The sequence below is a fragment of the Pseudomonas gingeri genome, assembly GCF_013385425.1.
GTDB lineage: Bacteria > Pseudomonadota > Gammaproteobacteria > Pseudomonadales > Pseudomonadaceae > Aquipseudomonas > Aquipseudomonas gingeri_D.
Map to the genome: position 1 here is coordinate 1 of NZ_JACAQA010000027.1, position 181,328 is coordinate 181,328.

The 181,328-nt window shown below is 60.6% G+C and carries 187 protein-coding genes, 3 tRNA genes and 6 pseudogenes; 106 read left to right on the top strand and 90 right to left on the bottom strand.

What is annotated here, in order from left to right; all coding sequences use genetic code 11:
• The 3 genes and pseudogenes from HX830_RS25270 to HX830_RS25280 all read left to right on the top strand — a co-directional run.
• Positions 1-212: pseudogene (locus HX830_RS25270) on the top strand (ribonucleotide-diphosphate reductase subunit beta); the annotation flags it as partial.
• Positions 213-528: 316 nt separating this feature from the next.
• Positions 529-828, top strand: a complete 300-nt coding sequence (locus HX830_RS25275) for a type II toxin-antitoxin system TacA family antitoxin (protein WP_247263498.1) — start codon at positions 529-531, stop codon at positions 826-828.
• Positions 786-1,307, top strand: coding sequence for a GNAT family N-acetyltransferase (locus tag HX830_RS25280; RefSeq protein WP_247263497.1), 522 nt, complete (start codon positions 786-788; stop codon positions 1,305-1,307). The genes HX830_RS25275 and HX830_RS25280 overlap by 43 nt, the downstream gene beginning before the upstream one ends.
• Positions 1,308-1,466: 159 nt before the next feature.
• On the opposite strand, the gene HX830_RS25285 is transcribed toward HX830_RS25280, so the two are convergent.
• The gene (locus HX830_RS25285) at positions 1,467-1,631 is read right to left on the bottom strand and encodes a metallothionein (protein WP_100943706.1); all 165 of its coding nucleotides are present in this window, start codon (positions 1,629-1,631) and stop codon (positions 1,467-1,469) included.
• Between the two features lie 471 nt (positions 1,632-2,102).
• Here HX830_RS25285 and HX830_RS25290 point away from each other — a divergent pair, with 471 nt between their 5' ends.
• Positions 2,103-3,503, top strand: a complete 1,401-nt coding sequence (locus HX830_RS25290; RefSeq protein WP_103499288.1) for an alkaline phosphatase family protein — start codon at positions 2,103-2,105, stop codon at positions 3,501-3,503.
• 44 nt (positions 3,504-3,547) lie between these two features.
• On the opposite strand, the gene HX830_RS25295 is transcribed toward HX830_RS25290, so the two are convergent.
• Complete coding sequence (locus HX830_RS25295) at positions 3,548-4,432, bottom strand: SDR family NAD(P)-dependent oxidoreductase (protein ID WP_218171391.1); 885 nt, start codon at positions 4,430-4,432, stop codon at positions 3,548-3,550.
• Positions 4,433-4,434: 2 nt separating this feature from the next.
• The gene (locus tag HX830_RS25300; RefSeq protein ID WP_103499285.1) at positions 4,435-5,133 is read right to left on the bottom strand and encodes a pirin family protein; all 699 of its coding nucleotides are present in this window, start codon (positions 5,131-5,133) and stop codon (positions 4,435-4,437) included.
• A gap of 128 nt (positions 5,134-5,261) precedes the next feature.
• On the opposite strand from HX830_RS25300, the gene HX830_RS25305 reads away from it, so the two are divergent.
• Complete coding sequence (locus HX830_RS25305; protein WP_177103311.1) at positions 5,262-6,158, top strand: LysR family transcriptional regulator; 897 nt, start codon at positions 5,262-5,264, stop codon at positions 6,156-6,158.
• A 3-nt stretch (positions 6,159-6,161) separates the two neighbouring features.
• Here HX830_RS25305 and HX830_RS25310 read toward each other — a convergent pair whose 3' ends face one another.
• The 5 genes from HX830_RS25310 to HX830_RS25330 all read right to left on the bottom strand — a co-directional run bounded on the left by HX830_RS25310 (position 6,162) and on the right by HX830_RS25330 (position 9,922).
• A complete protein-coding gene (locus HX830_RS25310; protein WP_177103314.1) occupies positions 6,162-6,947 on the bottom strand; it encodes a sulfite exporter TauE/SafE family protein in 786 nt (261 codons plus the stop codon).
• 159 nt (positions 6,948-7,106) lie between these two features.
• Positions 7,107-7,502: a GFA family protein gene (locus HX830_RS25315; RefSeq protein WP_103499282.1), complete on the bottom strand. Its 396-nt coding sequence runs from the start codon at positions 7,500-7,502 to the stop codon at positions 7,107-7,109.
• Positions 7,503-7,573: 71 nt separating this feature from the next.
• Complete coding sequence (locus HX830_RS25320) at positions 7,574-8,344, bottom strand: class I SAM-dependent methyltransferase (protein ID WP_177103317.1); 771 nt, start codon at positions 8,342-8,344, stop codon at positions 7,574-7,576.
• A gap of 45 nt (positions 8,345-8,389) precedes the next feature.
• On the bottom strand, positions 8,390-8,950 hold the full coding sequence (locus HX830_RS25325; protein WP_177103319.1) for a DUF4174 domain-containing protein: 561 nt from the start codon (positions 8,948-8,950) through the stop codon (positions 8,390-8,392).
• Positions 8,951-9,019: 69 nt separating this feature from the next.
• Entirely contained in the window at positions 9,020-9,922 is a 903-nt protein-coding gene (locus HX830_RS25330; protein ID WP_103499280.1) for a LysR family transcriptional regulator, read from the bottom strand.
• Between the two features lie 141 nt (positions 9,923-10,063).
• Between HX830_RS25330 and HX830_RS25335 the strand changes: the two genes are divergently transcribed.
• From HX830_RS25335 to HX830_RS25350, 4 genes are all read left to right on the top strand, one after another.
• Entirely contained in the window at positions 10,064-10,762 is a 699-nt protein-coding gene (locus HX830_RS25335; RefSeq protein WP_121139145.1) for a CoA transferase subunit A, read from the top strand.
• A 37-nt stretch (positions 10,763-10,799) separates the two neighbouring features.
• Positions 10,800-11,459 (top strand): CoA transferase subunit B, encoded by a 660-nt coding sequence (locus tag HX830_RS25340; protein WP_100943506.1) that lies wholly within the window; start codon positions 10,800-10,802, stop codon positions 11,457-11,459.
• Between the two features lie 14 nt (positions 11,460-11,473).
• The gene (locus HX830_RS25345) at positions 11,474-12,652 is read left to right on the top strand and encodes an acetyl-CoA C-acetyltransferase (protein WP_152737553.1); all 1,179 of its coding nucleotides are present in this window, start codon (positions 11,474-11,476) and stop codon (positions 12,650-12,652) included.
• Positions 12,653-12,912: 260 nt separating this feature from the next.
• Positions 12,913-13,671: a DJ-1/PfpI family protein gene (locus HX830_RS25350; protein WP_177103321.1), complete on the top strand. Its 759-nt coding sequence runs from the start codon at positions 12,913-12,915 to the stop codon at positions 13,669-13,671.
• Positions 13,672-13,777: 106 nt separating this feature from the next.
• On the opposite strand, the gene HX830_RS25355 is transcribed toward HX830_RS25350, so the two are convergent.
• Both HX830_RS25355 and HX830_RS25360 read right to left on the bottom strand, forming a co-directional pair.
• Positions 13,778-14,812 carry an ABC transporter substrate-binding protein gene (locus HX830_RS25355; RefSeq protein WP_177103323.1) on the bottom strand — a complete coding sequence of 345 codons (1,035 nt, stop codon included), beginning with the start codon at positions 14,810-14,812 and terminating at the stop codon, positions 13,778-13,780.
• Between the two features lie 135 nt (positions 14,813-14,947).
• Positions 14,948-15,721: a class II aldolase/adducin family protein gene (locus HX830_RS25360; protein WP_177103325.1), complete on the bottom strand. Its 774-nt coding sequence runs from the start codon at positions 15,719-15,721 to the stop codon at positions 14,948-14,950.
• Between the two features lie 174 nt (positions 15,722-15,895).
• Between HX830_RS25360 and HX830_RS25365 the strand changes: the two genes are divergently transcribed.
• Positions 15,896-17,311, top strand: a complete 1,416-nt coding sequence (locus HX830_RS25365) for an aminotransferase-like domain-containing protein (protein ID WP_177103327.1) — start codon at positions 15,896-15,898, stop codon at positions 17,309-17,311.
• Between the two features lie 71 nt (positions 17,312-17,382).
• Here HX830_RS25365 and HX830_RS25370 read toward each other — a convergent pair whose 3' ends face one another.
• From HX830_RS25370 to HX830_RS25380, 3 genes are read right to left on the bottom strand one after another with little or no spacing between them, the layout of a single operon-like run.
• Positions 17,383-17,799 carry a VOC family protein gene (locus HX830_RS25370; RefSeq protein ID WP_177103329.1) on the bottom strand — a complete coding sequence of 139 codons (417 nt, stop codon included), beginning with the start codon at positions 17,797-17,799 and terminating at the stop codon, positions 17,383-17,385.
• Positions 17,800-17,840: 41 nt separating this feature from the next.
• Complete coding sequence (locus HX830_RS25375) at positions 17,841-18,239, bottom strand: carboxymuconolactone decarboxylase family protein (RefSeq protein ID WP_177103332.1); 399 nt, start codon at positions 18,237-18,239, stop codon at positions 17,841-17,843.
• Positions 18,240-18,297: 58 nt separating this feature from the next.
• Positions 18,298-19,320, bottom strand: a complete 1,023-nt coding sequence (locus HX830_RS25380) for an AraC family transcriptional regulator (protein ID WP_177103334.1) — start codon at positions 19,318-19,320, stop codon at positions 18,298-18,300.
• A gap of 159 nt (positions 19,321-19,479) precedes the next feature.
• Here HX830_RS25380 and HX830_RS25385 point away from each other — a divergent pair, with 159 nt between their 5' ends.
• From HX830_RS25385 to HX830_RS25395, 3 genes are read left to right on the top strand one after another with little or no spacing between them, the layout of a single operon-like run.
• Positions 19,480-20,661, top strand: coding sequence for an acetyl-CoA C-acyltransferase family protein (locus HX830_RS25385; RefSeq protein WP_177103336.1), 1,182 nt, complete (start codon positions 19,480-19,482; stop codon positions 20,659-20,661).
• Between the two features lie 12 nt (positions 20,662-20,673).
• Entirely contained in the window at positions 20,674-21,528 is an 855-nt protein-coding gene (locus tag HX830_RS25390; RefSeq protein ID WP_152737548.1) for a 3-hydroxybutyryl-CoA dehydrogenase, read from the top strand.
• A gap of 5 nt (positions 21,529-21,533) precedes the next feature.
• A complete protein-coding gene (locus HX830_RS25395) occupies positions 21,534-22,160 on the top strand; it encodes a TetR/AcrR family transcriptional regulator (RefSeq protein WP_177103339.1) in 627 nt (208 codons plus the stop codon).
• A 10-nt stretch (positions 22,161-22,170) separates the two neighbouring features.
• Here the strand turns inward: HX830_RS25395 and HX830_RS25400 are convergent, their stop codons facing one another.
• Positions 22,171-22,521 (bottom strand): hypothetical protein, encoded by a 351-nt coding sequence (locus HX830_RS25400; protein WP_177103341.1) that lies wholly within the window; start codon positions 22,519-22,521, stop codon positions 22,171-22,173.
• A 194-nt stretch (positions 22,522-22,715) separates the two neighbouring features.
• On the opposite strand from HX830_RS25400, the gene HX830_RS25405 reads away from it, so the two are divergent.
• Complete coding sequence (locus HX830_RS25405; RefSeq protein ID WP_177103343.1) at positions 22,716-24,056, top strand: serine hydrolase domain-containing protein; 1,341 nt, start codon at positions 22,716-22,718, stop codon at positions 24,054-24,056.
• Between the two features lie 187 nt (positions 24,057-24,243).
• Here HX830_RS25405 and HX830_RS25410 read toward each other — a convergent pair whose 3' ends face one another.
• The 5 genes from HX830_RS25410 to HX830_RS25430 all read right to left on the bottom strand — a co-directional run bounded on the left by HX830_RS25410 (position 24,244) and on the right by HX830_RS25430 (position 31,112).
• Complete coding sequence (locus HX830_RS25410; RefSeq protein WP_177103345.1) at positions 24,244-25,854, bottom strand: GMC family oxidoreductase; 1,611 nt, start codon at positions 25,852-25,854, stop codon at positions 24,244-24,246.
• Positions 25,855-25,910: 56 nt separating this feature from the next.
• Entirely contained in the window at positions 25,911-27,128 is a 1,218-nt protein-coding gene (locus HX830_RS25415; protein ID WP_177103346.1) for a mandelate racemase/muconate lactonizing enzyme family protein, read from the bottom strand.
• Between the two features lies 1 nt (position 27,129).
• Positions 27,130-28,428 carry an MFS transporter gene (locus tag HX830_RS25420; RefSeq protein ID WP_177103348.1) on the bottom strand — a complete coding sequence of 433 codons (1,299 nt, stop codon included), beginning with the start codon at positions 28,426-28,428 and terminating at the stop codon, positions 27,130-27,132.
• An 89-nt stretch (positions 28,429-28,517) separates the two neighbouring features.
• On the bottom strand, positions 28,518-29,942 hold the full coding sequence (aldA, locus tag HX830_RS25425) for an aldehyde dehydrogenase (protein WP_177103350.1): 1,425 nt from the start codon (positions 29,940-29,942) through the stop codon (positions 28,518-28,520).
• A 222-nt stretch (positions 29,943-30,164) separates the two neighbouring features.
• Positions 30,165-31,112, bottom strand: coding sequence for a LysR substrate-binding domain-containing protein (locus HX830_RS25430; RefSeq protein ID WP_177103353.1), 948 nt, complete (start codon positions 31,110-31,112; stop codon positions 30,165-30,167).
• 496 nt (positions 31,113-31,608) lie between these two features.
• On the opposite strand from HX830_RS25430, the gene HX830_RS25435 reads away from it, so the two are divergent.
• Entirely contained in the window at positions 31,609-32,844 is a 1,236-nt protein-coding gene (locus HX830_RS25435; RefSeq protein ID WP_177103355.1) for an MFS transporter, read from the top strand.
• Here HX830_RS25435 and HX830_RS25440 read toward each other — a convergent pair.
• Complete coding sequence (locus tag HX830_RS25440) at positions 32,785-33,696, bottom strand: LysR substrate-binding domain-containing protein (protein WP_177103357.1); 912 nt, start codon at positions 33,694-33,696, stop codon at positions 32,785-32,787. The genes HX830_RS25435 and HX830_RS25440 overlap by 60 nt on opposite strands.
• Positions 33,697-33,835: 139 nt before the next feature.
• Here HX830_RS25440 and HX830_RS25445 point away from each other — a divergent pair, with 139 nt between their 5' ends.
• From HX830_RS25445 to HX830_RS25480, 8 genes are all read left to right on the top strand, one after another.
• A complete protein-coding gene (locus HX830_RS25445) occupies positions 33,836-34,717 on the top strand; it encodes a HalD/BesD family halogenase (protein ID WP_152737542.1) in 882 nt (293 codons plus the stop codon).
• Between the two features lie 171 nt (positions 34,718-34,888).
• Positions 34,889-36,115, top strand: a complete 1,227-nt coding sequence (locus HX830_RS25450; protein ID WP_177103359.1) for a M24 family metallopeptidase — start codon at positions 34,889-34,891, stop codon at positions 36,113-36,115.
• A gap of 357 nt (positions 36,116-36,472) precedes the next feature.
• Positions 36,473-38,107 carry an ABC transporter substrate-binding protein gene (locus tag HX830_RS25455; protein ID WP_177103361.1) on the top strand — a complete coding sequence of 545 codons (1,635 nt, stop codon included), beginning with the start codon at positions 36,473-36,475 and terminating at the stop codon, positions 38,105-38,107.
• A gap of 74 nt (positions 38,108-38,181) precedes the next feature.
• Positions 38,182-39,135: an ABC transporter permease gene (locus HX830_RS25460; protein ID WP_152737539.1), complete on the top strand. Its 954-nt coding sequence runs from the start codon at positions 38,182-38,184 to the stop codon at positions 39,133-39,135.
• Positions 39,132-39,968, top strand: a complete 837-nt coding sequence (locus tag HX830_RS25465) for an ABC transporter permease (protein ID WP_103499366.1) — start codon at positions 39,132-39,134, stop codon at positions 39,966-39,968. The genes HX830_RS25460 and HX830_RS25465 overlap by 4 nt, the downstream gene beginning before the upstream one ends.
• 2 nt (positions 39,969-39,970) lie before the next feature.
• Positions 39,971-41,611, top strand: coding sequence for a dipeptide ABC transporter ATP-binding protein (locus tag HX830_RS25470; protein ID WP_177103362.1), 1,641 nt, complete (start codon positions 39,971-39,973; stop codon positions 41,609-41,611).
• 139 nt (positions 41,612-41,750) lie between these two features.
• Complete coding sequence (locus tag HX830_RS25475) at positions 41,751-42,932, top strand: hypothetical protein (protein ID WP_152737536.1); 1,182 nt, start codon at positions 41,751-41,753, stop codon at positions 42,930-42,932.
• 288 nt (positions 42,933-43,220) lie between these two features.
• Positions 43,221-44,096, top strand: coding sequence for a LysR substrate-binding domain-containing protein (locus HX830_RS25480; RefSeq protein ID WP_177103364.1), 876 nt, complete (start codon positions 43,221-43,223; stop codon positions 44,094-44,096).
• A gap of 213 nt (positions 44,097-44,309) precedes the next feature.
• On the opposite strand, the gene HX830_RS25485 is transcribed toward HX830_RS25480, so the two are convergent.
• The 4 genes from HX830_RS25485 to HX830_RS25500 all read right to left on the bottom strand — a co-directional run bounded on the left by HX830_RS25485 (position 44,310) and on the right by HX830_RS25500 (position 48,089).
• Complete coding sequence (locus HX830_RS25485; protein WP_177103366.1) at positions 44,310-45,743, bottom strand: NAD-dependent succinate-semialdehyde dehydrogenase; 1,434 nt, start codon at positions 45,741-45,743, stop codon at positions 44,310-44,312.
• On the bottom strand, positions 45,740-46,774 hold the full coding sequence (locus tag HX830_RS25490; protein WP_177103368.1) for an aldo/keto reductase: 1,035 nt from the start codon (positions 46,772-46,774) through the stop codon (positions 45,740-45,742). The genes HX830_RS25485 and HX830_RS25490 overlap by 4 nt, the downstream gene beginning before the upstream one ends.
• Positions 46,775-46,784: 10 nt before the next feature.
• The gene (fae, locus tag HX830_RS25495) at positions 46,785-47,297 is read right to left on the bottom strand and encodes a formaldehyde-activating enzyme (RefSeq protein WP_100943543.1); all 513 of its coding nucleotides are present in this window, start codon (positions 47,295-47,297) and stop codon (positions 46,785-46,787) included.
• Positions 47,298-47,633: 336 nt separating this feature from the next.
• Positions 47,634-48,089, bottom strand: coding sequence for a hypothetical protein (locus HX830_RS25500; protein ID WP_152737533.1), 456 nt, complete (start codon positions 48,087-48,089; stop codon positions 47,634-47,636).
• A 458-nt stretch (positions 48,090-48,547) separates the two neighbouring features.
• Here HX830_RS25500 and HX830_RS25505 point away from each other — a divergent pair, with 458 nt between their 5' ends.
• Positions 48,548-48,895, top strand: coding sequence for a hypothetical protein (locus HX830_RS25505; protein ID WP_040069550.1), 348 nt, complete (start codon positions 48,548-48,550; stop codon positions 48,893-48,895).
• 127 nt (positions 48,896-49,022) lie between these two features.
• Here the strand turns inward: HX830_RS25505 and HX830_RS25510 are convergent, their stop codons facing one another.
• Genes HX830_RS25510 through HX830_RS25520 form a run of 3 tightly spaced genes read right to left on the bottom strand, consistent with a single transcriptional unit; the run spans position 49,023 to position 52,182 of the window.
• Positions 49,023-50,297, bottom strand: coding sequence for an OprD family porin (locus HX830_RS25510; RefSeq protein WP_177103370.1), 1,275 nt, complete (start codon positions 50,295-50,297; stop codon positions 49,023-49,025).
• Positions 50,294-50,764, bottom strand: coding sequence for a DMT family transporter (locus HX830_RS25515; RefSeq protein WP_152737532.1), 471 nt, complete (start codon positions 50,762-50,764; stop codon positions 50,294-50,296). Before HX830_RS25515 ends, HX830_RS25510 begins: the two co-directional genes overlap by 4 nt.
• A 14-nt stretch (positions 50,765-50,778) precedes the next feature.
• Complete coding sequence (locus HX830_RS25520; protein ID WP_177103380.1) at positions 50,779-52,182, bottom strand: amidohydrolase family protein; 1,404 nt, start codon at positions 52,180-52,182, stop codon at positions 50,779-50,781.
• Between the two features lie 113 nt (positions 52,183-52,295).
• On the opposite strand from HX830_RS25520, the gene HX830_RS25525 reads away from it, so the two are divergent.
• Positions 52,296-53,189: a LysR family transcriptional regulator gene (locus tag HX830_RS25525; protein WP_177103382.1), complete on the top strand. Its 894-nt coding sequence runs from the start codon at positions 52,296-52,298 to the stop codon at positions 53,187-53,189.
• Between the two features lie 16 nt (positions 53,190-53,205).
• On the opposite strand, the gene HX830_RS25530 is transcribed toward HX830_RS25525, so the two are convergent.
• Both HX830_RS25530 and HX830_RS25535 read right to left on the bottom strand, forming a co-directional pair.
• Positions 53,206-54,393: an MFS transporter gene (locus HX830_RS25530; protein ID WP_177103384.1), complete on the bottom strand. Its 1,188-nt coding sequence runs from the start codon at positions 54,391-54,393 to the stop codon at positions 53,206-53,208.
• Complete coding sequence (locus tag HX830_RS25535; RefSeq protein ID WP_177103386.1) at positions 54,390-55,421, bottom strand: zinc-dependent alcohol dehydrogenase family protein; 1,032 nt, start codon at positions 55,419-55,421, stop codon at positions 54,390-54,392. The genes HX830_RS25530 and HX830_RS25535 overlap by 4 nt, the downstream gene beginning before the upstream one ends.
• Positions 55,422-55,604: 183 nt before the next feature.
• Here HX830_RS25535 and HX830_RS25540 point away from each other — a divergent pair, with 183 nt between their 5' ends.
• The 5 genes from HX830_RS25540 to HX830_RS25560 all read left to right on the top strand — a co-directional run bounded on the left by HX830_RS25540 (position 55,605) and on the right by HX830_RS25560 (position 60,484).
• A complete protein-coding gene (locus tag HX830_RS25540; RefSeq protein WP_177103388.1) occupies positions 55,605-56,498 on the top strand; it encodes a LysR family transcriptional regulator in 894 nt (297 codons plus the stop codon).
• Between the two features lie 140 nt (positions 56,499-56,638).
• The gene (locus HX830_RS25545; protein WP_103499373.1) at positions 56,639-56,920 is read left to right on the top strand and encodes a DUF2790 domain-containing protein; all 282 of its coding nucleotides are present in this window, start codon (positions 56,639-56,641) and stop codon (positions 56,918-56,920) included.
• A gap of 285 nt (positions 56,921-57,205) precedes the next feature.
• A complete protein-coding gene (locus HX830_RS25550; protein ID WP_177103390.1) occupies positions 57,206-57,739 on the top strand; it encodes a winged helix-turn-helix transcriptional regulator in 534 nt (177 codons plus the stop codon).
• A 7-nt stretch (positions 57,740-57,746) separates the two neighbouring features.
• The gene (locus HX830_RS25555; RefSeq protein WP_177103392.1) at positions 57,747-58,895 is read left to right on the top strand and encodes an HlyD family secretion protein; all 1,149 of its coding nucleotides are present in this window, start codon (positions 57,747-57,749) and stop codon (positions 58,893-58,895) included.
• A complete protein-coding gene (locus HX830_RS25560) occupies positions 58,892-60,484 on the top strand; it encodes a DHA2 family efflux MFS transporter permease subunit (RefSeq protein ID WP_103499376.1) in 1,593 nt (530 codons plus the stop codon). The genes HX830_RS25555 and HX830_RS25560 overlap by 4 nt, the downstream gene beginning before the upstream one ends.
• 14 nt (positions 60,485-60,498) lie before the next feature.
• On the opposite strand, the gene HX830_RS25565 is transcribed toward HX830_RS25560, so the two are convergent.
• Positions 60,499-60,804, bottom strand: a complete 306-nt coding sequence (locus tag HX830_RS25565) for a putative quinol monooxygenase (RefSeq protein ID WP_177103394.1) — start codon at positions 60,802-60,804, stop codon at positions 60,499-60,501.
• A 102-nt stretch (positions 60,805-60,906) separates the two neighbouring features.
• The gene (locus tag HX830_RS25570) at positions 60,907-61,689 is read right to left on the bottom strand and encodes an alpha/beta fold hydrolase (protein WP_103499378.1); all 783 of its coding nucleotides are present in this window, start codon (positions 61,687-61,689) and stop codon (positions 60,907-60,909) included.
• A 113-nt stretch (positions 61,690-61,802) separates the two neighbouring features.
• Here HX830_RS25570 and HX830_RS25575 point away from each other — a divergent pair, with 113 nt between their 5' ends.
• Positions 61,803-62,711: a LysR family transcriptional regulator gene (locus HX830_RS25575; protein ID WP_177103397.1), complete on the top strand. Its 909-nt coding sequence runs from the start codon at positions 61,803-61,805 to the stop codon at positions 62,709-62,711.
• 38 nt (positions 62,712-62,749) lie between these two features.
• On the opposite strand, the gene HX830_RS25580 is transcribed toward HX830_RS25575, so the two are convergent.
• The 4 genes from HX830_RS25580 to HX830_RS25595 form a co-directional block, all read right to left on the bottom strand.
• Complete coding sequence (locus HX830_RS25580; protein WP_177103538.1) at positions 62,750-64,588, bottom strand: amidohydrolase; 1,839 nt, start codon at positions 64,586-64,588, stop codon at positions 62,750-62,752.
• Between the two features lie 50 nt (positions 64,589-64,638).
• On the bottom strand, positions 64,639-65,214 hold the full coding sequence (locus HX830_RS25585) for an antibiotic biosynthesis monooxygenase (protein ID WP_103498327.1): 576 nt from the start codon (positions 65,212-65,214) through the stop codon (positions 64,639-64,641).
• Positions 65,211-65,645, bottom strand: coding sequence for a DoxX family protein (locus tag HX830_RS25590; RefSeq protein ID WP_103498326.1), 435 nt, complete (start codon positions 65,643-65,645; stop codon positions 65,211-65,213). The genes HX830_RS25585 and HX830_RS25590 overlap by 4 nt, the downstream gene beginning before the upstream one ends.
• 69 nt (positions 65,646-65,714) lie before the next feature.
• On the bottom strand, positions 65,715-66,359 hold the full coding sequence (locus HX830_RS25595) for a hydrolase (protein WP_152737523.1): 645 nt from the start codon (positions 66,357-66,359) through the stop codon (positions 65,715-65,717).
• Positions 66,360-66,667: 308 nt separating this feature from the next.
• Here HX830_RS25595 and HX830_RS25600 point away from each other — a divergent pair, with 308 nt between their 5' ends.
• Positions 66,668-68,614, top strand: coding sequence for a DNA topoisomerase III (locus tag HX830_RS25600; protein ID WP_177103399.1), 1,947 nt, complete (start codon positions 66,668-66,670; stop codon positions 68,612-68,614).
• A 74-nt stretch (positions 68,615-68,688) separates the two neighbouring features.
• Here HX830_RS25600 and HX830_RS25605 read toward each other — a convergent pair whose 3' ends face one another.
• On the bottom strand, positions 68,689-69,243 hold the full coding sequence (locus HX830_RS25605) for a hypothetical protein (RefSeq protein ID WP_103498297.1): 555 nt from the start codon (positions 69,241-69,243) through the stop codon (positions 68,689-68,691).
• A gap of 109 nt (positions 69,244-69,352) precedes the next feature.
• A complete protein-coding gene (locus tag HX830_RS25610) occupies positions 69,353-69,805 on the bottom strand; it encodes an SRPBCC family protein (RefSeq protein WP_177103401.1) in 453 nt (150 codons plus the stop codon).
• 368 nt (positions 69,806-70,173) lie between these two features.
• Here HX830_RS25610 and HX830_RS25615 point away from each other — a divergent pair, with 368 nt between their 5' ends.
• Complete coding sequence (locus HX830_RS25615) at positions 70,174-71,046, top strand: SPFH domain-containing protein (protein WP_103498299.1); 873 nt, start codon at positions 70,174-70,176, stop codon at positions 71,044-71,046.
• 22 nt (positions 71,047-71,068) lie between these two features.
• On the opposite strand, the gene HX830_RS25620 is transcribed toward HX830_RS25615, so the two are convergent.
• From HX830_RS25620 to HX830_RS25630, 3 genes are all read right to left on the bottom strand, one after another.
• Positions 71,069-71,620, bottom strand: a complete 552-nt coding sequence (locus tag HX830_RS25620) for an NADPH-dependent FMN reductase (protein WP_177103403.1) — start codon at positions 71,618-71,620, stop codon at positions 71,069-71,071.
• A 170-nt stretch (positions 71,621-71,790) separates the two neighbouring features.
• Positions 71,791-71,867: transfer RNA gene (locus HX830_RS25625), tRNA-Val, on the bottom strand.
• A gap of 161 nt (positions 71,868-72,028) precedes the next feature.
• Positions 72,029-72,105: transfer RNA gene (locus HX830_RS25630), tRNA-Val, on the bottom strand.
• 186 nt (positions 72,106-72,291) lie between these two features.
• On the opposite strand from HX830_RS25630, the gene HX830_RS25635 reads away from it, so the two are divergent.
• Entirely contained in the window at positions 72,292-73,575 is a 1,284-nt protein-coding gene (locus HX830_RS25635) for an NAD(P)/FAD-dependent oxidoreductase (protein ID WP_177103405.1), read from the top strand.
• A 28-nt stretch (positions 73,576-73,603) separates the two neighbouring features.
• On the opposite strand, the gene HX830_RS25640 is transcribed toward HX830_RS25635, so the two are convergent.
• Complete coding sequence (locus HX830_RS25640; protein ID WP_177103407.1) at positions 73,604-74,293, bottom strand: peptidase C39 family protein; 690 nt, start codon at positions 74,291-74,293, stop codon at positions 73,604-73,606.
• A gap of 225 nt (positions 74,294-74,518) precedes the next feature.
• Here HX830_RS25640 and HX830_RS25645 point away from each other — a divergent pair, with 225 nt between their 5' ends.
• On the top strand, positions 74,519-74,686 hold the full coding sequence (locus HX830_RS25645) for a hypothetical protein (protein ID WP_177103409.1): 168 nt from the start codon (positions 74,519-74,521) through the stop codon (positions 74,684-74,686).
• A gap of 61 nt (positions 74,687-74,747) precedes the next feature.
• Here the strand turns inward: HX830_RS25645 and HX830_RS25650 are convergent, their stop codons facing one another.
• Positions 74,748-75,497 (bottom strand): TerC family protein, encoded by a 750-nt coding sequence (locus tag HX830_RS25650; RefSeq protein WP_103498358.1) that lies wholly within the window; start codon positions 75,495-75,497, stop codon positions 74,748-74,750.
• Between the two features lie 137 nt (positions 75,498-75,634).
• On the opposite strand from HX830_RS25650, the gene nhaR reads away from it, so the two are divergent.
• On the top strand, positions 75,635-76,540 hold the full coding sequence (gene nhaR, locus HX830_RS25655; protein WP_177103411.1) for a transcriptional activator NhaR: 906 nt from the start codon (positions 75,635-75,637) through the stop codon (positions 76,538-76,540).
• A gap of 116 nt (positions 76,541-76,656) precedes the next feature.
• Here the strand turns inward: nhaR and HX830_RS25660 are convergent, their stop codons facing one another.
• Positions 76,657-77,166 carry a DUF1993 domain-containing protein gene (locus HX830_RS25660; RefSeq protein ID WP_177103413.1) on the bottom strand — a complete coding sequence of 170 codons (510 nt, stop codon included), beginning with the start codon at positions 77,164-77,166 and terminating at the stop codon, positions 76,657-76,659.
• 130 nt (positions 77,167-77,296) lie between these two features.
• On the opposite strand from HX830_RS25660, the gene HX830_RS25665 reads away from it, so the two are divergent.
• The gene (locus HX830_RS25665; RefSeq protein ID WP_152737516.1) at positions 77,297-77,944 is read left to right on the top strand and encodes a YceH family protein; all 648 of its coding nucleotides are present in this window, start codon (positions 77,297-77,299) and stop codon (positions 77,942-77,944) included.
• A gap of 19 nt (positions 77,945-77,963) precedes the next feature.
• On the opposite strand, the gene HX830_RS25670 is transcribed toward HX830_RS25665, so the two are convergent.
• Positions 77,964-78,782 carry a shikimate 5-dehydrogenase gene (locus tag HX830_RS25670; RefSeq protein ID WP_103498354.1) on the bottom strand — a complete coding sequence of 273 codons (819 nt, stop codon included), beginning with the start codon at positions 78,780-78,782 and terminating at the stop codon, positions 77,964-77,966.
• 257 nt (positions 78,783-79,039) lie between these two features.
• Between HX830_RS25670 and HX830_RS25675 the strand changes: the two genes are divergently transcribed.
• The 3 genes from HX830_RS25675 (at position 79,040) to HX830_RS25685 (ending at position 80,099) form a co-directional block, all read left to right on the top strand.
• A complete protein-coding gene (locus HX830_RS25675) occupies positions 79,040-79,378 on the top strand; it encodes a hypothetical protein (RefSeq protein ID WP_103498353.1) in 339 nt (112 codons plus the stop codon).
• Positions 79,379-79,611: 233 nt separating this feature from the next.
• Positions 79,612-79,806 carry a hypothetical protein gene (locus HX830_RS25680; protein ID WP_100942792.1) on the top strand — a complete coding sequence of 65 codons (195 nt, stop codon included), beginning with the start codon at positions 79,612-79,614 and terminating at the stop codon, positions 79,804-79,806.
• A 110-nt stretch (positions 79,807-79,916) separates the two neighbouring features.
• The gene (locus tag HX830_RS25685; RefSeq protein WP_152737515.1) at positions 79,917-80,099 is read left to right on the top strand and encodes a hypothetical protein; all 183 of its coding nucleotides are present in this window, start codon (positions 79,917-79,919) and stop codon (positions 80,097-80,099) included.
• An 86-nt stretch (positions 80,100-80,185) separates the two neighbouring features.
• On the opposite strand, the gene HX830_RS25690 is transcribed toward HX830_RS25685, so the two are convergent.
• Positions 80,186-80,746 (bottom strand): hypothetical protein, encoded by a 561-nt coding sequence (locus HX830_RS25690; protein WP_152737514.1) that lies wholly within the window; start codon positions 80,744-80,746, stop codon positions 80,186-80,188.
• Between the two features lie 609 nt (positions 80,747-81,355).
• On the opposite strand from HX830_RS25690, the gene pbpG reads away from it, so the two are divergent.
• From pbpG to HX830_RS25705, 3 genes are all read left to right on the top strand, one after another.
• Complete coding sequence (gene pbpG, locus HX830_RS25695) at positions 81,356-82,282, top strand: D-alanyl-D-alanine endopeptidase (protein WP_177103416.1); 927 nt, start codon at positions 81,356-81,358, stop codon at positions 82,280-82,282.
• A 243-nt stretch (positions 82,283-82,525) separates the two neighbouring features.
• Complete coding sequence (locus HX830_RS25700) at positions 82,526-85,057, top strand: hypothetical protein (RefSeq protein ID WP_371317544.1); 2,532 nt, start codon at positions 82,526-82,528, stop codon at positions 85,055-85,057.
• A complete protein-coding gene (locus HX830_RS25705; protein ID WP_177103418.1) occupies positions 85,050-85,886 on the top strand; it encodes an AraC family transcriptional regulator in 837 nt (278 codons plus the stop codon). The genes HX830_RS25700 and HX830_RS25705 overlap by 8 nt, the downstream gene beginning before the upstream one ends.
• A gap of 6 nt (positions 85,887-85,892) precedes the next feature.
• Here the strand turns inward: HX830_RS25705 and HX830_RS25710 are convergent, their stop codons facing one another.
• Positions 85,893-86,480 carry a LysE family translocator gene (locus HX830_RS25710; RefSeq protein ID WP_103498348.1) on the bottom strand — a complete coding sequence of 196 codons (588 nt, stop codon included), beginning with the start codon at positions 86,478-86,480 and terminating at the stop codon, positions 85,893-85,895.
• Here HX830_RS25710 and HX830_RS25715 point away from each other — a divergent pair.
• The 3 genes from HX830_RS25715 (at position 86,473) to HX830_RS25725 (ending at position 87,646) form a co-directional block, all read left to right on the top strand.
• Positions 86,473-86,619, top strand: a complete 147-nt coding sequence (locus HX830_RS25715) for a hypothetical protein (RefSeq protein ID WP_177103420.1) — start codon at positions 86,473-86,475, stop codon at positions 86,617-86,619. The two genes, HX830_RS25710 and HX830_RS25715, sit on opposite strands and share 8 nt — an antisense overlap.
• Positions 86,620-86,670: 51 nt before the next feature.
• The gene (locus tag HX830_RS25720) at positions 86,671-86,880 is read left to right on the top strand and encodes a hypothetical protein (RefSeq protein ID WP_103498347.1); all 210 of its coding nucleotides are present in this window, start codon (positions 86,671-86,673) and stop codon (positions 86,878-86,880) included.
• A gap of 238 nt (positions 86,881-87,118) precedes the next feature.
• Positions 87,119-87,646, top strand: coding sequence for a DUF1640 domain-containing protein (locus HX830_RS25725; protein WP_177103422.1), 528 nt, complete (start codon positions 87,119-87,121; stop codon positions 87,644-87,646).
• Position 87,647: 1 nt separating this feature from the next.
• Here HX830_RS25725 and HX830_RS25730 read toward each other — a convergent pair whose 3' ends face one another.
• Positions 87,648-88,544, bottom strand: a complete 897-nt coding sequence (locus tag HX830_RS25730) for a LysR family transcriptional regulator (RefSeq protein ID WP_177103424.1) — start codon at positions 88,542-88,544, stop codon at positions 87,648-87,650.
• Positions 88,545-88,684: 140 nt separating this feature from the next.
• Between HX830_RS25730 and HX830_RS25735 the strand changes: the two genes are divergently transcribed.
• Entirely contained in the window at positions 88,685-90,109 is a 1,425-nt protein-coding gene (locus tag HX830_RS25735) for an MFS transporter (protein WP_177103426.1), read from the top strand.
• A gap of 19 nt (positions 90,110-90,128) precedes the next feature.
• Here the strand turns inward: HX830_RS25735 and yfcF are convergent, their stop codons facing one another.
• Together yfcF and HX830_RS25745 are read right to left on the bottom strand one after the other, a co-directional pair.
• Entirely contained in the window at positions 90,129-90,761 is a 633-nt protein-coding gene (yfcF, locus tag HX830_RS25740) for a glutathione transferase (protein ID WP_177103428.1), read from the bottom strand.
• Positions 90,762-90,868: 107 nt separating this feature from the next.
• Complete coding sequence (locus tag HX830_RS25745) at positions 90,869-92,077, bottom strand: MFS transporter (RefSeq protein WP_177103430.1); 1,209 nt, start codon at positions 92,075-92,077, stop codon at positions 90,869-90,871.
• A 108-nt stretch (positions 92,078-92,185) separates the two neighbouring features.
• Between HX830_RS25745 and HX830_RS25750 the strand changes: the two genes are divergently transcribed.
• Complete coding sequence (locus tag HX830_RS25750; protein ID WP_177103432.1) at positions 92,186-93,094, top strand: LysR family transcriptional regulator; 909 nt, start codon at positions 92,186-92,188, stop codon at positions 93,092-93,094.
• Here the strand turns inward: HX830_RS25750 and HX830_RS25755 are convergent, their stop codons facing one another.
• Together HX830_RS25755 and HX830_RS25760 are read right to left on the bottom strand one after the other, a co-directional pair.
• A complete protein-coding gene (locus tag HX830_RS25755) occupies positions 93,095-93,526 on the bottom strand; it encodes a helix-turn-helix domain-containing protein (RefSeq protein WP_177103434.1) in 432 nt (143 codons plus the stop codon).
• Entirely contained in the window at positions 93,519-93,845 is a 327-nt protein-coding gene (locus HX830_RS25760) for a DUF4258 domain-containing protein (protein ID WP_177103436.1), read from the bottom strand. Before HX830_RS25760 ends, HX830_RS25755 begins: the two co-directional genes overlap by 8 nt.
• A gap of 588 nt (positions 93,846-94,433) precedes the next feature.
• Here HX830_RS25760 and HX830_RS25765 point away from each other — a divergent pair.
• From HX830_RS25765 to HX830_RS25805, 9 genes are all read left to right on the top strand, one after another.
• Complete coding sequence (locus tag HX830_RS25765; RefSeq protein ID WP_177103438.1) at positions 94,434-94,715, top strand: DUF3761 domain-containing protein; 282 nt, start codon at positions 94,434-94,436, stop codon at positions 94,713-94,715.
• A 51-nt stretch (positions 94,716-94,766) separates the two neighbouring features.
• Complete coding sequence (locus HX830_RS25770) at positions 94,767-95,240, top strand: hypothetical protein (protein WP_103498339.1); 474 nt, start codon at positions 94,767-94,769, stop codon at positions 95,238-95,240.
• A 115-nt stretch (positions 95,241-95,355) separates the two neighbouring features.
• On the top strand, positions 95,356-95,925 hold the full coding sequence (locus HX830_RS25775) for a nucleotidyltransferase family protein (RefSeq protein WP_177103440.1): 570 nt from the start codon (positions 95,356-95,358) through the stop codon (positions 95,923-95,925).
• A gap of 261 nt (positions 95,926-96,186) precedes the next feature.
• Positions 96,187-96,816 (top strand): CDP-alcohol phosphatidyltransferase family protein, encoded by a 630-nt coding sequence (locus tag HX830_RS25780; RefSeq protein WP_177103442.1) that lies wholly within the window; start codon positions 96,187-96,189, stop codon positions 96,814-96,816.
• 78 nt (positions 96,817-96,894) lie between these two features.
• Positions 96,895-98,655, top strand: a complete 1,761-nt coding sequence (locus HX830_RS25785) for a bifunctional alpha/beta hydrolase/class I SAM-dependent methyltransferase (protein ID WP_177103444.1) — start codon at positions 96,895-96,897, stop codon at positions 98,653-98,655.
• Positions 98,652-100,010, top strand: coding sequence for a phosphatase PAP2/dual specificity phosphatase family protein (locus tag HX830_RS25790; RefSeq protein WP_177103446.1), 1,359 nt, complete (start codon positions 98,652-98,654; stop codon positions 100,008-100,010). Before HX830_RS25785 ends, HX830_RS25790 begins: the two co-directional genes overlap by 4 nt.
• Positions 100,000-100,455 carry a hypothetical protein gene (locus tag HX830_RS25795; protein ID WP_177103447.1) on the top strand — a complete coding sequence of 152 codons (456 nt, stop codon included), beginning with the start codon at positions 100,000-100,002 and terminating at the stop codon, positions 100,453-100,455. Before HX830_RS25790 ends, HX830_RS25795 begins: the two co-directional genes overlap by 11 nt.
• 9 nt (positions 100,456-100,464) lie before the next feature.
• Positions 100,465-101,085, top strand: a complete 621-nt coding sequence (locus tag HX830_RS25800) for a lysophospholipid acyltransferase family protein (RefSeq protein WP_177103449.1) — start codon at positions 100,465-100,467, stop codon at positions 101,083-101,085.
• A gap of 1 nt (position 101,086) precedes the next feature.
• Positions 101,087-102,019, top strand: coding sequence for a phosphatidate cytidylyltransferase (locus HX830_RS25805; RefSeq protein WP_100942822.1), 933 nt, complete (start codon positions 101,087-101,089; stop codon positions 102,017-102,019).
• Positions 102,020-102,236: 217 nt separating this feature from the next.
• Here the strand turns inward: HX830_RS25805 and HX830_RS25810 are convergent, their stop codons facing one another.
• A complete protein-coding gene (locus HX830_RS25810) occupies positions 102,237-102,494 on the bottom strand; it encodes a hypothetical protein (RefSeq protein ID WP_177103305.1) in 258 nt (85 codons plus the stop codon).
• A 21-nt stretch (positions 102,495-102,515) separates the two neighbouring features.
• Between HX830_RS25810 and HX830_RS25815 the strand changes: the two are divergent.
• The 7 genes and pseudogenes from HX830_RS25815 to HX830_RS25845 all read left to right on the top strand — a co-directional run.
• A pseudogene (locus tag HX830_RS25815) lies at positions 102,516-102,699 on the top strand (phosphatidate cytidylyltransferase); the annotation flags it as partial.
• Between the two features lie 463 nt (positions 102,700-103,162).
• Complete coding sequence (locus HX830_RS25820; protein ID WP_177103451.1) at positions 103,163-104,086, top strand: hypothetical protein; 924 nt, start codon at positions 103,163-103,165, stop codon at positions 104,084-104,086.
• A 45-nt stretch (positions 104,087-104,131) separates the two neighbouring features.
• Positions 104,132-104,782, top strand: coding sequence for a LysE family translocator (locus HX830_RS25825; protein ID WP_177103453.1), 651 nt, complete (start codon positions 104,132-104,134; stop codon positions 104,780-104,782).
• Positions 104,783-105,191: 409 nt separating this feature from the next.
• A complete protein-coding gene (locus tag HX830_RS25830) occupies positions 105,192-106,523 on the top strand; it encodes a cation:dicarboxylate symporter family transporter (RefSeq protein ID WP_177103455.1) in 1,332 nt (443 codons plus the stop codon).
• Positions 106,524-106,569: 46 nt separating this feature from the next.
• A complete protein-coding gene (locus HX830_RS25835) occupies positions 106,570-107,196 on the top strand; it encodes a helix-turn-helix transcriptional regulator (protein ID WP_103499519.1) in 627 nt (208 codons plus the stop codon).
• Positions 107,197-107,284: 88 nt separating this feature from the next.
• Positions 107,285-107,683 (top strand): RidA family protein, encoded by a 399-nt coding sequence (locus HX830_RS25840; protein WP_177103457.1) that lies wholly within the window; start codon positions 107,285-107,287, stop codon positions 107,681-107,683.
• 54 nt (positions 107,684-107,737) lie between these two features.
• Positions 107,738-108,709 (top strand): threo-3-hydroxy-L-aspartate ammonia-lyase, encoded by a 972-nt coding sequence (locus HX830_RS25845; RefSeq protein ID WP_103499521.1) that lies wholly within the window; start codon positions 107,738-107,740, stop codon positions 108,707-108,709.
• A gap of 134 nt (positions 108,710-108,843) precedes the next feature.
• On the opposite strand, the gene HX830_RS25850 is transcribed toward HX830_RS25845, so the two are convergent.
• The 3 genes from HX830_RS25850 to metE form a co-directional block, all read right to left on the bottom strand.
• Positions 108,844-109,575, bottom strand: coding sequence for a CbtA family protein (locus tag HX830_RS25850; RefSeq protein WP_103499522.1), 732 nt, complete (start codon positions 109,573-109,575; stop codon positions 108,844-108,846).
• 15 nt (positions 109,576-109,590) lie between these two features.
• The gene (locus HX830_RS25855; protein WP_103499523.1) at positions 109,591-109,803 is read right to left on the bottom strand and encodes a CbtB domain-containing protein; all 213 of its coding nucleotides are present in this window, start codon (positions 109,801-109,803) and stop codon (positions 109,591-109,593) included.
• A gap of 264 nt (positions 109,804-110,067) precedes the next feature.
• Positions 110,068-112,356, bottom strand: coding sequence for a 5-methyltetrahydropteroyltriglutamate--homocysteine S-methyltransferase (metE, locus tag HX830_RS25860; RefSeq protein ID WP_177103459.1), 2,289 nt, complete (start codon positions 112,354-112,356; stop codon positions 110,068-110,070).
• 204 nt (positions 112,357-112,560) lie between these two features.
• Between metE and yghX the strand changes: the two genes are divergently transcribed.
• Positions 112,561-113,448 carry a YghX family hydrolase gene (yghX, locus tag HX830_RS25865; RefSeq protein ID WP_177103461.1) on the top strand — a complete coding sequence of 296 codons (888 nt, stop codon included), beginning with the start codon at positions 112,561-112,563 and terminating at the stop codon, positions 113,446-113,448.
• A gap of 279 nt (positions 113,449-113,727) precedes the next feature.
• Here the strand turns inward: yghX and HX830_RS25870 are convergent, their stop codons facing one another.
• Positions 113,728-115,059, bottom strand: a complete 1,332-nt coding sequence (locus tag HX830_RS25870; RefSeq protein ID WP_177103463.1) for an aminotransferase-like domain-containing protein — start codon at positions 115,057-115,059, stop codon at positions 113,728-113,730.
• 92 nt (positions 115,060-115,151) lie between these two features.
• Here HX830_RS25870 and HX830_RS25875 point away from each other — a divergent pair, with 92 nt between their 5' ends.
• Positions 115,152-116,048: a DMT family transporter gene (locus HX830_RS25875; protein WP_177103465.1), complete on the top strand. Its 897-nt coding sequence runs from the start codon at positions 115,152-115,154 to the stop codon at positions 116,046-116,048.
• A gap of 132 nt (positions 116,049-116,180) precedes the next feature.
• Here HX830_RS25875 and fabF read toward each other — a convergent pair whose 3' ends face one another.
• Positions 116,181-117,449, bottom strand: a complete 1,269-nt coding sequence (fabF, locus tag HX830_RS25880) for a beta-ketoacyl-ACP synthase II (RefSeq protein ID WP_177103467.1) — start codon at positions 117,447-117,449, stop codon at positions 116,181-116,183.
• Positions 117,450-117,563: 114 nt separating this feature from the next.
• Here fabF and HX830_RS25885 point away from each other — a divergent pair, with 114 nt between their 5' ends.
• Complete coding sequence (locus HX830_RS25885) at positions 117,564-118,037, top strand: winged helix-turn-helix transcriptional regulator (RefSeq protein WP_103499529.1); 474 nt, start codon at positions 117,564-117,566, stop codon at positions 118,035-118,037.
• 21 nt (positions 118,038-118,058) lie between these two features.
• Here the strand turns inward: HX830_RS25885 and HX830_RS25890 are convergent.
• Positions 118,059-118,133: transfer RNA gene (locus tag HX830_RS25890), tRNA-Gln, on the bottom strand.
• Positions 118,134-118,282: 149 nt separating this feature from the next.
• On the bottom strand, positions 118,283-119,038 hold the full coding sequence (locus tag HX830_RS25895; protein ID WP_177103469.1) for a helix-turn-helix domain-containing protein: 756 nt from the start codon (positions 119,036-119,038) through the stop codon (positions 118,283-118,285).
• A 113-nt stretch (positions 119,039-119,151) separates the two neighbouring features.
• On the opposite strand from HX830_RS25895, the gene HX830_RS25900 reads away from it, so the two are divergent.
• The 3 genes from HX830_RS25900 to HX830_RS25910 all read left to right on the top strand — a co-directional run bounded on the left by HX830_RS25900 (position 119,152) and on the right by HX830_RS25910 (position 122,622).
• Positions 119,152-119,790: a YebB family permuted papain-like enzyme gene (locus tag HX830_RS25900; protein WP_177103471.1), complete on the top strand. Its 639-nt coding sequence runs from the start codon at positions 119,152-119,154 to the stop codon at positions 119,788-119,790.
• Between the two features lie 176 nt (positions 119,791-119,966).
• Positions 119,967-120,587: a LysE family translocator gene (locus tag HX830_RS25905; protein ID WP_177103473.1), complete on the top strand. Its 621-nt coding sequence runs from the start codon at positions 119,967-119,969 to the stop codon at positions 120,585-120,587.
• Between the two features lie 136 nt (positions 120,588-120,723).
• The gene (locus tag HX830_RS25910) at positions 120,724-122,622 is read left to right on the top strand and encodes a HAMP domain-containing methyl-accepting chemotaxis protein (RefSeq protein ID WP_177103546.1); all 1,899 of its coding nucleotides are present in this window, start codon (positions 120,724-120,726) and stop codon (positions 122,620-122,622) included.
• A gap of 26 nt (positions 122,623-122,648) precedes the next feature.
• On the opposite strand, the gene HX830_RS25915 is transcribed toward HX830_RS25910, so the two are convergent.
• From HX830_RS25915 to HX830_RS25925, 3 genes are all read right to left on the bottom strand, one after another.
• Entirely contained in the window at positions 122,649-123,602 is a 954-nt protein-coding gene (locus HX830_RS25915; protein WP_177103483.1) for a sensor domain-containing diguanylate cyclase, read from the bottom strand.
• A 3-nt stretch (positions 123,603-123,605) separates the two neighbouring features.
• Entirely contained in the window at positions 123,606-124,604 is a 999-nt protein-coding gene (locus tag HX830_RS25920; protein ID WP_103494958.1) for a response regulator, read from the bottom strand.
• A gap of 192 nt (positions 124,605-124,796) precedes the next feature.
• Entirely contained in the window at positions 124,797-125,771 is a 975-nt protein-coding gene (locus tag HX830_RS25925; RefSeq protein WP_218171394.1) for a GlxA family transcriptional regulator, read from the bottom strand.
• A 113-nt stretch (positions 125,772-125,884) separates the two neighbouring features.
• Between HX830_RS25925 and inhA the strand changes: the two genes are divergently transcribed.
• On the top strand, positions 125,885-126,574 hold the full coding sequence (gene inhA / locus HX830_RS25930) for an isonitrile hydratase (protein ID WP_152737485.1): 690 nt from the start codon (positions 125,885-125,887) through the stop codon (positions 126,572-126,574).
• Here inhA and HX830_RS25935 read toward each other — a convergent pair.
• From HX830_RS25935 to HX830_RS25945, 3 genes are read right to left on the bottom strand one after another with little or no spacing between them, the layout of a single operon-like run.
• Positions 126,571-126,897 carry an AtuA-related protein gene (locus tag HX830_RS25935; RefSeq protein WP_177103485.1) on the bottom strand — a complete coding sequence of 109 codons (327 nt, stop codon included), beginning with the start codon at positions 126,895-126,897 and terminating at the stop codon, positions 126,571-126,573. The two genes, inhA and HX830_RS25935, sit on opposite strands and share 4 nt — an antisense overlap.
• Positions 126,894-128,246: an acyclic terpene utilization AtuA family protein gene (locus HX830_RS25940; protein WP_177103487.1), complete on the bottom strand. Its 1,353-nt coding sequence runs from the start codon at positions 128,244-128,246 to the stop codon at positions 126,894-126,896. The genes HX830_RS25935 and HX830_RS25940 overlap by 4 nt, the downstream gene beginning before the upstream one ends.
• Before the next feature lie 16 nt (positions 128,247-128,262).
• Positions 128,263-129,555 (bottom strand): CitMHS family transporter, encoded by a 1,293-nt coding sequence (locus HX830_RS25945; protein ID WP_177103489.1) that lies wholly within the window; start codon positions 129,553-129,555, stop codon positions 128,263-128,265.
• Between the two features lie 114 nt (positions 129,556-129,669).
• Between HX830_RS25945 and HX830_RS25950 the strand changes: the two genes are divergently transcribed.
• Positions 129,670-130,578 (top strand): LysR family transcriptional regulator, encoded by a 909-nt coding sequence (locus HX830_RS25950; RefSeq protein WP_177103491.1) that lies wholly within the window; start codon positions 129,670-129,672, stop codon positions 130,576-130,578.
• Between the two features lie 17 nt (positions 130,579-130,595).
• Here HX830_RS25950 and HX830_RS25955 read toward each other — a convergent pair whose 3' ends face one another.
• Positions 130,596-131,525 (bottom strand): LysR family transcriptional regulator, encoded by a 930-nt coding sequence (locus HX830_RS25955; RefSeq protein WP_177103493.1) that lies wholly within the window; start codon positions 131,523-131,525, stop codon positions 130,596-130,598.
• 380 nt (positions 131,526-131,905) lie between these two features.
• On the opposite strand from HX830_RS25955, the pseudogene HX830_RS25960 reads away from it, so the two are divergent.
• The 5 genes and pseudogenes from HX830_RS25960 to HX830_RS25980 all read left to right on the top strand — a co-directional run.
• A pseudogene (locus HX830_RS25960) lies at positions 131,906-132,769 on the top strand (AMP-binding protein); the annotation flags it as partial.
• Positions 132,770-133,548: 779 nt separating this feature from the next.
• Entirely contained in the window at positions 133,549-134,313 is a 765-nt protein-coding gene (locus HX830_RS25965; RefSeq protein WP_103494969.1) for a sulfite exporter TauE/SafE family protein, read from the top strand.
• Positions 134,314-134,337: 24 nt separating this feature from the next.
• Entirely contained in the window at positions 134,338-134,817 is a 480-nt protein-coding gene (locus HX830_RS25970; RefSeq protein WP_152737476.1) for a YbaK/prolyl-tRNA synthetase associated domain-containing protein, read from the top strand.
• A gap of 126 nt (positions 134,818-134,943) precedes the next feature.
• Positions 134,944-135,516 carry a GNAT family N-acetyltransferase gene (locus HX830_RS25975; RefSeq protein WP_177103550.1) on the top strand — a complete coding sequence of 191 codons (573 nt, stop codon included), beginning with the start codon at positions 134,944-134,946 and terminating at the stop codon, positions 135,514-135,516.
• A 334-nt stretch (positions 135,517-135,850) separates the two neighbouring features.
• A complete protein-coding gene (locus HX830_RS25980) occupies positions 135,851-137,047 on the top strand; it encodes a DUF2252 family protein (RefSeq protein WP_177103495.1) in 1,197 nt (398 codons plus the stop codon).
• A 27-nt stretch (positions 137,048-137,074) separates the two neighbouring features.
• Here the strand turns inward: HX830_RS25980 and HX830_RS25985 are convergent, their stop codons facing one another.
• Positions 137,075-137,947 (bottom strand): undecaprenyl-diphosphate phosphatase, encoded by an 873-nt coding sequence (locus HX830_RS25985; protein WP_177103497.1) that lies wholly within the window; start codon positions 137,945-137,947, stop codon positions 137,075-137,077.
• A gap of 723 nt (positions 137,948-138,670) precedes the next feature.
• Here HX830_RS25985 and HX830_RS25990 point away from each other — a divergent pair.
• The 5 genes from HX830_RS25990 to HX830_RS26010 all read left to right on the top strand — a co-directional run bounded on the left by HX830_RS25990 (position 138,671) and on the right by HX830_RS26010 (position 140,860).
• The gene (locus HX830_RS25990; RefSeq protein WP_103494972.1) at positions 138,671-138,994 is read left to right on the top strand and encodes a YXWGXW repeat-containing protein; all 324 of its coding nucleotides are present in this window, start codon (positions 138,671-138,673) and stop codon (positions 138,992-138,994) included.
• Positions 138,995-139,071: 77 nt separating this feature from the next.
• Positions 139,072-139,650, top strand: coding sequence for an RNA polymerase sigma factor (locus HX830_RS25995; protein WP_152737473.1), 579 nt, complete (start codon positions 139,072-139,074; stop codon positions 139,648-139,650).
• Positions 139,650-140,084: a hypothetical protein gene (locus HX830_RS26000; RefSeq protein WP_103495013.1), complete on the top strand. Its 435-nt coding sequence runs from the start codon at positions 139,650-139,652 to the stop codon at positions 140,082-140,084. Before HX830_RS25995 ends, HX830_RS26000 begins: the two co-directional genes overlap by 1 nt.
• On the top strand, positions 140,081-140,560 hold the full coding sequence (locus tag HX830_RS26005) for a periplasmic heavy metal sensor (RefSeq protein WP_103494974.1): 480 nt from the start codon (positions 140,081-140,083) through the stop codon (positions 140,558-140,560). Before HX830_RS26000 ends, HX830_RS26005 begins: the two co-directional genes overlap by 4 nt.
• 87 nt (positions 140,561-140,647) lie before the next feature.
• Entirely contained in the window at positions 140,648-140,860 is a 213-nt protein-coding gene (locus tag HX830_RS26010; protein ID WP_103494975.1) for a YXWGXW repeat-containing protein, read from the top strand.
• Positions 140,861-140,931: 71 nt separating this feature from the next.
• Here HX830_RS26010 and HX830_RS26015 read toward each other — a convergent pair.
• Positions 140,932-141,963 (bottom strand): annotated as a pseudogene (locus tag HX830_RS26015) (chitinase); the annotation flags it as partial.
• Between the two features lie 49 nt (positions 141,964-142,012).
• On the bottom strand, positions 142,013-142,648 hold the full coding sequence (locus HX830_RS26020; protein WP_177103499.1) for a lytic polysaccharide monooxygenase auxiliary activity family 9 protein: 636 nt from the start codon (positions 142,646-142,648) through the stop codon (positions 142,013-142,015).
• A 337-nt stretch (positions 142,649-142,985) separates the two neighbouring features.
• Here HX830_RS26020 and HX830_RS26025 point away from each other — a divergent pair, with 337 nt between their 5' ends.
• The 3 genes from HX830_RS26025 (at position 142,986) to HX830_RS26035 (ending at position 145,265) form a co-directional block, all read left to right on the top strand.
• On the top strand, positions 142,986-143,777 hold the full coding sequence (locus HX830_RS26025) for an AraC family transcriptional regulator (RefSeq protein ID WP_177103501.1): 792 nt from the start codon (positions 142,986-142,988) through the stop codon (positions 143,775-143,777).
• A gap of 73 nt (positions 143,778-143,850) precedes the next feature.
• Positions 143,851-144,465 (top strand): LysE family transporter, encoded by a 615-nt coding sequence (locus HX830_RS26030; protein ID WP_177103503.1) that lies wholly within the window; start codon positions 143,851-143,853, stop codon positions 144,463-144,465.
• 389 nt (positions 144,466-144,854) lie between these two features.
• On the top strand, positions 144,855-145,265 hold the full coding sequence (locus HX830_RS26035) for a hypothetical protein (protein WP_177103506.1): 411 nt from the start codon (positions 144,855-144,857) through the stop codon (positions 145,263-145,265).
• Between the two features lie 71 nt (positions 145,266-145,336).
• Here the strand turns inward: HX830_RS26035 and HX830_RS32625 are convergent, their stop codons facing one another.
• From HX830_RS32625 to HX830_RS26045, 3 genes and pseudogenes are all read right to left on the bottom strand, one after another.
• Positions 145,337-145,771, bottom strand: a complete 435-nt coding sequence (locus HX830_RS32625) for a methyl-accepting chemotaxis protein (RefSeq protein ID WP_371317547.1) — start codon at positions 145,769-145,771, stop codon at positions 145,337-145,339.
• A 102-nt stretch (positions 145,772-145,873) separates the two neighbouring features.
• A pseudogene (locus tag HX830_RS32630) lies at positions 145,874-146,650 on the bottom strand (PAS domain-containing protein); the annotation flags it as partial.
• 215 nt (positions 146,651-146,865) lie between these two features.
• Positions 146,866-147,771 (bottom strand): AraC family transcriptional regulator, encoded by a 906-nt coding sequence (locus HX830_RS26045; protein WP_218171403.1) that lies wholly within the window; start codon positions 147,769-147,771, stop codon positions 146,866-146,868.
• Positions 147,772-148,022: 251 nt separating this feature from the next.
• Here HX830_RS26045 and HX830_RS26050 point away from each other — a divergent pair, with 251 nt between their 5' ends.
• Positions 148,023-148,865, top strand: a complete 843-nt coding sequence (locus tag HX830_RS26050; RefSeq protein ID WP_177103508.1) for an oxidoreductase — start codon at positions 148,023-148,025, stop codon at positions 148,863-148,865.
• Here the strand turns inward: HX830_RS26050 and HX830_RS26055 are convergent.
• Positions 148,862-149,044 (bottom strand): DUF1289 domain-containing protein, encoded by a 183-nt coding sequence (locus tag HX830_RS26055; RefSeq protein WP_103494981.1) that lies wholly within the window; start codon positions 149,042-149,044, stop codon positions 148,862-148,864. The two genes, HX830_RS26050 and HX830_RS26055, sit on opposite strands and share 4 nt — an antisense overlap.
• Positions 149,045-149,047: 3 nt before the next feature.
• On the bottom strand, positions 149,048-149,419 hold the full coding sequence (locus tag HX830_RS26060; RefSeq protein ID WP_152737468.1) for a hypothetical protein: 372 nt from the start codon (positions 149,417-149,419) through the stop codon (positions 149,048-149,050).
• Between the two features lie 210 nt (positions 149,420-149,629).
• Here HX830_RS26060 and HX830_RS26065 point away from each other — a divergent pair, with 210 nt between their 5' ends.
• Positions 149,630-149,854 (top strand): hypothetical protein, encoded by a 225-nt coding sequence (locus HX830_RS26065; RefSeq protein ID WP_152737467.1) that lies wholly within the window; start codon positions 149,630-149,632, stop codon positions 149,852-149,854.
• A gap of 134 nt (positions 149,855-149,988) precedes the next feature.
• Here the strand turns inward: HX830_RS26065 and HX830_RS26070 are convergent, their stop codons facing one another.
• Positions 149,989-150,516, bottom strand: a complete 528-nt coding sequence (locus HX830_RS26070) for a winged helix DNA-binding protein (protein WP_152737466.1) — start codon at positions 150,514-150,516, stop codon at positions 149,989-149,991.
• Here HX830_RS26070 and HX830_RS26075 point away from each other — a divergent pair.
• Together HX830_RS26075 and HX830_RS26080 are read left to right on the top strand one after the other, a co-directional pair.
• Positions 150,493-151,422 carry a response regulator gene (locus HX830_RS26075; protein WP_152737465.1) on the top strand — a complete coding sequence of 310 codons (930 nt, stop codon included), beginning with the start codon at positions 150,493-150,495 and terminating at the stop codon, positions 151,420-151,422. The genes HX830_RS26070 and HX830_RS26075 overlap by 24 nt on opposite strands.
• Positions 151,423-151,678: 256 nt before the next feature.
• Positions 151,679-152,272 (top strand): plasmid pRiA4b ORF-3 family protein, encoded by a 594-nt coding sequence (locus HX830_RS26080; protein WP_152737464.1) that lies wholly within the window; start codon positions 151,679-151,681, stop codon positions 152,270-152,272.
• Between the two features lie 158 nt (positions 152,273-152,430).
• On the opposite strand, the gene HX830_RS26085 is transcribed toward HX830_RS26080, so the two are convergent.
• Entirely contained in the window at positions 152,431-153,375 is a 945-nt protein-coding gene (locus HX830_RS26085; protein ID WP_152737463.1) for a LysR substrate-binding domain-containing protein, read from the bottom strand.
• 169 nt (positions 153,376-153,544) lie between these two features.
• On the opposite strand from HX830_RS26085, the gene HX830_RS26090 reads away from it, so the two are divergent.
• The 6 genes from HX830_RS26090 (at position 153,545) to HX830_RS26115 (ending at position 159,431) form a co-directional block, all read left to right on the top strand.
• Positions 153,545-155,086: an HAL/PAL/TAL family ammonia-lyase gene (locus HX830_RS26090; RefSeq protein ID WP_177103510.1), complete on the top strand. Its 1,542-nt coding sequence runs from the start codon at positions 153,545-153,547 to the stop codon at positions 155,084-155,086.
• Between the two features lie 721 nt (positions 155,087-155,807).
• Positions 155,808-156,572, top strand: coding sequence for a transporter substrate-binding domain-containing protein (locus HX830_RS26095; RefSeq protein WP_371317548.1), 765 nt, complete (start codon positions 155,808-155,810; stop codon positions 156,570-156,572).
• Between the two features lie 67 nt (positions 156,573-156,639).
• Positions 156,640-157,356: an ABC transporter permease gene (locus tag HX830_RS26100; RefSeq protein ID WP_152737461.1), complete on the top strand. Its 717-nt coding sequence runs from the start codon at positions 156,640-156,642 to the stop codon at positions 157,354-157,356.
• A 26-nt stretch (positions 157,357-157,382) separates the two neighbouring features.
• Entirely contained in the window at positions 157,383-158,120 is a 738-nt protein-coding gene (locus HX830_RS26105; protein ID WP_103494990.1) for an ABC transporter permease, read from the top strand.
• 18 nt (positions 158,121-158,138) lie between these two features.
• On the top strand, positions 158,139-158,930 hold the full coding sequence (locus HX830_RS26110) for an ABC transporter ATP-binding protein (protein ID WP_152737459.1): 792 nt from the start codon (positions 158,139-158,141) through the stop codon (positions 158,928-158,930).
• Between the two features lie 228 nt (positions 158,931-159,158).
• On the top strand, positions 159,159-159,431 hold the full coding sequence (locus HX830_RS26115) for a DUF2790 domain-containing protein (protein ID WP_103494992.1): 273 nt from the start codon (positions 159,159-159,161) through the stop codon (positions 159,429-159,431).
• Positions 159,432-159,498: 67 nt separating this feature from the next.
• Here HX830_RS26115 and HX830_RS26120 read toward each other — a convergent pair whose 3' ends face one another.
• The 5 genes from HX830_RS26120 to HX830_RS26140 form a co-directional block, all read right to left on the bottom strand.
• The gene (locus tag HX830_RS26120; protein WP_177103514.1) at positions 159,499-160,428 is read right to left on the bottom strand and encodes a LysR family transcriptional regulator; all 930 of its coding nucleotides are present in this window, start codon (positions 160,426-160,428) and stop codon (positions 159,499-159,501) included.
• 100 nt (positions 160,429-160,528) lie between these two features.
• The gene (locus HX830_RS26125; protein ID WP_177103516.1) at positions 160,529-161,470 is read right to left on the bottom strand and encodes an aldo/keto reductase; all 942 of its coding nucleotides are present in this window, start codon (positions 161,468-161,470) and stop codon (positions 160,529-160,531) included.
• Between the two features lie 132 nt (positions 161,471-161,602).
• Positions 161,603-163,051 carry an efflux transporter outer membrane subunit gene (locus HX830_RS26130; protein ID WP_177103518.1) on the bottom strand — a complete coding sequence of 483 codons (1,449 nt, stop codon included), beginning with the start codon at positions 163,049-163,051 and terminating at the stop codon, positions 161,603-161,605.
• Between the two features lie 19 nt (positions 163,052-163,070).
• On the bottom strand, positions 163,071-164,543 hold the full coding sequence (locus HX830_RS26135; RefSeq protein WP_152737454.1) for a DHA2 family efflux MFS transporter permease subunit: 1,473 nt from the start codon (positions 164,541-164,543) through the stop codon (positions 163,071-163,073).
• Positions 164,540-165,676, bottom strand: a complete 1,137-nt coding sequence (locus HX830_RS26140) for an HlyD family secretion protein (protein ID WP_152737453.1) — start codon at positions 165,674-165,676, stop codon at positions 164,540-164,542. Before HX830_RS26140 ends, HX830_RS26135 begins: the two co-directional genes overlap by 4 nt.
• 219 nt (positions 165,677-165,895) lie before the next feature.
• Here HX830_RS26140 and HX830_RS26145 point away from each other — a divergent pair, with 219 nt between their 5' ends.
• The 3 genes from HX830_RS26145 to HX830_RS26155 all read left to right on the top strand — a co-directional run bounded on the left by HX830_RS26145 (position 165,896) and on the right by HX830_RS26155 (position 168,380).
• On the top strand, positions 165,896-166,519 hold the full coding sequence (locus HX830_RS26145; protein ID WP_152737452.1) for a TetR/AcrR family transcriptional regulator: 624 nt from the start codon (positions 165,896-165,898) through the stop codon (positions 166,517-166,519).
• A 45-nt stretch (positions 166,520-166,564) separates the two neighbouring features.
• Positions 166,565-167,104 (top strand): G/U mismatch-specific DNA glycosylase, encoded by a 540-nt coding sequence (mug, locus tag HX830_RS26150; RefSeq protein WP_177103520.1) that lies wholly within the window; start codon positions 166,565-166,567, stop codon positions 167,102-167,104.
• 85 nt (positions 167,105-167,189) lie between these two features.
• Entirely contained in the window at positions 167,190-168,380 is a 1,191-nt protein-coding gene (locus HX830_RS26155) for a cyanate transporter (RefSeq protein ID WP_177103522.1), read from the top strand.
• A gap of 64 nt (positions 168,381-168,444) precedes the next feature.
• On the opposite strand, the gene HX830_RS26160 is transcribed toward HX830_RS26155, so the two are convergent.
• On the bottom strand, positions 168,445-168,666 hold the full coding sequence (locus HX830_RS26160; RefSeq protein ID WP_177103307.1) for a hypothetical protein: 222 nt from the start codon (positions 168,664-168,666) through the stop codon (positions 168,445-168,447).
• A gap of 236 nt (positions 168,667-168,902) precedes the next feature.
• Here HX830_RS26160 and HX830_RS26165 point away from each other — a divergent pair, with 236 nt between their 5' ends.
• The gene (locus tag HX830_RS26165; protein WP_177103524.1) at positions 168,903-169,823 is read left to right on the top strand and encodes a LysR family transcriptional regulator; all 921 of its coding nucleotides are present in this window, start codon (positions 168,903-168,905) and stop codon (positions 169,821-169,823) included.
• Positions 169,824-170,013: 190 nt separating this feature from the next.
• On the opposite strand, the gene HX830_RS26170 is transcribed toward HX830_RS26165, so the two are convergent.
• Positions 170,014-170,631 carry a LysE family transporter gene (locus HX830_RS26170; protein WP_152737448.1) on the bottom strand — a complete coding sequence of 206 codons (618 nt, stop codon included), beginning with the start codon at positions 170,629-170,631 and terminating at the stop codon, positions 170,014-170,016.
• 178 nt (positions 170,632-170,809) lie between these two features.
• Between HX830_RS26170 and HX830_RS26175 the strand changes: the two genes are divergently transcribed.
• On the top strand, positions 170,810-171,622 hold the full coding sequence (locus HX830_RS26175) for a polysaccharide lyase family 7 protein (RefSeq protein WP_256350653.1): 813 nt from the start codon (positions 170,810-170,812) through the stop codon (positions 171,620-171,622).
• A gap of 39 nt (positions 171,623-171,661) precedes the next feature.
• Here HX830_RS26175 and HX830_RS26180 read toward each other — a convergent pair whose 3' ends face one another.
• Positions 171,662-172,603, bottom strand: coding sequence for a 2-hydroxyacid dehydrogenase (locus HX830_RS26180; RefSeq protein WP_177103526.1), 942 nt, complete (start codon positions 172,601-172,603; stop codon positions 171,662-171,664).
• Between the two features lie 320 nt (positions 172,604-172,923).
• Between HX830_RS26180 and HX830_RS32635 the strand changes: the two are divergent.
• The 3 genes and pseudogenes from HX830_RS32635 to HX830_RS26190 all read left to right on the top strand — a co-directional run.
• Positions 172,924-174,078 (top strand): annotated as a pseudogene (locus HX830_RS32635) (FIST signal transduction protein); the annotation flags it as partial.
• Between the two features lie 372 nt (positions 174,079-174,450).
• Entirely contained in the window at positions 174,451-174,948 is a 498-nt protein-coding gene (locus HX830_RS32640) for a methyl-accepting chemotaxis protein (RefSeq protein ID WP_370868259.1), read from the top strand.
• A gap of 119 nt (positions 174,949-175,067) precedes the next feature.
• The gene (locus tag HX830_RS26190; RefSeq protein WP_177103530.1) at positions 175,068-176,645 is read left to right on the top strand and encodes a sensor domain-containing diguanylate cyclase; all 1,578 of its coding nucleotides are present in this window, start codon (positions 175,068-175,070) and stop codon (positions 176,643-176,645) included.
• Positions 176,646-176,713: 68 nt separating this feature from the next.
• On the opposite strand, the gene HX830_RS26195 is transcribed toward HX830_RS26190, so the two are convergent.
• The 4 genes from HX830_RS26195 to HX830_RS32650 all read right to left on the bottom strand — a co-directional run bounded on the left by HX830_RS26195 (position 176,714) and on the right by HX830_RS32650 (position 178,868).
• Positions 176,714-177,232 (bottom strand): GNAT family N-acetyltransferase, encoded by a 519-nt coding sequence (locus HX830_RS26195; RefSeq protein WP_103495754.1) that lies wholly within the window; start codon positions 177,230-177,232, stop codon positions 176,714-176,716.
• 303 nt (positions 177,233-177,535) lie between these two features.
• Positions 177,536-177,901, bottom strand: a complete 366-nt coding sequence (locus tag HX830_RS26200) for a hypothetical protein (protein ID WP_177103532.1) — start codon at positions 177,899-177,901, stop codon at positions 177,536-177,538.
• Positions 177,901-178,500, bottom strand: coding sequence for a hypothetical protein (locus HX830_RS32645; RefSeq protein WP_371317545.1), 600 nt, complete (start codon positions 178,498-178,500; stop codon positions 177,901-177,903). Before HX830_RS32645 ends, HX830_RS26200 begins: the two co-directional genes overlap by 1 nt.
• The gene (locus HX830_RS32650) at positions 178,497-178,868 is read right to left on the bottom strand and encodes a hypothetical protein (RefSeq protein ID WP_371317546.1); all 372 of its coding nucleotides are present in this window, start codon (positions 178,866-178,868) and stop codon (positions 178,497-178,499) included. Before HX830_RS32650 ends, HX830_RS32645 begins: the two co-directional genes overlap by 4 nt.
• A gap of 193 nt (positions 178,869-179,061) precedes the next feature.
• Here HX830_RS32650 and HX830_RS26210 point away from each other — a divergent pair, with 193 nt between their 5' ends.
• The gene (locus HX830_RS26210; RefSeq protein ID WP_177103534.1) at positions 179,062-179,310 is read left to right on the top strand and encodes a plasmid stabilization protein; all 249 of its coding nucleotides are present in this window, start codon (positions 179,062-179,064) and stop codon (positions 179,308-179,310) included.
• 106 nt (positions 179,311-179,416) lie between these two features.
• Here the strand turns inward: HX830_RS26210 and HX830_RS26215 are convergent, their stop codons facing one another.
• Positions 179,417-179,677: a hypothetical protein gene (locus HX830_RS26215; protein WP_100942911.1), complete on the bottom strand. Its 261-nt coding sequence runs from the start codon at positions 179,675-179,677 to the stop codon at positions 179,417-179,419.
• A 590-nt stretch (positions 179,678-180,267) separates the two neighbouring features.
• Between HX830_RS26215 and HX830_RS26220 the strand changes: the two genes are divergently transcribed.
• Entirely contained in the window at positions 180,268-180,588 is a 321-nt protein-coding gene (locus HX830_RS26220; RefSeq protein WP_177103536.1) for a transcriptional regulator, read from the top strand.
• Positions 180,575-180,886, top strand: a complete 312-nt coding sequence (locus HX830_RS26225; RefSeq protein ID WP_121138781.1) for a helix-turn-helix domain-containing protein — start codon at positions 180,575-180,577, stop codon at positions 180,884-180,886. The genes HX830_RS26220 and HX830_RS26225 overlap by 14 nt, the downstream gene beginning before the upstream one ends.
• Before the next feature lie 257 nt (positions 180,887-181,143).
• Here the strand turns inward: HX830_RS26225 and HX830_RS31920 are convergent.
• Positions 181,144-181,328, bottom strand: a 185-nt coding sequence (locus tag HX830_RS31920) for a hypothetical protein (RefSeq protein WP_218171397.1), incomplete at its 5' end; no start/stop codon positions are given.

Here is a 181,328-nt window from a genome sequence, read left to right on the forward strand (position 1 = left end):
GCGTGTTGGGCATGAACGCGGCGATGATGGAGGACTACCTCAAGTTCATCGCCAACCGTCGCCTGAGCCAGATCGGCTTGAAGGAAGAGTACCCGGGGACCACCAACCCGTTCCCATGGATGAGCGAGATCATGGACTTGAAGAAAGAGAAGAACTTCTTCGAGACCCGCGTGATCGAGTATCAGACTGGTGGGGCGTTGAGCTGGGATTGATGCGGCTGTTCACCTTGGGTGAATAGACTGAAACACCGGAAAGCCCTGAACCTGTTCAGGGCTTTTTTGTTTGTGTCTGATCACTGCGCAAAGCCTTTGTTTCAGCAGGTTTCGATGTGTGGACGCCCTCAAGCTCCGAGTGCAATCTAAGCACGCATCAACGCTTGGCTGGCATCAACGATCGAACACAATTCACCGCAGAGACCGTATATCAATGAGATACACAGCACTTACATCTGATACACAGGAATGCTACGATTGTGCCGCAGGTCTGCTCCACCTGCCGACGACAGAGAGCGCCCCCATAGAGGGTTTCATGATGCTGAAGACCAGCCAGCCAGAACCGACGAAAGAAAAGCCCGTACCTATCAATATGCGGGCAGACATCAAGAAACGAAATTTGATTGATATCGCTGCTGCCTTGTCAGGCCGTGACCGTACCAGCTTCATTCTGGAAGCAGCCTGCCAGAAAGCTGAAGAGGTCATCTTGGACAAGCGGTTGTTCGTACTCGATGAGGACGCGTTTGACTCATTCGAGAAAGCTTTGGAAGACAACCCGGTGCGAGGGAACCAGTGCCTGCAAAAACTCCTGGCAAGGCCAAAACGCTGGAGCTGAGCGCTCCCGCAAAGCTAAACGAGCAGCACGATCTGAACGATTTCGATTGTGGTGAAAGCTCGATCAATGAGTACCTCGTCAAAAAAGCACATAAAGCCCAGGCCGCTAAACACGCGGTGGTCTATGTGATTTGTCTCAAAGGTACCCAGAAGGTCATCGGCTACTACACCCTATCCAACGGGTCGGCCATGCGCGCGTCCGTGGTACCGAAGAGTCGGCAACGTAATTCGCCGGGACAGCATCCCGTTACCATCATCGGTCGGATCGGCATCAGTCTCGTCGCTCAGGGCAACGGTTATGCTATCGATCTGCTACAGGATGCAATCGAACGCTGTATCAGCGCCTCCGAAACGGTGGGCTCAACAGCCGTTCTGGTCCATCCCCTGAATGACCGGCTCGCAGACTTTTATGCCCGGCACGCAGGCTTCATCCCCTGCCCCGGTGTGTCACCGATCACAATGATGCTGCCATTGCAGTAAATACCGATCCCCTGCTCCTTGGCTATCCGCGCAGCTTCAGGGTGTGCCTGGCTATACCACCAAAAAAGCCGTGTCAGCGACGCAGTGAACAGGAGAATCTGGTCGCCGTACGTAGCAAAGAACTTGAGGCGTATTGCGCAACCAAGAAAGATGTAACTTTTACTTAGGTTTGTCTGCACAGTGGCATTTTGAAGCCGTGCAAGGTTCACCATTCGGGTGATGGTCGGCGCACGCCTGGCAGCAGTAGTGCTTACCATGACGCACGACCGCATGCTCACCAACCTTGCAGGTACAGTGCGGGCAGGCGCAGGTTTGTTCATTCATGATCGGACTCCGGTTGTCGGGTGGTCGCCAGGCATTGCGGTGCAACGCGTATGAACAGTTGAGTTATACGATCCATCATCGGCCTCCACTTACGTCTTGGCAATGCTCTTTTTTCATTGTGTCGGAGTCGAATAACAAGCCTAACCCATCAGCAGGGAGGTGCATTTTCGGCGTAGGATCATTTGCCAATAGGGGCTCAGGCAGCAACCAGACGATCCACGACCGGCTGCTCACGGTGCTCGGCTTGCCACAAGTCATAGTTCATAACGGTCAAAGGACCAAGATTGACCTTTTCAAAGCGTCGCACTCTAGATCATGGGGACGGGCCCTACTGCTTGCAGGAGTGCTATTGTTGGTCAATATCATAGGTGGCGCCCTGGCGGTGGCGTATGGAGCGGCCGCATACCGGGCCGTAGGAGGCGTGAGATAGCACTTCGCAAGACATACAATTGATCACTGACGGTGAAAGCCATGAATCAAATTGAACATGTCGTCGTTGTCATGCTGGAAAACCGCTCACTGGATACGATGCTTGGCTGGCTCTATCCAAATGACAGCCCACCGTCGCAGGTCTTGCCGGCGACCAGCGCCCCTCGATTTGACGGCCTGCAACCTGGCATGTCCAACCCCTGCTCGAACTCCACCCCTGCGCGTCATGTGGCAGTGACCCTGCAGGCCAGCGGTTTTCAGGTTCCAGACCCCGATCCGCAAGAAACCTTTGCCAACGTCACCTACCAGCTGTTCAGAGACGGTCCAGTCAGCCCCGACAATACGCCGCCCATGGGCTTTGTCGACAATTACACCACCACGAAAACCGCCAATCCCGATCAGATCATGCAATGCTACAGCCCGGCGCAGCTGCCGGTATTGGCCAAATTGGCCCGCGCCTATGCGGTTTCCGATGCCTGGTTCGCCTCCGTGCCCAGCCAGACCTGGCCTAACCGCGCCTTTGCTCACGCCGGGACGTCCAATGGCAATGTGGACAATGGCACGCCTCCCGATCCATTCGCCTGGGATGTCCCCACCATCTTCAACGTCCTGGGATCGATCGGATGCAGTTGGGGCGTCTACAGCAATACCATCCTCACCCCCTCGCTGACCCGGACGATGTTCCCGAAATTATGGGACCCCATGTTGAGTCCCCACTTCAGAGGTTTTTCCGCGTTTCTGGATGCATGCCAGACCAACTCGCTGCCACGCTATTCGTTTATCGAGCCCAGCTTTCTGGTCGACCCTAACGACCAGCATCCCCCTCATGATGTTCAAGCGGGCGAAGCCTTTCTGTATTCAATCTGGAACGCCGTCAGTACATCGAAGGGCTGGAACCAGACCTTGCTTGTCATCACCTACGACGAGCACGGTGGTTGTTTCGACCATGTCACCCCGCCATTCAATGCAACTCCACCTGACCAGGCCCGTCCGCTTGATGGTAACGGCTTCGACTTCACGCGTTTTGGCGTACGCGTGCCAACAGTGGTGGTCTCACCCTACATCCAGGCCGGTACGGTGTTCAGATCGGACACCCCGAATGCACCGTACGATCACACCAGTATTCTGGCCACCTTGCGCGACTGGATCGGCATCCCGGCGCAGGACATGCTCACCAGCAAGCGGATTGCGAATGCGCCGACGCTCAATCAGTTGCTCACCCTGAATACACCTCGTGTTGATTTACCCCCTATATCAGCGCCGGCTGCGACTACCTTCGCGCAGCCATCGCCGACTGCGGCGCTCAACGATCTTCAAAAAAGCCTGGTCACAGGTTCCGCAAAACGCTTCGGACTCGACCCGGCAGCGACACTGCAGGCGGTAGGTACCCGGCAACATGCCGTTGATTTCTTCACCAGACGGATCACTCACGCACACTCTTAGAACAACTAATGGCTGCAAACATCAAGCGGTTACGTTCGCAAATTTCACATGACAAGTGCAGGCGCCGGGCTGTCCATCCCCACCAACACTGCACTGTCATTCCACAGTTGCTGCGCCACATCATCACGACGAGCCAATTCGGACGGCTGCGGCCAAGTCAGCTCACCTCTCACCAGGGACGCATACAACCGCCCTCTCGGCGGGACAATCCGCCCCAACGCCAGATCGGCCAGGAACTCCCCGGCTTGTATGCGCATGACATCGGCAAAATAGGGACTCAATGCCATGGCCGGCGCAGGCAACGCCCCAACAGGCAAATTACGCCCCAGCCCTGTGCCGGGGATATAACCCGGGTTGTAAGCGATAACCCGCAAACGGCGTGCCTTGACCTCGGCTGAAGCCGCGAAGGCACGGGCCGTCAGCAGATTGCACAACTTCGAGGTGGCGTAGGCGCGAAACCCGGGCTCGAACGCCACACCACCCTGCGCGCCTTTCCCAAGGTCCAACTGCGCCAGCTGTTGCGCATCGACAAAGGGAAACGGCGCAACCGGACTGAACATCGGGTCATGGGTGTTACTGGTGGTGATCACCACAATGGCCTCTCGCGCCAACGCCGGCGCCAGCAGACGCAACAACAGATAGTGGCCCAGATGATTGACCGCAAAGGTGGTCTCGTAGCCGTCCACCGTGCGCGCCGCCTTGGGAAAGCTGAGTCCGGCATTGAGCACCAGGGCGTTGATCTTCGTCTTGCCCAGCGTCTCAAGCACCTGCCTGGCGAATTGCCTGACACGGCTCAAGCTCGCCAGCTCCAGCGGCAAACGGGTTTCTCGCCCGCCAAGGATCAACTGGGTGCCGGGGGTGGCGCTCAGTTGCTTTGCTGTCGCCTCCCCCAGACCGAAAGTCCCGCCGGTCATGATGATCGTCTTCATGCTCAAAACACCTCGACCAATACGACTTCGGTATCCTCGATAGCCTCGACAACAAGCATCGACTCCTCGCTCATGGCAATCCCGTCCCCCGCTTCGACCCTTTCGCCATTGACCTTCACCGCGCCGAGCACCGGCACCAGATAACCCTGGCGAGTAGTCGAACAACATTGGCTCAGGCTCTGGCCGGCCTTAAGAGTCGCCCCCAGCACACGAGCGTTGGCGCGGATCGGCAGAGCGCTTTCATCGTCAGGCATTCCACTGGCCAACACGACCCATTGGCCGGCCCGATCAGACTTGGGAAAAGGCCGCATACCCCAGTTGGGCAGTCCACCGTTTTCCCGCGGCCGCAACCAGATCTGGAACAGTCTTAACGGAACGTCACCCTCATTGCGCTCTTGATGTCGAATGCCGGTCCCGGCACTCATCACCTGCACGTCACCGGCCTCGGTACGGCCTTGTCCGCCGACACTGTCTTGATGGCTCACCGCACCTTCCAGCACGTAGGAAACGATCTCCATGCTTTCGTGGCCATGCATCGGGAAACCGGTGCCTGGCGCAATCTCGTCGTCATTCCAGACCACCAGAGCCCCCAGCGGACGGTGCGCGGGATTGCCATCAGCCGTTACGTTGAAATGATGGCGGGCCTTGAGCCAGCCATAGTCGCCGCCGCCGAGGTCGGACTTGAATCGATGCTCTAACATTTCAGCTCCTGAAAAAGCGGCTGATTGCCGCGTTAAAGAGCATAAATTTGAAACCAACCAAGAAGAACTGCTGTAAAAGCAACGCTACCTTGTAGAAAATAGAACGATAAACCAGCACGAGACCGGCAATGGACCCTCTGACGGATTTGAACAATATGTACCTGTTCGCCAAGGTGGTGGATCACGGCGGGTTTACAGCAGCGGCGAAGGCGATGGGACTGCAAACCTCGAAGCTCAGCCGCCGTATCAGTGCACTCGAAACGGAATTGGGCGTACGCCTGCTCAATCGCAATTCGCGACGGGTCTCCCTGACCGACGCCGGCCGCCTGTTTCACCAGCACTGCGTGGCCCTGGTGGAGGAAGCCCGGGCGGCAAAGACAGCCATCGATCAAACCCGCGCTTCGCCACGGGGCGTGGTCCGAATCAGTTGCCCATTGGGGGTCTTGCAGATGGGAGCCAGGGCCATTCTGGCGCAATACCTGGTGGACAATCCGGCGGTGCGGATCATGCTCGATGCAACCAACCGGCGTGTCGATGTCATCGAGGAGGGCCTGGATATCGCCCTGCGCGTACGCCTGCTGCCATTGGATGACTCCGAGTTGACGCTGCTGCCGCTGCTGACCTCCCAGCGCATTCTGGTCGCGAGTCCGGCCTTGTTGGCACAGCATGCACCGCTCACTCAACTGGACCACCTGGCGCGTATGCCAACCCTGGCCATGGCCAACACCAACGATAAATATCAATGGCATTTCCAGGCGCCACACCCCGTCGTGTTGACCCACCAGCCAAGGTTGGCCACCGATGACCTGGAGACACTGCTGCAAGCAACCTTGAGGGGAATCGGTATAGCGCAACTGCCGACAAGCCTGGTTAAGAACGATCTGATGCAGGGCCGTCTGGTGCAGATACTGCCCGACTGCCCATCGCCCAGCGGCAGCCTGCACGCGATCTACCCTTCCCGGCGGGGCATGGTGCCCGCCGTGCGCAGTCTGCTGGACGCCTTGCTGTCCGGATTCAACCGATAGCGATCAGAACACCAGCTTGTAGCCGATGGAAAACAGCATGACCGCCAGGAACGGCCGCAAGAGGTTATCCGGAACCCGTCCCGCCAGATGGCTGCCGATGTAGATCCCCGGCAGCGAGCCCATCAGCAGGAAGCCCAGCAGTTCCCAGTTCATATTGCCCATGCTCGCGTGCCCCAGGCCTGCAACCAGGGTCAGCGGCACCGCGTGGGCGATTTCCGTGCCCACCAGACGCCGGGTCGGCAGGAACGGATAGAGGATAAACAAGGCCACCGTACCCAGGGCGCCGGCACCAATGGAGGTCAAGGCGACCATGGTGCCGAGGATCAGGCCGGTCAATACCGTCAGCCCGTTCAACTTCGAGTCACTGATCTTCGAGTGATCGACACCACGCCGATGGGCAAACGCCAGCAACTTGTTCTTGAACAGCACCGCCAGTGCCGTCAGCAACAGCACGAAACCCAGCGACTGCTTGATGATGCTGTTCAAGGCTTCGGGCGCGGTGTGCAGGCTGCTCAGAAACCACAAGGTCAACAACACCGCCGGTACGCTGCCCAGGGTCAGCCAGCCGGTAATTTTCCAGTCGATATTGTCATTTTTCCGGTGAACCAGAACGCCACCGGACTTGGTGATCGCGGCGTAGAGCAGGTCCGTGCCCACGGCGGTGGCCGGGTTGATGCCGAACCACAGCAGGATCGGCGTCATCAACGAGCCGCCACCGACGCCGGTCATCCCGACAATAAAACCGACCACCAAGCCTGCAACGACAAAACCGAAATTACCGACATCCATTAGCAAGCCCTGGAGAATCTAGCGAGACGACATAAAAATCTGGCGGGCAGCATAGCGGCTAACGTTATGACTCTTTATATAAATATAATCTAACGTTATAACCATCGTGCCATGCGGACGGTGTGGATCACACATGCAGATTAGCGCGCAGGCCTTCAGTCAGCGTCCCGGCTGCCACTCCGAATGCTCGACCACGCCTTCATAACGCAGCCATGGCACATCATGGGATACCCAGATGTGATGCTCGGCCAGCAGGCCCGGATCCTCATCCAGGGTCGCGACACGCACAATCACTACGGGCAGATGCGGCCTTTCGGCCATCAGATGCGAACCGCACCGCGAGCAGAAATAGCGTAGCTTGCCCGGCGAGGATTCATAGGCGGTCAGGGTTTCCTGACCCTTGAGCCAGCGAAAATGCTCACGTTTGACCCCGGCAGTGCTCACAAACGCCGCCGCGTGGGTCTTGCGACAGGTGTGGCAATGACAATGCCCGATCGGCATATCGATAGCGTCGATTTCATATTCGACGGCCCCGCAAGCACAGCTGCCCTTCATACCCGCTCCTTGACCATGAACCACGACAAGGCACGATCCTAACCAGCGGGCGTCAAGCTGACCAGCCGGTATCAGTCCAGGCGAATGCAGCGATACGCCTCGGTCCGATAAGGAAAGGCGATGGTCTCTTGGCCGCGCAAGGCCGGATGGGTTTGAATCAGGGTCTGAAGCTGCTCGGTGACCTGTGCCTTTTCCGCCGCGGGCAATGCCGCAATAAAACTGACCGACAGAAAGCGGTCGATGATGACTTCCTCGGGCGTCCCCACATGACTGTACCCAAAACAGCTCAGTTCCGGCGCCGAGAAGTAGCGGCCGTTGAACGGTTTACGCCAGGCCCCCGTGTGAAAACGCGGAGTATCGCCCTCGTAAGGCGTAATGATCCGGGTAATGGCCGCCACCCAGTCAACCGACTCGTCACGCACATTCCACACCAGTCCGAGTCGCCCGCCCGGCTTGAGTACCCGGTGAATCTCGGCAAGCGCCGCTTCATGGGCAAACCAGTGAAACGCCTGGGCACACAGCAGCGCGTCGCCAACCCCGGACTCCAGCGGTATCGCATCGGCAGTCCCCGACAGCGCCCGGACCGCCGGCAGGCGCGCGACCAACTCGGCACGCATCGCCTCGACCGGCTCGATGGCCGTTATCGTGGCTCCGGTCGCCTCAAGCAAGCGAGTGAACTTGCCGGTGCCGGCACCGAGGTCGATCACCTGCCCGCCCGGCGCAATACCCAGGGTATCGCGCAGCCACGACAACATCTCGGCCGGATAGTCAGGGCGCCCGTGGGCATAGGTTTTGGCTTCAGCGCTGAAACCGAGTTGTGCTGCTTTGTGAACGCCCGACATGGCCATCGCCTCTTATGGACTAATCCTGATCAATGCTGCCCGACATCAGTCTTCCAGATCCTTGGGCGGTGTTGCCGCCTTACCGGCCTTCTCGGCCTTGGTACCTTTCGCCCCCTTGGCCGGCTTGGCTTCCGGCGGCGCCGCTGGCGCAGGCGCGACAGTGGCTTTCTCCGAGGCCGGCAACGCATCGACCGCACTGAGCACATCCTTGAATGCAATCGGCCCATCGTGTTCGAGGACCTTCTGCTCGCCGTCCTTGCCCACCAGGATCACCGTGGACTTGTCCTCCGGCGTGACCCCCAGCTTGAGCCCGCGAATCAGCGCCATGGTGGCCGGCTGCTCCATCCATTTGCCCGCACGCTTGCCGACGGTCTGGGCCACTTCGTAGAGCACCAGTTGACGATCGTCGATGTCCTTCTTGTTGGCCGGATCCTCGATCGCCTTCTTCAGACCGACCAATGTGGGATCCACCGTACTCGGCGCAATCACGATCAACGGACGGTTTTTCCCCAGATCCTGGGCCAGCGGAGACGGCTCATCGGCCGCCCAGACGGGACTTGTAGCAACGATGGACAGTACAGCGAGGGTCAAAGACCGGATGAACATACACACCTCCTTCGGATATTCATGGGGTAATGATTGCGCATCGCCGGAAAAGGTCCACACGCAAAGCAGTTATTTTTCGAAATTCAAGTAACTTAATTTTTCCTCCTGTAACACATCAAACAATGCCTGGGCCGCCGCCGACAGCTCATGACCAGGTTTGGTCAGTACGCCAATGGCCCGCTCGACCACCGGATCGCACAAGGTGATGCAACGCGCGCCCAGCTCGCGCATCTGTCCGACACACAACGCCGGCACCGCACTCACCCCCAACCCGCTGGCGACCATGCGCCCCACCGTGGCCAGTTGATGGCTCTCGAACTCCACCGGCAAGCTCATGTCCCGCGCCCGCAGATGTTCTTCCAGCATCACCCGCACCGTGGAGGGGCGCTGCAAGGTAATGAAGGGCTGCGTCAACAAGGTGGGCCAATCGATCTCAGCCTGGTCGACCCAGGGCGAATCCGCCGGCACCACCGCGACGAAACGGTCGATATACAGCGGCGTGAACGCCAGCGACGAGCCCTGCTGCGGTTCGAAGGCCACCCCCAGTTCCACCTGGCCATCACGGACCATTTCAAGGACCTGCTCGTTGATCACGTCGTTGACCGTGACATTGACCTGGGGATAGCGTGCTCGGAAGGTCTTGAGGATCGGTGGTAGCAGGTTACCGGCGAATGACGGCATGGCGGCCAGGGTCACGCGACCGCGCTGCAAGGTGAAACGCTGGCGCAGTTCGTCCTCGGCATTGTCCCAGTCGGCGATCAGGCGCCGGGCCAGGGGCACCAAGACCTCGCCTTCCGGGGTCAGGGCGACATTGCGGGTATTGCGGCTGAACAGTCGCCCGCCCAGGCCTTCTTCAAGGGCCTTGATGGTCAGGCTCAGGGCCGATTGCGACAAATAGAGACGCTCGCCCGCCACGGCGAAACTCAGGCTCTGGGCAACGGCCAGAAAGGCCCTAAGCTGTTTAACGGTCATGAACGAGGTCTCTACTGGAGAAAAGGGCATTCTTGATCTTTATCAATCAATCGACCCTAAAAATCAACTTAACAAATATATCTTCCGGAGCAACACTCACCTCCAACGGCGAGTCCGACAAACAACAAGAGGATGGTGCATATGGCAGGTTTCGATAAACGCGTGTCTTCCTATGAAGAAGCCCTGGCCGGGCTCGAGGATGGCATGACGGTCCTGAGTGGCGGCTTCGGCCTGTGTGGCATTCCCGAGAACCTGATCGCGGAGATCAAGCGCAAGGGCACCCGCGACCTGACCGTGGTTTCCAACAACTGCGGCGTCGACGGCTTCGGCCTCGGCGTGCTGCTGGAAGACCGGCAGATCCGCAAGGTGGTCGCCTCCTATGTCGGCGAAAACGCCCTCTTCGAAAAACAGCTGCTCAGCGGTGAAATCGAAGTGGTGCTGACCCCCCAAGGCACCCTGGCCGAAAAAATGCGCGCCGGCGGTGCCGGTATCCCGGCTTTCTTCACCGCCACCGGGGTCGGCACCCCGGTCGCCGACGGTAAGGAAACCCGTGAGTTCAACGGCCGTCCGTACCTGATGGAAGAGTCCATCACCGGTGATTTCGCCATTGTCAAAGGCTGGAAAGCCGACCATTTCGGCAATGTCATCTATCGCCACACCGCCCAGAACTTCAACCCGCTGGCCGCGACCGCCGGCAAGATCACCGTGGTCGAAGTCGAGGAAATCGTCGAACCCGGCGAGCTGGACCCGGCGCAGATCCATACCCCAGGTATCTACGTCGACCGGGTCATCTGCGGCACGTTCGAAAAGCGCATCGAACAACGCACCGTGCGCAAGTGAACCCCGGCCCTTCCCTCGACTAACGGAGAACAAGAACATGGCACTTTCCCGCGAACAAATGGCCCAGCGCGTTGCCCGCGAAATGCAGGACGGCTACTACGTGAACCTGGGCATCGGCATTCCGACCCTGGTCGCCAACTACATCCCCGCCGGCATGGAAGTCATGCTGCAATCGGAAAACGGCCTGCTCGGCATGGGCGCCTTTCCGACCGATGACGAAGTCGATGCCGACATGATCAACGCCGGCAAACAAACCGTCACCGCCCGTATCGGCGCTTCGATCTTTTCCTCCGCCGAGTCCTTCGCGATGATTCGCGGCGGCCATATCGACCTGACGGTGCTCGGCGCCTTTGAAGTCGACGTCGAGGGCAACATCGCCTCCTGGATGATCCCCGGCAAGCTGGTCAAGGGCATGGGCGGTGCCATGGACCTGGTGGCCGGCGCGGACAACATCATCGTCACCATGACCCACGCGTCCAAGGACGGTGAGTCGAAACTGCTGTCGCGCTGCAGCCTGCCGCTGACCGGCGCGCGCTGCATCAAGCGCGTCTTGACCGACCTGGCCTACCTGGAAATCGAAAACGGCGCGTTCATTCTCAAGGAGCGCGCGCCTGGCGTCAGCGTCGAAGAGATTGTCAGCAAGACCGCGGGTAAACTGATCGTTCCCGACCACGTGCCTGAAATGCAGTTTTCCTGATGAGGAATGAAGCGATGCAAGATGTAGTGATTGTGGCCGCCACCCGCACCGCAGTGGGCAGTTTCCAGGGTTCGCTGGCGAATATCTCCGCCGTGGACCTGGGCGCCGCGGTGATCCGCCAGTTGCTGGCACAGACCGGCCTGGACGGTGCGCTGGTCGATGAAGTGATCATGGGCCAGGTGCTCACCGCCGGTGCCGGGCAGAACCCCGCGCGCCAGGCCGCGATCAAGGCCGGCCTGCCCCACGCGGTGCCGGCCATGACCCTGAACAAGGTCTGCGGCTCGGGCCTCAAGGCCCTGCACCTGGCGACCCAGGCGATTCGCTGCGGCGATGCCGAGGTGATCATCGCCGGTGGCCAGGAGAACATGAGCCTGTCCAACTACGTGATGCCCGGTGCCCGCACCGGCCTGCGCATGGGACACGCGCAGATCGTCGACACCATGATAAGTGACGGACTGTGGGATGCGTTCAACGATTACCATATGGGCATCACCGCCGAGAACCTGGTGGCCAAGTACGATATCAGTCGTGAAGCCCAGGATGAGTTTGCCGCCGCGTCCCAGCAGAAAGCCGTTGCCGCCATTGAAGCCGGGCGTTTCGTCGACGAAATCACCCCGATCCTGATTCCCCAGCGCAAGGGCGATCCGGTGGCCTTCGCTACCGATGAACAACCTCGCGCAGGTACCACCGCCGAGTCGCTGGGCAAGCTCAAGCCGGCGTTCAAGAAGGACGGCACGGTCACCGCCGGCAACGCCTCGTCGCTGAACGACGGGGCCGCCGCCGTGATCCTGATGAGCGCCGCCAAGGCCAAGGCCCTCGGCCTGCCGGTGCTGGCGAAGATCGCCGCCTATGCCAACGCGGGCGTCGACCCGGCGATCATGGGCATCGGCCCGGTCAGCGCGACCCGTCGTTGCCTGGACAAGGCCGGCTGGTCCCTCGACCAGTTGGACCTGATCGAGGCCAACGAAGCCTTTGCCGCCCAGGCGTTGTCGGTGGGCAAGGAACTGGGTTGGGACACGGCCAAGGTCAACGTCAATGGCGGTGCGATTGCCTTGGGTCACCCGATCGGCGCATCGGGCTGCCGGGTACTGGTAACGCTGTTGCATGAAATGCTCAAGCGCGATGCGAAAAAAGGTCTGGCGACCTTGTGCATCGGCGGTGGGCAAGGCGTGGCGCTGGCGATCGAGCGCTAGCTGCCGACGGGCCTCGACAGGGCGAACAACACCCGCCCTGCGACAGGCCCCGATTCTGTAGGAGCCGGCTTGCCAGCGATGAGGCCAGCAAGTCTTGCATAGACTGTCCGGCCGCCATCGCCAGCAAGCCGGCTCCTACAGGTCGGCGTACGCTGTTGTTGTGCTATCGCCTACAGGTTTCATAGCGTTATCCGGCACGGCCCGATAACGATCCTGCTGCTATCCTCGATCTCTACCCCGTAGAAATCGAGCCCACCTGCATGATCCTTATCCTGCTCCCCCACTCCGACTACGACCCCACCGAAAGCAGTGTGCCCTGGCAAGCCATGCGCCGGGCCGGAATCGAGGTGCGTTTCGCCACCCCGCTGGGCGCCCCGGCCTACGCCGACCCACGCCTGGTGGAGCATGGCTTCGGCCTGCTGAACCCCATGCTGATGACCCGCGACAGCGATCTGCAAAGCTACAACACGATGATCACCGACGAGTACTTCCGCCAACCGCTGGCCTACGCCGATGTCGACCCCACGCAGTTCGAAGGGCTGTTCGTGCCAGGCGGACATGCCGAGGGCATGCGCAGCCTGCTGGAGTCGGACGAAGCCAAGCGCATCGTCCTGCATTTCTTCAAAACCGGTAAACCCGTCGCCTCGGTGTGCCACGGCCCATTGTTGCTGGCCCGCACCCTCGACCCCGACAGCGGGCGCTCGGTGCTCCACGGGCGCAAGGTCACCGCGTTGTTGTCCACCACCATGGAACTGGCTGCCTGGCTGATCACTGCGCCGTGGCTCGGCCGCTACTACCGGACCTATCCACAAACCGTCGAGTCCGAGATCAAGGCGGCGCTGGCCACGCCAAAAGACTTTTCCCAGGGCCCGCCAGCGCTGCTGCGCGATTCCGCCGCCAGGCCGGGCCGTGGCTTCGTGGTCCGCGACGGCAACCTGCTGACCGCGCGCTGGCCTGGGGATTGCCATCGCCTGTCCGCCGAGTGGGTCAAAATGCTAAGACCCGCACAGGCCGCCTAGGAGCCAGGCTTACCGGGATGCCAGACCGAAGCGAAGAGGCCCTCAAGATCGCCAAAAGCTTCGCTGGCAAGCCATGCCCCTACAGGTCGGTGGTGTCTATCCGGTCTCAGTGGGTCTTCGCCACCCAGGCATTGAAGCGCTGTTCCAGCTCTTCGCCATGATCAACCCAGAAACCGTTGTCCATCGGCATCGCCTGGGCCAGGTTATCCGGCGCGGTGTTCAACCGGGCCGCCAATGCCGGCGCCAACAACGGCTGGATCTTCAGGTTGGTCGAACCATAGCCGAGCTTCTCCGTATGCATTTTCTGGTTCTCCGGCCGCAGGGAAAAGCCGATGAACTGTTCCGCCAGCGCCTTGTTCGGGCTGCCCTTGGGAATCGCCCAGGCATCGATGGCATAGATGCTGCCGTTCCACACCACCTTCACATTCGCCCCGGACTCCTGGGCCGAAAACACCCGACCATTGAACGCCGTACTCATCACCACATCGCCGCTGGCCAGGAACTGCATCGGCTGGGCACCCGCCTCCCACCACTGGATGCTGCCCTTGATCTGGTCCAGCTTGCGGAATGCCCGGTCCACACCCGCTGGAGTGGACAGGACCTTGTAGACATCCGCCAGCGGCACACCGTCCGCCATCAGGGCGATTTCCAGGGTGTACTTGGCGCCCTTGCGCAGGCTGCGTTTGCCCGGGTACTTCTTCACGTCCCAGAAATCTCCCCAGCCGGTCGGCGCGACACTCAACTTGTCAGCGTTGTAGGCCATGGCCATCGACCAGACCAGCAACCCCGCACCACACTCGGACAAGGTCCCCGGAACAAAGTCCGCCGGCTTGCCGATGGCACTCATGTCCAGGTGCTCGAACAGCCCCTCCTCACAACCGCGAATCAGCTCCGGCCCCTCGACCTGCACCACATCCCAGTTGACGCTATGGGTATCGACCATGGCCTTGATCCGACCCATTTCGCCGTTGTATTCCCCTGCCACCACCTTGCTGCCGGTGGCCTTCTCGAAGGGTTGGTAGAACGCTTGCGTCTGCACATCCTTGCTCACGCCGCCAAAGGAAATCACGGTGATCTCGCCGGCCATGGCCGTCGATGCCATCAGGGTCAGGGCCAGTGCGCCGATTGCTGTGTTCTTCATGTCTACCTCTAGGATTATTGGTTTTGGCAGAGTGGGTTTTCGTAGCGTTGAAGCATGCCTTGCATGGGTGTGCGATGGGGACCTACCCCTTTGGCCTGGCTTCTGGGGCCAGTTGCACGGTGGAACGCCCCGGCTTCAGCGGCGGTGGTCGCGCAGGTCCCCGGCAATCAGACGCAAGGCCGATTGCCAGGCCAGCTTCGGGTAATCCTCGTCCAGCTCGTTGTCGGACTGTTGCGCGGTCAGCTCGCAGACCGCCGGTGAGGGGAAGCGCAGTTGCCGTCCACCCGCCATGGCCTGGACCTGGGCCTGGCAGGCCCGCTCGAGGAAATAGATCTGGTTGAAGGCCTCCGCCACCGAACGTCCCACCGCCAGCAGCCCGTGGTTCCGGAGGATCATCGCGTTGTGATAACCCAGGTCACTGACCAGCCGCGCACGCTCGTCGGGGTTCAGGGCAATACCTTCATAGTCGTGATAACCCAGGCGTCGATAGAACTTCAGCGCATGCTGGCTGATGGGCAACAGCCCTTCTTCCTGGGCGGCGACGGCGATACCCGCCGAAGTGTGGGTGTGCACCACACAGGCGACATCGGTGCGGGCAGCGTGGATCGCCGAGTGGATGATAAAACCGGCCCGGTTGACGTGGTGCTCCCCTGGCCGCGCATCCACCACCGCGCCGTCATGATCGATCTTGACCAGGTCCGAAGCGCACATCTCATGGAACAGCACGCCATAACGGTTGATCAGGAAGTGCCCCTCTTCGCCGGGGACCCGCGCCGAGATATGGGTGTCAATCAGATCGGTCATACGAAAGTACGCGATCAGTCGGTAGAGCGCGGCCAGCTCGCAACGGGCCTCCCACTCCTGGTTGGAAATGCGCGTGCGATCAATCGGCAAGTGGGTGTCGTGCATGGGGCATCCTGGTTCGTGGTATGTTTTGGCCAACAACAGTGATCGGCGATGAACCGATCTTGCAGCACCGGTCTACCGGCGACCATGAACAGAACAGGCGACGTGCACGCATCACTGTGATGGTCTTTTTACCAGTACACCTGCCGCTCACCCCCTGCCTGGATGAACGCTCCCATGATGTTCCTCGACCCCGGATCGCAGGCCCCGCTGGTCAGCCAGATCGTCACCGGCATCAGCCAGGCGATCAAGGACCAGCGCCTGCGCCCCGGCAGCAAGCTGCCGTCGATCCGCAAGTTCTCGCAGACCCACAAGGTCAGTCACTTCACCGCCGTCGAGGCCTATGACCGGCTGGTCGCCCTGGGCTACCTGACGCCGGTGCGCAATGCCGGTTTCTATGTCCGCGACCTGGGCGGCGCGGTCAGCAGCGAGCCCCAACCACCGCAGGCCGACGACGACAACGAGTTCGATTTCGACGCCTACCTGCTGTTGCAGAAGGTCTTCCAGGGCATGGACATGGACCTGCGTCCGGGCATCGGCCTGCTGCCCGAATCCTGGTCCGACCGCGATGGCGTGCAACGCAGCCTGCGCGCCTTGGCCCGTAGTGAACCGGACAGTTTCTGCGGCTACGGCAACGCCAAGGGCAATCCGAAACTGCGCGCCCGTCTCGCGGAAAAACTCGCCGACACGCGGATCGCCGCCCACCCGGAACAGATCCTGCTCACCAGCGGCGGCAGTCACGCCCTGGACCTGATGGTGCGCTACCTGGTGCAACGCGGCGACACGGTGCTGGTGGACGAACCGGGTTATCACAACCTGTTTCTCAACCTGCGCTTGCAGGGCGCGCGGCTGATCGGTGTGCCACGGACCCGCGACGGCATCGACCTGTTGGCCCTGGAGGCGCTGCTGCAACTGCACAAGCCCAAGGTGTTCTTCACCAATACCCGCCTGCAATGCCCGACCGGCACCAGCCTGTCCCTGGCAGTAGCCCATCGCTTGTTGCAACTGGCGGAAAAACACGACTTCCTGATCGTCGAAAACGATATCTACGCCGACCTCGACCCCAGCGGCCAGCAGGCCCTCGCGGGCATGGACCAGCTGTCGCGGGTGGTCTATATCGGCAGTTTTTCCAAGACCGTCGCGCCGGCACTGCGGGTCGGTTTTATCGCCGCCCATGCCGAGCTGATTGAAGAGCTGGTGCCGCTCAAGCTGGTCAGCGGCCTGACCTCCTCACAGCTCGCTGAAGAACTGGTGCTGGACGTATTGTTGCAGGGCCGGCATCGCAAGCACGTCAAGCAATTGCAGGAGCAGTTGGCCCAGGCCCACGAGTCGGTGGCCCGGCGGTTGGAAGGCGTCGGCATGGAGCTGTTTACCGAACCCCGCGCCGGCCTGTTTCTCTGGGCGCGACATCCGGCGCTGGAGGACTCCACGACACTGGCGATGCAGGCCCGTGAAGAGCGCATCCTGCTCGCACCGGGCCAACTGTTCATGCCCGATGCGCGAGTGGTCCCCTGGTTACGCTTCAACGTGGCGCACTCGGAGGATGAGCGGATCTATCGGTTTCTCGAGCGCGGCACAACGACAAAGGTCTAGCCCCTTGCGCTGGCGGGTTGGCTGCGATCCCTGTAGGAGATCGTGTAGCGCTGTCCGATCGCGAAACACGATTATCGGGCGTTGAGTTGCGCCAGCTGAGCCGTGTGCACGAAACACAGCTTGTTGCCCTCCGGATCACGGCAATAGGCACCGTAATAATCGGCGGCATAGTCAGGCCGCAAACCGGGCGCGCCTTCGTCGCGGGCCCCCAGCTCCAGCGCCTTGGTCCAGGCTGCGCGAACCTGGGCCTGGGACCCGGCGGCAAAACTCACCTGCACACCATTGCCCCAGGTCGCGGGCAGACCGTTGAACGGTTTCTGCACAAAGAACTGCGGCCAATCCCACCCCGGCATCTGCCAGCCGGCACCGGGCGGACCGCTGTCCTGGTCGTCGGCCATGCGCACCAGGCCAAGCTCGGCCAGTACCGCCCCATAGAAAGCGATCATCAACGGCAGATCACGGGCACCGAGCTGGATATGACTGAACATGACAAACCGTCCTTGGGTCTCTGCGGCAGCGAAGTGTCGCCTCAATCCAGCTTGAACGCCTCATCCAGCGGAATGCGATAACCGTTGGCCAGGCGATTGGTTTCGTTGGCCATGCCTACCACCGCCTGCAACTCGCCGAACATCTCGTCGGTCATCCCGGCCTTGCGCGCGGCGGCGGTGTGGGAAGCGATGCAATACGGACAGTTATTGGTAACGCTGACCGCGACGTAGATCAGCTCCTTGGTCAGCGGGTCCAGCGCGCCGGGGGCCATGATCTCCTTGAGGCTTTCCCAGGTCCGGCGCAGGGTCGGCGGGTGCGCGGCCAGGCACTTCCAGAAGTTATTGACCTGGTCGACCTTGCGGGTATGCATGATGTCGTCGTAGACGGCGCGAACTTCCGGATTGGCGTCTTCGTATTCGGTCAGATGCTGGGACGGCATGAACGGTTCCTCGGTGAGTGGACAGCGATGGATGAAACGAAGGTTATAGCTGAATCCGTCAGGACTGTGCCGATCCTTGCGATCCGCGTAAACGAAAACTCCCGGGGCTCTCCCCCGTCCACTGCTTGAACGCGCGGTGGAAGGCACTGGGCTCGCGAAAACCCACTTCCTGGGCGATATCGGCAATGCTCATGGTGCTGCTGCGCAGCCGCTCGAAAGCGATCGCCCGACGCACTTCGTCCTTGATTTCCTGATAGGAAAAGCCCTCGCGCTGCAACGCCCGGCGCAGGCTGGCCAGGTGGATATCGAACTCCAGCGCCAGTTGCTCCAGGGTCGGCCAATGGTCATAACCACAGGCCCGCAAGCGCTGGTGGACCCGGGCGCTGAAACCCTCGCGATTGCGGAAACGGATAAACACCGACTGCGGCGCATCGCGCAAAAAAGTGTAGAGCGACTTGCGATCCTGCAGCACCGGCAAGCGCAGGTATTCGCGCTCGAATTCGATCTCGGTCACCGCCGCGTCAAACTCCACGTAGGCGCCCCACAGCAGATGTTCATCGCCATGGGGCGGACGGGCATGGGCGAAGCGGGCACGGCTGATGGGAATGCGCCGTCCGGCCAGCCAGCACATCAGGCCGACGATCAGGATCAGGAAAGTTTCGGTAATCACCGCTTGCAGGTAAGGGTCCTGGGTCTCGGTGCGCATCACCACGACCACCCGCTTGCCACGGACCTGCACCTGGGCATCGATATCCCGCAGGAACAGGGCGAAATACTCCAGCGACAGACCCAGGGCCTTGCCCACGGTCGGCGCCTGGATCAGCCCCCGGCAGATCAGGGCAAAGCTGCCGATGGGCATGCCGTGGGAATCGAAGCCGAAGAACTCGTCGCCCAGTTCGCGGATCACCGTCAGCCAGAGTTGTGCCAGCAGCTTCGGTGCAACCCGCTCCCCCAGTTCGTCCAGGGAACGCTCGGCAAAGCCCGCGGCCTGCAGCAGCTCGGCAATGCGCTGCGGGCGGTCGAGAAAACGCACCAGCAGGGCTTTAATGAAGTAGGACGACACCGAATGTTTTTCTTTCATGAATCCCAAGCTGCGTATGGCAAAAAGTCACAGGTTTACTGAGCAGTTTCGGCATAGGCCGAGTGGACCGACGGTCCTAGACTGGCCGCACTGGATGAACTGCCTCCACTCCAACCAGGATCATGCAAGCTGATCCCCACAATAATCAGGACTGCCCCCATGTCAAAGCCCGAAGTGTATATCGTCAGCGCCGCCCGTACCGCCATCGGTACTTTCGGCGGCTCGCTGAAAGACGTTCCCTTGAGCGAACTGGCCACCACCGCCGTCAAGGCCGCCCTGCAACGTAGTGACGTCGATCCGGCGCGGGTCGGCCATGTGGTGATGGGCAACGTGATCCCCACCGACACCCTGGACGCCTACCTGTCCCGGGTCGCCGCGATCAACGCCGGCATTCCCAAGGAAACCCCGGCCTACAACGTCAACCGCCTCTGCGGCTCGGGCTTGCAGGCGATTGTCTCGGCGGCACAGACCCTGTTGCTTGGCGACGCCGATATCGCCATCGGTGCCGGCGCCGAATCCATGAGCCGCGGCCCTTACCTGCTGCCCTCGGCCCGTTGGGGCGCGCGCATGGGCAATGTCCAGGCCATCGACTACATGCTGGGCATTCTCCATGACCCGTTCCACGGCATCCATATGGGCATCACCGCCGAAAACATTGCCGAACGCAATGGCATTACCCGGCAGATGCAGGACGACCTGGCCCTGGAAGAACAGCTGCGCGCCAGCCGTGCCATCGAAGAGGGTCGTTTCGCCTCGCAGATCGTCCCGGTGGAAGTGCGCAGCCGCAAGGGCACTCAATTGTTCAGTGTCGACGAGCACCCGCGAGCGACTTCGCTGGAACAGTTGGCACAGATGAAAACCGCCTTCAAGAAAGACGGCACCGTCACCGCCGGCAACGCCTCGGGCCTGAATGACGGCGCCGCCGCCCTGTTGCTGGCCACCGGCGCCGCGCTGCAGAGCGACGGCCTGAAACCCCTGGCCCGCCTGGTGGCCTACGCCCATGCCGGGCTCGAACCGGAACTGATGGGCCTGGGCCCGATCCCCGCCACGCGCCTGGCCCTCAAGCGCGCCGGCCTGACGGTGGCCGACCTGGATGTGATCGAAGCCAACGTCGCCTTCGCCGCCCAGGCCTGCGCCGTCAGCCAGGAGCTGGACTTCGACCCGGCCAAGGTCAACCCCAACGGTTCCGGGATCGCCCTGGGCCATCCGGTGGGCGCCACCGGCGCGATCATCGCCACCAAACTGATTCATGAACTGCATCGCACCGGCGGCCGCTACGGCCTGGCCACCATGTGCATCGGCGGCGGCCAAGGTATCGCCGTTATCTTCGAACGGGTTTAAGGACAACAGAACATGAGTATTCAACGTATCGCCGTGATCGGCGCCGGCATCATGGGCAACGGGATTGCCCAGGTCTGCGCGGTGGCGGGTCTTGAAGTGTCGCTGATCGACGTCTCGCAGCAGGCCCTGGATAAAGGCCTGGCGACCCTGACCGGCAACCTCGACCGGCAAGTGCGCAAGGCCGTGATCACCCCCGAGGACAAGCAAGCCGCCCTCGGCCGCATCAGCCTGAGCAGCGACTACGCGGTGCTGGCCCGGGCCGAACTGGTGATCGAGGCGGCCACGGAAAACCTCGAGCTGAAAAAACGCATTCTGCGGCAGGTGGCCGAAGTGGCCAGCGCCGAATGCATTATCGCCACCAACACCTCGTCGCTGTCGATCACCGAACTGGCGGCGGCCATCGACCAGCCCGGGCGTTTTATCGGCCTGCACTTCTTCAATCCGGTGCCGATGATGGGCCTGCTGGAAGTCATCCGTGGCCTGCAGACCAGCGATGCCACCCATGCCCAGGCCATGGCCCTGGCCAGCCAGATCGGCAAGACCGCGGTCACCGCCCGCAACCGCCCGGGCTTTGTGGTCAATCGCATCCTCTGTCCGATGATCAACGAAGCCATTTTCGTGCTCCAGGAAGACCTGGCCAGCGCCGAAGATATCGACGCCGGCATGCAGTTGGGCTGCAACCAACCGATCGGCCCGCTGGCCCTGGCGGACCTGATCGGCCTGGACACCCTGCTGGCGATCATGGAAAGCCTGCACTCGGGCTTCGACGAACCCAAGTACCGTCCGGCGCAGTTGCTCAAGGAAATGGTGGCCGCCGGTTATCTGGGCCGTAAAAGCGGTCGCGGCTTCTATAGCTACGAGCGCTGATCGTCATGCCCCGTGCAGCCCTCGCCGCCGTGCCGGAAGCCGAGCTTCAGGCACGGGCCTCGCGCCATCTGCAAACCCGCGAAAAAGCCGTGGCGCTGTTTGCCCGGCGCGGGTTCGCCCAAGTGGGCTTGCGTGAACTGGCCGGGCACCTGGGCATCCAGGCGGGCTCGATCTACAACCATATCGAGAGCAAGCAGGCCTTGCTCTTCGAACTGATCGAGAGTCTGCACCTGGAGCTGTTGGGGATTGTCACGCAACCGGTGCGCAGCGCGCGCTCGGCGGAAAAGCGTCTGAACGAGCTGATTGCCGCGCACCTGGACCTGCATCGCGCCAAGGGTGATTTCTTCCGGGTCGCCGAGCATGAGTTCCATTGCCTGGAAGCCGCGCACCAGGCAGCGATCCTGGTCTTGCGCAGGCGTTATGAAAGTCATCTGATCAAGTTGCTGGGGCCGTTGGGCTTGTCGACCGACGCCACCCTGGCCCTGACCACCGTGCGGACCTTTCTCTGCCTGCTGAACAACCTGCCGGCCTGGACCGAGGAAGCCGGACTGGATGCGGCGACCTATCGGGCGTTGATGCACAATATCGCGCTGGGGGCGGTCAAGGGTGCGCTGAGCAAACCGCCCTTGTAGGAGCCAGGGGTTACAGGCAGGTTGCTAGCGCGGCCAGCCTTCTCACACCAATCGGCTTGCTGACGGTCGCGTAGTAGTCGACCCGCGTGTCCGCGCCTTCGCGGCGCACGTCGGCAAAAAACTCCGAGCCCCGGGTATAAACGGTCGAGCCGCTCTTGTAGCCGGGTTGCAGATAAGCTGCCGCATCGACACCGAACACCGCCTCTTCCTGCCAGGCAAACTGAATGCACTGGGCCACGACATCCTCGGCCTTGCTCGACGTGAAGCTCTTGGTCGGCCCGGTGGTACGGGTCTGGTTCATCGCAGGCCCCATGCAGCCCGCCAACGCCACTGCCGCCAACGCCCCGATTAACATCCGCATGACCATTCCCTGCCGAAAAAAAGAAGCGACTTTAGCATTGTGGCGACTCAATACGAATCACTACCGCGCAAAAGGCCTCACGCTGTCAAAAGCCACTCTCCCCGCCCCCGGTCCGCTCGCCTGCGACGTCGCAGCGGGTTGCACAAACGTGCCCGGTTGTCCAAGCTCTGCCCACTGATTCAAGGATGGCTCATATGTTCAAGACGTATTTCAACAGGGCACGACCGGGCCTGTGCCTGCTGTTCAGCGCACTGGCTTGCTCCACGGCCCTCGCCGAAACAGCGCCTGCCCCCTTCCCGGATGCCACCGCCAGCGACCCGACGAAACTCGGCTGGATGATCGGCGCCCCGCCGCCGGCCGATCGCATCCTGCGCTTCGAGGACGGCAGCTATTTCCGTTTCCCGGCCCTGCGCTGGAGCGTCTCGCACTTTCGCCAGTTGATGCCCACCACCAATGTGTCCCGGGGCCTTGAAGGCCCGGTTGCGTTGCCATCGGCCTTGCGCAATGACATTGATCGCCTGAGCTTCACCACCCTCGACACGAAAACGCCGATGACCTGGGAACAATCCCTGGCGGCGACCTACACCGACGGCATCGTGGTATTGCACCGTGGCAAGGTGGTGTACGAGCGCTACTTCGGCTCGCTTACTCCCCAGGGCCAGCACGCCGCGATGTCGGTGACCAAGTCGGTGATCGGTACCCTGGGCGCGACGCTGGTGGCCGAAGGGCTGATCGATGTGAACAAGGAGGTCAAGGACTATGTGCCGGAGCTGGCGAAGTCGGCCTTCGGCAGTGCCAGCGTGCGCCAGGTACTGGACATGACCACGGCGCTGGACTACAGCGAAGACTACGGCGACCCGAATGCCGGTGTCTGGGCCCACGCCCAGGCCGGCAACCCCTTGCCCAAGCCCGCCGACTACCAGGGCCCGCGCACCTACTACGAATTTCTCCAGACCGTGCAACCGCAAGGTGAGAACGGCAATGCCTTCTCCTACAAGACCGTCAACACCGACGTGCTCGGCTGGGTGATCGCCCGGGCCACCGGGCATAACGTGGCGCAGGTGCTGTCGGAACGGATCTGGAGCCGCATGGGCGCCGAGCAGGATGCTTATTTCACCGTTGACTCGATTGGCACGCCGTTCGCCGGCGGTGGTCTGAATACAGGTCTGCGAGACCTGGCACGCTTCGGCGAAATGCTCCGTAACGACGGCCGCGCCAACGGCCAGCAGATCGTACCGGCTAAGGTGGTCGAGGATATTCGACGTGGGGCTGACAAGGCCGCATTCGCCAAAGCCGGATACTCGCTGCTCAAGGGCTGGAGCTATCGCGACATGTGGTGGGTGACCCATAACAACCACGGGGCCTATATGGCCCGGGGCGTCCATGGCCAGCGGATCTATATCGATCCCAAGGCCGAGATGGTGATCGTGCGTTATGCCTCCCACCCGGTGGCAAGCAATTCGGCGAACGACCCGGTGACCTTGCCGGCGTTCGAGGCATTGGGGAATTTCCTGCTGGAGCATCCGCAGAAGTAACCCGTTCCGGAGCCTGAATCCTTGAGCCTTGCGTCGCCTGAATCGACGCCTTCGCGGGCAAGCCCTGCTCCTACAGTGATCTGTCGTACACAATATGGGTGAGCGACACATCACTGTAGGAGCAGGGCTTGCCCGCGAAGAGGCCCCAGAGCCTTACACCCTCCCCAAGAACGCCTCACTCGCCCGTTCAGGCATCCTCGAGAATCAGGTCCGCGCCCTTCTCCGCCACCATCAGCACCGCCGCGTGGGTATTGCCCGACGTCACGTTGGGGAAAATCGACGCATCGACAATCCGCAATCCCTTCATCCCATGCACCTTCAGGCGCTTGTCGACCACCGACACCTGCGGATCCGAACCCATCGCACACGAACCGCACAGGTGATAGATCGACCCGCTGTTCTCGCGGAAATACTCCAGCATCGCCGCGTCGTCATTCACCGCCTTGCCCGGCAACACTTCATCGACGGTAATCGCCCGCAACGCCGGCGCCAGCATGATCTTGCGAATCAGCCGGCTGCCCTGCAACACCTCGTCGATATCCTTCTCGGTGCTCAGGTAGTTCGGGTCGATCAGCGCCGCATCCGCCGGGTTCTTCGAGGCGATCCGCACGCTGCCGCGACTGGTCGGCCGGCACGGGTTGAAGCACAACAGGAAGCCCGAATACGGCTCCGGCTTGAGGCTGGCCTTGTTGTTCTTCGGTATCTGGTACGACAAGGGATTGAAGTACATCTGCAGGTTCGGGTGCGCCTGCTCTTCATTGCCGCGGAAGAACCCGCCGGCCTGGTTGACGCTCATGGCCAGCGCACCCTTGCGGGTCAGCAGGTATTGCAGGCCCAGCTTGAGCTGGCCGAACAACGAGCTCAGCTCATCGTTCAAGGTCGGGATATTGGCCTTGTAGTAGTAGCTCACGCACAGGTGATCCTGCAGGTTCTGCCCCACCGCCGGCAGATGCTTGACCACCGGCACCCGGTGTTCGCTCAACAGTGTCTGGTCACCGACCCCGGACAGTTGCAGGATCTTCGGCGTATCCACCGCACCGGCACACAGGATCACTTCCTTGTTGGCCTTGAACGAGCGCGCCACGCCGTGCTGGCTGATGGAAATGCCGATGGCCCGCAGGTCGTTGTCGAACAACACCCGATCCACCAAGGCATGGTGTTCGACGGTGAGGTTCGGTCGGCTCAGTGCCGGGTGCAGGTGGGCGAAGCTACTGGAGCTGCGCTGGCCATTGCGGGTGTTGACGTCATAGACCCCCGCCCCTTCGAACTTCGGTCCATTGAAGTCGTCGCTGCGCTGATAACCCAACTGCTGGCAGCCTTCGAGAAATACATCGCAGATCGGGTGCGTATGCCCCTGCATCGGCGTGATGCTGATCGGCCCGCTGCCGCCGTGATATTCGGTATCGCCCAGCGGGTGATTTTCCAGCTTGCGGAAGTACGGCAACACGTCCTTGAACGCCCAGCCGTCATTGCCGTTGGCCGCCCAGTCATCGAAGTCATGGGCCTGGCCACGCACGTAGACCATGGCGTTGATCGAACCCGAACCGCCCTGGACCTTGCCCCGGGGCGCGTAGATTTCCCGGTTGTGCAGTTGCTTCTGCGGCTGGCTGTAGTACATCCAGTTGAAGGTCGGGTTGTAATACATCTTGGCGAAACCGACCGGGATCTTGAACCAGAACGAAGCGTCCTTGCCGCCCGCTTCCAGCAACAGGACCGAGTATTTCCCCGAAGCCGACAAGCGGTTGGCGAGGATGCAACCGGCGGCGCCCGCGCCGGCGATGATGTAGTCGTATGTCATGCAGGTTACCGCTGATTCGTTGAAAACGCCGCCCTGTCCCAGGGCGGCAGGATGGCTCAGCCCCTGGCCGGCGAGGTGTCTTTCACATCGGCGGGCGTCGGCGCCATTTGCAGGTGCAGCCGCTGGCCGGTGTAGGGCGTGTGCTTGCGCACCACGTCCATGTTCAACTCGACGCCAAGGCCCGGCTCGATCGACGGGATGATGTAGCCGTCTTCCCATTGCAGCGGCTTGGTCAGCACTTCGGCGTGGAAACCGCCCCAGGTCATGATGCTTTCCTGGATCAGGAAGTTTGGCGTGCAGGTCGCCAACTGGAAGCTGGCCGCGGCGCCGATCGGACCGTTGTAGAGGTGCGGGGCGATCTGCGCGTAATAGGCCTCGGCCATGCTGGCGATCTTCTTGGCTTCCAGCAGGCCGCCGCAGCGCGCCACGTTCATCTGCAGGATCGACGCGCCGCCGGCCTGCAGCAGCTTGAAGAACTCATACTTGGTGGTCAGCCGCTCGCCGGTGGCAATCGGGATGGTGGTCTTGGCCGCCACTTGCGCCATGGCGTCTTCCTGGCCGGGCGGTACCGGCTCTTCAAACCAAAGTGGGTCGTACTTCTCCAGGCGCTTGGCCAGGCGAATCGCCGACGACGGCACCATCTGCCCGTGGGTGCCGAACAGCAGGTCGCACTTGTCGCCCACCGCTTCACGGATCTTGCGGCAGAAGGTTTCGCAGCGCTCCAGCACTTCCAGGGAAATCTGGTGGCCGGAATAGGCGGTGTAAGGCCCGGCAGGGTCGAACTTCACGGCGGTGAAGCCCAGCTTCATATTCTCTATCGCGCATTCGGCGGCCAGGTCCGGGTCGTCGTAGTCGTACTCGCCACGGCTGTTGACCGGGTACAGGTAGGTGTAGGAGCGCAAGCGCTCGTTGACCTTGCCGCCCAGCAGCTCATAGACCGGCTTGTTCGCCGCCTTGCCGATGATGTCCCAGCAGGCCATCTCCAGGCCGCTGACCACGCCCATCATGGTCAGGTCCGGACGCTGGGTGAAACCGCTGGAGTAGGCCTGGCGGAAGAAGCGCTCGATATGGTGCGGGTCCTGGTCCTGCAGGTAACGCTCGAACACGTCCTCGATTATCGGCACCATGGCCTTGGGACCGAAGGTGGCGGCGTAGATCTCGCCGACGCCTTCAATACCGCAGTCGGTCTTGAGCTTGACGAACAGCCAGTACATGCCACCGATGTGCGGCGGCGGTACGGCGACGATATGGGTTTCCAGGGAGACGATTTTCATATCAGGCACCTGCCTTTTTATTGACCAGCGCACGCAGCGCCAGGGCCGCCAGGGTTCCAAGCCCGCCAATAAAGGCGATGTAGCCGAAATAGAGCTTGTAACCGAGGGCGCCAGGGAAGTTTTCCGTGAGATAGCCGTTGATCAACGGGATAAAGGTGTCCGGCAGGTAGCCGACCACCGAGACAATGCCGATGGCCAGGCCGGTGATCCGCAGCGGGATCTTGCAGGTGTCGAGGATCGCCCAGTACAGCCCGCGAATGGCGTAGGTCATCAGGCCGATAAAGATCACCGTGGCCACCAGTACGCCGATGCTGCCCAGCGCCGGGAAGACGATCAGCCCGAGGATGCCGAGGGTCGCCAGCAGCAGTGCAAGGATCAACACCGAGATATTCGAGAACTTGTCCCCCAGGTAGCCGCCGCCGAGACCGCCGATGGGGCGCATCCACAATTTGATGGTGGTGATGGTGCCGGCCATGACCGCGGTCATGCCGCTACCTTGCAGGTAGTCGGAGAAGCTGTAGGTGGCCCAGAAGATGTGATAACCGCAGAACACGATGGCGGTCACCAGCCACAACTCGGGAATCTTCACCAGGAAGGCCAGGTCGCTGAGCAGAGTGTGCGAGGCCTTTTCTTCCTGGGTTTCAACGGCCGCCACGGACTTGGGGTCCTTGAGCGAGACCAGCACGCAACCGATGGCGATACAGGTAAAGGAGTAGAGGTAGACCACATGTTTGAAGCCTTCGGCCGCCGACTCGCTGCGGGTCTCGGTGGCGTAGGCGAACAGCCCCAGGGCCACGGTGGCAAGCATCGCTTCCACCAGGCCGCGACCGCCGTCGAGGATGCCGAAGAAGCGCCCCTGCTCGGAGGCCTCGGCGATCATCTTGACCCGCTTGAGCACCGAGGCCCAGAAGGTCAGGCCGGTGGTCAAACCCCAGCAACCGAAGATGATCATCAGGCCGGTCATCGACGGTGCGGTGGAATACCAGATCCCCAGCAGGCCGGTGGCGACCAGCGAGAAGAAGATCAGGAAGCGCGGTGCCAGGCGATCCGCCAACCAGCCGCTGGGCAGGTAGCTGAGCAGGAAAATGGTGCCGAGCATCGAGTACAGGTAACCCAGCTCACTGTGATTGATATGGAACACTTCGAGCATGGTGGTCTGGTAGACCTGGCGCAGGTAGAGGATCGGGTAGATCGCCCCGGCGGCCAGCACCAGCAACATCAATTGGAAATAACGGCTGCCCTTGTCGCTTCTGGCGGACGTGGCGGCGGCGTGAACCTGAACAGCAGCAGGCTTGGACATGTACTGGGACCTCGGGCGATCCGGCAGTGCACGGTCGCCCTTCTCTATCGATTGTTGTTATTGGAATAGCGTGTCGCGTAAAGCCTGTCTCAGTACTTCATGACCACCAGTCGGGTCTGGGTGAATTCGAGCATGCCGTGCTTGCCGTCATCGCCGCCCAGGCCGGAACGTTTCCAGCCGGCGTGGAACCCTTGGTAAGGATCGGCCGGGGTGCGGTTGACGTAGAGCTCGCCGGACTCGATGGCATTGGCCACTTTCATCGCCGTGCGGTAGTTCTCGGTATAGAGCACCGACGACAGGCCGAACTGGTGATCGTTGGCCATGGCCAGCGCCTCGTCGATATCACGGTACTTGAGCACCGGCAGGACCGGGCCGAAGATTTCTTCCTGGACGATCTCCATGTCCTGGCGGCAACCGCTGAGCAGGGTCGGCGGGTAGAAATGCCCCGGGCCCTGGGGGATCACACCACCGGTTTCCAGCACCGCGCCGTCGGCCACGGCCCGCTCGACCATGGCGTGGATATTGTGCCGTGAGCTGGCATTGACCAGCGGGCCCATCAGGCTGGCATCCGCGGCGCGGTCACCAAACTGCACCGCGCTGATTTTCTCTTTCAGCAGCGCGAGGAAATGGTCGTGCACGCTTTCGTGGACATAGACCCGCTCCACCGCCGTGCACAACTGGCCGCAATGGGTGGTCTTGGAGGCGACGATGGCGCTGGCGGCCTGTTCCAGGTCGGCATCGGCCTCGATGATCGCCGGGGTCTTGCCGCCCAGTTCCAGGGATGGCTTGGCGATATTGGCCTTGCAGTAGTCGAGCACGATGCGCCCGGCGTTGACGCTGCCGGTCAGGGTGATCAGGCCGACGGCCTTGTGGGTGCAGACACTGGCGGCGGTGTCATGGTCCATGGTGAGGATATTCACCACCCCGGCAGGCAGGCTGGATTGCTGCACGGCCCGGGCGATTTCAAAGGCCGAGATCGGCGTGTTGTTGCTCGGGCGCACTACCACGGTATTGCCGGCGATCAACGCCGGGGCGATCTTGCGCAGCAGGGTGTAGACCGGGTAGTTGAACGGAATCAGGCAAGCGACGACGCCGATGGGCTCGCGCTGCAGGAACAGGTTTTCGTCCGGGGTATCGCTGGGAATGATCTCGCCTTCGATACGCCGCGCCCATTCGGCGTGGTAGCGGGTGATCTGCGCGGCATAACGGGCTTCGTTGCTGGCGTCGGCGACGCTCTTGCCGGACTCCGCCGCCAGGGCCTGGCCAATGTCTTCGGCGCAGGCTTCAAGGGCGCCGGCAAAGCTGCGCAGATGCTCGGCGCGTTCGATGCTGGTGAGCTTGCCCCAGAGCTTCTGGGCGGCGGCGGCGGCCTCGACGGCTTCGACCGCCTCGACGGAGGTGGCAGCCGGTACGTGGTCGATCAAGGCTTCGGTGGCAGGGTTGTAGACCGCGATCCGGGCAGTACCGGCGGGCTCGACGAACTGACCGTTAACAAAATTGCGCTGGGTGGACATGTACTGGTTCTCGTACTTTTCTTATCTGAGAAGCCAGCAGTCTTGTCATCCGAGGCGGGATGAACAAACGATTAATTCAGGCGGTAAACATTCAAAAAATGCAGGTTACCGCCAGACTGTAGGAGCCGGCTTGCTGGCGATGAACGATAACGCGGTGAAACTGATACACCGCGGTGTCTGCATCGCCAGCAAGCCGGCTCCTACAAGGTCCGTATACACCCTTCAGATAACGGGCATGATCACCGGGGTAGAAGGCTCGAGATGCCGCCGTGCCAGCTCCAGTTCTTCCTGCAACCACTGGCTGAAAATCTGCAACTGGGGGATCTGCGTCTGTTCCTGGCGGGTCACCAGCCAGTAGGACTGGTGACCGTCGACATGCACGTTGAGCACCTGGGTCAACTGTCCGCAGGCCAGTTCGCCGGCCACCATATGCCAGTCGGCGATGGTGATGCCCAAGCCGTCGATGGCCGCGCGAATCGCCAGGTCCAGCAGGTCGAACTCATAACCGCTCAAGGTATCGACGCCACTGATCCGCGCCGCGTCCAGCCAGTGTTTCCAGGTCAGGTAGCGCTGATCTTCCTTGGCCAGTACATGCAGCAGGGTCAGGCGGTTCAGGTCGATCTCTTCCTGCCCGCTCAACTCGCGGGCATAGAGGCTTGGCGAACAGACGGCGATATGCCGCTCGTGCATCAGCAACGAGCTGTCCAGGCCATCCCATTCGCCATCGCCGAAACGGATCGCGCAGTCCAGGGTACTGGTCTCGGCCAGGCTGTCCTGCAGGCGTGTAGTGATGCTCAGTTCCAGCCCCGGATGCTGCTGGCGCAGGCGCCCCAGGCGCGGCAACAGCCAGCGGCTGGTAAAAGTCGGCGGCGCATTGATGCGCAGGCGGTTGGCGTGGTTCTTCTCCTGGATGCCACGCACGGTCATCTCGATCTTGTCGAAGGATTGATGCAGCGCGCGCAGTAACACCCGCCCGGCACTGGTCAATTCGAGGTGGTGATGACGGCGCTCCAGCAGGCTTTCGCCCAGTTGCTCCTCAAGCTGACGGACCTGGCGGCTGACGGCGCTCTGGGTCACGTTCAGCAGCTCGGCGGCGCGGGTAAAGCTGCCGGTGCTGCCAGCCACTTCGAAGGCTTTGAGCGCATTGAGCGCGGGCATTTTGCGTTTCAAGAAAAGACACTCACCAAGGGGCGGACGGCCACAAGCATCGCATGGTGCCGGGGGTGGGTAACATTCCTTTTTGTCTATCGTCCTACAAAAAATCAGAATCCTGTCCGCCGCCTCAAAATGTGAGGCCGACTCAGATCTTGAGAACACAACGGAACCTGTAGGAGCAGGGCTTGCCCGCGAAGAGGCCCTCAAGATAGCTAAAAGCTTCGCGGGCAAGCCCTGCTCCTACAGGATGTGTGTCGTGTTCCAGATCAGCGATAAAGGAGGTTGCGATCAAAGGTCGCTTTTGCAAGAAAACCGTCGCCCCGAGATAAATAGCACGAGTATTTCGCACAGCCCTCATGAGTATTCAGCACTGGTTCTTTTCAACTTATAAACGCTACCCTGCCCTATAACTTTAAACGGAAAATTTCCACGCACTTACATTGGGCGCCACCCCCACTCTCGCCCCATTGTGTTGCACCTCCCCCAACAACTTATCTTCTCGGGCCGCACAATGGCAATCAACAAAAACACCCCAACCAGAACTATCGGCCTGCTCGCTTTTATATTCACCTGCTGCAATGCCAGCACCCACGGCTTCAGTATTTTTCTTTATTCCGCCCTGTTACCCGAAATCCGCCAGCACTTCTCCCTGAGTTATAGCCAGGCCGCCTCCATTGCCGCGTTGCTGCAACTCTTCTATATGGGCGCTTCGATTGCCAGCGGGATCGCCGCCGCCTGGATCAGCCCCCTGAACATGGTGCGCCTGACCATGCTGCTCAGCCCGGTGCTGCTGGCGCTGGCGGTCGCCACGCCCTGGGTCCTGCCCTTTGCCTTGTGCCTGGCGCTGGTCTCGGCCTGCGCGGTGTCCAACTGGAACGCAATTGCCGCCCTGGCCGGCGAAGTGATTCCCGCGTCCCACCGCAGCCGGGTGCTGGGACTGGCGTCTTCCGGGGCGGCCTTTGCCATCTGCCTGAACGGCATCCTGATCGCCCTGCTCCAGGGTATTTCCCTCAGCGCTTTCTGGCTGATCTGCGCCGGGCTCACATTGATCGTCACCCTACTGACCCTCTGGGCCCTGGCGCCCCTCGGCCGCCAGCCGGACACTCGCCCGACGACGGCCGCCTCCCTGGGCCAGGTACTCCGGCGCTGGCTGCGCCTGTGCCTGGAACAGCCCATCGCCGTGCATATCCTGCTGCTCAGCGGCTTTATCGGCAGTATCAGCGGCCCGTTCCTCAACTTCCTCTCGGCCTTCGTCACCGAACGCCTGGGCGCCGGCCTGCAGGTCACCGGCTCGCTCTGGACCTTGATCGGCGCCTGTGGCGCGCTGGGTGGAATGTCACTGGGGTCACTGGCTGACCGCTGGGGGGCGCTGCGGGTGATGGCCATCAGCATCGGCGCCTTCGGCCTGGCCATGCTCGGCCTGCTGCTGCACCCCGGATTGCTGCTGACCTGGCTGGCCGCCGGGTTGTTCGCGCTGTTCTACTTTCCGGTCTGGGGCCTGATGGCCGCCTACCTCAGCGCTCGCCTGACACCCGTGCAAAGCCTGCAAGTGGTGAGCCTGAGCATGGTCGGCTACGGCCTGGGCAGCGCCAGCGCGAACTGGGTCAACGGTCTGTTGCTGCAAGCCAGTGGCTCGTTCGCCATCATCCATGCCTGGATCGCCGGCTGGGTCCTTGCCAGTCTGCTTTTACTGCAAGTCATGGCCCGCCACCAGCGCCGTCGGCCGCTGCTCCAGGAGCCGGTCTGAACGCAGTAGCTGGCGCCCGAGCATCTCCACCATCGCCTCGAGCCCCGGTTCCTGGCAGGCCGACGAACGCCAGAGCATCAGCCGGGCCGGCTCGATAGCCGGGAAACCGTCTCGTTCATCGAGAATCCGCCAGCCCTCCGGCACCAGCCGGCGGGCAGTCACCCCCACCGTGTCGCCGCCCTCGATGGCCACGCCGATCCCCCGCGGGCTCTGGCTGGTGTAAACCACGTGCCACGCCCGACCAGCCTCGGCCAGGGCGTCGATGGCATTGGCGCGAAAGGCACAGCCCTCGGCATAGACCGCCAGCGGCACCGATTGGTCATCCGCCCAGGCACGCTCGTCAGCGGTCACCCAGACCAACGGCTCGTCGCAGAGAAACTCGCCCTGCTGCAGGTTGGCATGCTGCACGCCGAGCACCAGGTCCAGCTCGCCACGCTGCAGGCGCCCGACCAGGGCCACCGAGGCTTCGCAGCACACGTCCGGACGGACCTTGGGAAAGTGTTCGCGAAAATCCCGCAAGACCCCGGCCAGGCAGTATTGCGCGTAGTCCTCGGGCATCCCGACGTGGATGCAGGCGAGGTCATTGGGCAGGTGCGCCGCATTGATCGCCTCGTTATGCAGCTTGAGGATGCGCCGCGCATAGATCAGAAAGGTCTCGCCGCTGGGGGTCAGGCTGATGCTGCGGCTGGTGCGATGGATCAGCGGCGTGCCAACCACCTCCTCCAGCCGTTGCAGACTCTGGCTGACGGTCGACTGGGTTTTATGCAGGCGCTCGGCGGCCGCCGAAAACCCCTGGCATTCAATAATCGCCACAAACACCTTGAGCAATGTTCCGTCCAGATGACCTGACATAACTATCGCTCCTGCCGATGGATTCGATCGTAACTCATCATTTCTATTATTCCTGTTTTTAAGCAACTATCGATTCAACGCCGAGACAACTTCGAACCTTGCACTGGCGACTAATGATCGTTAACTTCAGGAGCCCGAAATGAGCCTTCAACTTGCCGATGCCGAAGTGGGTGATATCAGCGATATCGTCAACACCGAACGTTATCCCATTCATGATTCGGGCCATGTTCAATTACAGGCACTGATCGATCATGCCCGGGCCGAATTGGCCGTCGACGGTTGCTGCCTGCTGAAGAACTTCCTGCGCCCCGAAGTGCTGGAACAGGCTCGTCTCGAAGGTCAGGCACTCTCGGACAAGACGTTTTATTCGGTGCGCAAGGTCAATGCCTACTTCACCGAAGACGATCCCTCGCTGCCGGCCGAAGACCCGCGCCGCACCTTCATGGAGCGCACCAGCGGCTTTGTGACCCGCGACATGATCGCCCCGGACGCGATCATTCACCGGCTCTACGTCTCGCCGATGATGAAACGTTTCATCAGTGCCTGCCTGGGGGAACCTGAGATTTTCGAATATGCCGACCCCTTTGCCGGCCTGGTAATCAACGTGATGCCAGAGGGCACCCAACAGCCTTGGCACTTCGACACCAACGAATTCATCGTCAGCATGATGACCCAGAAGCCCGAGGCCGGCGGCCTGTTCGAATACGCGCCGATGATCCGCTCGCGCACGGCGGAAAACCTTGGGGCGGTGGGCCAGGTGGTGCGGGGCGAGGATCGCAGCCGGGTGAAATACCTGGAGCTCAATCCCGGCGACCTGCAGATCTTCAAGGGGCGTTTTTCGGTGCATCGGGTGACCCGTGTCGAAGGCGCGGTCGAGCGCAATACCGCGATCTTCGCCTACTCGGAAAAGCCCGGAATCATTGGCCGCGCCGAGCGCACCAAGCAGCTCTACGGGCGCCTCTCCGAAGCCCATCTGCAAGCCGAGCGCAGCCGGGTGCGCAGCGACCAACTGCTCGACTGACCTCTCCTGTAGGAGCGAGCTTGCTCGCGATGGTGGTGAACGATAACGCGGTGCGCCTGATAGCCAGCGGCGCCCTTGCGGCCATCGCGAGCAAGCTCGCTCCTACAACGGGAGCGCGGACTTTATAAGAACGTATTTCCATCACCGACCGGTATTAGCGAGGAACACCCCATGAGTCTTTCCGGCCCCAACCGCATCCCCACCGACTGCGAACCCACCCACGCCGAGATCCAGCAGATCCAGCTGGACCGCCTGCAACGGGTGCGCAACGAACTGAAAAAGCGCGACTACGCCGCCTGCGTGCTGTTCGACCCGACCCATATGCGCTACGCCACCGGCTCGCGCAACATGCAGGTGTACTCGGCCCGTAACCCGGCGCGTTACGCCTTTATTCCCGCCGAAGGCCCGGTGGTGGTTTTCGAATTCGGCGGCTGCCTGCACCTGGCCGAATCCCTGAACACCGTCGACGAAGTGCGCCCGGCCAAGGCGATCTCCTATTACTTCTGCGACAGTTTCCTGAGCAATGTCACCGCCGACTGGGCCGCTGAAATCGACGACCTGGTGCGCAAATGCGGTGGCGGAAAACGCATCGCCATCGAGAGCGCCACCTCGGCGGCGGCCTTCGAATTGCAGAAGCTCGGCTACCAGGTCTTCGATGCCCAGGAACCACTGGAACGCGCGCGCTGCATCAAGGTGCCGAACGAGCTGAAGATGATCCGCGCCAGCCTGCGCGCCACCGAGGCCGGCGTGAAGCTGATGGAAAGCAAGCTCAAGCCCGGCATCAGCGAAAACGAACTCTGGTCGCACCTGCACCAGCACGTGATCGCCACCGACGGCGACTATGTGGAAACCCGCCTGCTGTCCTCCGGACCGCGCACCAACCCCTGGTTCCAGGAGTGCAGCACCCGGCCCATCGAAGCCGGCGACCTGGTGGCGCTGGACACCGATGTGGTCGGTCGTTTCGGCTACTACGCGGACTTCTCGCGGACCTTTCTCTGCGGCGAACAGGCCGCCACCCGCAAGCAGCAGGAGCTGTACAAGCTGGCCTATGAACAGGTGCAGACCAATATGGAAATGCTCAAGGCCGGGCGCAGCTTCAAGGAGTATGCGGAGCTGGCCTGGAAGATCCCCGACCACTACAAGGCCAACCGTTATTTCGCCCTGGCCCACGGGGTTGGCATGACCGGTGAATACCCCTACGTGGTGCACCGCGAGGACATCGATGCACTGGGCTATGACGGGGTGTTCGAGGCGGGCATGACCATCTGCGTGGAAAGCTACATCGGCCACGACGAAGGCGGCGAAGGGGTCAAGCTCGAAGAGCAGATCTACATCCACGAAAATGGTATCGAGCTGCTCTCGGACTATCCGTTCGACCCGCGTCTGCTGCCCGTTTAAGTCTTGCCGCCCTACCCCGCGCCGGCACTCAGCCCGCGAGGTAGGGCCATCAGGAGCGTGTCTGGCGCGGGAGGGCAATCAGTAATGTGCGTTTTAGGAATTTTCCTACGCTGAATTTATCGTTTGTTCATCCGGAGCCAGATGACAAAACTGCGAGCATCTCAAATAAAAACAACACGAGAGCCGCACCATGTCCTATCCCACGTCCCGCCTCCTGAATGCTCCGCGCTTTGATCTGCCGTTGACGTTTTTCCTGACCGATCACGGGTCCGCCCTGGATCGCCAGCGCTAGCTGCCAACCCTCTGTTCGCAGTGGCACCCAAAAGACGCATTTACGCCCCAGTATCGGAGAGGCTCATGAAAGACCTGACTACCCTGGACGGCTCCGCGCCGCATCCAGCCGTGGATGACCTGTGCACCCAAGCCAAGCGCGGCCAGATCAGCCGCCGGCAATTCCTCCACACCGCCACCCTGCTCGGTATCACCGCCGCCAGCGCCGGGAGTTTCCTCGGCCCGGCGCTGTTCAGCGATTCGGTCCAGGCGGCTGAGACCGGCACCCCACGCAATGGCGGCAGCCTGCGCTTTGCCTGTGCCATCCAGGAAATCCAGGACCCGATGCTCATCACCTGGATCGAAGCCTCGAACCTGATGCGCAACAGCCTGGAATACCTGACCTGGGTCGATGCCCAGAACATCACCCACCCGTACCTCGCCGAAAGCTGGAAGCCCTCGGATGACCTCAAGGAGTGGGTCTTCAACCTGCGCCAGGACGTCAAGTGGAGCAACGGCGACGCCTTCACCGCCGACGACGTCGAGCACAACTTCCAACGCTGGACCGGCGCCGAGTCCAAGTCGGTCAACCGCACTGCCTTCCAGGACATCGCCTCCTTCGAAAAACTCGGGCCTTACCAGTTCAAGCTGGTGCTCAAGCGGCCGATCCTGGCGATTCCGGAAATGCTCAACGCCTTCACCTGCGCCATCGTCCATCGCAGCTTCAAAGCCGGTGATGACTGGTCGAAAAACCCGCTCGGCACCGGTCCTTTCAAGCTCACCTCGTTCGCCGTGAACAAGGAAGCGACCTTCGCCAAGCGCGCCGATTACTGGGGCAAGCCGGCCTACCTGGACGAGCTACGGTATGTCGACATGGGCACCGACGTGTCCACCCAACTGGCCGCCCTGCAAGCCGGGCAGGTCGACGTGCTGTACCGCGTCACCGTGGCCGAACTGGACCTGGCCAAGCGCCTGCCCAACGCCAAGCTGCTGACCTGCAAATCGGCGCAGACCGTGGTGATGCGCATGGCCGTGGACCAGAAGCCGTTCGACGACCTGCGCATCCGCAAGGCCGTGGCGCTCTGCGCCGACAACGCGCAAATGCTCAAGATCGCCTATCGCGGCATGGGCACCCTGGGCGAGGACCACCATGTGGCGCCGTCGCACCCGGAATACTTCCCGCTGCCCAAGCGCGCTCGTGACGTGACCCAGGCCAAGGCATTGCTGGCCGAAGCCGGACATCCCAAGGGCATCGATATCGACCTGATCGTCGGCAACACCCAGGGTCGCTACGAGCAGGACACCGCACAGATCCTCCAGCAGAACTGCCTGGAAGCCGGCATCCGCATCAACCTCAAGGTGATTCCCGCCACCCAGTACTGGCCGATCTGGGACAAAGCCGCCTTCAGCCTCACTTACTGGGCCCATCGCCCGTTGGGGGTGATGTCCCTGGAACTGGCCTACCGCGGCGGCGGTGCCTGGAACGAAAGCCACTACAAGGACCCGGCCTTCGACGCCGCCCTGGACAAGGCCATGGGCATCGTCGATCCGAAACAGCGCTCCCTGGCGATGCAAAGCGTGGAGCAGATCCTCCAGGACGCCTGCGTCATCATCCAGCCGTTCTGGGCCGACAAGTTCACCGCCACGTCGCAGAAGGTCCAAGGCTTCCAGGTCCACCCATCGGACTTCTACCCGATGAACGAAACCTGGCTCAGCGCCTGATCCGACCTTTGAAACAATGAGCTCGCCCACCCCGGTGCGGCGAGCCGGCAACTGTATAGCCGGAGCATGCAAACATGGCTGATTTTCTGTGGCGCAAGCTACTGGCCCTGGCAGCGACGTTATTGTCGGTGTCACTGATCGTTTTTTTCGCCCTGGAGCTGAATATCGAGGACGTCGCGATCAACGTCCTGGGTCCCTACTCCGCCGCCGACCAACGCGCCGCCTGGCTCACCGAGCACGGCTACGACCAACCCTTCCTGTGGCGTTACCTGATCTGGCTGAAGGACTTCGTCAGCGGCCACTGGGGCACCTCAGTGCACTTTCGCGAACCGGTGATGGACCTGTTGCTGCCCAACCTCGGGCAGACCCTGATGCTGGCGGGCCTGGCGCTGTTGATCATGGTCCCCGTGGCCCTGACCCTCGGCGTACTGGCCGGGATTCGCCAGGGTTCGCTGCTGGACCGCCTGGTGTCGTTCCTGTCCATCGTCACCACCTCTATCCCGGATTTCGCCAGCGCGGTGTTCGTCTCGGCAATCTTCGTCTTCTGGCTCAACTGGCTGCCGGGCGTCAGCAGCATGAGCGACGGTTTCAGTGCCCTGCAACTGGCGATGCCGCTGATGGTGCTGTGCCTGTTCGGCGTCGGCTACCTGGCGCGGATCACCCGGGCTTCGATGGTCGAAGTGATGCAGGCGCCGTATATCCGTACCGCCCGCCTCAAGGGTGCCTCGACCTCACGCATCGTGCTGCGCCATGCGCTGCGCAATGTGCTGATCGCACCGATCACGGTGATCATGCTGTACATCCCGTGGCTGCTGTCCAACGTCATCGTGGTCGAGGTGTTCTTCGCCTACAAGGGCTTCGGCTCGTTGCTCTACACCGCCTCGCTGAACCATGACGTCTACCTGATCGAGGCCTGCGCCATGATCAGTGCGCTGGTGGTGGGCGCGACCAAGATCTTCTCCGACCTGGCCTATACCTGGCTCAATCCGCGCATCACCTTGCGCAGCCTTGGCGGGAGCGCCCGATGAATCTTCTGCATGCATTCAAGAACCCGCTGGCGGCCCTGGGCCTGTGTCTGGTGGGCGGTTGGGTGATCCTCGGGGTCTTCGCCCCCTGGCTCGCCCCCCATGACCCGCTGGAAAGCTTCACCCCGCTGCTGACGCCGTTCAGCGACGACGGCAGCGGCCAGACCTTCCTGCTGGGCACCGATGTGCTGGGCCGCGATATTCTCTCGCGACTGATCTGGGGCACCCGCACGGTGCTGCTCTGGTCGACCCTGGCGACCCTCACCGCGTTTGCCTTCGGCATTGCCATGGGCCTGTGCGCCGGCTACTTCAATGGCTGGGTCGACTCGGTATTGTCCTATATCGCCGACACCGTGCTGTCGTTCCCGGTGCTGGTGCTGTACATCGTGATCATCATCGCCCTCGGCGCCTCGGCGTTGAACATCCTGATCGCGGTGACCTTCACCAGCGCCCCGGCGATCTTCCGGATCATGCGCGCCCTGACCATGGACCTGCGTTCGCGGGACTATGTGCTCAGCGCCATCACCCAGGGCGAAGGCGCCCTGCGGATCATGACCGTGGAAATCCTGCCCAACTGCGGTGGCCCGCTGATCGTCGATTTCTGCCTGCGCATCGGCTACACCGCGATCATGATCGGTGCCCTCGGCTTCCTCGGCCTCGGCCTGCCACCGCCGACCCCGGACTGGGGCGGCATGATCAACGAAGGCCGCAGCATGGCCATCGCGTTTCCCCACCTGGTGATCTTCCCGTGCATTGCCATTTCCACCCTGATGCTTGGCCTCAGCCTGCTGGCGGACGGCCTGGACGAACACGCCCAGAAAGGCACAAGGAGTTGAGTATGAGCAGCCAACAAGTATTGCGCGTCGAGGGGTTGTCCATCGAACTGCCGCCGGGCGCGGACCGCAGCCATGCGGTACAGAAGATCGACCTGGATGTGCGCAAGGGCGAAATCCTCTGTGTGATCGGCGAGTCCGGCTCGGGCAAATCGGTGCTCTCCGGGGCCATTATGGGCGACTACGCCAAGGGCCTGCGTCACAGCGAAGGGCGTATCGATTTCCTCGGCGAGGACATCTGCAGCATGCCCGAAGCGCAGTTGCGCGGCCTGCGTGGCAACCGCATCGCGATGATCTTCCAGGAGCCCATGGCGGCCCTCAACCCGGCGATCCGCATCGGTCGACAAGTGGAGGAAATCTTCGAGATCCACGCCCCGCAGATGGATGCGGCCGAGCGGCGCGAACGCATGCTCGCGCTGCTGGAGTCGACCCAGTTGCCGGAGCCGCCACGGATCGCCAACAGCTTTCCCCATCAGCTTTCCGGCGGCCAATGCCAGCGGGTGGTGATCGCCATGGCCCTGGCGATGAACCCGGACCTGCTGATCGCCGACGAACCGACCACCGCTCTGGATGTCACCACCCAGGCCCAGGTCCTCAAGCTGATCCGCGAACTGCGTGGGCGCGGCCAGCACGGCATCCTGTTCATCACCCATGACTTCGGCGTGGTGGCGGAAATCGCCGACCGCATCGCGGTGATGGAAGGCGGTCGGCTGGTGGAAATCGGCGAACGCGACCAAGTCTTGCAGGCGCCACGCCACACCTACACACGCAAGCTGATCGCCGCGGTCCCGGCGTTGAATCCGGAACTGCACGCGCCCTGCGCCGACGGTGAGATCGCCCTGCGGATCGAACACCTGAACAAGACCTACCACGTCGAAGGGCGTCAAGTCTGTGCGCTCAAGGATGTCTCGCTGCAACTGCCGAGGGGCAAGACCCTGGCGATTGTCGGCGAGTCCGGCTCGGGCAAGAGCACCCTGGTCAAGGCGGCGATCCGCCTGGTGGACAGCGACAGCGGGCATGTCTGGCTCGGCGACAGCGACTTCCTCGCCCTCAAGGGCGAGGCACTGACCCGGGGCCGGCGGCAGATCCAGATGATTTTCCAGGACCCCTACGGCTCGCTCAATCCGCGCCATCGGGTCGGCGACATCATCGCCCGCGCCGCGCAACTGCGGGGCCTGTCGGCCAAGGATGCCTGGATCGAAGCCGGTGATCTGCTGGAACAGGTCGGCCTCAAGCGCGACGCCCTGAAACGCAAGCCCCGGCAGTTCTCCGGCGGCCAGCGCCAGCGCATCGGCATTGCCCGCGCCCTGGCCATGCGCCCGCAGGTCCTGATTGCCGATGAAAGCGTCTCGGCCCTGGATGTCTCGGTGCAGAAACAGGTGCTGGAATTGCTGGCCGAGCTCCAGCAACGGCTGAACCTGAGCATCCTCTTCATCACCCACGACCTGCGCGTGGCGGCGCAGATCAGCGATCACATCGCGGTGATGCGCCAGGGCGAAGTGGTCGAGTACGGCACCGCCGAGCAGGTGCTGCTGCACCCTCGACATGGCTATACCCAGACCCTGCTGGCCGCCGCGCCCGGGGCTTCGGTGCGACCGCCAACCCAGGCGGGACCGGCACCGGGCCTGAGTGCCGCCGGCGGCTGATCCTCCCGGCCCGCTACCACCTGGACGTTGCTCGCAGCCTCCGTCGTAGCGGGCCCTACCCCTTTCATCCAGACCACGCTTTTGCCGTGGCCGGGATGGCTGTTGCCAACAATAAACCTAGAGAAGAGACGGAGCGACCATGAACTTGAACACCACCCGGGCCTTGCGCTCATTAACCCCGCTGGCGCTGTTGGGCGCCCTTTCCACGCCCGCAATGGCGATCCAGGTCACCGACAACCTGGATATCGGCGGCGCTGTCCGCTATCGCTGGGACTACGCCCCGGATCGCGATATCCAGAAGTTCGACTTCGACACCGCGTTCCTCACCGCCAAGTACAACTCCGACACCTGGATCGCCGCCGCCAAGTACCGCTTCTACGGGCGCTCCTATCCGTACCAGTACACCGATCGCATCGGCGCGGTGCAGTTCGCCGAGACCGCCTGGGTCGGCTACAAATTCAACCCGGACCAGCAGGTGCAGGTCGGCCTGAACCAGATTCCGTTCGGCCTGCAACCCTACTTCGGCAGTACCTTCTATGAAACCCTGGGCAACGTGGTCGGCCTGGAAGACGTGGAAGAAGTCGGCGCCAAATACATCCAGCAGAGCGGCGACTGGAACCTGCAAGCCGGTTTCTACCTGCGCCCGGCCCTGCAAGGGCGTGGCACCAGCAACGGCGACACCTACTCCACCGTGGTCTCCCGGGCCGACAGCTATGTGACCGACGGCAGCAACAACCAGGAACACAACACCGCCGTGGTGCGCCTGGCCAAGGCCATGCAACTGGGTAACTGGAAATCCGAGGTGGGCATCTCGGGCCTGACCTCGACCCTGGAAAACCGCGACACCCGCGAAGACGGCCGGCGCAATGCCGTGGCCATCCACTACCTGGGCAAGGACGGTCCGTGGGGCCTGCAATTGCAGGCGGCGCGCCAGCAGATGTCGCCACGCAATCCCGGCAGCAACGAGGTGGTGACCTTCGGCGGCTATGACGGCACCTTCAACGTCGCCAGCCGCGGCAACCTCTATGTCGCCGACCTGAGCTACGACGTCGACGGCAAGTACCTGCTTGACCAGATCAGCGGGATCAAGCTGTACGCCAACTACAGTGCTTTCGACAAATCGGCGGATGACTTCAAGACCTCCCAGCGCCTGATCCTCGGCACCTCGTTCTCGGTGAGCAAATTCTGGGTCGCCACCGAATGGCTGATCGGCAAGAACGATCCTTACATCGGCGGCAGCAGCTATACCCAGAGTCTTGCGGCCGGCGGGACCGATCTCTGGAAAAACCAGTTGTACGTGAACATCGGCTACTACTTCTGATTGACCTGCCTGCAGGAGCCGGTTTGCTGACTCCTGCATACCAGCTCCTCATTTCATTGCGCATTTTTGTGGGAGAGCACCTGGGCTCTCCCACCTTTTTTATACCCGCCGCTTTTTTTACTCACTCCCGCCAAGCAACGCTTGCATCGGCCCGCCGGTGATAGTCAGATACGTCCTACAGAAAAAACACTTAAAAGAACAACAATAAACCGACTCCACACGGGTCTGCCCCGCGCTTCAACGCGGTATTCGGCAGGTGTGCGCCAGCCGGTCCGGAGTATCCATTTCATGCGTCAACTGCCCTCGCTGAACATGCTCCGCGTGTTCGAGGAAGTCGCCCGGCATCGCAGCTTCAGCCAGGCCGCCGCGTATCTGAACGTGACCCAGGGCGCGGTCAGCCGACAGATCAAGCAGCTTGAAGATTACCTTGGCGTCGCGCTGTTCGTGCGCACGCCGCGGGGCTTGTCACTGACCGAATCAGGAACGGCATTGTCACCGCAGTTGGGCGATGCCTTCGACCATATCGAACGTGCCCTGCAAGCCGTGCGGGTGCCTAACCTGCGTCAGCGCCTGCGCATCCTCGCGCCACCGACCTGGGCCACCCGCTGGTTGTCGGCGCATCTGCGAGCGTTCTGCCAGCGCTACCCGGATATCAGCCTCAGCGTGACCAACCAGGCCAGTCATGACAGCCTGGCCGAGGTCGACTGCCAGATCCGTTTCGGCCTCGAGGCGGACCCGCATTGCAGCAGCCAATTGCTGGTGATGGAGCGGCATATCGCCGTGGCGAGCCCGGAGCTGTTCGAACAGGGCGAGGCGCCGGATCTGCGCCACTCGCCCCTGCTGCATATCCTGCACGACGGCAAGCGCCTCAAGGTCTGGGAGAACTGGCTGGCGGCCATGGGCCGTGAAGACGTGGATGCCCGGCAAGGGCTGGAATTCAGCACCCTGGACCAGGTGATCAACACCGCATTGGCCGGTGGTGGGCTGGCGGTGATCGACCGGCAGATGATCGTCAAGGAACTGGCCAACGGCAGCCTGTTGCCCATCACCCCGGTGGAGGTGGTCGGGCCGTATGGCTATTGGCTGGATGTGGAGAACGACAAGCAGGGGTTGTCGAAAGTGCGGCTGTTTACCGAGTGGTTGAGCCTGGTGAGCAATCCCTGACTCAAGGCCCGATGCAATCCCCGGCCGTTTTCCGAGGCAACACAAAAAAGAAGAACTGAAACCCGCTACCGCGCCCTTCCCACGCCCCCCTGTAGGAGCGAGCTTGCTCGCGATGGTCGTGAACGATAACTCGGGGCGCCTGATACCCAGCGGCGCCCTTGCGTCCATCGCGAGCAAGCTCGCTCCTACAGGGTGTGAGGGGGCGACGGTGCCTTAGAGGCCGCCCATCAACAGGTATTTGATTTCCAGGTAGTCGTCCAGACCGTAATGCGAACCTTCACGTCCCAGGCCCGATTCCTTGATGCCGCCAAAGGGCGCCACTTCGGTGGAGATGATCCCTTCGTTGATCCCCACCATCCCGGCTTCCAGGCCTTCGGCCATGCGCCAGACGCGGCCGATATCGCGGCTGTAGAAATACGCCGAGAGACCGAATGGCGTGTCATTGGCCCGACGCAACACCTCGGCCTCGTCCTTGAAGCGAAAGCACGCCGCCACCGGACCGAAGGTCTCTTCCTGGGCGATCAGCATGCCGTCGCCGACTTCGGTAAGGATGGTCGGTTCGAAAAAAGTCCCGCCGAGGGAATGGCGACGACCGCCGCACATCAGCTTGGCACCCTTCTCCAATGCATCGCCGACATGTTGCTCGACCTTGCTCAAAGCCGCGCTGTTGATCAACGGCCCCTGCTCGGTTTCGCCGTCCAGCGCATTGCCGACCCGCAGCGCCTTGACCGCCTCCGCCAGCTTGGTGGTAAAGGCCTCGTACACGCCATCCTGGATGAAGAAGCGGTTCACGCAGACACAGGTCTGCCCGGTGTTGCGGAACTTCGAAGCCATCGCGCCCTTCACCGCCGCGTCCAGGTCGGCGTCATCGAACACGATAAACGGAGCGTTACCACCCAGCTCCAGCGAGACCTTTTTCAAGGTGTCGGCAGCCTGGCGCATCAGCAGCTTGCCGGTGCGGGTCGAACCGGTGAAGGACAGCTTGCGCACCACCGATGAGGCTTGCAGCGCGCCGCCGATGGCCACCGCATCGCCGGACACAATATTGAACACACCGGCCGGAATCCCCGCCTGCTCCGCTAGTACCGCCAGGGCAAAAGCCGACAATGGTGTTTCTTCCGAAGGCTTGAGGATCATTGTGCAACCGGCGGCCAGGGCCGGGCCGACCTTGCGGGTGACCATCGCCAGCGGGAAGTTCCACGGAGTGATCGCCGCGACCACACCGATGGCTTCCTTGGTGACGATGATCCGCGCATCGGCCTTGTGGCTCGGGATTACATCGCCATAGGCACGCTTGGCCTCTTCACCGAACCACTCGAGGAAACTGGCGGCATAGACCACCTCGCCCATGGCTTCGGCCAACGGTTTGCCCTGCTCGCGGCTGAGCAAGGTGGCGAGCTCACGCTGGTTGCTCAGCATCAGTTCGCTCCAACGTTTGAGGCGCACGCTGCGATCCTTGGCGGTCAGCTTGCGCCAGGCCGGCAAGGCGCGCTCGGCGGCGGCAATGGCCAGGACGGTTTCTTCAGCGCCGGCGCGTTGGACATCAACGATCAACTCACCATTGGCCGGGTTCAGCACCGGGTAAGTCGGCCCGCCGCTGGACCATTGGCCGTCGATGTAGTTACCGGTACGAATCAACTCGCTCATGCCACGGCCTCGGTCAAGGTGAAAGCTGCCTCGGCCGGACGGGCCGAGCGCAGGATACGTTTGCCGGCGGTGTAATCGTTGATCACATCACACGGGGTGTAGTTGCGTTCCAGCTCGTACAGCTCGTCGGCGTCGAGGCGGGTCTCCAGGGCCGCCAGGGCACTGTCGAACTGTTCGGTGGTGTCGGCGCCCACCAGCATGCAATCCACGCCCGGGTGATTGACCACCCAGGCCTGGGCGATCTGCGCATTGGAGACACCGCGACGGCGGGCGACACGCTGCACCGAATGGGCGATTTCGAAAGACGCTTCATCGCTGTACATCTGTTGGGTGAAGAAGTCGGTCTGGTTGCGGGTCGACTGCACGTCGCCGGTCAACAGGCCACGGGCCAGCGGGCTGAACACCGAGACCCCGAGGCCCTGGTCACGGCAGAACGGCAGCATCTCGCGCTCTTCTTCGCGGTAGGCGCAGTTCAGTTGCAGCTGCATATTGATCGGCTTGACCCAGCCATTACGCTCACAAGCCATGAGGATCTTCGCCAACTGCCCGGTGAGCATGGTCGAGACGCCGATATAACGAGCCTTGCCGGAACGCACGATGTCGTTCATGGCGCTCATGGTTTCCTCGACCGGCGTGTTCACGTCGAAGTAATGCAGCATGAAGACATCGACGTAGTCCATATCCAGGCGTTTCAGGGACGCGTCGATGCTGTCCATGATGTGCTTGCGCGAATGGCCGCTGGCGTTGATCCCGCTACGGGTGCCGTAGCCGACCTTGGTGGTCACCACAATGTCTTCGCGACGGGTCAGGCGCTTGAGAATGCGCCCCACCACTTCCTCGCCGACGCCGGCGGAATAGAAGTCCGCCAGGTCGATGAAGTTCACCCCGTTGTCCAGCGCGTGCTTGACGATCGGTTCGCTTTTCTTCTCATCGAAGATCCACGGCTTCCAATCCGGCGTACCCATGTTCATGGTACCGAGGCACAGCTTGGAAACCTGCAGGCCGGAATTGCCCAGACGAATGTATTGCATGGCGCGGACCTCAGGCTTTCGGGGTGTAGAAAGGGTTGGCGATGTGGTTGACCACATCGGCGAGCTGGGCACGTACCGGCAGGCCGGTCAGGGCGGCGCGGATTGCGGTGCGGCAGGCGTTGTAGTTGTTCAGGTAGACCGCATCGAGGTCATCGCAGGAAGGGTTGACCCAGTTGGCGGTGACGATGGCCCACTCGTCCTCGGCCTCGGCCGGCAGGGTGCCGTCGAGCAAGGCTTCGAGCACGGCCTTGGCGATCCCGGCCTGGGACGCGCCCCAGGTGGCATTGCCGTGGAAGTCGCTGCCGATGGCGGCCTTGTTGACATAGAGGGTCATCGGCTTGACCGGGATATTCGGCTGGGCGATCACCATAAATGGGCAATGGCCCTGGCTCGGCGACGCCAGGCTGTTGGCAAAGGCCTGGCCGGCCGGACCGTTGCGCGGGCCGATGAGGATATTGATATGGGCGGCGTTCACGCCGGGGCCTTCGAAACCTTCGCCGATGTACAGGTCTTGTTCTTTCATGGGTTTTTATCTCGCGGACGCAGGGAATTGAGGGTGATCAGAAACGCGCACGCACCCTGGGGCACGAACGGTCAAAGTCGGGAAACGCAGAGCGCAGCAGAAAGCTGGCGGGGACACGGCAGTGGGGCTGGGTCATGGTGCAAACGCTCTTTGTTTTTATGAGTGAGCTGGTGTTTGCGCTTTTTTATCACTGGGGCTGGAGGGGGCTGTAACCATTAAAAGTCATGGGGGCATGAGGTTTAGTCATGGCCCCGATCATGGACGAACACACGCCATGGCCGGGGTCATCCCCAGCCACGGGCATAGGCCGACAAGAAGGCACTGCCAGATCCACTGTCAGCGATAAGCAGAAAACTTGATCTGTATGGCTCCCGACGCGTCAAGGCCTCGCAGGCTCACCTGGCGGCTGTACATGCGCGTCGTAACAATCGCGAAATCGATCTGAAGATCATGATTGGACGCCCATTGCACTTTGGGCGATATCTCATGATCAGAAAACGTATCGCATTCGGAGGAGTAAACTTCGTAGTCAGGTTTTTTAACAACCTCGGCGACATCCAGCAAATTATCGAAAACAAAGAGACTGTCCCAACAAAATGGCGCCAGAGCCCCCCCTCCCGTATGCCAGACATGGGCAACGCTGTACCGCCCGTTAGGAGAAGGATAAATCTGGATGGACGTATCATCGCCAGAGTCGCCGCCAAAGGGTATCAAGGCCATGAAACCGTACTTCAAGACCGCAATGAATCCGATAGCCATCAATATGAATTTCAACCAGCCAATAACCCGCACCCTGCTCTCCTTGTCATGGATAAATCAAATTCTGCCGGGTTTGGTCATGCCGCGACCAAGCTGCGCCCATTCGGGCCAACCCCCTCCCTGAGCACTCACGCCCCCACAATTCACTGATATCCGCCGACACCGACAGACAAACTCCAGGCAAAAAAAAGCCCAAGCGGCTGATGGACGCTTGGGGCTTAAAAATGCATAAACCGTGGTAGGTGAACGCAGGGCAATATTAACCCACTGCGACAATCTGTAACAAGATGTTTTTCAGCTTCCTATTGACATAACCCCTTCAATAACCACATGTTTTTAATGGTTTGAGATGAACCATAATGGAGCACAAACAGTGGTTTTTTATTCCTGAAAGAAGCGGTTGGATGCTTTGATATCACCAACAACAGTATTTGCTTCGCCAACCGGAGGCGGTGACAATTGCCGTTCCATTTTCTTTCGAGGTTTGCAACATGCGTAAAGCACTTACCGTCCTGGCCCTCAGCGCCCTGTTTGCCCAAGGCGCCATGGCGGCGGGCGGCACACAGGCCGCGGTCGGCGGTGGTCTGGGCGGCGCCCTGGGCAACGTATTGGGCCAGAAGATGGGCGGCAGCACCGGCGCAGCAGTCGGCGCGGGCCTGGGCGGCGCGGCCGGTGGTGCCGTAGCAGCCAAGAAAGGCAAGAAAACCAAGGCAGCCATTGGCGGCGGCCTCGGTGCAGCCGGTGGTTCGCTGCTGGGCAACCAGTTGGGCGGCAAGACCGGAGCGGCCATCGGTGCCGGCCTGGGTGGTGCAGCCGGTGGCGCCCTGGGCGGCAAGTAACACACGGTCATTGTAGGAGCCGGCTTGCCGGCGATAGCGGTTTACCAAACGACAAAAATGTCGGCTGCCAGATCGCATCGCCAGCAAGCTGCTCCTACAAGGTTCGCGGCGTTTTCAGGAGCGCCGCCTACCACAAGGCCTTGGTATAAGTGAGCAATATCCGGGTCTCGTCCGCGTCCCGGCTGAACGACGAGCGGTACGTCGCATTGCGCAAACGCAACGCCAGGTTCTTGAACGCCCCACTCTGGATCATGTAACGCACCTCCGTGTTACGCTCCCACTCCTGCCCCCTGCCTGAAACACCCGGCACTTGTGCATGGTCGCCAGAAATATAGCGGCTCATGAAGGTCAACCCGGGAATGCCCATCGACTCGAAGTCGTAATCGTAACGCGCTTGCCAGGATCGCTCCTTCGCCTCGGCAAAATCGCCGATCTGGGCAAAGTTCACCAGGTACGCGTCACTGCCCTCTATATAAGGAAAGGCGCTGGCCCCTGACATGCGCTGGTAACCCAGGCTGACCTTGTGCCCACCCTGTCCGTAGCCGAACAGACCATTGAGCGCCTGGTTGTCGATTTTTCCTCCCCGGGCAGCGCCTTGGTCCTCACTCGCAAAAAATCGCAGATCGGCGTTCAACGTACCGGAGGCCAGGGGTCGGCTGGCAATCAGCCCGAGAAAATGCTGCCGGTAGACATCGCTCAACCCGGCGTAGTGATAGCTGAACTTGAGATCATCACCCTGCTTGCGATCAAAGCCTGCAAGGTCCAACTGGCCGCCCGGGGCGTTACGAGTAAATCGGTTGTTCTTGTTGTTCAGGGCAATGTCTTCATAACTCGTATCATTGCGCGCCTTCACTTTGTCCAACTGGCCCGCGGTCATCACCAGATCAGGAAACTCCCGGGAAGTCAGCATCAAGCCCTCGAACGACTGCGGCAGAATCATGCCATCGTTAGGTCGTAGCGTAGGCAACGAAGGGATCAGCGCCCCGGCCTTCAACTCGGTCGCGGAAATTTTCAGCTTGGCCGTCAGCCCCAGCTTGCCGTACTGCGCCGCAGCACGTCCATCAGAGCGGACCGGCAGAAGGCCACTCCCCGCCCGCTCGGGACTGGAGTCCAGGCGGATGCCCAGCATACCCAGCGCGTCCACACCGAAACCCACCACTCCCGGGGTGTAGCCCGACTCCAGTTTCAGCATCAGGCCTTGCGCCCATTCATCCCGCCTGGATTGCAGGCTGGAGGGTCCATCACGGAAGTCGCGATTGAAATACACATTGCGCGTTTCGAAAAAGGCATGGGAGTCGCCGAAGAAATCCGCTCGGGCCCAGGCACTGAACCCCGTCAGGGCCACAGCTCCAGCCAGGACCGGCAGGCCCTTGGCGCTTGCGACATGGATGAAGACGCTCACGACAGCAGCTCCTTCAAACGGTCGCCGAAGAGCGTCAGGGCAACCCCAAGCAAAACCACGCTGGCACCGACGATTTTCAAGGTCGCGGCGGGCCGCACCACACTGCCGAGCCAGCCGAAATGGTCAATCGCCACCGAGGACAGCAACTGGCCGGCGATCACCAGGACCAGCAGGTTAGCCAAACCGATGCGCGGCGCCAGCCAGACCGTGCAGAAAATCGCCCCGGCACCGAGCACCCCGCCCACCAATCGCCAGCCCGGCTGGCTCGGAATCACATTGAGGGAATCGCCCAGGCCACCGCGAAAGAAGGCAAGGACACCCAGCACCAACATGCCGGTGAAGAAGGAATAGAACGCGGCCGCCAGGGTATTGCCTGTCATGGCCCCAGCCAGTTGGCTGTTGACCGCCGCTTGCAGCGCTATCGCGATGCCCGCCAGAAAGGCCAGCGCAAAGGAAATCAGGAACATGACGGCCACCTCTATCAGTGGGAATGCAGGGGCGAAAAATCTTCCGCAAAAGGATCCGGGGTGTAACCGGCGGCCGCGAACAGGTAGTCACGGGACTCTTCGGTCGCCAGTTCCAGTTGCGGGCGATCCACCCCCAGCACCACACCACCCTGCTTGCGAATCCGCCCGGCGATGATCACGGTGTCGATATCGCCCCGCTCCGCCGCGTGAACCACCGTGCCCAGCGCGTTGTTGGACGGATAGAGGCTGAGGTTGTCGGTGCGAATCATCACGATGTCCGCCTGCTTGCCCGGCGTAAGGCTGCCGATGCGCGAGTCGAGCCCCGCGCACGCCGCACCATCGAGGGTCGCGGCCTTGAGCAGTTGTCGGGTGCTGACCAGGTCCGGCGTGGCGGGTTTACCGTGAAAACGTGCACTGTGAGCCGCCGCGCGCTGCAGATAGAAAGCCACCCGCATTTCACCGAATATGTCGCCGCCATAGGAGCTTTCGTTATCGACGCTCAAGCCCGGGTTCATCCCGTGGTCGACGGCCTTTTGCCAGGCAAACACACCGTCTTCGAGCCCATAGTGGGCGTCGGAACGCGGGCAGACGTTGACCTTCACTCCGGCCTTGCGCAGGATCGACCAGCCGTGGTCCGGCAGGCAGGTGCAGTGGTTGAAGATATTGTCCGGACCCAGCAGCCCCTCTTCGTGCAGCGTTTCAAGTTCACTGGCCATACCGGCACCGAAGAACTCGGTAACGATATTCAGGCCCAGCTCGCGGGCCACCGCCCATTGCTCGCGGTCGATCTGCGACATCATTGCCAGGGTCACCAGCGAGTCGTCACCGTTTGCATACTTGCCCTTCAAGCGACGCAGGTCACCGGGCCATTGGGCCGAGTCCCATTCACCGGACAACGGCGCACCCGGCGCGTGCACTGCACGGATGCCGGCGTCCTGCAGGGCCTCGATGGCCGCATCGGAATGCGCGCCACTACGGGCATTGTGAGAGTTGTCGATGATGGTGGTGATGCCGGCATTGATGCAGCCCAGGGCAGTCAGCATGTTGCCCACGTACATGTCCTGGGGTCGGTAGTACTTGGCGAAGGAAAAGTGCGTGGCGTTGCAATAGTCTTCCAGGGACGGAGAGTCCGGGTTGATGCGCCGCAATTGACCTTCCCAGGCATGGCGATGGGTATCGACCATCCCGGGGATGACGATCATGCCCTTGGCGTCAATGATCTCGGCCCCCTCGGCGCCGAGGCTGACACCGACTTCGACGATCTCGGTGCCACGGATCAAAACGTCAGCCTCGACCAAGTTACCCAGTTGATCATCCAGGGTGACGACCATTCCGCCCTTGAGTAGCAGCAGGCGATGTTGATCGGGCAAAGGCGCGAGGGCTGAGTTCAGCAGGTCGAAATGAGCAGGGAATGACATGACAGTTCCTTCGGTGGCACGGGCGGGATCGCCGATTGAGCGCATTGTCCGACCCGCACCTTTTATTTAGAATACGGAACAATCTTCAAACATTATGAAGGAACAAATACATAATGCGTGATCAGGAATTCGCCAACCTCAAGGCTTTTTTCGCGGTGGCCCAGGCGCGCAATTTTTCCCGGGCGGCCCAGTCGCTCGGCGTCTCGGCATCCGCCCTGAGCCAGACCATCAAGGGCCTGGAAGAACGCCTGGGGGTGCGTTTGCTGAACCGGACAACCCGCAGCGTGTCGACCACGGAAGCCGGTGCCCGCCTGTTCGAACGGCTGCGCAGCGTTTTCGCCGACCTGGAGTCGGCGCTGGAGGCACTCAACGAATACCGCGACACCCCCATCGGCACACTGCGCATCAGTGCTCCGCAGGTGGCGATGCTGCACTTTATCCAGCCGATCCTGCCGTCCTTCCAGGCCGCCTACCCGGACATCCAGCTCGAACTGACCACCGACGACAGCACCACCGACATCGTCGCCCAAGGCCATGATGCGGCCATCCGCCTGGGGGAATTCATCGAGCAGGACATGGTCGCCCTCAGGCTCAGCGAGCCGCTGACCCAGATTGCCGTGGCCTCGCCCAAATACTTGCAGCAGCGCGGCCGCCCGCAGACACCAGTGGAACTGCTGCAACACAGTTGTGTGAACTGGCGCCGCGCCGGTGAGTCCGGGCTGTACAAGTGGCGCTTTTTCAACGACGGCACGCCGTTCGAGCTCAGCGTCAAGGGCTCCCTGGTGGTGAGCGATTGTGCCGTCGCGCTGCAATCGGCGGTCGATGGCCTGGGCATCACCGTGTGGATTCGCGAGTGGCTCAAGGCCGAACTGGACAGCGGCGCGCTGGTGCCGCTGCTGGAGGAATGGTCGACGCCCTTCCCCAGCTTCTACCTCTACTACCCGAGCAACCGGCAGATGTCTTCGGCGTTGCAAGTGTTTATCGCTGCGTTGCGCCAGCAGCACTGAACCCGAGCGGAACGGATCAGGCGGTTTGCGGAACCAGCGCCTCGGCACGCGTCCGATAGAGCAGCGATTTCACCACGATCACCAGCAACGACAACGCCGCGAACAACAAACCGCAGGCGATCGTCCCCGGCAGGCCATAGGCATTGATGAACAGACCTCCGACCCAGGCGCCGATGGCAATCCCCGCGTTGGCCGCCGACACATACAGACTGGTGGCGAACGAATGGGCTTCAGGGGCGGCACTGGTCAACCACATCTGGGTGATGACCATGCCACTGGTATGAATCGCACCCCAGACGAACACGATCGGCAGCATCGACCAAAGCGAAGCGCTGCCGAAGCAGTAGAGCATCCCGTAGGCCAGGCTCAGCAGAATCGGAAACAGCAGCACAGTCCTGACCAGATGACGGGCCAGCGCCCTGCCCGCCAGCATATTCCCCAGCACCCCGCCGACCCCGAAGACCACCAGCAGCAGGCTGATGGTCTCTCCCCCAAGGCCGGTCTGGCTTTTCAGGTACTCGGCGGCATAGCTGTAGACCGCGAACTTGGTGGTGAACACCAGCAGCGTACCGATGATCGCCAACCACACTGACGGTTTGCGCAGGATCGACAGCTGACTGGCGAAACTTTCCGGCGCGGCGACCTGGCGCGGCAACCGCAGCCACAAGCCCAGTCCCGCCAGGAAGGTGGCCACGGCGCAGAACAGGATCGAAGTCTCATAGGAAAAGCGTCCGGCCACCCAGGCGGTAATCGGGATGCCGAACACCAGGCCGAGGGTCGTGCCGATAAAGGCCACTGTGGTCGCATGGGCGGCGCGCTCCCTGGGATAGAGCGAAATAGCCGCCGCGAACGCCGCCGAAAAGAACACCGGATGCAGCATCGCCGGCACGATGCGCAGGGCCATCAGCGTCGAGTAGTTCGGCGCATAGGCTGACAAAACGCTGCACAGGGAAAAGCACAACAGGGCCCCCACCAGCACTTTCTTGCGCTCGAAGCGGGAAAACACCAGCACCAGGAACGGGCCGCAAGCCGCCACGATAAAGGCGAACAAGCTCATCAGCAGGCCGGCCTGGGCCACCGTCACGCCGAAGCGTTCGACGATCAGCGGCAGGATGCCGACCACGCCCAGCTCCAGGGTGTAGAGGCCGAACAGCCCGAGCATGATAAAGGGCATGACGCTCATGGGTTTGATCGAACGAGTCATTTCGATGCCAGCGCGAAGTCGATAACAACCTTGCCGAACGCGCCACGGTTCAGGTGCGCGAACGCCTCGGGGACTTGCGCGAAGGCGTAGGTGGCATCGATCACCGGCTTGATCCCGTGGTGATCGATCATCCGCACCAGATCTTCCAGTGCGCGGCGCGGCCCTACCGCCACAGCGACAATCGACGCGCGGCTGCCCAGCAACGGCATGATCGGAGTACGCAACTCTTCGGACTCCAGCAAACCGATAATGGAAACCCGGCCACCGGGCACTACCGCTTGCAGGGAGCGTCCCAAGTTATCGCCACCAGCCATTTCCAGCACATGGTCGGCGCCGCGACCCTCGGTCAGCTCCAGCACCGCCGTTTGCCATTCAGGTGTGGTGGTGCGATTGATGCCATGGCTGGCACCGAGCTTGATCGCCTCGGCGATCTTCGCGTCACTGCTGCTGGTGACAATCACTTTGGCGCCGCTGGCGGCCGCCAACTGTACGGCGAACAACGAAACGCCGCCGGTGCCCTGGACCACCACGGTCTGCCCGGCATGCAAGTGCCCCAATTCGATCAGCGCCATCCAGGCGGTCAAGGCGGCGATGGGCAGCGTACTGGCCTCCACCGGGGTCAGATTTTTCGGCGCGCGGACACACCACTCGGCCGGCGTCGTGACGTACTGCGCGAGCATCCCTTGAATCGGCCCGCCCTGGGTCGGCATTTCGGCCCAGGTCTTGGGATTACCATCGATCCAGTTGGTAATGTAGGTGGAGATGACGCGCTCGCCTACACTGAAACGAGTGACGCCCTCTCCCACCGCGACAACGGTCCCGGCCATATCGGAGGCCGGGGTGAACGGAAAGGCCAGGGCCGCCGTCATGCCATTCTCGACCACTTGGGTATCACGGTAGTTGAGCGACACGGCTTCGATTTTGACCAGGATTTCCCCGGTTTTCGGCAGCGGACGCGGTGTGTTGGCCAGATTCAGATTATCCAGGCCGAACGAGGAAATTTCCCAGCGGTTCATGATTTCGGACATGACGGTGATCTCGGTTGATGAGCGATGTGGCGATCATAGAGGGCCTCCAGCTCCCGATTAAGTAGGTGCCATATCCGCTATCTACGGATGTTTTATTCCGCAATCGAGTTAGGATAACCCGTCACCCGATCGGTTCGGCGCAGCAAAAAAGCAGGATTTAAGGTTCATGGTCGAGAATGAAAAATGGATAGCTTGAGCAGTTTGAATGTCTTCGTATCCGTGGCGCAGACCCGCAGCTTTGTCGCCGCCGGCCGCTTGCTGGGGGTGTCCGCTTCGGCCATCGGCAAAAGCATCGTGCGCCTGGAGGAACGCTTCGGTGTGCGCCTGTTCAACCGCAGCACACGCAGCGTCACCTTGACCGAAGAAGGCTCGCGTTTCCTCGAACGCAGTCTGCGCATCCTGGCCGAAATCGAAGCCGCCGAGGCCGAGTTCTCGCAGACCACAACGGCTCCCAGTGGGCGCCTGAAGATCAGCATGCCGCTGGTCGACGAACCCTTTCTACCGGTGCTGGCCCAGTTCAAGAAAGCCTATCCGGCCATCGACCTGGACCTGACCTTCGACGATCGCCGGGTCGATGTCATCGAAGAAGGCTACGACGCGGTGATTCGCAGTGGCGAAGTCCCTGACTCCAGCCTGACCTCCCGCCATATCGGCACGTATCAAATGATCCTGGTGGGCTCACCGGACTATTTCGAAAAACACGGTGTGCCGCAGTCGCCCATCGACCTGATGCGGCACAGCTGCATTCAGTTTCGGTTCCCCAACACCGGTAAACTGCAGGTCTGGCCATTGAACCGCGAAACCCAGGACATCGACCTGCAACTGCCGACCTCAATGGTCTGCAACAATCTGGAGGCGCGCATCGTGTTCGCCGTACAGGGGATCGGTATCGCCTACCTGCCGGACTTCGCCATCCGCGAATGGCTGGAGCGCGGGAAGCTGGTCAAGGTCCTTGAGGACTGTTGCGAATCCGGCGTCTACCGGCTGATGTGGCCTTCCGGCAAATACCCGTCGTTGAAGTTGCGGGTGTTCATCGACTTCCTGAAGGCTCATCTGTTTCCCGAACAACGCCCGTAGTTTCCGGCGCCTGCCCAGTATCGATCACGCTGATATCCGCTATTGGCAAGGATCCGTTCTATTGCAGGCGATGCCGTTCGTAAAATGGCGCCACTGCCTCACTACCGTCAGGTGAGGGGGATGTCTTTCCGGAGACCGCCATGAAATACCTTCTGTTTGTCCTGCTGTCGCTGTTCAGCCTGGTTGCCACCGCCCAAGGTGATGTGACCGCCGCTCCCCAAGGCCAGGGTGCAACCGCCAGCACCAACGCCGAGCCCTATGACTATTCCGAAGACCTCGACATGGCCAAGGCCGTGCGCGCCGACAGTGCCGCCGCCTCCGATTGTGGTCCGGTGCAGGGGCACGTGATCTACGTTGATGGCCAGGGCGTGCGCCACGAAATGAATTTTATCCGCCTGGGCAACGCCTGCCAGCACGGCTGATCACCATCCCCTTTTGGGAACCGGCTTGCTGGCGATGACGGCCGGATAGTCGACGCAGGGCTTGCGGGCCTCATCGCCGGCAAGCCGGCTCCCACACGGTTCGGTACTGCTCTCAAGATCCCATGCCCCCGTGTGCCCCCCATCCAGCCCGAACCTTCCCTCTGCCCACCTCCCCCCTCGCCTGAAAATACTTGCAAGCAGTGACTTGCAAATTGAAAGTCGCCAGCCTATATTACGATCATAATATTACACGCATAATCATTACCGCACTCCGAGGCCCCAACCATGAAAAGGACAAGCCTGGCCCACCTGCACTGCCCCGTGGCCCGCAGCCTTGAGCAGGTCGGCCAGTGGTGGAATATCCTGATCCTGCGGGACGCCTTCTACGGTCTCAGCCGTTTCGATCAGTTCCAGGAAAGCCTCGGGATTGCCCCCAGTATCCTGACCCGCCGTCTCAATGACCTGGTCGAAAACGGCTTGCTCGAACGCCGGGCCTACAACGATGCCCCACCGCGCTTCGACTACCTGCTGACCGCTCGCGGTCGGGATTTCAGACCGGTGCTGCTGACCCTGATGGATTGGGGCAACCAGCACCTCTCACCCGAAGGCCCGACCACTCAACTCGTCGACAGTGCCAGCGGCGAACTCGTCGAACTGGCCCTGATCGACCGTCGCTCCGGGCAGACCATCAGTCGGCGCCACAAGGTCGTCGCCGGCCCGGCTGCCGACGAGCCCATGCGTCGACGCTTTGAAAAACGCCGCCAACTGGCGGCGCTGCAAAACCCTGATATCGCTCCCCCCCTCTCTGCCAACCGGTAACTCCGTCATGACCAACCTGTCCTCGGCCTCTGCCCCTGAACTGGCCGTTCAGAAAAAACCGGTGCTGTTCAAGCGCCTCCTGCTGCTGACGGTGGTCACTGGCGCAGTGGTCTTCGCCGCTTTCTACGGCCTGCACTGGTGGACGGCCGGACGCTTTATCGAAAGCACCGACGACGCCTATATCGGCGCCGACGTGACGGTGATCGGGCCCAAGGTGCCGGGCTATATCGCCGAGCTCAAAGTCACCGACAACCAGTTCGTCCACGCCGGTGACCTGCTGGTGAAGATCGATGATCGCGATTACGTCGCCGCCCTGCAAAAGGCCGAAGGCGCGGTCGCAGCCCAACAGGCGCTGCTGGCCAATCTCGACGCCACCGAGCAGTTGCAGCACGCAGTGATCAGCCAGGCCCGGGCCGGCATCGATGCGGCCAATGCGGAAACCGTGCGTTCGCGCAACGACCACGCCCGCTACGAAAGCCTGGTGGGCCGCTCGGCGGTGTCGGTGGAAAGTGCCCAACGGGTCGATGCCACCTTCAAGACCGCCCAGGCCAATGGCGCCAAGGCGCAAGCCACGCTGCTGGCCAATCAACGCCAGGTGGACGTGATCGAGACCCAGAAATTGCAGGCCAAGGCCGCGTTGATGCAAGCGGTCGCCGAACGCGACATGGCCCGCCTGAACCTCTCCTACACCGAATTGCGAGCGCCGGTGGACGGCGTGATCGGCAACCGTCGGGCCCGGGTCGGCGCCTTTGCCGCGGCCGGTTCGCAGTTACTTTCCGTGGTCCCACAGCAGGGCCTCTGGGTCGATGCCAACTTCAAGGAAGACCAGTTGACCCATATGCTTCCCGGCCAGGCCGTGACCATCCGCGCCGACGTGCTGCCCGGCAAGGTCTTTCACGGCCACCTGGACAGCCTGGCCCCGGCCACCGGCGCCCAGTTCAGCGTGCTGCCACCGGAAAACGCCACCGGCAACTTCACCAAGATCGTCCAGCGGGTGCCGGTCCGGGTCATGCTTGACCAGGCCGATGGCGTGCTCGGGCAGCTGCGCCCGGGCCTCTCGGTCACCGCCGAAGTCGATACCCTGCACAACGCCAATGGCGTCGCCAGCCGCCCGGCTGACCAACGTGCCACCAGCCAACTGGTCAGCACGCCATGAGCACCCGCGCCCCGGCCAAGCCTTTCGACGCGGCGTCGATGAGCACCTCGGTCAAGGTGTTCGCCTTTGCCACCCTGTGCGTGGGCATGTTTATCGCCCTGCTGGACATCCAGATCGTCTCCGCCTCGTTGCGCGATATCGGCGGTGGACTGTCGGCCGGTACCGATGAAACCGCCTGGGTGCAGACCAGCTACCTGATCGCCGAAATCATCGTGATCCCGCTGTCGGGCTGGCTGTCGCGGGTGTTTTCCACGCGCTGGCTGTTCTGTGCCTCGGCGGTGGGGTTCACCCTGGCCAGCCTGCTTTGCGGAGCGGCCTGGAACATCCAGAGCATGATCGTGTTTCGCGCCTTGCAAGGGTTCCTGGGCGGCTCGATGATCCCCCTGGTGTTTACCTCGGCGTTCATGTTCTTCAGCGGCAAGCAGCGCGTTATCGCCGCCTCGACCATCGGTGCCATCGCCTCCCTGGCGCCGACCCTCGGCCCGGTGATCGGCGGCTGGATCACCGATATTTCCTCCTGGCACTGGCTGTTCTACATCAACCTGGTGCCCGGTGTGTTCGTCGCCGTGGTGGTGCCGATGCTGGTGCGGATCGACGAGCCGGACCTGCGCCTGATCAAGGGTGCCGACTACCTGAGCATGCTGCTGATGGCGGTGTTTCTCGGCTGCCTGGAATACACCCTGGAGGAAGGCCCGCGCTGGAACTGGTTCAGCGACAGCACTATCCTGGCCACCGCATGGATTTCCGGCCTCGCCGGGCTGGCCTTTGTCAGCCGCAGCCTGATGGTGGCCAATCCGGTGGTCGACCTGCGCGCGCTCAAGGAGCGCAATTTCGCCCTGGGTTGCTTCTTTTCCTTCGTCACCGGTATCGGGCTGTTCGCGACCATTTACCTGACGCCACTGTTTCTCGGCCGAGTGCGTGGCTATAGCGCCCTGGACATCGGCCTGGCGGTGTTCTCCACCGGTCTGTTCCAACTGGCGGCAATTCCGCTGTACGCGTTTTTTGCCAACCGGGTCGACCTGCGCTGGCTGATGATGGTGGGGTTGGGGTTGTTTGCCGTGTCGATGTGGGACTTCTCGCCGCTGACCCATGACTGGGGCGGCAAGGAGCTGATGTTGCCCCAGGCACTGCGGGGCATGGCCCAGCAATTCGCCGTGCCGCCCACCGTGACCCTGACCCTCGGCGCCCTGGCACCGGCACGTCTGAAACAGGCTTCGGGCCTGTTCAACCTGATGCGCAACCTCGGCGGCGCCATTGGTATCGCGGCTTGCGCGACGATTCTCAATGATCGGACCAACCTGCATTTCAACCGGTTGGCCGAGCACCTGAACAGCACCAACGAAGCGTTGAACCAGTGGATGGCCACGGTCGGCAGCAACTTCGCGGCCCTCGGCCAGAGCGGCAGCGAAGGCACCACCGCCAGCCTGCAGCAACTCTGGCAACTGGCCTATCGTGAGGCGCAGACCCAGAGTTATGCCGATACCTTCCTGGTGATCATGGTCTGTTTCATCATCGCCACGGCCCTGGTGCCGTTGATGCACAAGGTGAAGCCACCGCCTGCGGCGGCAGCGTCGCCCGATGCTCATTGAGGATACACCGGCCGTTACGGGCTCTCGCTCAAGGAAGACCACAGATTGATCTGAGGAGGAGCAGACAGCAGTTGCCCCAGGTGCGCCATATCGCCGCGAGCCTCGCGCCAGGCGATATAAGCGTGGAACGCGGCTTCGTTCTCCCATTGTTCGACGAAGCAGATCGCCTGGCTGTCCTGATGCTGACGCAGTACCCGCACGGACAAGGCGCCAGCCGCCGAAGATGTGCCACGGGTCAGCTCAGGCAGGCCCTCGATGAACGCCTCCATGAACTCAGGTTTTATGTTCATCAGCAATGTGACGGTGACGGCGCTAGTCATTAGCATTTTCCTGAAGAAGGTGGGCCGATAGTGCCAAACCGGGACCGGCTATCGATATGACATAAAAGCCGCAAACCCGGCCACTTTCGCGGAGCATCCGCATCACCGGCCAAGTCCTTCGACAAAGCGCTGGATAGCCCCGGCAACCTCATCCGCCGACTCCAGCGGCGACAGATGCCCGGTACCCGCCAGTTCACACAGAGTGGCCTGGGGAATTCGCGAGAGGACTTCTGCTCGCAATACCTCGACCGGATCGACCCGGTCCAGCTCACCGGCAATCACCAGGCTCGGCACCTCGATACCCGTCACGTCAGCAGTGATGTCCTCTTTGCTGGTCGCACAAGGCCAGGCGGCCTTGGCTTGCGGTGCGCCACGCAGACTGTCCTCGATCACCTGCTCGAGATGCTTCGGGCTCAAGGGTTTGGCGGTCAGCATATGTTCGAGGGCCATCGCCACCGACTCACGTGACTCATAAGCCGTCTCCATCGCGGCTTGCACCTCTGCCGGGAGCCGCAGCGGTCCCGGCGGCGAAGGCGCCACCAGCACCAGCCCGACCAGACCGACCGGGCGCCGCGAGGCGAACAGCTGCGCGATCTTGCCCCCCATCGAATGGCCGATCAGCACGTAGCGGCTCAGGTTCAACGCAGCAATCACCGCCAGGGTATCTTCGACAAAATCAGCCAAGGCATAGCCGCTGGCCGGTGCCTGGGAGTCGCCCCAGCCGCGATGGTCATGGGCAACGCTACGGTAATCACTCGGCAGCGCCGCGCGCACATCGTCCCAGGTGCGTGACGAACCGCCCCAGTAGTGCAGGAACACCAGGGCTGGCGAGCTGGCGCCACGGTCGCTGACTTCAAGTTGAACACCGTTGGAAACTACTTTCATGTCGATCTCCAGAGACTGAATGTCTGGAGGCGATCGTAGATCAGCGCAAATAAAGCGATAATCCCGTATTTTCTATCATCAGCTAATCACCAGGCTATCGACTGGAGTACGTTATGGACCGTTTCATGAGCCTCAAGGTGTTCAGCGCCGCCGTCGAAGCCGGCAGCCTGGTGGCCGCAGGCCGGCGTTTCGGGCTTTCCGCTTCAATGGCTGGCAAGTACCTGAGCGCCCTGGAGGCCGAGTTGAATGTGCGGCTGATCCAGCGCAGTACCCGCAGCCTGAGCCTGACCGAGGCCGGTCGGGCCTACCATGCTCGTTGCCAGCGTATTCTCGAAGCCCTTGAAGAAGCCGACCGCGAAGCCAGCGATACCCAGCATGCCCTGCGCGGGAAATTGCGCATTTGCGCGCCGGTGACCTTCGGCTCCCTGCACATGGCACAACCGCTGGCGCGTTTCATGGCCGAGCACCCGCAGCTCGATACCGAGATCGTGCTCGATGATCGTTATGTGGACTTGCATACCGCCGGTATCGACATCGCCATCCGCATCGGACGCCTGCCGGATTCGGAATTGATTGCCCGAGCGCTGGCCCCCTGCCGCATGGTGCTCTGCGCGGCCCCTGCATTTCTGCAAAGGGAAGGTGTACCGTCGCGCCCCGAGGACCTGAGTGACAGTCCACGCCTGGCCTTCAGCGAAGCCGTCTCCAGCGGCGCCTGGACCTTGAGCGACGCACAACAGCAACCCCATCTGATCGAAGGGCCGGTGCGCATGTATGCCAATAACATGCACATGCTGCTGGCGGCGGCCCTGGCCGGACTCGGGATCGCCTACGGCCCGACCTTTGTGTTCGGGCAAGCACTGGCCGCCGGCGATCTGGTGAGGATACTGCCCGATTTCAGCGTTCCCGATCTGACCATACAGGCCGTCTACCCGACGGCCCGATACGTGCCGTCCAAGGTCCGTCGATTTATCGACTATATGGCCGCTGAATTCGAAGGTTTACCGGCCTGGGATCGTTTCTGAAGCCGGGCGAGGCGCAAGCGCCCCGCCCGGTCTTCGACTCAGAAGGCAAAACACGAACAACCAAAGGCCCCCCAGAACCCCTGGAAGTCACTGACCGGCACACTCGACATCCGCGCCCGCTCATGACCGTGGGCATGCACCCCGCAAGGACCGCTGCACTGGTGCACCTGGGCCTGCAAGGGCGAGTTCGGCCGCCAGTGTCCCGGCACCTTGACCACCGGCGACCAGTCGGGGGTCACCGGCAGCGTCGGCGGCGCGAGTTTGTCGAAATCACCCGCCGCGTGCACCACCTTGCCGTCGACCACCGTCAACACCGATTCGATCCACTTGATGGCTTCGGCGTCGACGCTGAAATAGTCCGCCGACAAGGCCACCAGGTCCGCCAGTTGCCCGACCTTGATCTGGCCTTTCTTGCCCTGCTCCGAGGAAAACCAGGCACTGCCATGGGTGTACAGCTCCAGCGCGGTTTCCCGTGGCAGCCCCTCGGGATAGAGCTCGAGCCCGCCGACGGTACGTCCACTGACCATCCAGTACAGCGAAGTCCAGGGGTTGTAGCTCGACACCCGCGTGGCATCGGTACCCGCGCCCACCGGCACGCCTTCGGCCAGCATGCGCTTGATCGGCGGCGTGGCCTCGGCGGCCTTGGCGCCGTAACGCTCGACGAAGTATTCACCCTGGAAGGCCATGCGGTCCTGAATGGCGATGCCGCCGCCCAACGCCCGTACCCGTTCGATGTTTTTTGGCGTGATGGTTTCGCAGTGATCGAAAAACCACGGCAGGCCATTGAACGGAATATCCCGATTGACCTTCTCGAAGACATCCAGCATCCGCGAAATGGATTCGTCATAGGTGGCGTGCAGGCGGAACGGCCAGCGCTGTTCCACCAGATGACGGACCACCGGCTCCAGCTCCTGCTCCATGGTCTGCGGCAGGTCAGGGCGCGGCTCGAGGAAGTCTTCGAAATCCGCCGCCGAGAACACCAGCATCTCCCCTGCGCCGTTGTGCCGAAGGAAGTCGTCGCCCTGGCCGTAGGTCACCTTGCTGGTCCAGTTCTTGAAATCCGCCAGCTCTTCCTTGGGCTTCTGGGTAAACAGGTTGTAGGCAATCCGTACGGTCAGTTGTTGTTTGGCCGCCAGTTCGTTGATGACTTCATAGTCGTCCGGATAGTTCTGGAAACCGCCGCCGGCATCGATGGTGCTGGTGACACCCAGGCGGTTGAGTTCACGCATGAACTGGCGGGTCGAGTTGACCTGATACTCCAGCGGCAGTTTCGGCCCCTTGGCCAGGGTCGAATAGAGAATCATCGCGTTGGGCCGGGCAATCAGCATGCCGGTCGGCTCGCCCTTGGCATCGCGGACAATCTCGCCACCCGGCGGGTTCGGCGTGTCGCGGTTGTAGCCGACCACCCGCAGTGCCGCCCGGTTGAGCAAGGCGCGGTCATACAGGTGCAGGACAAACACCGGAGTGTCCGGCGCCGCCTTGTTCAGTTCTTCCAGGGTCGGCATGCGCTTTTCGGCGAACTGGAATTCGTTCCAGCCGCCCACCACCCGCACCCATTGCGGCGCGGGGGTACGCTCGGCCTGTTCCTTGAGCAGACGCAACGCATCCACCAACGAGGGCACGCCTTCCCAACGCAGTTCCAGGTTGTAGTTCAGGCCGCCACGGATCAGGTGCAGATGCGAGTCATTGAGGCCGGGGATGACGGTGCGGCCCTTGAGGTCGATTACCTGGGTGGTGCTACCGCGCAAGGCCATGGCCTCGCCGTCGTTGCCCACGGCGATAAAGCGACCGTCCTTGATGGCTACCGCCGTGGCCTTGGGTTGGGCACGGTCGACGGTGTGCAAGCGGCCGTTGTGCAGAATCAGGTCAGCGATCACATTGCTCATATCAGTTCTCCTTGCTTGACGGAATGTAACGGTCAGCGAAATCAGTGGTTGGCCGGTTGCAGCCAGCGGCTGAACAGACGGGTCACACGGGGCATGAACACATAGACCACCAGCAACACGATGCTCAAGGTGATCAGCACATTGGCTTGTACGTAGCCGCCCAACCAGGGCAGCAGCGTGAACAGCGGACGCCACAACATCGGTACGACAAAACTCAGCGGCAGGATCACCAGGAAGGTCACGCAGGCCTGCTTCCAACGCGGCACCGGACTGGGCGAACCGACTTCGGCCGGCGTGAACCAGAATTCGCGGTCGGCGTTGATTTCGGTCTGGTCGCCATCGGCCAGCATGGGCTGGGCCTCTTCTACCAACTCACGACGGTCATTGGAGTCCAACCAGTGTTGCAGTTGTTCGGTAGAGGCAAAACGCAGCACGCTGGTAAACAACGTTTGCCCGTGGCTATGCCCACGCACCACATCGACACCGAGGTGCCCCGGATAACTGCGCGCCATGGTGACGATGCGCCGCAGCCAGGTTTCATAGGCCTGGTCCTGGCCTTTCTTGATCCGATGACGGACCAGCAGGGTCACCACGCCATCCAGCAATTCGATATTCATGGGTGAAGACTCCCCGGGCGGGTGAACGCGCTGAAACGCCGCTCCAGAGCGATGCTCCCGGAACCACCGATCAGCAAGGCGACGAAGACGATCAGCAGCAACCAGGCGAATTGCCCTTCGGCCAGGCTCCACTCCGGGTGTACCCACACCAGTGAAACCAGCAGCAGGAACAGCACCGGCAGCGTAGCCAGGCGGGTCAACAGGCCAAGGATAATCAGCAACGGGCACAGCACTTCGGCGAAAATCGCCAGGCTCAGGGTCAGGTGCGCCCCCAGGCCGAAAGGGTCTTCGATCAATGTCAGTTGATGTTGGAAGTCCAGCAGCTTGGGCAAGCCATGGACCCGTAACAACAAGGCCGAACCGGCCAGGCGTAACCAGAGCAGCGCCCAGTCAGCCGAAGTGCGAGAGGACAACAAGGGGCGAGTGACCATGTCAGGTATCCCTGTGAAGGCTTGAGGCGATGAGGTGTCGGGCGCGACCCACGCGCCCGACTCACGTCACTACTTGGCTTGGCGTTGCGGCGCGTTGTGCACCATGGTGTAGGCGTAGTCCACGCCCATGCCGTAGGCGCCGCTGTGCTCGCGCACCAGATCCATCACCGCGTCGTAGGTTTCCTTGTGCGCCCAGTCACGCTGGAACTCCAGCAGTACCTGCTGCCAGGTCACCGGGACGGCACCGGCCTGAATCATCCGTTGCACGGACATGTCGTGGGCTTCCTGGGTGGTGCCCCCGGACGCGTCGGTGACGATGTACACCTCGTAACCTTCAGCCAGGGCTTCCAGGGCCGGGAAGTTCAGGCACACCTCGGTCCACAGTGCAGCCATGATCAGCTTCTTGCGACCGGTGGCCTTCACCGCCTCGACGAATTTCTTGTCTTCCCAGGAGTTCATCGAGGTGCGCTCGATGGGCTGCTGGTCCGGGTGCACCGCCAGTAGTTCCGGCCAGATGTAGCCGCTGAAGCTCTTGGTTTCCACCGAGGTGAAGATCGTCGGCACATTGAAGATCTTCGCCGCCTTGGCCAGGCCCACGGTGTTGTTCTTCAGGGTCTGGCGATCGATCGATTGCACGCCGAAGGACATCTGCGGCTGGTGGTCGATCAGGATCAGGGTGGAGTTGGTTGGGTTCAGCAGTTCACGAATAGACATGGCGCGTTCCTTTTGATGTCGAGTAGTGGTGCGTTCGGTTTGTCAGGCGGGCCTGGCGCCCTCCGTTGGGAGGTCCGTGCTGCCTGGCTTGGATGTCACTTTAGGCGCCTGAGAAAATCGAGACAATTACCCTAAACCGGGAATCATTGATTCTATAAAAGGGACAATTGAGTCTTGCCTACTATCTGCGCGCATGAACTATAGTTGATGAAATAAAGCTGTATGTTTATACAGATAATGATTGCCTGATCGCCCGACACTGAGCATGCTGTCCGACTTCAAGACCCCGCGCTGAAATGAGAGTGGTTATGCGCTTGTTCCTCTGTGAGAAGCCCTCCCAGGCCAAAGACATTGCTGCGGTGCTCGGTGCCACGCGGCGTGGCGACGGCTGCTGGGTGGGGCCGAATGCCACCGTCACCTGGTGCATCGGCCACCTGCTGGAAACCGCCCCGCCGGATGCCTACGACGCCCGCTACAAGCGCTGGGTGCTGGCCGACCTGCCGATCGTTCCGGAAAAATGGAAGATGCAGGTCAAGCCCAAGACCGCCAGCCAGTACAAGGCGGTCAAGCGCCTGCTGGGCGAGGCCGGGGAGTTGGTGATCGCCACCGACGCCGACCGCGAAGGGGAAATGATCGCCCGTGAACTGGTGGAGCATTGTCGCTATCGCGGGCCGATCCAGCGGCTCTGGCTGTCGGCGCTGGACGATGCCTCGATCCGCAAGGCGCTGGCGGCGCTCAAGCCCGGCGTCGAGACCTTTTCGCTCTATCACTCGGCCCTGGGACGCTCGCGGGCCGACTGGCTGATCGGCATGAACATGAGCCGCCTGTTCACCCTGCTCGGCCGCCAGTCCGGTTATCAGGGCGTGTTGCCGGTCGGACGGGTACAGACACCGACCCTGCGCCTGGTGGTGGACCGTGACCGTAGCATCGCCGACTTCGTGCCGGTGGCTTACTGGGCGATCGACGTGCACCTGCTGCACGACGGCCAGCCCTTTATCGCCCAGTGGCGCGCGCCGTCGGATGCCTGTGACGATCAGGACCGCTGCCTCAACCAGGCCCTCGCCCAACAGGCCGCGAGCGACATGGGCGCGGCGTCCAGCGCCCGGGTGGTGAAGCTCAAGACCGAGCGGATTCGCGAGGCTGCACCCCTGCCCTTTGATCTGGGCACCTTGCAGGAAGTCTGCTCGAAAAGGCTCGGGCTGGGCGCCCAGGAGACACTGGATATTGCCCAGTCACTGTACGAAACCCACAAGGTCATCACCTACCCGCGCAGTGATTGCGGCTTTCTGCCCCTGAGCCAGCACGGCGACGCCGGTCGGGTATTGGCGGCACTGGAACGGGCTGATCCAAGCCTGGACAAACTGGCGCCGTATCTCGATCCGACACGCCGTTCGCGAGCCTGGAACGACGCCAAGGTCACCGCCCACCACGGTATTATCCCGACGGGCACCGGCGCCAGCCTCGAACGTTTGCAGGGCAAGCCGCGCGCCGTCTACAGCCTGATTCGCGCCCGTTACCTGGCGCAATTCCTGCCCAATCACGAATACGACCGGACCCAGGCCGATTTCGATTGTGCGGCGCAGGCATTGCGGGCCGTAGGCAAACAGATCGTCGAGCCGGGCTGGAAACGTGCCCTGCCTGAAGCGCTGGCGCCGGCCAAGGGCCGCGAAGCCCCCGAGCCGCAGGCCTTGCCGGCGTTGCGCGAAGGCACCGAATGCACGGTGAGCCGGGTCGACCTCAAGGATCTCTGGACCCAACCCCCCAAACCTTTCACCGAAGGCGACCTGATCAAGGCGATGAAAAACGTCGCCAAGTATGTGGAGGACCCACGCCTCAAACAGAAACTCAAGGACACCACCGGCATCGGCACCGAAGCCACACGCGCCGGCATCATCCAGGGTTTGCTCGATCGAAGTTATCTGGTCAAGCATGGCAAAAGCCTGTCAGCGACCCCGGCGGCCTTCAGCCTGATCGATGCGGTACCGCGGGCGATTGCCGACCCGGGCACCACGGCGATCTGGGAACAGGCATTGGACATGGTGCAAAGCGGCGAGATGAGCCTGGAAGAGTTTGTCGCCAAGCAGGCAGCCTGGATGAGCAAGCAGGTAGGACGTTGTGTCGAGTTGAAGCTGCAGATCACCATGCCGGCCGGAATGACGGGACAAGGCGCGGCGCCCTGGAAGAAGAAGCGCAAGGCAGCGGGAGCCAAGACAGGCAGGACCCGGCGTACGCCGAAGTCGGCGGCCAACTCCTGACTGATCGAACGTTCCCACGCCGGAGCGTGGGAACGATCACATCAGGGCTTATGCGAGCGCCATGGCTGCTGTCGTCACTTCACCTTTCTGCTCAGGTCATCGACGTTGCGTTTCAGACTGTCCAGATCACGCTGCTGATCACTGATATCGCGCTTGAGGCCGGACAACTCACTGGAACTCGAACTGGAGCTTGAGCCTGAACTGCGCTTGAGGTCGTCCACCTGGCTGGTCAACTTTTCGATAGCGCGATCCTGATCGCTGACACTGCGTTTGAGGCCGGAAAGATCGCTGCTGTTCGAACTGGAATTGGAGCCGGAACCACTGTTGCGCTTGAGTTCCTCGATGACACGTGCCTGATCGTTGATGATCTTCTTCAGGTTCTCCAATTCATCGGCATTGCGCTTCTGCAGGTTTTCCATCTTCTGCAAGTCATCCACCGTGAAATCGGTATTGCGCAGCGAGTGCCCGGAACCCGAACCACCATGGGTCGCGGCGAGATGATCAAAACCCGAAGCACTGAGATTATCGACCTCCACCGCGGCCTGGGCCGGAAGCGCCAAGCCACCCAGCAGCAGGACCAGCAAGCCAGTGGCGGGAATCGTGAACGAGGGTTTGAAACGAGCGAGCATCACTGAGCGTCCTTGTGAAGTGCCGAGATGGCACATAGCTATGACTCACTTTTCCAAAACTGGTTCCGCTCCCGATGTTCTGGCTTCAGGCTGCCCGGAACCACGGCAATCATGGGATGTCCAGCAACTGCCGCATGTTCCGATGGCGTGCATCAAAGATGCGATTCATGTACGCATCGACAAACAGCCACTCCAGCGCCGCACCACCGATAGCCCGATAGGTAACCCGGTCGGTATAGAGCGTCCCGCCCTCGGCGGCCTCGACCCGGTGCTCATGGCGAAACGCACTGAGCGGCCCCCTGACCATCTCATCGATAAAGTGCTGATTGTCTCTAACCTCACGAATACGCACGGTCCAGTTGGCCGGGATAAAACCGAACATCCAGTGCCGGAAACGGAACTCGCGCCCCAGCTCGATCCGCAGGTCGGCGATGTCGACCTTGCCCAGCGGCGTGACACGCTCCGGAAAAATCTTCGGGAAGTTGGCCCCCTCCAGGCAAAAATCGAACACTTCGGCGCAACTGCGCCCTTTGATCAACGTGGTCTTTTCCAATACAGGCATATGGCGCGCGCTCTTCAAATGGGTTTGGCAACCGGCCAGGAAACGCCGACGCCAGATTGATCATTCGACACTAGATCAATATGGCCTTCCAGCATCATTGAAAAGATAACGACCGACAGGGCACGATATTCAGTAGACCTGAACCGTCAGGGATCTCTGACGCCCAGGCCTGAGAGTCGCTTCTCAGAATGGAACTGGCCAGGTCGCTATCATATTGGGTCGCCGGTGTCGGCGGCTCGAAAGGCGCCCGGAACCGTTGCGGCGACAAGGCAAACTCAACACTATTGACCATGTTGGCGGGGCGCGCTTCCTGAACACCCAGGCAGCGTATCCAGGGAGTGCTTTCCCGCACATCAAAGGAACGAAATATGACCCGTAATATGATCGGCAGCGCGGTTGGCGGTGCGGCTGCATTGATCCTGCTCATTGTGTTTTTCGGCAGTTGGTACACCGTGGATGAAACCGAGCGCGGCGTACTTCTGAGAAACGGCGCGCTCGTCGGTGTGGTGGACCCCGGGTTGTCGTTCAAGACACCCTTCATTGAAACGGTCAAGCTGATCAGTACCCAGAGCCAGGTTTCGGCCTATGAAAATCTCCAGGCCTACAGCAAGGACCAGCAATCGGCGCAACTCAAGGTCTCGGTGTCGTGGCACGTCGCCCCTTCCGATGTCGCCAAGGTGTACACCCAGTTCAAGGATATCGAGGGCATTCGCGACCGACTGATCAGCCGCCAGGTACCGACCCAGGTCGAGAACGTCTTCGGCCAGTTCAACGCCGTGGCCGCCGTGCAGAACCGTGTCCAACTGGTCAATGATATTTCCGCCGCGATCAAGACGGCGATCACCGGGCCGGTGATGATCGACAGCGTGCAGGTCGAGAACATCGACTTCAGCGATGCCTATGAGAAAGCCATCGAGGCACGCATGGCCGCCGAGGTGCAGGTCAAGACCCGCGAACAGCAACTGGCCACCGAACAGGTCCAGGCACAGATCCGCGTGACCCAGGCACAAGCCGAGGCCGACGCACAGCTGGCGCAGGCCAAGGCCGATGCCCAGGCCACCGAACTGCGCGGCCGAGCCGAGGCGGAAGCGATCAAGGCCCGCGCCCAGGCATTGGCGAGCAACCAGAACCTGGTGGAGTTGACCAAGGCGGAGCGCTGGAATGGTGTACTGCCGACAACGGTATTGCCGAGCGGCTCCCTGCCCTTTATCGATGTCCGGCAGGAGCGCAAATCCGACTGATTGCGGGCCCGTCGAGCGGCGGCTACGAGATCGGGTTTTCCTTATCGATCCAGCCCTTGAATGCATCGAGGGCTGAAACGATTTGCTGGCCAATCAGCGGATCCGCCGCAATGCTCGCCTCATCCATTTCTTTGGCCAGCAGGTTCACAGTGATCGATGCCGGTTCGACGATATTGGCTGACATCGTTTCCAGCACCAGCCTGAGCGCCGCCTGGGCATGACTCGCCCGCGGCGATGCATTGAACAGCGCCACCGGCTTGCCGGGAAATTCGTGGCTGGCGACGAGCCAATCCAGCGCGTTCTTGAACGAGCCTGGAATGCCACGCGCATATTCGGGGCAAGAGATCAGAATGCCATCTGCCCGACCGATCAGCTCCCGCAGCGCCAAAACGATTGCCGGAGGATTGTCGGCCAGGTCCGGGTCGAAATGCGGCAACTGCCCCACCCCCAGATAATGCTGGATCGACACCCCCTGCGGACTGAGCCTCTCGGCGGCGCGAAGTAACGAGGAGTTTGAAGAGGCCGCCCGAAGGCTCCCGGAGACTGCCAGTAGCCGAACCCTTGATACCTCCACCTACACCCCCAAAAAACCAGCGTTTAAGGCCCAATGTTTAGGGAAAGACAGAAAGCGGTCAACCCAATAACGGATTCGATACGTCGGGCACCATTGCCAAACGCAAGACGCAAAAAAGGGCCAACCTTTCGATTGACCCTTTCAGACCGCCCAGCAGAGCGGATTTTGTTTGGTAGGCGCGATTGGACTCGAACCAACGACCCCCACCATGTCAAGGTGGTGCTCTAACCAACTGAGCTACGTGCCTGCTGTGAGGCGGCATTCTACGGATTTCCGAAAGGCTGTCAACCCCTTTTCTTTCCGCTAAGCCTATGAATATGCGTATTTTTTAGTGAACACCCGGAAAACGAAAAAAGGGCCAACCTCTCGGTTGACCCTTTCTGACCGCCCAGCAGAGCGGATTTTGTTTGGTAGGCGCGATTGGACTCGAACCAACGACCCCCACCATGTCAAGGTGGTGCTCTAACCAACTGAGCTACGTGCCTGCTGTGGGGCGACATTTTGCGGATTTTCTCAAAGCTGTCAACCCCTTTATTTCGCTAACCCCTTGAATATGCGTATTTTTTACTGACTCCCAGCGAAATCGGCTTTTTTCCCGGGTGGCTGGCGGGGGTATTTCATCTGAGGTAGGATCAGGCCACTCGTAAAAAATATAAAACAGAGGTTGCAGGATGGCGAACACCCCCTACCCCCAGTCCTATTACGCCGCTTCGGCGAATCCGGTTCCTCAACGCCCTGCCTTGCAGGATGACGTCGAGACCGATGTGTGCGTGATCGGCGCCGGTTATACCGGGCTGTCCAGCGCACTCTTTCTGCTGGAGAACGGTTTCCGGGTCACGGTGCTGGAGGCCGCCAAAGTCGGTTTCGGCGCGTCGGGCCGTAACGGCGGGCAGATCGTCAACAGCTACAGCCGCGATATCGACGTCATCGAACGCACCGTTGGCCCCAAACAGGCGCAATTGCTCGGGCAGATGGCCTTCGAAGGCGGCCGGATCATTCGCGAGCGGGTGGCCAGGTACAACATCCAGTGTGACCTGAAGGACGGGGGTGTGTTCGCCGCCATTACCAAAAAGCAGATGGGCCATCTCGAATCCCAGAAGAAGCTCTGGGAACGCTATGGCCATACCCAGCTCGAACTGCTGGACGAGCGACGCATTCGTGAAGTGGTCGGTTGCGACCAATACCTGGGCGGCATGCTCGACATGAGCGGCGGTCATATCCATCCGCTGAACCTGGCATTGGGCGAAGCGGCAGCGGTCGAGTCGCTGGGCGGGACCATCTACGAGCAGTCGCCGGCAGTGCGCATCGAACGCGGTGCCAATCCAGTAGTGCATACGCCACAGGGCAAGGTCAGGGCCAAGTTCATCATCGTCGCCGGCAACGCCTACCTGGGCAATCTGGTGCCGGAACTGTCCGCCAAATCGATGCCCTGCGGCACCCAGGTGATCACCACCGAGCCGCTGAGCGATGCGCTGGCAAAGTCGCTGCTGCCCCAGGACTACTGCGTCGAGGACTGCAACTACCTGCTGGACTATTACCGTCTTTCCGGTGACAAGCGCCTGATCTTCGGCGGCGGCGTGGTCTATGGCGCACGGGACCCAGCCAATATCGAGGCGATCATCCGGCCGAAGATGCTCAAGGCCTTCCCGCAACTCAAGGATGTGAAGATCGACTACGCCTGGACCGGCAACTTCCTGCTGACGCTGTCGCGCCTGCCGCAGGTCGGTCGCCTGGGGGACAATATCTATTACTCCCAGGGCTGCAGCGGTCATGGCGTGACCTACACCCACCTGGCGGGCAAGGTGCTGGCCGAAGCCCTGCGCGGCCAGGCCGAGCGCTTCGACGCTTTTGCCGACCTGCCGCACTACCCCTTCCCCGGCGGCCAGTTGCTGCGCACGCCGTTTACCGCCCTGGGAGCCTGGTATTACACGTTGCGGGACAAGCTGGGGGTCTGACCCCCGCAGCCTGATGCAAATATTGTCGTCAGTGCCCGGCCAAGGCCTTGGTGGCCTGGGCCGCCGCCTGTTCCTGACCGGCCTGGGCCAGGTCGTTGGCGGCTTTCAACCAGCGCTGCCGATCAACCTGGGCCGGCAATTGCGTCGGCGCCTGGATCAGCACCGCCCAACTGCCGGCGCCCTTCCAGGCCGATGCAAAGGCACTGAACTTCATCGGCAGCCGGGGGCTCATGCCCGCGCGCAACAGCACGGTCTGTTTGGTCCGGTTGTAACCGACCAGCACCCCATAACGCGGGGTCGACCACACCCGCCCCTCGTTGAACCGGACCAGCACCGGATACCCGGCGGCGACCTGGGCCAGCAACGCCGACAACTCAGGGTCCAGCGGATAGACCACCATGCCGTACTCACGGGCCAGGACCTGCATGTTGCGCTCAAGGCCGTCCTCGGCTCCCGGCAATTTCAGCGGTTTCTCCAGCAACCCCGGCGTCACGCTGACACTCTGCTGCGACAGCATGGTGGCCAGGGCCATGGTGCCGCCTTGATAGGCCTCGCCACGGAAGAACGGCACGGCATTGAGCTCAACCCGCTCCGGCAGACTCCGGACCTCTGGCGAAACACCACCGCCGGCACAACCGCCCAACCCCAGCAACAATGCCCCCACCAGCCACAAGCGCCGCCCCGGTACCGTTCGAAAATTTGTTGATCCCTTGAACATCTTCACTCTCTTGGTCAATCGCCAGGCCGTTCAACACCTGACAGGCCCCCTGATCATAGGTCGCACGCCGATGTGGGTATAGCCTTTCGTTGCGATTTGCCTGACGCGATAGAGCGAAATGACTGACCCAACACGACCTTTGGTCAATGGACTGAAACACAGCAACGTCTAGACTGATCCTGGAAAGACGAAGTGAGTGAGCCCGAACGGGCGAAGGAGGCACTGATGAGCCTTGTAGCGATAATTGCACTGTTGGTGCTCGGCTGGGTCACCGTCGCAGCGGCCATGTTGTGGGGAGTCCTGAGAGTCTCCCGCCGTCACCACCACCCTGCCCTGCCGGCACAGCCCAAAACCGCCGAACAGTCCCAGGCCCGTACTGTCACTGTGCACTGACGGGCTTTTAACGAGAAAGGCCGCCTGAATCCAGGCGGCCTTTTTATTGACGCAACAGCTATCAGCCTTCTGCTACCTGACGCTTGTGTCGGGCACGCCGGGCCAGCATGTTCAAACCTTCGATCACCGCGGAGAAGGTCATGGCCGCGTAGACATAGCCCTTGGGCACATGGGCGCCGAAGCCTTCGGCGATCAGCGTCATGCCGATCATGATCAGGAAGCCCAGGGCCAGCATCACCACCGTCGGGTTGTCGTTGATAAACTTCGCCAACGGCTCGGACGCCAGCAACATCACCAGCACCGCCACTACCACCGCGATCACCATGATCGGCAGATGCTCGGTCATGCCCACGGCGGTGATGATGCTGTCGATGGAAAAGACCATGTCGAGCATCAGGATCTGACCGATCGCCGCCGCGAAACCCAGGGATATACCGGCGCTGCTGTCTTCGGTCTCCTTGGCCTCGGGGTCCATGCTGTGGTGAATCTCGGTGGTGGCCTTCCACACCAGGAACAGGCCACCGGCAATCAGGATCATGTCCTTCCAGGAGAACGCCTGGCCGAACACCTCGATCACCGGCGCGGTGAGCTTGACGATGTAGGCGATGGTGCCCAGCAAGGCCAGGCGCAGGATCAGGGCCATGCCGATACCGATACGCCGGGCCTTGGTGCGAAACTGCGCCGGCAGCTTGTTGGTCAGGATCGAGATGAAGATCAGGTTGTCGATGCCCAGCACGATTTCCATGACGATCAGCGTCGCCAGGGCAATCCAGGCGGTGGGGCTGACGGCGAGTTGCAACAGGTATTCCATGGTTCAGTCCTGATTCGGGGGTAAGGCGGCCACGTCCTGGCCCACCAATAGCGCAGCATTCTAAGGAAGTGAACACTTCAGTAAAATTCGTATTTTTAAGCGCTATACTTCGGTTTTAACGAACTGAATAGAGCCTGATGCTCAATTATCGCCAGCTGCACTATTTCTGGGTCGTGGCCAGGACCGGTAGTATCGTCAGGGCCTGCGAGCAGTTGAACCTGACGCCACAAACCATCAGCGGCCAGATCAGCCTGCTGGAACAGACCTTTGGCGTGGAGTTGTTCCGCAAGGCCGGACGACAGTTGGAACTGACTGAAGCCGGGCGCCGGACCCTGCCCTATGCCGAGCAGATGTTCCAATTGGGCAACGAACTGGAAGCCATGTTGCGCACCCAGCCGAACGAGCAGCAGCGACTGCTGCGGGTCGGGGTCGCGGATGTGGTGCCCAAATCCATCGTCTATCGCCTGATCGCGCCGACCATGGAGCTGGATGAGCCGATCCGTATCACCTGCCGCGAAGACAAACTCGAACGCCTGCTCGCCGACCTGGCGATCCAGCGCCTGGACCTGGTGATTTCCGACAGCCCCATGCCTGGTCATCTGGACATCAAGGGCTATAGCCAGAAGCTGGGGGAATGCGGGATCAGCTTTTTTGCCACGCCGGCACTGGCAGCGCGCCATGCCGAGGATTTTCCACGTTGCCTGCATGGCGCACCGCTGCTGATTCCCGGACAGGAAAGCGTGGTGCGCAGCCGGCTCTTGCGCTGGTTCGCCGAACAACACCTGCACCCGAGGATCGTCGGCGAGTTCGACGACAGTGCGCTGATGCAGGCATTCGGCCAATCCGGCAGCGGGATTTTCATTGCCCCGAGCGTGATCGCCGAGGAGGTATGCCGGCAGTACGGCGTCGAGCTGATCGGCCAGACCGATGCGGTAAGCGAGTCGTTCTATGCGATCTCGGTGGAGCGCAAGGTCAAGCACCCTGGCATTGTTGCCATTACCGAGGGCGCTCGACGCGAGCTGTTTACCACGCAGGAAGACTAAGCGCTGACCGTCCGGGATTTCGCGCCCATCAGAAAGTTTGCGGCAAGCGGGCAAGCCCGCTCATCACAAGATCTCACCGGTCAATCAGATTTGAACCGGTATCGAGCCGTACGAAATCAGAACGCGCCCATGTAGTCACGTTTGCCGATTTCCACGCCGTTGTGGCGCAGGATCGCGTAGGCAGTGGTCACGTGGAAGAAGAACTGTGGCAGGCCGTAAGTCAACAGGTAGGCCTGGCCAGTGAAGCGCTTCTCTTTCGGTGTGCCCGGGCGGGTCACGATCTCGATGCCTTCCTGACCATCGATCTGGTCCGGGGTGATGGTGTCCAGGTGAGCCAGCACCTTGCTGATCAATGCCTGCAGTTCGGCAAAGGTGGTTTCGCTGTCCGGGTAGGACGGCACGTCGATCTCGGCCAGACGCGAAGAAACGCCCTTGGCGAAATCGACCGCGATCTGCACCTGACGGTTCAGCGCGAACATATCAGGGGCCAGACGGGCTTGTACGAAAACGCTCGGATCGATGTTCTTTGCCACCGCATGGGCTTCGGCCTTGTTCAGAACGTCGCTCAAGGCATTGAGCATTTGCTTGAAGACCGGAATGGAAGCTGCGTACAGGGAAATGGTCATGAGGATCTCGCAGTGAAAATGGCAGGAGTGAAGCTGGGCGATTATAGCCAGGGTGAAGCGTATAGCGGCTTGTCTTTTTACGGCTGAAGGCCCTACGCTTACGACCTTTCAACGCACAGGGAAAAGCACTATGGGCAGCGAGCAAGAGACTTCCGTCGATCAGCCACAATTGAACAGCACGGAAATTCGCATCCTGGGCTCCTTGATTGAAAAACAGGCCACCAGCCCGGAAACCTACCCCCTGACCCTCAATGCCCTGGTGCTGGCCTGCAACCAGAAAACCAGCCGCGAACCGGTGACGAACCTCAACCAGGGCCAGGTCGGCCAGAGCCTGCGCGCCCTTGAAGGCCGTGGCTTTACGCGCCTGGTGATGGGCAGCCGTGCCGACCGCTGGGAGCATCGGGTCGAAAAGGCGCTGGAACTGGTGCCGGCCCAGGTGGTGTTGATCGGCCTGCTGTTCCTGCGTGGCCCGCAGACGGTCAACGAACTCCTGACCCGCAGCGGCCGGATGCATGATTTCGAAGACAGCGAGCAGGTCGTGCATCAATTGGAGCGCCTGATCGCCCGTGGCCTGGCCCTGCTGATTCCAAAACAGGCCGGGCAGCGGGAAGACCGCTACACCCACGCCCTGGGCGACCCGGCGGATATCGAAGCCATCCTCGCGGCCCGCCAGCAAGGACCCGAGCGCAGCGCGGCCGGCGCGGTGTCCGTGGAGCGTATCGAAGAGCTGGAAGCCCGGATCGCGGCGCTTGAAGAACGTCTGGCGCGATTGGAATAACCACCGCCAGACGCTTCATTCAACTGCGCGCAAAGGCCACCGCCTTCTGGAACTGCTCTTCGCTGGGCCGCACACCGGTGTACAGCACGAACTGTTCCAGCGCCTGGATGGCAATCACTTCAAGCCCGGTGATCACCCGCTTGCCCAGGGCCCTGCCGCGTAGAATCAACGGGGTTTCCGAGGGCACCGCGACCACATCGAACAGAGTGTCGGCCGCCTCCACCGCCGCGGCCTCGAAGGCCAGCTGATCCGCTTCCGGGCCACCGCTCATGCCAATCGGCGTGACATTGACCAACATCTGCGGGCGTAACGCCCCCAACTCCGCCTGCCATTCATAACCGCAACTCTGCGCCAGCGCCCTGCCCGCTGCTTCATTGCGGGCCATAATTACGCCATTACGGTAACCGCCATCCCGCAGGGCCGACGCCACGGCCTTGGCCATGCCGCCGCTGCCGCGTAGCGCGAAGCTGATGTCCTTGGGCACCGCATGGGTCTCAAGCAACTGCGCAATGGCGATGTAATCGGTGTTATAGGCCTTCAGATGGCCAGCAGTGTTGACGATGGTATTGATGGACTGAATCGCCGCGGCGGACGCGTCCAGTTCATCCACCAAGGCGATGCACGCTTCCTTGAACGGCATCGACACCCCACAGCCCCGAATACCCAGGGCCCGAATCCCACCGACCGCGCCGGTCAGGTCCTGGCTGCTGAACGCCTTGTAGTAGAAGTTCAGGTCTAGTTGCTCATAAAGATGATTGTGGAAACGCAAACCGAAATTCCCGGGGCGCCCCGACAACGACATGCACAACTGGGTGTCTTTGTTGGGGTTCATCTGCATGTTTCATCTCCTGAAGGGGTGTTTTCGGATAAATGGGATAGGCATTTACCCAGCTTTCGTCGATCATAGCGACCAGCTGAAGGCTCTGGCACCTGGCCTCGGATAGCTGTCAAAGAAGCCGCGCCAAGAACCTTACACAAAATTTACTCAACGGCTGTGCAATTTTTCAGAAAGTCGTTGTCATAGAAGTATCCCCACGACAGTCCTTGAGTCTATTGCAGACAACAAGCGCTGGGGTTGGAACCCGAGGAATAATCATGATTCGTACAATCCCCAAGATAGCCTTGCTCGTTGGTGCACTCGCTGTCGCAGGCCAGGCCTCTGCCCATGGTGGCAACTGGGTCGGCCCTGCCTTGTTGGGTGGCGTGATCGGCGGAGCCATCGTCGGTTCGGTGATGTCAGAGAGCCGCCCGGCTTATGTTCAGCAGCCCGTGTATGTGCAACCGGCCCCGGTCTATGTACAGCAGCCGCCTCCGGTCTATGTCCAACAACCGGTCTATGTCCAGCCGGCCCCGGTCTACGTCCAGGGTGGCTACTATGGCCGTCCGGTGTACTACGGTCATCCGCATTACTACGGCGGTGGCCCACGCTGGTAATCGACAGGCAGAACAGCCAGGCCCTGCTCGCAAGAGCGGGGCTTTTTTTTGCGATATCCAAGCGTCGATGTCTGAATTGCGCCAGCAAAGGTCGCAGGCAAGACAACCGCCCAGCGGCAATAAAAGGCATGATATGACCTGTCGTCGCCCAGGACGGGCCTTAATACGACTGTCATATTTATGCCATGCCCGATCAGCAAGATCAGGCTGAATGATAAGAACAAGGACGAACCATGCCTACGCAGAACCCACATCGTACCGCTGGCCTCTGCACATCCAGCAAGGTCTACAGCGCCCTCACCGAGCTCAAGCAGCTCGAAGGCCACCGCACGGCCAAATTCCTCTCCTTGCTGGCCGAGAATCTGGTCCGCAAAGGGCTGCTGAATGAGCAGGAAGTGCTGAAGATGCTCGACCAGGTCGTCGACTGACGCACTCTATTGCCGCCTGTCGATCTCGTCGATGTCCACTATCGAGCGCGATGATTTTCCTCCGATCGGGCCGGGCCTTAAGGTAGCTCCATAGATTGATGGAGGTCCTCATGGCCAAGGTACAAATCATGTCCGTAATCGGCAGTGCCGTTCCCGCCTCGCTCAGAGAGCTGGGCCTGCTCGCCTGCTGGTACCTGGTTCGAGACGGTGTACCGATCAGCGGACCGTTCACCTCGCTGCGGGCAGCCAAGACTTCGTCGCAAAGCATGAACCTCTCTGCACTGAACGCCTGATCGGCCCAAGATTCCCGAAAACGTGCGTTGCTCCGCACACCCCTTTGCCCGCATTCGTTGCGGGCTTTTTTATGGGCGCGCGCTGATCAGCCGCGCTCGGCCAGGGCGGCATTGACCTGGGCCCGATGGGCGAGCTTCTGCAGGCGCTTCTCCAGTTCGATCATCACCACGCGGTCGCTGCGACCACTTTCCAACTCGTCGATCAGTGCCTGGGTCACCTGGCGCAGTTCATGGCTGATGACGATCCGGTCGTCGTTCAGGTCATCCTTGTGCGACTCGAACAGGCGATGCAGGAAATCCTCGAGAGTGCGCTGGCAGCGATGCCGGTCCGACGCCCGCAGGTGAGCGAGATTAGCGCTGATACGCCCCAGCAGGTCCAGCAGTTCGATGCCGAAATAGTGCAACCGCCGCGCATAACCCACCTCGCGCTCACGGCGTTGCTTGCGCTGCTCCTGGAACTCCTGCTTGCGCTGGATCGCCGGCACACTGATAGCCACCATCAGGCCGACCACAAGACCCACGGCCTGGATCCAGCCATACCAATCCGCCGATTTCGGAAAGAAGGCAAAGCCCAGCAACAGTACCGCCACCATCCCCGCCCAGACCACCATGGGCAGGTAATCCCTGCTGATCAAACCCTTCGGCATTGCCGGACTCCTGAGTCATTGGATCGCGTCGATTACGTCGCAAGCGCCGATGCTAATCGGTCCGCGAGGCCCGTACCACCACGTATCAGGCTGGGTACACAATTAAATAGCCATCACTTATCCGGCGTCCTGGCAAACATAGCAAAGAAGCGCGACAACGACCGCCGACGCGTCCGCAAGTCGTTTCCATTCGTGTTCCAACCGGCAGGAAACTCAGCGCGTCACGACCCCGACCAGCCCGTTCGAAAAGGCACCGAAAAGCCTGAAAATAAGAGGGCGCAATCCATACAACTGCCGCCATACGTACGCTACTATGTGTCTTATGGCCAGCATGCATCCAGCCTTCATCGCCGGCCAGTTAGGACACAGCGTTCAGGTCCTCCTGCCGACCTATGCATGCTGGCTTAGCTCACCACGGATTGGACCGAGATCAGGAAGCTCGAAGAGAGAATGGGTACAACATTGGTACAAGAGTAAATTTTGTGTCAGTTAAGCCCAATATCTACAGAGGTGTGGCAACTTTCTGAACTATATTCATAAAATGTAACGTTTTTTTGAGAACGACCCGTTACCTACGGTTTACCCATTATTTTTTGCGAGTCCATCCGCGTGAACATTCGTCATTCCATCTTCGGCCTGGTTTTTGTCCTGGCAGGCGCCGCCATCACCCCTAACGTAGAAGCCCGCGAGACCGTCTCCGCCCCCCGTGATACCCATCATCTGCAAGTCGCTTCCGGCAGCGCCCTGGTCGTCGATCTGCAAACCAACAAGACCCTTTACTCCAGCAACCCGGACGTGATCGTGCCGATCGCCTCGGTGACCAAGCTGATGACCGCCATGGTGGTGCTGGACGCCAAGCTGCCGATGGACCAGTACATCTCGGTGAACATCGCCGATACCCCGGAAATGAAAGGCGTGTTCTCCCGGGTCAAGCTCAACAGCGAGCTGCCGCGCAAGGAAATGATGCTGATCGCCCTGATGTCTTCGGAAAACCGTGCGGCGGCCAGTCTCGCCCACCACTACCCGGGCGGCTACGCGGCCTTTATCGCGGCGATGAATGCCAAGGCCAGGTCCCTGGGCATGATCAATACCCACTATGTGGAACCCACCGGCCTGTCGGTCCATAACGTCTCCACCGCCCGTGACCTCAGCAAGTTGCTGATGGCCGCGCGTCACTATCCGATGTTGAGCGAACTGAGCACCACCAGGGAAAAGACCGTGGCGTTCCGCAAGCCCAACTACACCCTGGGCTTTCACAACACCGACCATCTGGTCAATAAAGACAACTGGGACATCAAGATCACCAAGACCGGCTTCACCAACCAGGCCGGTCACTGCCTGGTACTGGTCACCAACATGGGCGGTCGCCCGGTGGCGTTGGTGATTCTCGATGCGTTCGGCAAGTACACTCATTTCGCCGATGCCAGCCGGATCCGCAACTGGATCGAAACCGGCAAGAGCGGTGGCGTACCGGATGTGGCCCTGCGCTACAAGTCCGAGAAGAACCTCAAGAGCCGCGACCAAGCGTCAAAGTAAGCCCTGATACCGTGGCCCGATTCTTCGGGCCACGTGCTGTCGTGCTCGAGTGCCTGTTCCTGCGCGCCTATCACCTGGCTGAACTGGGCCCGTCAGTCTGCCTCGCTGGCAGTGATGTGACTTCGACGGCCCTGCTCGATCAGCCACAAGCGGAGTCCAATCCGTCGCCATAAGCCCAAAGGTGCCGCCGCGCACCCAAACCGGCATAATCGCGCTCCGCCTCCGTCGAACAGGACGTCACCCGTGAGCGCCGCACGCCCCCCAACCCGCGAGAACAAAAACATCGGCCGCCTGTTGCTCGAACTGCTGTGGCTGCTCCTGGTACTGCTGGTGCCGATGGTCTTCGTCACGATCCTCCCGCCCTTGCTCGCCCTGGCCGTGGTCATCGTCTGCGCCGGGGCGATGTGGGTCTGTGTGAACGTCGGTTGGCCCAAAGGCGGACGAGCCTTTGCCCGGCTGATGATCTCGGCGGTTTTTGGCCTGGGCTTCAGCCTCGGCCGGGCACTGCCCGATTACTGGGACATCGCGGCTGCCTGCCTGGCGATTTTCCCCGGGCTGGCTTGCGTGAGCATTTGGGAGAAGCACCTGGGCCTGGTAAAGCCCACCACGCAGACCCCACCCGCTGGCAGCGGTGCCAGTGCCTGGGGTGGCCAGGAGCCAACACTGACGCCCGAAGGCGAGCCGATCCGGGTGTTCAACCACGGCGAAATCGCCATGGGCGGCCCGGTGATGTGCGACTACCTGTTTCCCGACGGCACCCTGCTCGAAGGACTGGGCGCCTCGGCGCGCTTTTCCAGTGACGCCCGCTACTTCGCCGCCCCCATTCCGTCGCGCAGCAGTTGGGGCCTGGTAATCCTCGACCGCACCTTGCACCGCCTCTATCGCTGCCAGGCGGATCAGTTCTGGGAACTGGACACTTTCAATGAGCAAGGCCTCGGTGGGCGTTACAGTCCGTTGGTGGACAACGGTTCCCACCAGCACTCCCTTGAAGAGTTATTGCAAGACGCCCAAGCCATCGACCTGCTCCCAGTCAGCGATCTCTGGCTGGAACCGGGCAACTGGCAACAAGCCCTGGCCCGGCAACAGATCGAATATCGCTCCCCCGATGGTCGGCATCGGCTAAATGGCCAACTGACCCTGCCCGATAGCCTGAGGGAACTGGACCAACCGACCCACCCGATCAACCATCCCGATTACCGGCTCAGCGTCGATAACGCCCCTTCATTCTTGTTGATCTCGGCCCAGACGCCGATTGTCTGGAGCGCTGACAACCGCAGCCTGATCTGTCGGGCCCGCACACTGGACTCGTCAGAGCCGCACCAAGCGCTATGGCTCTGGCAGCAGGATCGGGGCTGGCGCCCCCTGCGCAGCCCCTGGAGCCGCGACAACCGCAGCCCTAGCGGATACTGGAGCCAACCGGTGGCGCTGGACGAGCAGCAGGTCTGGCTGGAGAGCGAGCTGCCGCTGTCGCAACCCGACAACGGACATTACGGCTACCAGTTGCACAGTATCCACAGTGACTCGCAGATTCTGGTCGGCCACGACCCTCTGGGCCGCGAGCAGACTGCCGAATGGAACAGGCCCCGTATCCGCCTGGTCCTGCCGCTGGACAGCGACGGGAGCACGGCCAGCGTAACCATCGAGTCAGAGCCGCTGGCGAATGGCACCCACGCCCACTTCACCTTGCTCCAGGACGATCAGGACGACTCAGCCGGCTACCAGTGCCGGATCGGTGACTGGACCCTGCCCGGCCTTTGGCGCCTGGATCATCGAGTGAGCGACTGCTCCCATTATCTGGCGCTGGTACCGTTTGCCCTGTATCCGGCGGTGCCCGACCGCGTGATGGTGGCCGATCCCCGGCAACATCGGCTGATCGAGAGTCCACCGATGCGGGTCGCCGGGCTGGTGGATTTCAAGGCGGCGACGCTGAGCGTCGCAGTGATTGTCGGGCGCCTGCCGCGGGACGTCGCCAGTACGCCGCTGCAACGTTTTACCGAAGCCGTCCCTGATGCGTCCCAAGCCGCCGAGTTCTGCCGATACCGCGAAGACTCGCGCCTCTACTACGAGCTGTGCAGACTGCAATTGAGTGGCGACAACCTGCAAGATTTGCCCGCCTGGCGTTGGGTCAAGCAGCCACAGATCGCCAGCGCCGAAGGCGAGTTTATCCAACCCTCCCCGACCGGCCTGGACGCCGCCTGGCTGTTCGGCACCAGTACCGAATACGGCGACGATCTGGGGCGCGGGCATATTGCTCGCCTGGGCGGACACCTGCTGACCGCTTCCGGCTGTGCCCTGTCGGACCTGGCCCCCTCCATGGCCTGGTCGCCGAAGGGACGCTACCTTGCGCTGACCCGACTCTATCTCGACCATCGCAACTTCGCTGACAGCTACAATCGCAGCGCCTGGAAACTCCTGCTGCTGGATGTCGAGGCACACACCTTGCGCACCGCACCCGGCTGGCTGGGCAACCGACCACAGCTCATCGACTTTGCTGCCGACGCCCTGCACTTGCGCCAGTTCGAAGCGGACTGGGATCAGCGGGATGGCTCCGACCCGGGTACTCGTGTGAAGATCGCCTTGAAAGAGATACTGGAGTGGCCGTGCGAACCCTTGCAACTGCAAGCAGGCCTCTGGCTGACAGCCGCCGAGGCGGCTCATGCCCAGGCTTGGCAAACCCTGGAAAGACCGGAACCGCTTCGACTTCTGCAGGAACAGGCTACGCTACAGACCAGTCGCCGCCCCGAATCATCTCGCACCGGACCCGCTCATGAGTAAATCGTCCTCAACCGTCCCTGATGACAAGGCCCCCTACTTCTGGCGGGACGAACGCCTGCCCTTCATCGAGGCCCGCTCGATCCAGGACGGCCGCAAGGTCTGCTATTCCCGGCATTCCCACGAACACTTCTCGATCGGTGCGATCACCCACGGCCAGAGCACCTACATCAACGAGCAGAACCAATGGCGGGTCGCGGCCGGCACCGTGGTGCTGATGAATCCGGGTGAGGTGCATGCCTGCAACCCCATCGAAGACCAGCCCTGGGCCTATCGCATGTTCTATGTCGAAATAGCCTGGCTGACATCACTGCAACATGAACTGGGGTTCAGCCCGGATCTGGACTTCCGGGCATTTTCCACGCCCCATACCCGCGATCCGGCACTCTATGAAGGCTTGAACAGCCTGTACGAAACCCTGGTGGACGACGAGCTCGCGCTCCTGGAAAAACAGTGCGCCCTGGTCGAGTTCTTCACCCTGCTGCAGCACCGTTTGAACCCGGCGCCACGGCCGGCTCGGGAGATCAACCAGAAACTGGAACGGGCTGCGGCCTACATTCATAAACACTGCACCGAAGCCCTGAAGCTGGAAGACATCTGCCAGGCCGCGCAGTTGTCGGCGTCGTACCTGACCCGCGCCTTCAAACAGCATTACGGCATGACGCCCCACGCCTTCCTGGTCAACCGGCGCATCCAGTACGCACGCAATCGGCTGCGCCGTGGCGGCCTGATCGCCGACGTCGCGCTGGAGGCCGGCTTCGCCGACCAGGCGCACTTCCAACGGGCATTCAAACAACACCTGGCCGCGACACCGGGGCAGTATCGCGGTTGATTCGCCTCAAGGCAGCAACAGGTAGATCGCGCTGAGGGCCAGCAACAAGGCCATCAGCCGATTGAACAGGCGCATGCCCTTGGGATTGTCCAGATAGTGCCGCAGAAAGGTTCCGGCAAATCCCCAACAGGCAATCGAGCCGTAGCAGATCACGAAGTACACCGCCGCGAATTGCCACACCAACCGCGCTTCGCCATTGGCCGCAAACGCCCCCATCCCCGCCACGCAGGCCAGCCAGGCCTTGGGATTGAGCCACTGCATCACCGCGCCGACCGTCATCGTCGGCTGTTTGCCGGACTGGCTGGTATTGAGACCGCCATCGTCGAGCGCCAGCTTCAAGGCCATGTACAACAGGAACGCCACACCGGCCAGCTGGATCACCCGGGTCAAACTCGGCACGAACAACAGCAGCTCATTCAACCCGAGGCCGATCAGGACCAGCAACAGGGTGAAGCCCAGGGTCGCGCCCGTCACGTGCCGCAAGCTGGCACGCCAGCCGAACTGTGCACCGGCGCTCAGGGCCACGATATTGACCGGGCCGGGGGTGATGGAAGAGGCCAGCGCAAAGGCCGCCATGGAAACAAGAATGCTCATCGTCTACCTTCTGCATGAGTGGATGTCGGGGCTGAAGGTACCCATGCGCACGGGCGGCGGTATTGAAGAAAACTCCCCTGTACAGCCTTTTGCCCCACAGACGAAATGTTTCATCCAGCAAAGCGTTCAAGCGGCGTAAGATGAACAAGGTGTTAATCGTGCATCGTATCCAGCCAGGGGAAACCGAACCATGAAGCCGAACCTCGTCAAAGTCGCGCTGGTAATGAGCGCCCTGCTGTTGAGCGCCTGCTCCGGCACGAGCACGATGACCAGCAACAGTGCCTGCTATACCGAAAGCTGTAACCAGCACTACGACAGCAAACCGGTCACCCAGAGTTTTGGCGCCTCGAACCTGGGCAGCAGCTTCCGTGAGTACGGCACCAGCATGCTGCGCGACTAAGTTCAATCGCTGATCAACGGCTGGCTGCATCCCCCGGCAGCCACGTTGATTTGCACGCAAAAAGCCAGGCCTGGTCCTGCTATCTCATAGGAAATGTCCGACTTTCCACTCCCTAGCTTTACGTCGATTATCTGAATCTGGACCGCTGCCCCCGACAGCGCCTGCCCAGCCCTCGCTTTTGACGGGAGCCTGCCGTCAGGCGGTGCCTTCTGGTCACTTGTCCCTTGCAGGAGATACGATGAAGCTATCGATGAACTTATACGACGCACTGACGAGCATCAGCGTCCCTCCGAACAAGGCCAAGGCGGTTGTAAATGCCTGGGAGTCGGATATGGAAAAATTCGCGACAAAGTCTGATCTGCTCCGCACCGAGACCCAGTTGCAAACGTCGATTACGGAATTGGGCTCAGAAGTTCGCTCACTGGGCACCGAACTGCGCGCACTGATCAATGAACAGGGTGCAGAACTGCGAGCCTCCATAAAGGAGCAAGGCGCGGAACTGCGAGAGTCCATGACGAAGCAAGGCACAGAACTGCGAGAAGCCATGACGAAGCAGGGCGCGGAGCTGCGAGAGGCCATGACGAAGCAAGGCGCAGAACTGCGAGAGGCCATTACAGAACAAGGTGCAAAATTCCAGGTATCCGTTGCTGAAATGGACTCACAGAACAAGATCCTGCGCTGGCAGCTCAGCATCCTGCTCGTCTGCATCACCATTCCCCTGCTCAAGCTGGCTTACGATATGCTGATCAAGTTCACCTTGAACTGAGTCACTTCAGCTGCGCGCAGACTTGCCGAAGGCACCCGCGCAGCCAGCGGTGCGCGGGATCGGCATCCAGCCGCGGATGCCAGAGCATGGCAACCGTGAACGTCGGCAGCGAGAACGGAAGTTCAAAGCTGTGCATACGGGTACGCAGGTTGCCGGTGTGGCGCTCGGGCACGGTGGCGATCAAATCGGTGGATCGGGCCAGCGACAGCGCAGTCGAAAATCCGGCAACAAACGTAGCCACCTCCCGTGAAAACCCAAGCCGCTCCAGCGCCTCATCGACAGCGCCCTTGTCGAGCACTCGCCGCGCAACACCGATATGCTGGCCGGCCGCATACCGTGCAGGAGTCATTTCACCCTGACCCAGCGGATGCTCCCGGCGTACCACGCCAATAAAGCGATCGCGAAACAGCGCCTGGGTCAGCAACTCAGGACCTTGGCTGCTGCCCACCACACCGGTTTCCAGATCGACACTGCCATCGCGCAGTGGCGCGCTGTCCTTGTCCGGTTTCTGCAGGAAGCGTAGGCGCACCCCGGGCGCCTCTTCAGCGATCCGGGCCAGCAGCGCAGGACCGAAACTCTCCACAAAACCGTCACGGGTGCGCAGTGTGAACGTGCGGACCAGTTGCTTGAGGTCCAACTGCCCGACAGGTCGCAGCACGGCTTCGGCGTCCTGCACCAACTGCGCGACCCGCTCGCGCAACTCCAGTGCCCGGGGCGTGGGCACCAGGCCACGCCCTGCCCTGACCAACAACGGATCACCGGTGGTTTCCCGCAAACGCGCCAGTGCCCGGCTCATTGCCGAGGGGCTGAGATGCAGGCGCCGGGCAGCGCGCGCCACGTTGCCTTCGGCCAGCAGCACATCCAGGGTGACCAGTAGATTGAGATCGGGTGTGGACATGGACCGCCCCTTGGCATGGCCTGTTCGGATAGCGCGTCAAACGCACGAGTACAGTGCAAACGGTGCACCTTCCGCCATGTTAGGCGCCGGCGTAGATTTCTGACAGCTCCGCGTTGGGAGTGGCCGAAAAGAGAAGCCGGATGAAACCGATCACTGCAGGACCCGAAAAGCTCGCGACGAACACCGAGCCACACACACCGTCGGCACGCTGGGCACTGGCCGGCTTGTCGCTGTCGATGCTGCTGTCATCCCTTGGCACCAGCATCGCCAACGTCGGCCTGCCCACCTTGGCCCAGGCGTTCAACGCGTCCTTCCAGAACGTGCAATGGATCGTCCTCGCGTATCTGCTGACGATCACCACCCTGATCGTCAGCGTAGGCCGGCTGGGTGACCTCACCGGTCGGCGGCGCCTGCTCCTGACCGGCATCGTCCTGTTCACCCTGGCCTCGACGCTCTGTGGTTTCGCCCCCACGCTGGGTCTGCTGATCGGCGCGCGGGCGCTACAAGGCGTCGGCGCGGCGATCATGATGGCCCTGACCCTGGCGTTTGTCGGCGAAACGGTGACCAAGGCCCGCACCGGCAGTGCCATGGGCTTGCTGGGCACCATGTCCGCCATCGGCACGGCCCTGGGCCCCTCACTGGGCGGGTTCCTGATCGCCGGGCCGGGCTGGCGCGCGCTCTTCCTCATCAGTGTGCCGCTGGGTGTGCTGGCGTTTATCCTGAGCCACCGCCACCTGCCCGCAGATCGTCAAAGGACTCAGCACGAGCGAAGCGGTTTCGACCCACTGGGTACACTGCTACTGGCGCTGACACTGGCGGCCTATGCGCTGGCCATGACCCTGGGACGCGGCCACTTCGGCCTGCTCAATATCAGCCTGCTAGCGATGGCAGCCCTCGGCCTTGGCCTGTTCGTGTTGACCGAGGCCAAGGTCGCTTCGCCGCTGATTCGCCTGGTGATGTTCCGTGACCTCAGGCTGAGCGGGAGCCTGCTGATGAGCGGGCTCGTCTCGGCGGTGATGATGGCGACGCTGGTGGTCGGTCCGTTCTATCTGGCGCGAGGGCTGGGATTGGACGCGGCTGGGGTCGGGTTGGCGCTCTCAGCCGGGCCTTGTGTCTCGGCGCTGACCGGGGTGCCGGCGGGCCGACTGGCAGACCGCTTTGGCGCACAGCGCATAACGGTTGTCGGTCTGATGGCCATGACCGTCGGCTGCCTTGCGCTGTCGCTAGTGCCGCAGACCCTCGGGCTGGGCGGCTACATCAGCCCGCTGGTCGTTGTCACTATCGGCTATGCCCTGTTCCAGGCGTCCAACAACAGCGCCGTCATGGGCGAGGTCGGCACGCAGCAACGGGGCGTCGTTTCCGGCCTGCTCAATCTGTCGCGTAATCTCGGGCTGATCACTGGAGCATCAGCGTTGGGTGCGGTGTTTGTGCTCGCTTCAAAGGCAGCCGACATCACCAGCGCGTCCCCCGAAGCCGTCGCCAGCGGCATGCGGACGACCTTTGCCACGGCACTGGCACTGGTTGTCGTCGCACTGGCCGTGGCGCTGGTCGTCAAGAAAAGATAACGCTGCGCAATACTGCCAGCTACAACGCAGGACGCTGGAACCCGACCCACTCCTGCACGGCAGGCCGCTGCCATTGGCGTTGCGCATATTCCACCAGGACAGGTGGCACGTCGTCACCGTTGAGGACCAGCCGGTTGAGCATCAGCGCCAGGTCGGTATCGGCAATCGACCATTGACCGAACAGGTGCTCACGGCCATCCGCCAGCAGTGCCTGGGCGGCCGCGAACAGCTTGCGCGTCGCCGCCTCGGCCGCTGGCGACAAGGGCCCCGACTTGATGCCATAAAACACCACCACGGTGGAGCGCTCCTGCCGGATCGGTATCAGGTCACTGCGCAGCCAGGCCTGGACCTGCCGGGCCTGCGCGCGCTGTTGACGGTCCTGCGGATAAACCGGCACCTGCGGGAATGTCTCTTCCAGATACTCGGCAATCGCCGACGACTCGGACAAGGCAAAGTCGCCATGCACCAGGGTCGGCACCCGCTGGGTCAGCGACAGGCTGGCGTAGCCTTCAGCCTGGTTTTCCAGGGTGTCGAGGTCCAGGGGGATCAGTTCGAAGTCGATGCCCTTTTCCCGCAGCACGACGAAATCCGACATGGCATAAGGGCTGGTGAATTGAGCATCGACATACAGTTGCAGGCGGGGATCACGCACGACACATCTCCATATCCATAGGTGGGAGAGGACACGCTACGGGATTGGCCGTCATAAATGAAATGCATGATTTTCATGCGCGCATTCCCTGCGGGAATACCGTGGTTTCAGCGGTCCAGCGCCCTCTGTACACACCAGGACAATGGCAGCGTCAGCAGCACCATCGCCGCCAGGGCCATCACCGCGATCGGGATTCCGGTCAGGTCACCCAGTCCCCCGAACAACACCGGCGCCAACGCCCCACCGCCGATGGTTCCGGTATAGAACAGCGCAAATGCCTGCTCGCGCTTGCCCGCTTCCGACAACTCCGGCACTACACCATAGAGCACCGACGATGTCCCGTTCAGAACCAGCCCCAGCAACGGCAGCATCACCATCATGCCGGACAGCGGCAGATATACCGCCAGCACGATCAACACCGAAGTAGCCGATTCCGTCAGCCACACGGTCTTCATCATGCCGATACGCGCGCCCAGGTAACCGCAGAACAACTTGCCGAACGCGCCGCCCACGAACAACAGCATCAACGCCAGGCCGATACCCGCCGTCCCAGCCCCCTTGCTGCTCAGCAGGAAAGGCAGGAAGGTGAGAAAGCCCATGCGCACCGCGCTGTCCAGCGTGCCCGTCAGCAGCAGCGCACGCAGCCCGTTGGCGGAGCCTTTGCCTATCGGTGTCGCGGAGGCTTTCCGAGGCCCGGGCGACGTTGCCGCCTGTGTCGGAACCAGCCACCACAGCAGCGCGGCGGCAGCCAGGCCAAGTACGCCCATCAGCGTGACACTGGCGCGCCAACTGACGACCGTCAACAACAAGCCTACCAGTCCCGGGAGCAACGTCTTGCCGATATCGCCGGAAAAATTGTATTGCGACAGCGCCTCCTTGACCCCGCCACCCGCCTCATGGGTATCGGTGATCAGCGAGGATGCCAGCGGGTGCTGGGTGCTGGCGCCCAACCCACCCAGCAGCAGCGCCAACAGCAGCATCGTCAACCCTCCGGCCTGGCCGACGAGCAGGTACGCCAAGCCGGCCAGTGCGGTGCCACCCACCAACAAACGCTCTCTCCCCCAGCGTCTGGCGGCCCGGCTCGCCAACAACTGGAAACCGGCCATCATCCCGGAATAGGCTCCACGCAGCAGCCCCACCTGCGCGTAACTCATGCCGAACTGTGCCTGCCAGATTGGCAGCAACACATAGATAACATCGGTCAGGCCGTCATGCACGGCATGGGCGCTACAGGCCGCCAGCAGGGACCGACGACGTAAAGAGGTCTCGACGGGTGGCGACCCGCTCAATGTGAGTGGGCTTTTCAAATCGGTCATTGTATTAACTCACAGAGCCTCTCGTTTTATGACGAAAAGACTTTATAGAATACGCAGACTGGCAAAGACCAATACCAAATTCGAACCGATCAATACCCAAGGACCAGGATGCTCGATCTACGCAGGTTGCGTTACTTCTTGACCGTTGCCGAGGAACTGCATTTCGGCCGTGCAGCACTGCGCCTGCACCTTGCCCAACCGCCCCTGACCCGGCAGATTTCGGCCCTGGAAGTCGAACTGGGGTTTCGCCTTTTCGACCGCACCAGCCGCAGCGTATCGCTCACGCCTCAAGGCCGCGCCTTCCTGCCTTACGCCCGCTCCGTGCTGGAGCAAGTCGACCTGGCCAAAGTCATCGCCGACAAATTGGCGGCTGGCACTGCCGGTCAGCTTGTCCTGGGTTATGCCAGCTCGATTGCCCTGTCGGATATTTTCAGCCAGGCCATTCGGGCCTTCGCCCAGCGTTTTCCAGAGGTTCAACTGACATTGGTGGAAAGCGCTTCAGGTGCCCTGGTGGCGCAGATCGTCGACGGGCGCATCGATATCGGCATGAGCCGTCTGCCACCGTCCGACGGGCAAACCGAGGTCCAGTCACTGTCCCTGGGCGAGGAGCAACTGGTGGCCGCCCTCTCCAGTGACGACCCGCTGGCCGATCAATCCCAGGTGACCCTGGCGCAACTCAGTGCGCGCCCGTTGATACGCTATCCGACCGATTACGGCTCGGGGCTCAACACGATTATCGAGCACCTCTACCAACGCCATGGCCTGCCCTTGCAGCCCGGGCCGGCCGGACGGCAGATCACCTCGATCATCGCCCTCGTGGCTGCCGGCCAGGGCGTTGCACTGGTGCCTCACTGCACCCGGACCCTGGCAAAAAAAGGCGTGACCTACCGCCCCGTGACCGATCCCGACGCCTGTGCGCCTCTGCTGGTACTCACTCGCGCGCAAGGACGCAGCCTGCTGGTCGAGGCGTTCATGGGGGTGATCGACGAGCTTCGACAGGCTCAGGAGTCCGGCTGATCAGGCCGCATGAGCCTCAACCCACTTATCCTGACAATGCTGGAAAGTGGCCCCCTCATCGGCGGGGGTGCCGGGCTCGACCCTCACCGGACCGTAATTGACGTGTATGTATGCCGAAAACCATGCGCGCATCGCGATATCGGAAGCGCCTGGCACGGGGTAGCTGCCTTTTTTCTCCCAATTGGCGATGGTCTGCACGTCGACACGAAAAAGCGCCGCGGCTTCCTCCTGGACCAGATCCTGCTCCTTCCTGAGAAATCGAAACTGATGCCCTGTCATGGGCTTTTTCTGCCGAAGGATATCAAGTGCAATTGCACGATGCAGGCCTTCGACATCCTCGATTTTCACACCTTGGCCATAGGACGACTCGACAATCGTGTAGCCGTTTTTCAGATAGATACCTTCCAGGCCGCTACCTGTGTATTCAAACATCACTCACCTCCCATACGGTGACGGCGATGACCTCGCCGGGATCAAGAACCGGCTTCACCGCTGCGACCACACACACGATGTCTCGCGGGGGCAGCTCGCACATCTTGAATTCGAAGCTTTTGTGTTCAGCACTGTACGTGGGGCCTTTAATGATGACCCCACGTTGCAAGCACCTCAGCGCCTCCACCATCGTGACCCCGCGCTCCTTCAGCCGCTGCAGGAAATGATGAGTCAGGATGACGCGGTAAGAGTCCTGCGCAAGCCTGTGAACAAGACTTTCGAGCGCTCTCGGTGACCACAACGGTAGATTATCGCTCATACGAACCTATAATATTTATAGGCTGCGCAATGGTAGAGTGCAACCTTTGTTTGTCAACGTGTGTGTGAAAATACCGCCAGGACACTGACTGACCTTTGCCGCGGAGCTCGGCGTCAGCCGAGGTGGCAGGTCTGCGATGTGATTGAAATCATAGACACGGGAAGAACTTTCGCGAGCGCTTAAGTGTTTCTGTTGGTCTCTGGAAAATTGACCTTTTTTCCGCCACGCTCATTCTGAAAATTTGAGTGAATGAACTCGCCAGAGACACACAGATGAAAGATCTTTTTAATTTGAAGGATGTTTCCTAAAAGATCTCAGCCCGGAGAGTGTCAGATTTTTTGTGTGCAGGCTGGTAATGGCCTGCCGTTAGTCAGGCCTTTTTTTCACCAGGTCGGCCTTCACCGCCATCCTCATACACGAAGATCTATCTGCAACCTGCCTGAAGAGCACCGCTTACACAGCCCCCGGCGCCAAGCGCCCAACATTGCCTCCGGACTGATTCCAAATCGCTACCATCCTAATGAAAAGAAATGTACGGTAATCGCCACCGTACGAATCTCCTCCAGCACACCAAGGATCGGTCAGCCCATGAAACTCGCCTACCTGGCGCTTGCCGCCTGTTTGATTTTCCAACCCGCTTTCGCCAGGTCCGATACGGATCGTCAAGCCTTCACCCCAAACGAGTCGCAATTGATCGAGCACGGCTCGTATATCAATAAAGACGGAAACACCGTACACAGTCCCGCTCACACCAAATCAGACCGAGCTCCCGAGGGTGCCACGGCCAAGTGCCGCGACAAGACTTACAGTTTCAGCCAGCATCGGCGTGGAACCTGCTCACGGCACGGCGGTGTGATGGCTTGGTTGTAGAGAGCGTCCAAAAGACGAAGCGCTTATTCGCAACCCTTCAGGAGCCCGACAATGACGAAACCCTTTGGCATCACCCTCGCCTTCACATTGCTCCTCGCGCTATCGAATACAGCCGCGGCTGAAACAGCTCATGAATCAGCCCGCAGTTTCGTTGCCCAATCCCATGCCGGCGACGATCTCGCCGCCATCGCACTATCGGCCGCCAAGCACACACAAACCTACGGGACGCTCGTTGCGAAGCTGGGGGCTGTCGGGGCAGACACAGCCGTGTCGAGCGAAATCACTGCGCTACTCCCGCAGTACCAGCCGAAATGGGACCAGAACCTTGCCGCCGCCTATGAGAAGTCTTTCTCCTCAGAAGAGCTATCGTCGCTGGCGTCTAAAGGTCGAGACTCAAAATACGCCGGTAAAGTGATAGAGCGACAATCGGCAATCGGGAAAGACATGCAGTCCAGCTCAGGCCCGATTCTGATTTCCCTGATAACCGAAGCACTTGAGGCATGCCTTTCCAAAAACGGCTTGTAAACAAGGGCTGCGAACCACCAGCGGCACATTGACAAGGTCGATGTCCATCACAAAATTTCATAACCTTTGAGCTATCCTCGGCGCCCAGGACTCGATCTACGCCAAAGGAATGAAGATGACATTGACTGCCGAACGTTTGCTCAGCCTGGCCATGGCCAACCCGGTAAACGCTGAAATCGCCTCACGCCTGCCATCCCTCGGTTTGAGTCAATGCATGCTCACGGCGGGCTGTCTGTTCCAGGCCGTCTGGAATCAGCATTCGGACCTGCCAGCCGAGTGGGGCGTCAAGGATTACGACGCTTTCTACTTCGACAATGACCTCTCCTGGGAAGCCGAAAACGAGGTTATCCAGGCCACTCAACAGCTCTTCCAGGACCTTGGCGTCAACATCGATATCAAGAACCAGGCGCGCGTCCATCTTTGGTATGCCCAACGGTTCGGCAGAACCTATGCTCGGCTGGAGTCGGCCAAAGAAGGCATTGATCGTTACCTTATTGCCGGCACTTGCATCGGACTGGATGTTGCCACGGGTGAAGTCTATGCACCCTACGGCCTGACCGATATCGAACAAGGCCTGCTTCGGATCAATCCGGCACATCCCGAACCCGATTTGTTCGAGCAGAAGGCGAAAAGTTATCAGGCTCGCTGGCCTTGGCTGAAGGTCGTGGGAACCAACCGTTCCTAAAAACCGTATCACTTTGCAAAGATGCTCAAAGTAACTGGGCCGTCAGGCGGTCAAAATAAAGAGCGGCAGCGCTTGCGCGAGCGCATTGTGTAAAAGCCGTTCTATTTCTTAAATGCTTGGTTGCACATTTTTATCTGGAGCCTAATGTCAGAGCCGATCATTTCTGACAATAATCCACCTGTTTTGCCAATAAGCGGTCTCTCCTGCTCCCAGGATTCCCCTAGCCCCGCTCACTGCCTTCGGACAAGGACCGTCGCCACCATGCCTTCGATCTACCAACTCAAGCCCCGCTTCCAGAACCTGCTGCGTCCAGTGGTCCAACGCCTCTTCGACAATGGCACCAGCGCCAACCAGGTCACCTTGAGCGCCGCTGTAATTTCCCTGCTGGTAGGCGCCGTAGTCGCCACCTTCGCCGGGCACGCCTGGGTGTTCGTGATCATCCCCATTTGGATGATCCTGCGCATGGCCCTGAACGCCATCGACGGCATGCTCGCCCGGGAGTTCGGCCAGCAATCGAAGCTCGGCGCCTACCTGAACGAACTCTGCGACATCATCGCCGACAGCGCACTGATCCTGCCGTTTGCCTTGTTGCCCGAAGTCAGCCTGTTGGCGGTGCTGCTGGTGACCCTGCTGGCCCTGTTCAGCGAATACGCCGGTGTCTTGGGGTCGATGGTCGGCGCCTCACGGCGCTACGACGGTCCCATGGGCAAGAGCGATCGCGCATTTGTTCTGGGCGTGATCGCCACCGGCGTGGCCTTCGGCCTGCTCAATACCCAATGGATAAATGGATTATTCGTGCTGATGGCGGCACTCCTGCTGGTTACGCTGGTCAATCGGGTACGGCAAGGCTTGAAAGAAGCCGCAACAACAGCAGAACCGCCTCCCCAATAACACCCGAATCGCCAAACCGCTCCCCCAAGATAGTTGCCTCAAGCTCCCCACTCCAAGATCCGGCAAAAGGACATTGCAATGCGCGACGAGCAAACCCAGACCTTCAGTACCCATGATGGCGTCGAACTGTTTTATCGCCACTGGCCGGCCACAACGCCTGCCGCCGGCGAGCCGCGCAAGGCCATCCTGCTGTTCCACCGGGGGCATGAGCATTCCGGGCGCATTGCCCACCTGGTGGATGAACTCGACCTGCCGGACTTCGACTTCTTCGCCTGGGACGCCCGTGGCCACGGTCAGTCGCCGGGCGCGCGGGGTGACAGCCCGAGCTTCGCCACCAGCGTGCGGGATGTGCAGACCTTCTGCGATCACCTCGGCGCCACCTTCGCTATCGCCGAAGAAAATATCGCGGCCATCGCCCAGAGCGTCGGCGCGGTGATCGTCGCCACCTGGGTTCACGACTACGCGCCAAAGATCCGCGCCCTGGTGCTCGCCTCCCCGGCCTTCAAGGTCAAGCTCTACGTGCCTTTCGCCCGTCCAGGCCTGGCCCTGATGCGACGCTTTCGCGGCAACTTTTTCGTCAACAGCTACGTCAAGGCCAAGTTTCTCAGCCACGACCCGGAACGCATTGCCGCCTATGACAGCGATCCGCTGATCACCAAGGCCATTTCGGTGAATGTGCTGCTCGGGCTGTACGAAGCCGCCGACCGCGTGGTCGCCGATGCCAATGCGATCCAGGTACCAACCCAGTTGCTGATTTCCGGCGCGGACTTCGTGGTCCATCGCAAACCCCAGGAACAATTCTTCCAGCGCCTGGGCAGCCTGAAAAAAGAACGGCACGTACTCCCCGGTTTCTTCCACGACACCCTCGGCGAACGCGACCGGCACCTGGCCGTCAGCCGCGCCAAGCGCTTTATCCAACAGAATTTCCTCTCGCCGGTTAACCGCCCGGCCCTGCTCGACGCTGATCGCATCGGCGAGACCTGCGCCGAATCCGAGTCACTGGCAGCGCCCTTGCCACGCAACTCGCCACGGGATCTCTACTGGCGCCTGACCCGCGCCAGCATGGGCCTGGGCAGCAAGCTGTCGGCCGGGGTCAAGCTCGGCTTCGACACCGGTTTCGACTCCGGCAGCACCCTGGACTACGTCTACCGCAACACCCCCACCGGGCATACCGCGCTGGGCCGGATGATCGACCAGAACTACCTGAACTCCATCGGCTGGCGCGGCATCCGCCAACGCAAACTGCATGTCGAGGAGCTGCTACGCCTGGCCATGGCCCAGCTGCGCGAGCAAGGCCGCGAAGTCCGGATCGTGGATATCGCCGCCGGCCACGGGCGCTATATCCTCGAAGCCCTGCACGGGGTGACGCCACTGCCGGAATCGATCCTGCTGCGCGACTACAGCGATATCAACGTGCGTGACGGCAGCGCGCTGATCGTCGAAAAAGGCCTGGGCGATATCGCCCGGTTCGTCAAGGGCGACGCCTTTGACCGCGCCGACCTCGCCGCGCTGGACCCCAAGCCGAGCCTGGCGGTGGTGTCGGGCCTGTACGAACTGTTCGCCGACAACACCCTGGTCGGCAACTCCCTCGCCGGCTTGGCCGAGGCCTGTGAACCGGGCGCTTATCTGGTCTACACCGGGCAACCCTGGCACCCGCAGCTGGAACTGATCGCCCGCGCCCTGACCAGTCACCGCCAAGGCCAGGCCTGGGTCATGCGCCGTCGTAGCCAGGCGGAAATGGACCAGTTGGTGGAAGCCGCCGGGTTTCGCAAGATCACTCAACGGGTCGATGAATGGGGGATCTTCAGCGTGTCCCTGGCGCAACGCGTGCAAGGATGAACTGTACGCTCCGCGAAGCCGGCCTGCTGAAGCGCGCCGTGCTCTGGCTGGTCCTGCTGGCGCCATTGTTCTTCGCCAGCTATGGCTTTGCCACCTGGTACACCGCCCGGCGCAGGGATGTCGGCAGCTACGTGTTCGGTTGGGAAAGCCATATGCCGTTCTGGGCCTGGACCATCGTGCCCTATTGGTCCATCGACCTGCTTTACGGCTTGTCGCTGCTGCTGCCCAGAAGCAAGCGCGAGCTCGATCGGCACGCCCTGCGCCTGCTGACGGCCCAGGCGATCGCCGTCTCCTGCTTCCTGCGTTGGCCACTGACCTTCACCTTCCCCCGACCACCGCTGGACGGCGTATTCGGCTGGCTGTTCGCGGTACTGGCGGGCTTCGACAAACCCTTCAACCAGGCGCCTTCGCTGCATATCGCGTTGCTGGTGATTCTGTGGGTCATGTACCGCCGGCATTTCACCGGTGTCGGACGCTGGCTGGTGCACGGCTGGTTCGCGCTGATCGGTGTATCGGTGCTGACCACCTATCAACACCACTTTATCGACCTGCCCACCGGCGCCCTGGCCGGCTGGTTGTGCGTCTGGCTGTGGCCGGATGATCGCGCCAACCCATTGGCCGCCGCGCGCCTGTCAGGCGATGGCAAACGCCTCGCCCTGGCTGTTCGCTACGGGCTGGGGGCGACGCTGTTGGCCATCGCCGGCTTCGGCTTCGCCGGTGTCGCGTTATGGTTGCTCTGGCCGGCGCAGGCCCTGGCGCTGGTAGCGCTCAATTACGCGGTGTTCGGCGCCCAGGGCTTCCAGAAACGCGCCGACGGCAGCTTGAGCCCGGCCGCACGCTGGCTGTTTGCGCCTTACCGGGCAGGCGCCTGGGTCAATTCGCGACTCTGGACAAAATCCCATCCACAACCCGATCAGGTTGTAGATGACGTTTGGCTTGGGCGACTGCCAAGCCGACGCGAACTTCAGGCCGGCCCATTCGCGGCCATCGTCGACCTGTGTGCCGAACTGCCCTTGGCCCCCCAGGGGCGGGCCTATAGCAGCATCCCCGTACTGGACTTGATTGCACCGTCACCGGAGCAATGTCGCGAAGCCGCCCTGAGCATTGATGAACTGCGCCAGAACGGGCCGCTGCTGGTCTGCTGCGCCCTGGGTTATTCACGCAGCGCCACGGCGCTCGCCGCCTGGTTGCTGCACAGCGGCCGAGCGACGACGATCGATGCAGCCCTGGAGCTGATACGTGCCGCACGTCCCGACGTGGTCCTGCATCCGCGGCATCGCCAGGTGCTGGAAGCCATGCTTCAGCTCGTGCCTGGCGAAGCCGTCGCCCAATCGAGGATCGCCGATGCCCGCTAGCCTGCAACTGCATGTGGTCGCCAGCCTGCTACGGCGCGGCCGCCTGCTCGACCAACTCTCCATGGGGCTGACCGTACTGGGTGTTCTGCTGGGTCTGGCACCCTTGCTCTTCAACACCATCAGCCTGTGGTGCCTGGTGGTCAGTGCCTGGCTGGTACTGTCGGGCCTGTTGCAAAAATACTGGGCCTTCCGTGTCGCTTTCGACGCCGATCTGTTCCAACTGATGGCGCAAGATCCCAGCAACCTGAGCGACCGTACCGAAGCCCTGGACCAGGCGTTGCAGGATCTCGGCCTGCAGCCGCCGCAATCCGCAAACCGTCCCTGGACCGAGCGCAGCCGTGGCGCGCTGGACCTGCTCAAGCGCCAGGCGTTGCTGGTGCTGGTACAAATTTCCCTGCCACTGATCGTCATTCTGGCCAGCCCCTGGCTGCCCTTCGCCGGATAAGGAATCGTCATGTTCGAACCCGTGGTTGCCACCCTCATCACCTCCGGCGCCCGCCTGATCACTGGTGCCCGCAGCCTGTGGATCGGCTGCGGGCCCAATCCGGAACAGCGCATCTACTTCGCCAACCACAGCAGCCACGGTGACTTCGTGCTGCTCTGGGCCTCGCTGCCACCGGCACTGCGCAAACTCACCCGGCCGGTCGCCGGCGCCGACTACTGGAATAAAAGCGCCCTGCGCCGCTACATCATCAAGCGGGTCTTCAACGGTGTGCTGATCGACCGCGAACGCAAGGAGCCCGGGGACAACCCGCTGCAGCCGATGCTCGACGCGCTGGAGCAAGGCCACTCGCTGATCATCTTCCCCGAAGGCACCCGCAACCAGGAGGACGGTCTGCTGCCGTTCAAGAGCGGGATCTTCCACCTGACCCGGAGCTACCCACAGGCGCAGTTGATTCCGGTATGGATCGCCAACCTCAACCGGGTCATGCCCAAGGGCCGGGTATTACCCCTGCCCCTGCTGTGCACCACCAGTTTCGGCTCGCCGCTGCGACTCGAAGACGACGAAAGCAAAGAACATTTCCTGCAACGCAGCCGCGATGCGCTGCTGGCCCTGGCACCGGAGCAACACTGAAATGGATAGGCAGACCCTGATGTTGTTCGCCGGGATCGGCATGATCCTGGTGCTGGCTTCGCTGATCGGCTTTGTCCTCAAGTGGCGTACCCGAGGCACGCCGAATGCGGTCATCGATAACCTCAACGCCCGGATCAACGCCTGGTGGGTGATGGTGCTGGTGATCGGTATCGCCTTCTGGCTGGGGACCGGCGCGGTGATCCTGCTGTTCTATGCGGTGTCCTTCTACGCCCTGCGCGAATTCCTGACCCTGACACCGACCCGGCGCAGCGACTACCCGGCGCTGGTGGCGGCGTTCTACCTGGCCCTGCCGCTGCAATACTTGCTGATCTACAGCGACTGGTACGGACTGTTCTCGATCTTCATTCCGGTCTATGTGTTCCTGCTGCTGCCGATCCTCGCTTCGCTGGGCGGTGACAGCACGCACTTTCTGGAACGGGCCTCGAAGGTCCAGTGGGGGCTGATGATCGCGGTGTTCTGCGTGTCGTTCGTGCCGGCGCTGCTGACCCTGGAGATTGCCGGTTATGAAGGCCGCAACCTGCTGCTGATCGCCTACCTGGTGATCGTGGTGCAGTTGTCCGACGTGCTCCAGTACGTCTGCGGCAAGCTGTTCGGCAAACGCAAGATCGCGCCCAACCTGTCGCCGTCGAAAACCGTCGAAGGCTTTGTCGGCGGCATCACACTGGCTTCGTTGATCGGTGGCGCGCTGTTCTGGATTACCCCTTTCAATCCCTGGCAGGCGGCGCTGATCGCGTTGTTGATCAACCTGCTGGGCTTTGCCGGCGGCATCGTCATGTCGGCGATCAAGCGCGACCGTGGGGTCAAGGACTGGGGTCATATGATCGAAGGTCATGGCGGCATGCTCGACCGGCTGGACTCGGTGTGCTTTGCCGCGCCGATCTTCTTTCATCTGGTGCGCTATTGGTGGACGTGAGAGGTGTTACGGTGGGCTCGCCAACGTTTTAGCGTTGGCGGGCTGCACTCAGCTCCCCGCACCGGGTAGTCACCTCAACTACACGGTTCATCCTGCATTACAAGCGAGTCACGGACTTGCCCACCGCCGAGCGGGCCAGACACATCATCCGGTCTTCGGCGACAATGCTTCAAGCATGAACCACCGAGATGAAGATCAGGATGTCGTTCATGACGGCTCACTCTTTTATCTCATGTCTCATCGTCGCCACAACCAGATCCTCTGCAAGATCCAGGTTTACACCGTCGGGATTTTTCAAACCCTCACGACTGTACCATTCTTGATTGGCCTCCGGATGTGGACCGACAAGACTGACTGTACCTTTCCCAAAGTTATATATGGCGGCCGCGGCATCTTTATTCGGATATCGGGCAATAACGAGTGCACTCCCGCCTTCTGAATCGGTCGGAAGAACGGGGCCATCCTGGTAATACATCTCACGTTTCTGCCCCCGCCAGCGGCACTGATCGCGCTGCTGGTGTTTGCCGATGGCATTGTCATGTCGGCGATCAAGGGCGACCGTTGGGTTAAGGACTGGGGGCCATATGATCGAAGGCCATGGTGGCATGCTCGACCGGCTGGACTCGGTGTGCTTCGTCGCACCGACCTTTTTTCATCTGGTGCGCTACTGGTGGACGTGAGGGGGGGGGTTATGACTGGCCCACCAACAAATGCCATGCCAAACAGACTATAGATCATGTTCCGATCTGCGCCTATGTGCTCACACTCCATAGGAATGCAAATCCACGATCGAAGCCTGGATGTTGTGTACGCAGATTGCGTTTGCGAGTCGCTGGCAAACTTTATCACCAAGAAAACGTTTACAAAATATTTTTAGCATATTAAGCTTTTTCGAAGTGAGAAGAGGGTCTTCTCATCAAGGGAGCTGCATCTCAGTGAAGGGAATGACATGTCATATGCTAATTACCGCCGTTCAGAACGCCTAGAATTCTGACACCCCCCCTACTTGTTTTTATACCCCACATCCATAGCGAGCAATTTGCAGCGCGCGATGTCTCGAGCATGGAAAAGTGACTCAGTTTCAATAACATACGAAAAGTCTCACACCACAAAACGCATCAGTCAATAAAAAATGGAGCGGTAATGATCAATGAACAGTTTCAAGTAAGCGAAGATCAGGTGATAACGTTTCGTAGGCAGGGCTTTCTTTTCCTGAAAGGTTTTTACAACAAAGATATAACCGATTATTTGAAATCAACCATTGGCGAGCGCATCTCTGCGCCTACTGATAAATATCAGAGCGGTTTTAGCCGTTTGGCATTTGACATGTATGACGGCGACCCGATGATTGCCAGCGTTATTCAAGATGATCATTTCAAACATGTCATGAACACGTTGACGGGCAAAACCTTGTTTTTTGCCCAGGCGCTTTCCTTCGAGCTGGAAAAAAATAAAAACAAGGGTTTCCCTTGGCATATCGGCACGCAAAGTTTCGGCTATCACCAAGCGGAAGACTATGGCTGCACAGTCTGGGCGCCCTTGGTAAATATCGATCCCAAAGGACAACGCGGCGGTCTGGCGTATATCCCTAAAGACGCCGTATCAGGTGCATTCATGTATGAACACATCGATCCTTCAATCTTCCAACTGCTGTCGGAACGTATTGAGCGGGGTGAGGAGACCACCATTGATGAGTTCATGCATCTTCGTGATGGTCCTTTGAATGATCCGGCGATTAAAAAGCTGCTGGATCACTTTGCCGTCGAGGACGAATTCGAGGTGGGTGACGCGCTCATTTTCGACAAAAATGTGATTCACCGGAGCATCATGCTGGAAGATGGCCCGATAGACTCGCGCGCAGCGTTCGTCATGCGTTTCTTCTGCGAGACCAGTACCTATGACTATCGGCGCGCTCACGACCTTGAAATTCCCCGCGAGCATTTCAAATACTCTGGTCCGACGCGGTTTCACTTAGAAGTGGCAAAGGAACAAGGCGAACTTCTTGTTAACAGCCCGTTCTTTAAAGGCCAAGAGTACCGTTCGCTAAAAACCTCGAAAACAAGCTGATTTATCACAAGGGCTTAAGCTCTTTTTTATACGTGGAGATAGACAGTGGAAGAATATCTTTTTTACGTGACGATATCATGCTTGACGATCGCCAGTCCGGGTCCTGGGGTGTTACTGACATTAACAAACTCACTCACCTATGGATTGAAGAATGCTTTGCCTGGAATTCTTGGAGTAGCCCTCGGCATGGGGGGGATCTCCATCATTGCGGCAAGCAGTGTCGGAGCGATTATTTCCAGCTCCGCCTGGATGATGAACATCGTCAAATTACTGGGGGCTGCTTATCTGATCTACCTGGGATTGAAGCTGCTGCGATCCAAGCCGAAACTTCAAAACACCCTCAATGATATAACACACTCTGAATCCCTTCCCAGTGTGACAGCCCGATTCAGGCAGGTTTTTTTCGTTTCGATGCTCAATCCCAAGCCAATTGTTTTTTTCATGGCTCTTTTTCCGCAATTCATAAAAGCAGACCAACCGTTCGCACCTCAATTCACCTTACTGGCATCCACATTTTGCACACTGGTATTCTTGATTCACTTCGTCTATGGATATATCACCACCTCAGCCCGGCAAAAAATATCTCTTGGCAGAGGCTTTTTGATCATCAATAGAGTTGGCGGCATTGTGTTTATCTGCTTCTCAGCCGCACTGATTCTCTCCATAAACGTTAACTTAATAATCAACAGCGTGTAAAACACTCGGCCCTGCCCGCTCCGAAATATAAAATTCCGAACTCATCCAGGCGACTTTTTATTTCGCAACACAGGCAATTTCATCAGAAGAATACACGCTTTATAACGCCTGGTTACAGCAGCCACTGAGTGCCAGGTTTTTCTGTATCTTTCAGGCGGATGGTTGTACCACAAAAATCAGCAAACGACCGTTATGGGTAGACGCTGTTGAAAAATCGGACTGTCAGCTTTCCTGAACTCAGGCCCAACCACCGCCTGTCCAGCCATTTTTTCAAGATATAACATCCAAAACCTGGACATTTTGATTATTTTTAGATATTTTGCCACCCCCCAAGAGAGTCTGCTCAGAACAATAAGCAGCGCCGTATCGACGTATTTCTGACTTCTGCCACCCTGATTGGAGTGCTGTAATGTCAACACCTTCATCCGCTGCAAACACAGGTTCACCGCTGATCTACTCGCTGACCTTCCAGTTATTCATTGGGTTGCTGCTTGGCACCTTCATAGGAATTATCTGGCCGCATTTCGCCGCACAGCTCAATCCGCTGGCCAGTGCTTTTGTCAAACTGATTAAAATGGTTGCAGGCCTAATCGTATTTCTTACCGTAGCCAGCGGGCTTTCTCAGATCAGGAAAGGCGCAGGTCTTGGGCGGCTGAGCGTCGTTACACTGATATATTTTGAGGTTATCAGCACCATAGCGCTGGTGTTGGGATTGCTGCTGGGTAACGTTTTTAAACCGGGTGCAGGTCTATCGATCCCGGCAGATGGTGCTACAACCGTGGCATCGTTTGCTCAAGCCGGCCAGGCGTTGTCTACAGTCGACTTTTTGCTTAATGTCATTCCCAAAACTGTGCTTGATGCGCTGGCGGGTGGAGCGATGTTGCAGATCCTGCTGGTCGCTCTGCTGTTTGGTTATGCATTATTTGCACTGGGTGAACGTGCCGAACCCCTGGCAGAAAATCTCCGTTTGTGGACTGAAGTCAGCTTCAAGGTGGTCAGTGTTATTCTGCGTTTTGCACCTATCGGTGTCTTTGCCGCGGTAGCATTTACGATAGGAAAGTTCGGACTTGCGGCACTAGTGCCACTGATCAAGATGATCGGTCTGGTGTATCTGGGGTGTACGTTGATGATTCTGCTGGTGTTCGCCAGTATTGCGCGGCTCACCGGATTCAGCCTGTGGAGGTTCATCAGGCTTATCCACAAGGAACTGATTATCGCCTTTACAACAACCTCATCGGAAGCGGCGCTACCGGGTTTAATGACCAAACTCCAGGAAGCGGGTTGCAGCAAGAACGTTACCGGATTTGTAGTGCCCGCCGGATATTCATTCAACCTGGACGGGTCATCCATTTATCTCACAGTGGCGGCTCTGTTCATTGCTCAGGCAGCTGGACTTGATCTGGGCTGGTCTGAGCAGTTGTCGTTATTGTTGGTATTTCTGCTGACCTCCAAGGGGGTTGCTGGCGTGAGCGGAGGAGCCTTCGTAACACTGGCCGCTTCCCTAACGATGTTCCCAGACATCCCATTAGCTGGCCTTGCCCTGATTCTGGGTGTCGACCGCTTGATGGACACTATGCGCACACTCACCAACGTTCTAGGTAACGGGGTCGCGACCATGGCTATCGCCCGATGGATGGGGCAACGCAACGGCGATGACCAGGCGCACGCCGCGCGGACAGAGTCAGATCTAATGTTTCAGCCGACGTCAGATTCCATCCCAACGTCCAATCCGGTCGCCTGAATAGTTATCTGAACCTATCCATTCATCACCGGCATGAGCTTGCACCATGAGCGCAAAAAACGACGAGTCCACCAATATCCTCAAGCAACTGGGGCAGATTGCACAGGGGCTGGGTGAAACATTCGCGCCTTTTTGCGAAGTGGTGGTACATGACCTGCAAGACCCCAGTCACGCCATTCATACGATTCACAACAACCTTTCGGGGCGCCAGGTAGGCGATCCGGCAACCGAGCTCGGCCTGGCTCGCATTGCTGATGCGCATTATCCGCAAGTGATCGCCAACTATGCCAACCGCTTTCCTGATGGTCGGCAGGCCAAGAGCACCTCAATAGGGATCAAGGACTCGAACGGCCGGTATGTCGCGGCACTGTGCATGAACCTAGACTTGAGTCTGTTCCAGAGCATGCAAAGCGCGATGGGGCAATTCACCAACGTGGTCAAGAATGGTGTTACGGAAAACCTGGACACCAGCAATGCTGACGCCATTCGCCAGCGTATCGACGAGTTCGCCGCGCGTCAGGCTACGACACCACGCGCACTGAAGGCCGAAGACAAACGTTTGTTGCTTCGCGAACTGAAGGGCACCGGTTATCTGGAAGTACGCAAGTCAATGGAGGTCATCGCCCAGCATTTGGGCGTGTCCCGCGCGGCTGCCTATAGCTACGTGAAATAACCCTGGCCGGTCTCGTACCGACAGTAGGCCAGAAATTTTTTGCCCAAGTGAGGGGCTGGTTCTCCTCGACCTGAATAAAGGTATCGCCATGCTTAATCCCGCTATCCAATGCGCTAATAGCAGCTCCATCCGCCCTCCTGCGGGGCACTATTCTCATGTTTGTATCGCCGGTGGATTTGTGATTATTTCTGGTCAATTACCTATCAACTCCGCGGGACAGGCATTGGCAGACCAGAGTTTCGAGGAACAAACTTGGCAGGTCCTGAGCAATCTTGAACATTGTCTAGTCCGGGCAGGCATCGACAAATACAGCCTAGTGCAGGTACGCGTCTATGTTACCGATATTGATCAATGGCCAGCTTTCAATCGGCTCTACGAGCAATGGTTAGGTGATCACCGTCCCGCACGATCCGTTGCGGGAGTGGCTCAATTGCATTTTGGTTCAGCCGTAGAGGTGGAAGCCATGGCACTTGCGGCGACTGCATAAGCGTATTAATTGCACACACGTCTAAAAACTCTCATATCAAAAAGCGAGGCCCCCATGACCACGACGCAGCTGATGCTCTCTACCTATCAAGACGTCCTTGACGCCGCCGAACGTATCCAGGGCCACGCTCATCGCACTCCGGTGCTGACCTCACGTACGCTGAACGGACAACTGGGTGCAGAGGTTTTTTTCAAATGCGAGAACTATCAGCGCATGGGCGCATTCAAGTTCCGCGGCGCGTTCAATGCAGTAGCTCGCTTCAACGAGCGCCAACGCAAGGCCGGGGTCGTGGCATTTTCTTCCGGTAACCACGCCCAAGGCATCGCATTGTCTGCACGTATCCTGGGTATTCCCGCGACCATCGTGATGCCCCATGACGCTCCGGCCTCGAAAATGGCAGCGACACGCGAATACGGAGCCAGTGTGGTGCTCTATGATCGTTACAGCGAGGACCGCGAAGCCATTGGTCGAAACCTGGCTGAGGAGCATGGCTACACCTTGATCCCATCCTATGACCACCCGGATGTCATCGCTGGGCAAGGGACGGCGACCCTGGAGTTATTGCAAGAAACCGGCCCGCTGGACGCGCTATTCGTCTGTCTCGGTGGCGGTGGACTGTTGGCGGGAGCTGCCTTGGCAACCCGCGCACTGTCACCTGACTGTAAACTTTACGGTGTCGAGCCGCAGACGGGGAATGACGGTCAACAGTCGTTTCGCAGGGGCGAAATTGTACATATCGACACACCGGACACCTTGGCAGACGGAGCCCAGACTCAGCATCTGGGGCACTATACATTCCCAATCATTCGCCGCGACGTTGATGACATCCTGACTGTCACGGATGCCCAGTTGATCGAGGGTATGCGTTTTTTTGCCGAGCGCATGAAGATGGTCGTGGAGCCGACCGGATGCTTGGGGTTGGCCGCTGTACGTGAAATGGGCAAGGCGCTGGAAGGTAAACGTGTCGGTGTGATCGTGAGCGGAGGCAATATTGACCTGGATCGGTACGCCCGGTTGCTGGCGTAGCCTTTAACGCTGACGTTGCGAGTCGGTTGCGCCGGTAAGCCGCTCGCGCATTGACTGGCAAGGCTCTGGAAGGGGCGGAACAGAGGGATGACAGGGTTCAAGCAGTGCCGTTTGCACGGCACCGCTCTTCAACTTCAGGCGCGGGTGGAGAACCCGGGCAGATTCAGCTTGCGCTCGGCCAACCAGCCAAACGTCAGGCCTACGGTGGTCCAGAGCACCAGCTGGATGCCCAGGGAGGCCACGCGGAACTTCCACAGCAGGACCGCCGAGAAAGCCTGCGGCACTTCATTGATGGTCGGGAACAGAGCACCGGCAACCGCCATGATCAGAATGTACAACCCCACCGCCAGGATCGAGCCGCTCCAGATGCCGAGGGCCGGGATCAGCTTACGCGCGGCATTGATCGCAATCACCGCCGCAATCACCGACACCAGCAACATCAGGAAGAACAGCTTGGTGCGCTGCGCGATGGTTTCCGGATCGCCAATTGACGGCGGATTGGACGGGTATTTCAGCCCGGGCACCAGAATCAGCGTGACGAAGGCCGCCAGCGCCAGTAGCGCAGCCAGGCCACGCGGGCCGATCTTGCCGACACGCCCAAGGGAGTAGGCAAACACCAGGGCGAAGATCCCGCCCAGGGAAACGCTGTACACCACCACACCGGTGAACAAACCGAACGTGCTCTGCACCTCGCGGCTCACCAGCTCCTCTTCTTCCGGAGCATCACCGTGCATGTGCGCCATGTGTTCTTCGAAGGCAATCGCCTTGTCGATTTGCGGCTCACCAAACACTTTGGCAAAGCCAAAGGCAAGAATGCCGGCGAGCAAGCCCACCAGCATACCGCGAATCAATAATTGACCGGTCATGTCATGTTCCTTGAATCAGTGGCAGGGGAAACCAAGCAGGTGGCGTCCGTCGTGCACGAATTCGTGGACATACATACCCTTGAACAAAGCCGTCGCGCCCTGCTCCGCACCGACGAAATAAATCGCCAGCATCAACAGCAGGCCGCCAAAAATGGCCCAGGGAAGGATTTCGCCCAACGGAATGGTGGGCAGGGAAACATCGGTCTGCGTAGCAGCGTTATAAGCCATATGAACCTCCAGGGAAGACGCGTCCCAGTACGGATTACGGATTGGAGAAACAGGGTCTGGCTTACGCCTGATAAACAGACGAATACAGTGGCGCGACCGCGCCGGATTTCAACCGGCTTCCTGTTTCTGAACGAGTTGTAAAACGCTCTAGTGAAAAAGCGATAGAACCCCGGCAGTGTACGCACTCCGGCTGACAGCAGCCATAAAAAAGCCGGAGCACGCTGACAGACTCCGGCAGGTACTTCAGGCGCAGGGCTTAGCGCATTACGCCAATTCTGCACGCAGTTGGCGGGCGGCGCTGACCATATGCACCAGGGCAGCCTCGGTTTCCGGCCAGCCGCGGGTTTTCAGACCGCAATCCGGGTTGACCCACAGACGCTCGGCGGGAATACGCTGGGCGGCCTTGCGCAGCAGGTTGGCCATTTCCGAAGCATCCGGAACCCGTGGCGAGTGGATGTCGTAGACGCCCGGCCCGATTTCATTCGGGTAAGCGAAGGCTTCGAACGCCTCCAACAGTTCCATGTCCGAACGCGAGGTTTCAATAGTGATGACGTCGGCATCCATGGCCGCAATGGACTCGATCACATCGTTGAACTCGCTGTAGCACATGTGGGTATGGATCTGGGTTTCGTCACGCACACCGGACGCGCACAGACGGAAGACCTCGGTGGCCCAGTCCAGGTAGTGCTGCCATTGCGCCCGGCGCAGCGGCAGACCTTCACGGAACGCCGCTTCGTCGATCTGCACGATCTTGATGCCAGCGCTTTCCAGGTCCACCACTTCGTCACGAATGGCCAGGGCCAGTTGACGGGCCTGCACTTCACGGGACACGTCCTCACGGGGGAAGGACCACATCAGCATGGTCACGGGACCGGTCAGCATGCCCTTCATCACCTTGTCGGTAAGGCCCTGGGCGTAGCGGATCCACTCCACGGTCATGGCTTTCGGACGGCTCAGATCGCCGAAGATCACCGCGGGTTTCACGCAACGGGAACCGTAGCTCTGGACCCAGCCAAAGCGGCTGAAGACATAACCCTCGAGTTGCTCGGCGAAGTACTCGACCATGTCGTTACGCTCGGCTTCACCGTGCACCAACACGTCCAGGCCCAGGCGCTCCTGGAACTCGACAGCGTGGCGAATCTCGCTCTGCATAGCTTCGGTGTATTCGGCTTCGCTCAACTTGCCTTGCTTGAACGACTGACGCGCCAGGCGGATGGCCGCCGTTTGCGGGAACGAACCGATGGTCGTGGTCGGGAACAGCGGCAGATTCAGGCCGGCGCGCTGCTTCTCGATACGGGTAGCGAACACCGAGTGACGCTGGCTGTCCTTGACGGTGATCGCGGCAACACGAGCTTGCACAGCCGGTTTGTGGATGCGCGGCGAGGCGGCACGGCTGGCTTGAACCGCACGGCTCCTGGCCAGTGCTTGCAGGACTGGAGCCGCTTCGGGTTCGTTGATGCCACGGGCCAGAATCGCCACTTCTTCACACTTCTGCACGGCAAAGGCCAGCCAGCTCTTCAGTTCGGCGTCCAGCTTGTCTTCACGGCCCAGGTCGACCGGACTGTGCAGCAACGAACAGGAAGGCGCGACCCACAGGCGATCGCCCAGGCGCTCATTGGCATGTTGCAAGACCGCCAGGGCTTTTTCCAGGTCGCAACCCCAGACGTTACGGCCGTTGACCAGGCCCAGCGACAGTACCTTGTAAGCAGGCAGGCGATCGAGGATGGTCGGGTATTGCTCAGGGGCACGAACCAGGTCGATGTGCAGGCCGTCGACCGGCAGATTGGCCGCCAGGCCGAGGTTCTCTTCCAGGCCACCGAAGTAGGTGGCAACCAGCTTCTTCAGTGGATCGCGCTGAATCAGGTTATAGGCCCGCTCAAAGGCGTTTTTCCATTCCTGCGGCAGGTCCAGGACCAGGATCGGCTCGTCGATCTGCACCCACTCGACGCCTTGGGCCGCCAGGCGCTGGAAGATCTGACCGTACAGCGGCAACAGGCGATCGAGCAGATCGAGCTTGTCGAAATCGCCACCTTTGGCCTTGCCCAGCCACAGGTAGGTCAGCGGACCGATCACCACCGGCTTGACGTTGTGACCCAGTGCCAGTGCCTCTTCGACCTCTTCAAACAGTTGGTCCCAGCCAAGCTGGAACTGCTGGTCGGCGCTGAACTCCGGCACCAGGTAGTGGTAGTTGGTGTCAAACCACTTGGTCATTTCCTGGGCATGGGCACCGCCGCAGCAGCTGTCGCTGACGCCACGGGCCATGCCGAACAGGGTTTGCAGGGAGATCTTGCCGTCGTGCGGACGGAAACGCTCCGGGATCACACCGAACATCAGCGAATGGGTCAGCACCTGGTCGTACCAGGCGAAGTCGCCGACCGGCAGCAGCTCGACGCCGGCTTTCTTCTGCAGGTCCCAGTGGGCCTTGCGCAGCTCGCTGCCCACGGCACGCAGACCCGCTTCGTTCAGTTCGCCTTTCCAGAAGGCTTCTTGAGCTTTCTTCAGCTCGCGGTCGCGGCCAATGCGCGGAAATCCTAGAGAATGGGCCAGTGCCATGACAAAAAACTCCAATATGTTTGATGGGAGCCATTGTCGACATTCAGCACATACTGAGACAAACTCATTTTAATATTGATGATCACAAGTTTCACTCATGATCATAAATCAATATTACCCATATGAAAGCCGCTCAAGCCCGAATACCCGCCTTTAGGTTCTACACTGGGCCGTAACCCGGACCACTCGAAAGGTAGCGCCCAGATGGAACGTCTCACCGCGAAAGACTTTGCCCCTGAACTGCTTGAGCTGTATGACTACTATGTCCACGGCAAGATCAACCGCCGGGAGTTTCTTGATCGTGCGGCAAAGTTCACCCTCGGTGGCCTCGCCGCCAGCAGCCTGCTGGCGGCGTTGAGCCCGAACTATGCGCTGGCCGAACAGGTGCCGTTTACCGACCCGGACATCCTCGCCGAATACATCACCTACCCCTCCCCCAAGGGCAACGGGCAAGTGCGTGCCTATCAGGTGCGTCCGGCCAAGGCCAGCGGCAAGGTGCCCGCTGTGGTGGTCGTGCATGAAAACCGTGGGCTCAATCCCTATATCGAAGACGTTGCCCGGCGGGTGGCCAAGGCCGGATTTATCGCCCTGGCCCCGGATGGCCTGTCATCGGTCGGCGGCTATCCCGGCAATGACGAAAAAGGCCGGGAGCTGCAACTGACCGTCGACCCGGAAAAGCTCATGAATGACTTTTTCGCTGCCATCGAATGGCTGATGCACCACGACAGCACCACCGGCAAGGTCGGCATCACCGGCTTCTGCTACGGCGGCGGGGTCGCCAATGCCGCCGCCGTGGCCTATCCGGAACTCAGCGCCGCGGTGCCCTTCTATGGCCGTCAGCCAAAGGCCGAGGAAGTGGTGCGGATCCAGGCGCCCCTATTGCTGCACTACGCCGAACTGGACAAGGCGATCACCGACGGCTGGCCCGCCTATGAGCAGGCATTAAAAGCCGCCGGCAAGGTCTATGAGGCGCATATCTACGCCGGGGTTAACCACGGTTTTCACAACGACTCCACACCGAGATACGACGAGGCGGCCGCCAAGCTGGCCTGGGACCGGACCCTGGGGTGGTTCCGGCGCTATCTGGTCTAGGGGGTTATGTCGGAGAAATCGTGGCCAGGAGGCCAATCGCAATTGTCAGTATGAGAAATCCACCCAGGAACATCGCCATCTTGGCCATAAGGCCTCCTCGACTATAAGGTCAGCGCATAACGCGGAGTGCGTAATGAGTTTACGGAGCAGAGCAAACAGAGGTCGTGGCCCGGCATCACAGGCCGTAACCCCGGGCATCTGCACAAGGCTGATCCGTAGGTTCATTGTCGGTCGTGGGCCGAATACATTACAGAGGCAGATAACGATGAAAAATACGGATCAGAACAGCGGGCCGAGCACCCGCTGCACTTTCACCAGCGCCACCCGAAGGGTCTCCATGTCCACGGAACCCAAGGCCAGGCGGATCGCATGCGGCACCTGCACGGAGGTCGCAAAAGGCTCGGCGGTGGACACCGAAATCTGTTCGCGCATCAGCGCCATGGCGATCTGATCAGCCCGCGCCTCTTCCGGCAGGGGCAGCCAGAGAAAGAACGAAGACCGATGGCGAACGGTGTGCAGGCCGCCCAACAACTCGTCGGCCATGGCCTGCCTGGCCTGGGCATCCTTGCGCTTTTGCACCTCGAGCCGGGCAACGGTGCCATCCTCGATCCAGGCGGTGGCAATCGCCGTCAACACCCCCGGCGTGTTCCAGGTGGTCACCCGGATGGTGCGCTCCAACGCCGCCACCCGCGATATCGGTGCCGCGACAAACCCCACCCGCAAACCGGCGGCCACGCTCTTGGACAGACCGGAAACGTAGAGCGTCCTTTCCGGCGCCAGCTCGGCTAACGGCGGCGGCGCTTTCTCCGCCAGGTAGGCATAGGCCGCATCCTCGATAATCAACAGATCATGCTGACGTGCAATCGACACCAACTGTTCGCGCTGATCGGCCGCCATCACCCAGCCCATCGGGTTGTGCAGGGTCGGCATGCTGTAGACGGCACGCACCGGACGGCTGCGGCAGAGCTGCTCCAGGGCATCGAGATCCGGCCCCTGGTCGGTAAGGGGAATAGGCACGATCTCAAGGTGCAGGGCCTGCGCCAACACCTTGAATCCGGGGTAGGTCAAGGCGTCCGCGGCGATCACATCCCCGGGTTGCAGAAACGCCATCAGGATCACCGTCAAACCATGCTGGGCACCGCTGACAATCAGCACCTGCTCGGCCGTCACCCTCAACCCACGCGCCGCCAGGTGACGGGCGACCGCTGCCCGCTCGTGCAGGCGCCCGGCATGGGGGTGGTAGAGCAGCAAGGACTCCAGGTCGCCGGACAACGCCAACTGGCGCAAGGCCGTGCGCAACTGCTCGGCCTGCCCCGGCGACGAGGGATAGTTGAAGTTGAGATCGACCATCCCCTGGGTAACGTCGGGCTGGTCGATGCCCAGGCCGGAAGGCAGGGACGTCTCCCGGACAAAGGTGCCGCGCCCCGTTTCCCCGCTGACCAGGCCCATGGCTTCAAGCTCCCCATAGACCCGACTGGCCGTCACCAGGGCCAGACCGTGGGTGGCGGCCAACTGGCGATGGGTGGGCAGGCGAGCGCCAGGCGGCAAGCGCCCCGAGCGGATATCGGCGGCAAAAACGTCAACCAGTGATTTATACCGGGAACGGGGCATCGGCAGATGTATCCATGACAATATTTTGATTGTATCAATACTCAGTCATAGCATGCGCCTCAAGCAACCCGAACCTTGAGTGTGAAGCGAAAATGGAACGAACCTCGCCCCTGAACACCCCAGCGCTGGCCAAAAATACCAGCGGCTGGCTCAATGGATTTATCGGTGTGTTGATCTTCAGCGGCTCGCTACCCGCGACACGGGTGGCGGTGCTGGAGTTCGACCCGGTGTTTCTGACCGTGGCCCGGGCGAGCATCGCCGGGGTTCTGGCGCTGTGCCTGCTGTTGCTGTTCAGGGAGAAGCGCCCTGACCGCAGCCAACTGCTGTCCCTGCTGGTGGTAGCCATCGGCGTGGTGCTCGGCTTTCCGTTATTGACGGCACTGGCCTTGCAGTACGTGACCTCGGCGCACTCCATTGTTTTCCTCGGTTTGTTGCCGCTGGCAACCGCGGTCTTCGGTGTACTGCGCGGCGGCGAGCGGCCCCGGCCGGTGTTCTGGTTCTTTTCCGTGCTGGGGAGTCTGCTGGTGGTGGGGTTCGCCGTGTCCCAGGGACTGAGCGCCTCGCCCCGGGGCGATATCCTGATGCTGCTGGCGGTGCTGGTCTGTGGTCTGGGTTATGCCGAAGGGGCGAAACTCTCACGGACGCTGGGAGGCTGGCAGGTGATTTCCTGGGCGCTGGTATTGTCGCTGCCGGTGATGCTCCTGCTGACGGGATTGCTCACACCCGCCTCGTTCACGGGGATCAGCCCACCGGCCTGGTTGAGCCTGGCGTATGTCTCGCTGTTCAGCATGCTGATCGGTTTTGTGTTCTGGTATCGCGGGCTGGCCCAGGGCGGGATTGCCGCCGTGGGACAGTTGCAGCTTTTGCAGCCGTTTTTCGGCTTGGCCCTGGCGGCGACTTTACTCCACGAGCACGTCAGCCTGGGCATGCTGGGGGTCACGGTGGCGGTGATTCTTTGCGTGGCCGGCGCACGGAAATTCTCCAAGTAAACGCCGTCCCTTGTAGGAGCCTGGCTTGCCAGCGATAAGGCCCTCAAGCCCTGCATCGATCATCCGGCCGCCATCGCCGGCAAGCCGGGCTCCTACATTGACCGCGTTGACCTGAAGACGGTATCTCCAGCCCTACACCCAGCGCTTGAACAACACGCTGGCATTGACCCCACCAAAACCGAAGCCATTGGAGAGCGCGTACTCCATGGGCAACTGCCGGGCCTGACCACGAATCAGATCAAGACCTTCGGCGAGCTCATCGGGGTTATCCAGATTGAGCGTTGCCGGCGCCACCTGATCACGCAACGCCAGAATCGTGAAGATCGCCTCGATCCCACCCGCAGCCCCCAACAGATGCCCCGTGGCGGATTTGGTCGAACTGATGGCCGGACCACCCGCTGTCCCGAACACCGCCTTGATGGCCGCCAACTCGCCCTTGTCGCCCACTGGGGTCGAGGTGGCGTGTGCATTCAGGTGCTGGACCTGGGACGGCTCGATACCGGCCTGGCGCAATGCCTGCTGCATGGAGCGCCGAGCACCGTCGCCATCTTCCGGGCCGGCAGTCATATGGTAGGCATCGGAACTGGTGCCGTAACCCACCAACTCGGCGAGGGGTTTGGCACCGCGGGCCAGGGCATGCTCCAACTCCTCGATCACCAGCAGGCCGGCGCCCTCTCCCATGACAAAACCATCGCGGGCCTGATCGAAGGGCCGGGAGGCGAGCTGCGGCGTCTCGTTGTAATCACTTGAAAGTGCCCGGGCCGCCGCGAACCCGGCCAGGCTGACCCTGTGGATGCAGGCTTCCGCACCACCGCAGACCGCCACGTCGATCTCCCCCGCACGGATCATCCGGGCCGCATCGCCGATGGCCTGGACGCCGGCGGCGCAGGCGGTCACCGGAGCACCCAATGGCCCCTTGAGACCGTAGCGGATCGAGACGTGACCGGCCGCCATATTGCTGAGAAACGAAGGGATGGTGAACGGCGACAGACGCCTCGGTCCCTTGCTGTCCGTGGTGCGCACCGCTTCGGCGATGGCGGGAAAACCGCCGACACCGGAAGCAATGATGGTTGCCGTGCGTTCCTGCGCCTCCGGGGAAGCGGGAGCCCAGCCGGCCTGGGCCAGGGCCTCATCCGCCGCCGCCAGGGCGAACAGGATGAAACGGTCCATCTTGCGCTGCTCCTTGGCCGCCAGCAGCTGATCCGGATCGAAGCCGGCTTCCGGGTCCTGGGCACGGTCCTGGACCTGGCCGCCGATACTGATCGACAGGTCGCCGATCAACTCCGCCGGCAACTGTCGGATACCGGACTGGCCGGCCAGCAGGCGCTGCCAGACCTGTTCGACTCCACAGCCCAACGGGGTCAGTGCGCCCATGCCCGTGACGACAATGCGTTTGCTCATGACGATCCAACTCCTTCCGTTTCTTGAGTGAGGTAATGGCTTGTGGACGCTACTATCATCATGAAAGTAACATACCCGCCTCACAAATATCCGCGCGCCCCGACAGGAGCCCCCATGCAACGCAAGACCCTGAGCCATGCCGAATGCCCGGTAGCCCGCAGCCTTGAGCGCGTGGGCGAGTGGTGGAATATCCTGATCATGCGCGATGCCCTGCATGGCCTGAAACGCTTCGACGAATTCTCCCGCAGCCTGGAGATTGCCCCGAACATGCTGACCCGGCGCCTGAATGGGCTGGTGGATGCGGGCCTGCTCGAACGTCAGCCCTACAGCCAGCGTCCGCTGCGCCATGAATATGTGCCGACGGCCAAGGGCGAGGATTTTCGCGTGGTGCTGATGGCGTTTGTCGAATGGGGCAATCGCCATTACGCGCCGGAAGGCGAAAGCGTGCAGATCGTCGAACGCGGGAGCGGACGACCGTTGCAATTGATGATGGCGGATATCGCCGATGGACGTCCGGTGCCGTTGGACCGTAGCACAGTGCAGGCCGGGCCGGCTGCCAGTGAGCAGATGCGCCAGCGGCTGGCATGATCTTAGGTACGAGAAGGAAAATGGCAGGGGCGGCTGGATTCGAACCAACGCATGGCAGGATCAAAACCTGCTGCCTTACCGCTTGGCGACGCCCCTGTAGCTGTTGCGACGAATGCTTGACACTCGCTTTTGATCTTGCAGCTTGCGAACCCGAGAAGGGTCACTGCAGGAGTGCGCGGAAATTTATCAACTTTCGCCTCGCCTGGGAAGCCCCAAGGTAAACAAATTTGTTTTAAAACAGCCACTTATTCTTGAGCGCGGTCGGGTACTCGCCGTTTGAGCTTTCTGAACGCCTGTGGCTCCCAGACACGCATGGCCAGCAGCAGCGCCGTGCCGCGCTTCTCGGACAAGGGTGCGCTCAGGGATTCGCTGTGAAGCGCTGCCAGCTTGCCGCGCAACCTGTGCATTTCGACCTGCAACTGGGCGTACGCCGCCTTCGTCAACATGCCATGGGCAAAGTCCAGGGTCTCGTCAGCAAGGTCGAAGCGGCTGGCCATAAAATCGGGTAGCCCCTGTTGCACAAAGAAGTGCCGGATAGGCCCGTCCGGCAGCCAGTCAAAATCTCGTGCGACAAGCAGCCGGATACGGTTGCCCGGCTTCAGATCCGCAAGCCCCATCCGCTCCAGCACCAGCAAGTGCTTGATGCACTCGGCCTTCGACAGGTGATAGGCCGACACCATGTCCTCCAGTGACCATTGGTTCAACGCACACACGGCCACCAACAGCAGCTTCTCATTTGAGACCAGTTGCGCTTCCTGTTCATGGGTCAGCATTTGCAGACGCGGTGCCGATGCTTCGGACTCCTGAAGCAGTTCCGCCATCGTCAGCCCCAGCAGGTCACAGAACTGGGCAAGGCGCTCGACCGTCAGCCGTCCGCTGGCCAACAGCCGTTTCACGCTGGGTTCCGAGAGGTCCAGCGCCTGGGCAACGTCGCGATAGGTCATTCCCGCTGACTTGAGGCGCTGCTTGATCGTCGCGATGAGCTGGGTAATTGGAGTCATTAAGTATTGGAATCCGATACTGAAGGTATCAGCATAAGGAAATACAAAGGATAAAGGTGTGAAATATGCACCCTCCCCCCATACTGGCCCTTCAAGAGAACAAGGAGGCCAGCATGTCCATTAGCAGCGCAATGAACAGCGTCATACGTTCGAAGGGGGTGCAAGGAAGTGCGCACGTCGAGTTGCCTGTCGCAGGACCATCGGTGGGCGATCTGCAAATCGGCGACCTGGTTTTTATCCGCGTCACCGCGCGCCCCTTCCTCGAAGTGGCCAACGCCACGAACTCATGGACCAACCATGTAGGCGTCGTCGTCGGTAACCGTGGCGATGACCCCCTGATTGCGGAGAGCACTTTTCCTTTTGCCCGAACCACGCCGATGACGCGTTTCCTGGAGCGCTCCGAGCACGGACGCTGCGCAGTCGCGAGGCTGACAGCGCCGCTCAATGAGCGGCAGCGCAGCGAGCTGGTGAGTGCAGCTGAGCGTCGGATGGGGACCTTCTACGACACCGGTTTCAATATCAGCTCACGACGCCAGTTCTGCTCCCGCTTCGTGCGTGAAGTCATCCAGGAGGCGACGGACATCCAGCTCGGCGACGTGGAGACGTTTGCCACGTTATTGCAGGATAACCCCGATCCGAAGCTTGCCTTCTGGCGCTTCTGGTACTTCGGCCGGATTCCATGGCAACGGCATACCGTGACGCCGGCAAGCGTACTGCGAAGCCCGCATTTGCGCGTCATTTTCGACGCATAAGGAGATGCCTTGGGAGCAGCGCAACCTTGCGCAAAACGGGGTTGTTGATGCCGACCTACCGTACACCTGCGTGACAAGTCTCAGGTACAGATCAGGAAAGCCTTTGGCGCACTGGCATCCGGCCAAGGCTTGACGTTATTGTCGAGCTTTCCCGCCTCTCGATCCCGGAGCCTGCCATGAACCTGCCGACGCTGATCCTGTTTATACCGGCGTGCTTCGCCCTGAACATGGCTCCTGGCCCGAACAACCTGCTCTCGGTGAGCAACTCGACCCGTTATGGCTTTCGCACCTCTTGCCTGGCGGGCTTCGGCCGCTTGCTGGCATTTGCCGGCATGATCGCCCTGGCCTCCGCGGGCCTGGCGGTGGTGCTGCAGACCTCGGAGCTGCTGTTCTATGGCATCAAGATTCTCGGCGCGGCCTATCTGATCTACCTCGCCATCCAGCTCTGGCGCGCCAACCCCGATGCCGCCACCCGCGCCCAAAGCGCCCCCGCCAGCCTGCGCGCCCTCGCCCGCCAGGAGTTCCTGGTCGCGGCCGGTAACCCAAAAGCCATCCTTATCTTCACCGCCTTCCTCCCCCAGTTCATCGACCCGACCCAGGGCATCTCCGCCCAGTTCGCCGTACTCGGCGCCCTGTTCCTGATGCTGGAATTGATCGCCATCAGCGCCTACGCCTATATGGGTGTGCATATGCGTCGCTGGTTCGCCGAACCCAAGGGCAAGCGCCTGTTCAACCGAGGTTGCGCGGTGCTGTTGTCAGGGGCGGCTTCGGTGCTGCTGATGGCGCGCAGAGCCTGAGCATTCCCGAGCGCCCCGCCTCCACACATCAAGCTTTGAGTGTTCCGGCCGATCTAACCTGTTAGAGGGCGGAAAAGCCCTCATATTTACGGTTTGATATGGAGGAGATTGCTCAATGCTTGCACCCATCAACAGGATGCTGGAAAACATCAGCGTCAGGACCAAGCTCGCCATAGGATTCGGCGTGGTCATACTGCTGACCCTGTTGATTGCAATCACCGGTTGGTTGGGTATCCAGTCACTCAGCAACCGTAGTGACCGAATTCTGGATATCGCCAAGCTGAACGATCTGGCCAAGGACGTGCGCATCGGGCGCCTGTCCTACACACTGACCGCCGACCCACAGCATGCCGCGAACGTGGTCAAGCTCCTGGACAGTCTCGACAGCCACCTTGCCGAGAACCGCTCGACCTTCGTGGCCCCGCGAGATCTTGCGCAGATCGAATCTGCCGGCGAATCGGTCAAACGCTATCGCACGCACTTCAACGATTTCAGCCAGGCCATCCAGGCCCGCGATGCGACGCGCGCCGTGTTTGGCAATCATGCCGACGCCGCCGTGGCCGAACTGCAAAAGCTCAAGGACAGCGCCGCCTCGGCGAGCGGCAATCAGGCCCAGATCGACGCCGTGGTCAACGCGCAGATGCTGGTCCAGCAGGCAAGGTTTCAACTCCGAGGCTACAGCTACAGCCTGAAAGCCGAGCTTGAACAACCAGCCAAAGAGGCCATCGACCAGGCCGGCGCTTATATAAAGACCCTCAACGAGTTGCTGCCGTCGGCCCCGCCTGAAAGCCTGCAGCGCCTGCAACAATCAATGGCCGGCTATCGCGCCACCGTCGGCCAGTTCGCCGAGGCCCAGGTCAGGGCGGAAAAAATCCAGGCGCTGCTCAACGATGACATCGCCACTCTCTTCGCGGCGAACAAGCAATTGGCGCAGAACCAGGCCGAACAGAGTCTCGCTGACGTCCTCAACGCCCGCAATTGGCTGGCAGGTGCCTTTCTCGCCGCCTTGCTGCTCGGCATCATCGCGGCCTGGACCATCACCCGCCTGATCGTCGGCCCGTTGATGGAAACCCTGCGTCGGGCCGAGCAGGTGGCCGCCGGCAACCTGAGCGCCAACGTCACGGTGTCACGTCGCGACGAACTGGGTGCACTGCAACTGAGCATGCAGCGTATGACGCTCAACCTGCGGGAATTGATCGGCGGCCTGCGTGAAGGCGTCATACAGATTGCCAGTGCCGCCGAGGAACTGTCGGCGGTCACCGAGCAAACCAGTGCCGGGGTGAACAACCAGCGACAGGAAACCGACCAGGTCGCCACGGCCATGAACGAAATGGCCGCAACCGTCCAGGAAGTCGCGCGCAACGCCGAACAGGCCTCCACGGCCGCCGTCAGCGCAACCCGTGAAGCCCGCGAAGGTGGCGAAGTGCTTGGCCAGGCCATGAACCAGATCGACAAACTGGCTAACGAGGTCAATCACTCAACCACCGCGATGGGTGACCTCAAGCAGGAAAGCGACAAGATCGGCAGCGTTCTCGATGTCATCAAGTCCGTCGCCCAGCAGACCAATCTGCTGGCCTTGAACGCCGCGATCGAAGCGGCGCGGGCCGGAGAAGCCGGGCGCGGCTTCGCGGTGGTGGCCGATGAAGTGCGTAGCCTGGCACAACGGACCCAGACCTCGACCGAAGAAATCGAACAACTGATCAGCGGGCTGCACAACGGTACCGAAAAGGTCGCCAGCAGCCTCGAGAGCAGCCGCACACTGGCGCAAAGCAGTGTCGAATTCACGCGTCGGGCCGGCGTTTCGCTGGACGGTATCACCCAGTCGGTCCAGGCCATCGAATCGATGAACCATCAGATCGCCACTGCCGCCGAGCAGCAGAGCGCGGTGGCGGAAGAGATCAACCGTAGCGTGACCAACGTCCGCCAGATTTCCGAACAGACCTCGGCAGCCAGTGAGGAAACTGCAGCGTCCAGCATCGAACTCGCCCGGCTGGGGGTTCACCTGCAGACGCTGGTAGGAAAATTCACACTCTGAGAAATGGCAGAGCGGATCGGGTCGGTTTACTCGTAGACTGTCACCCGATTACGCCCGCCCTTCTTCGACGCATACAAGGCCTGGTCCGCCCAGGCGATCAGGTCGGCATGACTGATTGAAGGCAGGCTCAGGTCAGCCACCCCCAGGCTGATGGTGAAGCGGATGCTCTGGCCTTCGTGCACAACTTCCAGGGCTTCGATGGCCTTGCGCAAACGCTCGGCAAAAAAGCGCGCCCCGGCCTTGTCGGTATCCGACAGCACCACGCCAAACTCCTCGCCGCCATAACGCCCGGCCACGTCGCTGTCGCGCACATGCTCGCGGACCAGATCGGCCACGTGCTCGATGACCTTGTCCCCGGCCTGGTGGCCATAGGTGTCGTTGACCCGCTTGAAGTGGTCGATATCGAACATCACCAGGCTCGTGGCATTGCCATAGCGCTGGTTCCGGGCATAGGCGGCCTTGAGGCTTTCCTCCCAGTGCCCACGGTTGTACAGGCCCGTCAGGCGGTCGGTGCTGGAGAGTTTCTGCAACTTGGCATTGGCCGCCTGGAGCTGATGGCGGTTGGTGGCCACGTCGGTGACGTCATAGATCACCAGGCAGATATGGGTGATGGTGCTGTTGGTGGAACGCAACGGCAGCAACGTGGTGTTCTGGTACATGAAGTCTTCCTGGCCGGTGATCGGCTGGTAGTTCTTGAACCGCACCAGGTAAGGCCGCTGCTCCCAGATGGTGAACGCCGGCGTGCCCAGGGTCGCGACACTCTCCACCTTGCGGCTGAACCATTCGCGATCGACTTCGGGAAACAGGCTGAAGAAGGACTGGCTGCTGGCGTCCTTGGGCTGCACCCCGGAACGGTTTTCCATAAAGGTGTTCCAGACCTGCACGCAATAGTCGCGGTCCAGTACCACCACGCCGACGTCGATGCTCTGGACAATCGCCAGCAACCAGTGAAACTCGTTCAGATCGAGAGTGTCGTTCATGGCTCAGCTCATCAGGTAGGCGAGTTTGTCGGTCAACCGCTGGATGGAGTCTTCCGTGAACAACAACAGCAAGTCGAAATGAATATCGTGCCCTTCCAGGCTGTAGCTGATTTCTACCGCCAAGGTCTTTTTCCAGCGCTGCTGGTTGACCCGGATCAGTTCGTCGATGGCCGCGTGCTGCCCGAGAATCTGTGGGTGGCCCTGGGAAAACACCACGTCGATCTGCTCGGCAATACTGCTCAGGCAGGCGCCAATCAGCACGCTGGAGAGGTCCAGCAACATTTCCAGATCCGAATACTCGGTGCCCTGACGCTGCATCAACTGCGCCATGTCGGCGATTTCCGAGTCATGGAACATCAGCAGGGCTTCGCCGGCAATGCCGCTGCCGATAAAGCCCTGGCAAATGGCGGTGAGCTGGTTGCCGTTGCCGGCATCCATCAGCGCCATGTGCAACTCGCCCACTTCGAGGATATTCACGTTCGGCACCGGCAAGTGCACGAACACCCCCAGCACCTTGGCGATCAGCGCCGCCGCACGACCGATGGCCACGTTGACCGTTTCGCGAAAGGCATCGCGAAAGCTGATTTCGGCCGTCGGTTCAGGGCGAGCGGCCAACGGCGCCGGACCGGGGGCATTGAGCAGCCCCAGTCCGTCGAGGGTCTCGCGCAGCTCGTCCTGGTCGAAAGGCTTTTTCAGGAACGCCAGCGCCCCCAATTCGTGCACCCGGCGCACGGCCTCTTCCTGGACGTCACCGGAGATCACGATCACCTGTGCCTGCAACCCTTCGGCACGAATCGCCGAGAGCACCTGATAGCCATCCATTTCCGGCATGGTCAGGTCGAGCAGCACCACTTGCCCCAAACCCTTGCGGATGGCCTCCATCCCCTGCCGGCCATCGCTGGCCTGGGTAATCGAGACCTGCCACTCTGCCGGCAGCGCCCGTAAAACCTGCTTACGGGCCATGTTGGAGTCATCACACACAAGTAGGGGAATCACTGACACAGACCGGTGCTCATCTTATTGGGGTATCAGGGAAAGCATTAATGGCATGATGCCATAAGTTTTACAAAACATGCTCAGCGTATAGGTTTTATTGAGAACTACGTCCGATATTCCAACAGCTTAGGCGCAATCGAGCCTCAGGGGATGGCTTAGGTCAACTAAGTGGATCGACGGTGTCACCCAACGGGCGTTTTATGGCCGCAGCGAAAAGCGCTCGCGATAGGCCTGGGGCGTGATGCTCATGGCCCGCAGAAAGCTGCGGCGCAGGGTTTCCTCGCTGCCGAAACCACAGCGGGTGGCAATCCGCTTGATCGGCAGCGCGGTGTCGCTCAGCAGGCGCCGGGCGGTTTCCACACGGATCTGCTCGATGGCCCGGGCCGGCGTCTGCCCGGTTTCGGCGCGGTAGTGACGGACAAAACTGCGCTCGCTCATGCCCGCCTGCTGCGCCAGGATCGGGATCGACAGGTCCTGCGCCAGGTGCTCGGCGATCCAGGCCTGCAAGTCGCCAAAGCGGCTGCCGGCCTTCTGCAAGGACAAGGTGGCGCTGAATTGCGACTGCCCGCCCGGACGTTTCAGGAACACCACCAGATGCCGGGCGACCTCCAGCGCCACGGGGCGCCCCAGGTCCGCTTCAACCAGGGCCAGGGACAAATCGATGCCTGCCGTCACCCCCGCCGACGTCCAGACCGGGCCGTCGTTGATAAAAATCGGATTGGGCTCGACCCGCACCCGCGGGTACTGCGCGGCCAATTGTTCGCAGCGGGTCCAGTGGGTGGCCACCCGCCGCCCGTCCAGCCAGCCACTGGCCGCCAGCAGGAAAGCCCCGGTGCAGACCGAAGCGACCCGGCGTGCGCAACTGGCCTGCTGGCGTACCCAGGCCACCAGCGCCGGGTCCTCGGCGGCCGCGTAAGTCCCCCAACCACCGGAGATGATCAGGGTGTCGCACGACACCCCCGTCGCCGGCAAAGGCTCAGCCACCAGGGCCAGCCCCGCCGAACTCATCACCGGTTCGCGCTGGTCGGCAATGACGCTCACGGCATAAGGCAGCGGCAGGCCCTCGGCACGGGCCAGGTCGTTGGCCGAGGCAAAGACCTGCAACGGCCCCGTGACATCGAGCACCTGCACATTGGGAAAGGCCAGGATGCGGATCGTTCTGGGGGTATTCATGGGGATTGGCGTGAAACGTGGGGTCAATGGCGGATACGCCAAAGCCTACGAAACTAAAGTAGGTTCGTCCAGCCTCGCCGGACCCGTTTATCCACTTCCAAGGAGCTATCGCCATGACGCTGCATATCGGCTTTCTGTTGTTCCCCAAAGTCCAACAGCTGGACCTTACCGGCCCCTACGACGTCCTGTTCTCGCTGCCGGATGCGCGGATCCACCTGATCTGGAAAGACCTGGCCCCCGTCACCTCCAGTACCGGCCTGGTCTTTACGCCGACGACGACGTTCGAAGACTGTCCGCCCCTGGACGTGATCTGCATTCCGGGCGGTGCCGGGGTAGGCCCCTTGATGGAAGATGCCGAGACCCTCTCGTTCATCGTCCGACAGGCCGCCCAGGCACGCTATATCACCTCGGTCTGCACCGGTTCCCTGGTACTGGGTGCCGCCGGGCTGTTGCAAGGTCGCAAGGCCACCACGCACTGGGCCTATCACGACCTGCTGGCGCCTCTCGGTGCCATCCCCGTGAAAGACCGTGTGGTACGTGACGGCAACCTGCTGACCGGCGGCGGCATCACCGCCGGGATCGATTTTGCCCTGACCCTGGTCGCCGAACTGGTGGGGGCACAAGAGGCCCAGGCGATCCAGTTGCAGCTGGAATACGCACCGGCACCGCCGTTCAACGCCGGCAGCCCGGAGACGGCGCCCGCGGACGTGCTGGCCATTGCCCTGCAGCGGGTGGCGGAACCGCAAAAGCAGCGCGCTCTGATCACCGAACGTGTCGCCCGGCGTTTGCAACAAGCGGGTTAATCGCGCTCCCACGGCAGATCCAGCAATGCCGAGCCCAGGCTCTTGCCGTGGGCATCCAGCGCCAGGGAGCGGGTCACTCCGCCACGGAGGATGCCCGGCAAGACGAAATTCAAGGCCCGCACCCCCGGTACTGCATAACGCCGTACCGGTCCGGCTGCCGGATCGAGCAAGGGCGCAAAGTAGTCCGCCACCCGTTCGGCCGTCAGCCATTCGCATAACCCGGGGTAGTCCTCGGCCCGATAAGCGATCACCGAGATATTCGAGGTGTCGCCTTTGTCGCCGGTGCGCGAATGGGCAAAGGCGCGCAATTCAAGACCACTCATGAGCGTTCCTCCAGATGTACCGTAGCCGTCAGGTTTTCCCGTGGCAGCAGCAGCGACGCCACCGCTACCACCTGCCGCACACTCTTGCTTGCGCCACCACCGCCGGACGGACCGTTGGTGTACAGCGTCTCTACTTCATTACCGACACGCAGCGCATCGGCCCGATCGACACAACGCGCCGCCACCCGCAAGCGCACTTCCCAGGGTTCACCCTGCCCTCGCGCACTCAGCGCTTCGCCATACAGGGCATCAACGCCGATCAGTTCCGCACGGACCTCTTCAGTTTTCACACCGATGATTTCCAGGCGCTGCAAGACAATCTCCCGCGCCAGCCGTGCCCGGGACAAGGCGCCCGGACCACCGTAGGACATCTGCCCTTCACCGATCCAACCGTCCAGGTAACCGACCGAGACCTTCAGCATCTCCGGACGCTGGCGCCCGCTCGCCCCCTGCACGCCGACCCGGTCCGCGCCCTCTTCGACAAAACTCACGCCCTGAAAATCCGCCGTGACATCCGGCGTCAGGTAGGCCGCCGGGTCATGCACCTCATAGAGCAACTGCTCCGTGCAAGTCGCCGCGTCCACCCGGCCGCCGCTACCCACAACCTTGGTAATGGTCGCCCGGCCCTCGGCATCCACTTCCGCCAGGGGAAAGCCCAGGCGCGCCAGGTCCGGCACCTCCTTGACGCCCGGGTCGGCAAAGTAACCGCCGGTGATCTGCCCCGCGCACTCCAGAAGATGGCCGATCAGGGTGCCACGGCCCAGGCGCGGCCAATCGTCCGCCGCCCAGCCGAACTCGAAGCACTGCGGCGCGAGAAACAACGATGGATCGGCCACCCGGCCGGTGATCACCACATCGGCATCGGCCGCCAGGGCCTGGACAATACCTTCCGCCCCCAGATAGGCATTGGCAGAGACCAGTCGCTCGCCCAACTGCTCGACCCGCAGACCGTTGTCCAGCCAACGGCTCGGTTCGGCACGCAGCACCTCAAGCACGTCGTCACCGGTCACCGCGGCAATCTTGAGCCCGGGCAAACCCAGCTCGATGGCGATCCGCCGGACCTCCCGCGCGGCGGCCAGGGGATTGGCCGCGCCCATATTGGTGATGATCCGCAGGCGCCGCCCAGCGCCGCCGACGAAGGGCAGCACGCGCTCCATCCGCTCACGCAACAAGGGGTCGTAACCGCCCTCGGGATCACTGAGCCGGGCCTGTTGTGCCAGGGCAATGGTCCGTTCGGCCAGGCACTCGAACACCAGGTAATCCAGCTCGCCCTTGGCCGCCAGTTCCACCGCCGGTTCAATGCGGTCGCCCGAATAGCCGGCACCGGAGCCGATACGCAAGGTTTTCATCGCAAGGTCCCTCCTATCAAAAGATGCCCAGAAGCAACGCCGTCAGGGTCATCAACACCGAGGCGGCGAGCAGGAAAGGAATGGTGAAACGCTGGTGATCGGCCAGTTCGATCTTGCACAGGCCCACCAGCAGAAAGGTCGCGGGGGTCAGCGGGCTGACCGGAAAACCGGTGGTATGCACCCCCAGCAAGGACGCCTGGGCCACCTGCAACGGCTCCACCCCCAAGGCCTTGCCGACCTCGGCGATCACCGGCATCACGCCGAAATAAAAGGAGTCCGGATCGAACAACAGGCTCAGCGGCATCGACAGGAAACCCACCACTGCCGGAATCAGCTTGCCGTGGCCGGCCGGGATCTGCGCCACCGCCACTTCGGCCATGGCCTTGAGCATGCCGGTGCCCTGCATGATGCCGGTAAAGACCCCGGCCGCCAGGAGAATACTGGCCATGGTCAGGGCGGTCTTGGCATGGGCGTCGATGCGAGCACGCTGGGCGTCGACATTCGGATAGTTGAGGCACAGCGCAACCACGGTGCCGAGCATGAACATCACCACCGGGTCGACCCAACCGGCGATCATCACCGCCATCACCAGCACCGTCAGCAACAGGTTGGCCCAGAACAGGCGTGGACGCCGCAGGGCTTCTTCATCCGCACTGATCACCCGGCTCGGCACGCTGCCCATGGCCAGACCCGCGCCCAGACCCAGACGTCGTTCTTCACGCCGGCCCAACCACCAGGCACAGGCGAAGACAAACAGCAGACCGACGATCTGCACCGGAATCAACGGCTGGAACAGGTCCGCCACCGGCACGTGCAAGGCTGCCGACGAACGCAGCACCGGGCCGGTCCAGGGCAGGAAATTCACCCCGGCGGCCATCGCCGCGACACAGGCCAGGATCCGTCGGTCAATGCCCAGTCGCGTATAGAGCGGCAACATCGCCGGGATGGTCACCAGAAAGGTCACCGCCCCGGAACCGTCCAGGTGCACCAGCAATGCCAGCAAGGCGGTGCCCATGACAATCCGCGTGGGCCGCGTGCCCACCGTGCGCAGGATGCGATCGATGATCGGGTCGAGCATGCCGGCATCCGTCATCACCCCGAAAAACAGGATGGCGAACACGAACATGCCCACCACCGGGGCGACGTTCTTGATGCCGGTGACGATAAAGGCACTGGTTTGCAGACCGAAACCACCGAGCAGCGCGGCAATGATCGGCAAGGCAATCAGCGCGACCAGGGGCGAGAGACGCTTGCTCATGACAGCCGCAAGCAGACAGACGATGGTGATGACACCCAACGTGGCGAGCATGGGAAGACTCCGGGGCCGCTCAAGGGCGGACAGTTATTGTTTTCCCCAGAGTATTGGAACGCGGTTAAGCTTTGTAAATTGGAATGTTCACTGCCATGCATTCGGAAAAACAGAATGAAAAACGCCGTCCAGCATATCCGCGCCTTTCTGACGGTCGCCCAGACCGGTAGCTTCGCCCGCGCCGCCACCTTACTGCACCTGTCGCCCTCGGCGCTGACGGTGCAGGTCCAGCAGTTGGAAGAGTGGCTCGGCGTCACCCTGCTGGAACGCAGCCCGCGCCAGGTCAGCCTGACCGGCGCCGGCCAGCAGGCCCGTGGCCCCATGGAGAAACTGTTGCTGGATTTGGACAATATCGTCAGTGGCTCCCGCGACCTGGCCAGCCTGCAACGGGGCGTGGTGACCCTGGCCGCCTTGCCGTCGATCTGCTCGGGCGCCCTGCCGCCGCTGCTCAAACAGTTTCGCCAGGCTTATCCCGGTATCGAAATCCGCCTGCGGGACGTGGTCGCCCAGCGTATCGACAGCCTGGTACGGGAGAACGAAGTGGACTTCGGACTGGGCGTACGGGCTCGGCTCAATCATGGCCTGGACTTCGAAGTGGTCATGGTCGATCGCTTGTGCCTGTTCCTGCCCGACGAACACCTGCTGGCGCGCAAGACAAGCGTCAGTCTGCCGGACTTGAGCGGCCAGCCGATGATCCTCACCGGACGCGACAGCAGCGTGCGCGAACGGGTCGAGCAACTGTTCGACGAACAAGGTTTGACACTGGTCCCGGGGCTGGAAGCCAACTACATGTCCACAGTCCTGGCGTTGGTGCGCCAGGGGTTGGGCATGGCGCTGTTGCCGGAATCGGCGGATGACGGCCTCAGCGGCCTGCAAAAACGCCCCGTGGAACACCCCGGCGTCAGCCGCGAGATCGGCCTGATCAGCCGCAGCGGCCAGCCCCTGTCACCCGCCGCGACGCGCTTCGTCGCCTTGATTCGGGAAGGTTTGGACCCGGCCCGGTTCTTGAGAACCCCTGAATAATTCAAGCAACCCTCGCGCTAGAACGTCAGTGAATGCTTGCGATCCAGGCTTTCGCCAAAGCCGCGAATCACCTCCAGCAGCGACTTCACCCGCAGCGGCAGACTCCCCGCCGGATACACGGCGTGCATCTGCGGGCTCTCGCCACTGCTGGAGGTGAGTTTGTATTCAGGGCAGACCCGGACCAGGCGCCCCCCCTCCACTTCCGGCTCCGCCAGCCAGTCCGCCAGGCGGGCAATGCCGACACCCGCCAGGGCCGCGTGGAACACCGCCGCACCGGAGCTGAAACGAAACTGCGGATGCACCCGAAAGCTGATGGCCTGTTGCTCATTGCGAAAATTCCACTCCTTGAGGATCCGTGGCGCCGTATGCAGGATCAGCGAGTGCGCCTCCAGCGCCTCGATGGAATCCGGTATCCCGCGTCGCTCCAGATACCTGGGGTTGGCGTACAGGTAACGTGAATAACTCCACAGCGGAAAGCCGATCAGGTCACTGGATTGCGGAAACGCGCCGCGAATCGAGAAGTCCAGCTTGCTCTTGGCCGGGTCGATGGTCTCATCGGTGAAAATCACATCGACGTTCACGTTCGGATAACGCTCACAGTACTGCGCGATCAGCTTGGGCAAAACCCCGTGCCCGAGAAACTCGGGGGCGGAAAAGCGAATCCAGCCGTGGGCTAGGCCGCTGAGACCGGCCAGGTCTTCATCCGCCTCACGTTGCAGATCCAGCATTTTATAAGCGTGGGGCAAGAAGTGTTCACCCGCTTCGGTCAGGCTCACCGCATTCGACGAACGATTGAACAGCTTGACCCCGGCACTTTCCTCCAGTGCCTGCACAGCACGGGTCAAAGAGCTGGGAGAGCGTCCCAGGACACGGGCCGCAGCGACGAAGCTACGTTTGCGCGCCACCGTCGCGAAGGCTTCCAGCTCCCCCAACATGTCCAGGGCCATTCCTCACCTCATTGCACTTTTCACAATATGGTATTGCAACACAAAAAAAGCCCTTCCGTTAGCCTTCCCACTCTCCCCATAGGGATGCAGGTAAAAAAGGAGCATACGGACATGTCAAGGCTGAATGAAACAGTCAGGGAATCTGCTGCCCTGATCAGTGAAGAAATTCATGCATGGCTGGGGAAAAACTCAGTCACTTCGACCCGTCTTGAGATAACGCAGACTCATGTATCACTCGAACAACCCGCTTGTCGCGCCGTCGCTGCGCCTAACCGGCGAGCCCACCAGCCTGGGAATCCCGAGTTCGGCCTGGCGTTCAACATGGGCGGGATGGCGATCGCCAACTACGCCTCGGTCCTTCAGGCACGCAGGAGCCGAGCATGAATATCGCCAACTGGCTGGACGCCGCCGGCCAACGTTGCCCGGAACGGCCGGCCTTGTTCGAAGGGCAGCGGCAAGTTGCCAACTATGGTGCCTTTGCCGCCCTGGTCCGGTATCGCGCGGCGTACCTGATGGACGAGCACGGCATTGTCCCCGGCGACCGTATCGCGTTGTTCATGGAGAACTGTTGCGAATACCTCGAGCTGCTCTACGCCATCTGGTGGGCCGGGGCGGTAGCGGTGCCGATCAACTGCAAGCTGCATCCCGTCGAGGCCAGCTGGATTGTCGGTAACACCGATGCCCGGCTGATTTTCACCGATGGCGGCCAAGTGTTCGCGCCCGAGAGACTGCCCCTGGGGTGTCAAGAGTTGGATCGAGAAGACATGGGGGCGCTCGCTTCGACCACGGCGCCCCCTGACAGGCCTTGTCCGCGCCAGGCCGATGACCTGGCCTGGTTGTTCTACTCCTGCGGCACCGGCGACGACGCCAAGGGTGTGAGGCTCAGTCATGGCGACCTGACGGCCATGTCACTGCGCTATCCGGCCGATACCGATCCGGTCGGTGCCGATGATGCGGTGGTGTATGCCGCGCCGATGTCTCACTGCGCCGGCCTTTACCATTTGATCCATGTGCGCCGGGCCGCCCGCCATGTCGTTCCCGAGTCCCGTGGTTTCCAGGCCGAAGAGTTGTTTGAGCTGGCGGGCAGGCTGGGGCATATCATTTTGTTCGTGACACCCACCATGTTCAAGCAGATCGTCGAACGGGCCCGCCAGTTGGGTCATGGTGGTGAGGGTATCAAGACCATCGTCTATGACGGCGCGCCCATCTACCTGTCGGACTGGATGGAGGCGAAGGCGCTGTACCCGTGGTTGAAGGCGAGCGCAAATGATCCCTCCTCCCCCTGAAGAGCGTTTTCACGGATAGCCACGCCAGCCACAGCACGCAGTTGCAGGAGCCGTATGGAAGCCGAAGAAAGTCGCCAGCAACCATTTTTAAATAGCCTGTGGAGAGGCGCTTAAGTATATTGGCACCTCTCATATTGAGAAGCCCGCACGGAAATGCAGGCAAATATCAGCAAAAGGACGTGTCAACGCTGAACAAGATAGTAATGGCAGGGCCCCTGAAGTGGCGATGATCTTCAGGGCTCGACAACTGCCAGCCAAAACCTACGACTTGGTGCCGGAAATCGAGCACCTGGCGGTTATGACCGGGGCGCCGCTCTCCGTGCTGCCGGCCTCCTTCGAAGAAGAATTGTCGCCCCGCCGCTTCGCCATCCGCCGACCGACCTCCGTCGGTACACAGGGTAATGTGCTGGAAAACGTTCCCCTGATGTACAGAAGCGTCAGCATTATCCTGTATTGCCGGCTGCAACAAGGCCGGTGTCGCCACGACCTGCGACCACACGCAGTTTGTCCTGCCACTATTTGCCGCCGCCAACCATCCCGATGTCATTCACCCGATTCTGCAGCCACCGGGGGACATGCTGATCTTCAAGAACCAGCAGGCCCTGAATGCCCGGGACGACTTCCCCTCCGCTACGATTGCCACGACCGCTGGATGCTCCGCATCTATAAGGTCAACGACCCGATACACGAGGTGCCGCTGGTCCCTCACCAACCTTTCATCATCAGAGCCTGATTCCATGGTCGATATTGTCATCCTTTGTGTATTCGCCTTCGCCGCCGGCCTGATCGATGCGGCGGTGGGCGGCGGCGGACTGATCCAGGTACCCGCGTTGTTCAACGTGCTGCCCACGACACAACCGGTGGCGTTGCTGGGCACCAACAAGTTCGCGGCCGCCTGCGGTACCGTATTCGCGGCCCGGTCCTTCGTACGCAAGGTGGTGATCGACTGGAGGCTGGTGGTCCCCGCCGCGTGCGCGGCTTTTGCCATGGCCTTCTTTGGTGCAGCCACAGTCTCCTCCGTGCCCCAGTCGGTGATCCGTCCGACGGTGCTGGTGCTGATCGTGCTGATGGCGATCTACACCTTCTGGAAGAAGGACTTCGGCGCCCTGCACAAACCCATGCACATCGGCACCAAGGAAAAACTGCTGGCGATCGTAATCGGCGGGGCCATTGGCTTCTACGACGGATTGTTCGGCCCCGGGACCGGTAGTTTCCTGATCTTCCTGTTTATCCGCTGCTTCGCCTTCGACTTCCTGCAAGCCTCGGCGTCGGCCAAGGTGGTGAACATCGCGACCAACGTCGCGGCGCTGATCTTCTTCATTCCAACCGGCAACGTGCTCTACCTGATCGCCATCCCCATGGCCGTCTTCAACATCCTCGGTGCGCTGACCGGCACCTGGCTGGCGGTGCATAAAGGCGTACCCTTTGTCCGGGCGCTGTTCCTGGTGCTGCTGGTGATCCTGATCAGCAAACTGTCCTACGACCTGATTCTGCAAACCTGATCCTGTAAACCCGAGGAAAACTCCATGTATCCGATGTTCGATCGCCTGGTGGCGCTACTCGATGCCCGCGCCGCCTCCTACCGGGTGTTGATGCACGATGCCGAGGGCCAGTCGGCGCGGGTCGCCGAAATCCGTGGCACCGAGCCGGGCCAGGGTGCCAAGGCCATGCTCTGCTCGCTCAAGGGCCAGGCCGAACCCTATGCCCTGGTGATATTGCCGGGGGACCAGAAGCTCGACATGAAGAAAGTCGGGGCGGCCCTGGGCGGAAAAAAAGCTGAACTGGTGAAAGCCGAAACCGCCATGGAACTGACCGGCTGCCGGATCGGTGCCATTCCGCCTTTCGTCTTCGATGAGCGGATTCAATTGATCGTCGATCCGGCCCTGACCACCCGCTACGGCGAGATCGCCTTTAATGCCGGCCGCCTGGATGCCTCGATGGTGCTCGATACGCAAGACTACCTGGCGATTGCCCAGCCGCAGTTGCTCGACGTGAGCCAGGCCTGAGCCCACGGCGGCATTGGTCTGCCCGTTTTAACCCGCAATGGCCCTTGCAAACCCGATCCCGGCTACCTTGTAATGCTCGCTGAAACCCGCACCGCGAGCGCCTGCCCCGTGAAAAACCTGCAATTGCTGCAATCCCTTGAAGGCGAGCGCTTGCTGCTGCGCCCACTCCAGGCCGACGACGCCGACGCCCTGGTGGCGGCCGCCCGGGACGGCGAACTGTGGAACCTGCCCTTTACCGTCATACCAGGGCCTGACACCGTCGGGTCCTACCTGCACAAAGCCCTCACGGGGCGGGAAGCCGGGACCGTGATGCCCTTTGTCATCGTGATCAAGGCCACCGGCGAAGTGATCGGCTCGACGCGCTTCTGGAAGATCGATCGCCAGTACCGCAAGCTGGAAATCGGCAGTTCCTGGATCTCGACCCGCTGGCAGAGAAGCTTCGTCAATACCGAGGCCAAGTACCTGATGCTGCGTCACGCCTTCGAGGTGCTCGATTGCGTGCGCGTGCAGTTCACCACCGACGAGATCAACGAAAAATCCCGCGCGGCAATCCTGCGCCTGGGCGCCAAGCAGGAAGGCATCGTACGTAATGAACGGATCATGCCGGACGGACGCAAGCGCAATTCCGTACGCTTTAGCATCATTGACGAAGAGTGGCCCGATGTTCGCCTGGGGCTGGAAAAAAACCTGCATCTATAGCCCTTTCGCGGCCTTCGACGGAGCCCGGGACGATAATGAAAAAATTTTCAGGGGCGGCCGAAAAAACAGCCCGTTATTCACATACAAACCATTGAAAATATTAGATTTTATTCTTTAACGAATAAAACTTCTTTCACTGTGAACAAGGCCCGGGCTGTTTATATTTCTACCTGCTTCTTTGGTGAAACCTCTTATTGGCCCGCGCTCTTTGCGGGCCTTTTTTTGCCTGAAAAACGAGGAAAATCATCGGGGCAGGGATCGAACGCCTCAACGCAGCGGTCTAGGCTTTATACGAAATGAGTATCGCCTTCTCACCAGCACGAAGAGCCCACCCTTGAAACCACCACGCCCTGCCGACCGCACCACCCTGCTCTCCAACCTGCGTAACGAAAAAATGGCCCGCTCGGCCCACGCCTATGTCCGTGGCAGTACGGTCCAGTTCTATGAGTGGTTGCACAGCCAGCGCGGCAGACGCTTGCCCCATGGCCCCAACGTGTGGATCTGCGGCGATTGCCACGCCGGCAACCTGGGCCCCACGGGTGACCGTCGTGGTGGTATCGATATCCATATCCGCGACCTGGACCAGACGGTGATCGGCAATCCCGCCCACGACCTGGTGCGCCTGGCCCTGTCCCTGGCGACCGCCGCGCGCGGTTCGGACCTGCCCGGCGTGACCACCGCGCGCATGCTCGAAGAAATGATGGTGGGCTACGAACAGGCCCTGCTGGACGAGACCGACCATACGCCCGAACGCCCGTCACAGGTCAAGGCCGGCCTGCGGGACGCGGTCAAGCGCACCTGGAAAAACCTGGCCCGTGAGCGCATGGAGAACACCAAACTGACGCTGCCGATGGGCCGGCATTTCTGGCCGATGTCCCGCAACGAAAAAGCCGAGATCGAGGCCTTGTGTGCCGGCGAAGAGATCCAGACGCTGGTGACCTCGCTCAAGGGGCGTCCCAAGGATGCCAGTGTCGAACTGCTCGACTGTGCCTATTGGGTCAAGGGTTGCAGTTCGCTGGGGCTGCTGCGCTACGCCGTGCTGCTGGGTGTCGGCGGGCATGACGAGCAGGATTATTGCCTGATCGACGTCAAGGAGGCCGTTGCGGCCGCGGCCCCCCGTGGTGCCCACGTGCAGATGCCACGGGACAATGCGCGGCGGGTGGTCGAGGGAGCACGCCACCTTTCACCCGGTCTGGGCGAGCGGATGATCGCCACCCGTTTTCTCGACCATGGGATGTTCATTCGTGAGCTGCTGCCCCAGGACCTCAAGCTCGAACTGGACACCCTCAATGAAACCGACGCCATGCACGCAGCGGGTTATCTGGCCCGGGTGATCGGTATCGCCCATGCCCGGCAGATGGATGAGGCGACGCGCAAAAGCTGGCGGGCGGAGCTGCAGCTCAATCGCTCGAAAACCCTCGATGCGCCGTCCTGGTTATGGACCAGCGTCGTACAACTGGTGGGCAGCCATGAGCAAGGGTATCTGGAACATTGCCGACGCCATGCGCTGGCGACGGCAAAAAAAGCGTAGCCCGCAGGCTACGCTCGGGAGGGTCGATTACGACAGAAAACCGGTGCTGACGCCGACGAGGAGGAAAATCCCCAGCGCCGCGCGATAGATCACGAACGGCCAGGTGGAGAAGCGTTCCAGGAAGCGCATCAGGCCCCAGATCGCGCAGAACGCCGAGACGCTGGCGACCACCAAGCCGAACAGCAGATGGCTCCAGGCCTCCGCCGGGATCTGCGCATGGTGCAACGTCAGCAACTCCTTGAGCCCGGCCAGCGCAATCGCCGGCAAGCCCAGCAGGAAGGAAAACCGCGCGGCCTCTTCACGCTTGAAGTTGAGGAACAGGGCCGCGGTCAGTGTCGAGCCGGAACGGGAAACACCCGGGATCAGGGCGCCGACCTGGGCGATACCGACGATCAGCGCATCGCGCAGGCGCATCTGGCCCACCACCCGCTGATGGCGGGCACTGAACTCGGACACCGCCATCAACACCGCCATCACCAGGCAGGAAATACCGATCACTGTCAGCCCGCGCAGGGGCGAGTCGCAGGCATTGAGTGTCGATGACAAGGCCAGGCCGGCGATCCCGATGGGGATGGTCGCCAGGATGATCGCCACCGCCAGCTTGAACCACGAGCTGTTGTAGTCGCCCTGGCGCACGGCGCCGATACTGCCACCGACCACATCGCGCACATCACGCCAGAAATAACTGACCACTGCCGCCAGCGCAGCCAATTGCATCGCGGCCGAAAAAGCCGAGCCCGGATCCTGCCAACCCAGCACCGCCGGCACGATGCGCATATGCGCCGTGGAGGAGATAGGGAGCAATTCCGTGATGCCCTGGATGATACCCAGGATGCCGATTTGCAGATAATTCAGCGAAGCGAAGCCAATATCGAGGCCGCTGGAGCAGACGTTAGACAAAATAATTTCCCGGAATAAGGCTAATTTCCCACCGCTCTCCAAGAAGCGCGGCGCAGACCTGTGAAGCTTAGACAGCTGCGGGAATGATGGCCCTGTTTTTTATGATTTTCCAGTCTCAGCAAAGCCTAAAACGCAAGCTGGGAATTACTTCATTTTATGACAAGCCAACAGAGCACCCCGTAGGAACCAGCTTGCTGGCGATGGTATCGACGCGGTCTCCGGTCAAACCGCGTCACCTGAATCGCCGGCAAGCCGGCTCCTACGGGGTCTGTGGTGTGTTCGAGGCGCCGCTGCTTAAACGGTCGCCGCCGTGGGCGCGGTGACCGGCGCCACATACCCGTACCGCCAGCAGCAATGATCCCGATGACCCGGCAAGATCACACAACCGCTCAGACTCAGCAGCAACACAGCTGCACCCAACAGTGAAAGGCGACGTGACATGGTGGTTTCCTCAGGAGGTTCAATAGGTAAAGCCGCTCAACCCACAGGGCCAAGGCACCTGCCGATTGCTACGGTTACCGGTTGAACGTGATGACGACGACCAATCCGTCGCTGCCCTCGAACAATTTCATCAAGTGCCCGCCTTCCCTACGCAATACTGCCCTCGCCCCCCTCGGAATGTATCGATAAAAAAATGATTTTTTCTCGCGACGGATTTTCCCGGCACCTATCGTTCAACTCATCAGCAGCGTTCACTTTCGTACGCAGCCTGAAGGAGTTGTCATGAAACCTACACGACCCCTGGCCAAATTGCGCCATGCCCTCCTGCTGATCCCGCTGGCGTTCGCCGCGCTGACCAGTACGCCGAGCTTTGCTCAGACCGAAGTCATCATTCGTGAAGCGCCACCACCGATGCGTGTCGAGGCCGAGCCCATGGGGCGCCCCGGCTACGTCTGGGACCGTGGGCACTGGCGCTGGGAAGGTCGGGGTTACGTCTGGTTCCCTGGCCACTGGCAGCCCGTGATGCGCAATGCGCGCTGGGAACCGGGCCACTGGGAACCCCGTGGACCTAACTGGCGCTGGGTCGAAGGACACTGGATCCGCTGACCTGCGGGCCGGACGACGCTACTGAGCCGTCCGGCCTTGTCATACCCGAACCCATCACCGGACCGAGACTTGCCCGATTGAAAGAGATTGATCCGGACGTTGAGCTGCTGGCCCGTATTGGCAACAAGGAGCCGGCCGCCGTCAACGAGATGGTGTCGCGCAAGCTGCCCCGTTTGCTCGCCCTCGCCAGCCGGATACTGGGCGATGCCGATGAGGCCAAGGATGTGGCGCAAGAAAGCTTTCTGCGCATCTGGAGACAGGCGGCGAACTGGCGCAGTGGCGAGGCGCGTTTCGACACCTGGCTGCACCGGGTGGTGCTGAACCTCTGTCACGACCGCCTGCGCAAGCGCAAGGAGCGCCCGCTGGAGGACGACGAGCCCGGCATTGAGTTGGTCGACAGCGCGCCCCGCCCCGATGAACAGCTGGAGGCGACGGCGCGCAGTGAGCAGATGGCCGCGGCCCTGGCCGCGTTGCCTGATCGTCAGCGCGAAGCCATCGTGTTGCAGTACTACCAGGAGCTGTCGAACATCGAAGCGGCGGCGCTGATGAATATCAGCGTCGATGCACTGGAAAGCCTGCTCTCGCGGGCCAGGCGCAACCTGCGCAGCTACCTCGCCGAAACGCACGGCCCAGATAGCCTAGGAAGGGGAAGATGATGACGCCCGAACGATTTGCTTACCTGGCCGACGCCTACGGCGCGGACCTGCAACGCTGGCCGGCCGCCGAACGCGGCGCCGCCCTGGGGTTGCTTGAGCGTGGCGATGCCGCGTTGCTCCAGGTGCTGCAACAGGCCCGGCAACTCGACAGCCTGCTCGACAGCTATCAACTGGCGCCTCCCGACCCGGCCCTGGCCCGGCGTATTGCCGCTTCAGCAGTCATGACCAAGCCGGTGTCGTTCTGGAGCCGTTATGCCGACTGGCTGTCCAGTGTCGGCTTCGTCGGCGTGGGCCTGGCTGGGATTGCCACCGGTATCCTGGTGGTCTCGCTGAGCCTGCCATTGTCCACTGCATCCGAAGCGCTGCCGAGTGTCTTCGACCAGGGCGATGCCGATATCGTCTTCACCGTAAACGCCGAGGAAAGCGAGCAATGAGTCAACCGTCCAAGACCATCAAGAACTTCCTCCTGATGTCGTTGATGCTCAATGTCTTCCTGATCTGTGGCATCGGTGGTGGCGTCTACCACTGGTTGGTCAATGCGAAACCGGCCATGGCCGCCGTCAACCAGCACGGCTTGCGCCAGGCCATGGTGCAGTTGCCGGAGGCGCGACAGCATGAGTTGCGCCAACTGCTACGCCGCAATCGGGCCGACAGCCAGCCGCTGATCATGGCAGGCCGTCAGGCCCGTCAGGATGTGATCAAGCAGCTTGAGGCACCGACACTGGATCGGCCGGCCTTGCTGGCGGATCTGGGCAAGGCCCGTGAGGCGGATGTCGCGCTCAGGGCGCTGGTGGACAACACCCTGGCGGAATTCGCCGAGACCCTGCCCCAGGAGGAACGTCGCAAACTGGTCGACTCCCTGTATTTCCGCACGCAAGCCAAAGGCAAGTCGATGCAAAAAAAGCTGTAAGGGCGACGGATTTTCCCTGTTGTGACGTTTAACCCTTACAAGCCCGCCCACTAGGCGACGACTGAACGCTCTGCAAGGAGTTACGCAATGCTGCGAATATTCAAGACCGCGCTGATTGCCACCCTGATGGCCGCGTCACTGGCTGGCTGTATTGTCGAGCCGGTGCATCCGCGTCGACCACCGCCCATTGTCGAAGTCGTACCGGTCATGCCCGGACCGGGTTATCACTGGGTCGCCGGACATTATCGCTGGGGCCATAATCAGTGGATCTGGGTGCCTGGGCATTGGCGCTACCAGTAGTGGAACAGCGATAAGACAAAACCCGGCGCAAGCGCCGGGTTTCGTTTTTCTGCTTAGGCCTGCCGCTTGCCCGCTGGCACTTCAGCCGCCGCCAGCGCGCCATGAATCAGCGGCGCGTAGCGATTGCGGAACTCCCAGTTGTAAGGCACCTGCTGCCGGCTGAGTCCCTGGTCCCAGTTGATGGACCAGGTCATCAGCCCCTTGATCGAATGGCCGGCGGCATCCAGTCGCTTGAAGGCATTGACCACCGCCGCCGGATCGATCACATAACCCGTGGCAGCCGCATCGTTATTGGTCGGCAAGCCAATGACGAACTTGTCCGGCGCAATCTTGGTAAAGCCCCGCGTTCCCGTGACCAAGCTATCGGTCAGGTAGTAGAGGAAATCCTCCTTCATCGCATCGTTGTTCTGCGCGATCCAGGCCCCGCTGCCACCGTTGGCTTCCGGCACCCAGACGCCGTCGCCGCCCTGGTTGTAATACTGCGGCGCGATAAAGTCGTAGTAGCCGTCGAGGGCGGTGATGTAATCGATGTACTTGCCGTTGGTGGTGAGATAGGGGAACTCGGGGGCCATGCTGATAATGAAGTGCTTGCCCTCGGCCTTGTAGTGGTTGCGCACCAGTTTCAGGGCTGCGGGCAACACCGCCTTGTTGTCGGCATAGTCGATGGCACTTTGTTCCAGGTCGATATCCAGCCCATCGAAACCATAGGTTTCCACCAGGCGGATGATTTCGTTGGCCAGCGGTTGCTCGGAACCCTTGTGCAGCTCGATATGGGCATCGGCGCCGCCCAGTGAAATCAGCACGGCACGGCCCTGACCGTTGAGGACACCGACCTGGCGGCGGAACTCCGCGTCAGACAGGTTATACGGCTTGAACGTCGGGATGCCGTTGCCTTTCATAAAGGCCACGGCCACCACGTTGTACTCCATGGGCACATCCGTCAGCGCCAGGTTGGCGAACTTGCCGCCCTGGTAACCATCGTTCGGCCCCGCGGCCCAGTTGTGCCAGAAGCCCATGAGGATTTTCTTGCCGGCAAGGCTCGGCATCGCCGACGCCGCATCGCTGGCCTTGGATTTGAGCAGTGAAAAGTCGATTGTGGTCACATTCCAGTCCTTTAGAAATTTACATGAGATCGATTGCCCAGCGGCAAGCTCATTTGAAGTCCACGTCAAACGCCTGGTAGAAGGCGTTGCCGGTATTGGCGACGATCCACAGCAGGACGATGACATGCCGGCCTTTCTTGCCCGCCGGCAGTTTCACCTCGTGCTCCACCTTGGCCTTCAACTCATCGCTGTGCTGGTAGTAAGGCACCTGGGTGTAGAAGTCCTCGTAAAACGGCTTGGCTTCCAGTTGCCCACGGCTGATGCGTTGTTTCGGGTCCCAGCCGTCCTTGGTGATAAACCAGCGATAGCCCCGGGTGACGTGGGCGGCGGTGTATTCCCACTGCACATGGAAGGCCTGCCCAGGGTTGACGTTCAGCAGTGGCCAGGCATAAGGGCGATTGAGCTTCTTGCTCAATTCCTCGTCGGTGAAGTTGATGCAGTCACGGGCATCATTTTTCCCGCCACTGAGGATGTAACCGTCAGCGGGTGGGGCGACGCTCTGGTCATCGGTTTCAAACGGCTGGGGGAAAGGCCCGGCGGTGAGCGCCGGAAAATTCTTCCCGCCTTCCATTTCATTGACCTGCCAGGTACCGAGCAACCCCAGTTCCACGGCCACCGAACCACGGCTGGACGGCGAAACGACACGGCCATGTTTAAGTTCGGGCTTAGATAAAGGCTTGTTCATTTTTCTCACTCCTTTAAAAGAAATCTCTCCAACTCAGGGAGAACTTTCAACCTAGCTCAAACAACAAGAATGTCCATCCAAGGCCGAAACACTGAACTTAATTATTAATTAATAACCCTATGAATAAATTGAATTTTTAAAAAATAAACGACAAAACTTACGCACAACACAGCGAATAGATTACATGCCCTATTCGCAATAAACCCTGGTCATACCGCTCATGGAAAAATTACCCACAAACACTCATAAAACGTAACAAGATATTTTTAAACCCCCATGGATCACACCCCAAAGGCTGGGTATCCTGAGCGCCACAGTGCAATGGCGGGCCCTCCATTTGAACTCCATACGTTATGCCTGGTTGGACAAGTACGAGATTTCCAGCACCGCCTGCACCGGCCTGAACTTCGCCAGGCACAGCCACGATGAGTGCGTGATCGGGGTCAATCTGCTGGGCGAGGAAAAGGTCTGGCTTGACCGGCGGACTTTCAGCGCCGGCGCGGGCAATATCACCCTCTACAATCCCGGCCAGATCCAGGGTGGAGGCGCTGCGCCCGGTACACCCTGGCGTTTCGTAAGCCTCTACGTCAGTGCCGGGCAACTGGCGACGGACCTGGGGCTGAACCATCTGGAGTTTGGTCGGGCGCTCTGCTACCAGCCGCAGCTCGCGGAAAAGTTTGCCCATGCGGTGGAACAGTCGTTGCTGCCGGACCCATTGCTCCGGGCCATCGCCGAGGAGACGCTGGTCGTGCTGCTGGGCGAGATCGTGGCACTGAGCGGGCTGCGCCTGCCGGGCACCACCTCAGTGGGACGCGGCTTGGTGAACCGGGCCCAGGAAATCATCGCCGAGCGCTTGCAGGCACCGCAAAGCCTGGAAGAGTTGAGCGACGAGTTCGGCCTGTCGAAATTCCATCTCCTGCGAGCCTTCCAGCGCGAAACCGGACTCAGCCCGCGACAGTGGGCCATGCAACTGCGAACCCGACGCGCCCAGGGGCTGTTGCGCAAAGGCGCAGCGCCTGGCGACATTGCCTACACCCTGGGGTTTACCGACCAGAGCCATCTGAACCGGCATTTCAAGGCGGCCTATGGATTGACACCCGGCCGTTATCAAAGCGCCGTGAAACGCTGAAAAGCGCAATCCGGTACAAGATCGTTTTCAGGTCTGCGTCGACAATGCCGCCAAACGGTTATTGGAGGCCTGCATGCTCACGATCTTCTTCTCCGCGCTGATCTTCGGCGTGGTGTTCTGCCTGTCGCCGGGGGCTGTCCTGGCGGAAACCTTGCGCCGCGGCTTGCTTCATGGTTTCAAGCCAGCGCTGCTGGTGCAAATCGGCTCGTTGGTGGGGGACGCGCTCTGGGCGGTGATCGGGCTGACGGGGCTTTCGCTGCTGCTGGAACACGAGCAGGTACGGATTCCGCTCACAAGCGCCTGCGCGGCCTATCTGGCGTGGCTGGGTATCCGCAGCCTGAAGGATGCCTGGCAACTGCCCGAGGCCGAAAGCGCGACCGAACGGCCGGGGACAAACGCCCTGATGGTCGGCGCGACCATTTCCATCGCCAACCCGAAAAATGTCGTCTACTGGGGCGCGCTGGGCAGCGCCCTCTCCGGCATCGTCGGCCAGACCCCGAGCCACGGGCAAACCCTGATGTTCTTTGCCGGCTTCATGTTCGCTTCGGTGGCCTGCTGCTTTGTCATCGCCGCCCTGGTCAACGTCCTCAGGCAGGCCGCGTCCCCGAATTGGCAGCGGCTCAGTCATGGTCTGTGCGGAGCGGCCCTGATCTACCTGGCGATATTGGCGCTGCAGTCGGTGTTCTAGAGTGGGTGCCGCCTGGGTATCAGACGGCTCTTGCCACTCACACAGCGGGCTGAGATGCCCCTTACCTGACTCCCCGACAAAGCCTACATATCTATGAGAAGTCTCGGCTTGAGACGACTTGCCCACGTCGATAACGTTTCAGGGTCGCCGCAAAATCGGCGACCGGTTTTGACAGACCGACGTGAAGATATAGGCGCATCCAGCGATCCGACTACGAATGCAGGTGTTTTTTTACGTCTGCGATTGAGTAATATGGCGGCTGTGTGCGGGGCATCCTCGGGTGCGCCGGGTTCCTATATCTCCGGTCTGTCAACCCGCACACAACTGCCACCCTCGTTTGTTTGACAGCAATCAGTTGGCAGTCCATCGATATAGGAGCTGCACAGACGATGAAGAAAATTACGCCTGATCCGCCCCACCTTCCGACTAATCCTACTGGCGAAGATAAAGCAACTTTCATTCGCCAAAGCATCAACGCCATTTTTTCACGGCTGGATTCAGAACCATCGGCCAATGAAACACTGCGTTCAGGTACTGCCGAAGCACACCCGCCAATACCCTTTGAAACAGCCCACTCTCAGATCCCCTCGCTATTGGCGATTCGCGAAGACATCGGCCTACTGAACGTGCTGGCTAACGTTTCGCAGATACTTGAAACCGCCGAAGATACTGCCGACAACATCAACCTGGGCAATCACGAAACAGCTCACCATCAACTTTTGACTGTCATGCAGTCAGTGGAAATGGCCAAGGCGACGGTGGACTCGCTTCTGATGCTCGCACTTGAAACCCGGATTTAACATCCGACAACCAGAACACTCGGGCGGATCAGGAAATCCCCTGGCCGCCCGATCCCATTCCAATCTGCCACTTACTTCAGCTGATTGGCAAACCGCCCCACCGCGCCCACCACCTGCTTGGCCCCATCCTGGATCTCGATGATCACCTCACCGGCCTGGTTGGCCAGGGACACGCCCTGCTCGGCCTTGTGCCGGCTGGTGGACACGTCCCGCACCGCCTCGTCCACCAGCTTCTGGTTCTGCTGGACCAGGGTGACGATTTCCTCGGTGGCGGCGCTGGTGCGCCCCGCCAGTTGCCGGACCTCGTCGGCCACCACCGCGAAACCCCGCCCCTGCTCCCCGGCCCGGGCCGCCTCGATGGCGGCATTGAGCGCCAGCAGGTTGGTTTGCGCGGCAATCCCGCCAATGGTCTGGACCATCGAGGTAATCAGCATCGACTGCTTGCCCAACGCCTCGATGCCCTCCGACGCCGACTGCATTTCCTCGGAAATGGCCTGCATGGTCATCACCGTGTCCTTGACCACCGTGGCCCCGCGCTGCGCGGTCGTATCGGTCTGCAAAGAGATGTCGTAGGCAATCCCCGCCGCCTCGCTGACCTCTTTCTCGCGCTCCACCTGGTCGGTCACCAGGCTGGCGAACTTGACCACTTTGTAGAGTTGGCCCTGGGCATCATGGACCGGGTTATAAGTGGCCTCCAACCAGACATCGCGCCCCTGGCTGTCGATGCGCCTGAACCGATCCGCGACGAACTCCCCACGATTGAGGGTCGCCCAAAAGGCCTGGTACTGATTCGAAGCGACCTCTTCGGGAGAACAGAAAATACGGTGATGCTTGCCGACGATCTGCGCCAGCGAGTAGCCCATGGCCCGCAGGAACTGGTCATTGGCGGTAATCACTTCGCCCTTGAGATTGAACTCGATCACCGCCGTGGAACGCAGCAGTGCCCGAATAAAGGCCTCGTTCTCCTTCATGGTCTCGACGGTCTGGCTGACATCGCGAGCGAAACACCGGATGTGCAACAACTCGCCCTTCTCGTTCCGGACCGGCTGCCAACTGCCCTGCAACCAGGCCAGGGTGCCATCGGCGCGCAGGAAACGGTAGTTGTCGCTGACCGACTCGCCCTTGGCCACCGCAGCCTTGAGGTTACGGTAACAGTCCAGGGTTTTGACATAGGCCGGAACGATCTGCTCCAACGGTCGATCCCGCACCTGCTCGGCGGTATACCCCAGCAGGTCGAGAAAGCGTTGATTGAAGTCGATGACGCGGAACTGCGGGTCGAGCACCAGTGAAACCATTTCCGCCGTCATGCCATGGAACAACTGGTGCAACTTGAAAAGCTCTTCTTCTTTGCTCTCTAATCTCTTCTTCAGATGAGTATTGAACATGACTGCAAGAATCCCTTTTGCCGTGTTATTCCAAGACTATCGGTGTACCTGGGCAATCACTGAGACCATCGGTCGCCTCGAACTGACGCCGCAGATTGCTTGAACGCCAAGAGCCACTCGTCCCCCAGGCCGCAAGGTGCAGGCATGGTTATTAACAACATAGTTCAGGTAACGGAGTCGTGTTGAAAGGCCCACGCGGGGCGACGGGCGGGGGTTTATTGTCGGTTCATTGCCGGGCCTGCGCTGGCAGGCCACCCCGGCGGCGGCACCACGAAACTGGCCTTCATGCGCTTGACCTCCTCAACCGGGCTGTTGCCGAACAGCCGCTTGAACTCACGGCCAAATTGCGAAGCGCTTTCGTAACCCACTTCCAAAGCAGCGCTGGCGGCGCTCACCTCGTTCCTGACCATCAGCAGCCGTGCCTGGTGCAGCCGGATCGACTTGAGGTATTGCAGCGGTGAAGTCTGGGTCACCGACTTGAAATGACCATGGAACGAAGGAACGCTCATGCCCGCTTCAGCGGCCAATTGCTCCACGCTCAGCGGTTGGCTGAAGGCCCCGTGAATCCGGCGAATGGCCCTGGCTATCTTGCCGAACCGGCCTTGTTGGGTGAGTGCCGCGCGCATGGCGCCGCCCTGCTCCCCCGTCAACGCCCGAAAGTAGATTTCACGAACCAGTGAAGGGCCGAGGATCTCCGCCTCCAGAGGCCGGTCCATGACCTCGACAAAACGCAGGACCGATTCGCTCATCGCCCGGTCCATGGGGGTCGAGAACATGCCCTGGGGCTTGGACGCCGCGACGCCACCCAGCTGGTCGATTTGCAGGATCAGATCCGCGACAACATTGAAATCCAGATACAGGTAGATGGCGAGCAGCGGCGCCTGTTCGGTGGCCTGGGTTTGCATGGTGAACGGCACCGGGACTGAAACGGCCAGGTAGTGCTGTTCATCGTAGAGGTAGACCTGGTCGCCGAAGAAACCGCGCTTGCTGCCCTGACAGACAATGACGATACCGGGTTGGTAAAACACCGGGGTCAGGCTCAGCGGCCGATTGGAACGCAGGAAACGCACCTGCGGCAACACCGTAAGGTTGTAGCCTTCCCGGGGTGTCAGCTTGTCCATCAGCGCAATCATGCGCTTGCGCACGTCGCTGGGGTCCCACGTCTCGCCGTTCACCTGATTCCCCGTCCTCACTGACCCTGTCGTCGATTGTGCTCAAGGCCGGCCCGGAATAACAGACCGCTCATAGGAATAGGCTAGACATTCAGAGGAAGCGAGCTCTCCCTCGCGGCGCACGAGGACTAAAGTTGCGGCATTCGTACAGCGGAACATCCCGTTGTCGACTCCATCCCCTTGCCATGAGAGAAATCAGCATGTCGTCAGTCAAAACCCTGCTTGTCACCGGCGTCAGCAGCGGCTTCGGGCGAGCACTCGCCCTGGAGGCGATTGCCGCCGGCCATCGCGTGATCGGTACGGTGCGCAACGAACCGGCCAGGCAGGCCTTTGAGGTCCTGAGCCCTTCACAAGCCTTCGGGCGCCTGCTCGATGTCACCGATTTCGGGCGGATCGACGCGGCGGTAGCCGAGATGGAGTCCTCCCTGGGACCGATCGATGTCCTGGTCAATAACGCAGGTTATGGTCACGAAGGGATCTTCGAAGAATCATCACTCGAGGAAATACGACAGCAGTTCGAGGTCAATGTCTTTGGCGCCGTGGCCGTGACCAAGGCACTGCTGCCTTATCTGCGTCAGCGTCGTCGCGGCCATATCATCAATATCACCTCCATGGGCGGGTTCATCACAATGCCCGGCATCACTGACTACTGCGGCAGCAAATTCGCCCTGGAAGGGATCTCCGAAGCGTTGGGCAAGGAACTCAAGCCATTCAATATCGCCGTCACCGCCGTGGCCCCGGGATCGTTTCGTACCGACTGGGCGGGCCGCTCCATGGTCCGTTCGCCGCGCAGCATCGCCGACTATGACGCCCTGTTCGATCCCATCCGGACGGCCCGCGAAGCCAAGAGCGGCAAACAGCTGGGCGATCCCGTCAACGCGGCCAGGGCCATGCTCAGCCTGATCGCCAGCGACCAGCCGCCGGCTCATCTGCTGCTGGGCAGTGACGCGCTCACGCTGGTTCGGGAAAAGCTCGCCAGCTATGCCGCGGAACTCGACGCCTGGGAGGCGCTGACCCGTTCCACGGACTTTGACGCGGATTAACGCTTCTTTTTCTGCAGGCTTTTCAGACGTAGCGTCGCACGTTGCACCGCGGCCATTTTTTCCGGGCGCTTCATGCGCTTCCACTGCTTGATCTCTTCCTTGGAGCGGCCACAGCTCAGGCACATCTCGCTGTTGAGCTGGCACACGGAAATACAGGGATTGTCGATGTCCTTGGCCATGATTCAGTGGCGTCCCGGGCGTGGAGTGCGGGCAAGGTGCTGTTGCCAGTTACCGGCGCTCACCTGCTGGCAGTGCTCCTCGCTGTCGAACGCCAGATGAGCCGCGACCTGCTTGACCTCAACGTCCGCTTCGCGCAGGGCTTCGGCGGTCAGTTCAAGCATCTGGGCCGACTCGCCGGACATCGCCTGGTCACGGTTGGCCCGGGTGTCGAAAACCCAGGTCACCCGCAGGCTGGCGGGAAAGTGCGCGAAGTCCACCTCGTGGGTCAGCCAGGCAAACCCGACGATCCTGGCCTTCGCCGTCTCGCAGGCCTCGGTCAGGGCGGCAACCAGGCGACGCTCGATCTGCGCCTGCTCGCGTTTACTCAACAACATGGTTTGATCCTTTTCATCTCGACGGCGCAGAGTATGCCTGATCGTCGGCAAAGCCCGGTATTGACAGGATGACAGGTGGGTGGTCAGGCGCGCGCGAAGATTCGACAGTTCATTCGCTGCCCCCTAAGCTGAGCGAAGAAAAAGACAGGGGTGGTGGGCATTCGGTCGCCGGCCTGCCGTAGAAAAAACCAGAGACAGGAATCACCCTCCATGACGATGATTGACGTAGCTCTCTTGAAGCCCCATCTGATCGAAGCAGACAACGCCCGCGCGGCATGGCGCACGACGGTCGCGGCCTTGAGCAAGTCGCCCAAAGACACGCTGGAAGAAGGGTTCAAAGCCGTCAAGATCGCCGAGCGCACCTATTACCGATGCTGCGAAGAGTTGGCCAATGCCCTGCGCAGCGAGGTTGCGCGTGCGGAAGGGCCGAGCTGAGCAACGCACACACTCAATGCGCCAGGAATCACTCTCCCGTCACGGAGTGTGGTCGCTCACACATGCCCGATCATCCAGCCGCTTGAACAGGTGCTCTTCATCGTAAAAACGCCCCTCGAGAACTCAAATTGAGTTCAACCAGAATCCGTAGTGACAGACCTATAAGTCGAAGCCGCCCGATGAGCTTCTTCATACACACCCTTGATTTGTCTGAGTCCAAGGACAACCTCCTTGAGGTTGATACCGCTGATTTCGCGTGAAAACTCCCCGAACAGTATATTTTTGCGTGCCTCTGTATATTTTTCCGTATTCCTGCGACCTTCCTCGGTAACGCTGAGCTGCACCGGTCTATTCTTGAACGGTTGATATTTTTTCACCAACCCTCGTTCGCTGAGCCTTGTAACACTGTAGTTGATATTAAAATAATCAGAGCGATTCAACAGCTGCCCCACCTCCGCAATGGTTTTAGGTCGATCATTCATCCGAATAACGTGAAGCACCGCAAGCTCATCAACTGACATTTTATTATCGTTGGCCATCTTTTCGCACTCCAACTGCCAACGTTTGAAGGCATTAAACGCCCTCCAAAGCTGCAATTCGAACTCAGTCCAACTCACTTCACCATCAGTGGTAGCCAGATGCCACGTTTTATCAATCTGCATGAGGTGAACCTTCAGTCCTTGATTCAATCAATTTTCTACATACTTTGCCTAACTTGGCAATGGACACACCAAAAAATCAACCTGGCAGCGCAAAACGATCCTCCACCCTACACACCAACAAGATTCGGCCTACAAAAACATCAGCAACAAACGATATATCCCCCTATTGAAGGACAAGTCCATTCGTTTTATAAATTTCAAACCGAATCACAAAGCAAATCGCCCCGGGGAACAGAGGGAGCTTCTATGTGCCAAAATACACATCCGAACAGCATCAGGCTCCCGATCAGCAAGCAAACCCTCAGCCGTCATTTGTTTGAGCCATTGACTGACATCATGGAGACCTTCTGGAAGCTCAAGTCCGGAGCCAGGAAGGCGGACAGCATGACCTTGGAACAAATGAAACAGTTTATGGCCCATTTCGAAAGAAGTTGCTCCGACCTTGAGCTGTCAGGTGCCGATATGCTTAAATTTTTTCAATGCATTGCGGAGCAAGCCAAGGAAACCACCTCTACCGACAGCCCATCCAAGCCGAGCACCTGGCTCTCCATCTTGATCGTCGACGATGATGAGCGAGTACGCGATTTTCACTGCAGGATCCTGAAAAGCCTTAATTGCAGCGTCAACATAGCCAGTAATGGATATGAAGCCCTGGGCATGCTGTGCAAATCCTATGACGCCATCCTGATGGATATTCAAATGCCCGGAATGGACGGCATTGAAACCGCCATGAAGATTCGCCAGCAAGGGTTTGATCCGCAGACCACCCCCATCATAGCCATTACCGCCAACCCACTGGAGGAAGTTCGAAGAAAATACCAGGCATCCATCTTCAATGAATGCATACAAAAGCCAATGGATATCAACAAGCTGCAAAAAACACTCGAAACGCTGACAACCCGATAAGACTGAATGGGGTCGCCCAGCCCGCAACGTTTAAATACAACCCTATTACTGTAGGCCGATTCATACCAAACTTGTCCTTGCAGTCTGATTTTCGCCGATGAACAACGTCGCTACCATCGTTAGTATGGCGTCCATCAATCAAGTTCCTACAACAGCCCCTCCAGAGACTGAACACTTGAAGTGGATGACCGATGAAGCCCAGAGCGATCCCTGATCTCGCTCCTTGTCCATTGACCCTCGAGAGGCTGCCTGACCCATGACCCAGATTGCCCAACTGCCGACACCCAAAACCGACCGAGTGCTGATTCTACGCATTGAGTTGAAGTGGATAACCCCCACGATCTGGCGCCAGGTGGCGGTCCCCGAAAGCATCACCCTGGGCAACCTGCACCAGGTTATCCAGGCGACGATGGGCTGGACGGACACACACCTGCACGAATTTGAAATCGCCGGTGACAGCTACGGTGTTTCCGACTCCAGCACCGGCTGGAAACCTCCGATCGTTGCGGAGAAACACACGACACTGATCAGCGCCCTGCGGGGGAACCGCACCTTCCGTTATGTCTACGATTTCAGGGATGGCTGGGAGCACTTGATCCGGCTGGAAAAAATCATCCCCGCCGACGTTTGCCCGCAACTGCCCTACTGCATCGACGGAGCCAACGCCCGGCCCCCCGAGGATATCGGCGGCATGCTGGGCTATGACGAGTTCCTGACGGCCCTGCATGACGCCGGCCACCCCGAGCATGAGAGCGTACTGGAGTGGTTCGGCGATAACGACTTTGATCCGACGACCTTTGATTGTGTGCGTATCAACCGGTCGCTGAAACAGATCAGGCTCCAGTGCTGATAACAACGTTGCCGTGGAGCCACGGACCTCAGCAAGGCAGCGCCGAGCAGTTTGATGACCCCGGTGTGTTCGGCAACGCTGGCGAGCATTTCACCGGTGGCAGTCGACGTGCCGAAGGCTCCCCCGCGCAACATTCACGATACGTGGTTTTGGCTCACTCAGAGGGTAGCGATCAAGCCAGCGGTAATTTCCTCTTGTGCCCTGCCCCGGCCAATCAACCAGCGCTGAAAGGCCCGGCATTGGGATTTCTGCAGGGTGTTGGGGTGCCAGCTCAGGTAATACGGCGAAGGCAGCGGCATGGCGCGGCCCCAGGGAATGACCAGGCGCCCTTCATCAATATCGCGGGAAATCATCGAAAACTGCGCCAGCACCACCCCCTGGTGATCGATGGCGGCTTGAATCGCCATGCTCGACGAAGAAAAACTGCGACGGATGACAATCGCCTGCTCGACCGCCACACCTTCGTGCTCGAACCATTCGGCCCATGAGGGCGGCGAGTCGAATTTCGGCCGCGAATCGATACGGATCAGCGGGTATTGGAGCAGGTCAGCGGCCTGCTCCACCCGGCCCGGATAGCCCGCAAGGCTCAACAGCTTCGGTGAGCAGGCCGGCACCACACAATCGCGAAACAGCACGACGCTGTGCTCGGCATATTGGCCTGGCTCGCCATAACCGATCCGAAAATCGGCGTTTTCCTCCTCCGAGGTATCCGCCAGCGTGCTGTCCAGATAGATGTCGAGGTCGCCATGCTCATGCTGCCATTCGTAGGTCAGGGGCGCCAACCACCGGGTCATGAGTGAAGGCAGGCCACTGACATACAGATTGTTGGGATTTTTCGAACGCTCGACTTCGGAAACGGCGGCCCTCAACTCTTCAAAGGCCGTGGAACAGCGCCCATGAAAACGCAGGCCAATGGCGTTCAGCCGCAGGCGCTGTCCCTCCTTGACCGTCAGGCTCATGCCCAGCGCCTCCTCCAGCAACTTCATCTGCTGGCTCACCGCGCCCACGGAGAGGTTCAAGCGTTTGGCCGCTTGGGAGATACCGCCGCAGTGACCGACGGTTTCAAACACCTGGAGGGCTCGTAAAGGCGGTAGACGGCTCATGGCGGTACAAAGCTCTCGAAGGCATTTTAAGTTTAGAAATTCTATTAAAACTAACAGAAATTGCCATATTTTCTTCATCGACAGATCGCTTTAGCCTTCTCCCACGCTCAATCGAGCGATGGCCCGGCCGGGCCGGGTCCTCAATCATTTCGTTTCTCGGGAGTTCGCAATGACAGCTCATCCTCAGCAGATCACTCAGGTCGTGCTTGGCGACAGGGAACCTTCCATCGAAGAGTTCGTCGCGGTAGCCCGTTACTCCGCCAAGGTGTCGTTTTCCGAGACCTACAAGCACCGCGTGAACCGGTCCCGGGGTCTGGTCGAGCGTTTCCTCGATGAAAATCGCCTGGTCTATGGGGTGACCACCGGCTTCGGCGACAACGTCCGACATGTGATTTCGCCACAGAATGCCAAGGAGCTTCAGGTCAATATCGTGCGCTCCCATGCCGTCGCCGTCGGCGAGCCGCTCAAGCGTGAACAGGTTCGGGCCATCCAGTTGATGGTATTGATCAGCCTGGGCAAAGGCTTTTCCGGGGTACGCCTGGAGTTGCTGGAGCTGATTGCCGGCCTGCTCAACCATGACGTCGTGCCGTTTGCGCCCGGCGAGGGGTCGGTGGGTTATCTGGCCGTCGAAGGGCACCTAGCCCTGGTCCTGCTCGGCGAGGGCAAGGCCCGGGTCAATGGCGGCGAGTGGGTGGATGGCGCCACCGCCCTGCAACAGGTCGGCCTGCAACCGACGGACCTGCAGTGCAAGGAAGGCCTGGCCATGCTCAACGGCACCATGTCGGTGACCGCCATCGCGATTCTGGCCCTCTACAATTCCATGCAGAGCGCCGCCCTGGCCGACGTCGCCGCCGCCCTTTCGCTGGAAGCACTGAAGGGCACGATTCGGGCCTTCGATCCGCGTTACCACTCGATCAAGGCCCACAAGGAGCAGGCGCAAACCGCCAGGGATATCAAGGCGATGCTGCACGACAGCCAACTGATCGCCGAAAACATCGACTACCGGTTGCAGGACGCCTACAGCCTGCGGGCCATTCCCCAGGTGCATGGTGCGTCGAAACGCTTTATCGAGCACGCCCGGGAAAATATCCAGAACGAAATCCACTCCTCGGGCGACAACCCGATCATCTACCCGCTGGAGGACGGTGACGGCATTGCCATTTCCGGCGCCAACTTCGACGGCAGCTATATCGGCATGTCGGCGGATTCGCTGTGCGTGGCGCTGGCCAGCCTGGCGAAGATTTCCGAACGCCGCATCGACCGTATGGTCAACTCGCACTTCAGCGAAATGCCGGCCTTCCTGGTGCGCAACCCGGGACTCAACAGCGGCTATATGATCCTGCAATACACCGCGGCGGGCCTGTATGCGGAAATGAAGGCGCTGTCATTCCCCTCCACGGTCGACAGTTTCTCGACCTGCGCCAACCAGGAGGACCTGGTCAGCCTGGCGTACAACGCGGCGATCAAGGCCTACAAGGTTTCCGAAAAGCTCGAGTCGGTGCTGGCGATTGAACTGCTGGTGGGTTGCCAGGCGTTGGACTTCCATGACGTGCACAAAGCTTCCAGCGTGACCAAGGCGGTTTACGACCTGGTGCGCAGTCGCGTACCGGTCGCCGACCATGATCGTGCCTTCTATCTGGACATGGTGAGTGTTACCGAGCAGGTACGCAGTGGTGAGGTGCTGGCCACGGTGCAGAAAAACCTCAAGTAAACAGGTTGACCCCGGGGCCGTCCTTTGGCCGTCAAGGTAGGTGTTTTGGCTACCTCTCGACGGCTGAAGGACGGCCTTTTTCGCTATACAAGCCCTCCCCAAAACGTTCCCCATCGCGCACTAACATCTCTCAAACTGTCACCGAGCGCCCCAACGTGGCGCAATTCCCAGCTCAGGTAACAACCGTTACCTCCTCGGCAAAGCTTCCAGAAAAAAAACGCCGCCCAGCAAAGCCTTGTCCTACAAGCGCTGCAGCAAAATCCCAGGTTTTATTGCATGGCGACCCGGCAAGTTGGCCGCTTGATTGCATATGCTTGTATGTACAAGTAAATGTGTGTGCGTATAAGTTGCCAGCACGATCTGTGCACAGCACCGGTTTACGCTCAAGAGCAAGGCCACAAACCTGCCGATGATCACGGCTTGATCGATCGATCAGGGGCACATGGAGAGGGGACGGCTAGCCAGGCTGAAACCATCAGGGGTGCGAATTAACCGGCTTGACTGGCGGGTTGGCTGTTTATGGTTTTGTCTTGTCTGCACAAGAACCGTTGCGCAGGCAAGCATTGGAGATTCGGCCTGAGCCGGATCAGTTCGCAACACTCCATTGATTAGGCAGGAAATTATCAAGATGTCGAAGAAATCAAGCTGGTTGGGTTCTGTAGCGCTCAGTGCAATGGTTCTGGCCTGTGCCCCGGCACTGCAGGCCAAAGAGTGGACCTCGGTGAATATCGCCACCGAGGGCGCCTATGAGCCCTGGAACCTGACGCTCCCAGGTGGAAAGATCGGCGGCTTCGAACCGGAGTTGATGGATATCATCTGCCCGCGCATGAAGCTCAAGTGCAACGTCGTGGTGCAGAACTGGGACGGGATGATCGCCAGCCTCAATGCCGGTAAATTCGACGTACTGATGGACGCCATCGTCATCAACGAGGAACGCCAGAAGGTCATGGCCTTCTCGACGCCTTACGCCCAGACCCCGGCCAGCTTCGTCTCGCTGAAAGCCGATCTGCTGCCGGGCAAGACCGGTGACGCCGCCGCCATCACCCTGGGCACCGACGCCAAGGCCGTCCGCGCTGGCGTCGAGGACCTGCGCAAGGCCCTCAAAGGCAAGACCATCGGTATCGCCTCCGGCACCATCTACACATCGTTCATTGATGAGAACTTCAAGGATGTCGCGACCATTCGCGAGTACGGCAGCTCGGCCGAAGCCATCCTCGACCTGCTGGCTGGCCGTATCGACGTCGCTTTCGATGACGTGACCTTCTTCAACTCGGTCATGGACAAGCCAGAGAACAAACCGCTGGTCTTCACCGGCCCGGTCATCAAAGGCCCGATCTGGGGTGAAGGCGAAGCGCTGGGCTTCCGTCAGAAAGACCCGGAGCTCAAAGCCAAGTTCGACGCCGCCCTCAAGGAAGCCATGGCTGACGGCACCATCAAGAAACTGAGCGAGAAGTGGTTCAAGGCAGACCTTACCCCTAAGCAGTGATTCTGAATGGCCCGGCAACGTAACGGTTGCCGGGTTGCTTGAACCTTCATCATAAGTGGGACCTTCTATGAACCTCTTGCAGCTACTCAGTTTTGGTGACTCAGGCTGGGGAATGGCGCTGCTCAAGGCAGCAGGCATGACCGTGGTATTGACCCTGGCGGCGCTGCTGGTGGGTGCGGTATTTGGCAGCCTGGTCGCTGCGGCCAAGCTATCCCGGCGGCGCACCCTGCGCTGGCTCGGGGACCTGTATTCGATTCTGTTCAGGGGCATCCCTGAGCTGCTGGTGATCTACCTGTTCTACTTTGGCGGCGCCAGTGTGGTCACCGCAGTGGGCCACTGGTTCGGCGGCGAAGGCTATATCGACGTGCCGCCTTTCCTGGTGGGCGCGCTGGCGGTCGGGCTGATTTCCGGCTCCTATCAGGCCGAGGTCTACCGTGGCGCTTTTCTCGCCGTCTCCAAGGGCGAGCTGGAAGCCGGATTGGCCATCGGCATGAGCCGGGCCATGCGTTTCAAACGGATCTTGATCCCCCAGGTACTGCGCTTCGCGCTGCCCGGGCTGGGCAATGTCTGGCAAATGAGCTTGAAAGACTCCGCGCTGATTTCCGTGATCGGCCTGGTGGAATTGATGCGGGCCAGTCAGGTCGCGGCCGGATCGACCCGGCAATATTTCACGTTCTACATCATCGGGGGCATCGTGTACCTGGTTCTCACTGGCCTCTCCGGTCGGCTTTTCAACATGGCCGAGGCTCGCGTGCGTCGCACGCAGCAGCGCAGCCCAGTCTAGTCTAGTCAGAGTCGGAAGGACTACTTATGATCGATTTTCCGTTCCTCGCTGACACCATGCTCAAGCTGTTGGCCGCGTTGCCCACCACGCTGACGCTGTTTTTCTGCTCATTGGTGATCGGCCTGACCCTCTCCGTCGGCATTGTCAGCCTGCGGGTCAGCCGCTGGTGGTTCTTCAGCTACCCGGCGCGTTTCTACATCATGCTGTTCCGCGGCACGCCGCTGCTGATCCAGATGTTCCTGATCTACTACGGGCTGGGCCAGTTCCCGGCCATCCGCGACAGCTTCGCCTGGGTCCTGCTCAAGTCGCCCTATGGCTGCGCGGTGGTTTCACTGGCCCTGTGTACCGCCGGTTATACCGCCGAGATCATTCGTGGCGGGCTGCTCAGCGTGCCCCAGGGACAGATCGAGGCCGGCAAGGCCGTGGGCATGTCGCCGTGGGAATTGCTGCGCCGGATCATTGCGCCGGTCACCCTGCGCCAGGCCCTGCCGGCCTACTCCACCGAAGCCATTCTGCTGGTCAAGTCCACGGCGCTGGCCAGCCTGGTGACGGTGTGGGACGTGACGGGCGTTGCGCAACAGATCATCCAGCGCACCTATCGCACGATGGAAGTGTTCATTTGCGCGGCCATGATCTACCTGGTGCTGAATTTCCTGGTCGTCCGTGCAGTCGCCTGGCTTGAGTATCGTCTCTCGCCGCACTTGCGGGAGCGACCAGTCGACGCCATCAAAAAAGCCAGCCCTTCGCTGCCTACCCATTCCTGATTTGATACGGAGCCTGCCATGAGCACTCAGTCCGCCTCTGCCCTGTCGGTGACTAATATTCAGAAGTCCTTCGGCAGTGCCCATGTCCTCAAGGGCATTTCCCTTGAAGCCCACAAGGGCGACGTGATCTCGATCCTCGGCGCCAGTGGATCCGGTAAAAGTACCTTCCTGCGCTGCATCAACCTGCTGGAGACCCCCGATCAGGGCATCATCACCGTCAATGGTGAAATGATCGAAATGAAGCAGCACGCCGACGGCCGCCAGACCCCGAGCAACGCCCGCCAGGTCGAGCGCATGCGCAGCTGCCTGGGCATGGTGTTCCAGAGCTTCAACCTGTGGTCGCACATGACCGTGCTGCAAAACGTCATTGAAGGCCCGATGCGGGTGCTCAAGCGCTCCCGTGCCGAGTGCGTCGAGGAAGCCGAGGCCCTGCTGCACAAGGTCGGCCTGTACGATCGCCGCGACTATTACCCGGCGCACCTGTCCGGTGGTCAGCAACAGCGCGTGGCGATTGCCCGCGCGCTGGCGATGAACCCTCAGGTGATGCTGTTCGACGAGCCGACCTCGGCCCTTGACCCTGAACTGGTGGGCGAAGTGTTGCGGGTGATGCGCTCCCTGGCCGAAGAAGGTCGCACCATGCTGGTGGTCACTCACGAAATGGGCTTTGCCCGCCACGTGTCAAACCGGGTGGTATTCATGCACGGCGGCTTGATCGACGTCCAGGGCACGCCGACGGAACTGTTCGAAGGCTTGCCTACCGAACGCTTCAAGCAATTCGTCTCCAGCCATCATGAGCGCACCACCGAATAAAGCCGCTCGGCGCCACTACCTCGCGGAACGACAACGGCCCCTGATTTGGGGCCGTTGTCTTTTCCAGTCGGTCATTGATGTGGAATCTGGCAACAGTGTTTGTCCAGTGAGCCGCTATATGGGGGAATAACAAACACCTAATATCGTCTCTACCCAGTGAGCCAATGCAATAAGCATTAACCCCTCACGAGGTAAACACTCGAAACTCCAGACGATACGGTGAACATCATGAACTTCGCAAAAATGGCATTGGTTCTTATTCTTGGCAGTGCAGCGGCGCAGGCATTTGCCGACGACGGCTATTCAACAGCCGCCACCAGCCAGCTCCCGGTTGAAACTTACACCGCTGCAGCAAAACCCGATATCGAGAAAGTCATTGCCATCACCGAGGCCGCCGACCAATGCGCGCCGGTGCCCGTGCAGATGACCTATGACGACTCCCACGGCCAACGCCATATCCTGCAATACGATGTCATGGGTAGCGGCTGCTCGAACGGCTGAGTGCCTTTGTGGACGATGGAGGGTCGACACTCCTTCCCCGCACGGCCAGATGAAAAAGCCATTATCGTTATTGTGAACCGACAATTTCCTTATTGGATGCCAACAACTCCGGAATCGCGCCTTTGAGAAACTCGACCCAGGTTTTTATCTTGGCATCGACGAACTTTCGCGAGGGATAGATTGCAAACAGATTCAACTCTTCAAGATGATGGTTGGGCAGTACCCGCACCAATGTTCCGTTCCTCAGTCCCTCGACAGCCGAAGCAATCGGCTGTATCCCGATCCCCATTCCGCTTTTTATCGCAACGGTCATGCCGTCGGCGGTATTGATGTGCAAGGGAGACAAGGGTGTCGTGACGCTCTCCAGGCCTTCGGGCCCTTCGAATATCCAGTTTTCAGCCGGCATCACCGTGTTCACGATTCTCAGGCAGTCGTGTGAACAAAGATCCCCCGGAGACTCGGGATGCCCGCGTTTTTCAAGGTAGGCGGGCGACGCACACAGAATACTGTAGGTGCTACCGAGCCGCTGGGCGACAAAACCTGAATCGGGCAAATCCCGCGCCAGCACAATCGACATGTCATAGCCCTCCTCCAGCAAGTCAGGCAGCCGATTGGTCAGGACCAGATCAAACATCACCGAGGGATGGGTCTCTCGATACATGGCAATGGCCTGGATCACATAGTGATTGCCGATGGCCGACATGGCGTGAATCTTCAGCCTGCCGGCCGGCATGACTTGAGCGGTACCGGCTTCCTCTTCCGCTTCACGCACCTCATCGAGGATTTTCTCGCAGCGCTGCAAATAACGCACACCGGCTTCGGTGAGTGCCAGGCGCCGGGTCGTCCGGTTGATCAAGCGGGTTTGCAGCCTGGCCTCCAGGCTGGAGACGGCTTTGGAGACGTTGGCGGTGGTGCTGTTCAGGATCTCGGCGGCCCCGGTAAAGCTGCCGCTTTGAGCGACCACCGTGAAAAAACGCATGGTCTGGAAGACGTCCATCGTTTCCACCTCGGGAAATCAGCAAAAATACCATAGCCCGGTCTGGAGAATGGCTCGTAAAAAAAGGGCGACCCTGCAAAAGCCGCCCCCTGCTTACGCGTTATTTCTTGCGCGGAATAAACCCGGGCACGCCGGTTTCCACTACCGAGTTGAAGCGTATCCGGGTGGTGATATCGTCCCGGATTTCAGCCATGGCCCGATGCGGCAAGGTGGCAATATCGAAGTTTTCCTGGATATGGCTCGGTGTTGCGCTGGTGGTCAGAAAAGCGGTTCCCCGCTGTACCGCCCAGGCCAATGCGACTTGCGCCGGGGTTTTCTGCAAGCACTGGGCGATTGCGGTCATCACCGGTTCTTCCAGCACATTGGGTTCCATGCCATGCCCCAGTGGCGCAAATGCCAGGAGGATAATCCCGTGCTCCTGGCAGAACTCGAGCAGTTCCCATTCAGGCAGATAAGGGTGGGATTCAACCTGCACGACGGCGGGTTTTATCCGCGCCACGGCCACCAGCGCTTTCAACGCGTCCAGGGTGATATCAGACAAACCGATGGACCTGCACCGGCCTTCATCCACCAGGCGCTCAAGGGCCCTCCAGGTCTCGATCAGGGTGACACCCGAATCGTAGATGACATGCCCCTGAAAATCCCTCGGGTCCTGGTCATCGCCGGGCTGAAAGGCAAACGGCGTATGGATCAGGTAGCAATCGATGTAATCCACCTGAAGTCGGCGGCAGCTGGCGGCAAATGCCGGCTCGACGCGCTCGGGACGATGGTTGGTATTCCACAGCTTGGTGGTAATGAACAGCTCTTCTCGCCGAACCTTGCCGGCCTGTAAAACCTCCTGCAGAGCAACACCGACACCTTCTTCGTTGCGATAGCGCTCCGCACAATCGAAATGACGAAAGCCCGTTTCCAACGCGGCCTTGACCGCTTGCGTGGTCACCGAGAGGTCTCGAAACAGCGTGCCAAAACCAACGGCCGGCATCTCGCCAGTTCCGTGGGCAATAGGGAATTTGGTGTCGCGAAGCGCATCGTGATAAGTCATGCCTTTACTCCATTGCCTGGGGCCACTACCGCAACCACGGCAGTGACCGTTCATAAAATTTCGGGAGGCCGGCCAGTTCGCGGAAACGGTCCGCCAAGACATGGCTCGGCTATGGGTTCGGCCTTGCCGCTGTCAGCGACCCGCCACTTTTTGCCCAAGTACACCGACGGAGTTACCGCCCAGCGCCACGAACAAGCGCACCGTGTCGAGATACCGCGCGGTCTTCACGCGGATCTGTCCCAGCAGCGCCTGTTGATACGCACGCTCGGCCTCCAGCACTTGAAGAACACTGTTCTCGCCTTGCGCATAGGCCTGTTGGTTCAAGCGCAAACTGGTTTCGGCGGCGCGCAGCGCGTCCCCTTGGGCGAGGTTTTCCTGCTCGTCATGGTTGATGGCCTGCAACGTGTCAGCGACCTGGCCGAAGGATTGGATGACCGTCTGCTGGTAGCCGGCGAGAGACGCCTTGTAGCCGTCGACGGCTGCCTGGCGTTCAGCCTTGAGCGTTCCGCCATCGAAGATCGGCCCCGCCAGTCCCGCCGCAAAGCCCCAGAGCGCCGCGCCGCCATTGCCGGAAGCGCCCTGCGCCAACGATGCGGAAAGCTCGACATGCGGATACAGGTTCGCGGTCGCGATCCCCACGGCGGCACTGGCCATCTGCAAGTCAGCCTCGGCTTGCCGGACATCGGGCCGGTCGTGGGCCATTTCCGAGGGCAGGCTGACCGGCACACCGGAGGGCAAGGCAAATTCGGCCAGGTCGAAGTCCGGCGCAATCCAGTCGGCCGGCCCCTTCCCGGTCAGAATCGACAGCGCATGACGTGCCGCATCCCGCTGCTGGGCCAGGGACGGCAACAGCGTGCGATCCTGCGCCAAGCGTGTCTCGGCCAGCGCAACATCGACCTGCGTGGTGCTGCCATTGAGGTGGGCCATGCGCACCAGCTCAAGATTCCGGGTGTCATCGGCCAGCAGTTTCTCGACCGCCGCCATTTGCGCGTTGGCAGAGGCCACCAGCAGCGCCTGGCTGGCGACGTTGCCGGTCAGGCTCAGATACGCCGCCTCGTAGCGATGCGTCTGAAGATCAACCAAAGCCGCTTGTTGTTCGACCCGCCGCTTGTTACCACCGAACGCATCCAGGTCGAAGCTGACTTGAGGCCCGATGCTGTAGAAGTTGGCCACCGATGGGTCGGCGGCGGTATGGACCCGCTGGCGACCGGCCTGGGCGGCAAAATCGACCCGCGGATAGAGCGCGCCTTGCGCCGCAACCACGGACGAAGCCGCCTGCCGGAGCGTCGCGTCAACCGCCACCAGCTCAAGATTGCCCTCGATTGCCCGACGGACAACCCGGTCGAGCTTGGGTGATTGAAAGGCCGACCACCAGTCACCGTTGATCTTCTGGCCCAGGTCAATCCGGCCCTTCTGACCGAGGCCCTGCTCGGCCTGCTGGTCATAGTGCTGCGACGCGCTTTCCGAGGGTGCCTTGTAGTCAGGGCCGACGGTACAGGCGGACAGGAAAAAAGCCGCCGACACCGCACCGACCGTCGTCGGGAAGAGGTGTCTGTTGAGGACGAATGCATTGGGTTTCATTTGCCAGACTCCACGAAAACTAGTTGGTCGGAACGGGTTTGCGAAGCAACACCACCAGCGGACTCACCAGCAGCATCACCCACAGCAAAATCTTGAATTGGTCGACGATGGCGATGAAGGCCGCCTGGCCGGTGATCATTTCGTTGAGCGCGCCCAGCGCCGGCAAGGACGTCGAGGCGGCCATGCGATACGCGGTCAGATGACTGGCCAGCGCCTGATGCATCGCCTGCGTGTTGTTGAAGAAACAGGCCTGCACCACCGCCACGCCCAGGGTGCTGCCATAGACACGGGCCAGATTGAAAAAGCCCGTCCCTTCCGGGCGCAGCTTCGGGTCCAGGGTGCTGAACGCCACCTTGCTCAGCGCCGGCATCAATACCCCGAGACCGGCGCCCTGGAGCGAACCGGCAACCGCCACCGGCCAGCCGTCCATCAAGGGTGAATAACCGAGCATCAGCCAGTTGGCATAGATCACCATGGCGATGCCCCCCGCCACGAAGGGCCGGCGGTCGAAACGTTCGGGAACACGGCCCATCAGCAGGAACGCACCGACCAACCCGACACCCCGCGGTATCGTCAGGTAGCCCGTGGTGTCAGGCGGAAAACCGAGCAGTTCATCCAGCATCGGCGAGGTCAGCGCCATGGTCGACAGCAGCACAAAACCGAGGGCGAAAAACATCACGGTCGACAGCACGAAGTTGCGATCCCGGAACAAGCCCTTGCTGAGGAAATGCACCTTGGCGGTCAGCACATGCACCACGAACAGGTAGAGCCCCAGCGCACAGGCCAGGGCTTCCAGCCAGATTTCCAGCGAGTCGAACCACTCCAGGCGCTCCCCACGGTCGAGCAGCATTTGCAGGCCGATCATGCCGAGCGTGAAGCTACCGAAACCGAAGAAGTCAAAGGGCGGACGTTTCTCGGCCTTTTTCTCCGGCAACAAAAATGTCACCACGAGGAAGATGAACAGCGACAACGGAACGCTGATGTAGAAGATCGAACGCCAACCGTAAAGCTCGCCAAGCCAGCCACCGAGACTCGGGCCACTGACGATGCCCAGCAGCACAATGGCCGTCCATATCGGGCCAAAGGTCCCGCGCCGTGCGGGCGGTAAAGTCTCCATGGCAATCGCCATCGACAGCGGTGCCAGCACGCCACTCGCGGCGCCCTGGATAATCCGTGCACCGACGAACTCCAGCGGCGTCGTTGCCTGGGTCGCGAGCAACAAACCCAGGACAAAGCCGGCTATCGCGGCTTGATACACCCGCTTCAAACCGAATCTCCCGGCAAGCCACTGCGCCAGCGGCAGGGTGATCGCGCTCGCCGCCAGATACGAAGTGAAGACCCAACCCGCCTGGTCATCACTCATCGACATCGCCCCCTGGATAAACCGGAGCACCGCATTCGGCAGCGGCAGGCTGGCGGACTGCATATAGGTCACGAACAGCGCGGCAAACCTGAGCGTAAGCGCGCCCTCTTCTCCGGGCTTGGCGTTCATTGGTCAGTCCCCGCGCTCAACAGCGCCGCGATCGGCTTCCACCAGGACGAGCGATAGCCGGTATCGACCTGGACCGTGGCGCTGGTGCCGGAGAACAACGGCAGATCCGGATCGGCTTGATCGAGTTCAAGTCGAACCGGAACCCGCTGGACCACCTTGACCCAGTTGCCGGTGGCATTTTCCGGCGGCAACAGGGCGAAGTCCGCGCCGGCCCCCGGGCTCATGCTGATCACGTGGGCCTTGAAGGCGTGCCCCGGATAGGTGTCAATACGGATCATCGCGGCCTGGCCCGGATGCATATGGGTCACCTCCGTTTCACGGAAGTTGGCCTCGACCCAAACCCGCCGAGACAGCAGGGCAAAAGCTGGCGCCCCATTGCTGACATAGTTGCCCACCTGCAAATCGTCGACCTTGGCGACGATGCCATCGTCCGGCGCATACACCGTCGCGTAGGAAAGATAGAGCTGCGCCTCATCCAGCTGCGCCTTGGCCTCACGAATCGCCGGGTGGCTGTCGACGTCGATATCCGGATTGCCGTTCAGCGCAACCACCGTGCTGGCGATCTGTTGTTCGATAGACGCCACGTGCTGCCGCGCCATTTTAAGGTCGGTGTCCGCGCGCTCATAAACAGAGCGCGAGACAAACTCGGTCGCCACCAGCGCCTGCTTGCGGGTGAGCTCCTTTTGGTCGAAGCCGGCCGACTCCTTGGCCGATTGCAGTTCGGCCTGTTGCTGGCGGTAGCTGCTCTTGAGTCCCTGGATACGCAGCCGCGCTACGTTCAGTTGGGCTTCGGCGCGGTTGACCGCGATCTGGAACGGCTCCGGATTGATCCGAAACAGCACCTGGCCCTTGCGTACCGGCTGATTGTCCTCAACGGCGATGTCCACCACCTGCCCGGAAACCCGGGCATTGACCGAGGCCTTCGCCACCCGGGCGTAGGCATTATCGGTCGAGACATAGGGTTCGCCGGCCAGATAGCGGGCATACCCGACGGCCGCGAAAAGCACTGGAACACCCACCATCAGCCATGGCCGCAACCGCTCCTTGAACGGTTTGCGGACAAGCGTACCAGCCGGGTTCGGCCCTGGATGCTCAAAGGTCTGCGAAGCGGGGATGTCGAACTGTTGGGTCATGATCGAATGCACCTTTAACCGGGAAATCGGGGTCGCTGTGAGAAAGCAGTCCATGCGCGGCCTGGAGGGTGTCTCCAGGGCACCTGTTTCATCGCAGCACCACCCGGTTCGAGCTCCGCCACAACAAATCCGAGATTCAGGAACTTATGGTTCCTTAATTTTGTGCGATGGTGTAAGAATATCCCCACGCAAGCCTTCACTCAAGGATTTTTATACAACATGGCACAAAATAAAGTCACCGAAGCCAAAGGCCGCGGCCGGCCTCGTGCGTATGACCCGCAGACCGCGCTGCAGCAGGCGCTTGGGGTTTTCTGGAGCACCGGGTATGCCGGCGCGTCACTGGACAGCATCGCCACGGCGGCGGGCATGAACCGTCCCAGTCTCTATGCGGCGTTCGGCGACAAGCATGCCCTCTATATCAAGGCGTTCGAGCAGTATTGGGCGCAGGCCTGCGCCGCCGTGCACGAGGCCCTGACGGACAGCACGCTGACCTTGCGCGAGGCGTTGCTGGGTTTCTACGAGGGGCAGTTGTCGATCTATTTCTCGGGTGACGGTCAGCCACGGGGCTGCTTTGTGATCGGCACGGCCACCACCGAGGCTGCCGAAGACCGTGAAATACGCGACCTGCTTGCGGATCGCCTGAGCCAGCTCGACGCCGATCTCGAAGCGCGCCTGCGCCTGGCCGTCGCCGCTGGCGAATTGAAAGGCGATGCCGACCCGGCCGCCCTTGCCGTACTCGCCTCCTCCCTGCTGCACAGCCTTTCGATACGGGCTCGGGCGGGCAAACCCCGCGCCGAATTGACGGAGCTGGCACGCAATGCGGTCAAGGTGATCTGCGGATGAGCTCGAACGAGGTGCTTGGCACCCGCCAGGCTTGCGAGGTGTGGGGTGGCTGAAAGACTCGAAGACATTCTTGATGAAGGCCTTGCGGTGATTTTCTGCGGTATCAATCCGGGACTACTGGCCGCCGCCCAGGGGCATCACTTTGCCGGCAGAAGCAATCGTTTCTGGCGCACGCTGCATCTGGCCGGCTTTACCCCTGAGGAAATCCGCCCGGAAAACGACCGGACAATCTTGCAGCATGGGTGTGGATTGACCGCCGTGGTTGAACGGCCCACGGCGCGCGCGGATCAGCTGTCTTCCGCTGAATTCACCGCCATCTCCAGGGACTTTGAGCACAAGATCGCCCGCTACGCCCCGCGCTTCGTGGCCTTTCTCGGCAAGGCGGCGTACTGCGGATTGTCCGGCCAACGAAACATCGCCTGGGGACTTCAGCCACAGACCTTCGGCCATGCGGCGGTCTGGGTGCTGCCCAATCCCAGCGGGCGTAATCGTGCGTTCAGTCTTGATCAATTGGTGGCGGCGTACCGTCAACTGCATCTGGCGGCACTCGGGCACCTTTCGCTCCTGAAAGCGGCTGAATCCTAATTTCTCGATATCCCAGCCTACTTATCAAATTGCGCCTGCCCATCCGCGACGGCCTAATTAGAGCTTTGTTAACCAAGGCTCCCGAATGGAACATGTACGAGCTTCAAGCACCCACGCCGCAGGGTTGATGGTCAGTGTGGTGTTGGTCGCCCTCAATCTGCGGCCGTCGATGGCCGCGGTCGGGCCCTTGCTGTCGGCGATTCGCGGGGATATCCCCTTGAGTTTCAGCGCCGCGTCGTTACTGACCATGCTGCCGGTCATGGCGATGGGTTTGGCCATGTTCCTCGGCATGCGCATCGCCCAGCGCTTCGGCGAACACCGCACCATCGTCCTGTCCTTGCTGGTCATCGGCCTGGCGACGGCTTCGCGACTCTACCTGGAGAGCACCGTCGAGCTGATCCTCAGTGCGGTACTCGCGGGTCTCGGGATCGCCCTGATCCAAGCGGTGATGCCGGCGCTGATCAAGTCGCGCTACAGCCACAACGTCTCGCTGTTCATGGGGATCTACGTGACCTCGATCATGGGCGGCGCGGCGCTCGCGGCGTCGTTCTCGCCGTTCGTCCTGGCACAGACTGGAAGCTGGCGGATCAGCCTCGCCATCTGGGCGCTGCTGGCGCTGGTCGGCCTGGTGGTCTGGTTCGCCCAGCGCTCGGCGGTCCCGCACTTGCCGCAGACCTCGACCAGCACCCAACAGGAGTCATTCTTCGGCAATTCGAGGGCCTGGCTGCTGGCGATCTTCTTCGGCCTGGGCACGGCGTCCTACACCTGCGTGCTGGCCTGGCTGGCGCCCTACTACGTGGAAAAAGGCTGGAGCGAACAAAGCGCCGGCTTGCTGCTGGGCCTGCTGACCGCCATGGAAGTGGTGTCCGGCCTGGTCACCCCGGCAATCGCCAACCGCAGCCAGGACCGACGCCTGGTGCTGGCGGTCTTGCTTGCGTTGATCATCGCCGGCTTCTGCGGCCTGATCCTCAGCCCGGAACGCTTCACCCTGCTCTGGCCATGCCTGCTGGGCCTGGGTATCGGCGGGTTGTTCCCGATGAGCCTGATCGTTTCCCTCGACCACCTGGACAACCCGCGTCGTGCCGGCGGCCTGACCGCCTTCGTGCAAGGCATCGGTTATCTGATCGCCGGGCTCTCGCCGCTGATTGCCGGGGTGATTCGTGACCAGCTGGGCAGCTTCGAGTGGGCCTGGTGGTCACTGACGGCGGTGATGACCGTCATGATCGTGATGGTCCTGCGCTTCAATCCGAAGCACTACGCACAACACATCCGCTAGTCGTCGCGGTTCTTTCCTGGCTGATCAGCCTGCCATTGGAAACAGGGCTCCGTGGAAACGTTCTTCAGGGAACGAAGGGGTCATTTGCCCCTGCCTTCAACCACGGGCGCAGCGCTGTCGGATCCACCCGATCCGACAGGTACAGGGGCGCGCCGTCAGCGCGGTAGCGGACCAGGGCGGCAAAGGCACCATAGTTGGCGACTTGCCGTTGCCCTTCGAACAAGGCCGGTCGCTCCGGGCAACGCTGGCCGGCGGCGTCCAGCCAGTTGGCAATATTCATGCTCATCCCGCGTGGGCCTGAAGGACCGAGGCGTCGCTGGCGACCACAACGAGGGAGATACAATCATGAATCATGGCGATTTTCTTCTTGGCAAGGATAACGCGAGGGCCAGGCCTTTATAGTGAAGGGGTCGCCCACAGGCTATTTAAAAAACAAATTCCATCCCCTAATATGTCAATCGGCTGCTTGTCTACAAACATGAGCAAAAGTAACGCCTATGGAACCTGACCGAGACGGATTTTATGCTCAATAGCAATTTGCTCAGAAAGCTGGACATGCAGGACCTGATGGTATTCGTCGCGGTTTATGAGCAGAGCAGCGTCACCGAGGTTTCCGAAACCCTTTGCGTCAGCCAGTCCACGGTCAGCTACTGCCTGAAAAAGCTGCGGACCAGCTTCGAGGACGAGTTGTTCATCCACACCCGTAATGCCATGTGGCCGACCAGCAAGGCCACCAGCATGTACAGCCATGTGGTCAACATTATAAAAAACATCAACCTGTGTCATTCCGCAGTCAACGTATTTGACCCGACCGAAAAAGAGATCACTTTTAATATTTGTGCACCGGAGTACTTCGAACTCCTGATCCTCCCCGACCTGCTGAAAAGTTTTATCAAGAGCCACCTGCCGATCATTGTGAACACCCACAAGTTCCACAAGGATGTTCCGGTCGAACAATTGGTCGACGGTCGTATTGACCTGGTGATTTGTGCCGGTCCGAACTTTCATCGTGACGCCAAGCCCTTCAAATCAAAGATCCTGCTGGACGACGATCTGGTGTGCGTGGTCGACAAGCATTTCACGCCGCCAGAGAACAGGTTCAACCTGGACACCTTTGTCGCGCGCCAGCATATCTTTCCGACGCCCTGGACCTCAGACACCAACATGGTGGACGGCTGGCTCGGCAAACAGGGCTATACCCGGCAGATAGTCGCCCGCGCCAACAGTTATGTGGCGGCACTTGAAATGCTCAGTGGAACCGATCTCGTTCTGATGTTGCCTCGCCGTCTCCAGAGGCGGATCTGTGATGAAACCAAGTTCGCGTTTTGCAAGCCGCCGGCGGGTTTGCCCAATTTCACCATCGACATGTTGTGGGACAGGAAAGCCGAGCAAAACAGTGCCAATACCTGGCTGCGTGAGCAGATTGCCAAGGTTTGTGCCTAGGGGCGGGTAGATGACGCCTGGAGTCCACGAGTGCTCATGGATTTGGAGTTCTTTATCAGGTCGCATTATTTCGGACAGTACATTGGTCTCCAGAATGATCACGCATCGAAATTCGAACGCATTTTGAGCATTGATTGCAATCAAGACAGTTCCTTTACGATCTTGAATGCATCTTGCAACCCATGCACCGTCAGCGCACCCCTCTGGCAACAGCCAGCAAAACACCAAAACCCACCAGCAACCCGCCGAACGCGCGGTCGATCCAGTGACGCACCGCCATCAACCGTTCACGCACGGCGCTCGCCGAAAAGCACAAGGCCACCACACTGAACCAGGCCATATGCGCACCCGAGATAAAAGCCCCGTAGCCGATCTGCACGGCCAGCGGCGTATCGGGACGTACCACTTGCATGAACAGGCTGATGATAAAGATCGTCGTCTTCGGGTTCAGGACATTGGTCAGGAAACCCGTGCGCAGCGCGGCAAAGTCCGACAGTGGTGCGACAGCGCTCTCGGCCAGCGTTCCGCTGGGCTGGGTCCGCAACATCTTCACCCCCAGCCAGATCAGGTACGCAGCCCCTGCCAGCTTGATGGTGTTGAACAACCACAGCGACTGCTGGATCAGCAGCCCCAAACCAATCAGCGTATAGCTGACGTGGACCAGCACGCCCAGCCCGATGCCCAGGGCCGTGAGCACGCCCGCTCGACGGGACAACATCAGGCTGTTACGCGTCACCATGGCGAAATCGGGGCCAGGGCTGATGACAGCCAACAGGGTAATGGAGATCACCGCCAAGAGTTCCGCCATGGCCAATCCTCTGGAAAACGTAAAAGTTAGCGTGATCATAAACGAATAGCCTGCGGACCAGAAACGCTGATGACTCATATTTCATTGGGTGGCCGGGACCCGGCACGCTATCGTAGCGCTCTAAAGCCCTGCTCTTTTAAAGTGATCCAATCCAAATCAGCACTTGGAGTAACAGAAGATGATGGCGAGCCCATACAAACTGATCAGCACCAAATCCATTATCAACTTCACAGCCGCTATCACCATGACACTCAGTTGCACCTACGCCTTTTCACTCGATGCCAGCAAAGCACCAGGCCATAACTTTCCAACGCTGACCAGCTCGTACCTTCTCCAGGATTTCAATGACGCCAACCTGCCAGAAGAAATATCGATAACCAACAACTTGCAGAATTCATATTTCTACACAAACTGCTACACATCAAACAATTGTCACAAAGGCGTGCCTGAGGGCGCCATCATTTTCAGCACCCCCTCAGGACTCAAAGCCACCGCCCACAGCGACTACCCCCGCGTTGAGCTGAGAGCCAAGAGAGAATTCACCATCGGCGGCCCACTGAATGCCAGCCAGTCCGGTGAAGCCTATATCGTGCAGAACCCACACACCAAGTCCATTATCTTCGCGCAGATTCATGGGGATAAACCAGGTGGATCGGAGCTGCTCAAGCTCCGCTGGAAGGACGGCGCCATTATTGCGGGAACAAAAACGCACTATGGCGACAACGAGAGCCGATCAACCTTGTTATCCGGCATCAGCCTTAACGACAAAATAGATTACACGATAGAAGCCAAAGGCTCTGACAATGAAATGACCTTGCAGGTTAAGGTGACAGCGGCGGGTCAGACATCAAGCAAGACGTTCATCTTTCCGAAGTCAGGATGGGACGGCGTAAATTTGTATTTCAAAGCCGGGAATTACAATCAAACCTCTGACACCACCGGGGATGTAGCTATTGTGGCGTACAGCGCCCTGAATATTAATTACGAATAAAAAATGGAAGAAGCGCAAACATTGGCACAGCGGCCAGTATCAGGGCACCGGTGTCAGGACAGGGCTTCCTGAGAAATACGCCGTCAGGTTTTCAATGACCAGCTGCAGCGTGGCGGTGACCGCTTCCGGTGAGCGCCCCGCTATATGCGGCGTCAGGATCAAGTTATTCAGGTTGGCGAACGCCGCCGGCACCTCAGGCTCGCCTTCCACGACATCCAGTGCCGCCCCGGCAATTTCCCTGTTTGTCAGTGCCGAGATAAGCGCAGCGGTATCAACCACGCTGCCTCGGGCGATATTGACCAGAAAGCCGTCGGGGCCAAGGGCCTTCAGTACCGTGGTGTCGACCCGATGAAATGTCCCCGCACCACCGGGCGTGGCCACGATCAGAAAATCGGCCCAGCTTGCCAAGGCCACCGGCGTATCAAAATAGGTGAAGGGCGAGTCGTGCCGTGGATGACGACTGTGATACCCCACCGACATCTCGAATCCGCCGACGCCACGCCGGGCAATCTGCTGCCCGATATTACCTAGCCCCAGGATCCCCAGTTTCTTTTTCGAGAGCATGGGACGTGGCTGTCTGGAGTGGGCCCATTGGCCGTGACGAACGGCGGCGTCGGCTTGCGGAATGCCTCTGACAATGGCCATCAACAAGGCGATCGCATGGTCAGCGACCGAGGCGTCATTGGTGCCGGGGCCGTGTGTCACGACGATGTCGCGTGCACGAGCCGCAACCAGATCGACCTTTTCGTAGCCCGCGCCCTGGGCGCAGATGATCTTGAGTTGAGGCAGGGAGGCCATTTCGTCGGCCGAGAGTCCCGTAGACCCGTTTGTCAGAACGGCTTGAATCTGAGGGCCGAGAGCCTTGAGCGTGCCGGCCTTCACTTCAGCCGACAACGCCACATGGGTTTTGAAGCCGGCGGCTTCCAGGCGAACAAGACTTTCGGGAGCCAGTTCGATCAGAACCAGGAGATCTCGGACCATGGTCAGGTACTCTTGATTTAGCCTACGCATGTTGGGAGCGTTCAGCCCCATAGACTACATGATTCGTTGCAAGCGACCTGCCCCTCTCTGCTCTGACAGATGCGCATTGTCGTGCAACCAACAACCGTCGGCGAAGTCAGCCTGACCGGTTTCATTGATCAAAATCAAAACTCAAAATCACATTGATATCACGCTGAACAGCACGGGTTGCGCCGGGACAACGCTCAAATCAGCATCGCCAAGCCCTGCAAGCGCCCCTACGGCAAAGGACCGCTGTTATCCACAATAACAATCCGCGGTTTACCCTGAGGTAGTCCTTGATGAATCTCTCTCATTTGCTCAACCGGACCCACTCCTCGTCGTCGGGCACCCTCAGCGTGCTCAGTACCGCCAGTGAACTACAGGCCAAGCTGCAGGCAGTTCGCCTGGAGCCGGTATTCATCTCCGGCTTCGTGTCCCCGCACCTGGACCTTGACCAGATCGCCCGCACGGTCCGCCAGCGTTTCCCGAGCTGCATCATCAGCCTGTGCACCACATCCGGCGAACTCTGCGGCACGGCCAGCCAGCTCTACTGCCCTACCGGCGAACGCTGGGACCGGATCGTGCTGCAGTTGTTCGATCGCAGCGTGATCGCCAGCGCGGAAATCGCCATGGTGTCCCTGGAGTGCGCCGACATCCGCGGCGATAGCAAACGCATCAGCATGCGCGAGCGCATCTCCCGCCTGGTACACAACCTCAAGGCGGCGCAAGTCCGCACCCAGATTGACCAGCGTGACACCCTGGCCTACATCCTCTTCGATGGCCTCTCGGCGTCCGAATCCTTCTTTATGGAAGCCCTTTACGAATCCGGCCGTTTCCCCTGCCTGTTCGTCGGTGGCTCGGCGGGCGGCAAGGGCGATTTCAAGAAAACCCTGATCCATGACGGCAACCGGAGTTACGAGAACCACGCCCAGATCGTCTTTCTCAAGTGCTCGCCCGGTATCCGTTTTGGCGTATTCAAAAGCCAGAATTTCCAACCCTCGACGCTGACCTTCAGCGTCCTGACCGCGTCCCTGGAAGATCGCACCATTCACCAGGTCATCGACGCCCAAGGCAATATCAAGACCATGGTCCAGGCCCTGGCTGATGCGTTCAAATGCACGCCGCAGACACTGGAGCAGCACCTGGGCGACTACTCCTTCGCTATCCGCGTGGGCCAGGAACTGTTTGTCCGCTCCATCGCCCGCATCGACCCGGCGCAAGGCCTGGTGCACCTGTTCTGCGACGTGGCGCCGGGCGAAGAGCTACTCATGGTCAAACGCACCTCGATCCGCGACGCCACCCGTACCGACTACCAACGCTTCCTGCAGGGCAAGGGCGGCCAGCCGATTGCCGGCATCCTCAACGACTGCATCCTGCGCCGGCTGAACAACGGCTCGGAACTGGACGCCATGACCGGCCTGTTCGGCGACGTGCCGTTGATCGGCTTTTCCACCTTCGGCGAAATCCTGGGGCTCAACCTCAACCAGACCCTGACCGCGATCTTTTTCTTCCGCGTCGCCAAGGGGGCCAGTTTCGAGGATGACTACGTCGACCGCTTCCCGATCCACTACGGCGAATTCAAGGCCTTCTTCCTGCGCCGTCAGATCAAGAAACTGGTGGGCCTCAACCATGTGCTGGTCAAGCAGATAGAAGCCTTCAAGAACAACAACTTCGTCAGCACCCTCGACGTGAGCGGCCTCGACGAAAACCTGCAACCGGTGTTCCACGGCCTGACCGACCTGGGCACCGTGCTCGACCAGGCCAACCGCCATCAGGAACAGATCGCGGGCCAGTTGCAGCACTATTCCCAGGAGCTGCACCTGTCGATGGACGACCTGGCCACCACCATCGACCGGCAACACGACGTCGCCGCCGAAGCGCGCTCGACCTTCGACGGCCTGTCCACCCAGGCCGACGAAGTGGTCGGCGGCGCCCGTGAGCTGGCGCAATCGAGCCTGCGCATCCAATCGATCGTGCAGGTGATCCAGCAGATCGCCGGCCAGACCAACCTGCTCGCCCTCAACGCTGCCATCGAAGCGGCCCGGGCCGGCGAAATGGGCCGAGGCTTTGCCGTGGTGGCCGATGAAGTGCGCAAACTGGCGGAGATCACCCGCAAGAATGCCGGGGAGATCGGCGTGGATATCGATCGACTGTCGTCCGAGATCCAGAAAGTCGCGGTGCAGATCGAAGACCAGTCCACGGCCGTGGGCACCCTGCGCAGCTTGCTCGACGCCCTGGAAGACTCCGGCCAGATGACCGAAGGGACCTCTCGGCGGACCAAGACAATTGCCGATACACTAACGGGGCTGACACGCCGCGGTTGAAGGCCCCCCCAGCAATAGCAGACCCCGGGAACGATAGGGCCGCGTAAGCCACGCGCGCCCATCGTCCCCGTGCTTCACCCACGCTACAGGTATTCCCATGTCTATCCGGATCTCATCAAATGCCCACCCGGCCAAAGCCAACGCTTAACCTGCGCACTCTCATCCTGCTGATTGCACTACTCTCCGCAGTCACCACCCTGGCCAACAGTTTCTGGGTTATCTACAAGGTTCAGAAACAGGAACTGATTACCCACGCACTCGATAACAACAAGGACTATGCCTCAAGAATCGCCGCGGGTATCGAGCAAGTCCTCAGCTCCGACATCGACAAGCTCAAATACAGCGCCAGTGTTATCAGCAAGGGTTTTAACGACCAGGGACGCCTGGGTGACGAAGCCTTGCGATTGCTGAATCAGGACAACAGTTTCAACTCCATCCTGATGGCCAACGCCTCCGGCACGGTCGTGGCATCGGCGCCAGAGAGTCTGAACATCAATGGCCAGGCGCTGCGCAACACAGAGCCCCTGCAAAGCCGCGAGCCGAAGATCAGCAACGCATTCAAGTCGATCGCCGGCAATCTCGTGATCTTCATCTCTTATCCCGTATTCGGCGCCAGGGGAGAATACCTGGGCCTTATCGGCGGGACCGTCCGGCTCGACCAGGAAAACGCCCTGCACACCCTGGTCGATCAGCATGTCCGCCATGACGGGGCCTATGTTTATCTGGTCGACAAAACACGTCGCGTGCTCTATCACCCTCGACCCGACAACATCGGCACCATCGTGGGAGATGACCCCATCGTGGATGCCGCCTTGCAAAACAGGAACGGTAGCCTCCAGTCCCACGATGCCAACGGCATCGAGATGCTTGCCGGCTTCGAAACCGTTTCCAGCAGCGGATGGGGCGTCGTTTCACAACAGCCGCTCAACAATACCCTGGCGACGCTGAATCACCTGATGATCAAGGTCGGCAAGGGAATCGCCCCGCTGGGACTGCTCGGCCTCGTGCTCATCTGGTGGTCGGGGACGAAGATAGCCAGCCCCCTTTCCCTGCTGGCCAGGTATGCGAAACGCCTGGATGCGCCTGACAGCTACAAGCGCATCAGTGCGGTTTCAGCCTTTTTCAACGAAGCCTGGCAAATCCGTCGGGCCCTGCTGTTCAGCGTCGGCCTGCTGCAGGAAAAGATCAGCCGGCTGAACCGGCAGGCCCAGAGCGATGCGCTGACCGGGCTGGCCAATCGCCGGGCCATGCAAGATGCGCTGACGCTCTGGGAGGAAACCGGTCATTCATTTGCCGTTGTGTCCCTGGACATCGATCACTTCAAGCGGGTAAACGACACCTTCGGTCATGGTGCGGGCGATGAAACCCTTCGAATCGTCGCCGACCTGATGAAACAGAACTCACGGGCGAACGACTTGCCCTGCCGGGTGGGCGGTGAAGAGTTTGTGCTGCTGCTCCCGGACAGCTCGCTCAAGACGGCGGCCGAAGTGGCCGAACGGCTTCGGGCCTCGATCGAAAGCAAAGCCATCGATACCGTCGGACACATCACGGTTTCGTTCGGCGTTGCCCTCTGGACGCCAGAGAGGGAATCCGTCGCCGCCGTATTCGAGAAGGCGGACAAGCTGCTGTACCGGGCCAAGCAGAACGGCCGCAACTGCGTGATGGTGGAAGAAGCGGAGCTACCCGAGAAAACCTAGACTGGCGCCGGGCCGACCACGTGATCGTTGCTCGGCACACTTGGCCGCCATCAGGGTACATCTCTGCGTCAGTCGTCCAGGCGCAGCCCCATTTGCTCTTCATCATAAAAGCGTCCGCCGACCCACAGCACGCGGGGCTTGATGCCGAAGGACTCGAAGCCAAGCGAGCGATAGAAGTTGCTGGCGGCGAAGTTCTCGGTATTGACGGACAGATGGAGCTGAATGACGCCAGTCGCCCTGGCCTGCGCGACGACGGCTTCGAAGAGTTTGCGCGCGACGCCTTGTCGACGATAAGCCGAATCAACAAAGACGCCCCATACAAAGCCGGTGTGCTCGGCCTGTCGAACAGGCTCACGGTGCAGGCTGGTGACCCCTATCAGGTGTTCTCCGGCAAAGGCCCCGAACACAATCTCATGCACAGTGGCATGAAGCAGGGCCTCGGTTTGCGCCACCGGCCACGCCAGCTCTTCCTCGGCCGTTGGCCACATGGTGGAGGGGGCATCGACAATCGCGCGAAGGCGGATTTCCCTGTACGGTTGCGCATCAATCTCCGACAGCGGCCTGATAATGATATGGCTGTCTTGCATAGACGCGAAACCTCTTCTGCGAATTGAAAGTCAAGTTCCGGCATGCTGTGTCAGGCCGGGTGCCTGGCTGTTGAGTCTGAGGACTCTATATAGGGGTATAGCTGAGACCGGCGATATTCGCTGATGCGTTGAAACACCTCAAGCTTTCGAACATGAAACTTTTCGAGCAGGCGAAAGGACCGATCAGTCGCTCAGGAGAAGCTTATGGAAGTTGCTCAAGCATGCACAAATCGACACCAGGGAACATGAAAAAATGTGTCAAAAATAGCTACAATTTGATACACCTCCATAAGAAGGCATTTATTAAAACTGTTGCCATCCCCAATAAATGATAGCAATCGATAAAAACAGCATCCCTAAGTAAAAAGGGACGACGAACCAGCGCCTGAGGGTTATTGGAATGGACTCCAACTCTTGCTCGGTAAGCCACCCACGTCGTATGCAACGCGTTGAAAACACGAAAAGCCCACCGATGGCAAACGTCCTCGCCATTCGGTCGTTATAGGAGTTACCTCTCCAGTATCGGCGTTCCGCCATCACCACCACATTATCCTTGAGGTAAACCTCAGCCAGATCCAGCTTGGTTTTAGCGACATAGGCCGAAAGACCGAGACCAAAGAAATTCAGGAGCAGAACTAGAAAAGCACCCGCGATCTCTAACGTCATCATCAATGTGCCCTCTCATAAATCACATCCCCTGTAAACTCTCCCGCTCCTCCCCCGAGCAGTCCGCCGATATAGCCACCTGCGGCTCCAGCAATGATTCGGCAACTCAACGCTCCCCATCCCCCTGATACGATGCCCAATCCAAGGCCGCAAACCAGCAGCCCCGCACGTGCTCCAAATTTTCCTCCGTAGTAAGAGCCCGTAATCCCGCCCGCCGCTTTGGCTCCTTCCACATAGCGCGCCTTCCTGCACTGTTCCTCCCGCCCCATCGAACACGCCTCCTGAATCGCCAACCCCGCCGCCCCCACGTCCAGCGCCATACCCACATAGCCACCTTTGCTCAGGAAACGGGAGGTGCTGGCAATCTTGTTGATCCGTTGTGCATACCCGTCGATTTCCTGGCGATGCAGGTAGCTCCGGGTGGAAATGCCGAGCATCTTCTTGATCGACTTGTTATGCCGCAGGCTGGTTCCGTAATGGCCGACGCCCTGGAGTTGCGTGTCCAACTTCTGGAACAGTACCTGCCGCTTGGCGATGAACTCAGCCCTGGCTGAAGCACCGCCTTTCAAATGCTGCTGATGCAGTTTTTCGATTTCCTTCAAGGTGTCCTCAACCCACTCAAATGCCGTCCCCAGGCCGCCGTGGTGCTGCCGATGCCAATCGAGCTATAACCCAGCAACCCCTGCAACAAATCATAGTTGTTCAGGATCTCGACACCCGCCCTGGGGTCGAGACTCAGGGCCAGATCGACTTCCCGGGCCCGTGTCATCAACCAGGCCTCTTCAAAGGTGCAGGACGCCGTGCTGTCGTCGGGCACGATCACCAGTTGCCCTGGGGTCACCATCGAGCGGCGCAGGTGACTATTGATCGTGTCGAACTTGGTGAGCGCATGTGAGCCGCGCTGTATCAGCAGCTGGCTTTTTAGACTGGGGTAATGAGTGGTCTTTTCATTGATGAATCCGTGCGCCATATTCACATCCTTGATGTATGAAAAATGGCGCTAGATATAAAGGCAGATAAACACCAAAAGAAGAGCGATACCGCTGTTTGAGACAGTTCCTAGACGACCACCAGAAACATCCCACACACTAGAAAAGTTAAGCTCCCGTAGGCTGACAAGAATGGTAGCCAATCCTCCGTTAATATCCGCAAGGAGCTCTTTCGTGACTCATATTTTGCTGTCACAAACGGTCGCAAGAATCTCCAACCTGAAGAAAAATCCAATTGACTCCGTGACGGCTGACGGCAACGTCCCTGTGTCCCCCATCAATCGCAACGAGCCAGCACTCTACTGCGTTCCCGATACAGAGTATGAGGCTATGATGGAGCTCTTGGAGGACATGGAACTGGTCGCTATCTGCCATGAACGTGAGAACGCGCCAACCATAAAGATCTCCCTTGATGATCTATGAACCGGAACTCTGAAAAGAGGACGGTTTTCCAAGGGGGCGTGCCTGCCCGATCGCCATCAGATAACACCTGATCATTTCGTTGAGCGACACGCCACCCGATACAGGGTCAGGCCATTAAGCGCTGCTCAACGACCCGCAGCACATCACAACCATCTTGTAGCAACAGCGCGGCCACGCCAGAAATACGCATCAAATCGATACCATCCGAGTGATGAGTGCTCATGCACGACACGCTGTCCAGCATATCCCGCGCAGACGTAATGCGTTGGGCGGCACAGGCCAGCAGATCATGCAGTGGGGCTTGTCTGTCGATGAAAAGGATGGTGTGTTCGGTGGGTTTGGATGAATCGAGGGGGGTGTAGTCCATTTGGTAAAGCTCCTGTTGATTACCAAGAGCTACCACCATTCGCGGCCAAGCGAGTGAGGGTGGCAGCTGTACACGGGTTGGCCGACCAGGGCAACAGGTCCCGGCACACCCGAAGGTGTCCCGCGCACAGCCGCCATGAAACCACATCACAGGCATAAAAAAAGCGCCTGCAAGGGTGAGTTGGGCGCTGGTGCGCCTGCTGCAATTCCGACCGGCCAAGGTCGCTCGCAGAATTTGCTGCGAAGTTCGACTATAGGGCGCGGAGTGTGCCTATGCAACCGAAAGTGGTGAAGCAGCAATCTTCGGCAACACTCAAAACCTGAGCCTCATTCGCCACGCAAGCCCGTGCCGAGTACAGACTGTGCCACAGCGACGGGCCGTTCATGCCTTTGAACTCCCCCCCCAATCCGAGCCATCTCGACGCTTCCGCATCACCCCGATGATGGATTGGGCGGACTAGCCTAGCCATCCCAATACCTATTGATGTTTTCCCGCCTGAAAAAGTCTGATGTAGCAATTTTTAAGCAAGGGCTTTCACTCAAAAATAGACGCCCTTGCAGAAAACTACGTCAAAGACGTATGATCTGCGCATGCTGACAATTATCGAATCCCCACTGTTTAGCAAGCTTTGGCCCGATTACTGGACTGAAGAAGAACGTGGTGCCTTCATGTCCTATCTGGCCAACAACCCGGATGCGGGAGCGGTCATACCCGGTTCTGAAGGTTGCCGAAAAGTACGCTGGAGCATGGATGGCCGTGGCAAAAGCGGTGCCGTGAGGGTGATCTATACCACGCAACTCGCTAGCGGAGCATTGGTTGCCCTGCTGATCTACGGCAAAGGTGCTACCGAGAACATACCGGCGCATGTCCTGCGCAAAATCGCAAAGGAGATGAATCATGGTCCTGACTGAAAAAGAACTCTTGGCGCGTGATGCCAAACGCAACCTAGGCGAAGAGCTGTTAGCCGCCATCATTGATGTGAAGGCCGGCCGCCATGGTGAAGTGCATCGGGTAGAAGTGACCGAGGCCGCCGAAGCACGCAGCAAGACGGGGCTGTCACAACCCAAATTTGCCGAACTGCTAGGCGTGTCGGTGCGAACGCTTCAGGAATGGGAGCAAGGGCGACGCTCTCCGTCTGGTGCTGCCAGATCATTGCTGCATATCGCGGCACTTCGACCTGATGTTTTTCGGGACGTATTAGCAAGCTAAGTTAAAAGCGAGCCCGGTAGCCTAGTAGATTGCGGTGCCTGTGCGCCACGCCCCTAGATATAGAAAGCCCTGTTGCCCGATGAGGACAACAGAGCTTTGGCATGAGGGAAAACGTGTCGTGAATCAGGACTTCGAGCCCATCCTTACGCTACGCCAGACCGTCACAGGCTGGCGAAATGGGCATTTTCAACCATAAGCCCTTACCGGGCTAGAATCTACCCTAGTTTTGCTCTAATCGTTTTGACCACTCAATTCAGCTATGCTGACCTCCAGTGGTCAGGGTTACCTTTGCTGGTATCACGTACACGCCCTACCAAGGGGCTGTGCCCCAGGGCTTTAGCCGCTTTAATGGCGGCCTCCTGCGTTCCGTGACGAATCCCATCAACGCTCGTTCCACCGGCATGCTCAAGCACATAATGGGTAAGCGCGCCATGAAACCCAC

Coding starts and splice junctions, on each gene's coding strand:
- HX830_RS26005 (WP_103494974.1), top strand. CDS start 140,081: ATGAGTCAACCGTCCAAGACCATCAAGAACTTCCTCCTGATGTCGTTG.
- HX830_RS26165 (WP_177103524.1), top strand. CDS start 168,903: ATGCTCAATAGCAATTTGCTCAGAAAGCTGGACATGCAGGACCTGATG.
- HX830_RS25285 (WP_100943706.1), bottom strand. CDS start 1,631: ATGAATGAACAAACCTGCGCCTGCCCGCACTGTACCTGCAAGGTTGGT.
- HX830_RS25970 (WP_152737476.1), top strand. CDS start 134,338: ATGTATCCGATGTTCGATCGCCTGGTGGCGCTACTCGATGCCCGCGCC.
- HX830_RS25725 (WP_177103422.1), top strand. CDS start 87,119: ATGAAGCTATCGATGAACTTATACGACGCACTGACGAGCATCAGCGTC.
- HX830_RS25475 (WP_152737536.1), top strand. CDS start 41,751: ATGAACTTGAACACCACCCGGGCCTTGCGCTCATTAACCCCGCTGGCG.
- HX830_RS25420 (WP_177103348.1), bottom strand. CDS start 28,428: ATGTCCAAGCCTGCTGCTGTTCAGGTTCACGCCGCCGCCACGTCCGCC.
- HX830_RS25735 (WP_177103426.1), top strand. CDS start 88,685: ATGAAACCGATCACTGCAGGACCCGAAAAGCTCGCGACGAACACCGAG.
- HX830_RS26145 (WP_152737452.1), top strand. CDS start 165,896: ATGGCACAAAATAAAGTCACCGAAGCCAAAGGCCGCGGCCGGCCTCGT.
- HX830_RS25900 (WP_177103471.1), top strand. CDS start 119,152: ATGTCCATTAGCAGCGCAATGAACAGCGTCATACGTTCGAAGGGGGTG.
- HX830_RS25750 (WP_177103432.1), top strand. CDS start 92,186: ATGCTCGATCTACGCAGGTTGCGTTACTTCTTGACCGTTGCCGAGGAA.
- HX830_RS26130 (WP_177103518.1), bottom strand. CDS start 163,051: ATGAAACCCAATGCATTCGTCCTCAACAGACACCTCTTCCCGACGACG.
- HX830_RS25785 (WP_177103444.1), top strand. CDS start 96,895: ATGCGCGACGAGCAAACCCAGACCTTCAGTACCCATGATGGCGTCGAA.
- HX830_RS25555 (WP_177103392.1), top strand. CDS start 57,747: ATGACCAACCTGTCCTCGGCCTCTGCCCCTGAACTGGCCGTTCAGAAA.
- HX830_RS25560 (WP_103499376.1), top strand. CDS start 58,892: ATGAGCACCCGCGCCCCGGCCAAGCCTTTCGACGCGGCGTCGATGAGC.
- HX830_RS32625 (WP_371317547.1), bottom strand. CDS start 145,771: ATGACCATGCAGGCCATTTCCGAGGAAATGCAGTCGGCGTCGGAGGGC.
- HX830_RS25840 (WP_177103457.1), top strand. CDS start 107,285: ATGCTTAATCCCGCTATCCAATGCGCTAATAGCAGCTCCATCCGCCCT.
- HX830_RS25715 (WP_177103420.1), top strand. CDS start 86,473: ATGCTCATCGTCTACCTTCTGCATGAGTGGATGTCGGGGCTGAAGGTA.
- HX830_RS25355 (WP_177103323.1), bottom strand. CDS start 14,812: ATGAAGAACACAGCAATCGGCGCACTGGCCCTGACCCTGATGGCATCG.
- HX830_RS25305 (WP_177103311.1), top strand. CDS start 5,262: ATGGACCCTCTGACGGATTTGAACAATATGTACCTGTTCGCCAAGGTG.
- HX830_RS26080 (WP_152737464.1), top strand. CDS start 151,679: ATGACCCAGATTGCCCAACTGCCGACACCCAAAACCGACCGAGTGCTG.
- HX830_RS25390 (WP_152737548.1), top strand. CDS start 20,674: ATGAGTATTCAACGTATCGCCGTGATCGGCGCCGGCATCATGGGCAAC.
- HX830_RS25875 (WP_177103465.1), top strand. CDS start 115,152: ATGGAACGAACCTCGCCCCTGAACACCCCAGCGCTGGCCAAAAATACC.
- HX830_RS25570 (WP_103499378.1), bottom strand. CDS start 61,689: ATGAAAGTAGTTTCCAACGGTGTTCAACTTGAAGTCAGCGACCGTGGC.
- HX830_RS25335 (WP_121139145.1), top strand. CDS start 10,064: ATGGCAGGTTTCGATAAACGCGTGTCTTCCTATGAAGAAGCCCTGGCC.
- HX830_RS25345 (WP_152737553.1), top strand. CDS start 11,474: ATGCAAGATGTAGTGATTGTGGCCGCCACCCGCACCGCAGTGGGCAGT.
- HX830_RS25670 (WP_103498354.1), bottom strand. CDS start 78,782: ATGCAGATGAACCCCAACAAAGACACCCAGTTGTGCATGTCGTTGTCG.
- HX830_RS25635 (WP_177103405.1), top strand. CDS start 72,292: ATGGCGAACACCCCCTACCCCCAGTCCTATTACGCCGCTTCGGCGAAT.
- HX830_RS25765 (WP_177103438.1), top strand. CDS start 94,434: ATGAAACTCGCCTACCTGGCGCTTGCCGCCTGTTTGATTTTCCAACCC.
- HX830_RS25990 (WP_103494972.1), top strand. CDS start 138,671: ATGAAACCTACACGACCCCTGGCCAAATTGCGCCATGCCCTCCTGCTG.
- HX830_RS25520 (WP_177103380.1), bottom strand. CDS start 52,182: ATGTCATTCCCTGCTCATTTCGACCTGCTGAACTCAGCCCTCGCGCCT.
- HX830_RS25910 (WP_177103546.1), top strand. CDS start 120,724: ATGCTGGAAAACATCAGCGTCAGGACCAAGCTCGCCATAGGATTCGGC.
- HX830_RS26135 (WP_152737454.1), bottom strand. CDS start 164,543: ATGAACGCCAAGCCCGGAGAAGAGGGCGCGCTTACGCTCAGGTTTGCC.
- HX830_RS25395 (WP_177103339.1), top strand. CDS start 21,534: ATGCCCCGTGCAGCCCTCGCCGCCGTGCCGGAAGCCGAGCTTCAGGCA.
- HX830_RS26055 (WP_103494981.1), bottom strand. CDS start 149,044: ATGGCCAAGGACATCGACAATCCCTGTATTTCCGTGTGCCAGCTCAAC.
- HX830_RS25965 (WP_103494969.1), top strand. CDS start 133,549: ATGGTCGATATTGTCATCCTTTGTGTATTCGCCTTCGCCGCCGGCCTG.
- HX830_RS25845 (WP_103499521.1), top strand. CDS start 107,738: ATGACCACGACGCAGCTGATGCTCTCTACCTATCAAGACGTCCTTGAC.
- HX830_RS25795 (WP_177103447.1), top strand. CDS start 100,000: ATGCCCGCTAGCCTGCAACTGCATGTGGTCGCCAGCCTGCTACGGCGC.
- HX830_RS26050 (WP_177103508.1), top strand. CDS start 148,023: ATGTCGTCAGTCAAAACCCTGCTTGTCACCGGCGTCAGCAGCGGCTTC.
- HX830_RS25445 (WP_152737542.1), top strand. CDS start 33,836: ATGAGCCTTCAACTTGCCGATGCCGAAGTGGGTGATATCAGCGATATC.
- HX830_RS25770 (WP_103498339.1), top strand. CDS start 94,767: ATGACGAAACCCTTTGGCATCACCCTCGCCTTCACATTGCTCCTCGCG.
- HX830_RS26190 (WP_177103530.1), top strand. CDS start 175,068: ATGCCCACCCGGCCAAAGCCAACGCTTAACCTGCGCACTCTCATCCTG.
- HX830_RS26195 (WP_103495754.1), bottom strand. CDS start 177,232: ATGCAAGACAGCCATATCATTATCAGGCCGCTGTCGGAGATTGATGCG.
- HX830_RS25300 (WP_103499285.1), bottom strand. CDS start 5,133: ATGTTAGAGCATCGATTCAAGTCCGACCTCGGCGGCGGCGACTATGGC.
- HX830_RS25450 (WP_177103359.1), top strand. CDS start 34,889: ATGAGTCTTTCCGGCCCCAACCGCATCCCCACCGACTGCGAACCCACC.
- HX830_RS26160 (WP_177103307.1), bottom strand. CDS start 168,666: ATGAGCATGAATATTGCCAACTGGCTGGACGCCGCCGGCCAGCGTTGC.
- HX830_RS25660 (WP_177103413.1), bottom strand. CDS start 77,166: ATGACCATTTCCCTGTACGCAGCTTCCATTCCGGTCTTCAAGCAAATG.
- HX830_RS25485 (WP_177103366.1), bottom strand. CDS start 45,743: ATGAGCGAGTTGATTCGTACCGGTAACTACATCGACGGCCAATGGTCC.
- HX830_RS25315 (WP_103499282.1), bottom strand. CDS start 7,502: ATGAAGGGCAGCTGTGCTTGCGGGGCCGTCGAATATGAAATCGACGCT.
- HX830_RS25895 (WP_177103469.1), bottom strand. CDS start 119,038: ATGACTCCAATTACCCAGCTCATCGCGACGATCAAGCAGCGCCTCAAG.
- HX830_RS26065 (WP_152737467.1), top strand. CDS start 149,630: ATGACGATGATTGACGTAGCTCTCTTGAAGCCCCATCTGATCGAAGCA.
- HX830_RS26175 (WP_256350653.1), top strand. CDS start 170,810: ATGATGGCGAGCCCATACAAACTGATCAGCACCAAATCCATTATCAAC.
- HX830_RS25535 (WP_177103386.1), bottom strand. CDS start 55,421: ATGTCCGAAATCATGAACCGCTGGGAAATTTCCTCGTTCGGCCTGGAT.
- fae (WP_100943543.1), bottom strand. CDS start 47,297: ATGAAAGAACAAGACCTGTACATCGGCGAAGGTTTCGAAGGCCCCGGC.
- HX830_RS25835 (WP_103499519.1), top strand. CDS start 106,570: ATGAGCGCAAAAAACGACGAGTCCACCAATATCCTCAAGCAACTGGGG.
- HX830_RS25275 (WP_247263498.1), top strand. CDS start 529: ATGATGCTGAAGACCAGCCAGCCAGAACCGACGAAAGAAAAGCCCGTA.
- HX830_RS25540 (WP_177103388.1), top strand. CDS start 55,605: ATGGATAGCTTGAGCAGTTTGAATGTCTTCGTATCCGTGGCGCAGACC.
- HX830_RS25440 (WP_177103357.1), bottom strand. CDS start 33,696: ATGTCAGGTCATCTGGACGGAACATTGCTCAAGGTGTTTGTGGCGATT.
- HX830_RS25650 (WP_103498358.1), bottom strand. CDS start 75,497: ATGGAATACCTGTTGCAACTCGCCGTCAGCCCCACCGCCTGGATTGCC.
- HX830_RS25820 (WP_177103451.1), top strand. CDS start 103,163: ATGATCAATGAACAGTTTCAAGTAAGCGAAGATCAGGTGATAACGTTT.
- HX830_RS26045 (WP_218171403.1), bottom strand. CDS start 147,771: ATGGACAAGCTGACACCCCGGGAAGGCTACAACCTTACGGTGTTGCCG.
- HX830_RS25340 (WP_100943506.1), top strand. CDS start 10,800: ATGGCACTTTCCCGCGAACAAATGGCCCAGCGCGTTGCCCGCGAAATG.
- HX830_RS26030 (WP_177103503.1), top strand. CDS start 143,851: ATGCTCACGATCTTCTTCTCCGCGCTGATCTTCGGCGTGGTGTTCTGC.
- HX830_RS25550 (WP_177103390.1), top strand. CDS start 57,206: ATGAAAAGGACAAGCCTGGCCCACCTGCACTGCCCCGTGGCCCGCAGC.
- HX830_RS25330 (WP_103499280.1), bottom strand. CDS start 9,922: ATGACCGTTAAACAGCTTAGGGCCTTTCTGGCCGTTGCCCAGAGCCTG.
- HX830_RS25615 (WP_103498299.1), top strand. CDS start 70,174: ATGACCCGTAATATGATCGGCAGCGCGGTTGGCGGTGCGGCTGCATTG.
- HX830_RS26100 (WP_152737461.1), top strand. CDS start 156,640: ATGAACCTCTTGCAGCTACTCAGTTTTGGTGACTCAGGCTGGGGAATG.
- fabF (WP_177103467.1), bottom strand. CDS start 117,449: ATGAGCAAACGCATTGTCGTCACGGGCATGGGCGCACTGACCCCGTTG.
- HX830_RS25940 (WP_177103487.1), bottom strand. CDS start 128,246: ATGAAAACCTTGCGTATCGGCTCCGGTGCCGGCTATTCGGGCGACCGC.
- HX830_RS26170 (WP_152737448.1), bottom strand. CDS start 170,631: ATGGCGGAACTCTTGGCGGTGATCTCCATTACCCTGTTGGCTGTCATC.
- HX830_RS26035 (WP_177103506.1), top strand. CDS start 144,855: ATGAAGAAAATTACGCCTGATCCGCCCCACCTTCCGACTAATCCTACT.
- HX830_RS25705 (WP_177103418.1), top strand. CDS start 85,050: ATGAGTAAATCGTCCTCAACCGTCCCTGATGACAAGGCCCCCTACTTC.
- HX830_RS25405 (WP_177103343.1), top strand. CDS start 22,716: ATGTTCAAGACGTATTTCAACAGGGCACGACCGGGCCTGTGCCTGCTG.
- HX830_RS25925 (WP_218171394.1), bottom strand. CDS start 125,771: ATGAATACCCCCAGAACGATCCGCATCCTGGCCTTTCCCAATGTGCAG.
- HX830_RS25455 (WP_177103361.1), top strand. CDS start 36,473: ATGAAAGACCTGACTACCCTGGACGGCTCCGCGCCGCATCCAGCCGTG.
- HX830_RS25610 (WP_177103401.1), bottom strand. CDS start 69,805: ATGCCTGTATTGGAAAAGACCACGTTGATCAAAGGGCGCAGTTGCGCC.
- HX830_RS25775 (WP_177103440.1), top strand. CDS start 95,356: ATGACATTGACTGCCGAACGTTTGCTCAGCCTGGCCATGGCCAACCCG.
- HX830_RS25480 (WP_177103364.1), top strand. CDS start 43,221: ATGCGTCAACTGCCCTCGCTGAACATGCTCCGCGTGTTCGAGGAAGTC.
- HX830_RS25545 (WP_103499373.1), top strand. CDS start 56,639: ATGAAATACCTTCTGTTTGTCCTGCTGTCGCTGTTCAGCCTGGTTGCC.
- HX830_RS26000 (WP_103495013.1), top strand. CDS start 139,650: ATGACGCCCGAACGATTTGCTTACCTGGCCGACGCCTACGGCGCGGAC.
- HX830_RS26125 (WP_177103516.1), bottom strand. CDS start 161,470: ATGACTTATCACGATGCGCTTCGCGACACCAAATTCCCTATTGCCCAC.
- HX830_RS25830 (WP_177103455.1), top strand. CDS start 105,192: ATGTCAACACCTTCATCCGCTGCAAACACAGGTTCACCGCTGATCTAC.
- HX830_RS25790 (WP_177103446.1), top strand. CDS start 98,652: ATGAACTGTACGCTCCGCGAAGCCGGCCTGCTGAAGCGCGCCGTGCTC.
- HX830_RS26220 (WP_177103536.1), top strand. CDS start 180,268: ATGCTGACAATTATCGAATCCCCACTGTTTAGCAAGCTTTGGCCCGAT.
- HX830_RS25360 (WP_177103325.1), bottom strand. CDS start 15,721: ATGCACGACACCCACTTGCCGATTGATCGCACGCGCATTTCCAACCAG.
- HX830_RS25685 (WP_152737515.1), top strand. CDS start 79,917: ATGGCCAAGGTACAAATCATGTCCGTAATCGGCAGTGCCGTTCCCGCC.
- HX830_RS25415 (WP_177103346.1), bottom strand. CDS start 27,128: ATGAAAATCGTCTCCCTGGAAACCCATATCGTCGCCGTACCGCCGCCG.
- HX830_RS25575 (WP_177103397.1), top strand. CDS start 61,803: ATGGACCGTTTCATGAGCCTCAAGGTGTTCAGCGCCGCCGTCGAAGCC.
- HX830_RS25605 (WP_103498297.1), bottom strand. CDS start 69,243: ATGCTCGCTCGTTTCAAACCCTCGTTCACGATTCCCGCCACTGGCTTG.
- HX830_RS25370 (WP_177103329.1), bottom strand. CDS start 17,799: ATGTTCAGTCATATCCAGCTCGGTGCCCGTGATCTGCCGTTGATGATC.
- HX830_RS25365 (WP_177103327.1), top strand. CDS start 15,896: ATGATGTTCCTCGACCCCGGATCGCAGGCCCCGCTGGTCAGCCAGATC.
- HX830_RS32640 (WP_370868259.1), top strand. CDS start 174,451: ATGGACGACCTGGCCACCACCATCGACCGGCAACACGACGTCGCCGCC.
- HX830_RS25325 (WP_177103319.1), bottom strand. CDS start 8,950: ATGTTCATCCGGTCTTTGACCCTCGCTGTACTGTCCATCGTTGCTACA.
- HX830_RS25600 (WP_177103399.1), top strand. CDS start 66,668: ATGCGCTTGTTCCTCTGTGAGAAGCCCTCCCAGGCCAAAGACATTGCT.
- HX830_RS32650 (WP_371317546.1), bottom strand. CDS start 178,868: ATGGCGCACGGATTCATCAATGAAAAGACCACTCATTACCCCAGTCTA.
- HX830_RS25350 (WP_177103321.1), top strand. CDS start 12,913: ATGATCCTTATCCTGCTCCCCCACTCCGACTACGACCCCACCGAAAGC.
- HX830_RS25730 (WP_177103424.1), bottom strand. CDS start 88,544: ATGTCCACACCCGATCTCAATCTACTGGTCACCCTGGATGTGCTGCTG.
- inhA (WP_152737485.1), top strand. CDS start 125,885: ATGACGCTGCATATCGGCTTTCTGTTGTTCCCCAAAGTCCAACAGCTG.
- HX830_RS25805 (WP_100942822.1), top strand. CDS start 101,087: ATGGATAGGCAGACCCTGATGTTGTTCGCCGGGATCGGCATGATCCTG.
- HX830_RS25710 (WP_103498348.1), bottom strand. CDS start 86,480: ATGAGCATTCTTGTTTCCATGGCGGCCTTTGCGCTGGCCTCTTCCATC.
- HX830_RS25850 (WP_103499522.1), bottom strand. CDS start 109,575: ATGACCGGTCAATTATTGATTCGCGGTATGCTGGTGGGCTTGCTCGCC.
- HX830_RS25515 (WP_152737532.1), bottom strand. CDS start 50,764: ATGTTCCTGATTTCCTTTGCGCTGGCCTTTCTGGCGGGCATCGCGATA.
- HX830_RS26120 (WP_177103514.1), bottom strand. CDS start 160,428: ATGGACGTCTTCCAGACCATGCGTTTTTTCACGGTGGTCGCTCAAAGC.
- HX830_RS25400 (WP_177103341.1), bottom strand. CDS start 22,521: ATGCGGATGTTAATCGGGGCGTTGGCGGCAGTGGCGTTGGCGGGCTGC.
- HX830_RS26105 (WP_103494990.1), top strand. CDS start 157,383: ATGATCGATTTTCCGTTCCTCGCTGACACCATGCTCAAGCTGTTGGCC.
- HX830_RS26010 (WP_103494975.1), top strand. CDS start 140,648: ATGCTGCGAATATTCAAGACCGCGCTGATTGCCACCCTGATGGCCGCG.
- HX830_RS25385 (WP_177103336.1), top strand. CDS start 19,480: ATGTCAAAGCCCGAAGTGTATATCGTCAGCGCCGCCCGTACCGCCATC.
- HX830_RS25760 (WP_177103436.1), bottom strand. CDS start 93,845: ATGAGCGATAATCTACCGTTGTGGTCACCGAGAGCGCTCGAAAGTCTT.
- HX830_RS25525 (WP_177103382.1), top strand. CDS start 52,296: ATGCGTGATCAGGAATTCGCCAACCTCAAGGCTTTTTTCGCGGTGGCC.
- HX830_RS26090 (WP_177103510.1), top strand. CDS start 153,545: ATGACAGCTCATCCTCAGCAGATCACTCAGGTCGTGCTTGGCGACAGG.
- nhaR (WP_177103411.1), top strand. CDS start 75,635: ATGCTCAATTATCGCCAGCTGCACTATTTCTGGGTCGTGGCCAGGACC.
- HX830_RS26075 (WP_152737465.1), top strand. CDS start 150,493: ATGCCACGTTTTATCAATCTGCATGAGGTGAACCTTCAGTCCTTGATT.
- HX830_RS25505 (WP_040069550.1), top strand. CDS start 48,548: ATGCGTAAAGCACTTACCGTCCTGGCCCTCAGCGCCCTGTTTGCCCAA.
- HX830_RS25665 (WP_152737516.1), top strand. CDS start 77,297: ATGGGCAGCGAGCAAGAGACTTCCGTCGATCAGCCACAATTGAACAGC.
- HX830_RS25810 (WP_177103305.1), bottom strand. CDS start 102,494: ATGTATTACCAGGATGGCCCCGTTCTTCCGACCGATTCAGAAGGCGGG.
- HX830_RS26180 (WP_177103526.1), bottom strand. CDS start 172,603: ATGGTCCGAGATCTCCTGGTTCTGATCGAACTGGCTCCCGAAAGTCTT.
- HX830_RS25855 (WP_103499523.1), bottom strand. CDS start 109,803: ATGGCTTATAACGCTGCTACGCAGACCGATGTTTCCCTGCCCACCATT.
- HX830_RS26110 (WP_152737459.1), top strand. CDS start 158,139: ATGAGCACTCAGTCCGCCTCTGCCCTGTCGGTGACTAATATTCAGAAG.
- HX830_RS25720 (WP_103498347.1), top strand. CDS start 86,671: ATGAAGCCGAACCTCGTCAAAGTCGCGCTGGTAATGAGCGCCCTGCTG.
- metE (WP_177103459.1), bottom strand. CDS start 112,356: ATGGCACTGGCCCATTCTCTAGGATTTCCGCGCATTGGCCGCGACCGC.
- HX830_RS25905 (WP_177103473.1), top strand. CDS start 119,967: ATGAACCTGCCGACGCTGATCCTGTTTATACCGGCGTGCTTCGCCCTG.
- HX830_RS25375 (WP_177103332.1), bottom strand. CDS start 18,239: ATGCCGTCCCAGCATCTGACCGAATACGAAGACGCCAATCCGGAAGTT.
- HX830_RS25595 (WP_152737523.1), bottom strand. CDS start 66,359: ATGTCTATTCGTGAACTGCTGAACCCAACCAACTCCACCCTGATCCTG.
- HX830_RS25585 (WP_103498327.1), bottom strand. CDS start 65,214: ATGAATATCGAATTGCTGGATGGCGTGGTGACCCTGCTGGTCCGTCAT.
- HX830_RS25755 (WP_177103434.1), bottom strand. CDS start 93,526: ATGTTTGAATACACAGGTAGCGGCCTGGAAGGTATCTATCTGAAAAAC.
- yghX (WP_177103461.1), top strand. CDS start 112,561: ATGGAACGTCTCACCGCGAAAGACTTTGCCCCTGAACTGCTTGAGCTG.
- HX830_RS26070 (WP_152737466.1), bottom strand. CDS start 150,516: ATGCAGATTGATAAAACGTGGCATCTGGCTACCACTGATGGTGAAGTG.
- HX830_RS25290 (WP_103499288.1), top strand. CDS start 2,103: ATGAATCAAATTGAACATGTCGTCGTTGTCATGCTGGAAAACCGCTCA.
- HX830_RS25690 (WP_152737514.1), bottom strand. CDS start 80,746: ATGCCGAAGGGTTTGATCAGCAGGGATTACCTGCCCATGGTGGTCTGG.
- HX830_RS25565 (WP_177103394.1), bottom strand. CDS start 60,804: ATGACTAGCGCCGTCACCGTCACATTGCTGATGAACATAAAACCTGAG.
- HX830_RS26225 (WP_121138781.1), top strand. CDS start 180,575: ATGGTCCTGACTGAAAAAGAACTCTTGGCGCGTGATGCCAAACGCAAC.
- HX830_RS25465 (WP_103499366.1), top strand. CDS start 39,132: ATGAATCTTCTGCATGCATTCAAGAACCCGCTGGCGGCCCTGGGCCTG.
- aldA (WP_177103350.1), bottom strand. CDS start 29,942: ATGTCCACCCAGCGCAATTTTGTTAACGGTCAGTTCGTCGAGCCCGCC.
- HX830_RS26085 (WP_152737463.1), bottom strand. CDS start 153,375: ATGAGCCGTCTACCGCCTTTACGAGCCCTCCAGGTGTTTGAAACCGTC.
- HX830_RS25915 (WP_177103483.1), bottom strand. CDS start 123,602: ATGAACGACACTCTCGATCTGAACGAGTTTCACTGGTTGCTGGCGATT.
- HX830_RS25945 (WP_177103489.1), bottom strand. CDS start 129,555: ATGCTCGCCACGTTGGGTGTCATCACCATCGTCTGTCTGCTTGCGGCT.
- HX830_RS25470 (WP_177103362.1), top strand. CDS start 39,971: ATGAGCAGCCAACAAGTATTGCGCGTCGAGGGGTTGTCCATCGAACTG.
- HX830_RS25950 (WP_177103491.1), top strand. CDS start 129,670: ATGAAAAACGCCGTCCAGCATATCCGCGCCTTTCTGACGGTCGCCCAG.
- HX830_RS25745 (WP_177103430.1), bottom strand. CDS start 92,077: ATGACCGATTTGAAAAGCCCACTCACATTGAGCGGGTCGCCACCCGTC.
- HX830_RS25935 (WP_177103485.1), bottom strand. CDS start 126,897: ATGAGTGGTCTTGAATTGCGCGCCTTTGCCCATTCGCGCACCGGCGAC.
- HX830_RS25885 (WP_103499529.1), top strand. CDS start 117,564: ATGCAACGCAAGACCCTGAGCCATGCCGAATGCCCGGTAGCCCGCAGC.
- HX830_RS26115 (WP_103494992.1), top strand. CDS start 159,159: ATGAACTTCGCAAAAATGGCATTGGTTCTTATTCTTGGCAGTGCAGCG.
- HX830_RS25675 (WP_103498353.1), top strand. CDS start 79,040: ATGATTCGTACAATCCCCAAGATAGCCTTGCTCGTTGGTGCACTCGCT.
- HX830_RS25640 (WP_177103407.1), bottom strand. CDS start 74,293: ATGTTCAAGGGATCAACAAATTTTCGAACGGTACCGGGGCGGCGCTTG.
- HX830_RS26020 (WP_177103499.1), bottom strand. CDS start 142,648: ATGAACAAGCCTTTATCTAAGCCCGAACTTAAACATGGCCGTGTCGTT.
- HX830_RS25870 (WP_177103463.1), bottom strand. CDS start 115,059: ATGCCCCGTTCCCGGTATAAATCACTGGTTGACGTTTTTGCCGCCGAT.
- HX830_RS26140 (WP_152737453.1), bottom strand. CDS start 165,676: ATGACCCAACAGTTCGACATCCCCGCTTCGCAGACCTTTGAGCATCCA.
- HX830_RS25955 (WP_177103493.1), bottom strand. CDS start 131,525: ATGGCCCTGGACATGTTGGGGGAGCTGGAAGCCTTCGCGACGGTGGCG.
- HX830_RS25490 (WP_177103368.1), bottom strand. CDS start 46,774: ATGCAATACATTCGTCTGGGCAATTCCGGCCTGCAGGTTTCCAAGCTG.
- HX830_RS25530 (WP_177103384.1), bottom strand. CDS start 54,393: ATGACTCGTTCGATCAAACCCATGAGCGTCATGCCCTTTATCATGCTC.
- HX830_RS25680 (WP_100942792.1), top strand. CDS start 79,612: ATGCCTACGCAGAACCCACATCGTACCGCTGGCCTCTGCACATCCAGC.
- HX830_RS25410 (WP_177103345.1), bottom strand. CDS start 25,854: ATGACATACGACTACATCATCGCCGGCGCGGGCGCCGCCGGTTGCATC.
- HX830_RS25590 (WP_103498326.1), bottom strand. CDS start 65,645: ATGGTCACTCGCCCCTTGTTGTCCTCTCGCACTTCGGCTGACTGGGCG.
- HX830_RS25295 (WP_218171391.1), bottom strand. CDS start 4,432: ATGAAGACGATCATCATGACCGGCGGGACTTTCGGTCTGGGGGAGGCG.
- HX830_RS26200 (WP_177103532.1), bottom strand. CDS start 177,901: ATGATGACGTTAGAGATCGCGGGTGCTTTTCTAGTTCTGCTCCTGAAT.
- HX830_RS25320 (WP_177103317.1), bottom strand. CDS start 8,344: ATGTCGGGCGTTCACAAAGCAGCACAACTCGGTTTCAGCGCTGAAGCC.
- HX830_RS25460 (WP_152737539.1), top strand. CDS start 38,182: ATGGCTGATTTTCTGTGGCGCAAGCTACTGGCCCTGGCAGCGACGTTA.
- HX830_RS26155 (WP_177103522.1), top strand. CDS start 167,190: ATGGAACATGTACGAGCTTCAAGCACCCACGCCGCAGGGTTGATGGTC.
- HX830_RS25800 (WP_177103449.1), top strand. CDS start 100,465: ATGTTCGAACCCGTGGTTGCCACCCTCATCACCTCCGGCGCCCGCCTG.
- HX830_RS26215 (WP_100942911.1), bottom strand. CDS start 179,677: ATGGACTACACCCCCCTCGATTCATCCAAACCCACCGAACACACCATC.
- HX830_RS25435 (WP_177103355.1), top strand. CDS start 31,609: ATGGCAATCAACAAAAACACCCCAACCAGAACTATCGGCCTGCTCGCT.
- HX830_RS26060 (WP_152737468.1), bottom strand. CDS start 149,419: ATGTTGTTGAGTAAACGCGAGCAGGCGCAGATCGAGCGTCGCCTGGTT.
- HX830_RS25780 (WP_177103442.1), top strand. CDS start 96,187: ATGCCTTCGATCTACCAACTCAAGCCCCGCTTCCAGAACCTGCTGCGT.
- HX830_RS25380 (WP_177103334.1), bottom strand. CDS start 19,320: ATGAAAGAAAAACATTCGGTGTCGTCCTACTTCATTAAAGCCCTGCTG.
- HX830_RS25310 (WP_177103314.1), bottom strand. CDS start 6,947: ATGGATGTCGGTAATTTCGGTTTTGTCGTTGCAGGCTTGGTGGTCGGT.
- HX830_RS25645 (WP_177103409.1), top strand. CDS start 74,519: ATGAGCCTTGTAGCGATAATTGCACTGTTGGTGCTCGGCTGGGTCACC.